199 protein-coding genes, 9 tRNA genes and 1 pseudogene (1 of these 209 cut by a window edge) are annotated in these 228,817 nt (G+C 67.1%); 105 read left to right on the top strand and 104 right to left on the bottom strand.

Going from position 1 to position 228,817, the window contains the following annotated elements; genetic code table 11:
- From CR157_RS22235 to CR157_RS11505, 14 genes are all read left to right on the top strand, one after another.
- A protein-coding gene (locus CR157_RS22235; RefSeq protein WP_146218676.1) for a hypothetical protein crosses the window boundary here: on the top strand, positions 1-116 show its end. The gene continues 199 nt to the left of window position 1, outside the view; the window shows 116 of its 315 coding nt (coding positions 200-315); the start codon falls outside the window, past its left edge; its stop codon occupies positions 114-116.
- Between the two features lie 23 nt (positions 117-139).
- A complete protein-coding gene (locus tag CR157_RS11560; RefSeq protein WP_110283682.1) occupies positions 140-637 on the top strand; it encodes a hypothetical protein in 498 nt (165 codons plus the stop codon).
- Between the two features lie 204 nt (positions 638-841).
- Positions 842-1,009, top strand: coding sequence for a hypothetical protein (locus tag CR157_RS22600; protein WP_181422040.1), 168 nt, complete (start codon positions 842-844; stop codon positions 1,007-1,009).
- 111 nt (positions 1,010-1,120) lie between these two features.
- Positions 1,121-2,335 (top strand): hypothetical protein, encoded by a 1,215-nt coding sequence (locus CR157_RS11555; protein WP_110283681.1) that lies wholly within the window; start codon positions 1,121-1,123, stop codon positions 2,333-2,335.
- 100 nt (positions 2,336-2,435) lie between these two features.
- Positions 2,436-2,909: a hypothetical protein gene (locus tag CR157_RS11550; protein WP_110283680.1), complete on the top strand. Its 474-nt coding sequence runs from the start codon at positions 2,436-2,438 to the stop codon at positions 2,907-2,909.
- Between the two features lie 493 nt (positions 2,910-3,402).
- Positions 3,403-3,927: a hypothetical protein gene (locus CR157_RS11540; protein WP_110283678.1), complete on the top strand. Its 525-nt coding sequence runs from the start codon at positions 3,403-3,405 to the stop codon at positions 3,925-3,927.
- A 308-nt stretch (positions 3,928-4,235) separates the two neighbouring features.
- The gene (locus tag CR157_RS23330) at positions 4,236-4,541 is read left to right on the top strand and encodes an HGGxSTG domain-containing protein (protein ID WP_110283677.1); all 306 of its coding nucleotides are present in this window, start codon (positions 4,236-4,238) and stop codon (positions 4,539-4,541) included.
- A gap of 156 nt (positions 4,542-4,697) precedes the next feature.
- Positions 4,698-4,826, top strand: a complete 129-nt coding sequence (locus CR157_RS23045) for a hypothetical protein (protein WP_258364140.1) — start codon at positions 4,698-4,700, stop codon at positions 4,824-4,826.
- Positions 4,827-4,964: 138 nt separating this feature from the next.
- Entirely contained in the window at positions 4,965-5,324 is a 360-nt protein-coding gene (locus CR157_RS22230; RefSeq protein ID WP_146218675.1) for a hypothetical protein, read from the top strand.
- A complete protein-coding gene (locus tag CR157_RS11525) occupies positions 5,324-5,629 on the top strand; it encodes a hypothetical protein (protein WP_146218674.1) in 306 nt (101 codons plus the stop codon). Before CR157_RS22230 ends, CR157_RS11525 begins: the two co-directional genes overlap by 1 nt.
- Before the next feature lie 60 nt (positions 5,630-5,689).
- Positions 5,690-6,214, top strand: a complete 525-nt coding sequence (locus CR157_RS22835; protein WP_219999939.1) for a hypothetical protein — start codon at positions 5,690-5,692, stop codon at positions 6,212-6,214.
- 16 nt (positions 6,215-6,230) lie between these two features.
- Complete coding sequence (locus CR157_RS11515) at positions 6,231-6,425, top strand: hypothetical protein (protein ID WP_110283674.1); 195 nt, start codon at positions 6,231-6,233, stop codon at positions 6,423-6,425.
- A complete protein-coding gene (locus tag CR157_RS11510; RefSeq protein ID WP_110283673.1) occupies positions 6,412-6,702 on the top strand; it encodes a hypothetical protein in 291 nt (96 codons plus the stop codon). The genes CR157_RS11515 and CR157_RS11510 overlap by 14 nt, the downstream gene beginning before the upstream one ends.
- The gene (locus CR157_RS11505; protein ID WP_110283672.1) at positions 6,699-6,992 is read left to right on the top strand and encodes a hypothetical protein; all 294 of its coding nucleotides are present in this window, start codon (positions 6,699-6,701) and stop codon (positions 6,990-6,992) included. Before CR157_RS11510 ends, CR157_RS11505 begins: the two co-directional genes overlap by 4 nt.
- A gap of 127 nt (positions 6,993-7,119) precedes the next feature.
- Here the strand turns inward: CR157_RS11505 and CR157_RS11500 are convergent.
- From CR157_RS11500 to CR157_RS11470, 7 genes are all read right to left on the bottom strand, one after another.
- Positions 7,120-7,207: transfer RNA gene (locus tag CR157_RS11500), tRNA-Ser, on the bottom strand.
- A gap of 151 nt (positions 7,208-7,358) precedes the next feature.
- Positions 7,359-7,862: a YiiD C-terminal domain-containing protein gene (locus tag CR157_RS11495; RefSeq protein WP_110284018.1), complete on the bottom strand. Its 504-nt coding sequence runs from the start codon at positions 7,860-7,862 to the stop codon at positions 7,359-7,361.
- A gap of 15 nt (positions 7,863-7,877) precedes the next feature.
- Positions 7,878-8,438, bottom strand: coding sequence for a nitroreductase family protein (locus tag CR157_RS11490; RefSeq protein WP_110283671.1), 561 nt, complete (start codon positions 8,436-8,438; stop codon positions 7,878-7,880).
- Between the two features lie 43 nt (positions 8,439-8,481).
- Positions 8,482-9,312 carry an NADPH-dependent 7-cyano-7-deazaguanine reductase QueF gene (gene queF / locus CR157_RS11485; RefSeq protein ID WP_110283670.1) on the bottom strand — a complete coding sequence of 277 codons (831 nt, stop codon included), beginning with the start codon at positions 9,310-9,312 and terminating at the stop codon, positions 8,482-8,484.
- Between the two features lie 4 nt (positions 9,313-9,316).
- Positions 9,317-10,090: an ABC transporter permease gene (locus tag CR157_RS11480; RefSeq protein ID WP_110283669.1), complete on the bottom strand. Its 774-nt coding sequence runs from the start codon at positions 10,088-10,090 to the stop codon at positions 9,317-9,319.
- Positions 10,087-11,049, bottom strand: coding sequence for an ABC transporter ATP-binding protein (locus tag CR157_RS11475; protein ID WP_110283668.1), 963 nt, complete (start codon positions 11,047-11,049; stop codon positions 10,087-10,089). Before CR157_RS11475 ends, CR157_RS11480 begins: the two co-directional genes overlap by 4 nt.
- A gap of 67 nt (positions 11,050-11,116) precedes the next feature.
- Positions 11,117-11,548: a MarR family winged helix-turn-helix transcriptional regulator gene (locus tag CR157_RS11470; RefSeq protein ID WP_110283667.1), complete on the bottom strand. Its 432-nt coding sequence runs from the start codon at positions 11,546-11,548 to the stop codon at positions 11,117-11,119.
- An 84-nt stretch (positions 11,549-11,632) separates the two neighbouring features.
- On the opposite strand from CR157_RS11470, the gene CR157_RS11465 reads away from it, so the two are divergent.
- Positions 11,633-12,196, top strand: a complete 564-nt coding sequence (locus tag CR157_RS11465; RefSeq protein ID WP_110283666.1) for a YIP1 family protein — start codon at positions 11,633-11,635, stop codon at positions 12,194-12,196.
- 31 nt (positions 12,197-12,227) lie between these two features.
- On the opposite strand, the gene CR157_RS11460 is transcribed toward CR157_RS11465, so the two are convergent.
- The 6 genes from CR157_RS11460 to CR157_RS11435 form a co-directional block, all read right to left on the bottom strand.
- Positions 12,228-12,302, bottom strand: a tRNA-Gly gene (locus CR157_RS11460).
- Positions 12,303-12,329: 27 nt separating this feature from the next.
- Positions 12,330-12,405: transfer RNA gene (locus tag CR157_RS11455), tRNA-Glu, on the bottom strand.
- A gap of 14 nt (positions 12,406-12,419) precedes the next feature.
- Positions 12,420-12,494 (bottom strand) — tRNA-Gly (locus tag CR157_RS11450).
- A 40-nt stretch (positions 12,495-12,534) separates the two neighbouring features.
- A tRNA-Glu gene (locus CR157_RS11445) sits at positions 12,535-12,610 on the bottom strand.
- A gap of 4 nt (positions 12,611-12,614) precedes the next feature.
- Positions 12,615-12,689 (bottom strand) — tRNA-Gly (locus CR157_RS11440).
- Positions 12,690-12,713: 24 nt separating this feature from the next.
- A tRNA-Glu gene (locus tag CR157_RS11435) sits at positions 12,714-12,789 on the bottom strand.
- 198 nt (positions 12,790-12,987) lie between these two features.
- Here CR157_RS11435 and msrB point away from each other — a divergent pair.
- From msrB to htpX, 4 genes are all read left to right on the top strand, one after another.
- Positions 12,988-13,389: a peptide-methionine (R)-S-oxide reductase MsrB gene (msrB, locus tag CR157_RS11430; RefSeq protein WP_110283665.1), complete on the top strand. Its 402-nt coding sequence runs from the start codon at positions 12,988-12,990 to the stop codon at positions 13,387-13,389.
- Positions 13,390-13,470: 81 nt separating this feature from the next.
- Positions 13,471-14,442 carry a ribosome biogenesis GTPase YlqF gene (gene ylqF, locus CR157_RS11425; RefSeq protein ID WP_110283664.1) on the top strand — a complete coding sequence of 324 codons (972 nt, stop codon included), beginning with the start codon at positions 13,471-13,473 and terminating at the stop codon, positions 14,440-14,442.
- Between the two features lie 45 nt (positions 14,443-14,487).
- The gene (locus CR157_RS11420; protein ID WP_110283663.1) at positions 14,488-15,717 is read left to right on the top strand and encodes a pyridoxal phosphate-dependent aminotransferase; all 1,230 of its coding nucleotides are present in this window, start codon (positions 14,488-14,490) and stop codon (positions 15,715-15,717) included.
- Positions 15,718-15,839: 122 nt separating this feature from the next.
- Entirely contained in the window at positions 15,840-16,742 is a 903-nt protein-coding gene (gene htpX / locus CR157_RS11415; protein ID WP_110283662.1) for a protease HtpX, read from the top strand.
- Positions 16,743-16,896: 154 nt separating this feature from the next.
- Here htpX and pdxB read toward each other — a convergent pair whose 3' ends face one another.
- Positions 16,897-18,057: a 4-phosphoerythronate dehydrogenase PdxB gene (gene pdxB, locus CR157_RS11410; RefSeq protein ID WP_110283661.1), complete on the bottom strand. Its 1,161-nt coding sequence runs from the start codon at positions 18,055-18,057 to the stop codon at positions 16,897-16,899.
- Between the two features lie 129 nt (positions 18,058-18,186).
- Between pdxB and CR157_RS11405 the strand changes: the two genes are divergently transcribed.
- Positions 18,187-18,468: a hypothetical protein gene (locus CR157_RS11405; protein ID WP_110283660.1), complete on the top strand. Its 282-nt coding sequence runs from the start codon at positions 18,187-18,189 to the stop codon at positions 18,466-18,468.
- Between the two features lie 206 nt (positions 18,469-18,674).
- Here the strand turns inward: CR157_RS11405 and CR157_RS11400 are convergent, their stop codons facing one another.
- Together CR157_RS11400 and rlmKL are read right to left on the bottom strand one after the other, a co-directional pair.
- Positions 18,675-19,022: a glutaredoxin family protein gene (locus CR157_RS11400; protein ID WP_110283659.1), complete on the bottom strand. Its 348-nt coding sequence runs from the start codon at positions 19,020-19,022 to the stop codon at positions 18,675-18,677.
- A gap of 635 nt (positions 19,023-19,657) precedes the next feature.
- A complete protein-coding gene (rlmKL, locus tag CR157_RS11395) occupies positions 19,658-21,868 on the bottom strand; it encodes a bifunctional 23S rRNA (guanine(2069)-N(7))-methyltransferase RlmK/23S rRNA (guanine(2445)-N(2))-methyltransferase RlmL (RefSeq protein ID WP_110283658.1) in 2,211 nt (736 codons plus the stop codon).
- A 303-nt stretch (positions 21,869-22,171) separates the two neighbouring features.
- On the opposite strand from rlmKL, the gene rmf reads away from it, so the two are divergent.
- Complete coding sequence (gene rmf / locus CR157_RS11390) at positions 22,172-22,378, top strand: ribosome modulation factor (RefSeq protein WP_110283657.1); 207 nt, start codon at positions 22,172-22,174, stop codon at positions 22,376-22,378.
- Positions 22,379-22,466: 88 nt separating this feature from the next.
- On the opposite strand, the gene CR157_RS11385 is transcribed toward rmf, so the two are convergent.
- The 5 genes from CR157_RS11385 to CR157_RS11365 form a co-directional block, all read right to left on the bottom strand.
- Positions 22,467-23,498: a quinone-dependent dihydroorotate dehydrogenase gene (locus CR157_RS11385; protein WP_110283656.1), complete on the bottom strand. Its 1,032-nt coding sequence runs from the start codon at positions 23,496-23,498 to the stop codon at positions 22,467-22,469.
- Between the two features lie 113 nt (positions 23,499-23,611).
- Entirely contained in the window at positions 23,612-28,453 is a 4,842-nt protein-coding gene (locus tag CR157_RS11380; protein ID WP_110283655.1) for an NAD-glutamate dehydrogenase, read from the bottom strand.
- A 190-nt stretch (positions 28,454-28,643) separates the two neighbouring features.
- Positions 28,644-29,765, bottom strand: a complete 1,122-nt coding sequence (gene trmA, locus CR157_RS11375; RefSeq protein ID WP_110283654.1) for a tRNA (uridine(54)-C5)-methyltransferase TrmA — start codon at positions 29,763-29,765, stop codon at positions 28,644-28,646.
- A 74-nt stretch (positions 29,766-29,839) separates the two neighbouring features.
- The gene (murI, locus tag CR157_RS11370; protein WP_110284017.1) at positions 29,840-30,616 is read right to left on the bottom strand and encodes a glutamate racemase; all 777 of its coding nucleotides are present in this window, start codon (positions 30,614-30,616) and stop codon (positions 29,840-29,842) included.
- 216 nt (positions 30,617-30,832) lie between these two features.
- Positions 30,833-31,378, bottom strand: coding sequence for a hemerythrin domain-containing protein (locus tag CR157_RS11365; RefSeq protein ID WP_110284016.1), 546 nt, complete (start codon positions 31,376-31,378; stop codon positions 30,833-30,835).
- Between the two features lie 221 nt (positions 31,379-31,599).
- Between CR157_RS11365 and CR157_RS11360 the strand changes: the two genes are divergently transcribed.
- Entirely contained in the window at positions 31,600-32,949 is a 1,350-nt protein-coding gene (locus CR157_RS11360; RefSeq protein ID WP_110283653.1) for a replication-associated recombination protein A, read from the top strand.
- A 264-nt stretch (positions 32,950-33,213) separates the two neighbouring features.
- Here CR157_RS11360 and lolA read toward each other — a convergent pair whose 3' ends face one another.
- Positions 33,214-33,843: an outer membrane lipoprotein chaperone LolA gene (lolA, locus tag CR157_RS11355; protein ID WP_110283652.1), complete on the bottom strand. Its 630-nt coding sequence runs from the start codon at positions 33,841-33,843 to the stop codon at positions 33,214-33,216.
- 122 nt (positions 33,844-33,965) lie between these two features.
- Positions 33,966-37,094, bottom strand: a complete 3,129-nt coding sequence (locus CR157_RS11350; protein ID WP_258364139.1) for a DNA translocase FtsK — start codon at positions 37,092-37,094, stop codon at positions 33,966-33,968.
- Between the two features lie 166 nt (positions 37,095-37,260).
- On the opposite strand from CR157_RS11350, the gene aat reads away from it, so the two are divergent.
- The 3 genes from aat (at position 37,261) to infA (ending at position 39,119) form a co-directional block, all read left to right on the top strand.
- Positions 37,261-38,022: a leucyl/phenylalanyl-tRNA--protein transferase gene (gene aat, locus CR157_RS11345; protein WP_110283651.1), complete on the top strand. Its 762-nt coding sequence runs from the start codon at positions 37,261-37,263 to the stop codon at positions 38,020-38,022.
- The gene (locus tag CR157_RS11340) at positions 38,019-38,756 is read left to right on the top strand and encodes an arginyltransferase (protein ID WP_110283650.1); all 738 of its coding nucleotides are present in this window, start codon (positions 38,019-38,021) and stop codon (positions 38,754-38,756) included. The genes aat and CR157_RS11340 overlap by 4 nt, the downstream gene beginning before the upstream one ends.
- Before the next feature lie 144 nt (positions 38,757-38,900).
- The gene (gene infA / locus CR157_RS11335) at positions 38,901-39,119 is read left to right on the top strand and encodes a translation initiation factor IF-1 (RefSeq protein WP_013332816.1); all 219 of its coding nucleotides are present in this window, start codon (positions 38,901-38,903) and stop codon (positions 39,117-39,119) included.
- A 109-nt stretch (positions 39,120-39,228) separates the two neighbouring features.
- Here infA and clpA read toward each other — a convergent pair whose 3' ends face one another.
- The 3 genes from clpA to icd all read right to left on the bottom strand — a co-directional run bounded on the left by clpA (position 39,229) and on the right by icd (position 43,444).
- Positions 39,229-41,505 (bottom strand): ATP-dependent Clp protease ATP-binding subunit ClpA, encoded by a 2,277-nt coding sequence (gene clpA, locus CR157_RS11330; protein WP_110283649.1) that lies wholly within the window; start codon positions 41,503-41,505, stop codon positions 39,229-39,231.
- A 140-nt stretch (positions 41,506-41,645) separates the two neighbouring features.
- Complete coding sequence (gene clpS, locus CR157_RS11325) at positions 41,646-41,975, bottom strand: ATP-dependent Clp protease adapter ClpS (RefSeq protein ID WP_110284014.1); 330 nt, start codon at positions 41,973-41,975, stop codon at positions 41,646-41,648.
- Positions 41,976-42,187: 212 nt separating this feature from the next.
- A complete protein-coding gene (icd, locus tag CR157_RS11320) occupies positions 42,188-43,444 on the bottom strand; it encodes an NADP-dependent isocitrate dehydrogenase (RefSeq protein ID WP_110283648.1) in 1,257 nt (418 codons plus the stop codon).
- A gap of 118 nt (positions 43,445-43,562) precedes the next feature.
- Between icd and CR157_RS11315 the strand changes: the two genes are divergently transcribed.
- The 10 genes from CR157_RS11315 to CR157_RS11270 all read left to right on the top strand — a co-directional run bounded on the left by CR157_RS11315 (position 43,563) and on the right by CR157_RS11270 (position 52,933).
- A complete protein-coding gene (locus tag CR157_RS11315; RefSeq protein WP_110283647.1) occupies positions 43,563-44,171 on the top strand; it encodes a pseudouridine synthase in 609 nt (202 codons plus the stop codon).
- Positions 44,168-44,617 (top strand): NUDIX domain-containing protein, encoded by a 450-nt coding sequence (locus CR157_RS11310; RefSeq protein WP_110283646.1) that lies wholly within the window; start codon positions 44,168-44,170, stop codon positions 44,615-44,617. The genes CR157_RS11315 and CR157_RS11310 overlap by 4 nt, the downstream gene beginning before the upstream one ends.
- A 119-nt stretch (positions 44,618-44,736) precedes the next feature.
- On the top strand, positions 44,737-45,864 hold the full coding sequence (mnmA, locus tag CR157_RS11305; RefSeq protein ID WP_110283645.1) for a tRNA 2-thiouridine(34) synthase MnmA: 1,128 nt from the start codon (positions 44,737-44,739) through the stop codon (positions 45,862-45,864).
- Positions 45,861-46,502 carry a high frequency lysogenization protein HflD gene (gene hflD, locus CR157_RS11300; protein WP_110283644.1) on the top strand — a complete coding sequence of 214 codons (642 nt, stop codon included), beginning with the start codon at positions 45,861-45,863 and terminating at the stop codon, positions 46,500-46,502. Before mnmA ends, hflD begins: the two co-directional genes overlap by 4 nt.
- Positions 46,503-46,566: 64 nt before the next feature.
- Complete coding sequence (gene purB / locus CR157_RS11295; RefSeq protein ID WP_110284013.1) at positions 46,567-47,931, top strand: adenylosuccinate lyase; 1,365 nt, start codon at positions 46,567-46,569, stop codon at positions 47,929-47,931.
- Positions 47,932-47,962: 31 nt separating this feature from the next.
- Positions 47,963-48,526, top strand: coding sequence for a cob(I)yrinic acid a,c-diamide adenosyltransferase (locus tag CR157_RS11290; protein ID WP_110283643.1), 564 nt, complete (start codon positions 47,963-47,965; stop codon positions 48,524-48,526).
- A gap of 33 nt (positions 48,527-48,559) precedes the next feature.
- Positions 48,560-49,735 carry a cupin domain-containing protein gene (locus tag CR157_RS11285; protein WP_110283642.1) on the top strand — a complete coding sequence of 392 codons (1,176 nt, stop codon included), beginning with the start codon at positions 48,560-48,562 and terminating at the stop codon, positions 49,733-49,735.
- A 75-nt stretch (positions 49,736-49,810) separates the two neighbouring features.
- Positions 49,811-50,245, top strand: coding sequence for a GNAT family N-acetyltransferase (locus tag CR157_RS11280; RefSeq protein ID WP_110283641.1), 435 nt, complete (start codon positions 49,811-49,813; stop codon positions 50,243-50,245).
- A 397-nt stretch (positions 50,246-50,642) separates the two neighbouring features.
- Entirely contained in the window at positions 50,643-52,241 is a 1,599-nt protein-coding gene (locus tag CR157_RS11275; RefSeq protein ID WP_110283640.1) for an isocitrate lyase, read from the top strand.
- Positions 52,242-52,465: 224 nt separating this feature from the next.
- Positions 52,466-52,933 carry a glycine zipper 2TM domain-containing protein gene (locus CR157_RS11270; protein WP_110283639.1) on the top strand — a complete coding sequence of 156 codons (468 nt, stop codon included), beginning with the start codon at positions 52,466-52,468 and terminating at the stop codon, positions 52,931-52,933.
- Between the two features lie 119 nt (positions 52,934-53,052).
- Here CR157_RS11270 and CR157_RS11265 read toward each other — a convergent pair whose 3' ends face one another.
- The gene (locus CR157_RS11265; protein ID WP_110283638.1) at positions 53,053-53,334 is read right to left on the bottom strand and encodes a hypothetical protein; all 282 of its coding nucleotides are present in this window, start codon (positions 53,332-53,334) and stop codon (positions 53,053-53,055) included.
- Between the two features lie 228 nt (positions 53,335-53,562).
- Here CR157_RS11265 and CR157_RS11260 point away from each other — a divergent pair, with 228 nt between their 5' ends.
- Positions 53,563-54,045, top strand: coding sequence for an FKBP-type peptidyl-prolyl cis-trans isomerase (locus CR157_RS11260; protein ID WP_110283637.1), 483 nt, complete (start codon positions 53,563-53,565; stop codon positions 54,043-54,045).
- A gap of 75 nt (positions 54,046-54,120) precedes the next feature.
- On the opposite strand, the gene CR157_RS11255 is transcribed toward CR157_RS11260, so the two are convergent.
- Positions 54,121-54,747 carry a CDP-alcohol phosphatidyltransferase family protein gene (locus CR157_RS11255; RefSeq protein WP_110283636.1) on the bottom strand — a complete coding sequence of 209 codons (627 nt, stop codon included), beginning with the start codon at positions 54,745-54,747 and terminating at the stop codon, positions 54,121-54,123.
- A gap of 1 nt (position 54,748) precedes the next feature.
- Positions 54,749-56,965: an FAD-dependent oxidoreductase gene (locus CR157_RS11250; protein ID WP_110283635.1), complete on the bottom strand. Its 2,217-nt coding sequence runs from the start codon at positions 56,963-56,965 to the stop codon at positions 54,749-54,751.
- Between the two features lie 166 nt (positions 56,966-57,131).
- On the opposite strand from CR157_RS11250, the gene msrA reads away from it, so the two are divergent.
- Positions 57,132-57,743: a peptide-methionine (S)-S-oxide reductase MsrA gene (gene msrA, locus CR157_RS11245; RefSeq protein WP_110283634.1), complete on the top strand. Its 612-nt coding sequence runs from the start codon at positions 57,132-57,134 to the stop codon at positions 57,741-57,743.
- Here msrA and CR157_RS11240 read toward each other — a convergent pair.
- Positions 57,706-58,935, bottom strand: coding sequence for an MFS transporter (locus CR157_RS11240; RefSeq protein ID WP_110283633.1), 1,230 nt, complete (start codon positions 58,933-58,935; stop codon positions 57,706-57,708). The genes msrA and CR157_RS11240 overlap by 38 nt on opposite strands.
- Positions 58,936-59,022: 87 nt before the next feature.
- On the opposite strand from CR157_RS11240, the gene CR157_RS11235 reads away from it, so the two are divergent.
- On the top strand, positions 59,023-59,910 hold the full coding sequence (locus CR157_RS11235) for a LysR family transcriptional regulator (protein ID WP_110283632.1): 888 nt from the start codon (positions 59,023-59,025) through the stop codon (positions 59,908-59,910).
- 9 nt (positions 59,911-59,919) lie between these two features.
- Here CR157_RS11235 and CR157_RS11230 read toward each other — a convergent pair whose 3' ends face one another.
- Positions 59,920-60,546 carry a C40 family peptidase gene (locus CR157_RS11230; RefSeq protein WP_110283631.1) on the bottom strand — a complete coding sequence of 209 codons (627 nt, stop codon included), beginning with the start codon at positions 60,544-60,546 and terminating at the stop codon, positions 59,920-59,922.
- A 275-nt stretch (positions 60,547-60,821) separates the two neighbouring features.
- A complete protein-coding gene (locus CR157_RS11225; protein WP_110283630.1) occupies positions 60,822-63,287 on the bottom strand; it encodes a DUF1266 domain-containing protein in 2,466 nt (821 codons plus the stop codon).
- 230 nt (positions 63,288-63,517) lie between these two features.
- Between CR157_RS11225 and CR157_RS11220 the strand changes: the two genes are divergently transcribed.
- Positions 63,518-64,954, top strand: a complete 1,437-nt coding sequence (locus CR157_RS11220) for an NAD-dependent succinate-semialdehyde dehydrogenase (protein ID WP_110283629.1) — start codon at positions 63,518-63,520, stop codon at positions 64,952-64,954.
- 33 nt (positions 64,955-64,987) lie between these two features.
- Positions 64,988-66,286, top strand: coding sequence for a 4-aminobutyrate--2-oxoglutarate transaminase (gene gabT / locus CR157_RS11215; protein WP_110283628.1), 1,299 nt, complete (start codon positions 64,988-64,990; stop codon positions 66,284-66,286).
- Between the two features lie 85 nt (positions 66,287-66,371).
- Here the strand turns inward: gabT and CR157_RS11210 are convergent, their stop codons facing one another.
- On the bottom strand, positions 66,372-66,614 hold the full coding sequence (locus tag CR157_RS11210) for a GlsB/YeaQ/YmgE family stress response membrane protein (RefSeq protein ID WP_110283627.1): 243 nt from the start codon (positions 66,612-66,614) through the stop codon (positions 66,372-66,374).
- Positions 66,615-66,694: 80 nt separating this feature from the next.
- A complete protein-coding gene (locus CR157_RS11205) occupies positions 66,695-67,249 on the bottom strand; it encodes a DUF924 family protein (protein ID WP_110283626.1) in 555 nt (184 codons plus the stop codon).
- A 102-nt stretch (positions 67,250-67,351) separates the two neighbouring features.
- Between CR157_RS11205 and CR157_RS11200 the strand changes: the two genes are divergently transcribed.
- The 7 genes from CR157_RS11200 to CR157_RS11170 all read left to right on the top strand — a co-directional run bounded on the left by CR157_RS11200 (position 67,352) and on the right by CR157_RS11170 (position 73,579).
- Complete coding sequence (locus CR157_RS11200) at positions 67,352-67,540, top strand: hypothetical protein (protein ID WP_110283625.1); 189 nt, start codon at positions 67,352-67,354, stop codon at positions 67,538-67,540.
- A 125-nt stretch (positions 67,541-67,665) separates the two neighbouring features.
- Positions 67,666-68,730 carry a GlxA family transcriptional regulator gene (locus CR157_RS11195; RefSeq protein ID WP_110283624.1) on the top strand — a complete coding sequence of 355 codons (1,065 nt, stop codon included), beginning with the start codon at positions 67,666-67,668 and terminating at the stop codon, positions 68,728-68,730.
- A complete protein-coding gene (locus tag CR157_RS11190; protein WP_110283623.1) occupies positions 68,685-69,863 on the top strand; it encodes an MFS transporter in 1,179 nt (392 codons plus the stop codon). Before CR157_RS11195 ends, CR157_RS11190 begins: the two co-directional genes overlap by 46 nt.
- Before the next feature lie 26 nt (positions 69,864-69,889).
- Positions 69,890-71,281 (top strand): YcjX family protein, encoded by a 1,392-nt coding sequence (locus tag CR157_RS11185; RefSeq protein ID WP_110283622.1) that lies wholly within the window; start codon positions 69,890-69,892, stop codon positions 71,279-71,281.
- The gene (locus tag CR157_RS11180; protein ID WP_110283621.1) at positions 71,278-72,342 is read left to right on the top strand and encodes a TIGR01620 family protein; all 1,065 of its coding nucleotides are present in this window, start codon (positions 71,278-71,280) and stop codon (positions 72,340-72,342) included. The genes CR157_RS11185 and CR157_RS11180 overlap by 4 nt, the downstream gene beginning before the upstream one ends.
- A gap of 227 nt (positions 72,343-72,569) precedes the next feature.
- Positions 72,570-73,010, top strand: coding sequence for a universal stress protein (locus tag CR157_RS11175; protein ID WP_110283620.1), 441 nt, complete (start codon positions 72,570-72,572; stop codon positions 73,008-73,010).
- A gap of 131 nt (positions 73,011-73,141) precedes the next feature.
- Positions 73,142-73,579 carry a universal stress protein gene (locus tag CR157_RS11170; protein ID WP_110283619.1) on the top strand — a complete coding sequence of 146 codons (438 nt, stop codon included), beginning with the start codon at positions 73,142-73,144 and terminating at the stop codon, positions 73,577-73,579.
- Positions 73,580-73,593: 14 nt separating this feature from the next.
- Here CR157_RS11170 and CR157_RS11165 read toward each other — a convergent pair whose 3' ends face one another.
- The 13 genes from CR157_RS11165 to CR157_RS11105 form a co-directional block, all read right to left on the bottom strand.
- Positions 73,594-74,715 carry an ABC transporter ATP-binding protein gene (locus CR157_RS11165; protein WP_110283618.1) on the bottom strand — a complete coding sequence of 374 codons (1,122 nt, stop codon included), beginning with the start codon at positions 74,713-74,715 and terminating at the stop codon, positions 73,594-73,596.
- Positions 74,716-74,725: 10 nt separating this feature from the next.
- A complete protein-coding gene (locus CR157_RS11160; protein WP_110283617.1) occupies positions 74,726-75,604 on the bottom strand; it encodes a carbohydrate ABC transporter permease in 879 nt (292 codons plus the stop codon).
- Complete coding sequence (locus CR157_RS11155; protein WP_181422038.1) at positions 75,597-76,526, bottom strand: carbohydrate ABC transporter permease; 930 nt, start codon at positions 76,524-76,526, stop codon at positions 75,597-75,599. The genes CR157_RS11160 and CR157_RS11155 overlap by 8 nt, the downstream gene beginning before the upstream one ends.
- 60 nt (positions 76,527-76,586) lie before the next feature.
- Positions 76,587-77,861 carry an ABC transporter substrate-binding protein gene (locus CR157_RS11150; protein WP_110283616.1) on the bottom strand — a complete coding sequence of 425 codons (1,275 nt, stop codon included), beginning with the start codon at positions 77,859-77,861 and terminating at the stop codon, positions 76,587-76,589.
- Positions 77,862-77,981: 120 nt separating this feature from the next.
- On the bottom strand, positions 77,982-79,172 hold the full coding sequence (locus CR157_RS11145; protein ID WP_110283615.1) for an AGE family epimerase/isomerase: 1,191 nt from the start codon (positions 79,170-79,172) through the stop codon (positions 77,982-77,984).
- A gap of 74 nt (positions 79,173-79,246) precedes the next feature.
- Positions 79,247-80,647 (bottom strand): sensor histidine kinase, encoded by a 1,401-nt coding sequence (locus CR157_RS11140; RefSeq protein ID WP_110284011.1) that lies wholly within the window; start codon positions 80,645-80,647, stop codon positions 79,247-79,249.
- 83 nt (positions 80,648-80,730) lie between these two features.
- On the bottom strand, positions 80,731-81,450 hold the full coding sequence (locus tag CR157_RS11135) for a response regulator (protein WP_110283614.1): 720 nt from the start codon (positions 81,448-81,450) through the stop codon (positions 80,731-80,733).
- A gap of 120 nt (positions 81,451-81,570) precedes the next feature.
- A complete protein-coding gene (locus CR157_RS11130) occupies positions 81,571-82,368 on the bottom strand; it encodes a Cof-type HAD-IIB family hydrolase (RefSeq protein WP_110283613.1) in 798 nt (265 codons plus the stop codon).
- Between the two features lie 107 nt (positions 82,369-82,475).
- Positions 82,476-84,326 (bottom strand): N-acetylglucosamine-specific PTS transporter subunit IIBC, encoded by a 1,851-nt coding sequence (gene nagE / locus CR157_RS11125; RefSeq protein ID WP_110283612.1) that lies wholly within the window; start codon positions 84,324-84,326, stop codon positions 82,476-82,478.
- Entirely contained in the window at positions 84,326-86,875 is a 2,550-nt protein-coding gene (ptsP, locus tag CR157_RS11120; RefSeq protein WP_110283611.1) for a phosphoenolpyruvate--protein phosphotransferase, read from the bottom strand. Before ptsP ends, nagE begins: the two co-directional genes overlap by 1 nt.
- 28 nt (positions 86,876-86,903) lie before the next feature.
- Complete coding sequence (locus tag CR157_RS11115) at positions 86,904-87,923, bottom strand: SIS domain-containing protein (RefSeq protein ID WP_110283610.1); 1,020 nt, start codon at positions 87,921-87,923, stop codon at positions 86,904-86,906.
- Complete coding sequence (gene nagA / locus CR157_RS11110; protein ID WP_110283609.1) at positions 87,914-89,026, bottom strand: N-acetylglucosamine-6-phosphate deacetylase; 1,113 nt, start codon at positions 89,024-89,026, stop codon at positions 87,914-87,916. Before nagA ends, CR157_RS11115 begins: the two co-directional genes overlap by 10 nt.
- Positions 89,027-89,038: 12 nt before the next feature.
- The gene (locus CR157_RS11105; RefSeq protein ID WP_110283608.1) at positions 89,039-89,773 is read right to left on the bottom strand and encodes a GntR family transcriptional regulator; all 735 of its coding nucleotides are present in this window, start codon (positions 89,771-89,773) and stop codon (positions 89,039-89,041) included.
- A 296-nt stretch (positions 89,774-90,069) separates the two neighbouring features.
- Between CR157_RS11105 and CR157_RS11100 the strand changes: the two genes are divergently transcribed.
- The 5 genes from CR157_RS11100 to siaD all read left to right on the top strand — a co-directional run bounded on the left by CR157_RS11100 (position 90,070) and on the right by siaD (position 96,045).
- A complete protein-coding gene (locus CR157_RS11100; RefSeq protein ID WP_110283607.1) occupies positions 90,070-92,010 on the top strand; it encodes an exoribonuclease II in 1,941 nt (646 codons plus the stop codon).
- 201 nt (positions 92,011-92,211) lie between these two features.
- Positions 92,212-94,299 (top strand): biofilm regulation protein phosphatase SiaA, encoded by a 2,088-nt coding sequence (siaA, locus tag CR157_RS11095; protein ID WP_110283606.1) that lies wholly within the window; start codon positions 92,212-92,214, stop codon positions 94,297-94,299.
- Positions 94,300-94,307: 8 nt separating this feature from the next.
- Complete coding sequence (siaB, locus tag CR157_RS11090; RefSeq protein WP_110283605.1) at positions 94,308-94,841, top strand: biofilm regulation protein kinase SiaB; 534 nt, start codon at positions 94,308-94,310, stop codon at positions 94,839-94,841.
- Between the two features lie 17 nt (positions 94,842-94,858).
- Positions 94,859-95,248, top strand: coding sequence for a biofilm regulation phosphoprotein SiaC (siaC, locus tag CR157_RS11085; RefSeq protein WP_110283604.1), 390 nt, complete (start codon positions 94,859-94,861; stop codon positions 95,246-95,248).
- Positions 95,245-96,045: a biofilm regulation diguanylate cyclase SiaD gene (gene siaD / locus CR157_RS11080; RefSeq protein ID WP_110283603.1), complete on the top strand. Its 801-nt coding sequence runs from the start codon at positions 95,245-95,247 to the stop codon at positions 96,043-96,045. Before siaC ends, siaD begins: the two co-directional genes overlap by 4 nt.
- Positions 96,046-96,061: 16 nt before the next feature.
- Here the strand turns inward: siaD and CR157_RS11075 are convergent, their stop codons facing one another.
- Together CR157_RS11075 and CR157_RS11070 are read right to left on the bottom strand one after the other, a co-directional pair.
- Positions 96,062-97,393, bottom strand: a complete 1,332-nt coding sequence (locus CR157_RS11075) for an HlyD family type I secretion periplasmic adaptor subunit (protein ID WP_110283602.1) — start codon at positions 97,391-97,393, stop codon at positions 96,062-96,064.
- Positions 97,393-99,171 (bottom strand): type I secretion system permease/ATPase, encoded by a 1,779-nt coding sequence (locus CR157_RS11070; RefSeq protein WP_110283601.1) that lies wholly within the window; start codon positions 99,169-99,171, stop codon positions 97,393-97,395. Before CR157_RS11070 ends, CR157_RS11075 begins: the two co-directional genes overlap by 1 nt.
- A gap of 411 nt (positions 99,172-99,582) precedes the next feature.
- Between CR157_RS11070 and CR157_RS11065 the strand changes: the two genes are divergently transcribed.
- Positions 99,583-101,460, top strand: coding sequence for an alginate biosynthesis protein (locus tag CR157_RS11065; protein ID WP_110283600.1), 1,878 nt, complete (start codon positions 99,583-99,585; stop codon positions 101,458-101,460).
- Positions 101,461-101,553: 93 nt separating this feature from the next.
- On the opposite strand, the gene sucD is transcribed toward CR157_RS11065, so the two are convergent.
- The 9 genes from sucD to sdhC form a co-directional block, all read right to left on the bottom strand.
- A complete protein-coding gene (sucD, locus tag CR157_RS11060; protein WP_110283599.1) occupies positions 101,554-102,426 on the bottom strand; it encodes a succinate--CoA ligase subunit alpha in 873 nt (290 codons plus the stop codon).
- Positions 102,426-103,592, bottom strand: a complete 1,167-nt coding sequence (gene sucC, locus CR157_RS11055; protein ID WP_110283598.1) for an ADP-forming succinate--CoA ligase subunit beta — start codon at positions 103,590-103,592, stop codon at positions 102,426-102,428. The genes sucD and sucC overlap by 1 nt, the downstream gene beginning before the upstream one ends.
- A gap of 136 nt (positions 103,593-103,728) precedes the next feature.
- Complete coding sequence (gene lpdA / locus CR157_RS11050; protein WP_110283597.1) at positions 103,729-105,168, bottom strand: dihydrolipoyl dehydrogenase; 1,440 nt, start codon at positions 105,166-105,168, stop codon at positions 103,729-103,731.
- Between the two features lie 53 nt (positions 105,169-105,221).
- The gene (odhB, locus tag CR157_RS11045) at positions 105,222-106,763 is read right to left on the bottom strand and encodes a 2-oxoglutarate dehydrogenase complex dihydrolipoyllysine-residue succinyltransferase (RefSeq protein ID WP_110283596.1); all 1,542 of its coding nucleotides are present in this window, start codon (positions 106,761-106,763) and stop codon (positions 105,222-105,224) included.
- Between the two features lie 41 nt (positions 106,764-106,804).
- Positions 106,805-109,639 (bottom strand): 2-oxoglutarate dehydrogenase E1 component, encoded by a 2,835-nt coding sequence (locus CR157_RS11040; RefSeq protein WP_110283595.1) that lies wholly within the window; start codon positions 109,637-109,639, stop codon positions 106,805-106,807.
- A 253-nt stretch (positions 109,640-109,892) separates the two neighbouring features.
- Entirely contained in the window at positions 109,893-110,603 is a 711-nt protein-coding gene (locus tag CR157_RS11035; protein ID WP_110283594.1) for a succinate dehydrogenase iron-sulfur subunit, read from the bottom strand.
- Positions 110,604-110,616: 13 nt separating this feature from the next.
- A complete protein-coding gene (gene sdhA / locus CR157_RS11030) occupies positions 110,617-112,389 on the bottom strand; it encodes a succinate dehydrogenase flavoprotein subunit (protein WP_110283593.1) in 1,773 nt (590 codons plus the stop codon).
- Between the two features lie 3 nt (positions 112,390-112,392).
- On the bottom strand, positions 112,393-112,740 hold the full coding sequence (sdhD, locus tag CR157_RS11025) for a succinate dehydrogenase, hydrophobic membrane anchor protein (protein WP_110283592.1): 348 nt from the start codon (positions 112,738-112,740) through the stop codon (positions 112,393-112,395).
- Positions 112,734-113,111, bottom strand: a complete 378-nt coding sequence (gene sdhC / locus CR157_RS11020; RefSeq protein WP_219999938.1) for a succinate dehydrogenase, cytochrome b556 subunit — start codon at positions 113,109-113,111, stop codon at positions 112,734-112,736. The genes sdhD and sdhC overlap by 7 nt, the downstream gene beginning before the upstream one ends.
- A 437-nt stretch (positions 113,112-113,548) precedes the next feature.
- Here sdhC and gltA point away from each other — a divergent pair, with 437 nt between their 5' ends.
- Together gltA and CR157_RS11010 are read left to right on the top strand one after the other, a co-directional pair.
- Entirely contained in the window at positions 113,549-114,850 is a 1,302-nt protein-coding gene (gene gltA, locus CR157_RS11015; RefSeq protein WP_110283590.1) for a citrate synthase, read from the top strand.
- A 92-nt stretch (positions 114,851-114,942) separates the two neighbouring features.
- Positions 114,943-115,830 (top strand): NAD(P)-dependent oxidoreductase, encoded by an 888-nt coding sequence (locus CR157_RS11010; protein WP_181422037.1) that lies wholly within the window; start codon positions 114,943-114,945, stop codon positions 115,828-115,830.
- A 563-nt stretch (positions 115,831-116,393) separates the two neighbouring features.
- On the opposite strand, the gene CR157_RS11005 is transcribed toward CR157_RS11010, so the two are convergent.
- The 3 genes from CR157_RS11005 to gltX form a co-directional block, all read right to left on the bottom strand.
- Positions 116,394-116,469, bottom strand: a tRNA-Glu gene (locus tag CR157_RS11005).
- Positions 116,470-116,490: 21 nt separating this feature from the next.
- Positions 116,491-116,566 (bottom strand) — tRNA-Ala (locus CR157_RS11000).
- Positions 116,567-116,793: 227 nt separating this feature from the next.
- Positions 116,794-118,275 carry a glutamate--tRNA ligase gene (gene gltX / locus CR157_RS10995; RefSeq protein ID WP_110283589.1) on the bottom strand — a complete coding sequence of 494 codons (1,482 nt, stop codon included), beginning with the start codon at positions 118,273-118,275 and terminating at the stop codon, positions 116,794-116,796.
- 470 nt (positions 118,276-118,745) lie between these two features.
- Between gltX and CR157_RS10990 the strand changes: the two genes are divergently transcribed.
- Positions 118,746-119,336: a helix-turn-helix domain-containing protein gene (locus tag CR157_RS10990; protein ID WP_181422036.1), complete on the top strand. Its 591-nt coding sequence runs from the start codon at positions 118,746-118,748 to the stop codon at positions 119,334-119,336.
- A 29-nt stretch (positions 119,337-119,365) separates the two neighbouring features.
- On the opposite strand, the gene CR157_RS10985 is transcribed toward CR157_RS10990, so the two are convergent.
- The 3 genes from CR157_RS10985 to CR157_RS10975 all read right to left on the bottom strand — a co-directional run bounded on the left by CR157_RS10985 (position 119,366) and on the right by CR157_RS10975 (position 121,182).
- A complete protein-coding gene (locus CR157_RS10985; RefSeq protein WP_110283587.1) occupies positions 119,366-119,959 on the bottom strand; it encodes a hypothetical protein in 594 nt (197 codons plus the stop codon).
- Positions 119,960-120,132: 173 nt separating this feature from the next.
- Positions 120,133-120,456 (bottom strand): TraR/DksA family transcriptional regulator, encoded by a 324-nt coding sequence (locus CR157_RS10980; protein ID WP_110283586.1) that lies wholly within the window; start codon positions 120,454-120,456, stop codon positions 120,133-120,135.
- Between the two features lie 162 nt (positions 120,457-120,618).
- Positions 120,619-121,182, bottom strand: coding sequence for a YqhA family protein (locus CR157_RS10975; protein WP_110283585.1), 564 nt, complete (start codon positions 121,180-121,182; stop codon positions 120,619-120,621).
- 369 nt (positions 121,183-121,551) lie between these two features.
- On the opposite strand from CR157_RS10975, the gene dusA reads away from it, so the two are divergent.
- On the top strand, positions 121,552-122,550 hold the full coding sequence (gene dusA, locus CR157_RS10970) for a tRNA dihydrouridine(20/20a) synthase DusA (RefSeq protein WP_110283584.1): 999 nt from the start codon (positions 121,552-121,554) through the stop codon (positions 122,548-122,550).
- 3 nt (positions 122,551-122,553) lie between these two features.
- Here the strand turns inward: dusA and CR157_RS10965 are convergent, their stop codons facing one another.
- Positions 122,554-123,585: a succinylglutamate desuccinylase/aspartoacylase family protein gene (locus CR157_RS10965; protein ID WP_110283583.1), complete on the bottom strand. Its 1,032-nt coding sequence runs from the start codon at positions 123,583-123,585 to the stop codon at positions 122,554-122,556.
- A gap of 161 nt (positions 123,586-123,746) precedes the next feature.
- Here CR157_RS10965 and CR157_RS10960 point away from each other — a divergent pair, with 161 nt between their 5' ends.
- Complete coding sequence (locus CR157_RS10960) at positions 123,747-124,370, top strand: TetR family transcriptional regulator (RefSeq protein WP_110283582.1); 624 nt, start codon at positions 123,747-123,749, stop codon at positions 124,368-124,370.
- Here the strand turns inward: CR157_RS10960 and CR157_RS10955 are convergent.
- The 4 genes from CR157_RS10955 to CR157_RS10940 form a co-directional block, all read right to left on the bottom strand.
- The gene (locus tag CR157_RS10955; RefSeq protein WP_110283581.1) at positions 124,362-125,054 is read right to left on the bottom strand and encodes a hypothetical protein; all 693 of its coding nucleotides are present in this window, start codon (positions 125,052-125,054) and stop codon (positions 124,362-124,364) included. The two genes, CR157_RS10960 and CR157_RS10955, sit on opposite strands and share 9 nt — an antisense overlap.
- A 194-nt stretch (positions 125,055-125,248) precedes the next feature.
- Positions 125,249-128,434 (bottom strand): efflux RND transporter permease subunit, encoded by a 3,186-nt coding sequence (locus CR157_RS10950; RefSeq protein WP_110283580.1) that lies wholly within the window; start codon positions 128,432-128,434, stop codon positions 125,249-125,251.
- Complete coding sequence (locus tag CR157_RS10945) at positions 128,431-129,705, bottom strand: efflux RND transporter periplasmic adaptor subunit (RefSeq protein ID WP_110283579.1); 1,275 nt, start codon at positions 129,703-129,705, stop codon at positions 128,431-128,433. Before CR157_RS10945 ends, CR157_RS10950 begins: the two co-directional genes overlap by 4 nt.
- A 95-nt stretch (positions 129,706-129,800) precedes the next feature.
- Positions 129,801-131,264, bottom strand: coding sequence for a TolC family outer membrane protein (locus CR157_RS10940; protein WP_258364138.1), 1,464 nt, complete (start codon positions 131,262-131,264; stop codon positions 129,801-129,803).
- Between the two features lie 155 nt (positions 131,265-131,419).
- Between CR157_RS10940 and CR157_RS10935 the strand changes: the two genes are divergently transcribed.
- Positions 131,420-132,346, top strand: coding sequence for an alpha/beta fold hydrolase (locus CR157_RS10935; protein ID WP_110283578.1), 927 nt, complete (start codon positions 131,420-131,422; stop codon positions 132,344-132,346).
- Here CR157_RS10935 and CR157_RS10930 read toward each other — a convergent pair whose 3' ends face one another.
- Positions 132,347-133,186: a fructosamine kinase family protein gene (locus CR157_RS10930; RefSeq protein ID WP_110283577.1), complete on the bottom strand. Its 840-nt coding sequence runs from the start codon at positions 133,184-133,186 to the stop codon at positions 132,347-132,349.
- 390 nt (positions 133,187-133,576) lie between these two features.
- Here CR157_RS10930 and CR157_RS10925 point away from each other — a divergent pair, with 390 nt between their 5' ends.
- Both CR157_RS10925 and CR157_RS10920 read left to right on the top strand, forming a co-directional pair.
- Complete coding sequence (locus CR157_RS10925) at positions 133,577-136,399, top strand: AMP-binding protein (RefSeq protein WP_110283576.1); 2,823 nt, start codon at positions 133,577-133,579, stop codon at positions 136,397-136,399.
- 68 nt (positions 136,400-136,467) lie between these two features.
- A complete protein-coding gene (locus CR157_RS10920) occupies positions 136,468-136,779 on the top strand; it encodes a Nif3-like dinuclear metal center hexameric protein (RefSeq protein ID WP_110283575.1) in 312 nt (103 codons plus the stop codon).
- A 9-nt stretch (positions 136,780-136,788) separates the two neighbouring features.
- Here CR157_RS10920 and tal read toward each other — a convergent pair whose 3' ends face one another.
- The 12 genes from tal to CR157_RS10860 form a co-directional block, all read right to left on the bottom strand.
- Positions 136,789-137,742, bottom strand: a complete 954-nt coding sequence (gene tal / locus CR157_RS10915; protein WP_110283574.1) for a transaldolase — start codon at positions 137,740-137,742, stop codon at positions 136,789-136,791.
- A gap of 43 nt (positions 137,743-137,785) precedes the next feature.
- On the bottom strand, positions 137,786-139,273 hold the full coding sequence (gene xylB, locus CR157_RS10910) for a xylulokinase (protein ID WP_110283573.1): 1,488 nt from the start codon (positions 139,271-139,273) through the stop codon (positions 137,786-137,788).
- A complete protein-coding gene (locus tag CR157_RS10905) occupies positions 139,273-140,760 on the bottom strand; it encodes a mannitol dehydrogenase family protein (RefSeq protein ID WP_110283572.1) in 1,488 nt (495 codons plus the stop codon). Before CR157_RS10905 ends, xylB begins: the two co-directional genes overlap by 1 nt.
- Before the next feature lie 51 nt (positions 140,761-140,811).
- Entirely contained in the window at positions 140,812-141,444 is a 633-nt protein-coding gene (locus tag CR157_RS10900; protein WP_110283571.1) for a nucleoside triphosphate hydrolase, read from the bottom strand.
- 19 nt (positions 141,445-141,463) lie between these two features.
- Positions 141,464-142,255, bottom strand: coding sequence for an L-iditol 2-dehydrogenase (locus CR157_RS10895; protein WP_110283570.1), 792 nt, complete (start codon positions 142,253-142,255; stop codon positions 141,464-141,466).
- A 24-nt stretch (positions 142,256-142,279) separates the two neighbouring features.
- Positions 142,280-142,966, bottom strand: coding sequence for an HAD family hydrolase (locus CR157_RS10890; RefSeq protein WP_110283569.1), 687 nt, complete (start codon positions 142,964-142,966; stop codon positions 142,280-142,282).
- A gap of 12 nt (positions 142,967-142,978) precedes the next feature.
- Positions 142,979-144,124, bottom strand: coding sequence for an ABC transporter ATP-binding protein (locus tag CR157_RS10885; protein ID WP_110283568.1), 1,146 nt, complete (start codon positions 144,122-144,124; stop codon positions 142,979-142,981).
- 108 nt (positions 144,125-144,232) lie between these two features.
- Positions 144,233-145,141, bottom strand: coding sequence for a carbohydrate ABC transporter permease (locus CR157_RS10880; RefSeq protein WP_240567384.1), 909 nt, complete (start codon positions 145,139-145,141; stop codon positions 144,233-144,235).
- A gap of 20 nt (positions 145,142-145,161) precedes the next feature.
- Entirely contained in the window at positions 145,162-146,052 is an 891-nt protein-coding gene (locus CR157_RS10875) for a carbohydrate ABC transporter permease (RefSeq protein WP_110283567.1), read from the bottom strand.
- Between the two features lie 72 nt (positions 146,053-146,124).
- On the bottom strand, positions 146,125-147,444 hold the full coding sequence (locus tag CR157_RS10870) for an ABC transporter substrate-binding protein (RefSeq protein ID WP_110283566.1): 1,320 nt from the start codon (positions 147,442-147,444) through the stop codon (positions 146,125-146,127).
- A 157-nt stretch (positions 147,445-147,601) separates the two neighbouring features.
- Positions 147,602-148,552, bottom strand: a complete 951-nt coding sequence (locus CR157_RS10865; protein WP_110283565.1) for a sugar-binding transcriptional regulator — start codon at positions 148,550-148,552, stop codon at positions 147,602-147,604.
- Between the two features lie 80 nt (positions 148,553-148,632).
- A complete protein-coding gene (locus CR157_RS10860) occupies positions 148,633-149,190 on the bottom strand; it encodes an NUDIX hydrolase (protein ID WP_110283564.1) in 558 nt (185 codons plus the stop codon).
- Positions 149,191-149,294: 104 nt separating this feature from the next.
- Between CR157_RS10860 and CR157_RS10855 the strand changes: the two genes are divergently transcribed.
- The 5 genes from CR157_RS10855 to CR157_RS10835 all read left to right on the top strand — a co-directional run bounded on the left by CR157_RS10855 (position 149,295) and on the right by CR157_RS10835 (position 154,003).
- Positions 149,295-149,939, top strand: a complete 645-nt coding sequence (locus CR157_RS10855) for a CoA pyrophosphatase (protein WP_110283563.1) — start codon at positions 149,295-149,297, stop codon at positions 149,937-149,939.
- 75 nt (positions 149,940-150,014) lie between these two features.
- Positions 150,015-150,635, top strand: a complete 621-nt coding sequence (locus tag CR157_RS10850) for a 2OG-Fe(II) oxygenase (protein WP_258364137.1) — start codon at positions 150,015-150,017, stop codon at positions 150,633-150,635.
- Positions 150,635-152,206 (top strand): PAS domain-containing sensor histidine kinase, encoded by a 1,572-nt coding sequence (locus tag CR157_RS10845; RefSeq protein WP_110283561.1) that lies wholly within the window; start codon positions 150,635-150,637, stop codon positions 152,204-152,206. Before CR157_RS10850 ends, CR157_RS10845 begins: the two co-directional genes overlap by 1 nt.
- Before the next feature lie 31 nt (positions 152,207-152,237).
- On the top strand, positions 152,238-152,888 hold the full coding sequence (locus CR157_RS10840; RefSeq protein WP_110283560.1) for a response regulator transcription factor: 651 nt from the start codon (positions 152,238-152,240) through the stop codon (positions 152,886-152,888).
- Positions 152,889-152,938: 50 nt separating this feature from the next.
- Positions 152,939-154,003 (top strand): fatty acid desaturase, encoded by a 1,065-nt coding sequence (locus CR157_RS10835; RefSeq protein WP_219999937.1) that lies wholly within the window; start codon positions 152,939-152,941, stop codon positions 154,001-154,003.
- A 160-nt stretch (positions 154,004-154,163) separates the two neighbouring features.
- On the opposite strand, the gene CR157_RS10830 is transcribed toward CR157_RS10835, so the two are convergent.
- Positions 154,164-155,216, bottom strand: coding sequence for a L,D-transpeptidase family protein (locus CR157_RS10830; protein ID WP_110283558.1), 1,053 nt, complete (start codon positions 155,214-155,216; stop codon positions 154,164-154,166).
- 387 nt (positions 155,217-155,603) lie between these two features.
- Here CR157_RS10830 and CR157_RS10825 point away from each other — a divergent pair, with 387 nt between their 5' ends.
- Positions 155,604-156,062: an ATPase gene (locus CR157_RS10825; RefSeq protein WP_110283557.1), complete on the top strand. Its 459-nt coding sequence runs from the start codon at positions 155,604-155,606 to the stop codon at positions 156,060-156,062.
- 201 nt (positions 156,063-156,263) lie between these two features.
- Here CR157_RS10825 and CR157_RS10820 read toward each other — a convergent pair whose 3' ends face one another.
- Positions 156,264-156,656: a cation transporter gene (locus tag CR157_RS10820; RefSeq protein ID WP_110283556.1), complete on the bottom strand. Its 393-nt coding sequence runs from the start codon at positions 156,654-156,656 to the stop codon at positions 156,264-156,266.
- 879 nt (positions 156,657-157,535) lie between these two features.
- Between CR157_RS10820 and CR157_RS10810 the strand changes: the two genes are divergently transcribed.
- The 3 genes from CR157_RS10810 (at position 157,536) to nqrF (ending at position 160,839) form a co-directional block, all read left to right on the top strand.
- Positions 157,536-158,216: a hypothetical protein gene (locus tag CR157_RS10810; protein WP_110283554.1), complete on the top strand. Its 681-nt coding sequence runs from the start codon at positions 157,536-157,538 to the stop codon at positions 158,214-158,216.
- A gap of 134 nt (positions 158,217-158,350) precedes the next feature.
- The gene (locus CR157_RS10805; protein ID WP_110283553.1) at positions 158,351-159,427 is read left to right on the top strand and encodes a YncE family protein; all 1,077 of its coding nucleotides are present in this window, start codon (positions 158,351-158,353) and stop codon (positions 159,425-159,427) included.
- A 188-nt stretch (positions 159,428-159,615) separates the two neighbouring features.
- Positions 159,616-160,839: an NADH:ubiquinone reductase (Na(+)-transporting) subunit F gene (gene nqrF / locus CR157_RS10800; RefSeq protein WP_110283552.1), complete on the top strand. Its 1,224-nt coding sequence runs from the start codon at positions 159,616-159,618 to the stop codon at positions 160,837-160,839.
- Between the two features lie 23 nt (positions 160,840-160,862).
- On the opposite strand, the pseudogene CR157_RS23325 reads toward nqrF, so the two are convergent.
- Positions 160,863-160,982, bottom strand: a pseudogene (locus CR157_RS23325) (prolipoprotein diacylglyceryl transferase family protein); the annotation flags it as partial.
- Positions 160,983-161,886: 904 nt separating this feature from the next.
- Here CR157_RS23325 and CR157_RS10780 point away from each other — a divergent pair.
- The 10 genes from CR157_RS10780 to CR157_RS10740 all read left to right on the top strand — a co-directional run bounded on the left by CR157_RS10780 (position 161,887) and on the right by CR157_RS10740 (position 171,534).
- Positions 161,887-162,144, top strand: coding sequence for a methyltransferase family protein (locus CR157_RS10780; RefSeq protein WP_181422035.1), 258 nt, complete (start codon positions 161,887-161,889; stop codon positions 162,142-162,144).
- Positions 162,145-162,332: 188 nt separating this feature from the next.
- Positions 162,333-162,587: an SHOCT domain-containing protein gene (locus tag CR157_RS10775; RefSeq protein WP_110283549.1), complete on the top strand. Its 255-nt coding sequence runs from the start codon at positions 162,333-162,335 to the stop codon at positions 162,585-162,587.
- Positions 162,588-162,677: 90 nt separating this feature from the next.
- Positions 162,678-165,119, top strand: a complete 2,442-nt coding sequence (locus tag CR157_RS10770) for a copper-transporting P-type ATPase (RefSeq protein WP_219999936.1) — start codon at positions 162,678-162,680, stop codon at positions 165,117-165,119.
- A gap of 2 nt (positions 165,120-165,121) precedes the next feature.
- The gene (locus CR157_RS10765; protein WP_110283548.1) at positions 165,122-165,340 is read left to right on the top strand and encodes a DUF2933 domain-containing protein; all 219 of its coding nucleotides are present in this window, start codon (positions 165,122-165,124) and stop codon (positions 165,338-165,340) included.
- Complete coding sequence (locus tag CR157_RS10760; protein ID WP_110283547.1) at positions 165,333-165,992, top strand: methyltransferase family protein; 660 nt, start codon at positions 165,333-165,335, stop codon at positions 165,990-165,992. Before CR157_RS10765 ends, CR157_RS10760 begins: the two co-directional genes overlap by 8 nt.
- Positions 165,993-166,016: 24 nt before the next feature.
- Positions 166,017-166,193, top strand: a complete 177-nt coding sequence (locus CR157_RS22595; protein WP_181422034.1) for a hypothetical protein — start codon at positions 166,017-166,019, stop codon at positions 166,191-166,193.
- A gap of 19 nt (positions 166,194-166,212) precedes the next feature.
- Complete coding sequence (locus tag CR157_RS10755) at positions 166,213-168,015, top strand: DUF3141 domain-containing protein (protein WP_110283546.1); 1,803 nt, start codon at positions 166,213-166,215, stop codon at positions 168,013-168,015.
- 60 nt (positions 168,016-168,075) lie between these two features.
- Positions 168,076-168,534 (top strand): ATPase, encoded by a 459-nt coding sequence (locus CR157_RS10750; RefSeq protein ID WP_110283545.1) that lies wholly within the window; start codon positions 168,076-168,078, stop codon positions 168,532-168,534.
- Positions 168,535-168,742: 208 nt separating this feature from the next.
- Positions 168,743-169,780 (top strand): bifunctional enoyl-CoA hydratase/phosphate acetyltransferase, encoded by a 1,038-nt coding sequence (locus CR157_RS10745; RefSeq protein WP_110283544.1) that lies wholly within the window; start codon positions 168,743-168,745, stop codon positions 169,778-169,780.
- Positions 169,780-171,534 carry a PHA/PHB synthase family protein gene (locus CR157_RS10740; RefSeq protein ID WP_110283543.1) on the top strand — a complete coding sequence of 585 codons (1,755 nt, stop codon included), beginning with the start codon at positions 169,780-169,782 and terminating at the stop codon, positions 171,532-171,534. The genes CR157_RS10745 and CR157_RS10740 overlap by 1 nt, the downstream gene beginning before the upstream one ends.
- Before the next feature lie 327 nt (positions 171,535-171,861).
- Here the strand turns inward: CR157_RS10740 and CR157_RS10735 are convergent, their stop codons facing one another.
- Complete coding sequence (locus tag CR157_RS10735; protein ID WP_146218673.1) at positions 171,862-172,725, bottom strand: WD40/YVTN/BNR-like repeat-containing protein; 864 nt, start codon at positions 172,723-172,725, stop codon at positions 171,862-171,864.
- A 437-nt stretch (positions 172,726-173,162) separates the two neighbouring features.
- On the opposite strand from CR157_RS10735, the gene CR157_RS10730 reads away from it, so the two are divergent.
- The 8 genes from CR157_RS10730 (at position 173,163) to CR157_RS10695 (ending at position 183,630) form a co-directional block, all read left to right on the top strand.
- Positions 173,163-173,978: a glycine/sarcosine N-methyltransferase gene (locus CR157_RS10730; protein ID WP_110283541.1), complete on the top strand. Its 816-nt coding sequence runs from the start codon at positions 173,163-173,165 to the stop codon at positions 173,976-173,978.
- Complete coding sequence (locus CR157_RS10725) at positions 173,975-174,850, top strand: SAM-dependent methyltransferase (RefSeq protein WP_219999935.1); 876 nt, start codon at positions 173,975-173,977, stop codon at positions 174,848-174,850. Before CR157_RS10730 ends, CR157_RS10725 begins: the two co-directional genes overlap by 4 nt.
- 18 nt (positions 174,851-174,868) lie before the next feature.
- The gene (gene metK, locus CR157_RS10720; protein WP_110283540.1) at positions 174,869-176,077 is read left to right on the top strand and encodes a methionine adenosyltransferase; all 1,209 of its coding nucleotides are present in this window, start codon (positions 174,869-174,871) and stop codon (positions 176,075-176,077) included.
- Complete coding sequence (gene ahcY, locus CR157_RS10715) at positions 176,074-177,483, top strand: adenosylhomocysteinase (protein ID WP_110283539.1); 1,410 nt, start codon at positions 176,074-176,076, stop codon at positions 177,481-177,483. The genes metK and ahcY overlap by 4 nt, the downstream gene beginning before the upstream one ends.
- Before the next feature lie 129 nt (positions 177,484-177,612).
- Positions 177,613-178,563, top strand: coding sequence for a methylenetetrahydrofolate reductase (locus tag CR157_RS10710; RefSeq protein ID WP_110284005.1), 951 nt, complete (start codon positions 177,613-177,615; stop codon positions 178,561-178,563).
- Between the two features lie 152 nt (positions 178,564-178,715).
- Entirely contained in the window at positions 178,716-180,275 is a 1,560-nt protein-coding gene (locus tag CR157_RS10705; protein WP_110283538.1) for a bifunctional aminoglycoside phosphotransferase/ATP-binding protein, read from the top strand.
- Positions 180,276-180,672: 397 nt separating this feature from the next.
- Positions 180,673-181,272: a Spy/CpxP family protein refolding chaperone gene (locus CR157_RS10700; protein ID WP_110283537.1), complete on the top strand. Its 600-nt coding sequence runs from the start codon at positions 180,673-180,675 to the stop codon at positions 181,270-181,272.
- Positions 181,273-181,347: 75 nt separating this feature from the next.
- A complete protein-coding gene (locus CR157_RS10695) occupies positions 181,348-183,630 on the top strand; it encodes a heavy metal translocating P-type ATPase (protein ID WP_110283536.1) in 2,283 nt (760 codons plus the stop codon).
- 52 nt (positions 183,631-183,682) lie between these two features.
- Here CR157_RS10695 and CR157_RS10690 read toward each other — a convergent pair whose 3' ends face one another.
- Positions 183,683-184,603, bottom strand: coding sequence for a LysR family transcriptional regulator (locus tag CR157_RS10690; protein WP_110283535.1), 921 nt, complete (start codon positions 184,601-184,603; stop codon positions 183,683-183,685).
- Positions 184,604-184,776: 173 nt separating this feature from the next.
- On the opposite strand from CR157_RS10690, the gene CR157_RS10685 reads away from it, so the two are divergent.
- The 3 genes from CR157_RS10685 (at position 184,777) to CR157_RS10675 (ending at position 189,445) form a co-directional block, all read left to right on the top strand.
- Entirely contained in the window at positions 184,777-186,120 is a 1,344-nt protein-coding gene (locus tag CR157_RS10685) for an aspartate aminotransferase family protein (RefSeq protein WP_110283534.1), read from the top strand.
- A gap of 142 nt (positions 186,121-186,262) precedes the next feature.
- Positions 186,263-187,753 (top strand): CoA-acylating methylmalonate-semialdehyde dehydrogenase, encoded by a 1,491-nt coding sequence (locus CR157_RS10680; protein WP_110283533.1) that lies wholly within the window; start codon positions 186,263-186,265, stop codon positions 187,751-187,753.
- A 192-nt stretch (positions 187,754-187,945) separates the two neighbouring features.
- On the top strand, positions 187,946-189,445 hold the full coding sequence (locus CR157_RS10675; protein WP_110283532.1) for a CoA-acylating methylmalonate-semialdehyde dehydrogenase: 1,500 nt from the start codon (positions 187,946-187,948) through the stop codon (positions 189,443-189,445).
- A gap of 198 nt (positions 189,446-189,643) precedes the next feature.
- Here CR157_RS10675 and CR157_RS10670 read toward each other — a convergent pair whose 3' ends face one another.
- From CR157_RS10670 to CR157_RS10640, 7 genes are all read right to left on the bottom strand, one after another.
- Positions 189,644-190,075 carry a Na+/H+ antiporter subunit G gene (locus CR157_RS10670; RefSeq protein WP_181422033.1) on the bottom strand — a complete coding sequence of 144 codons (432 nt, stop codon included), beginning with the start codon at positions 190,073-190,075 and terminating at the stop codon, positions 189,644-189,646.
- A gap of 16 nt (positions 190,076-190,091) precedes the next feature.
- Positions 190,092-190,361, bottom strand: coding sequence for a K+/H+ antiporter subunit F (locus CR157_RS10665; RefSeq protein ID WP_110283531.1), 270 nt, complete (start codon positions 190,359-190,361; stop codon positions 190,092-190,094).
- A complete protein-coding gene (locus CR157_RS10660; protein ID WP_110283530.1) occupies positions 190,358-190,861 on the bottom strand; it encodes a Na+/H+ antiporter subunit E in 504 nt (167 codons plus the stop codon). The genes CR157_RS10665 and CR157_RS10660 overlap by 4 nt, the downstream gene beginning before the upstream one ends.
- A gap of 1 nt (position 190,862) precedes the next feature.
- On the bottom strand, positions 190,863-192,383 hold the full coding sequence (locus CR157_RS10655; RefSeq protein WP_110283529.1) for a monovalent cation/H+ antiporter subunit D: 1,521 nt from the start codon (positions 192,381-192,383) through the stop codon (positions 190,863-190,865).
- Positions 192,380-192,721, bottom strand: a complete 342-nt coding sequence (locus CR157_RS10650) for a Na+/H+ antiporter subunit C (RefSeq protein WP_110283528.1) — start codon at positions 192,719-192,721, stop codon at positions 192,380-192,382. Before CR157_RS10650 ends, CR157_RS10655 begins: the two co-directional genes overlap by 4 nt.
- Positions 192,721-195,519 carry a monovalent cation/H+ antiporter subunit A gene (locus tag CR157_RS10645; RefSeq protein ID WP_110283527.1) on the bottom strand — a complete coding sequence of 933 codons (2,799 nt, stop codon included), beginning with the start codon at positions 195,517-195,519 and terminating at the stop codon, positions 192,721-192,723. Before CR157_RS10645 ends, CR157_RS10650 begins: the two co-directional genes overlap by 1 nt.
- A 203-nt stretch (positions 195,520-195,722) precedes the next feature.
- Positions 195,723-195,932 carry a hypothetical protein gene (locus CR157_RS10640; RefSeq protein WP_110283526.1) on the bottom strand — a complete coding sequence of 70 codons (210 nt, stop codon included), beginning with the start codon at positions 195,930-195,932 and terminating at the stop codon, positions 195,723-195,725.
- An 89-nt stretch (positions 195,933-196,021) separates the two neighbouring features.
- On the opposite strand from CR157_RS10640, the gene CR157_RS10635 reads away from it, so the two are divergent.
- Both CR157_RS10635 and CR157_RS10630 read left to right on the top strand, forming a co-directional pair.
- Positions 196,022-198,031: a pyrroloquinoline quinone-dependent dehydrogenase gene (locus CR157_RS10635; RefSeq protein WP_110283525.1), complete on the top strand. Its 2,010-nt coding sequence runs from the start codon at positions 196,022-196,024 to the stop codon at positions 198,029-198,031.
- Positions 198,028-198,936 (top strand): alpha/beta fold hydrolase, encoded by a 909-nt coding sequence (locus CR157_RS10630; protein WP_110283524.1) that lies wholly within the window; start codon positions 198,028-198,030, stop codon positions 198,934-198,936. Before CR157_RS10635 ends, CR157_RS10630 begins: the two co-directional genes overlap by 4 nt.
- On the opposite strand, the gene CR157_RS10625 is transcribed toward CR157_RS10630, so the two are convergent.
- Positions 198,911-200,275 carry an FAD-binding oxidoreductase gene (locus CR157_RS10625; RefSeq protein ID WP_110283523.1) on the bottom strand — a complete coding sequence of 455 codons (1,365 nt, stop codon included), beginning with the start codon at positions 200,273-200,275 and terminating at the stop codon, positions 198,911-198,913. The two genes, CR157_RS10630 and CR157_RS10625, sit on opposite strands and share 26 nt — an antisense overlap.
- 419 nt (positions 200,276-200,694) lie before the next feature.
- Between CR157_RS10625 and CR157_RS10620 the strand changes: the two genes are divergently transcribed.
- The 6 genes from CR157_RS10620 (at position 200,695) to CR157_RS10595 (ending at position 206,876) form a co-directional block, all read left to right on the top strand.
- Positions 200,695-201,114 (top strand): VOC family protein, encoded by a 420-nt coding sequence (locus CR157_RS10620; RefSeq protein ID WP_110283522.1) that lies wholly within the window; start codon positions 200,695-200,697, stop codon positions 201,112-201,114.
- Positions 201,115-201,279: 165 nt separating this feature from the next.
- Positions 201,280-201,681, top strand: a complete 402-nt coding sequence (locus CR157_RS10615; protein ID WP_110283521.1) for a DoxX family protein — start codon at positions 201,280-201,282, stop codon at positions 201,679-201,681.
- Positions 201,682-201,753: 72 nt separating this feature from the next.
- Positions 201,754-203,691 carry an aconitate hydratase gene (locus tag CR157_RS10610; protein WP_110283520.1) on the top strand — a complete coding sequence of 646 codons (1,938 nt, stop codon included), beginning with the start codon at positions 201,754-201,756 and terminating at the stop codon, positions 203,689-203,691.
- 134 nt (positions 203,692-203,825) lie between these two features.
- A complete protein-coding gene (locus tag CR157_RS10605; RefSeq protein WP_110283519.1) occupies positions 203,826-205,196 on the top strand; it encodes a pyridoxal-phosphate dependent enzyme in 1,371 nt (456 codons plus the stop codon).
- Between the two features lie 19 nt (positions 205,197-205,215).
- Positions 205,216-206,421, top strand: a complete 1,206-nt coding sequence (locus tag CR157_RS10600; protein WP_110283518.1) for a trans-sulfuration enzyme family protein — start codon at positions 205,216-205,218, stop codon at positions 206,419-206,421.
- 119 nt (positions 206,422-206,540) lie between these two features.
- On the top strand, positions 206,541-206,876 hold the full coding sequence (locus CR157_RS10595; protein WP_110283517.1) for a hypothetical protein: 336 nt from the start codon (positions 206,541-206,543) through the stop codon (positions 206,874-206,876).
- Between the two features lie 108 nt (positions 206,877-206,984).
- Here the strand turns inward: CR157_RS10595 and CR157_RS10590 are convergent, their stop codons facing one another.
- A complete protein-coding gene (locus CR157_RS10590; protein ID WP_110283516.1) occupies positions 206,985-208,400 on the bottom strand; it encodes an FAD-binding oxidoreductase in 1,416 nt (471 codons plus the stop codon).
- A gap of 248 nt (positions 208,401-208,648) precedes the next feature.
- Between CR157_RS10590 and CR157_RS10585 the strand changes: the two genes are divergently transcribed.
- On the top strand, positions 208,649-209,356 hold the full coding sequence (locus tag CR157_RS10585) for a winged helix-turn-helix transcriptional regulator (RefSeq protein WP_110283515.1): 708 nt from the start codon (positions 208,649-208,651) through the stop codon (positions 209,354-209,356).
- Positions 209,357-209,452: 96 nt separating this feature from the next.
- Here the strand turns inward: CR157_RS10585 and CR157_RS10580 are convergent, their stop codons facing one another.
- The 6 genes from CR157_RS10580 to CR157_RS10555 form a co-directional block, all read right to left on the bottom strand.
- Positions 209,453-209,977 carry a hypothetical protein gene (locus CR157_RS10580; protein ID WP_219999934.1) on the bottom strand — a complete coding sequence of 175 codons (525 nt, stop codon included), beginning with the start codon at positions 209,975-209,977 and terminating at the stop codon, positions 209,453-209,455.
- 143 nt (positions 209,978-210,120) lie between these two features.
- Complete coding sequence (locus CR157_RS10575; protein WP_110283514.1) at positions 210,121-211,497, bottom strand: dihydrolipoyl dehydrogenase family protein; 1,377 nt, start codon at positions 211,495-211,497, stop codon at positions 210,121-210,123.
- Between the two features lie 220 nt (positions 211,498-211,717).
- A complete protein-coding gene (locus CR157_RS10570; protein ID WP_110283513.1) occupies positions 211,718-213,007 on the bottom strand; it encodes a cation:proton antiporter in 1,290 nt (429 codons plus the stop codon).
- 93 nt (positions 213,008-213,100) lie between these two features.
- Positions 213,101-214,066, bottom strand: coding sequence for a zinc-binding metallopeptidase family protein (locus CR157_RS10565; protein WP_110283512.1), 966 nt, complete (start codon positions 214,064-214,066; stop codon positions 213,101-213,103).
- Between the two features lie 111 nt (positions 214,067-214,177).
- Positions 214,178-214,846, bottom strand: coding sequence for a Vgb family protein (locus CR157_RS10560; RefSeq protein ID WP_258364136.1), 669 nt, complete (start codon positions 214,844-214,846; stop codon positions 214,178-214,180).
- A 63-nt stretch (positions 214,847-214,909) separates the two neighbouring features.
- On the bottom strand, positions 214,910-216,025 hold the full coding sequence (locus CR157_RS10555; RefSeq protein WP_258364135.1) for a helix-turn-helix domain-containing protein: 1,116 nt from the start codon (positions 216,023-216,025) through the stop codon (positions 214,910-214,912).
- A gap of 140 nt (positions 216,026-216,165) precedes the next feature.
- Between CR157_RS10555 and CR157_RS10550 the strand changes: the two genes are divergently transcribed.
- Positions 216,166-216,963 (top strand): DUF899 domain-containing protein, encoded by a 798-nt coding sequence (locus CR157_RS10550; protein ID WP_110283510.1) that lies wholly within the window; start codon positions 216,166-216,168, stop codon positions 216,961-216,963.
- A 401-nt stretch (positions 216,964-217,364) separates the two neighbouring features.
- Here CR157_RS10550 and CR157_RS22225 read toward each other — a convergent pair whose 3' ends face one another.
- The gene (locus CR157_RS22225) at positions 217,365-217,622 is read right to left on the bottom strand and encodes a hypothetical protein (protein ID WP_146218672.1); all 258 of its coding nucleotides are present in this window, start codon (positions 217,620-217,622) and stop codon (positions 217,365-217,367) included.
- A gap of 688 nt (positions 217,623-218,310) precedes the next feature.
- On the opposite strand from CR157_RS22225, the gene CR157_RS10545 reads away from it, so the two are divergent.
- The 4 genes from CR157_RS10545 to lpdA (CR157_RS10530) are packed head-to-tail and all read left to right on the top strand — an operon-like array spanning position 218,311 to position 226,985.
- A complete protein-coding gene (locus CR157_RS10545; protein ID WP_110283509.1) occupies positions 218,311-220,581 on the top strand; it encodes an NADP-dependent malic enzyme in 2,271 nt (756 codons plus the stop codon).
- 36 nt (positions 220,582-220,617) lie between these two features.
- Positions 220,618-223,281 (top strand): pyruvate dehydrogenase (acetyl-transferring), homodimeric type, encoded by a 2,664-nt coding sequence (aceE, locus tag CR157_RS10540; RefSeq protein ID WP_110283508.1) that lies wholly within the window; start codon positions 220,618-220,620, stop codon positions 223,279-223,281.
- Positions 223,282-223,298: 17 nt separating this feature from the next.
- On the top strand, positions 223,299-224,861 hold the full coding sequence (gene aceF / locus CR157_RS10535) for a dihydrolipoyllysine-residue acetyltransferase (protein WP_110283507.1): 1,563 nt from the start codon (positions 223,299-223,301) through the stop codon (positions 224,859-224,861).
- A 12-nt stretch (positions 224,862-224,873) separates the two neighbouring features.
- A complete protein-coding gene (gene lpdA / locus CR157_RS10530; RefSeq protein ID WP_110283506.1) occupies positions 224,874-226,985 on the top strand; it encodes a dihydrolipoyl dehydrogenase in 2,112 nt (703 codons plus the stop codon).
- Between the two features lie 300 nt (positions 226,986-227,285).
- Here the strand turns inward: lpdA (CR157_RS10530) and CR157_RS10525 are convergent, their stop codons facing one another.
- Positions 227,286-228,383: a TAXI family TRAP transporter solute-binding subunit gene (locus CR157_RS10525; RefSeq protein WP_110284002.1), complete on the bottom strand. Its 1,098-nt coding sequence runs from the start codon at positions 228,381-228,383 to the stop codon at positions 227,286-227,288.
- Positions 228,384-228,817: the final 434 nt, after the last annotated feature.

Raw genomic sequence — 228,817 nt, 5'->3', positions numbered from 1 at the left:
AGGCGGTGATGGGCATGGTCGAGAGCAAAAATCGTCGCGCGCCGCGCTCGCTGCTGATCGCCTGCGTACAGGCTGGAACAGGAGCCGGCATATCCCGGGGCTCTTTGCTATCCTAACAATCTGTTACATGGAGGCCAGGATGAGACTCATCGCAATCGCACTACTGCTACTCCCCCTCGCCGCCCTGGCACAGATGCGCTGCCCGGACGGCTCCTATCAGTCGTCATGCCCGGGCGGCCAGTCGATCGGCGGTAGCGGTGTGTCTAGCTACCAAGCACCCGACGCCCCGCCCATCCAGCACAACCGCGCCGCGGGCCGGCGCTACCAGCAGGCCGGCGCCAGCGCCCAGCAAGGCCAGCCCGTGCAGGCGCCTCAATCGACACGCGATCGCGCTCGAGCGGCTGGGATCAGCCGCAACGACCTGGTGAAGGCGCGCAGCCGCGGCACCCTGCTGCCCGGCATGGCCAGGCAAGACGTTGACCACATCATGGGTCGGCCGAATGACGTGGTGACCAGCGTCAGCGCCGGCCGGCGCTGCGACGACCTGTGGTATCGCGATGCCCGCCGCGGCTGGCATACCCGCGTTACGATGTGCGACGGCCAGCTGCAGAGCTACGGCGCCGCCGACCGACGATGACCCAGCACAACATGCCCCGCTCCGGCGGGGTTTTTTGTGCCTGCTCGGCGATAGTGGCGGACACCTCCTCCGACATCACTAGAGTACCGGCGGGCCTCATGCAGGATAATTCCTAAATACCCAACAAGATACCCAACATAAATGATGGATAAATCCTAGGCATTCTGATATTGCTGTTCATATATCCATACTGGACACATAGCCATGAAAAAGCAGCCAGGCCGCCCCAAGGGGGCACGCAACATGAAGCCCAGCCAAGGGGCCGTCCGCAGCTACTACCGCCTCCTGCAGGACAGGGCCGAACAAGGCGACGTGCAGGCCGCCGGCTGGCTCGTCTTCATCTCTGAGCAACGCAAGGAGCTTCACGCATGAGCTTCCGCACTGACGTTCGATACGAAGGTGGCGAGATCGACAACTACGGCAGTCACGTCAACAGCATGACCAAGGGGCTGCTGTCCCACGGCATGATCACGGGAGACTGATATGGCCTGGGGAGATTCGGTCGGCACGTCCGGCCCTGGCGGCGGCTACGGCGGCGGCCACAACAGCACTGGCGGGCGAGGCAGTGGCGGGCGTTCCGGCAGTCGCTCTGGCCGCAGCGGCGCCCGCGATACGCCCGGCTCACCGAACGCCCCCGACGGGCGGCGCGGTGCCAGTATGGGGCCGAGCGGCGGCACCAACACCGGGGGCGGCTCGAGCAGCGGGGGCTCCGCCCGCGACACCCCCGGATCGCCCACTGCCCCCGATGGTCGCCGCGGCTCCAGCATGGGCGCGGGCGGCGGTACCAACACGGGTAGTGGCGTCGACAGCGGCACCTCGCGCGGCGACACCCGCGCCGGGTCGCGAACCGTCGGCGCCAACGACAACACCTCCGGCACCCCCGATGCGCGCGGCACCGCCCTGGACGCCTTCGGGGCCATCGCCGACGGGGCGATTGCCTCCTTCGCCGATGCGCTGGACACGGATGGATCATTCGGCAGCTTCGCCGAGCAGGCGGATGCCCGGATGGGGCCGGAGAATGTCGGCTACGGGAATTCGGCCTATTCGGGTGGCGGCGCCGTGGCCAATGCCTCCCAGGCCGCGGCCATGACCCGCGGCCAGCACACCCAGTCGCTGGAACAGGCCGGGGTGCCCGAGGCCATCCAGGCGCGGGCGAAGCCTGGGCTGATCGGTCGCGGCCTGGCCCTGGGTGCCAGCCTGGCCAATCCGGTTGCCGGCCTGGCAGTGGATACTGCGGCCCGCGCCCACGCCGCATCGCAGGAGATTGGCGACCTCAATGACGCTTTCGGCACCTCGCTCGATGACAGCTTCGGCCACAGCCTGGGCCAGCAGGCCGTTGGCACCATCGGCAGCTTTGCCGGCCGCCGAGCTGGCGGCCTGCTCGGCGGCCGGATGGGAGCGGCGTTCGGCCCCGCCGGCGCGGCGCTTGGCACCATGGCCGGGGCCACCGCGGGCAAGAACGTTGGCCGTGGCCTTGCCATGGGCAGCATGGACACCAGCACTCCAGGCACTCCCGGAAACGAACCCGGAGGCCCCTCTGGCCCCTCTGGCGCCTCTCCGGGTGGCGGAGGTGGCCAGTACGCCAGCGGCACACCCAGCCAGAGCGCTCAGCCGGCACCCGCCGCCATTGCCCCGCCCAACTTCGAGTTCGCCGACTTCGACGGCTATGCTAGCTACGCCGAATCCTTCTTTGTTTAAGGCTTCATGGCCAATGCGGAGACACCGAATTGGCCCTTGCCTGAACCTTACCACCCGCCGGGCCCGGTACTGGAGGGCGCCACCGAGGAGCGCAGTGGAGATGCTGACCGATGACGCGATCCGTGAAGCTACCCCGCCGCTAGCCAGCCTGCGCAGCATGAGGGCCAATTACACCCACACCACTACCCAGCCTGCAGGGCACCGACCCGTGAAGCACTGGCAAAGCGGCAGCCACAATGTCGCATACAAACCAAGAAGGGATTTCTTTATGAGATACGATGGCATAGGCATGGGCGGACCTGGCGGCTTTCTGGTCATGCTGCTATTGGCTGGGTTGGTTTTATTCATGGTAGTTGGGTGGGGGCTGAACAAGAAACCACGGCTAGTCGAGTCTATCTTTAACGGACCCTTCAGCCTGGTGTCCGTGGTGGTTCAATTGACCATCCTTGCTATCGCCAGTGCCGCCATCACTCTCCCCGTATCCGGCATTCTTAGCCTCGATGCCAGTGAAACCCGAATTGCGTGGGGCTTTGTTGCGGCTGCACTGTATTTTGTCGGGCGCTGGGTAAAATAGCACAAGCATCCATAGGACCAAGGAGGCAGAGGTACGCACGACTGGTACGCATCCAGACTGCGCTGTTTTTCGCAGTCCAGAAAAGAGCTCGTGACGGGAGTTTTCGGAGTCCATAAAAGGGCCGCCAATTGAATTTTCTGCGACTGTAAAAAGGGCCAAGCAGTTCGCCAAGTGGGCGCCGAGAACCTGTCAAAACCCAACATCGCCATCGCCATCCAGGAGCGCATGAACCGGCGCTCCGAGCGAACGCAGATTGACGCCCCAGGAGGCCAGCCTCCTGTATCGGGATATGCTGCGGGAGCCGAGCAAGCGTAAGCACTGACCCTTGGCTGCACCTTGACGAGCATCGGCCCTGGCAAACGTTGTGGTCGATTCTGTCCGCCTTGGCGAGAGTAAGAGATCGCTGACAGCGCGCGTGAGCCGTCGCCATACCCTCGTGCGTCATGTGGAGGTGAGCTACCTTTGGTGGACCAACTTGGACAAGGATGATCTCATGAAGCACATCGCTACCTTTGTCGCCGCCATCCTCTTGGCAGGGTGCACAGCTCTTCCCGAGCAGGTGCACGAGGCATCAAACTCAGAGCTTCGTCAAACTAGTGACTTCGAGTTGTGTCGCGCTGCAATGGATCCTGACTGGGAGTATCGGCGGGGAGGTCGAGAGCTGATGCTTGGCGAGCTTGAGCGCCGAGGCTTTAACAAGGATTCCTGCTTCGATGTGCTGCTTTCCGAGCATGGAAGCTCCACGATGTGCTCAAGGTATCAGCGCGCAGTGGCCCGCGGGGAACCCACGGCCCTTGTGGGGTTCGCCACCACTCTCTCTCGACAGGAACTAGAGCTTGGCTTTGCCCGCCACAACCTGTCGTGCAGCGCTGCGGGCTATAACCCTGAATCCGGGCTGGGAGCGATCGGCAGGCAGGTAGACAAGTTCAACGACAATATGAGCGATATGTACCAGAACAATAAAACCGTGGACTGCTACGAGGTCTACGAAGGCAAGATTCGCTGCCGGCAGTATTGACTCCATGGACCTTGAGGCCCTACTCGGTCTCGCCTTCTGGCTGCCGTTCCTCAGCCCGCTGGTAGTAATGGTCAGGTTGGAGAGCGGCTGCGCTCGCTTCCCCATGCCGGCACCGCGCTCAAACATCGTGAATCCTGACCCGCGGCCGGTCCGAGTCGCCCGCCGCCTGCCATTGGCTGCTACGTCAGAAAACGTCAGTTCGAGATGGGGGGCTGGGGTTTCTGGAGTCCATAAAAAGGGCCGCCCTGAATTTTCGGAGCAGTACGCGCGCGAAGGTTTTTCCCCTGTCACTACGCGAGGAGTCCAACATGGCCACCGATGATCAAGCCGAGCTGCGGAAGCGATACCGGGCATGGGCGCGTGCCTGTGCTCGTGGCGAGTGCTTGCCCTTCCCCGAGGAGTGCCGCGACCTGCGCTGTGGGGCCAGAACAAGGGCCGGGACGCCCTGCCGCCGCCGCGACCTGTATGCGTCCGGTCGCTGCCACCTTCATGGAGGCCCGTCGACCGGGCCGAAGTCGGGACCTCGAGCGAAGCGACCTGAGCCACCACCGCCGCCACACGATCCTGAGCCCAAGGTGCGGGCCGCCCTTCGCCGCCAAGGCATCCACATCTGATCCATACCCCATAAGAGGGTCTGGGGTGATCAGTCGTGGTAAACCCCATGAAAGGTTGATAAAAGTTGGTATCGAAGCGGTGTCGAGGCGCAGCCCCGAGACTAGCCAGAGGACGAAGGACCGATGACCAGGACACTTCCCGCTACGAGGTAATGCATGAGCACCGACCCCAAGGAACAACGCCGCACCCGTCATCCTCTTCCTGCGGTTGATTGCCTGACGCCGGGGGAGATCGCGTCACTGCGCGAGGAGATGCTGCAGGAGCCGAGCAAGCGGAAGCACTGAGCCTTTACCAGGCCTTGGCGAGCATCAGCCTATGGATCCATGAGGAGTTCGGTACTCACGGCTGATGTCCTAAGCCCTGTGCCCTCAGTCATCTTTGCTACGCTGGTATGAGCCCACCCACATAAATTAGGAACCATCATGCCTAAAATCATCGTCCCAGTTGTCGCTGCTATTGCCTTGGCGGTATCTGGGCAAGCCTTTGCAAGCTGCAACTCCATTGGCAGTGGTACCTTCTGCTATGACTCCCAATCGGGTAACCGTTACAACATACAGGAGTACGGCGACACCACCATTATGCGCGGCAGCAACTCTCGCACCGGATCACGGTGGTCGCAGCGCAGTAACACCATCGGCGGCAGCACCTACCACAATGGCCGCGACAGCCAGGGGAACAGCTGGCGGGGCCGCACCGACCACAATGACCTCTATCAAAACAATCGCGACAATGGCCTGACCGGGCGCGGCATCGCCAACTGCGGCATTGCGGGGTGTGATTGATGAAGGGTCTACCTGCTGGAGTCTTGTCAGTTGCGGCCATCATGGCCGCGCTTTCCACCCAAGCCCAAGCTGAGCCTGGGAGGTATCAGCTCGTTGATACCACCTACCAATTCATCAACATCAGGGGTGAAGAGTACCAGTTGCCTGCCTTGATCCTTCTGGATACCAGCACAGGCGAGATGAAGGTTTGCAGTTCCAGCCAGTACCCCGGCGAGGTTCTCGGACGAGATGAGAGCAAGGATTACCAAGTGAGGGCATGCAACAAGGACTTCGAAACCATCATGGAGATCCCCAAGGCCCCGTAGCCTTGCCCACCCAAACCCACCAGCCCGCCACGACAAGGTTAAGCAATCGATCGAGGCCTCGTGAGGCGCGGCGTTATCGCCTTACCCCCAATGGGGGAAAAGCCCACAGACGGGCGCCCCAGCACCTTCTACATCTTCGGTGGCGACGAAGGCCGGCGCGACAGCTACGTAGGCGTCGCCCAGCTTTGCCCGGAGTTCACTGCCCGGCTGGTGGACCGCTGGCAAGAACTCGAGCAGCAGGTGGCCAGGCCGCAACTGCCGCAGACCATGGCCGAGGTGCTGCGTCTCGCCGCCGACAAGGCCGAGCAGATCGAGCAGCAGCAACGCCGGCTCGAGCATGCCAAGCCGTCGTCGAGTCCACCGAGGACACTGCCGACGCCATGGGTACCGCGACGGTCGCTGTCCGTGACTTCGCCAATACCGCAGCCAGCGCAGCACAACACTTGCAGGCAGCCACCCGGCCCGAGCGCTTCGGTGGGCAAGGCCCTGCCCGACGCACTGACCTCACTGATGAGGGTAGTGGAACCGGACGAAATTGAACGCCGAATGAAAGCCATCGAGGAGGCCGCCAATGGCACGCACTAAGCAGCGATGGGAATGAATGGAGAAGGAGCTCCACCGGCGGGCGTGGGGCGAGGCGCTGGAGAGCCACCGCGTGGCCATCGTCGTGAAGGGCCAACAGCGTGCCGTGCTGGCCGGGCGCGACCTGGAGGAGCTACGCCACCGGGCATTCACGTTCGCCGCCGCCCAGGGCTGGCGTCGGGCTGTGGTGGAGGTGATCCATGGCACGCAGTAGCCTTGCTGACCTTGAGAAACGCCTGGCCGCCCTGGAGGAAACCCGCGGCGAGCCAACCGAGATATGGATCGAGCCGCCCGAGCGTGGCCTGGCCGGCTGGGAGTGTATGGGGCAGAACGCGCACCCCGCCGAGAAGGTCCACCGCCTGCCCGATGAGTCTGACGAAGACTTGGCCGACCGCGCCCGCGAGTGTATGCGCCGGATGCGCCGGGAAGGCGGCTATACCAGCCCGGTGGCCGTCTACTTCGCCTTCGACCATGAGGGGGTGAGCCGATGAGCCGGGAGAGGCTGAAGCAGCGCCTTGAGCGCCTGGAGAACGATCGCTTCATCACCACCGATGGCGTGGAAGCCGTGTTCATCACCGTGGTGGACAACAGCAAGGAAGGTGCCGGCCGGCCCCTGGAGGTGCTCGGGTGGCGATACCAGCGCCACGGGGCTGATGACGTGGTGACGATGCGAGAGCCGGGAGAAGCCGATGACAGGCTACGCGAGCGTCATATGGCCGACGTTCGCCCGCTGCTGCCCCGGGGAAGCGTGCCGATGTTCCTGCCGATCAATCCAGAGTGAACGCGGCCGAGGCAGCGCCACGCCATCCTGACGCAAAAAACCCGCCTCGCTACCGTTTTCGGCATGTTGGGCGGGTTGTTGGGCAGCTTGAGAAATCGTCTCTAAGCTACTGATATTAAAAGATAGATGGCGGAGGGGGAGGGATTCGAACCCTCGAAGCCTTTCGACTTACACACTTTCCAGGCGTGCTCCTTCGACCACTCGGACACCCCTCCGCATTGTAATTCTCGAGTCGAAAGCATTTCCGGACCGTGTCGGCGCGGCGGGCTTTCTCCTCCAGAACGGCGCCCTTTTCTCTCAAGGACGGCGCGTATGCTAACGGCTTAAGTGCGCGATTGCAAGCCGCTTTTTCCGCATCACGCCGGTTCAGCCGGCGGGCAGCACCGCATAATCGCCGCGGGCCTCGAGGCACAGGGTATCGCCGCACCAGAGCTGCTGCACCAGGGCGATGCGCCCCCTGCCGCGGCCGGCGATCCGCTCGGCGAGCCTGGCGGGGCCGTCGTCATTCTCGGGCCGGCACACCAGCCGGTAGTCGCCGGTGACCGGCGCCAGGAAGCGCTGGCGGGCCTCGGCCACCACCACGTCACGGGTCAGGCTGTGCCGGCGCAGCCAGAGGGTGGTCCAGCACCAGCCCAGGAGCGTGGTCTGGGCGGCGAGGGCCCCGCCGAAGCCGGTGCCCTTGTCGTTGAGGCTGGGCGTGAGATCGAGCTCCCAGATCAGTTGCTCGTCGTCCCGTCGAATGGAGCGGATGCCCAGGTGCTCGACCATGGGGATCGCCTCGGCGAGCCAGGCCAGGAAGCGGGCCGGGTCGTCCTCGCGGCCGGGGGCCGGCAGCGGCAGGCGCGGGTGGGCAATGCCGATCTCGCGCATGTTCATCTCTCCCGGCTAGCTCCAGTGCTCGACGAAGTCATCGATCCGATGCTCGGCCAGCGGCTTGTGGCGGCCGGCGAGCTGGCCCAGGTAGAGGAAGGCGACGATCTCGTCGTCGTCACCCAGGCCGAGCCCCTTGCGCACGGTGGGATCGTAGGCGTACTTGCCGCTGCGCCACATGGCGCCGAGCCCCAGGGCGTGGGCGGCGAGCATGATGCCGTGCGCCGCGCAGCCGGCCGAGATCACCTGCTCGATCTTCGGTACCTTGGGAACATCGGGGGTGACCCTGGCGATCACGGCGATGATCATGGGCGCGCGCAACGGCTTCTTGCGGGCGGCGTCCAGGGTGGCGTCCCCGCTGTGCGGGTCCTCGCGGAACTCGGCCTCGGCGAACAGCTCGCCCAGTCGCGCCAGCCCCTCGCCGGAGAACTCGATGAAGCGCCAGGGGCGCAGCTGCTTGTGGTCCGGGGCACGCAGCGCCGCCCGGTAGAGCGCCTCGAGCTGCTCGGGGCTCGGCGGCGGCCCTGTCAACTTGCCCATGGAGCTGCGTTCGTGCAGCAGCGTCATCGCGTCCATGTCGCTCTCCTTTACAGGTTCAGTCGGCACTCTACCCAAGCGGCTACTGGCGCGCCAGCCGCAGCGGCTCGGGCGGACGCTCGCCGGGAGTGCCGCGCCAGGGGCTGATATCGAGCCCGCCGCGACGCACATAGCGCGCCAGCACCAGCAGCCGCTCGGGCCGGGCCCGGGTCATCAGGTCGGTGAAGATGTGCTCGACGCAGTGCTCGTGGAAGTCCTGGTGCTGACGGTAGCCGATCAGGTAGCGCAGCAGCCCCTCGCGGTCGAGCTTCGGCCCGCGGTAGCGGATCAGCACGCTGCCCCAGTCGGGCTGGCCGGTGACCGGGCAGTTGGACTTGAGCAGGTGCGAGTGCAGCGTCTCCTCGACGATCTCCTCCCCCACCCTGAGATGATCGGCGCTGGGCGTATAGTCGCTGACCTCGATGTCCAGGTCGTCCAGGCTCTCGCCGGGAAGCCGCTGGGGCGCGAGCACCGCATCGTCGACATCGAACAGCTCGACGGAGACCGGGGCACCCGCGGCGGCGGAAAGGTCCGCCACCAGGGTGTCGATCACCCCCGCGCGGCTGTCGAAGCGGGTCTGGTTGAAGCCATTGAGATAGAGCTTCCAGGACTTCGATTCGATCAGGTTGGGGGAGTCCACCGGCAGGCGGAAGCGCGCCACGGCGACCATCGGCTTGCCGCGGGCGTTGAGCCAGGAGACCTCGAAGGCGTGCCACTCGTCCTCGCCGACGAAGGGCAGCGCGCCCTCGTCGATACCCAGCGGCGCGCGGTTGGCGGCGCGGGCGATGGGATAGAGCAGCCCGGCGTCGTAGTGCTCCGGGTAGGCGGACTCGCGCCCCAGGGGGGCATGCTCGAGAGTGTCGGGACGCTCCATACGCTTAACTCCTGATGCCCTTGCCATGTTCGAGCATCCACAAGGCGATGGTGAAGAGCACCACGATGAAGGCGACGATGGCGGCCAGCGCCCAGCCCACCGGGATGTCGGAGACCCCGAGGAAACCATAGCGGAAGACGTTGACCATGTAGAGGATGGGATTGAGCATCGACACGCCCTGCCAGAAGTTCGGCAGCAGCGAGATCGAGTAGAAGACCCCGCCGAGATAGGTGAGCGGCGTGAGGATGAAGGTCGGCACGATGGAGATGTCGTCGAACTTCTTGCCCAGCAGCGCGTTGATGAAGCCGCCGATGGAGAACAGCGCGGCGGTCAGCACCACCACCCCGAGGGTCAGCAGCGGGTGCGCCACGCTGAGGCGGGTGAAGAACAACGAGACGATGGTGACGATCAGCCCCACCCCCAGGCCACGGGCCATGCCACCCAGCACGAAGCCGCACAGGATCACCCAGTTGGGCATCGGCGAGACCATCATCTCCTCGATGGAGCGCTGGAACTTGTTGGAGAAGAAGCTTGATGCCACGTTGGAGTAGCTGTTGGTGATCACCGCCATCATGATCAGCCCGGGGACGATGAAGTCCATGTAGTTGAAACCGTCCATCGCGCCGATGCGCGAACCGATCAGGCTGCCAAAGATGATGAAGTACATGGTCATGGTGATCGAGGGCGGCAGCAGGGTCTGCGGCCAGATCCGCGTGAAGCGCTTGATCTCCTTGTGCACCAGGGTCCAGAGGGCGATGGCGGTCTGGGTCGGGGTCATGCGCGCGCCTCCGCCTCGTCGGCAGCGGCCTTGTCGCTGTTGCCCTGCTCCACCATGGAGACGAACATCTCCTCGAGGCGGTTGGCACGGTTACGCATGGAGACCACCTCGATGCCCTGCTCACCCAGGGCGGTGAAGATGTCGTTCATGCGCTGCCCGCGGTGCACCACCACCGCCAGCTGGGCACCGTCCACCTGTCGAACCTCGAAGCCCTCGATCACCGGCAGCTGCTTCACCGGGCGGGCCAGGTCGAGCAGGAAGGTCTCGGTGTCGAGCTCGGCGAGCAGCTCGCGCACGCTGGTGTTACGGATGATCTCGCCGTGGTTGATGATCGCCACGTTGCGACAGAGGCTCTCGGCCTCCTCGAGATAGTGGGTGGTCAGGATGATGGTGGTGCCCTCCTCGCGGTTGATGCGGCGCATGTACTCCCACATGCTGCGCCTCAGCTCGATGTCCACCCCGGCGGTGGGCTCGTCGAGGATCAGCAGCCTGGGCCGGTGCATCAGGGCCCGGGCGATCATCAGCCGGCGCTTCATGCCGCCAGAGAGCATGCGCGCGCTGCCGTTGCGCTTGTCCCACAGCCCCAGGTCCCTCAGCAGCTGCTCGGCCCGCGGCAGGGCCTCGCGGCGCGGCATGCCGTAGTAGCCGGCCTGGGCCAGCACGATGTCGAGGACCTTCTCGAACTGGTTGAAGTTGAACTCCTGGGGGACCACGCCCAGGTGGTACTTGGCGCGGGCGAAGTCGCGGTCGATGTCGATGCCGAAGATCGTGACCCGGCCGTCGGTCTTCTGCACCAGCGAGCAGACCACCCCCAGGGTGGTGGACTTGCCGGCGCCGTTGGGGCCCAGCAAGGCGAAGAAGTCGCCCTCGGCGACGTCGAGGTCGATGCCCTTGAGGGCCTGGAAGCCATTGCCGTAGACCTTGGTCAGGCCACGGATGGACAGTGCCGGTTCGGCCATGCGCGATCCCGTCGGTTGAGCAATATCATCGAAAGAGGCTCAGGACATTGGGGTACCGGTAGAAACTTCAAGGTTCGGCCTCCCATCCCGGCAGATGGAACTCCTGCTGCAGGTGGCGCAACTCGGGCTGGTGCTGCGCGGCGATCCTCGCCACCAGCGCGCTTCCCTTCTCGAGCAGGTGGACCTCCATTCGGCGCCGGTCCGCCCGGCCCGGGCGGCGCTCGACCAGCCCCGCCTCCTCGCAGCGTCCGACCAGCGCCACGGTGCCGTGATGCTTGGCCTGCAGTCGCTCGGCCAGCTCGCCCACGGTGGCCCACTCGCGCCCCTCGAAGCCCTTGAGGTGCAGCAACAGCTGATACTGCAGCGAGGTGAGGCCATGATCGCGACAGATGTCCTCGCTATGGCGCTGGAAACACCGCAGCCGATAGCGGAAGTGGGAAAGTCGCTCGAAATCCTGCTTGGTCAGAGCGTCGGGCCGCGAATCACCCTGGCTGGGCATGGAAGCCTCCTTGACACGCCGGAGAATGGCAACTAGTAAATATCATAACATGATATAAATCGATACGAGTCACCGGAGGTGCCCATGAATGTCTCCACCATTCTCTACCTGCCCTTCTCCCGCACCGCGGGCTGGAAGGAGCTCCAGCAACGGCAGGTGTCGATTCCCGCCCTGGCGTGGTTGATCGTGGTGCCGTTGTCGTTGCTGCCGCCGGTCATGCTCTACTATGCCGGCACCCATTACGGCGACGACTTCGTCCCCAGTTTCGCCGACCGCCCCTGGCGCCACATCACCACCATCCTCTTCCTGGCGGAGCTGCTGACCTTCTTCGTCATGGGCTGGCTCATCCATTCGGTCGTCCACAGCCACCAGATGTCGATCAGCTACCACGACGCCTACCTGCTGGCCGCCCTGGCGCCGCTGCCGCTCTGGTCGTCTTCCGTGGTGCTGGCGGTTCCCAGCCTGCTGCTCAATGCGTTGGCCGTACTGATGGCACTGTGCATCTCGTGCAGCCTGATCTACCACGGACTACAGGGGCTGTGTCAGCGTCGGGATGACGACGTGACGGCGATGGCGGCGACCTATACCATCATGGCGGCCGGCGGTCTCGCCTGGGGGCTGCTGATGGCGATCGTCTGGGCATACTGAGAGGAAGGCAGATACCGGGGGGAGGCACGACTGGAGCGGGAAACGAGATTCGAACTCGCGACCCTCGCCTTGGCAAGGCGATGCTCTACCACTGAGCTATTCCCGCTTGTCGGGTACCGCAATGCGCGCGAAGTGGCGTCCCATAGGGGGTTCGAACCCCTGTTCCCGCCGTGAAAGGGCGGTGTCCTGGGCCACTAGACGAATGGGACGTATTGGTACTGTTTGGAGCGGGAAACGAGATTCGAACTCGCGACCCTCGCCTTGGCAAGGCGATGCTCTACCACTGAGCTATTCCCGCTTGTCTCGCAACCTTCGATCGCCTGGGCAATCACCGGAAGTGGCGTCCCATAGGGGGTTCGAACCCCTGTTCCCGCCGTGAAAGGGCGGTGTCCTGGACCACTAGACGAATGGGACGCATTGGAGCGGGAAACGAGATTCGAACTCGCGACCCTCGCCTTGGCAAGGCGATGCTCTACCACTGAGCTATTCCCGCGCTCCGGCACCTTGAAGAGTCGAGTGGCGTCCCATAGGGGGTTCGAACCCCTGTTCCCGCCGTGAAAGGGCGGTGTCCTGGACCACTAGACGAATGGGACACATGTCTCGGCTCGTCGAGGTGGCGCGTATGTTACTGAGCACCCTGAAAGCTGTCAAGCGCGGTGCCGGCTGACGTTGAACGGGCGTGACCGAAGACGGAAATCCCCTCCCATGGGAGGGGGTAGATGATGCCACAATGAAGGCATCGGCCCGGTGGCCGATGCCGCTTCTGACCAGGCCAGACCAGGAGAGACGCCATGCGAAGGAAGATCGAGAAGAGTGACGCCGAGTGGCGTGCGCAGCTGACCCCCGAGCAGTACCACGTGACCCGCGAGAAAGGCACCGAGCGCCCCTTCAGCGGTGACTACCGGGTCACCGACGAGCACGGCATCTACCACTGCGTCTGCTGTCACGCCCCGCTGTTCGAGAACGAGCACAAGTTCGATGCCGGCTGCGGTTGGCCCAGTTTCGACCGCCCCCTGGTCTCGGGCTGCGTAGAGGAGCAGCCGGACACCTCCCAGGGCATGCAGCGCACCGAGGTGATCTGCGCCCGTTGCAACGCCCACCTGGGGCATGTCTTCCCCGACGGCCCGGCCGAGACCACCGGGCGGCGCTACTGCATCAACTCGGTGGCGATCCAGTTCCATGCCGGCGAGTAGGCGACTGGCCTGACCTGAAACGGGCGACCGTCTGGTATGATGGTCGCCCTTTTCATTTTCAGGCTCGCAGGAGTGGCTCCCATGCTCGGCTGGTACCCGGGACACATGAACAAGGCGCGCCGGCAGATCACCGAGGCACTGCCGGAGATCGACGTGGTGATCGAGGTCCTCGACGCCCGGCTTCCCTACTCCAGCGCCAACCCCCTGCTCGCCGAGCTGACCCGCCACAAGCCGGTGCTGAAGGTGCTCTCCCGCGCCGACCTGGCCGACCCCGAGCGCACCCGCGAGTGGACCGCCCACTTCGATGCCCAGGCCGATACCCGGGCCCTGCCCGTGACCACCACCAACGCCCGCGAGCTCAAGCGCATCCCCAGGCTGTGCCACGAACTGGCGGGGCAGGTGCGCGCCGATCGCGATGTGCGGGTGATGGTCATGGGCATCCCCAACGTCGGCAAGTCGACCCTGATCAACGGCCTGGCCGGGCGCACCATCGCCAAGACCGGCAACGAGCCGGCGGTGACCAAGCGCCAGCAGAAGGTGCGCATCGCCGGCCGGGTGGCACTGATCGACACCCCGGGGGTGCTGTGGCCCAAGATCGAGGACCAGGCCAGCGCCTATCGCCTGGCGGCCAGCGGTGCCATCCGCGACACTGCCATCGACTATGTGGATGTGGCGGTGGTCACCGCCGCCGAGCTGGCGCGGCGCTATCCCGAGGCGCTCCAGGCGCGCTACAAGCTGGGGGCGCTGCCCGCCTATGCGGCCAACCCCGAGGCCGAACGGGTCGAGGCCGACGGCCCGGCGCGGGTCGACCTGCTGGCCCTGGCCGGCTTCGATGGCCACGCGATCCTCACCGAGATCGCCGGCAAGCGCGGCGGCCTGCGCCCCGGCGGCGAGGTCGACCTGCACCGCGGCGCCGAGGTGCTGCTGCATGAGCTGCGCGACGGCAAGCTCGGCCGCCTGACCCTCGAGACCCCGGCGGACATCCCCGCCGAACCGGAAAGCGAGCCAGCCGGCGTCGAGGAGGATGGCTCCCGGCCCGGCGACCCCGCATAATCACAGGCTCGCCCTTGCCTGCATGACCATTGGACACTGGAAGACATGGACACCACCCCGATCCGGAAATCGCACAAGCTGCACAACGTCTGCTACGACATCCGCGGCCCGGTGCTCGACCACGCCAAGCGCCTGGAAGAGGAAGGTCAGCGCATCCTCAAGCTAAACATCGGCAACCCTGCCCCGTTCGGCTTCGAGGCGCCGGAGGAGATCCTCCAGGATGTGATGCGCAACCTGCCCACCGCCCAGGGTTACTGCGATTCCAAGGGGCTCTACTCGGCGCGCAAGGCGATCATGCAGGAGTGCCAGCGCAAGAACATACCCAATGTCGGCATCGAGGACATCTACATCGGCAACGGGGTCTCCGAGCTGATCGTGATGGCCATGCAGGCGCTGATCAACGATGGCGACGAGGTGCTGATCCCGGCTCCCGACTACCCGCTGTGGACCGCCGCGGCCAACCTCTCGGGCGGCCACCCGGTACACTACCTGTGCGACGAACAGGCCGACTGGGCCCCCGACCTCGCCGACATCCGCGCCAAGGTGACCGGCCATACCCGGGCCATCGTGATCATCAACCCCAACAACCCCACCGGCGCCGTCTACCCGCCGGAGGTGGTGCGTGGTCTGCTCGACATCGCCCGCGAGCACGACCTGGTGGTGTTCTCCGACGAGATCTACGACAAGATCCTCTACGACGACGCCGAACACGTCTCCACCGGCGCGCTGGCCTCCGAGGACCAGCTGGTGGTGACCATGAACGGGCTCTCCAAGAGCTACCGCTGCGCCGGCTTCCGCTCCGGCTGGATGATCCTCTCGGGCAACCTCGCCAAGCAGCATGCGGACGATTTCATCCAGGGGCTGACCATGCTCGCCTCGATGCGCCTGTGCGCCAACGTGCCGGCCCAGCATGCCATCCAGACGGCCCTCGGCGGCTACCAGTCGGTCAACGACCTGATCCTGCCCGGGGGGCGCCTGCTGGCCCAGCGCGACATCACCTACGACAAGCTCAACGCCATCCCCGGGGTCTCCTGCGTCAAGGCGAAGGGCGCGCTCTACGCCTTCCCTCGCCTCGACCCCAAGGTGTTCAACATCCGCGACGACCAGCAGCTGGTGCTCGACCTGCTGCTGCAGGAGAAGATCCTGCTGGTCCAGGGCACCGCCTTCAACTGGCCGGACCCTGACCATGTGCGCATCGTCACCCTGCCCTGGGCCGACCAGCTCGAGGATGCCCTGGACCGCTTCGCCCGCTTCCTGTCGCGCTACCGGCAGTGAGCGCGCCCGGCGACCGCGAGCGCCGCGCTTGAAACCCGGCGGGCGAGACCGTATCTAAGCAACAGCTTGTGAACGCCGTGCCCGGCACGGCCCCCCCTTCGACGACGACGGAGACCCGTTCCATGATGCGAATCCTGCTCTTCCTGGGCACCAACCTGGCGGTGATCATCGTCGCCAGCATCACCCTGCGCCTGCTGGGGGTCGAGGGCTACCTGCGCGGCCAGGGCCTGAACTTCAACGCCCTGCTGATCTTCTGCTTCGTCTTCGGCATGGCCGGCTCCATGATCTCGCTGTTCATCTCCAAGTGGATGGCCAAGCGCGGCACGGGCACCGTGGTGATCGAGACGCCCTCCAATGCCACCGAGAAGTGGCTGCTCGACACCGTGGCGGAGCTCGCCCGCGACGCCGGCATCAAGACCCCCGAGGTGGGCATCTTCCCCGCCCAGCAGTCCAATGCCTTCGCCACCGGCTGGAACAAGGACGACGCCCTGGTGGCGGTCTCGGCCGGCCTGCTCAACCGCATGCGCCCGGAAGAGGTGCGCGCGGTGCTGGCCCACGAGATCGGCCACGTGGCCAACGGCGACATGGTCACCCTGGCGCTGATCCAGGGGGTGGTGAACACCTTCGTGATGTTCTTCGCGCGGGTCGTCGCCCACCTGGTCGACCAGTTCCTGCGCAGCCGCAGCGACGGCGCCGGGCTCGGCTTCATGGGCTACTTCGCCGTGGTGATCGTCGCCGAGATCGTCTTCGGCATCATCGCCTCGGCCATCGTCGCCTGGTTCTCGCGCTTCCGCGAATACCGCGCCGACGCCGCCGGCGCGAAGCTCGCCGGCTCGGGCGCCATGATCAACGCCCTGGCGCGCCTCAAGGCCGAGACCGAGATGCCCGACCAGATGCCGGACACCCTCACGGCCTTCGCCATCACCACCGGCCAGACCCGCAAGATCATGGAGCGGCTGTTCGCCAGCCACCCCCCGCTGGAAGACCGCATTCGCGCCCTCAAGGAAGCGGCGTACCGCCAGTAAACGCCGGGCTGCGGGCTGCGGGCTGCGGGCTGCGGGCTGCGGGCTGCGGGCTGCGGGCTGCGGGCTGCGGGCTGCGGGCTGCGGGCTGCGGGCTGCGGGCAATAAGTCTTGCTCGTGGCTCGTGGCTCGTGGCTCGTGGCTCGTGGCTCGTGGCTCAAACCATCGTCACCCGAAAGCCGGCTGCCTCGAGAAGCGGTGCCATCTCGTGAGCCTTCTCGTTCAGCGTCACCTCCAGGGTAGAGAACTCGCGTCGCAGCGGGTAACTCGCCCGGCAGGCATCGAAGCCCCTGGCCATGCCCCGCCGGCGCGACTCGCGCAGCAGGCTGTCGTGGTCGCGACGCACGTCGTGGACCGCACGGGCACACAGCCGCAGCGCCTCCTCGGCCTCGAGCCCGCCTTGCAGCGCCAGGTGCGACACCGGCGGTGGCGGTAGCAGGTCGGCGAGCGTCACCCCCGCCGGCAGGCCGAGATGCCGGGCCAGCTCCCGATAGACCTGGTGGGTGCCGCGCAGCTTGCCGTCGAGGCTGTAGCCGGCGATATGCGGCGTGGCGATCGCCGCCAGATCGTGCAGGGCGGCGTCGATGCCGGGCTCATGCTCCCAGACGTCGAGCACGGCGGTGATATCGCCCTGCCCTGCCAGCCGCTGACGCAGCGCCTGGCCGTCGATGCAGGCGCCGCGGCCGGCATTGAGCACCACCGTCCCCGGCGCCAGTTCGGCGATCCGTTCGGCATCGAGCAGGTGATGGGTGGCATGGGGGCCCTCGGCGACCAGCGGAGTGTGCAGGCAGACCACGTCGCACGCATCGATCAGCGACGCCAGGCCGACGAAGCCCTGAGCGCCCTCCCGCTCCGCCCGGGGGGGGTCACAGGCCAGGCAGTCGATGCCCAGGGCCTCGAGCCGCCGTAGCAGCCGGCCGCCGACGCTGCCTGCCCCGACGACACCGACACGGCGGTCGGCCAGCCGCCAGCCCTGCCGCTCGGCCAGGGTCAGCAGGCTGCCGAGAACATAGTCGACCACCGCCTCGGCATTGCAGCCGGGAGCACTGGCGAAGGCGATGCCGTGGCGTGACAGGGCGGCCTGGTCGACATGGTCGGTCCCGATGGTGCAGGTGCCAACGAAACGCAGCCGCGAACCGGCCTGCAAGGCCGCCTCGACCATGGCCGCGTCGACCCGAGTGATGGAACGCACCACCAGGGCATCGACATCGCGCACGGCCCCGGCATCGATCTCGCGGCCCGGCAGCCTGATCACCTCGCCGAGCCCGCCGAAACAGGCGTCTGCGGCAAGCACATTGGCATCGACGAGGATTCTCATGGCATGTCTCCTGACTCCCTGGATGGCACGACTTGTTCGGGCGGCACAAGGCCTTACAATACCTCCCCAGCCGTTACATGACACCTCGGCGCTGCCATACAGCAGTGCCTCACGCTTTCAGGAGTCGCCGTGATCGTCCGCTGGGAAACCGACCATGACTATGTGCTGGTACATGTCCACCAGGACATGTTCGGCGACTGGATCTTCAGCCGCGCCTGGGGGCAGATCGGCACCCAGTTCGGCGGACTGAAGCATCGCCTGGCCGACGATCACGCCCAGGCGATGATGTGGCTCGGCGACGAGGCCACCATCCAGGCCTCGCGGGGCTTTCGCAAGGTACTGGAAGTAGAGGCCGAATCCGCCGAGGGACGCGACGCCATCAGCCAGCTGTCGTTGCTGGATACGCTATAAGCTGGAAGCTGGAAGCTGGAAAGGCAGCATGTTGCCACCAATCCTTTTGTCAGGGTTTTTTCTTGCAGCTTCGAGCTTATGGCTTCGAGCTCCGGGCGAAGCCCGGCTCTTCCAGCCGCGAAGCGGCGCTCTTCCAGCTTCAAGCTCCCGGCGAAGCCGGGGACTTAAAGCTTAAGGCTTACAGCTCCCGGCGCAGCCGTGCCGGGTCACCCCAGGTAGCGCCGGCCTCCGCGCCGGGTCGCGCCCTTCACCGAGCCAGGCTCTGCCGCCCCGCCGAGCTGTCGCTGCAGGACCTGCCAGGCGCCCTCGTCCAGCCAGCCCCGCTCCCTCAGCCAATCGGCCAGCCGTGGCGCCTCGAAGCCGCGGTCGAGCTCCTCACCGGCCTCGTCCGCCAGTACCGGAATCCGCATCCCGTAGCGCTCGACCAGGGCAACGTCCTCGCTGATCTCGACCTCCTCCAGGTGGTACGCCTCGGCGGCCAGGGTGACCAGCAGCGCCTCGAGCTGCTCGCAGAGATGGCAACCCAGGGTGGTATAGAGCCGCAGGCGGATCATACGGCCTCCCGCTGGCGGTTCAGAGTCGCTTGGGTCGGCCTCGGTGACGGGTTACCGGCGTTGGTGGAGCCTGCGGGGTCTGACCCCCGGGACGTCGAGGTCGCAGTGGGGTACCCATGATGCCGACTCCTGTCGGGCACGGGGTCAGACCCCACAGGCGTGGCCTCGACGCAAGAGCCCGGCTCCCGATCGCCTATCATGCGGCCAGTGGTCGAAACGCTCATGACGCCTCCCGGTGGCGGATCAGGAACACGTGATGCAGACCCGGGCGGCGGTTGCCAGATAGAGAGCGGATCGAAGGTCTCATGACGCCTCCCGATGGCGGATCAGGAACACGTGATGCAGCCCCGGGCGGCGGTTGCCAGATAGAGAGCGGATCGAAGGTCTCATGACGCCTCCCGATGGCGGAGCAGGAACACGTGATGCAGCCCCGGGCGGCGGTTGCCAGATAGAGAGCGGATCGAAGGTCTCATGACGCCTCCCGATGGCGGATCAGGAACACGTGATGCAGCCCCGGGCGGCGGTTGCCAGATAGAGAGCGAATCGAAGGTCTCATGACGCCTCCCGATGGCGGATCAGGAACACGTGATGCAGCCCCGGGCGGCGGTTGCCGGATAGAGAGCGGATCGAAGGTCTCATGACGCCTCCCGATGGCGAATCAGGAAACAGTGGTGCAACGCGGGGCGTCTCTGGAAATCCGGATCGAAGGTCTTCCGCGAGATGTCCTCCACCGCGTAGTGCTCGGCGAGGTCGGCATCCAGTTGGAAGCGGCGCTGGTTGTTCGAGAACACCAGGGTGCCGCCCGGTGCCAGGCGGGCCATGGCCAGGCGCACCAGGCGGCCGTGGTCGCGCTGCACGTCCAGGGTGGCCTCCATCTTCTTGGAGTTGGAGAAGGTCGGCGGGTCCAGGAAGATCAGGTCGAACTGCGCCCTGGCGGTCTCCAGCCAGCGCAGGCAGTCGTCGCGCACCACCCGGTGGCGGCTCGGGTCGAGGCCGTTGAGGGCGAAGTTGTCCCGCGCCCACTCCAGGTAGGTGTTGGAGAGGTCGACGCTGACACTGTCGCTGGCCCCCGCCGCCTCGGTGTCCTCCTTCCGCGACCCCAGCGCCGCCTGCACCGTGGCGGTGCCGGTGTAGCAGAACAGGTTGAGAAAGCGCTTGCCGGCGGCCATCTCGCCCAGCATCCGGCGCACCGGGCGGTGGTCGAGGAACAGGCCGGTATCGAGGTAGTCGCGCAGGTTGACCCACAGCCGTGCCCTGCCCTCGCGCACCTCGAAGCGCTCGCCGCTGGTGGCCTGCTTCTGGTACTGGCCCTTGCCGCTCTGGCGCTCGCGCCGCTTGACCACGATAGCCGCCGGGTCCACGCCCAGCACCTCGGGAAGCACCGTGAGCGCATCGAACAGGCGCCGCTGGGCCTGCTCGGCGTCGATCGTCTTCGGCGGCGCGTACTCCTGGACATGCACCCGGTCACCGTAGACATCGATGGCCAGGGCGTACTCCGGCATGTCGGCGTCATAGAGCCGGTAGCAGCTCTCGCCGGACTGCTTCAGCCACTTCCTCAGCCGCTTGCGGTTCTTCTCCAGGCGATTGGCGAACATCTGCGCCCCCTTCGAGAGTCGGGGCCGTGGCGCCGGCTCTGCCCCCGCCAGGCCTTCGTCGGCTTCGGGGATCGCCATCAGCAGCAGCCGGGCATCCAGCGGGCCATTCTTCAGCGAGTAGTGCTTGTGGGCGCGCAGGCCGATGCGGTGGCCCAGGTCGGGGTTGGCGGTGAACACCGCCAGTTGCCAGCCGGGAAAGGCCGCCCGCCCCCGTTCGCCGAGCTGGCCATAGAGGGTCACCAGCTCGGGCAGCTGGCCCAGGCGCTCGCCATAGGGCGGGTTGGTGATCAGCAGGCCCCGCGCCGCGTCCGGCAGCCCCTCGGGGCGCCCGAGCCGCCCCAGCGAGGCACCGCGGAACTCGATCAGCGCGGGAATGCCGGCGCGCATGGCATTGGCCTTGGCCGCGGCCAGCGCCGGCGGGCTCTCGTCGAAGCCGAACAAGCGCGAACGACAACGCTTGCGCCCGATGCTGGCCCGGGCCTCGGCCTCGCGGCGCAGCTCGCGCCACTGTCGCTCGTCATGACCGGCCCAGCCGTGGAAGCCGAATCGCTCCCGTGCCAGGTTGGGGGCCATGTCGGCGGCGATCAGCGCCGCCTCGATCAACAGGGTGCCGGCCCCGCAGAGCGGGTCGACCAGCGGCGCGCCCTGGCGGGCCAGCGCCGGCCAGCCGGCCCGGACCAGCAGGGCCGCGGCCAGGTTCTCCTTGAGCGGCGCATGGCCGACGTCGCGGCGATAGCCGCGGCGGTGCAGGCTGTCGCCGGAGAAGTCCACCCCCAGGGTCAGCCGGCCGCGGTGCAGGTTGGCATAGAGGCGCAGGTCGGGGCGGCACAGGTCGACGTCGGGCCGCGGCCGACCCGCGGCCAGCAGGCGCTCCACCACGCCATCCTTGACGGTCTGGGCACCGAAGCGGGTGTGGCGGATCGCCTCGGAGCGCCCGTGAAAGTCCACTGCCAGGCTGCCGTCGGCGCCCAGGTGATCGCGCCAGTCCACTGCCGCGACGGCCTGGCGCAGCTGGTCCGGCGTCTCGATACCCTCCTCGCGCACCAGGCAGAGCACCACGCGGTTGGCCAGGCGCGACCAGAGGCAGACGCGATAGGCAGTCGCCAGGCTGGCCCGGAAGTGCACCCCGGCCACGGTGGTCTTGCCCGGCTCGGCACCCAGGTCGGCCAGCTCGTCGGCCAGCAGGAGTTCGATGCCCTTCGGGCAGGTGGCAATGAATGCCAGCGAATCAGTCGCTTGTGTCTCAGTCATGGAAGGTCCATCGGCCCCTCGGATGGGCGGATCGCGGCCATTACGACCAGGTGAACGGGATGTTACAAATCAACGGTCGACAACGTCGACCCCGTTGCGCTATCAATTAGTCAGTAGCTACTGAATAACGCATGCGTTTGCTGTCAACGGGCCCCATCCGTCGCACGGCCGAACCCTTTCGGCCTGCAGGCGGCGGTAACCCGGGGCCCGAGGATCGAACGGGTTGGTCGTCTGTCTTATGTCCTTATTCAGACCGAGACGAGACGACAGGCCCACACCGGTACCTTTTCAAGAGGTAGTCCAATGAAACGACAGAAACGTGATCGCTTCCAGCGCGCCTATATTCATGGCTACAAGGCAGGTATCTCGGGTCGCTCCCGTGATGATTGTCCGAGTCAGGACATCAATCTTCGCGAATACTGGATGAGCGGTTGGCGTGAAGGTCGTGGGGATCATTGGTCCGGCATGACAGGTGTCTCCGGCATACACAAGAACCCCATGGTGATGTGAACCCTCGAGTCTCCCTTTCGGTTCCCTTCACCGGCCGTCGAGGACGGTCAGCCAATAGAGCCCGTGGCCCTGCCGCGGGCTTCTTGGTTCACTCCCCCCGTGTCCCGGCGTAGGCCTTCAGCGCCCGGGCACACTCCCCCACCAGCCGCGGTCCGCGGTAGATGAACCCCGAATAGAGCTGCACCAGGTCCGCCCCTGCCTGGCACTTGCCCACGGCGGCCTCGCCGCTGTCGATGCCCCCCACGCCGATGATCGGCAGGGTCGGCAGATGACGGCGCAGCTCGCGAATCACCGCATTCGACGGCTCGAAGACCGGCCGGCCGGAGAGCCCCCCCTGCTCGTCGCCATGGGTGAGGCCGGCCACCGCGTCCCGCGACACCGTGGTGTTGGTGGCAATCACCGCATCGATGGCATTGGCCTCGAGCGTCCGGGCCACCAGCGCCACCTCCTCGACATTCATGTCCGGTGCGATCTTCACCGCCAGCGGCACGCGGCGGCCGGCCTCGCGGTCGAGCCCATGACCCGTCTCGCGCAGTGCGCCGAGCAACTGGTCGAGGTGCTCGCCGAACTGCAGGTTGCGCAGCCCCGGGGTGTTGGGCGAGGAGATGTTCACCGCCACATAGTCCGCCTGGGCGTGGACCTTGCGCAGGCAGGTCAGGTAGTCGTCCACCGCCTGCTCCACCGGCGTGGTCAGGTTCTTGCCGATATTGATGCCGACGATGCCGGCATAGCGACACTTCCTGACCCGCTCGACCAGGTGGTCCACCCCGGCATTGTTGAACCCCATGCGGTTGATGATCGCCCCCTGCTCCGGGAGGCGAAACAGGCGGGGCCTGGGGTTGCCGTCCTGGGGCCTGGGGGTGACGGTGCCGACCTCGACGAAGCCGAAGCCCAGCGCCCCCAGGGCATCCAGGTGGTCGGCATTCTTGTCGAGCCCCGCCGCCAGGCCCACGCGATTGGGAAAGCGCAGTCCCATCAGCTCCACCGGGTCGTCGACCCGAGGGCCGGCCAGGCGCCCGGCGAGCCCCAGCCGACCGGCCAGGTCCAGCCCCGACAGCGCGACCCCATGGGCGGTTTCGGCATCGAGGCGGAACAGGAGCGAACGGGCAAGCGAATACATGGGCATCTCCGGGCGGTGTCGAGCGAGCGGGCGGGAGTATAACAGTCCGCACCCCTGGAAACGACGAACCCCGCCAGCGGCGGGGTTCGTCTCTCACGGCGTACTGTCGCGCCTCAGGTTTCGCGGCTGCTCTCGGCCAGGTCGACGAGCTCACGCACCGCCACGGCGAACAGCGGGAAGCCGCCCTGGCTGCCGCTGCCCACCTGTTCGAGCAACCGGCACCAGCGCCCGTACATGATGTCGTGGAGCTGCAGCCACCGGTCGACCCGCTCCACCGGGTCCCGCGGTCCGCCCTCCATGCCGAGCACGCTCACCGACAGCGCCAGCTGCTGACGGTCGATATCGTCGCGGAAGGTCTCGCGGGCCTTGGCCTGCCAGGTGTCGCGCACCTTGAGATCGGTGATCTTCTGGATCAGCCACGGCAGCTCCAGACGATCGCCGATCTCGTGGAACGCCTCGGCCACCCGCTGGGGCTTCTCGCCGGTCTGGCGCGCCGCCTGGATGATGCCGAGCGCGGTGTAGAGGCTGTTCGTGGCGACCACGGTGGTGGCCAGTGCCGCGGGTACCCCCGCCTCCACCAGCTCCTGACGCCGCGCTTCCCAGGCCTCGCGTTCCTCGCCACGCAGCCGCTCGCCGATGTTCTCCTGCAACTGGGCCAGGCGCGGGGCGAAGTAGGCAATCGTATCCTGGGTGGTCATGCCGAGACGCTGACGCAAGAACCAGCGGCTGGCCCGACGCAGCGTACGCATCAGGTCGAGCATCATGCCGTACTGCACCCGGCTCGGCACCTGGTTGTCCAAGGCCTCGATCTGCTCCCACAGGGCGGTCAGCTGGAAGCTCTCGCGGGCGATCACGTAGGCCCGGGCGATGTCGGCGCGTCCGGCACCGGTGGAGTCGATCAGCCGGCGCACGAAGACGATGCCCATGTGGTCGAACAGGTCATTGGCCACCTGGGTGGCCACGATCTCGCGCTTCAGCCGGTGTTCGTACATCTCGTCGCGGAAGCGCTCGACCAGCACCTTCGGGAAGATGCGTTCGACATGCCGCGCGATGGTCGGGTCGTCCGGCACCTCGGAAGCGATCAGGTCGCCCTTGAGGACGCTCTTGGCATAGGAGATCAACACCGAGAGCTCGGGCAGCAGCATGCCCTGCTCGTTGGCGGCCCGCTCCTGGAGCTCCTCGTCGGAGGGCAGGAACTCGAGTTCTCGATCGATCTGGCCGGCGACCTCGAGCTCGCTGATGAAGCGACTGAAGGGGCCGATGCCCTGACGCGAGAGGATCTCGGAGAGATCCAGCGCCTGGGTCTGGCGATAGTTGTCGAGGATCACCAGCTCGGCGACCTCGTCGGTCATGTCGGCGAGCAGCTGGTTGCGCTGCTTGCCGGTCATGTCACCGCGCTTGACCACCTCGTCGATCAGGATCTTGATATTGACCTCGTGGTCGGAGCAGTTCACCCCGCCGGCGTTGTCGATGAAGTCGGTGTTGACCCGCACGCCCTTGGCGGCGGCCTCCATGCGGCCATGCTGGGTGAGCCCGAGGTTGCCGCCCTCGCCGACTACACGGCAGTTGAGGTCACGGCCGTCGATGCGCAGGGCGTCGTTGGCCTTGTCGCCCACCTCGGCATCGGTCTCGTCGCTGCCCTTGACGTAGGTGCCGATGCCACCGTTCCAGAGCAGGTCGACCTCGGCCTTGAGCATGGCGCGGATCAGCTCGTTGGGGGGCAGCTTGTTCTCCTTGATGCCGAACACCGCCTTCATCTGCGGCGAGATCGGGATCGACTTGGCGCTGCGCTTGAACACCCCGCCGCCCTCGGAGATCAGGCCGGTATCGAAGTCCTCCCAGCTCGAGCGCGGCAGGTCGAACAACCGCTTGCGCTCGGCGAAGGTGGCGGCGGCATCCGGGTTCGGGTCGACGAAGATATGCAGGTGGTTGAAGGCGCCCACCAGCCGGATCGTCTCGGAGAGCAGCATGCCGTTGCCGAAGACGTCGCCGCCCATGTCGCCGATGCCCACCACGGTGAACTCGTCGCGCTGGGTGTTCAGGCCCAGGCCACGGAAGTGCCGCTTGGTCGACTCCCAGGCCCCCTTGGCGGTGATGCCCATCTTCTTGTGGTCATAGCCGTTGGCGCCGCCCGAGGCGAAGGCGTCGCCCAGCCAGTGGCCATACTCGGCGGAGATCTCGTTGGCGATGTCGGAGAAGGTCGCGGTGCCCTTGTCGGCGGCCACCACCAGGTAGGCGTCGTCATCGTCGTGGCGCACCACGTCACGGGGCGGCACCACCTCGCCGCCGACCAGGTTGTCGGTAACGTCGAGCAGGGCGCGGATGAAGGTCTTGTAACAGGTGATGCCCTCCCGCTGGATGGCGTCACGATCCCCCCCCTCGGGCATCCGCTTGCAGATGAAGCCCCCCTTGGCGCCCACCGGCACGATCACCGCGTTCTTCACCTGCTGCGCCTTGACGAGGCCGAGGACCTCGGTGCGGAAGTCCTCGTGGCGATCGGACCAGCGCAGCCCCCCGCGAGCCACCTTGCCCCCGCGCAGGTGCACCCCCTCGACCCGCGGTGAGCAGACGAATATCTCGAAGGCCGGGCGCGGCTTGGGCATGCCGGTGACCTGGGACGGGTTCATCTTGTAGGCGATGTAGTCCTTGACGCGGCCGTCGGCGTCCTGCTGGTAGTAGTTGGTGCGCAGGGTCGCCATGATCAGTTCCATGTAGCGACGCAGCAACTGGTCGTCGTTGAGGCTGGCCACGTCGTCGAGCAGCCGCACGATGCGCTGCTGGCAGGCCTCGATCTCGCTCTCGTCGGGCCGCTCCTCGGGGTCGAAGCGCAGCTCGAACAGCGTCACCAGCTCCCGGGTGATCTCCGGTTGGTTGGCCAGGGTGGTCGCCATGTAGTCCTGGGAGACGCCGAAGCGGATCTGCTTCAGGTAGCGGGCATAGCCGCGCAGCATCGCGACCTCGCGCCAGTCCAGGTTGGCGCCGATGATCAGGCGGTTGAAGGCGTCGTTGTCCGCCTCCCCGACCCAGATGCGCTGGAAGGCCTCGATGAAGGGCTCGCGCATCTCCTGCAGATTGACCTCGGTGCTGGTGTGATGCTCCAGGTCGAAGTCATGGATCCAGTAGGTGGCGTCGGTGGCGTGAATCCCGTAGGGACGCTCGCCGATCACCCGCAGGCCCAGGTTCTCCATCATCGGCAGCACGTCGGAGAGCGGAATGGGGCGGTCGCGATGGAAGAGCTTGAGGTTGACCCCGCTGCCCTCCTCCTCGACCAGGCGATAGAGGGAAAGCGCCAGGGGAATGCCATCGTCGAGCTCGCTGATGTGGTGCAGGTCGTAGACCGCGGTACGGGCGCTGAAATCGTCGCGATAGCCGGCGGGGAAGGCGCCGCGGAAGCGGTCCATGAGCTTGTTGGCCTGCTCCTCGCCGAACCCCTCGATGCTGGCGGCCTGCAGATCGTCACGCCAGTTGCGGGCGAGCTCGGCGACCTTGCCCTCCAGGCGCTTGAGGTCGTAGGCGACGGGCTGGGCGCCCCCGAAACGCAGGATGAACTGGATACGCGCCAGCACCGACTCCGAGAGGTAGGTGTTGAAGTCGCCGAAGGTGGCGCCCAGTTCCTCGCAGAGCAGATGCTGGATGCGCAGCCTCAGTTCGGTGGAGAAGACGTCCCGCGGCACGAAGACCAGGCAGGAGTAGAACTTGCCGAAACGGTCTTCGCGCACGAACAGCCGCACCCGGCGGCGCTCGCGGATGTCGAGGATGCCCAGGGCCGTCTGCACCAGCTCGTCGATGTCGATCTGGAAGAGGTCGTCGCGGGGATAGACCTCGAGAATCTGCAACAGCTGCTTGCCGTTGTGCCCCTTGGGGTTGAAGCCGGCGATATCCATCACCGACTTGAGCTTGCGGCGCAGGATCGGCACGTTGCGCGGCGACTCGTTGTAGACCACGGCGGTGAACAGCCCCAGGAAGCGGTGTTCACCGATCACGCGACCCTGCTCGTCGTAGCGGTCGATGGAGATGTAGTCGGGATAGGTCGGTCGGTGCACCCGGGCATGGTGGGCGCTCTTGGCGAACGACAGCAGCTGGGGCACCAGCACAAAGTGGTCGCCGTCGACTCCGACCGTGGTGCGGATGCGCTCGCGATAGCGCGGCTGGTCCAGGCGAAAGACCCCCAGCTCGCTGCCCTCGATCTTCTCGAGCCACTCCTTGCCGTCCTGCTCGCGGATCTCGTAGGCGTCGTAGCCGAGGAAGGTGAAGTTCTCCTGGCGCAGCCACTCGAGGAAGGCGATGGCCTCGCTGTGGTCCTCGGGATTGATCGATGCCGGGCGGACGGCCCGGATCTCCTCGATCGCCTTCTCGACCTGCTCGACCATCGCATCGTAGTCTGCCACCGCGGTGCGCACATCGACCAGCACCTCGTGAAGGCTGGCCTGGAGATCCGCGAGGACGGCGGGATCGGTATGGCGGTCGATCTCGATGGCGATCAGCGACTCGCGCGACTCCGGCGCGCCCTGCTCCCGGGGCGAGGCGACCCGCACGAGATGATCCTTGTCGTCACGCGCCACCGCCAGCACGGCGTTGTGGATCGCGTGCACGGTGATGCCCCGTCGATTGAGCTCGATGCGCACCGAATCCACCAGGAACGGCATGTCCTCGTGCAGCACCGCCACGAAGGTGTGGGTCGACTGCCAGCCGTGCTCCTCGAAATCGGGGTTGAAGACCCTCACCTTGGGCGAGGCGGGATCGAACTGCTGAATGAAGTGCCACACCGACAGGGTGGCGCCATAGATGTCGTCCAGGCGACGGTCGGCGAGGTCATCGAACGGCACCGTGGCGTAGAAGTAGCGGGCGAAGGACTCCACCGCGCGGGCCTTCTCCTTGTCCAGTCGACTGGCCAGTCGCTCGGCGAGTTGCTTGAGAAAATCCTGCCTGACTTCGTCGTACGCAACGTGCTGCATCCATCACCTCGGCTGCCGACGGCCGCCGAAGGGCGGCCGGGAAAAGTTCACGGCGGCCCATGACCGCCTTGCCCTGCGATCTTACGCCACTCCCCGAACCGCCCCCACCGACTTGCCACCTTGCTCATGGTGCATGTCGGTTGCGCATCACCGCTTGACTTCCTCGCCATTGACTAGACCAAGGTCGCAATCAAGCTCGCCGCTCGAGCAGCACCCCGCACTCGCAGTGATGGGTCCAGGGAAACTGGTCGAACAGGGCGAAACGCCGAATGTCATGCGTCCTGGTCAGGGTCGCGAGGTTGTCCGCCAGGGTATCCGGGTTGCATGAAATATAGACGATACGCGCATAGCCGCCGAGTTGTCGGCAGCTCGCGTCGTCGAGCCCGGCCCGGGGCGGATCGACCAGCACCGTGGTGAAATCGTAGTCGTCCAGCGCCCACTCGGCCACGCGCCGCCCGCCCTTCTCCCCTTTCAGGGCCAGCGAAAACTCCTCGGCGGACATGCGGCCGATCACGGCGTTGTCGATGCCATTGGCCTCAAGGTTGAGCCGTGCGCTGGCCACCGAGGTGCGCGAGATCTCGGTGGCCAGCACCCGGCGGAAGTTTTCCGCCAGGGCGACGGTGAAGTTGCCGTTGCCGCAGTAGAGCTCCACCAGGTCGCCGTCCCGGCTGTCGCGGGTCACATCACGGGCCCAGGCCAGCATCGAGCGGCAGATCTCGGCATTGGGCTGGGTGAAGCTGTTCTCCACCTGCTGGTAGACGAACTCGCGCCCGTCCACCTCGAGTCGCTCCCAGACATGGTCCCGCTCGAGCACCAGGCGCTGCTTGCGCGAACGGCCGATGATCATCGCACCCAGGGTCGCCTGCAGCCGACGCGCCTCGGCTTTCCAGGCCTCGTCCAGCGGGCGGTGGTAGATCAGGGTGACCAGCGCCTCACCGGAGAGGGTGGTGAGGAACTCCACCTGGAACAGCTTGCGCCGCAACAGGGGGACGTCACGAATGGCGTCGAGCAACTGCGGCATCAGCTCGTTGATCCGCCGGCCGGCCACCGGATAGTCGTCCAGGCGGATCACCCTCTTCCTCTTCGGATCCGCCGGGCCGACCTCGGACCCTTGCATTTCGAACATCGCATAGAAAAGGTCGTCCCCCTCGTGCCAGAGCCGGAACTCGCAGCGCTGGCGGTAGTGGCTCGGTGGCGAGGGGAACACCTCCAGTGCCGGCGGCGAGAAGCGGGCGAAGTCGCGGAGGATGCGCTCGCGCTTGGCCTCGAGTTGCTGGTCGTAGCGGGCGGGGTCGACGACGGGAACGGCCACGGGGCCTCCTGTAATGGTGATAGGGATGGTGACGACAATGCTGACGGAAATTGATGCCGTGGACGCCAGGCGGCTCAGTCGAGGTGCAGCAGGTACGGCTCGGCGAAGCCGAACGCCGCCAGTCCCGCCCTCAGCCGCGGGTCCGGGGCGGTGACGAAGCTCTCGCCCGGCCCCCGGTACGGGGCAGGCGCGGCGACCACCTGGGCGACCCGGCGGGCGATGGCGTCGCCGGAATCGATCCAGGCGACTCCGCGAGGGGCCGCCTCGACCAGGGCATCATGCAACAGCGGGAAGTGAGTGCAGCCCAACACCACCGTATCGAGCTCGGGATCGACCCACAGCGGTGCGAGCGCCTCGCGGATCACCACGCGATCCGGAGCCTCGCCGACGACCCAGCGCTCGGCCTCGCCGACCAGCGCATCGGCGGCGACCCGGGTGACCCGGCAGCCGGCGGCAAACTCCCGTATCAGTTGCAGGGTGTAGGGGCGTGCCACCGTGGCACTGGTGGCCAACAGGCCGAGATGGCCAGTCCGACTGCATTGCGCCGCCGGCTTGATCGCCGGCACGGTGCCGACCACCGGCACCGCAAGCCGGTCGCGCAGGGCGTCGAGCGCCAGGGTGCTGGCGGTATTGCAGGCCACCACCAGGGCGCAACAGCCGCTGGCCGAGACCGCCGCCTCGCAGACGGCGAGGATACGCTGCACCAGCCAGCCGTCCTCGCGAATGCCATAGGGCAACATGGCATTGTCGCAGGCATAGGCCAGCGCCGCCCCCGGCAGGCGCTCGCGCAGGGCCGCCACCACCGAGAGCCCCCCCACACCGGAGTCGAACACCAGCACCGGCCCGGTCACCGGCACCCACCACAATGCGCTCCCCCCGCCCGGTCAGAAGAGGGCGGCTGGAGAGAGAGAGAGGAAGGCATGACATGGCGCAGGCTGGCTGGCATCGCACTGGGTCCCGGCGGTACGTTCTCGGCCGAGCGCTCCTGGCGGAGTGCCCCGGACCGACCATGGGGACGCATTCTACCTCAGACCGGCGACGACCCGAAGAGGCCCACCCACACAGGCTCAGATCACCTGCACCGGCGCCTCGCGCAGTTCGGCATAGAGCTCGGGATAGGCTTCCTGCAGGCGCTCCAGCTCGGCGGCGGCCCCTTCGGGAAGCAACTCGCCGAGATGTTGCAGCTCCTGCTCGTCGAAGTGCTGCTGGATCAGCGGGAAGAGCAGCTCACGCTCGTCACGCAGGTAGGCCCGATGGCTCTCCAGGTAGGCCTTGAGGTCATCGGAGAAACGATCCATCGGCACGACCGCATCCATGAGGATCATGTCGATGTCACCGGACAGCCGCTTCAGACGTGCGCGCAGGCCCCGGTAGTCCTTGGCCAGCTGCTCGGTGACGTCACCGCTCTCGGGAGCTTTCTGCTGCAACTGTTCGGTGCAGATACGCTCGAGGGGCAGCGTAAAGCCCTCCATGTAGTCCAGGATGTAGTCGACGACCTCCCTCACCAGCTGGAAGTTTGGGCGCTCGCCGGTCGACAGGGTCTTCTGCTTGAGCTGCAGAACGTGCAACATGCGCGCCATATTGGCATGATCCCGGCGCAGCTGGGTCAGCATGGTCATGTCGTGGCCTCCTCTTCCTGTCAGCGATGTGTGGAAGGCATTCCTCGTTGGATTCGCCATCCTGGCCAGGGTTCAGCGAGCCACTCGATACCGGAGGGCACGCCGAAGACGTTGTATCAACCTAGTGCCTGGCGGCGAGGCTGTCTATCGACCAAGGTCGCATTGTCGACGACACCCGCCCGGGCATCCTCTTGCCGTTCATCAGGGAGACCGCCATGGACCTGTTCCACCAGACCACCGGCGATGATGCCGCCCCCCTGGCCTTCCGCATGCGGCCGCGGCGGCTGGCCGACTACGTGGGCCAGCAGGCGCTGGTAGGGCCCGACAAGCCCCTGCGCCGCATGGCCGAGACCGGCGTGGTGCGCTCGATGATCCTGTGGGGCCCGCCCGGCACCGGCAAGACCACCCTGGCCGAGATTCTCGCCGCGGAGTCCGGTGCCCGCCTCGAGCACCTCTCGGCGGTGATGGCCGGGGTCAAGGAGATCCGCGCGGCGGTGGACCGGGCCCGGGCCGCCCAGGGCCAGGGGCAGCCCACCCTGCTGTTCCTCGACGAGATCCACCGGCTCAACAAGAGCCAGCAGGATGCCCTGCTGCCCCATGTGGAGTCCGGCCTGCTGACGTTGATCGGCGCCACCACCGAGAACCCCTCCTTCGAGGTCAACTCGGCGCTGCTTTCCCGCGCGCGGGTCCATGTGCTCAAGTCGCTCACCGAGGCCGAGCTGGTGGAGGTGATGCGTCGGGCCCTGGCCGACGATACACGCGGCCTGGGACGCCGCCGGATCGCCGTCGACGACGGGGTGCTGGGGCTGCTGGCCCGGGCCGCGGCCGGCGATGCCCGCCGCGCCCTGGGGCTGCTGGAGACCGCCTGTGACTTCGCCGAACCCAACGAGGGCGGCGGCGAGATCCTGCGCCGCGAGGCGCTGGAGGACGTGCTCGGCCACCAGGCCAGTGCCTTCGACAAGCAGGGTGACCACTTCTACGACCTGCTCTCGGCGATCCACAAGTCGGTGCGCTCCTCGCGCCCCGACGCGGCGCTGCTCTACATCGCCCGCTTCCTTCAGGGCGGCGGCGACCCGCTGGACGTGGTCCGGCGCCTGGCCGCCATCGCCTCCGAGGACGTCGGCAACGCCGATCCGCGCGCCCTGCCGCTGGTCATGGCCGCCTGGGACGCCTACCTGCGCCTGGGCGACTACGAGGGCCAGCGCGCCATCGCCCATGCGGCGATCCACCTCGCCGTGGCGCCCAAGAGCAACGCCATCGACCGCGCCTGGAAGGAGGCCAAGGCCTTCGTCGCCGCCCAGCCGCGCCTCGAGGTGCCCACCTACCTGCGCAACGCGCCGACGAAACTGATGGCGTCCATGGGCCACGGCCAGGGCTACCGCTATGCCCACAACGAGCCCCACGGCTATCCCGCCGGCAGCGCCCACGACTGCTGGCCCGACGAGATTCCGCACCAGCGTTTCTACCAGCCGACGGAGTACGGTCAGGAGAAGCGCTATGGCCAGCTCATGGCCTGGCGGGAGGCGCTGGACAGGGAGGCGGATGGGGACGGCAGCGACGTGTAGCGCCGAGCGCCCAGCCGCTCGGTGGCGGGCTGGCTGGCGTCGAGGCAGAAAGCGAGAAAACCCCATCGGACTCGATCCGGTGGGGTTTTCGCTCTGCCAGGGTAGGACCTGGGCCGCGGCTTTTCCGGCGACAGGCCTTCGCGGAGGCGCTGTGAATCCGTCCCTGGACGCTACATCCTTCATCCCTGAAGGATGACCTCCGCTTCGGCCAGTCCCCGGCGCCGCTCACGCCGGCACTTCCCGCTATGGACTGGCCGCTCGGCGCTAGTGACTATCCCGAATCACATCGGTGCCGTCGGGAATCTCGAAGGCGAACAGGCCGTCGTCGATGGCCTCGTTCATCTGCACGTCGCGGAACTCGATGGCGGTGCGCTGGCCGGTGCTGTCGGTCATCTGCAGGAACGCCAGGCGCTCGCCGCGGAAGGTCATCTTCAGCTCCTCGAACAGGGTATCGGGGGAGCGCGGCAGCAGGGTGAAGGTCTCGGCACTGCCCTGCTGCTGGCGCGAGACGTCATAGCTGTCGGTCAGCTCACTGGCGCTGCCGGAGAGCAGCAGTGCTGGCGTGTGGGTCACCCGCTGGTCCAGCGCCTGCACGGTGACCTGCTCCAGGTCGGGGTCATACAGATAGACCTCCTCGCCATCGGAGATCACCTCCTGCTGGTAGGGCGCATCGACCTCCCAGCGGAACTTGCCGGGGCGAGACAGCCACATGTGGCCACTGGCCTCCTGCAGGCGCTGGCCGCTGCCGTCGAGGATCTGCTGCTGGAAGGCGGCCTCGTAGGTCTCCAGCGGCTCGAGCATGCGGGTCAGGCGCTCGGCGCCCTCGCTGGCCAGGGCCGACAACGGCACGGCGAACGTCATGGCCAGCGTGGCAAGGGTCTTCTTCATGGTCATCGTCTCTGTCTCCCTGGACGGGTCCATCATGGAATCCTGTCACTCGGACCAAGGGGGCGTCGGCGGGTTGCATGCCCGCCGGCGCTTTCATCATTGCTGCATGGTTGAGCGGGGTACTGGGCTCAGTTACCCACCGGCGGCGGCGCCAGCACCTCGCGGGCACCGTTGGTGCCCATGGTCGACACCACCCCGGCCATCTCCATGGCCTCGACCAGGCGGGCGGCCCGGTTGTAGCCGATCTTGAAGCGGCGCTGCACCGCCGAGATGGAGGCCCGGCGCGACTCGGTGACGAACTGTACCGCCTCGTCGTAGAGGGCGTCCTGCTCGGCATCGTCGCCGTCGACGCCCTCGGCCTCAAGGCCGGTGAGGGCCTCGGCGGAGACGCCGCCGGAGAGGATCTCGTCGATGTACTTCGGCTCGCCGCGACGCTTCCAGTCCTCCACCACCCGGTGCACCTCATCGTCGTCGACGAAGGCACCGTGGACCCGGGTCGGCAGGCCGGACCCCGCCGGCAGGTAGAGCATGTCGCCGTGGCCCAACAGGTTCTCGGCGCCGCCCTGGTCGAGGATGGTGCGCGAGTCGACCCGCGAGGAGACCTGGAAGGCCATGCGGGTGGGGATATTGGCCTTGATCAGGCCGGTGACCACATCCACCGAGGGACGCTGGGTGGCCAGTATCAGGTGGATACCGGCGGCCCGGGCCTTCTGGGCCAGCCGCGCGATCAGCTCCTCGACCTTCTTGCCGACGATCATGAACATGTCGGCGAACTCGTCGATCACCACCACGATGTAGGGCAGCTTCTCGAGCACCGGCGGGCTCTGGTGCATCTCCCAGGGCTGGGGCTCCCACAGCGGGTCGGCGACCTGGGCGCCGGCGCGATCGGCCTCGTCGAGCTTGGCGTTGAAGCCGGCGATGTTGCGCACGCCCATGGAGGCCATCAGCTTGTAGCGGCGCTCCATCTCGGCCACGCACCAGCGCAGGGCGTTGGCAGCCTCCTTCATGTCGGTGACCACCGGCGCCAGCAGGTGCGGGATGCCGTCGTAGACCGACAGCTCGAGCATCTTGGGATCGACCATGATCATCCGCAGCTCGTCGGGGGTGGCCTTGAGCAGCATGGAGATCAGCATGGCGTTGACCCCCACCGACTTGCCCGAGCCGGTGGTGCCGGCCACCAGCAGGTGGGGCATCTTGCCCAGGTTGGCCACCACGGGGCCGCCGCCGATGTCCTGGCCCAGCGCCAGGGTCAGCGCCGAGGCCTCCTGCTGGTAGCGGTCGGAGTCGATCACCTCGCGCAGGCGGATCATCGCCCGCTTGGGGTTGGGAATCTCGATGCCCACCGTGGGCCGACCGGGAATCACCTCCACCACCCGCACGCTCTTGACCATCAGCGAACGCGCCAGGTCCTTGGCCAGGTTGCTGATCTTGGAGACCTTCACCCCCGCCGCCGGCTTGATCTCGAAGCGGGTGATCACCGGCCCGGGCCAGGTGTCGACCACCTCGGCCTTGACCCCGTACTCGCGCAGCCGCACCTCGAGCAGCTCGGCCATCTCGGCCAGCTGCGCGTCCGTGTAGTTGGGCTGATGGGGCTGGGGCGGGGTCAACAGGCGCAGGCTGGGCAGCTCGCCATCGGGGTCGGGCAGGTCGTCGAACAGCGGCCGCTGGTTCTGCAGGTGCTCCACGGTCCAGAGGGTGGGGCCATCGGGCTGGTCGGCGGCCGCGCGCCCCTGCTCGGCGGTGGCGACACGGGGAGCATCGTCGGCGGCCGACTCGTCGGCGGCATGGCCCACCGCGGGACCATCGCTCGCCGCGCGGACGGCAGGCGTCTCCTCGGCCGCCGTCCGCGCGGCGTTCTCGTCCCGGACCGGCTCGTCCCGGCCCAGACGCGGCTCGTCGGCGTCGTCCTCCCAGTCACCCGCCTGCCAGTCGACCAGCGCCGGCTCGCGACGCCCCACGTCGCGTACCGGCGAATGCGGCGACGAGCCCGAGGAGGCCCAGGCCGGCGGCGGAGCCTCGTCCTCCGGCTCCGCGGCTTCGGCAGGCATCTCCCGACACTCGTTGCCGGTGGCCGGTGCCGCCAGGGGGTCATCGTCGCGGCTGGCCCGCAGCGAGGGGCCGCTCCAGGCCGGGGGCGCCTCGTCATCGTCGGGCAGCACCGGCTCGGGCACCGTCTCCGGCACACGGCGGGCCCCGCCAGCCTCGGGCGCACGGAAGGGGTGGGCGGCAGCGGCCCCGGCGGTGCCTGACGACGCCGTAGCGCTCGCTGCCGCCGCGGTGCTGCCGCCCCCCCTGTGGGGTGCGGGTGTCGGCGTGCGGGCGCTGTAGGCCGCCTCCGGGCGCTTGGCGGAGGGGGTGTGCGGGGGCACCTCCCAGGGAATCTCGGTCTCGCCATCATTGCCGAAACCCGGCTCACGCCGGGTATCGCCGGCGGCCGCCAGCTCGGGGAGCGACTCCCCTCGCCGGCCGGGCAGCAGGCGTTGCCACCAGCGCTGCCGCGTCGGCGCCTCGTCGTCGGACTCGGCCACGGGTGCCGGGGGGGTCTGCTCCTCGGCCTCGTCGCGCCCAGCCCGACGCGGCTCGCGCCGGTCGGACGAGAGGCCGAAGGGTTCGGCCAACCGCTGCCAGAACCGCAGGGCACGGTGGCCGAGCTCGTCCATCACCGTGAACCATGACAACCCGGTGAACAACGGAAAACCGCAGAGCATCGCCGCCAGCGACAGCAGGCCGGAGCCCCCGACGCCGACCAGTGGCACCAGGGCGCCGACCAGCCCCTCCCCGAGGATCCCTCCCGAGGAGTAGGGCAGCAGGCTCTCCGGGTTGTAGAAGTGCAGTGCACCGAGCGTGGTGGTGCCGAGCAGCAGCAGCACCAAGCCGCCGCTGCGCACCGCCAGGGTCGTGGCATCCCACTCCAGGTGCACCTGGCGGGAGCGGAGCAGCCACCAGGCGGCGAAGCCCAGCATACCGGGCCACCACAGGGCACTCACACCGAACAGCGAATAGAGCACATCGGAGAGCCAGGCCCCGATCGGGCCCATCCAGTTGGCGACCTCGGTCTCGGGCCCGCTGCGTGACCAGCCCGGGTCGCCGGGCTGGAAGCTGAACAGCGCCAGCAGCAGGAAGACGCAGGCCGCCAGCAGCATGATGGCCACGCCTTCGCGTGCCGATCCCTGCAGCTGCAGGCCGAAGCGTTTCGCCGTCTCCCTGGCATTGGTCGCACTCACTCGACGCGGCGACACCTTCTTCTTGACACTCAAGCGGCCATCCCCCTTGCGCCACAGTTGGCGTCTTCCGTTTCCATGGCGCCAATCATACCGAGCAAGTGCTTGCCATCACAGGGGCCCGCGCCGTCGGCCAGCATCTTGAGCCGGGTCGCCGCCAGCGTCACACTTGAGGCTCCGTCCCGCAAGGATTCGATTCTCGATGCTGCCCTGGCTTGCCGATCACCCCGTGCACTTCCCCCCCGTCGAGCAGGCCCTGCGCGATCCCGACGGCCTGCTGGCCGTCGGCGGCGACCTGAGCCCGGCCTGGCTGCTCGCGGCCTACCGCCGCGGCATCTTCCCCTGGTACAGCGACGACCAGCCGATCCTGTGGTGGAGCCCGGACCCGCGCATGGTGCTGTTTCCTCACGAGATCCGCGTGCGCAGGAGCCTCGCCAAGCGGTTACGCAACGGGGGCTTCCGGGTCACCGCCGACACCGCCTTCGATGCGGTGATCGCGACCTGTGCCGGCCCCCGTGACGGCCAGCCAGGCACCTGGATCACCGACGCCATGCGCGAAGCCTATGGCCGCCTGCATGCCCTGGGCATGGCCCACTCGGTGGAGGTATGGCGCGGCGAGCGGCTGGTGGGCGGCCTCTACGGGGTGGCCCTCGGTCCGGTCTTCTTCGGTGAATCGATGTTCTCCCGGGTCGCGGACGCCTCCAAGGTCGCCCTGGTGCACCTGGCCCGGGCCATGCAGGACGGCGGCGGCCGGCTGATCGACTGCCAGATGCATACCGCCCACCTGGCCAGTCTCGGTGCCCGCGACATCGCCCGGGCCGAGTTCATCGGCTATCTTGAAAAGTGGCTGGGCAAGGCACCGGACGTTGCCGAGGATGACACCTGCATCATCCCGCCCAGCTGGTCATTCGAACGCCTTGGTAGTACGGCACGCCATTCGACGCAAGAGAGGGGGGAGCCGTGAGCAGCAATACACCCCGGCAACCGGTACGGGACCTGCGGTTCTTCCTCACCGTGCCGCATGCCTGCAGCTATCTCGAGGGGCGTGAGGCCACCACCCTGTTCCTCGACCCCCAGGAGTCGCCCGGGCGTGGCGTCTACGATGCCCTGGCGCTGCTGGGCTTCCGGCGCAGCGGTCGCCACCTCTATCGCCCGCACTGCGAGGGCTGCAGCGCCTGCATCTCGGTACGCATCCCGGTGGCCGACTTCGCCCCGAGCCGCAACCAGCGCCGGCTCGTCCGGCGCAATGCCGACCTCACGCTGCACGTGCGTCCGGCGATCTTCGACAGCGAGCACTATGCCCTCTACGCCCACTACATCCGTACCCGCCACGCCGATGGCGACATGTTCCCGCCGAGCCACGAGCAGTACCGCACCTTCCTGACCCTCGACCAGGACTATGCCCGGCTGCTGGAGTTCCGCCTCGAGGGCCGACTGGTGGCCGTGGCGGCCTATGACCAGCTGGAACACGGGCTCTCGGCGATCTACACCTTCTTCGACCCCGACCCGACGCTGGACCGCCGCTCGCTCGGCACCTTCGCCGTGCTCTCGCTGGTCGAGCGGGCCCGTGACCTGGGCCTGCCCCACGTCTACCTGGGCTACTGGATCCGCGAGTGCCGCAAGATGAACTACAAGAAGGCCTTCCGCCCGCTGGAGATGCTCGACGGGCGCCACTGGCGACGCACCCTTCCCGTCTGACCCGCCGGGTCCCGCGTCGAACGGCGGCTTTTTTGCCTTGACGCCCGGCATGCGGCACAATACCGCGCTATTCTGTCGGCACGGGCGTCACCTGCGCGCCTCGGTGCCGCATCGCACCATCATCATCAGCGAGGAACCGCCTATATGGCACGTGAAGACCATATCGAAATGGAAGGCGTCGTCGTCGATACCCTTCCCAACACCATGTTCCGCGTCGAGCTGGAGAACGGCCACGTGGTCACCGCCCATATCTCGGGCAAGATGCGCAAGAACTACATCCGTATCCTCACCGGCGACAAGGTCAAGGTCGAGCTGACTCCCTACGACCTCTCCAAGGGTCGCATCGTCTACCGTTCACGCTGACCCTGCCCGCCAGGTACCACCACGCCTCCGCTCACGGCCACGCAACGTACAGCGCCCCGTCCAGAGACAGGGCGCCGTGTCGTCGTGGTGAAAGGAGGTGATGCCGCTCTCAGGGCGCGTCAGCCAGCTCCGACTCGGTGGAGAGGTGCAGCTCGCCCTCCTCCACGCTGACGTGCACCACCCCGCCGTGCTCCGAGAGCTCGCCGAACAGGATCATCTCCGCCAGCGGCTTCTTGAGCTTCTCCTGGATCAGGCGCGCCATGGGGCGAGCGCCCATGTCGGGGTCGTAGCCCTTCTCGGCCAGCCAGTTCCGGGCGGCATCGTCCACGTCGAGCTGGACCCGCTTCTCGTCGAGCTGTGCCTGCAGTTCCACCAGGAACTTGTCCACCACGCTGCGCACCACCGACATCGGCAGGGAGTGGAACTGGATGATGCCATCCAGACGGTTGCGGAACTCCGGCGAGAAGGTCTTGCGGATGGCCTCCATGGCGTCGGTGGAGTGATCCTGGGTCTGGAAGCCGATGGAGCGCCGCGTGGCCAGCTCGACCCCGGCGTTGGAGGTCATGATCAGGATCACGTGACGGAAGTCCGCCTCACGGCCGTTGTTGTCGGTCAGGCGGCCGTGGTCCATCACCTGCAGCAGCAGGTTGAAGACCTCCGGATGCGCCTTCTCGATCTCGTCGAGCAGCAGCACGCAATGCGGATTCTTGGTGATCGCCTCGGTCAACAGGCCGCCCTGGTCGTAACCGACGTAGCCGGGGGGCGCCCCGATCAGCCGCGACACCGTGTGACGCTCCATGTACTCGGACATGTCGAAGCGCACCAGCTCGATGCCCATGATCTTCGACAGCTGGCGAGCGACCTCGGTCTTGCCCACCCCGGTGGGGCCGGCGAACAGGAAGCTGCCCACCGGCTTGTCCGGCGACTTGAGGCCGGCCCGCGAGAGCTTGATGGCGGCCGAGAGGCTGTCGATCGCCTCGTCCTGGCCGAACACCAGCATCTTGAGGTCGCGGTCGAGGTTCTCGAGCAGCTTGCGGTCGGAGCTCGAGACGCTCTTCGGCGGAATCCGCGCGATGGAAGCCACCACCGCCTCGACCTGGTCGACGTCGATGGTGTCGATCCGCACCTCGGGCGGCAGCAGCCGCTGGTGGGCGCCGGCCTCGTCGATCACGTCGATGGCCTTGTCGGGCAGATGGCGGTCGTTGATGTAGCGATCCGCCAGGCGCGCCGCACTGTCGAGGGCCGCATCGGTGTACTTGAGCCGGTGATGCTCCTCGAAGCGCGACCGCAGCCCCTTGAGGATACGGATGGTGTCCTCCACCGAGGGCGCCATGACGTCGACCTTCTGGAAACGGCGGGCGAGCGCCCGGTCCTTCTCGAAGATGCCGCGGAACTCCTGGAAGGTGGTGGAACCGATGCAGCGCAGGTCACCGGAGGAGAGCAGCGGCTTGAGCAGGTTCGAGGCGTCCATCACCCCCCCCGAGGCCGCTCCCGCGCCGATCACCGTATGGATCTCGTCGATGAAGAGGATGGCGTTGGGCTGCTTCTTGAGCTCGGCGAGCAGGCTCTTCAGCCGCTTCTCGAAGTCGCCCCGGTACTTGGTGCCGGCCAGCAGGGCGCCCATGTCGAGGGCATAGACCACCGCATCACCGATCACCTCGGGCACGTCCTCCTCGACGACCCGCTTGGCGAGCCCCTCGGCGATGGCGGTCTTGCCCACGCCGGCCTCGCCGACCAGCAGCGGGTTGTTCTTGCGCCGACGCGCAAGGATCTGCACCACCCGCTCGAGCTCGTGCTCACGCCCGATCAGGGGGTCGATCTTGCCCAGCCGGGCCTGCTCGTTGAGGTTGGTGGCGAAGCCGGTCAGCGGATTGGCGCCGGTCTCGGCACCGCCCTCCTCGGCCTCCTCGGACTCGGGAGAGGGCGACGAGGGGCTCTGGCCATGGCCGGCCACCTTGGAGATGCCGTGGGCGATGTAGTTGACCGCATCGACCCGGGCCACGTTCTGCTGCTTGAGGAAGTAGACCGCCTGGCTCTCCTGTTCGGAGAAGATCGCCACCAGCACGTTGGCGCCGGTGACCTCGCTCTTGCCCGAGGACTGGACATGAAAGACGGCGCGTTGCAGCACGCGCTGGAAGCCCAGGGTCGGCTGGGTCTCACGATCGCTCTGATCCTCGGGGATCAGCGGCGTGGTGGAATTGATGAAATCCTGCAGGTCGGACCGCAGCTTGTCGAGGTTGGCCCCGCAGGCCCTCAGCACGTCCGCCGCAGAGGCATTGTCCAGCAGAGCCAGCAGCAGGTGCTCCACGGTCATGAACTCGTGACGCTTGGAGCGCGCCACGGTGAAGGCCGTGTTCAGGGTCAGTTCAAGTTCTTTGCTCAGCATGGCAGTCCCCTTCTCGCCGCCTAGGGCTTGCGTCGGATCTTTCAAGGTCCGGCATCATCAACATCGGGTACAAACGCCGCCGTTGCAAGTCTCCTCGCCCAACGGCCGGCCTCCATCCCCCTTCGCGACCATGTCCGGGATCAGTCCGCCGCCTCGATGTCGCTCAGCAGCGGATGCTGACACTCTCTTGCGTATTGATTGACCTGGTGGCTTTTGGTTTCCGCGATGTCGCGGGTAAAGATGCCACAGGTGGCCTTGCCCTGGGTGTGCACCGTCAACATCACCTGCACCGCGGTCTCGCTGTCCATGTAAAAGAAGGTCTGCAGCACCTCCACCACGAACTCCATGGGGGTGAAGTCGTCGTTATGCAACACCACCTTGTACAGCGGCGGACGCGCCACCTCCGGATCGGCGCTCTGCACCGCCAGGTCGTCGTCACTCTCCTCGCCAGGCTCGGGGGGGCGGGTCATGCCTCCCCGGATCGAGGCGTGCCACTCACGCCACGCCTCCTCTTCTGTCTTGAACATAAGAGCCACTATCCATCTCGACAAGCCGGCCACCAGGGTAGGTCTCAACCGTGATTGGACGCCACGGGGCCGGCGGGGTTCACTCGCGCCTGCTCAACGCAAAGGGCCCCCGCCCGCCATGCGGCGGGCGGGGGCCCCGAGCCCGATGCCGCGACTTACATGTTGTCGGCGACGGCCTGGCCGAACTCGGAGCACTTGAGCAGCTTGGCATCGTCCATCAGGCGATGGAAGTCATAGGTGACCTCGCCCCTGGAGATCGCCTTCTCCATGCCCTTGAGCACCAGGTCGGCGGCCTCGACCCAGCCCATGTGGCGCAGCATCATCTCGGCGGAGAGGATCAGCGAGCCCGGGTTGACCTTGTCCTGGCCGGCGTACTTCGGCGCGGTGCCGTGGGTGGCCTCGAACATGGCCACGGCGTCGGAGAGGTTGGCGCCCGGCGCGATGCCGATACCGCCCACTTCCGCCGCCAGGGCGTCGGACAGGTAGTCACCGTTGAGGTTCAGGGTAGCGATGACGTCGTACTCGGCCGGGCGCAGCAGGATCTGCTGCAGCATGGCGTCGGCGATGACGTCCTTGACCACGATGTCCTTGCCGGTCTTGGGGTTCTTGAAGGTCATCCAGGGGCCGCCGTCGAGCAGCTCGGCGCCGAACTCATCGCGGGCGAGCTCGTAGCCCCAGTCCTTGAAGGCACCTTCGGTGAACTTCATGATGTTGCCCTTGTGCACCAGGGTCAGCGACTCGCGGTCGTTGTCCACGGTGTACTGCAGGGCCTGGCGCACGAGGCGCTTGGTGCCCTCCTCGGAGACCGGCTTGACGCCGAGGCCGCAGTCCTGGGGGAAGCGGATGTTGGTGACACCCATCTCCTCGCGCAGGAACTTGATCACCTTGTCGGCTTCCGGGGTGCCGGCCTTCCACTCGATGCCGGCGTAGATGTCCTCGGAGTTCTCGCGGAAGATGACCATGTCCACGTCGCCGGGCTTCTTGACCGGGCTGGGCACGCCCTCGAACCAGCGAACCGGGCGCTGGCAGACGTAGAGGTCGAGCTTCTGGCGCAGGGCCACGTTCAGGGAGCGGATGCCACCGCCCACCGGGGTGGTCAGCGGCCCCTTGATGGAGACGACGTAGTCCTTGACGGCTTCCAGGGTCTCTTCCGGCAGCCAGGTATCGGCGTCATAGACCTGGGTGGCCTTCTCACCGGCGTAGACCTCCATCCAGTGAATCTTGCGATCGCCGTTGTAGGCCTTCTGCACGGCGGAGTCGATGGCGATCTTCATGGCCGGCGTCACGTCGACGCCGATGCCGTCACCCTCGATGAACGGGATGACCGGCTCATTCGGCACGTTCAGGGTGTTGTCGGCGTTGACGGTGATCTTCTGGCCGCCTTCAGGGACGACGATTTTCTGGAACCCCATTGAGAACTCCCCTGTCTGGTCTGTTCAGTGGAGCGCGGAGTATAGCATTCACCCGATCGATCGGAGTAGGCTTGGAGCCATATTTGTCGACAATCCATGGTAGCAAGACCTTGGTCGAATGAGCGCTCTATACCTGCTGCACAAGCCCTATCGCATGCTTTCCCAGTTCACCGACCCCGGGGCCGGTGACGGAGAGCGCCGCGCCACCCTGGCCGGGGTGATCGCGGTGCCCGGCATCTATGCCGCCGGCCGTCTCGACTACGACTCCGAAGGCCTGCTGCTGCTCAGCGACGACGGCGAGCTGATCCACCGCATCAGCGATCCCCGCCACAAGCAGCCCAAGACCTACCGGGTACAGGTGGAGGGCCGCCCCAGTGATGCCGCCCTGCAGGCGTTGCGCAGCGGCGTCCGGCTGAAGGATGGCCGCACCCGGCCGGCGAAGGTCCGGCGCCTGGCGTCGAGCGGCCTGCCCGAGCGGGACCCGCCGCTGGACCCGAGGCGCCACCCGGTCACCAGCTGGCTGGAGCTGACCATCAGCGAAGGCCGCAACCGTCAGGTGCGACGCATGACCGCCCATGTCGGCCACCCCACCCTGCGCCTGGTGCGCGTGGCCATCGGCCCCTGGCGCCTCGACGGCCTGGCCCCGGGGCAGTGGCGCCGCGAGACCCTGCATGCCCCTCGCCCGAACCCGCAACGCCCGACCCGCCACCGAGGAGGCCGCCGATGAACCGCTGGCACCCTCTGGTCACCGTGGCCTGCGTGGTGGAGCGCGCCGGCCGCTTCCTGATGGTCGAGGAGGAGCGCGGCGGCCCCCACACCGAGTTCAACCAGCCGGCCGGCCACCTGGAGCCGGGCGAGCGCATCAAGGAGGCCGCCCTGCGCGAGGTGGGCGAGGAGACCGCCTGGCGGGTGGGCATCACCGACTACCTGGGCCTCTATGTCTACCAGGCACCGGATGGCCACACCTTCCACAGCCACGGCTTCTTCGGCATGGCACTGGCCCACCTGGGCAACGACCTGGACCCGGCGATCCTGGCCGTTCACTGGCTGACCCTGGAGGAGCTGGAGGACCTGGAGCGCCAGGGGCGACTGCGCAGCCCCCTGGTGATGCGCCGCATCCGCGACGCCCTGGCCGGCAAGTTCTTCCCGATGGACGTGATCCACGAGCGCTGAGCGGGTGAAGGCTGCGGGCTGCGGGCTGGACTGTAGCTCGAAGCTCGAAGCTCGAAGCTCGAAGCCAAGATAAGGTATAATTCCCGCCCATTTGCGATCCATCCATTCCGAGAGCGCCCATGACCGCCACCCCAGGCAAGGTGATCGTCGGCATGTCCGGCGGCGTCGACTCCTCCGTGTCCGCCCTGCTGCTGCTCGAGCAGGGCTTCGACGTCGAAGGCCTGTTCATGAAGAACTGGGACGAGGACGACGGTACCGAGTACTGCACCGCCAAGGCCGACCTGGCCGATGCCGAGGCCGTATGCGCGAAGCTCGGCATCCGGCTGCACACCGCCAACTTCGCCGCCGAGTACTGGGACAACGTCTTCGAGCACTTCCTGGCCGAGTACCGTGCCGGGCGCACACCGAACCCGGACATCCTCTGTAACCGCGAGATCAAGTTCAAGGTGTTCCTGGAGTACGCCGAGATGCTCGGCGCCGAGAAGATCGCCACCGGCCACTATGTTCGTCAAGGGCGGGTACGCCAGGGGCAGGGCGACGTTCGCCCGAGGTTGCTCAAGGGGCTCGACCCCAACAAGGACCAGAGCTACTTCCTGCACGCCGTGCCCGAGGCCGCCATCGCCCGCACCCTCTTTCCGGTCGGTGAACTGGAGAAGCCCGAGGTGCGCGCCATCGCCGAGCGCCACGGCCTGGCAACGGCCAGGAAGAAGGACTCGACGGGAATCTGCTTCATCGGCGAACGCCGCTTCCGCGACTTCCTGCAGCAGTACCTGCCCGCCCAGCCGGGGGTGATCGAGACCCCCGACGGCGAGGTGATTGGCGAGCATATGGGGCTGATGTACTACACCCTCGGCCAGCGCCAGGGGCTGGGCATCGGCGGGCTCGCCAACCACCCGGACGCGCCCTGGTACGTGGCCGCCAAGGACCTGACACGCAACGTGCTCGTCGCCGTGCAGGGCAAGCACCACCCGCTGCTCTATACCGATACGCTGGCCACCGAGGCCATGGACTGGGTCGCCGGTGAACCCCCGGCCGGTGCGGGGCGCTATACCGCCAAGACCCGCTATCGCCAGTCCGACGTGCCCGGCACCATGACCGTGCGCGATGACGGCGGCGTCGAGGTGCGCTTCGATGCCCCCCAGCGCGCCGTCACCCCGGGCCAGTCGCTGGTCCTCTACGACGGCGAGATCTGCCTCGGTGGCGGCGTGATCCGCGACACCTGGAACGCCACGGAGCCCGCCCCATGACCGCCTCGACCCCGATCCACCGCGCCCCCGACACCCCGGCGGCCAGGCAGGCCCTGGCACTCGCCGGCGTCTTCCAGGCCGCCAGCCTGGTCGACGAACTGGCCCGCACCGGCCAGGTCGAGACGCGCGCCTGGGAGACCCTGATCCACGCCACCCTCGACACCGACCCGGAGAGCTTCGAGGCGATCTACGGCGGCCACCCCAACAACCTGCGCCGCGGCCTCGAGGTGCTCGAGGCGGTTGTGGGGCGCAAGCAGGCCAACCCGGTGGTGCTGCGCTACGGTTTCTCGCTGCTGCTGCTGATGAACAAGCTGCGCGGCAACGATGCCATGATGGGCGAGCTGGGCAGCCGCCTGGCCCGCATCCAGGGCCAGGCCGAGCACTTCGAGGCGACCCACGAGAACGTCATTGCCAGCCTCGGCGAGGCCTATCAGGAGACGATCTCCACCTTCAAGACCCGCATCGTGGTGCAGGGCGACCCCTCACTGCTGCAGAGTCGCATGATGCCCGAGCGGGTCCGCGCCATCCTGCTCGCCGGCATCCGTTTCGCCCTGCTCTGGCACCAGCAGGGCGGCCGCCGCTGGAAGCTGGTCTTCCAGCGCAGCGCCCTCAGGAAAGCCCTCGACCAGTTGGGCTGACGCTGTCTTCCGAACCCAACCTTCTCCACACCGTACCGGAACCTCGACCATGCAAAGCGCCTCCCTGCCCCTCTCCGCCCTTACCGCCCTCTCACCCGTCGACGGCCGCTACGCCGGCAAGGCCGAGGCCCTGCGCGAGCACTTCAGCGAATTCGGCCTGATCCGGGCCCGGGTCATCGTCGAGATCCGCTGGCTGCAGCGGCTCGCCGAACTGGCCGGCGTCACCGAGGTGCCGCCGCTCTCCGCCGAGGCCACCGCCTTCCTCGAGGCGATGATCCGCGACTTCTCGGTGGCGGATGCCGAGCGCATCAAGGAGATCGAGCGCACCACCAACCACGACGTCAAGGCGGTGGAGTACTTTATCAAGGAGAAGATCGCCGAGTCGCCGGAGCTGCATGCGATCACCGAGTTCGTGCATTTCGCCTGCACCAGCGAGGACATCAACAACCTCTCCCACGGCGTGATGCTGACCGACGGCCTCAAGGCGCTGCTGCCGGTGATGCACCAGGTGGCCGACGAGGTCGCCCGGCTGGCCCGTGAACACGCCGCCGTGCCGATGCTCGCGCGCACCCACGGCCAGACCGCGAGCCCCACTACCCTGGGCAAGGAGATGGCCAACGTCGCCTACCGCCTGCGCCGCCAGCTCGGGCAGATCGAGGGCGTCGAGATACTGGGCAAGATCAACGGCGCGGTGGGCAACTACAACGCCCACCTGGCGACCTACCCGGAGGTGGACTGGGAGGCCAACGCCCGCACCTTCGTCGAGGGCCTGGGGCTGACCTTCAACCCCTACACCACCCAGATCGAGCCCCACGACTACATCGCCGAGCTGTTCGACGCCGTGTGCCGCTTCAACACCATCCTGATCGACTTCGATCGTGACGTCTGGGGCTACATCTCGCTGGGCTACTTCAAGCAGAAGACCGTCGAAGGCGAGATCGGCTCCTCGACCATGCCGCACAAGGTCAACCCGATCGACTTCGAGAATTCCGAGGGCAACCTGGGGCTTTCCAACGCCCTCCTCGGCCACCTGGCCCAGAAGCTGCCGATCTCCCGCTGGCAGCGCGACCTCACCGACTCCACGGTGCTGCGCAACCTCGGCGTGGGCCTGGCCTATGGCCTGATCGCCTACCAGGCCTCGCTCAAGGGCATCGGCAAGCTCGAGGCCAACCCGGCGCGGCTGGCCGAGGACCTCGATGCCAGCTGGGAGGTGCTCGCCGAGCCGATCCAGACCGTGATGCGCCGCTACGGCATCGAGAAGCCCTACGAGAAGCTCAAGGAGCTGACCCGCGGCAAGCGTATCGACCAGGCCGGCTTTGCCGCCTTTATCGATACCCTGGATCTTCCGGAGACGGTCAAGGCAGAGCTGAAGGCACTGACCCCGGCCAGCTATATCGGCAACGCCGAGGCCCAGGCCCGTCGGCTGTAAGCCGCATGCGGCACCAGCAGGAGGTGAAGCGATGGTAAAGCTTACCAAGATCTATACCCGCACCGGTGACAAGGGCGACACCGGGCTCGGCGATGGCAGCCGCGTGGCCAAGCACGACCTGCGCGTGGCGGCCTTCGGCACGGTGGACGAGACCAACGCCGCCCTCGGCCTGGCACAGCTCCATGCCGTGGGTAAGCTGCAGCAGGTGCTGGCCACCGTGCAGAACGACCTGTTCGACGTGGGAGCCGATCTCTGTACCCCGGAGCAGGAAGCACCAGAGCACCCGCCGCTGCGGGTCACGGCCGCTCAGGTGACCTTCCTGGAACAGCAGATCGATGCCTTCAACGAGACGCTCGAGACCCTGCACTCCTTCATTCTGCCCGGGGGCACGCCGCTCGCCGCCCATCTGCACATGGCGCGCACCGTCGCCCGACGCGCCGAGCGCCTGGTCACCCAACTGATGGCCGAACAGCCGGTGAACCCGGAAGTGCTGCGCTACCTCAACCGCCTCTCCGACCTGCTGTTCGTCGCCGCGCGCCGGGCCAACGACGACGGCGCGGCCGACGTGCTGTGGGTTCCCGGTGCCAACCGCTGAGCCTTTTCCCACCGCCCACTTCCAGGAGCCCCCATGGCGAGTGACACTCCGTTGCAGCTGCTCGGTGGCCTGACCGCCGCCGAGTTCCTGCGCGACTTCTGGCAACGCAAGCCGCTGCTGATCCGCGGCGCCTTCACCGGCTTCGCGTGCCCCCTGGACCCCGACGAGCTGGCGGGGCTCGCCTGCGAGGAGGGCATCGAGGCGCGGCTGGTCGAGGAGCACGGCGCCGACGGCCCCTGGCAGGTCAGCCACGGCCCCTTCAGTGAGGCCACCTTCGCCAGGCTGCCCGAACGCGACTGGACCCTGCTGGTCCAGGCGGTGGACCACTACGTGCCCGAGGTGGCCGACCTGCTAGAGCACTTCGACTTCCTGCCCCGCTGGCGCCTCGACGACATCATGATCAGCTATGCGCCCCCGGGCGGCAGCGTCGGCCCCCATGTCGACCAGTACGACGTCTTCCTGCTGCAGGGCAGCGGCACCCGGCGCTGGCAGCTCGGCGGCCAGGTCGCCGACGACGCGCCCATCCTCGATGGCCTCGACCTGCGCATTCTCGAGCGCTTCGAGGTCGTGGACGGCGACGACTGGGTGCTGGAACCGGGCGACATGCTCTACCTGCCGCCGGCCTGGGCCCACCACGGCATCAGCCAGTCCGACGACTGCATGACCCTCTCGGTCGGCTTCCGCGCCCCCTCGGCGGACGAGGCCGTCACCTCCTATGCCGACTACGTCGGCGAGGGCCTGCCCGCATCACGGCGCTATGCCGATGCCGGCATGGCACCGCCGGAGGACCCGGCGGAGCTCGACGATGCCGCGCTGGCCCGCATGCGCACCCTGATCCTCGAGACCCTCGACGACCCGGCGCGGCTGGCCGAGTGGTTCGGCCGGGTGATGACCCAGCCCAAGTACGTCGACCAACTGGTGCCCGCCGAGACACCCACCGACGTCGACGCGCTTGTCACAGCACTACAGGAGGGCGAAGAACTGGTGCGCAGCCCCGGCTCGCGCTTCGCCTGGAGAGCCCTGGACGACGGTCGGGCGACGCTCTTCGCCGACGGCGACGGCCAGATCTGCGACCTGCCGCTGGCCCGGGCCCTGGCGTCCGACTTGCCGCTGGATGCCGGGCTGCTCCAACTCCCGGGCGCCGCCGAACTGCTCGCCGCCCTGCTCGATGCCGGTAGCCTGACCTGGGTCGACGAGCTCGAGGAGTAGCAGGCCTGCCGCCGGATTCAGCCCCGAGCGCTGCCGGTGGCCGCTATCATCAGGGTCGCAGCAGAGAGGTGAGAGATGACGAAAACCGAGCTGGAGATCCATGAAGGCGACTGGGCCACCCTGGGGGCGGCGGCCGGCGAGATCCGCCGCGTCGTCTTCATCGAGGAGCAGCAGGTGCCCCTCGAGGAGGAGTGGGACGGCCGCGACCCGGACTGCCGGCACTTCCTCGCGCTGGCCGGCGGCCACCCGGTGGGCACCGCACGCCTGCTGCCCGACGCCCATATCGGCCGGGTCGCCGTGCTCGCCGAGGCCCGAGGACACGGCATCGGCGCGGCCCTGATGCGGGCCGCCATCGAGGCGGCCCGGCGCCACGGGCACCCTGCCGTGGAGCTGGCCGCCCAGACCCATGCCCTGGCCTTCTATGAAAATCTCGGCTTCCAGGCCGTCGGTGAGGAGTTCCTCGAGGCCGGGATTTTGCACCGCAACATGCGGCTCCCCCTGCGGGGCTGAGCCACCGCCCCTTCGCTCCGCCACGGAAACTTCACTACAGGAAAGCACCCGCGCGGTGTGCTCCTGTAGTCGAACTACAACGCTCCCTACCCCCAAGGGTCAATTGTGCACGCCCGCCACGAGGCGCCATAGTGGAGGCCATGGCGAGGATAAAACGATCGTTCATCGCCCGGCTCATGATGCCAGCGACGCGACGATCCGCCCCTCGCCCGGGTTCGACCAAGGCCGTAGAGACAACCCAGGGCAACTGGCCGAACCTGACAAGACTTCGCAGGTGCAGCATAAGGCATTGCCGAATGATGCAGCAGGCGATTCCAGCGGCCGCGACGCCGCCGGCCCCGGCCAGGCACCCGCGTCGCGATCACGAGACTCCACTCCTGACGTGAAGGATGGCCCCATGGCAGCATTCAACGACGAACTCCAGGCACTGGCGCAACTGCGTGACGCCCAGCGCGGCAAGTGGGACAACATCAACCCCGAGCATGCCGCCCGCATGCGGGTTCAGAACCGTTTCCAGACCGGTCTCGACATCGCCCGCTACACCGCGAAGATCATGCGCGAGGACATGGCCGCCTATGACGCCGACAGCGCCCAGTACACCCAGTCCCTGGGCTGCTGGCACGGCTTCATCGGTCAGCAGAAGCTGATCTCCATCAAGAAGCACTTCGGCACCACCAAGCGCTCCTACCTCTACCTCTCCGGCTGGATGGTCGCCGCCCTTCGCTCCGAGTTCGGCCCGCTGCCCGACCAGTCCATGCACGAGAAGACCACCGTGCCGGGCCTGATCGAGGAACTCTACACCTTCCTGCGCCAGGCCGACGCCTGGGAGCTCAACCACCTGTTCCGTGACCTGGAAGAGGCCAGGAAGGCCGATGACAAGGCGAAGGCCGACGAGATCATGGCGAAGATCGACGGCTTCGAGACGCATATCGTGCCGATCATCGCCGACATCGACGCCGGTTTCGGCAACGCCGAGGCCACCTATCTGCTGGCCAAGAAGATGATCGAGGCCGGCGCCTGCTGCATCCAGATCGAGAACCAGGTCTCCGACGAGAAGCAGTGCGGCCACCAGGCCGGCAAGGTCACGGTGCCCCACGAGGACTTCATCGCCAAGATCAACGCCGTGCGCTACGCCTTCCTGGAACTGGGTGTGTATGACGGCGTGATCGTCGCCCGTACCGACTCCCTGGGTGCCGGCCTGACCCAGAAGATCGCCGTGACCAAGGAACCGGGCGACCTGGGCGACCAGTACAACAGCTTCCTCGACGGTGACGAGATCACTTCGGCCTCCGACATCAACAACGGCGACGTGGTGATCAAGCAGGACGGCAAGCTAGTCAAGGTCAAGCGCCTCGCCTCCGGCCTCTACGAGTTCAAGCCGGGCACCGGCGAGGACCGGGTGGTGCTGGACTGCATCACCAGCCTGCAGAACGGGGCGGACCTGCTGTGGATCGAGACCGAGAAGCCCCACGTCGGCCAGATCGCCGGCATGGTCAACCGCATCCGCGAGGTCTGTCCGGATGCCAAGCTGGTCTACAACAACTCGCCCTCCTTCAACTGGACCCTGAACTTCCGCCAGCAGGTATTCGATGCCTGGGAGAAGGAAGGCAAGGACGTCTCCGCCTACGACCGTGCCAACCTGATGAGCGCCGAGTACGACGACACCGAACTCGGCAGGCTGGCCGACGAATGGACCCGCAACTTCCAGCGCGACGCATCCCGCGAGGCCGGCATCTTCCACCACCTGATCACCCTGCCGACCTACCATACCGCGGCCCTGTCCACCGACAACCTGGCCAAGGGCTACTTCGGCGACGAGGGCATGCTGGCCTATGTGGCGGGCGTGCAGCGCCGCGAGATCCGCGAGGGCATCGCCACCGTCAAGCACCAGGACATGGCCGGCTCCAACATCGGCGACGACCACAAGGAGTTCTTCCACGGCGAAGCGGCGCTCAAGGCCGGCGGCAAGGACAACACCATGAATCAGTTCGGCTGAGCCGACACGCCGGCGATAGAACGACTGGAACCCTTGGGGAGGCTCGGCCTCCCCTTTTTTGTGGCGGCGCGGTTTTCACACTATTTGCCCATCTCTCACGCTACACTGGTGGGCACTCGTCCCCGGGTGACTGGTCGAACCGCCTATAACCCTTCGATTCCGCGACAGGATGTCGACGGGCTGTCTTCACGAAAGCCCGAATGAATGCCCCCAGGAGGTCTCACATGAAACGTCTTCTTCCCGTACTCGCGCTCGGTGTCCTGACCCTGGCCGGCTGCGCCAACACTGCGCCCTATGGGGGTGATGTCTACCGCGGCAGCCAGGCCCAGACCGGTCAGAGAGTCACCTTCGGCACCATCACCGCCCTGCGTCAGGTACAGATCCAGGCCGACAGCCGCGCCGGCGGTATCATCGGTACCGGCGGTGGCGCCGTGATCGGCGGCCTCCTCGGCAACCAGATCGGCGGTGGTTCCGGGCGCCGGCTCGCCACCGCGGCCGGGGCCATCGGCGGTGCCGTGGCCGGCAGCAACATCGAGGAATCCGCCAACCGTGTAGCCGCCTGGGAGATTGAGATCCGCCGCGACGACGGCCAGCACATCGTCGTGGTGCAGAAGGCCGACCGTGACTTCCAGACCGGCCAGCGCGTGCGCCTGATCGGCAGCGGGGCCAACCTGACCGTGGCCCCCTACTGATCGTCCCTTGCCGATCGAGATAAAGTCTCCCGCACATGCCGAGGGCCCGCGGAATGAACCGCGGGCCCTCGTTTCGTTCACGACGCGTTACGCGTCTCGACAGGCCAGGTGCCGGGCGCCTACCTATCGACCCTGTTCATGGCCCAGCCGGCCAGCTTCCTGCCGACCAGTACCAGCAGCAAGATGACGATCGCGGTCAGCAGGATGTCCACCGGGCGCACCAGGGTGGTAGCCCCCAGCACCGCCAGGGCCAGGCTCCAAACCAGTCGATTGTCGCCATGGGTCTTCATCACCGCCGGCAGCAGCTTGTCGAGGCCGGGGCTAATGCTGGACTCCCAGCGGCTGTAACAGAGAAACAGGATCACGGCGAAGGCGATCAGCCAGATCACGACGATGGTCATGGGCACTCTCCGGGAGATGGTATGGGCAATGGAGAAAAGGGTGTCACGCAAGGGTATCCCCGCCCGCAGGGGCACGCAACTGTTCGAAAGTCCGGCCACCCTCGGGACCGAGGGCGTGAATGTGTCTCAGGATCGACGCTGGCATCCTGAAATTCGCCCATCCCCCTGACAGCCCCCCGACCGGCGCGTTACCATGTTTTCTACATGCACTCACCGAAAGGTTCATCAATGCAGATTGCGCAGAATTCCGTTGTCGCGTTCCACTACACCCTGACCAACGACGCAGGTGAAGTGCTGGACAGCTCGGAAGGCCGCGAGCCGCTGACCTACCTCCACGGCGCCGGCAACATCATTCCGGGCCTCGAGAAGGAGCTTGAGGGCCGCGTCGCCGGCGACAAGCTCACCGCCACCGTGGAGCCCGCCGAAGGTTATGGCGAACAGCAGCCGCAACTGGTGCAGGAAGTGCCGCGTGACGCCTTCCAGGGCGTCGACAACGTCGAACCCGGCATGCAGTTCCAGGCCCAGACCCAGGGTGGCCCGCTGATGGTCACCGTGACCAAGGTGGAAGGCGACACCGTCACCGTCGACGGCAACCATCCGCTGGCCGGCCAGACCCTGAACTTCGACGTCGAGATCGCCGAGGTTCGCGAGGCCAGCCAGGAAGAGATCGAGCACGGTCATGTGCATGGCGCCGGCGGCGTCGAGCACTGAGCGCGACCCTGAGGTCGATCGCGAAGGGGCAGCCAACGGCTGCCCCTTCGTCGTTTCAGGGCCCTTCGTCCGTTTTCAGGGAGGAGTCTCGAGGGCCCGCAGGGTTCGATAACCGCCCCAGAGTCGGGTGACGGTGGTGACCAGGCAGGCCACGGCGAACAGCACGGCGAGCAGCGGGAAATGCCCGGGCCAGAGGCAGAACGCCACGAAGGCGAGGATCGTCTCGGTCCCCTCGGTCAAGCCATGCAGGTAGTAGAAGGCCTTCTGCCGGAAACGGGGTCGCGTGAGGCCATGACGAGTGGCCATGATGGCGAAGGCCAGAAACGAGGTGCCGGTACCGATGAAGGCGAACAGCAGGAAGGCCGCCGCCAGGGCATTGGCCGCCGGGTCGGCCAGCGCGAAGCCGAGCACCACCGCGGCGTAGAAGACGAAATCCAGGCCGATATCGAGAAACCCGCCAGCGTCGCTCGGCTGATGGTTCAGGCGGGCCAGGGCACCATCTACCCCATCACCGAGGCGATTGAGCAGAATCGCCGCCAGCGCCGGTGCATACCACTCCATGGCCAGTAGCGGCAGCGCCGACATGCCGATCAGAAAGGCTGCCAGTGTCATCTGATCGGGTCGAATCTGGCACTTGGCCAGCCAGGCGGCCAGCCGGATCAGCGGCGCCTGGGTCAGGGGCATGGTCCAGCGATCCAGCATCTCAACTCCTTCTCATGCTCTCGTCGACTGTCTTCATTGCCGCCACCCGAGTCGACCCGCCGCGCCGCCATGCAAAATAGCGCTCCAGCCAGCCCAGCAGCCGTTCCGGCTTGTGGGCGTTCTTCCATACGCCGGCCGTGGCCTTGACCGCCTCGCTGCGGGTCGGATAGGAGTGGATGGTGCCCAGCAGCTTGTTGAGCCCGATGCCATGGGTCATGGCCAGGGTGAACTCGGCAAGCATCTCCCCTGCGCCCTGGCCGACGATGGTCGCCCCCAGGATCTTGTCCTTGCCGGGCACTGTCAGCACCTTGACGAAGCCATCGGTCTCGCCCTCGGCGATGGCCCGATCCAACTCGCTCAGTGCATAGCGCGTGACCTCGACATCCAGGCTCCTTTTCCCGGCCTCCCGCTCGTTGAGCCCCACCCGTGCCACCTCCGGGTCGGTGAAGGTCACCGCCGGCAGCGCGCGATAGCTGACCCGGAAGCGCTTGAGCTCACCGAACAGGGCATTCACGGTGGCATGCCAGGCCTGGTGGGCACTGGCATGGGTCAACTGGAAGGGGCCGGCCACGTCGCCGCAGGCCCAGACATTGGGCAGCACGCTCTGCAGGGTCTCGTCCACGGCCAGGGTGCCATCCTGGCGGGTCTCCACCCCCAGCGCCTCGAGGCCCATTCCCGACACATTGGCCTGCCTTCCCACCGCCACCAGCAGGTGCGAGAAGCCCAGGCGCTCGACCACCGGCTGGCCATCGTCGCCCGGGCGCTCGACCTCCAGCGCATGGCCGTCGTCCACCGACACCACGCGCCGCGCCCGGGTGGCGAGATGCACCCCGACCCCCTCTCCGCCAAGCCGGGCCTCGACCTCGGCCGCCACGTCCCGGTCCTCGCGGGGCAGCAGCTGATCGTCCATCTCCACCAGCTCCACCCGGCTGCCCAGGCGGGCGAAGCTCTGTCCCAGCTCGCAGCCGATGGAGCCGCCGCCCAGCACCACCAGCCGTTCGGGAAGGGTCTCGAGGCGCCAGAGGTTATCCGAGGTCAGCACCTCGATGGCGTCGAGGCCCGGCAGGTCGGGCACCCGTGGCCGCGCGCCGCTGGCGATGATCACATGGCGGGCAGTCACTACCCGCTCGCCCCAGCGCCCCGTGACACGCACCCGCCAGGGATCCTCGAGGCGGGCGTCGCCGGCCATCACGTCCACGCCCAGCCCTTCGTAGCGCTCACAACTATCGTGGGGCTCCACCTCGCGGATGGCGCCGTGCACGTGCCCCATTACCGCCGCAAAGTCGATCTCCGGCTCACCGGCCTGCACGCCGTAGCGCGACGCCCCGCGTACCTCGCTGGCGGCACGCGCGGCGCGGATCAGCGCCTTGGACGGCACGCAGCCGGTATTGAGGCAGTCGCCGCCCAGGCGGTCGCGCTCCACCAGCGCGACCTTGGCCTTGACGGCGGCGGCGATATAGCTGGCCACCAGCCCCGCCGACCCGCCGCCGATCACCACGATGTCATGGTCGAAGGCGGTGGGCCGGTCGTAGCGCCGCGCCAGCCGACGGCGCTTGGCCACCGCCACCCCGGCCCGGGCCAGCCAGGGGAAGAGCCCGATCAGGGCGAAGGAGCCGATCAGTCCCGGGGACAGGATGCCCGAGAGCGACTCGAGATTGCCGAGCTCACGGCCCGCATTCACGAACACCGCCGTGCCAGGCAACATGCCGAGCTGGCTGACCCAGTAGAAGGTCCACAGGCGCATGCGGGTCAGGCCCAGCACCAGGTTGATCACGAAGAAGGGGAAGAGCGGGATCAGCCGCAGGGTGAAGAGGTAGAAGGGCCCCTCGCGCTCGATACCGGCATTGATGCGCTCGAGCTGGGGGGCGAAGCGCCGCTCCAGCGGTGCCCGTGCCAGGGTACGGGCAACCAGGGCCGCCAGGGTCGCGCCCAGGGTGCTGGCGAAGGAGATGATCAGCAGCCCCCAGCCCAAGCCGAACAGCGCGCCTCCCAGCACCGTGAGCAGGGTCGCCCCCGGCAGCGAGACGGCGGCCATGACCACGTAGATCAGGAAGAAGCCGCCGACGACCGTCAGCGGCTCCGCGGCCAGCCAGGCCCGGAAGCGGGACTGTTCGGCCTGCAGGTTCTGTAGTGTCAGGGCCTCGTCGGCCCCGCTGAGGAAGTAGGCCGCGACGATCATGGCGATCAGGGCCGCGAGTATCAGGCGACGTCGGGTCAAGGGAAGGCTCCTGGTGGTGGCCGCGGGCGGGCGACGAACGAGTTCGCCCTTGTGTCGTCGCGAAGCCTGGCACCTTACAGGGTAGCCAGCATTAACAGGGGTTGTACGGAACCCCTGGCGTACGACAATCTCCAATCTACCATCCCTGTCCACCGGAGCCACCCCCATGCCTGTTCTCACTGCTCCCCGCTGGCTCGCCCTGCTCACCCTCCCGCTCGGCCTGGCCGGGCCGGCCCTCGCCGAGGAGGAGACCGCCAGCGCCGTCTTCGCCGGCGGCTGCTTCTGGTGCATGGAGGAAGCCTTCGACCCGGTCGAGGGCGTGCTCTCGACCACCTCCGGCTTCAGCGGCGGCCATGTGGAGAATCCCAGCTACAATCAGGTGGTCGCCGGCGGTACCGGCCATACCGAGGTCGTCGAGGTGGAGTACGACCCCGAAGTGGTCGACTATGAGGCGCTGCTGCACGTCTTCTGGCGCAACATCGATCCCTTCGCCGTGGATCGCCAGTTCTGCGATGCCGGCGACTCCTACCGCAGCGCGATCTTCCCCATGAACGCCGAGGAACGGGCCCTGGCCGAGGCCAGCCGGGACGCCCTGGCCGACCGCTTCGACCGCGAGATCGCCACCGAGATCAACGATTTCGAGGCCTTCTACCCGGCCGAGGAGTATCACCAGGGCTACTATCGCAAGAACCCGGTGCGTTATCGCTTCTACAAGTCGGCCTGTCGCCGCGAGGAGCGGCTCAACGAGATATGGGGCGACGAAGCGGGTGGTGTCTAGCCTGTCGGTAGTGGACCGAACGCTCGCGGCGCCTTAACCAGCCGGCGATGCTCAGCGTCACTACCAGCACCAGCCAGGAGCCCAGGACCACGCCCTCCCAGGCGGCGAACCACCAGAAGGGTTCCAGCCACAGGCCACCGAGGCTCGCACCGCCGTAGTAGAACACCAGGTAGAGGGCCGAGGCACTGCCGCGGGCCCGTTCAGCGTGGCGCCCCACCCAGCTCGAGGCCATGGAGTGGGCCAGAAAGAAACCGAAGGCGTTGATGGTCAGGCCGAGGATGATCAGCCAGAGCGAGTCGGCCAGGGTCACCAGGGTGCCGGTCATCAGGATCAGGATGCCGACCATCATGCAGGCCGGTTGCGACAGCGAGCGGGCCAGCCGGCCGGAGAGCATCGACCCCAGGGTGCCGCCCAGGTAGGTGAGAAAGATCAGTCCCAGCAGGCTCGCCCCCAGCCCGAAGGGCGCCTCGGCCAGGCGAAAGGTGATGTAGCTGTACTGGTTGATGAAGATCAGGAAATTGAGCCCGCCGAGCAGGTAGGCCGACAGCAGCAGCGGATTGCACAGGTGTCCCGCCAGGTCGGCCAGGGCACCGCGCAGCTCGAAGGGGCGAGGGGTGAAGGTCCGGGCCTTCGGCAGCAGCTTCCAGAACAGCACCACTCCCGCCAGCGTCATGGCGCCCACCACCAGGAAGCTGGCCGGGGCGCCACCCACCTCGGCCACGGCCCCGCCGACGACCCGGCCGCTGATGCCTCCCAAGGTGTTGCCGCCGATATAGAGGCCCACCGCCGAGAGCAGCGCCGGGCGCTCGAACTCGTCGCCCATCCAGGCGATCGCCACCGCCGGCAGCCCGCCCAGCACGAAGCCCTGCAGGGCCCGCAGCGCCAGCAGCGTCTCGAAGTTCGGCGCCAGGGCCAGGCCCAGCGAGAGCGCCCCCGCCGCCAGCAGCGTCAGTCGCATGATACCGGCGCGGCCGATGGCATCCGACAGCGGGCCGAACACCAGCAGCGAGGCCGCCAGCGCCAGGGTCGACACCGACATCACCAGCCCCGCCACCAGGGTGGAGACCCCGTAAGCCGTGCGCAGCTCCGGCAGCAGCGGCTGGGGCGCATAGAGATTGATGAAGACGAGAAAGGAACCCAGGCACAGGGCCAGGGTAGCGCGCCACCAGGCGCGGGAATGCACTTCGATCATGTTGCCCTCCGGCTTGGCAAGCCATGATCACCTGCGCACAATGATAACCCAAACAGAATATCTTGATAAAAACCATCGGATTTACTTATGAGCCTACCCTTCGACCTGCGCGCCCTGCGGGTCTTCCTCACCGTGGCCGACCAGGGGGGCTTCAGCGCCGCGGCCCGGGCGCTGCACGTGGCCCAGTCGGCGGTGAGCCAGACCATCGCCACCCTGGAAAAGCGCCTGGAGCTGACGCTCTTCCACCGCCATGAGCGACGTATCAGCCTGACACCGGAAGGCGAGCACCTGCGCCAGCACGCCCGGGAGCTGCTCGAACGGGCCGAAGCCACCCACCTGGCCATGCGCGAGTTGCATGGCCTGGTCAAGGGCGAGCTGCGCATCGGCATCCCCTCGATGCTCGGCTCTTACTACTTCCCGCCCTTGCTGATGGGCTTCAAGGCCCGTCACCCGGGCATTCGCCTGACGGTGGTCGAGGCCGGCGCCCGCCGTCTACAGCGCATGATCGCCGGCGGCAAGCTGGATCTCGGGGTGGTGATCGACGACGAGACGAGCCACCACCTGGAGCGGCGGCGGCTGGTACGGGAGGAGATGGTGGTCTGCGTGCCGAAGGAGCACCCCTTCGCCGGGCGCCCCGGGGTCACGGCCGAGGCGTTCTTCCGCGAGCCACTGGTGCTGTTCCAGGACGGCTACTTCCATCGCGAGTTCGTCGACGCCCTGTCGCGCCAGACGGGACACGCCGCAGACATCGCCTTCCAGTCAAACCTGATCCCGCTGACCAAGGCGATCGTACGCCAGGGCTTCGGCATCACCACCTTCCTGCGCCGGGTGGTCGACGAGCCGGCCCTTGAGGCGGTCTCGTTCGACCCACCGGCCTGGCTGGACCTGTCACTGGCCTGGGCCCGGGGCGCCTATCTGTCGCGCGCCGAGCAGGCCTTCGTGGAGTTCGTGATGGCACACCGCGACGCCCTGTGAAGGGGACGCTCAGCTCTCGCCGGACGCGGCCACCCGCTGCGCCAGCTGGGTCGGCTCGAGCGCACGCCGGGCCTGCCAGTAGTGACGGCGCCAGTAGGCGTTGTCGAGCCTGGAGAGCTTGACACCGCGCGAGGTGGAGGCGTGCAGGAAGAAACCGTCGCCGACGTAGATGCCGACATGATCGTAGGCGCCGGGCGGGCGGAAGAAGACCAGGTCCCCGGCCTGCAGCTCGTCGCGCGCCACGGGCGTGCCCTGGTGCACCTGCCGGCCGGTGGAGCGCGGCAGCGCCAGGCGGAAGGTGTCGTTGAAGACATGCTGGACCAGCGCCGAGCAGTCGATGCCGCGCTCGGTGGTCCCGCCCAGGCGGTAGGGGGTGCCCACCCAGCGCTCGTGCTGGGCCAGCAGCGCCTGGCGCACCAGGGCCGGTGGCGGATTATGCAGGCTGCGCACCTGGCGGATGGGATTGTCCACCGGCGACATCATCGGATCCCAGCCCCCGGGCAGGCCCGGCAACTGTCGGGCGAAATAGTCCTCGGGTGCCCGGGACACCGTGTCTCGGGGGGAGGCGGCACAGCCGGCCAGCAGGGCCAACGACACGATGACCAACAGGGTACGACACGATCGGGTGACGACCATCCGGCGACGACCTCATTCCCTGAGCCGCACCCGCCCCGGGCAGCACTTGGCATGCTGCATCTCGGGCCAGCGGGTTGTCGCTGTGGGAGTGACGCCAGACGTCCTCGTCGGTATCACTGCCAGAGCGGCCTTCTGCGGCTCGCTGAGTGGCTGGGACTCCCGAAAACAGGAGCCGTATCATCAAACCCATTGACTATAAATCAGTCTTCCGGCCGATGGCGAGTCTCATGTGACGCTGTCAGGATACCCGGCACTCGCCTTGCCCCGGTGCACCTTCAGTGGAGCCTCCGGGTGTCCCCCGGCAGGGTGTCGATATGCAGCGGCGCCCAATGGCGAGGCCGGGCGCCGGGGAAGTCGAGACTCGCCCAGGGACCGGCCAGTGGCGGCGCCCCGGACAGCCAGGCCACCAGCGCCTGGCGAAAACCGGCCAGGAAGCTCTCGCGCTCCGGCGTCTCGCCCATGAAGAAGGAGAAACCGGCATACAGGCCCCGGGCGTACTCCTCCCAGCCGGCGTAGTGAGACGCGGCCAGGGCATGGGCACGCTCCAGGACACGGGCGAAGGCCGGCTCCTCGAGCCAGTTCAACTGGCGCCCGGCGATGGCCAGGTCGACGGCCTGGGCGATGTCCCAGGCCGCCATGTCGGTGTCGTTGCAGCCGTCCTCGTTGTCGCGTACCCGCTGGAGCCGCAGCAGGTGGCTGGCCTCCTCCTCGCTGCACTCGCCGGACTCCAGGGTGGCGATCTCCGAGCCCAGGCGAGCGTCGTTGAGGGTGTAGGGGGCGTAGTTGATCTGATACTCCTGACGGTCGCCGGCCTCGAGCAGGAAGTCGAGGAACTCGGCGAGCTCGGCGGCCGAATGCAGGCCGTAGTGGCCGTCGACCCAGTCGCGGATCGAGGCGCACTCGCGCTCGCTCTCCGGCTGCGGCAGGCTCCAGGCCGCGCTGTTGAGCGGCCCGACCAGCGCCATGGCGGTGAAGTGCGGCAGACTCGGCCGACGCCCCGGTTCCTGCCACTCAGCGGGGCGCCAGTCGAGCCAGTGGAAGAGACTGCCGGGATCCTCCAGGTGCCAGCGAATCTCGCCGGTCAGTGGCGGCTGCCCCTCCTCGGGCAGCAGCGACTCCCAGCTCGCCCAGGCTTCCAGCAGGCGACGCGCATCGGGATAGAAGCGGCTCAGCGAGCCGCGCAGTGCCTCGGCCAGCACCTCGAGCCTGGCCGCATCGAAGGCCTCGCTGTCCATGGCCATCTGCAGATAGAAGGCGTACTTCTCGGCCATGTGAATGGTCGCCGAGTGCCGGCTCGCCGTGCGCAGGCCATCGCGCAGGGCGAGATCGCCCGCCGCCGGGGCGCCGAAGGGGGTCTCGGCACCGGGCAGGGCCCCGTGGGCGGCGTCGGCGGCGAGTTGATTGAGGTGATGGGCCTGAGCCGGCAACCAGTAGCGCGCGAGGGCTTCGACGCCCTCGTCGGCATGCAGGTCGAGGGTGTCACGCAGGTACTGGCCGGCATCGTCACGCCGCGCCGGCGCCACCGGTACCGCCGGCCCCTGGCGCATGGCGAGTTCGGGCTCACGCACCGAGGCCAGGGCCAGCACCCAGTGGCGCGGCTCACGGCGCCAGTCGCGCAGGGCGCTGTGGGACCGCTCGAGCAGCGACGGCTCGATCAGCCCCTGCAGCGCCGGGCGCCAGGGACTCACCGGCGACTGCAGCAACAGCTTCCAGTCGGCCTCCAGGGCCGGCAGCAGGTTGCGCCCCTCGAACAGGCTACGCCCCCGCTGGTAGGCCCGGGCCAGGGCCGCCCAGTCGCTGTAGCGGTGCAGCAACAGGTCGGCGCCGTGCAGGGCGAAATCCGTCGCCTCCCGCTCGTCGAGCCAGCCCAGGCAGGCACCGGCCCAGGCCAGGTCGACCAGCCGCAGCCAGTCCCAGGCGGCCCACTCCAGGGGCTCGCCATGGTCGACGAAGCCCAGCAGCACCCGTCCGTAGGCGCGCTCGGTGCCGTCCAGCCGCTCCAGCCAGTCATGCCGAGCGGCGACGTCCAGCGCCAGCAGGCGGGTGGCGTCCAGGTCCCAGCCCTGGCGGTCGCCCTGACCGGCCAACCACAGCAGGGCCCGGAGCAGGTCGTCGCGCCCCTGGATCTGCCAGGCCTCCTCCAGCCAGGCCTCCAGGCCCGCCCAGTCCTGCCGCCCCGCCGGCCACTCGACCACCGGCGAGAAGCCGGCCCGCAGGCGCCAGACCTGCTCCTCCGGCGCCTCCGGCCACAGCGCCAGGTGCCGATCATGGATCGCCAGCCACTCGCCGAGTCGCTCCCAGGTGATACCGTCGCCCTCGTGCTCGAGCACCGCCAGGGCCTCGCAGGCATCGCTGAAGCCGTCGTCGCCGCGCACCCAGCCCTCGGCACCGCGCACACGGCGCAGCGCCTCGAGCCAGACGTCGAGGCTGGAATAGTGGGCGCTGATCTCGCCGGCGAGCCGCTGGGCCCAGTCCCGTGCCCGCGGCTCGGAGAGCCAGCCGGCAGCGCCGGCGAGGGCCACCACCTCGAGGCCGGACAACATCCGGGCCGGGTCGGCCACCGCGCCGCCGGCACCCAGCGACTCGACCAGACGCCAACCGAGCTCGCCACGATCGGACACGCCCAGGACCGCCAGGCGCGATACCGCGGCCTCGGCGTCCACCGACAGCGGGTCCGGATCGAAGGCCCAGTCACACAGCACCAGCTGCTGGGCCCACCAGGCATTCAGGGTATCGACCAAGGCTCACCTCGACATCCAGGAAAGACGGCCGGCACGCTCGAGCGTACCGGGAATTCGGCGCCCTAGTGTAGCGGAAAGCGACGCCCGCGCCGATGGTCGGGGATCAGGAAATCGTTCCTTTCGTCGCGGTGACGACTCGGCGGGGAAGGATCGGCGAAGGGCTTGGCGAGACGTTTTAAATAATGCACACTCGTCCAATATGATGACCACCGCCCCCACAGGAGGCGCCCATGACCGAATTGATCGTCGACAAGGCCTATATCGCCGGGCAGTGGCGCGATGCCGACCGCCGCTTCGCCGTCACCAACCCCGCCAACGGCGAGACCCTCGCCGAGGTCCCGGATCTCGATGGTGACGCCGCCCGCGAGGCGGTCGCCGCCGCCGAGGCCGCCTGGCCGGCCTGGCGGCGCCGAACCGCCAAGGAGCGCGCCGCCCTGCTGCGCGCCTGGTTCGACGCCATCATGGCCAACCAGGAGGCGCTGGCCCGGCTGATGACCCTGGAACAGGGCAAGCCGCTGGCGGAGTCCCGCGGCGAGGTGGCCTACGGCGCCTCCTTCGTCGAGTACTATGCCGAGGAGGCCAAGCGCGTGGCCGGCGAGACCCTGCCGAGCCATGGCGCCGACAAGCGCATCCTGGTCTTTCGCGAACCGATCGGCGTGGTGGCCGCCATCACCCCCTGGAACTTCCCGCTGGCGATGATCACCCGCAAGTGCGCGCCGGCGCTGGCCGCCGGCTGTCCGGTGGTGATCAAGCCCGCCGAGGCAGCCCCGCTCACCGCCCTCGCCCTGGCGCAGCTCGCCGAGGAGGCGGGCTTCCCGGCGGGGGTGCTCAACGTGGTCACCACCGCGAAGCCCGCGGTGATCGGCGAGGTGCTGACCACCGACCCGCGGGTGCGCAAGATCTCCTTCACCGGCTCCACCCCGGTGGGCAAGACGCTGCTCGCCCAGTGTGCCGGCACGGTCAAGAAGGCCTCCATGGAACTCGGCGGCAATGCCCCCTTCATCGTCTTCGACGACGCCGACCTGGACGCCGCCGTGGAAGGTGCCGTGGCCTCCAAGTACCGCAACTCCGGCCAGACCTGCGTCTGCACCAACCGCCTGCTGGTCCAGGCCGGCGTGTACGACACCTTCCTGGAGAAGCTGACCCGCCGCGTCACCGAGCTGAAGGTGGGCAACGGCCTGGACGACGGCGTGGTGCAGGGACCATTGATCAACGCCGCCGCCGTGGACAAGGTGCAGTCACACATCGCCGACGCCCTGGCCAAGGGCGGCCGCCTGGTCTGCGGCGGCGAACCCCACGCGCTGGGCGGCACCTTCTTCCAGCCCACCGTGATCGCCGACGTCACCGACGAGATGCGCGTGGCCAGGGAAGAGACCTTCGGGCCGCTCGCCCCGGTGTTCCGCTTCGACACCGTCGACCAGGCGATCGCCATGGCCAACGCCACCGAATTCGGCCTGGCGGCCTACTTCTATGCCCGCGACTACCGCCGTATCTGGCATGTCATGGAAGGCCTGGAGTATGGCATGGTGGCGGTCAACGAGGGGATCCTCTCCACCGAGCTGGCCCCCTTCGGCGGCGTCAAGGAGTCGGGGCTGGGTCGCGAGGGGTCGCGCCACGGCCTGGATGAGTACACTGAACTAAAATACGTCTGTGTCGGCGGACTCTGACCGGTCGCCAATCCCTTTTTTCAAGGAGGCATCATGAACAACGCTCAGCTCAACGAACTCAAGCAGCGCTACGTGGCCAACGGTGCCGCCAGCCCCGCCACCGCCTTTGCCGACCGCGCCGAGAATGCCCAGGTCTGGGACGCCGACGGCAACCGCTTCGTCGACTTCGCCGGCGGCATCGGCGTGCTCAACATCGGCCACCGCCATCCCAAGGTGGTCCAGGCGGTCAAGGACCAGCTCGACCGCGTGATGCATACCTGCCAGACGGTGATGCCCTATGAGGGCTACGTGAAGGTGGCCGAGAAGCTCAGCCAGGTCACCCCGGTGCGTGGCCATGCCAAGGTGATGCTGGCCAACTCCGGCGCCGAGGCGCTGGAGAACGCGGTCAAGATCGCCCGGGCCGCCACCGGCAAGAACAACGTGATCTGTTTCGATGGCGGCTACCACGGCCGCACCTTCATGACCATGGCCATGAATGGCAAGGTCGCGCCCTACGCCACCGACTTCGGCAGCATGCCGGGCAACGTCTTCCGCGCCCCCTACCCGGTGCCCTATCACGGGGTCAGCGAGGACGAGGCGCTGCGCGGCCTGAAGATGACCCTCAAGACCGATGCCAACCCGCGCGACACTGCGGCCATCGTGCTCGAGCCGGTGCTCGGCGAGGGCGGCTTCTACCCGGCACCGGCGAGCTTCCTGAAGGCGATCCGCGAGATCTGCGACGAGCACGGCATGCTGATGATCGTCGACGAGGTCCAGAGCGGCTTCGGCCGCACCGGCAAGCTGTTCGCCATCGAGCACAGCGGCGTCGAGCCGGACATCATCGCCATGGCCAAGAGCATGGCCGACGGCATGCCGATCTCCGCCGTGGTCGGCACCGACAAGCACATGGACGCCTCCGGCCCCAACTCCCTGGGCGGCACCTACACCGGCAGCCCGGTCTCCTGTGCGGCGACCCTGGCGGTCCTCGAGGTGTTCGAACAGGAGGGCATCCTGGAGAAGAGCCAGGCGCTGGGCGACAAGCTGGCCAAGCGCTTCGCCCAATGGCAGCAGACGTTCGACTGCGTCGACAACGGCCGCAACATGGGAGCCATGGCGGCCTTCGACCTGGTCGCCGACAAGGCCAACCACACCCCGGACGCCGACCTGGCCGGCGCGCTGTGCAAGAGGGCCCGCGAGAAGGGGCTGATCCTGCTCTCCTGCGGCCTGTACGGCAACACCATCCGCTTTTTGATGCCGGTCACCATCGAGGACGAGGTGCTGGAGGAGGGCCTCGACATCCTCGAGGAGTCCCTCAGGGAGCTGGTCGGCGGCCAGGCCGCCGCCACCGCCTGATCCGCCGGCCTTACCTCGACAGCGCATGACCCCGAACCGCCCGGCTGGCAACAGTCGGGCGTTGGATGCCGGGAGTCGATGTCGATCAGGCCTGCCGGATCTTCGCGATCACCCACAACAGCACCACGGCCCCGACGATGGCGGTGACCAGCGAGCCGATGAAGCCGCCGGCCTGCAACCCCAGCAGGCTGAACAGGAAGCCGCCGATCACGGCCCCCACCACGCCGACCCCGATGTTGCCGAGGATGCCGAAACCACCCCCGCGCATGATATGGCCGGCGATCCAGCCGGCCAGACCACCGATGATCAGCCAGGCAATCAGTCCCATGTCGCTCTCTCCTTTGCATGTGGTCGTGGGAATGCCCCCGATGGTGCCCCAGCCCGGGCCCGGAAGGAAGGCATCCCAACTCAGAAGGAGGACCCCGGCTGCTCGAGGAAGGCCAGTTCCTCGGGAGTCGACTCGCGCCCGAGGATGGCGTTGCGGTGGGGATAGCGGCCGAAGCGCTCGATGATCTCGCGGTGCCGCTGCTCGTGGCGCAGGTTCTCCTCCAGCCCCGGCTGGTCGAACAGGCCCAGTGCCTCGTCATGGATCGGCAGCGACTCGCTGTGCATGAACGGCATATAGAGGAAGGCGCGCCAGGGTACCTCGAGATGATGATCGATGCGGTTGGCCACCGCTTCCTGGGCCAGCACCAGGGCGACGGGGTCGCGGGCGAAGGCGAGCGGGGTATCACGATGGATGTGGCGCGAGAACTGATCGAGCACGATCACCTCGGCCAGCCGGCCACGGGCCGAGAACCGCCACTGCCACAGCTCGCCGCGACCGGCGGCCTCGAGCAGTGGGCCGAAGCGTTCGCGTATGGTCGCATCCAGGTCGGGATCCTTGCGGAACCACCGGGCCGGCCCGAGCCCGTGGAACCAGAAGTCGATCACCGCCTCCGCTCCCGGCAGCCTGTCGTCCATGCCGCTCTCCCTGTCATCCACGGTTGCCGCCGCGCCCGGGCGTGCTTCGAGCGCCCGGCCGCGGCTGATACCATTAGCCTACACGGCCCCCGAGGAGTCCACATGTCCGTTGCGTATTTCCTGGAAATGACCACCTTCGTCTTCAACCTGGTCGGCCTGGTGGTCTGTCTCGGCGGCCTGACCCTGGTCCATCGCACCCGCCATCGCTGGCCCGGCTACCTGCTCGCCGGGGGCGGCTTCCTGATCGCCGCCTTTCCGGTGCTCTACCAGCTGTTCGCGGGCATGGCCTGAGCCAGACGGCGGCCCCGGCATCGCCGCCTCGTCGGCGCGATGTCCGAATTGGTGGGATATGGGTCATTGCGGACATGCCGCGCACAGCCGACACTCTCGTGTGATCGCCACCGGAGAGTGTCGCCATGCCCCGAACCGTCGTCATGCTGGCCTATCCCGACTGCCAGCTGCTGGATGTCAGTGGACCCTGGCAGGTCTTCGCCACCGCCAATGAGCTGAGCGGGCGCCCGCTCTACGGGCTGCACCTGGCCTCGGCGCAACCGGGCACCGTGACCACCAATGGTGGCCTGGCCCTTCAGGCCGGGATCACCTGGCAGCGGCTCGATACCCTCGGCCCGCTGGATACGCTGCTGATCCCCGGAGGCAACGGGGTGATGGCCCAGTGCCGGGATCCTGCCCTGCTCGAGACCCTACGCCATCAGGCCGGGACGGTGCGGCGCCTGGGCTCCGTCTGCACCGGCGCCTTCCTGCTCGCCGCCGCCGGCCTCCTCGATGGCCGCCAGGCGACCACCCACTGGCGCCACTGCCAACGGCTCGCCAGCGACTACCCCAGGGTCGAGGTACAGACCGATGCGCTGTATCTGGAATCCGGGGGTCTGTATACCAGTGCCGGCGTCACGGCCGGTATCGACCTGGCGCTCTCGCTGCTCGAGACCGACCAGGGGAGCGAGCTCGCCGGGCGGGTGGCACGCGAACTGGTGATGTTCCTGCACCGGCCAGGCGGACAGTCCCAGTTCAGCGAAGTCCTGGCCCACCAGCAGAAGGCCAGCGGTCCCCTGCGTCGGCTGCTGGACCGGCTCCACGCCGACCCAGGCAAGCCGTATCGCCTGGAGGAGCTGGCCGACTACATCGCCGTCTCGCCCCGCCACCTGTCGCGGTTGTTCCGCCGCCAGCTGGACACTACCCCCGGCAACTACCTCACTCGCCTGCGGCTGGAGCAGGCGCGTCTGGCCCTGGTCGAGAGCCCGCAACCGCCCTCCCTGGAGCGCCTGGCCCGCCACTGGCAACTAGGAGGGGCCGAACAACTGCGCCGCCTCTTCCAGCGCCACTACGGGGTCTCGCCTACCCTTTATCGTCAACGCTTCAGCCATTGCCCCGACAACCGAAGCCCCCGCTCACTCGCCAAGGATGCCCAGGAGCCCCCATGCCCATCAGTGTCTCCCTACTCTCCCTCTGCCAGGCGCTGCTGATCAGCGGCAATATCCTGCTGATCGCCGTCTCGCCGCTGATCGGGGCCGCCCTGGCCCCCAGCGCCACCTGGTCGACCGCGCCGGTGGCCACCCAGTGGCTGGGGCTGATGTGCGCGACCATTCCCGCCTCGCTGATCATGGCCCGGCTGGGGCGCCGGCGCGGCTTCATCCTCGGCAACCTGACGGGGCTCGGCGGCGTCGCCGTTGCCGCTCAGGCGCTGATCGGCGCGTCATTCGGCCTGTTCATGCTCGGCACCTGGCTGATCGGCATCGGCATCGGCTTCGGCCAGCTCTACCGCTTCGCCGCCGTGGAGGCCGCGCCCCTGGCGCTGCGCGACCGTGCCATCGGTCTGGTGATGGGCGGCGGCGTGCTGGCCGCCTTCTTCGGCCCCTGGCTGGCCCGGGTCAGCCGCGAACTGGCCGAAACCCCCTTCCTCGGCAGCTTCCTGGGGCTCGGCGTGCTCTACCTGGTCGCCCTGGTCATCCTGCTACTGACCCGCCTGCCGCCGCCCGAGGTCACCCACGGCGAGGGGCGGCCGCGCCCCCTCGGCGAGATCGTGTGCCAGCCGGTGTTCCTCGTCGCCGTGGTCTCGGCCCTGATCGGCTACGGGGTCATGAACCTGGCGATGACCGCCACCCCCCTGGCCATGGCCGGCGCGGGTTTCCACTTCGACCACGTCGCCACCACCATCCAGTGGCACGTGCTGGCGATGTTCCTGCCCTCCTTCGTGACCGGCCACCTCACGGCCCGCTTCGGGCCCCACCGGATGATCGCCACCGGCTGCCTGCTGCTCGCGGCGTGCGGCCTGGTGGCCCAGATCGAGGCCGGCGTGGCCGGCTTCTACGCCGCCCTGATCCTGCTCGGGCTGGGCTGGAACTTCACCTTCCTGCCGGCCACCGGCCTGCTCACCGAGGCCTACCGCCCGGTCGAGAAGGCCCGCACCCAGGCCACCAACGAATTCCTGGTCTTCACCACCGTGGCCCTCACCGCCCTGCTCGCCGGCCCCCTGGTGAACCTGCTCGGCTGGTCGCTGCTCAATGCCCTGCTGGTGCCGCTGGCGCTGCTACCCATCGCCCTGCTGATCTGGCAGCGGCTTGCCAGACGCGGCCAACGCCCGCACATTAACGGCTGATCCTGCTGCGAAGGGAATCGTTTCCGATGCGCCAGCCCCTGGCTCGCGAACTCCATGACCTGCTCGAGCGCGGCCGCGACCGCCAGCTTCGCCTGGCGGTCACCGGCCTGTCGCGCTCGGGCAAGACCGCCTTCCTCACCTCGCTGGTCAACCAGCTCCGCCACGCCGGCCTGGAAGCACGGCTCGACCTGCTGCCGGCGGCCCGGGAGGGGCGCCTGCTCGGCGCCCGCCGGGTCAACCAGCAGGACCTGGGCGTGCCGCGCTTTCCCTATGACCGGGCCATGGCGGCGCTGGACGCCTGCCCGCCGTACTGGCCGGAACCGACCCGCGGCATCAGCGAACTGCGCCTGACGATTCGCTACCGCCCGGCGAAACGCGGCTGGCTGGGCAGCGAGGCCCGCCAGCTGTCCCTGGACCTGTTCGACTACCCCGGCGAGTGGCTGCTCGACCTGCCGCTGCTGGAGCACGACTACCCCAGCTGGAGCCGGGCCCAGCAGCCGGCGCGTGGCCACGCCCGCGCCGCCCTGTTCAGCGACTGGCAGGCCGCGGTGGCCGAACTGGACCCCGCCGCCGCGGCCGACGAGGGGCAGCTCGCCGAGATCGCCGAGCGCTATGCCGAGGGGCTGCGGGCCGCACGGGAGGCCGGCTTCGCCGACCTGCAACCGGGACGCTTCCTGCTGCCGGGGGAGCTCGCCGGCGCGCCGGTGCTGCAGTTCTTCCCGCTGCCAGGTATCGAGCAGGCCGCCCCCGGCACACTGGAGAAGCTGCCGCCGGAGAGCAATTACGCCACCCTGGCCAAGCGCTTCCGCCACTACCAGCAGCACATCGTGCGCCCCTTCTACCGCGACCACTTCCGCCGCTTCGACCGCCAGATCGTGCTGGTGGACCTGCTCGGCGCCCTGAACGCCGGCCCGGAACGCTTCGAGGATCTCTCCCGGGCGCTGGCCAACCTGATGCAGAGCTTCGACTACGGCAAGCGCAGCCTGCTGTCGCGGCTGTTCGCCCCGCGCATCGACCGCCTGGCCATCGCCGCCACCAAGGCCGACCACGTCACCCCCGAGCAGCACGCCCGCCTGGTCGCCCTGCTCGAGACCCTGCTGGCCGAACCGCTCAAGGACCTGCGCTTCGCCGACGTGCCGGTCCGCGCCCTGTCGCTGGCGGCAATCCGCGCCACCGAGAGCCGCGAGGTGAGCCATCAGGGGCGACGCTCGCCGGCCCTGCGCGGCATCGACCTCGCCGGCGAGGAGCAGCTGCTGTTTCCCGGCGAGGTGCCGGACCGGCTGCCCGACGCCGACTTCTGGGCCCGCCAGGGCTTCGACTTCCCCGCCTTCCGCCCGGCCCCCCGGGAGGGGGGCGCCCTGCCCCATATCCGCATGGATGCCGCCCTGGACTGGCTGATCGGAGACAAGCTGCAATGAGCGACCCCCGCGCCCCGGACCCGCGCCCGCGGCAACGCTTCCGCCTCGAGGAACCCCCCGCCGACGAGGCGGAGCACCCCGACCCGCGCCCCGGCGAGCAGTTTGCCGCCGACCTGCCCAGCGAGCCGCTGGAAGCGCCCGAGGCCGGCCCCACCGAGCGCGCGCTGGAGGCGAGCCTGGCCCCGCCGCGCAAGCGCCGCCGGGGGCTGCTGGCCCTGCTCGCCGGCACCCTGGGCCTGGGGGCCGTGGAAGCCGGGCAGACCCTCTATGCCGCCAGCCTGGGCGGCGACTGGCTGGCCGGGGCCTGGAGCCTGCTGCTGCTGCTGGCGCTGGGCCTCGGCGGCTCGGCGCTGGCCCGCGAGCTGTGGCGCCTGCGCCGGCTGCGCCGCCACGCCCGGCTGCGCGAGCGCCTCGCGCAGTTGCCCGAGGCCACCCCCGGGCAGGCCCGGGCACTCGCCGAGCGCCTCAGGCAGAGCCTCGACCTCGACGAGGACCACCCCCACTGGCAAGCCTTCATCGCCGCCCGCCAGCTCCACCACGATGGCCGCGACCTCCAGTTGCTGCTCGCCCATCACCTGCTCGCCCCCCGCGATCGGGAGGCCCGGCGGCTGATCTCGCGGATGTCCGGCGAGACCGCGGTGATGGTGGCGGTCAGCCCCCTGACCCTGGTCGACATGGCACTGGTGGCCTGGCGCAACCTGGCGATGATCGACCGGCTCTGCCGGCTCTACGGCCTGGAGCTGGGCTACGCCAGCCGACTGCGCCTGCTGCGCAGCGTGCTCTACAACATGGCCTTCGCCGGGGCCACCGAGATGGCCGGCGAGGCAGGCATGGAGCTGCTGTCGCTGAACCTCGCCGGCCGGCTCTCGGCCCGCGCCGGCCAGGGACTCGGCGTCGGCCTGCTCAGCGCCCGGCTCGGTCTGCGTACCCAGCGGCTGACACGACCGCTGGCCTTCCCCGACGGCGAGGCGCCGCGGGTGAGTGACCTGCGCGGTGAGCTCTGGCAGCAGCTGCGACAGCTGGAAACCAAGGAACGCGAGGACGACCAGGGCAAGGCGTGATCTCGGTCATGACAGGCTGACGGCCAATGGCTACGCTTTGTCTGAAAACTGCCTGCGCTCGGTCATACGGCGTTAAAAATCGGCTCAAAGTACTCATTTACACCGCGTAAACTCCGTCTTTTCGCCGATTTTTGCCTTGTCTGACCATCGCTCGACGACTTTTCGGACAAAGCTTAGTCTCGTAGGGACGATGCCACTCTCATTTTTCAGTCACACAGGACGCTGCCATGTTCAAGACCATCCTGGTTCCCATCGACGGTTCCGAGCACGCCAGGAAGGCCCTCGCCGTGGCCTGCCAGCTGGCCCGCCAGAACGACACCACGCTGCACATCCTGCACATCCCCGAGGAGCTCGCCCACGAGACCACGCTGGTGTGGGGCATCGGGGCCGTCGCCCTGGAAGCCTCCCGCGAGGAGCGCGAGCGCACCGGCCGGCAGATCGTCGACCGCGCCGCCGCGGACGCCCGCCAGCAGGGCGCCACCCGGGTCGAGACGCTCATCGGCCAGGGCGACCCGGCCCGCACCATCCTCAGCGAGGCGCGCAAGAGCGGTGCCGACGCCATCGTCATGGGCAGCCGCGGCCTCAGCGACCTGCAGGGCTTCGTGGTCGGCAGCGTCTCCCACAAGGTCAGCCACGCCGCCGAGTGCACCGTGATCACGGTGCGCTGAGGCGCCCTCCCCAACGACACGCCCCACGGCGCCTCTCAGGCGCCGTGGGGCGCGACACCGACGAGACCGCACCTGAAGTCCGACAGGCTGCTAGGCTCTGAGTATCACCATGAATGCTCAAGGCAAGCGCCATGTTCGACTCCATCCTGGTGCCCGTCGACGGCTCCGAACACGCCAAGAAGGCCCTCGCCGTGGCCTGCCAACTGGTCCATGAGGGCAGCACCCTGCACCTGCTGCACATCCCCGAGCAGATCTCCCACGAGACCCCCCTGGTGTGGGGCATCGGCCCCGTGACCCTCGAGGCCTCCCAGGAGGAGCGAGAGCGGGTCGGCCGGCAGCTGATCGCCCGCGCCGCCGAGGCCGCCCGCGAGCAGGGTGTCACCCGGGTCGAGACGCAGCTCGTCCAGGGCGACCCGGTCCGCACCATCCTCAGCGAGGCCAAAAAGCGCGGCGTCGAGGCCATCGTCATGGGCAGCCGCGGGCTCAGCGACCTGCAGGGCTTCGTGGTCGGCAGCGTCTCCCACAAGGTCAGCCACGCCGCCGAGTGCACCGTGATCACGGTGCGCTGAGGCCGCGTCACCCTTCACGCCAGGCGGCGTTCCGTCCCGCTGTCGAAGAGCACCGCGCGGCCCATGTCGACCCGCAGCGCCAGGCGTTCACCGGCGGTCACCCGGCACTTGGGCCCGACCCGGGCCGTCACCTCACCGGTGCCCAGCGGCAACCGCAGCAGGATATCGGCGCCGGTGGGTTCGACCACGCTGATGCTGACCGAGACCGGGGTGTCGCGGTCATGCTTGCCGAGCCGCTCGTCCTCCTCGCTGAAGTGCTCCGGGCGCAGCCCCAGTACCACCTGCTTCCCCACCCGCTGGGCCAGGTCCGGGGTCTCCCGGGATACCGGCCAGGGCAGCACCAGGTCCTCCTCGCCCGGCGTGGCGATGCGCAGGCGGTAGTCACCCGCCCCGCCCTCCAGGGTCGCGGCGATGAAGTTCATCGACGGCGAGCCCATGAAACCGGCCACGAAGATATCCACCGGGTCGTTGTAGACCTCGTCCGGCGTGCCCAGCTGCAGGATGCGACCGTCGCGCATCACCGCGATGCTGTCGGCCAGGGTCATCGCCTCGATCTGGTCGTGGGTCACGTAGACGATGGTGGTGCCGAGCCGCTGGTGCAGCTTCTTGATCTCGGTGCGCATGTCGACGCGCAGCTTGGCGTCGAGGTTGGAGAGCGGCTCGTCGAACAGGTAGATCTTCGGCTCCCGGGCCAGGGCGCGCCCCATGGCCACCCGCTGGCGCTGGCCGCCGGAGAGCTGCGCCGGCTTGCGGTCGAGCAGGTGGGAGATCTGCAGCAGGTCGGCGACCCGTTCGACGGCGGCCTCGCGCTCGGCCCGGGGCACCTTGCGCATCTCCAGGCCGAAGCTGATGTTCTGGCGCACCGTCATGCTCGGGTAGAGCGCATAGGACTGGAACACCATGGCGATGTCGCGCTCCGCCGGTGTCTTCCAGGTGACCGCCTCGCCGGCGATCAGGATCTCCCCGTCGGTCACCGGCTCGAGCCCGGCGATGGCGTTCATCAGGGTCGACTTGCCGCACCCCGAGGGCCCCACCAGGATCAGGAACTCGCCGGACTCGATCGCCAGGCTGACATCCTTGAGCACGCGTTCGCTACCGAAGTCCTTGCAGACATTACGAATTTCCAATGCAGACATGATGTCCTCCTCAACCTTTGACGGAACCGGCGGTGAGCCCCCGCACGAAATATTTGCCGGCCAGCACGTAGACCACCAGGGTCGGCAGCGCGGCGATCATGGCGGCGGCCATGTCGACGTTGTACTCGCGAACACCGGTGGAGGTATTGACCAGATTGTTGAGCGCCACCGTCACCGGCTGGGTGTCGTGGGCCGAGAAGGCCACCCCGAACAGGAAGTCGTTCCAGATCTGGGTGAACTGCCAGATCACCGAGACCACGATGATCGGCGCCGACACCGGCAGCAGGATGCGCCAGAAGATGCGAAAGAACCCCGCCCCGTCGAGCTTGGCCGCCGACACCAGCTCGGTGGGCACCGCCACGTAGAAGTTGCGGAAGAACAGGGTGGTGAAGGCAATACCGAACACCACGTGCACCAGGATCAGCCCCGCCCGGGAGCTCGACAGCCCCAGCCAGCCCAGCGTCTGGGCCATGGGCAGCAGCACCACCTGGAAGGGGATGAAGCAGCCGAACAGCATCAGCGCGAAGACCAGCTCGGAGCCCTTGAAGCGCCACTTGGTCAGGGCATAGCCGTTGAGCGCCCCGATCACCGTGGAGATCAGCACCGCCGGGACGACGATGGCGATGGAGTTGAAGAAGTAGCCGCCCACCCCCTCGCAGCGCATGCCGGTGCAGGCCTCCCCCCAGGCCTTGGCCCAGGGCTCGAGGGTCGGCGCCTGGGGCAAGGCCAGCAGGGTACCGGCGCTGATTTCGCTCAATGGCTTCACAGAGGTGATCAGCATTACGGCGAGCGGCAGCAGGTAGAAGAGTGCGGCCAGGATCAACACGGCATAGAGCGTCAGGCGCCCCAGCCGGGCCGCAGGCGTGCGGCGACGAATCACGTTATCCATGCTTGCGGCTCCGCAGTTCCGAATAGAGATAGGGAATCAGGATCGCCAGCACGCCGCCCAGCATCAGCATGGCACTGGCCGAGCCCAGGCCGATCTGCGCCCGGGTGAAGGCGTGGGCGTACATGAAGGTGGCCGGCAGGTCCGAGGCATAGCCGGGCCCACCGCCGGTCAGCGCCACCACCAGGTCGAAGCTCTTGATGGCGATATGGGCCAGGATCATCACGGCGCTGAAGACCACCGGGCGCAGGCAGGGAATCACCACCCGCAGGTAGATGCGCGGCAGGCTGGCGCCATCGAGCTGGGCGGCCTTGATGATGCTGTCGTCGATGCCGCGCAGCCCGGCCAGGAACAGCGCCATGACGAAGCCCGAGGCCTGCCACACGGCGGCGATCACCAGGGTGTAGACCGCCATGTCGGGGTTGATGAGCCAGTCGAAGGTGAAACTCTCGAAGCCCCAGGAACGCACCATGGCCTGGATGCCCAGGCTGGGATTGAGCAGCCACTTCCACACCACCCCGGTAACGATGAACGACAGCGCCATGGGGTACAGATAGAGGGTGCGCAGGGCGCCCTCCTGGCGGATGCGCTGGTCGAGCAGGATGGCCAGCAGCGCCCCCACCACCAGGCAGATGCCGACGAACAGGGCGCCGAACACCACCAGGTTGGTCGAGGCCACCCACCAGCGCTCGTTGACCATCAGCCGCCCATACTGGGCGAAGCCGACGAAGTCGTAGCTCGGCAGCATGCGCGAGTTGGTCAGCGACAGGATGAAGGTCCACAGCATGAAGCCGTAGACGAAGAACAGGGAAATGGCGATGGAAGGCGACAACACCAGTCGCGGCAGCCATGCCTGCAGTCGAGCGCGTGCGGGTCGCCCGACCGCGACACGCGACGTGCGCGTCGAGGAGGAAACGGTCGACATGAGGGGTACCTCGTGTGGCTTCCACGCCGCCGTCCAGGGGACGGCGGCGTGGAGTGGGGGTCACATGGCGACTTGAGCGGCGCTCGTCATGCGCTTGGCGGCATCTTCGGGCGTCATGTCACTGGCATTGAAGAAGTTGGTGACGATGTCGAAGATGGCCCCCTGGACATCGGCACGCACCGCCATGCCATGCGCCATGCTGGGCACCAGCCCGCCCGTCTCGGCGGTGTGCTGGAAGTCCTCGAGGGAGCGTTGCGCGCACTGGTCGAACTCGCTCATGTCGATATCCGGGCGCGCCGGAATCGAGCCCTTGGCCAGATTGAAGGCCTCCTGGAAGGTCGGCTCGAGCACCAGCCGCGCCAGGGTCTGCTGGGCTTCGCGCTCCGCCTCTTCGGTGACGCGGAACATCGCCAGGCTGTCGATGTTGAAGGTGAAGGCCTCGGCGGTGCCCGGTGCCGGAGCACAGAGGTAGTCCTCGCCGGCGGTGAGACCGGCGGCGGTGAACTCGCCCTTGGCCCAGTCGCCCATGATCTGCATGGCCGCGTCGCCCCCGATCACCATGGAGGTGGCGATGTTCCAGTCGCGTCCCGACATGCCATCGTCCATCAGCTCGCGCATGCGCTTGAAGGTCGCCAGGGCCTCGATCATCTCCTCGCCCCCCAGGGCCTCGGGATCGAGTTCCACCAGGGCGCGCCGATAGAAATCGGCGCCGGCGGTGGCCAGCAGCACCGTCTCGAACACCGTGGCGTCCTGCCATGGCTGGCCGCCATGGGCCAGGGGCACGTAGCCCGCCTCGCGGATCGCCTCACCCGCGGCGAACAACTCGTCGAGGGTGGTGGGCAATGCCACGCCGGCCGCGTCGAGCACTTCCGGGTTGGCCCACAGCCAGTTGACGCGGTGCACGTTGACCGGCACTGCCACGTACTGGCCGTCGTGCTTCATCACGTCGGCGACGATCTCCGGCAGCAACTCGTTCCAGCCCTCGGCCTCGGCCACGTCATCGAGATCACCGAGCAGCCCGAGCTCGCCCCACTCCTGGATCTCCGGCCCCTTGATCTGCGCCGCGGAAGGCGGGTTGCCCGACATGGCCCGCGACTTGAGCACGGTCATCGCCGTCTCGCCGCCGCCCCCGGCCACGGCGAAGTCCTGCCAATCGTGCCCCTCGCCCTCCATCAGTTCCTTGAGCACGTTGGCGGCCCGCGCCTCGCCGCCGGAGGTCCACCAGTGCAGTACCTCGACCTCGCCAGCCTGGGCCTGGGCGGCCCCCAGCGCCGTCGCCACGGCCAGACCGAGCAGGGTTCTGCGTAGCAGTGGGGGGTGCTTCAATGCATGCATGGGCGTGTCTCCGTCTTGTTATGGATCTTGTCGGCCGCGGGTTGCGACGGCCTGGTAGAAAGCTAGCCCATTTTCCGCCCCTGCGGGGGTTACCTAGTGCTGGATAGTGTTGCCGGTTTCTTACGAGGTTGAAACATTGCCGCGGCGCAGCGCCTCGATAGCGTCGTAGCAGGCTCCCATGGTGTGGTAGTCGACCTTGCCGGCGGGGCTCTTCTCGTCGGAGTAGCGGCGATTGTCGGGTCCGAGGATGCGATACCAGGCACCATGCTCATGGTCGATCATGTGCCGCCAGCTGAACTCCCACAGCCGCTCGTACCAGCGCCAGAAGTACCGCTCGCCGGTACGGCTGCCCAGCATCGCCGCGGCGGCCAGGCTCTCGGCCTGCACCCAGAAGTACCTGTCGCCATCGAAGATCGCGCCGTCGAGGTCGAGGCCATAGACCAGGCCGCCGTGCTCGGGATGCCAGCCGGCCTCCACGCTGCCGAGAAACAGCTCCCGGGCCCTGGGCAGCAGCCAGGGCGCGGGGTGCCGCTGTTCCAGCATCAGCAACAGCTTGGCCCATTCGGTCTGATGGCCGACCTGGTAGCCCCAGGGGCGGAACAGGTGTTTCGGGTCGTCGCGATGGTAGTCCAGGTCGAGCTGCCAGTGGCGATCGTAGTGCTCCCAGATCCAGCCATGGCCCCGCGCCGCCTGGCCCAGGCAGATCGCCTCGGCGACCTGCAGGGCACGCTCCAGGAACTGGGCATCGCCGGTGGCATCGAAGGCCGCGATCAGCGCCTCGCAGCTGTGCATGTTGGCGTTTTGCCCCCGATAGTCGGACACCTGCCAATGCCGATCCGCCTCGTCGGCATAACGCTGCCACTGCGGCTCCCAGAAGCGCCGCGTCTGCAACTCGTGAACCCGATAAAGCCCCTCTCGGGCCTCATCGATGCCGGCCTTGAGCGCCGTGGCATGGGCCAGCAGCACGAAGGCCAGGCCATAGCAGTGGTTGGTGTCGTCCTCGACCCGGCCATCGTGCAGCGTCCAGGCATAGCCCTGGTAGTCGGGCTGGAAATGCCGCTCTTCCAGGTATCGCAAGCCGTGACGGGCCCAGGCCAGGTAGTCCGGCGCCTGGAAATAGGCGCCGTAGCGGGCATAGGTGAAGACGTAGCGGGCACTGGAGACCAGGTGGCGATGGCGGCGATCGTAGACCTCGCCATCGTCGCGCAGGTAGTGGAAGAAACCGCCCTCGGGATCGATGGCGCGCGGGTGATAGAAGCCCATGGTCTTGCGGATATGGGCCTCGAGAAAGGCACTGTCGTAGACGTTCATGATCGGCACTCTCGGTATTCGGACACAAGGCGATGGCCTCAGCCTAGTCGATCGCCCCTCGCCCCCCATGTTGCTTAGATTGCACCAAGTTGCTCGCGGGGCAGCACCAGTGTCGCCACCAGGCCACCATCGGGATGGTTGGCCAGGCGCAGCTCACCGCCATGGGCACGCACGATATGCCGGGCGATGCCGAGCCCCAGGCCGGAGCCGCCGGTATGCCGGCTGCGCGACGGCTCCAGGCGGACGAAGGGATCGAAGACGCGCTCCTGCTCGGCGTCGGGAATCCCGGGGCCGTGGTCACGGATCGCGATGTGCAGCGCCGTGCCGTCCTCGTCCAGGGACACCTCGGCTCGCCCACCGTAGAAGATGGCGTTCTCGAGCAGATTGGCCAGGCAACGCTTGAGGGCCAGCGGCTTGACGGTCAGCGGTGTGGCATGCCCCTCGATGGCGACCTCGCCGCCTTGCAGGCTCAGCTCCTCGGCCAGCCCCTCGAGCAGGTCGCGCAGCGATATCTCCTGCAACGGCTCATGGAGATCGAACCCCTTGACCGAGGCGAGCGCCCCCTTGACCAGCTGAGCGAGCTCATCCAGCGAGGCGCAGAAGCGCTCGCGCTGGAGCGGATCGTCGAGCAGCTCGGCGCGCAGTCGCATGCGGGTGATCGGCGTCTTCAGGTCGTGGGAGATCGCCGAGAACAACCGTTCCCGCTCCTCCACCTGCTGGCAGATACGGCGCTGCATGCGATTGAAGGCCACGGCCGTGGCCGCCACTTCCCGCGGCCCGCTCTCGCGCAGCGGCGGTGCGTCGAGGTCGTTGCCCAGCAGATGCGCCGCCCGCGACAGGCGCCCCAGCGGCAGGGTGGCGCTGCGGATGCCCACCAGCGACAGCCCGATCACGGTCAGCAGCACCAGCAGCGCCGCCAGCAGGCGCTCCTCGGACAGCCAGCCGTGCGCGGTGAACAGGTCCTGGATGGGCAGCAGCGTCGCCACATACAGCCATGTCTCCGGCTCCAGCTCCATCTGCACCACCAGGACCGGTGGCGACAGCGGCTCCATCAGCAGGCTGTGCTGGCCCCAGCGGCGCGGCAGGTCGTGCAGCAGCACCTCATTGTTGAGCAGGCGCAGCTCCTCGGGGCGCGAGAACTCCACCAGGGCGTCGCGGATGCCCAGCTCCGAGGCCAGCACCCGCTGGAAATTGTCGACCACCAGCGACTTGCCGGGACCGTCGCCGGTATCGAGGATCGGAATGCGGTGATCGTTGACGCTGACGAAGAACCGCGTGCCCCCCATGTCGCGCAACTGGTCGAGCACGATATGCCGGTAGTCGTAGGGCAGCGAGCGGAAGAAACGCATCGTGGAGGCGACGCTGTAGGCCACGTTCCGCGACAGTTCGTCGAGCTGTTCGAGCTGGCTGGAGCGTGCCTGGGTCGTCCAGATGGCGTAGCTGGCGAGCTGTGCGCCCAGCACCCCGACGACCATGATCAGCACGAAGCGCCCGCGTAGGGTACGCGGCAAGGCGAGGGCCAGTCGTCGGCGCAGGCGCCGCCAGGGCCCGTCCCGATTCACGGCAGCACGTCCACCCGGGTGGCCAGCACGTAGCCGGCCCCGCGCACGGTGCGGATCAGTTGGGAGTGCTGGGCATCCTCGCCGAGTCGCTGGCGCAGCCGGCAGACGTGCACGTCGATGGAGCGGTCCAGCGGCGGGGCCGGCCGGCCACGGCTCAGCTCGTACAGCCCGTCGCGGGACAGCACCTGTTCGGGGTGCTCGAGGAACACCTGCAGCAGTTGGAAGTCGGCACCCGACAGCGGGCTGCGTTCGCCCTGGCTGTCGATCAGCTCGCGGGTCACCCGGTCGAGCCGCCAGTTGCCGAAGGCCACCAGCCGGGCGTGCTCGGGTTCGCTGCTCGGCGTGCGGGTCCGGCGCAGCACCGCCTTGATGCGCGCCAGCAGCTCGCGGGGGTTGAAGGGCTTGCCCAGGTAGTCGTCGGCGCCCAGCTCCAGGCCGAGGATCCGGTCGGTCTCGTCGGCACTGGCGGTGAGCATGATGAGCGGCACTTCGCTCGTCCGGCGCACCTCGCGACAGATGGTGAAGCCGTCGTCGCCGGGCAGCATGATGTCGACGATCAGCAGGTCGGGGGTCTCCCGGGCCAGCAGGCGGTGCAGCGCCTCGGCATCCTCGGCGACCAGGGCGCGATAGCCGTGGCGGCCGAGATAGTCGGCCAGCAGCTCGCGGATCTCGGGGTCGTCGTCGACCACGATCAGGGTGGCAGGAGTCGTCGTCATCTTCGCCTGGTGGCAGGGACGATGCCGGCACCGCCCCTGGCGTGTTGTCGTTATGGGGACTCGATGATGATCAAGGGCGGGGACGACGGCAAGGCACTTGCGACCAAGGTGGTAGTCGCCTCACAGGCCGAAGCGCTCGCGCAGCCACCTGGCCACGGCGGCCTCGTCGTGGTGGCCGATGGGGCGCGCCCGCGGTACCAGGGCCGACAGCTCGGGGTGGGCGTTGGCCATCACATGCGCCTCGCCGGCAAGCTGGAGCATCTCGGTGTCGTTGAGGTTGTCGCCGAAGGCCAGGCAGGCCTCGGGAGCGAGCCCGAGGGCCTCGAGCAGCGATGCCAGGGCGGTGCCCTTGTTGACCCCGCCGGCCATGATCTCCAGCGAGTTGGCGGTCGAGTAGGTCACGTGCAGCCGCTCGCCGTGGCGCTCGCACACCGCGGCCTCGAGCCCGGCCAGGCGCCGCGGCTCGCCGATATAGAGCACCTTGCCGACCCCCTCGCCGTCGAGCTCATCGGGCCCGGCGACCCGGTAGCCGAAGCCGGTATGGGCGTGCAGCGCCAGCAACCGCGGGTCCGGGGCGTCGATCAGCCACTCCTCGTCGCGGTAGAGGTTCAGCCGCACGCTGTGGTGGCGCTCCAGGCCGATGAGCTCCCGGGCCAGCTCGGCCTCGAGGTGCCGGGCGGCGAGCATCCGGTCGTCGGGGGCGTGCAGGTAGGCGCCGTTGGTGCTGATCACATGGATCGGCACCCCGAGCCGCTCGCGGAAGGCGAGCATGTCGCGGAAGTGCCGCCCGGAGGCGAAGGCCAGGTGGTGCCCTCGGCTCGCCAGGGTCCGTAGCGTCTCGATGGTGTGCGAATGGAGGTCGTGGTCGGCACCCAGCAGGGTACCGTCGAGATCGGAGACGATCAGGCGTGGGGTCATGGGGCTCTCCCTGTTCTTGAACGCCCAGCTTAACCGATTCAGCCTTCGGCGTCCCACCCTGCTTCGCGACGACGGTGGCCGGGCCATGCCGGCCCCAGCCACCCCCCTCAGCCGTTCTGCAGCCCCCTGGCCACGGCGGCGGCGTGCCGGCCCAGCAGCACATGCACCACGTCGCCCTCCAGGCGCTGCACACCCTGGGCGCCGAGCCGGGCCAGGGCCGCCTCATCCAGCGCCGCGGCATCACGCAGCGCCAGCCGCAGCCGGGTGGCGGCCACTGCCGCCACCTCGCGGACATTGGCCTCGCCCCCCAGGGCGTGCAGCCAGTCGCCGCAAGCGGCGGCATCGACGGCCTCGGCAGGCTCCTCCGCCCTCCCCTGCGGCTCGACCGCCTCGCCCCCGCCGGGCGTCGTGCCCTGGGCGGCCATGGCGCCGCGGGTCTCGTCGGCCACCGGATCGTGGACAGAGGCGGCGATGGGCCCCCGATCGCCCTGGCTCAGCGCCTGACGGATCTCGTCGGCCACCGGATCGTGGAAAGAGGCGGCGATGGGCCCCCGATCGCCCTGACTCAGCGCCTGACGGATCTCGTCGGCCACGCCATCGGCGATCGGGCCCAGGATCACCTGCACGCCGCCGCCCTGCAGGCGCAGCAGGCCCCGGGAACCCAGCGCCTTGAGGGCCGCCTCGTCGATCCGCGCGGGATCCTCGAGCACCAGGCGCAGCCGGGTGGTGCAGGCACCGACGCTGGCCAGGTTGGCGGCGCCCCCCAGGGCCGCGACGAAGGCCGGCCCGCGCTCGCCGGTAGCGGTGCTGACACCGCTGGTGGGTGTCTCCGTTTCGGGCTCGCGACCCGGGGTGGGCAGGTCGAAACGGGCAATGGCCCAGCGGAACACCGTGTAGTAGAGGGCGAAGTAGGCCAGGCCCACCGGCAGCATCAGCCAGCCGTTGGTGGAGAGCCCGTAGGAGAGCGCGAAGTCGAAGGCGCCGGCGGAGAAGGTGAAGCCCAGCTTGACGTCGAGCCAGTGCATCAGCGCCATGGAGGCCCCGGTCAGCAGCGCATGCAGGCCGTAGAGCAGCGGGGCCAGGAACATGAAGGTGAACTCGATGGGCTCGGTGACCCCGGTGAGGAAGGCGGTCAGCGCCAGCGACAGCAGCAGGCCGCCCACCTGGGCACGGCGCCCCCTGGGGGCGGCGTGGTACATGGCCAGGGCCGCCGCCGGCAGACCGAACATCATCACCGGGAAGAAGCCGGCCATGAAGCTGCCCGCCGTCGGGTCGCCGGCGAAGAAGCGGTTGAGGTCCCCGCTGGCCAGGGTCCCGGAGGCCGCCTCGAAGCTGCCGAACACGAACCACACCAGGCTGTTGAGCACATGGTGCAGGCCGGTGACGATCAGCAGGCGATTGAGCGTGCCGTAGACGAACAGGCCCAGCTCGCCGGCATCGATCAGCCAGCGGCCGAGCGAGTCGATGCCGTGCTGCACCGGCGGCCAGGCCAGGCCGAAGACCACCCCCAGGGCCACTGCGGCGAGCCCGGTGGCAATGGGCACGAAGCGCCGCCCGCCGAAGAAGGCCAGATAGTCCGGCAGCCGGATCGCCTTGTAGCGGTTGTAGAGCAGCCCCGCCACGCTGCCGATGATGATCCCCGCCAGCACCCCCATGTCGATCTCGGGGTTCAGGGCGGTGAGCACCGCATCCAGCACCAGGTAGCCGATCACCCCGGCCAGGCCAGCGGCGCCGTTGCCGTCGTCGGCGAAGCCCACCGCCAGGCCGATGGCGAAGATCAGTGCCAGGTTGGCGAAGATCGCCTCGCCGGCGCCGGCGATGAAGGCGATGTCCAGCAGGTCGGGCTGGCCCAGGCGCAGCAGCAGGCCGGCGATGGGCAGCACCGCGATGGGCAGCATCAGGGAGCGACCGAGCCGTTGCAGGCCGGCCATCAGTCGGTTACCAAGGGTCATGGTCATCAGGAGATCCTCTCGAGAAGCGTTGTTGTTGTCTCGTCCACCCGGGCCTGCCAGGCCCCCAGCCGCTGCCGCACGGCGGCGGCGTCGTCCAGGGCCAGGAACTCGGGAAGCCGTGCCGCCAGGGCCGCGGCGTCCAGCCGGCGCAGCGCGGCCTTGACCGCCGGCACCCGGGCCGGTTCCACGGAGAGCTCGTCGACGCCCAGCGCCACCAGCAGGGGCGCGGCCAGGGGATCCCCGGCGGCGGCGCCGCACACCCCGACCGGGCAGCGACCGGCGGCCCCCTCCACGGTGGCCCGGATCAGCCGCAGCACCGCCGGGTGCACCACATCGGCCCGCGCCGCCAGCTCGGGATCCTCGCGATCCATGGCCAGGGTGTACTGGGTCAGGTCGTTGGTGCCGATGGAGAGGAAGTCGGCCTCGACGGCCAGGCTCGCCGCGCACAGCGCGGCGCTGGGCACCTCGATCATGGCGCCCAGCTGCGGGCGCTCACTCAGGCCCAGCTCGGCGGCGATGGCCTCCAGGTGCTCGCGCACCTGACGCAACTCCCCCGCCTCGGTGACCATGGGCAGCATGATGCGCAGGCTCGCCAGCGGCGTGACGGAGAGCAGGGCTCGCAGCTGGGTCTCGAGCAGCTCGGGCTGGCTCTGCCAGAGACGCACGCCGCGCACCCCCAGGGCCGGGTTGGGCACCGCGGGCAGGCGCAGGTAGGGCAGTTGCTTGTCGGCGCCGATATCCAGGGTACGGATGATCACCGGCTTGCCGCCCAGGGCCTCCAGGGCGGCCTGGTACTCGCCGCGCTGGAAGGCCTCGCCGGGCGCGCTGTCACCTTCGAGGAACAGGAACTCGCTGCGCAGCAGGCCGATGCCGTCGGCCCCGGCCCCTGCCGCCAGGCAGGCCTCCTCGCTGCCCCCGACATTGGCGCACACCTCGATCTCGCGGCCATCGCGGGTCACCGCCGGGGCCTGGGCCGCTTCCCGCTCCGCCTCGGCCCGGCGGCGCCGCTCCGCCAGCAGGGCTTCCACTTCGGCCAGCCGCGCCGGGCTCGGCGAGACTTCCAGTCGGCCGCGCTCGCCGTCCAGTACCGCCCGCTCGCTCGCCAGCCCCGCCAGGGCATCGCCCATGGCCACCAGGCAGGGAATGCCCCGGGCCCGGGCCAGGATCGCCACATGGGCGGTGGTGCCGCCACCGGCCAGGCAGAGGCCGGCGGGACGCCGCTCGGCCAGGGCCACCAGCCGGGAGGGCGTCAGCTCCTCGGCCAGCAGGATGGCGCCCTCGGGCACCGCCTCGTCCTCGGCCGCACCGGGCTCGGCCAGTTCGGCCATCACCCGCTGCTGCAGGTCGCGCAGGTCGGCGACCCGCCCCGCCAACAGGGCATTGCCGCTGGCGGCGAGGCGCTCGGCCTCGTCGTCCAGGGCCTCGCGCCAGGCCTGGCCGGCCCCGCGCCCGGCCCCCATCCGCGTCCGGGCCGCCTCGATCAGGTCGGGATCCTCGAGCCAGGCCTGGTGGGCGGTGAAGATCTCCGCCTCCGCCGCCTGGCCCTGGGCCCGGGCCTCCCGCTCGGCTCGCGCCAGGTCATCGCCGACGCTCGCCAGGGCGGCGCTGAGCCGCGGCCACTCCACGACCTCGCCGGCGCCATCCCGGGCGACCCGGGGCAGCGGCGGTCGATAGGCCACCAATGGGCCCAGCGCCAGGCCCGGACTCGCCACCAGCCCCGCCAGCTCGCCCTCGGCCAGGGGCCGGTCCGGCACCGTCTCGGGCGTCGGCGCCCCGTGGTCGTCCGCCTCCGGGGTGGTCAGCAATGCCTCGGCGTCCGCCAGGGCCGCCTCGGCCTCCTCGCCCCGGGCCGCGAGGGTCAGGGCGACGCCCCGGGTCAGGCCCAGGTTCATCAGCGCGCTCAGGCTCTCGGCATCGGCCTCGCCGGCCTCGCTGCGCACCCTCAGCGTCACGCCATGGCCGCGGGCGATGGCCCGCAAGCGCGCCGCGGGGCGAGCGTGCAGCCCGGCCGCCAGGGCCAGGGTGAGCGGGCGCTCACGCAGCGGGCCCGTCTCGCCGGCCCCCGGTCCGGCCGCGCCACCGACCGCCTCCAGCGCCAGCAGGGGCTCGCCCAGGGCGACCCGGGCGCCGGCGGCAGGGTGTGGCGGGCACAGCCGCCAGCCGGCGGCCCCGGTGATCACCAGCGGGGTGATCAGGGCGCTCGCGCCCCGGGCCAGGCGGTCGGCATCGAAGCGGCACAGCGGGTCGCCGGCACGCAGCCGGTCGCCCACCACCACCAGCAGCTCGATGCCCTCCCCGTCCAGGTTGACGGTATCCAGGCCCAGGTGGAGCAGCAGCTCCGGGCCGGCGTCGGTCCTCAGGGTCACGGCATGGCGGGTGCGGGCGCACTGCACCACCTCGCCGTCACAGGGGGCGTGCAGGCACTCGCCCAGAGGGTCCAGGGCGATGCCCTCGCCCAGGGTGCCCCCGGCGAAGACCGGGTCGGGCACCTCGGCGAGGGGGATCACCACCCCGTCGATGGGAGCCTGCAGGATCAGGCGTGTAGCAGTCGTCATGGGAATCTCCCGACTTGTTGTTATGGGGTCAGAGGGTGCGGGTCACCTTGTTGAGGTGGCGGGGGCGATCGGGGTCGTTGCCCCGGGCCGCCGCCAGGCCGGCCACCATCACGTAGAAGCTCTGGATCACCGAGAGCGGCTGCAGCGCCTCGTGGCCGGCATCCACCAGCGGCAGCCGGCGCCGGGTCACGCCGTCGTCGGCGGCCAGCAGCACCCGGGCGCCGATGCCCTCCAGCCAGTCGGCCAGCTCCAGCAGCCCGGCCTGCTCCGGCCCCGGCGGGGCGAACACCAGCACCGGGTAGCCCGGGCCGATCAGCGCCATGGGGCCGTGGCGCACCTCGGCACCGCTGAAGGGCTCGGCCTGGATGGCACAGGTCTCCTTGAACTTGAGCGCTGCCTCCTGGGCCACCGCCAGGCCGGCGCCCCGGCCGATCACCATCAGCCTGTCGACGCCGGCCAGCGCCTCGATGGCCGCCGACCAGTCCTGCTCGGCGGCCCGGGCGAGCCGGGCCGGCAGGGTGTCCAGGGCGGCGAGCAGGTCACGATCCCCGTTCCAGTGGCCCAGCAACTGGGCCATCGCGGCCAGCGTCGCCAGGTAGCTCTTGGTGGCGGCGACGCTGTGCTCCTCGCCGGCGTAGAGCGGCACCTCCAGGTCGCTGACCGCGCCGAGCGGCGATTCCGGGGTATTGACCAGCGCCAGGGTACGGGCGCCGGCCGCGGCCAGGGCACGCTGGGTGGCCACCAGGTCCGGGCTCTGGCCCGACTGGGAGACCGCCACCGCCAACTGGTCAGCGAGCCGCCAGGGGGCCTCGGCCAGGGTGGTCAGCGACGGCGGCAGCGAGGCCACCGGGATGCCGCGGTGCTTCATGCAGAGGTAGGCGAAGTAGCTGGCGGCGTGGTCGGAACTGCCGCGGGCCACGGTCACCGCCGCCGGTGGCGGCGCCAGGCGCAGTTGCTCGCCCAGCTCGGCAAGCATGCCGGCATTGCGCTGCAGCTGGCCGCGGATGCGTTCCGGGGCATTGCGGGCTTCCTCGAGCATCAGGGACATGGGGGGGCTCCTTCGATGGCACGGCCCTCGACGAAGACCGCTTGCAGGTTGAGTCGGGGATCGAGCACCACCAGGTCGGCCGGGGCGCCCTCGGCCAGGCGTCCCCGCTCGGGAAGCCCGAGGAAGTCGGCCGGAAAGCGCGACAGGCGATCGGAGGCCTCGGCCAGGGTCAGCCCCAGGCCGACCAGGTTGCGCAATGCTTGATCCATGGTCAGGGTGCTGCCGGCCAGGGTGCCGTCGGCCAGGCGTACGCCGCCCAGGCACTTGGTCACGGTCTGCTCGCCCAGACGGTAGTCGCCGTCCGGCATGCCGGCGGCGGCGGTGGAGTCGGTGACCGCATAGAGATGCGGAATGCAGCGCAGCGCGGCGCGGATGGCGCCGGGGTGCACGTGCAGCAGGTCGGGGATCAGCTCGGCGTAGTCGGCATGGGCCAGGGCCGCGCCCACCATGCCGGGCTTGCGGTGGTGCAGCCCGGTCATGGCATTGAAGAGGTGGGTGAAGCCGCAGGCGCCGTGCTCGAGGGCCTCGACCCCCTCCTCGTAACTGCCCAGTGTGTGACCGAGCTGCACCCGGATGCCCCTGGCCGTCAGGTGGCGAATCAGCGCGAAGTGCCCGGAGAGCTCCGGGGCCAGGGTCACCAGGCGGATCGGCGCCAGCGCGCAGAGGGCGTCCACCTCCTCGATCGCGCCGCTGCGGGCGTGGGCCGGCTGGGCGCCGAGCTTGCCGGGGTTGATATAGGGGCCCTCCAGGTGCACGCCCAGCACCCGGGCGGCGTCCGCCGCGGGGGCCCGGAGATAGGCGTCGATCTCGCCGAGAACCCGGCGGATCTCGGCGTCCGGCGCGGTCATGGTGGTGGCCAGCAGGCTGGTGGTGCCGAAGCGCGCATGGGTGCGGGCCAGGGTCTCCAGGGCCGCGCCGCCCTCCATGGTGTCGGCGCCGCCGCCGCCGTGCACGTGCAGGTCGATGAAGCCGGGCAGGATCCGCGGATGGTCGTTGGTCGCCGGATCCACCGGCTCGCCGCCGAGGCGGCTGATGCGCCCCGCCTGCCAGCAGAGCTCGCCCAGGTGCCAGCCGTCGGGGGTCAGGATATTGCCGTAGAGCATGGTCGTTCCTCCTCAGCGGGTCAGCTCGACCATGAAGTCGTAGTAGTCGGTGCGGCAGTAGGTGACGGTGAGCTCCGCCGGGGTGCCGTCGCCCAGATAGCCCAGGCGTGTCACCTTGAGCAGCGCCTGGCCCTGGGGCACCTCGGCGAGCTCGGCGAGTTCGGCATCGGCGTTGATCGCGGTGACGTGCTGCAGGGCCCGGGCCACCGGCTTGTCCGCCGCCTCCAGCACCGCATAGAGGGAGGTCTCCACCGCCATCGGGTCGGGCAGGACGGTGGTTGGCAGGCAGCTCTCCTCCACCGCCATGACCACGTCGTCGGCCAGGCGCAGCCGCCTGAGCCGCGCCACCCTGGCATCGGCGCCCAGCCCCAGGCGCATGCCCTCCTCGGCGCTGGGCGACGCGAGGCGGCGGGAGAGCCAGTGGGAGCGCGGGGTGAAGCCACGCTGGGTCAGCATTTCGGTGAAGCTCACCAGCCGGGTCAGGGACTGGTTGAGCCGCGGGGTGATGAAGGTGCCGGAGCCGTGGCTGCGGCGGATCAATCCCAGCTCCGCCAGGCGATCCAGCGCCTTGCGGGCGGTGATCCGCGAGACCGCCAGGGACTCGGCCAGACTGCGCTCCGAGGGCAGCGCCTCGCCGGCCTCCCAGGCACCGGTCTCGATGGCGCGCTCCAGTTGGCTCGCCAGTTGCTGGTAGAGGGGGGTCGCCCCCTGGGGGTCGAGCCGCAACTGCTGAAAACGGGCATCCATGGATCTCTCCTGGCCTTACCAATGTAAGACCACTATAGCTCCACATTGATACCAGTTAAATACCACATGGCTACGACCATGGTCGCAGACCACCGGATCGCTGCCCGGTCGACCGGCCGGCCGCCTGCCATGGCCGGAGGGTGACGACCCGGTGAGGTGCCACGGCTCGGTGCCCGGATATCCTGGCCGCGGCTGCGCAACTGGCTGATTCGCCGTGTGGCCGGCGGCCAGTGTTTGGCGGCGAGGGTGCGAATCCGTATAGTGGCTCCCTTACTCCCGCCACCCGATCGTGATCCATGCTGCAGAACAACTCGATGCTTGCTCAGCTCAAGCAACAGATCCGTGACAACACGCCCCGCGTCGAGGGCGTGATCAAGGCCACCGACCGGGGCTTCGGCTTCCTCGAGACCGACGATGGCGAGTCCTACTTCGTGCCGCCGCCCGCCATGAAGCAGGTGCTGCACGGTGACCGCGTCGAGGCCGTCGTCCACGAGGAGGGCGACAAGAAGTCCGTGGAACCGACCGCCCTGTTGGAGATCGGGTTGCAACGCTTCATCGCCCGGGTCCAGAAGCGCGAGGGGCGCCTCGCCGTGGTGCCCGACCACCCCTCGATCAAGAACGTGCTCAAGGCGCGCATCAAGCGCAGCCTCGACGAGGAGAGCATCGGCGACGGCGACTGGGTGGTGGCTCGCCTGGTGCGCCATCCGCTCAAGCCCGACGACCGCGCCTTCTTCACCCAGATCGACGAGTTGGTGGCCAAGGCCGACGACCCGGCCGTGCCGTGGCGCGTGACCCTGGCCCGCCACGCCCTGGAGCAGGAGTGTCCGGACGCCGGCGACGACTGGCCGCTGCGCGACGAGGGCCTCGAGCGCGAGGACCTGACCGCCGCGCCCTTCTTCACCATCGACGGCGAGAAGACCCGCGACATGGACGATGCCCTGCGCATCGAGTCCGGCGAGAACGGCGGCTGGCGCCTGACGGTGGCCATCGCCGACCCCACCGCCTATGTCGAGGAGGGCCATGCCGCCGACCTCGAGGCGCGCACACGCGCCTTCACCGTCTACCTGCCGGGGCAGAACGTCACCATGCTGCCCGAGCAGCTGGCCGACGACCTCTGCTCGCTGTGGGAGGGCAAGGAGCGCCCGGTACTGGCCTGTACCCTGGAGATCGGCGCCGACGGCAGCCTCGGCGACTACCGCTTCTTCGCCGCCACCGCCTGCTCGAAGGCCAAGCTGGCCTATGACCGGGTCTCGGACTGGCTCGAGGGCCGGGGCGACTGGGTGCCGGCGGACGAGATCGGCGAGCAGCTCAAGGCCCTGGAGGCCATGACCGAGGCGCGCAGCGCCTGGCGCGCCGAGCATGCCCTGGTGTTCAAGGACCGCCCCGACTATGTCTTCGACCTGGACGAGGCCGGCAACGTGCTGGACATCCGGACCGAGGAGCGGCGCATCGCCAACCGCATGATCGAGGAGTCGATGATCGCCGCCAACGCCTGTTGCGCACAGCTGCTGGCCGAACACGTGGGCCACGGCATCTTCAACGTGCACCGCGCCTTCGAGCCCGAGAAGGCCGAGGCGGCCCACGAGTTCCTCGCCGCCCAGCAGATCCAGGTGGAGCCCGAGGCGCTCACCGAGCTGCCCCGCTACCGGGAGCTCAAGCGCGAGCTCGAGGGGCGCGAGGATGCCTGGCTCGACGCCCGCCTGCGCCGCTTCCAGGGCTTCACCAGCATGTCGGCCCTCCCCGGCCCCCACTTCGGCCTGGGCCTGGCCGCCTACGCCACCTGGACCTCGCCGATCCGCAAGTACGGCGACATGGTCAACCACCGACTGATCAAGCGGGTGCTCAAGGGCGAGCAGGCGCCGGCCGAGGCCAGCCAGCAGCTCACCGAGCAGCTCACCGAGCGCCGCCGGCTCAACCGCATGGCCGAGCGCGACGTCAAGGACTGGCTCTACGTGCGCTACCTGACCCCGGCCGCCGAGGCCCAGGAGACCTTCGACGCCGAGATCATCGCCATCAACCGTGGCGGCATGCGCGTGCGCCTGACCGCCAACGGCGCCACCGCCTTCATCCCGGCCCCGCTGATGCACAGCGACCGCGACAAGGTGGTGATCGACGACAAGGAAGGCCGCATCCAGATCGAGGGCGAGGAGCGCTTCAAGCTCGGCGACCACCTCCGCGTGGCGCTGACCGAGGCCCGCGAGGAGACCCGCTCGCTGGTGGGCCGCCCCGTGGTCTGAGGCGTCTCGACCGTGCGGAGGAAACGCGCCCCGGCCACTCGAGTGGCCGGGGCGTTTTCGTTGGCCGCGATCCGTCGCGGCCACCTCGCCATGGCGCCCCCTTTATGTCACTCTGGTGCGAAAGCATCAGCCCGCGGCTAGTCCCGCGGTATGACAATGATAACCACGACCCTGCATCGGGATTCCTGGGGAACCTTCGCCATGGCTGCACGCTGGGGGCTGAGAGGCAAGTCGGCCGCGACCTTGCTATTGGCCTGCTTACTGTCACTGATCCCCGCCGCCATCATCGGCTGGCAGGCGATCGACGACATTCGCCGTCATTTCGCCAACGCCTACGCCGAAAACTACACCCTGCTGCACATGCAGAAGATCCTGGCGCCGGTATCGCGGGAACTCGCCCTGTCACGACGCCTCGCCGACTCCGTCGTGACGCGCCAGTGGCTCGAGGACGAATCGGACCCCGACAAGCGGGCCCGCTTCTTCGAAGAGGCCGATGGCTTTCGCCACGCCTTCGCCGACCGCTCCTACTTCGTCATCACCGATGCCGGCGGCGATTACTATTTCAGCGACGACGACCAGCCCGACCAGCGCCAGCCCCGCTATCGGCTCGACGCCGAGGACCCGGACGATGCCTGGTACTTCGGCACCATCGCCAGCGACGAACCCTACAACCTCAACGTCAATATCGACCGCAAGCTCGGCGTCACCAAGGTCTGGTTCAACGTGGTGGTGCGCAACGGCCAGGGCCCGCTGGGACTGGCCGGCACCGGGCTCGACCTCAGCGACTTTCTCGATGCCTTCGTCCGCGATGAAGCCCCGGGGCTGACCCCGATGATCGTCGACCGCCAGGGTGCCCTGCAGGCTCATCCCTCCCTGGAGCGCATCGCCTTCAGCTCCGGGGCCGGCGACGGCGATATCGACGAAGGGCAGACCGTTCACTCCCTGCTCGGCGACGCCGAGCAGCAGCAGCGCCTGACCGACGCCATGCAGGCATCGCGACAGTCGCCCGAGCGTGTCGAGACCCTCTGGGCGACCCTCGAGGGGCGTGAGCGCCTGCTCTCGGTCGGCTATATTCCCGAGATCGACTGGCACCTGATCACCGCCCTCGACCTCGGCGTCGCCCCGATCCTCGAACGGCGCTGGCTGTGGTCGCTGTTCATCGCCTTGACCCTGGTCCTGGGCATCCTCCTGATGGCCTTCGCCTACGCCATCGACAGGCTGATCCTCACCCCGCTGAATCGCCTCAAGCTCTCGGCCCAGGCCATCGCCGACGGGCACTACGACTCGCGGCTTCCGACGTCCCGCAACGACGAGATCGGCGAACTGTCCCAGGCCTTTTCCCGCATGGCGGACCAGGTCGAGCGCCATACCCAGGAGCTCGAGGGCAAGGTGCGCGAACGCACCCGGGCCCTGGAGCAGGCGAATGCCGAGATGGCGGCGGCGCACCAGCAGATCGGCGACTCGCTGCAATACGCCAGCATCATCCAGCGGGCCATCCTCCCCGACCGCCAGCTCGATCTCCACCTCGAGCATGCCCACGGCGTGCTGTGGAAGCCCCGCGATACGGTCGGCGGCGATTTCTACGTCTTCCGGGCCACCGACCGCGGCTACCTGATGGGGGTCGTCGACTGTGCCGGCCATGGCGTGCCGGGCTCGCTGATGACCATGCTGGCCCGCGCCATCATCGACCACGCCATCCTGCAGGTCGGCCCCGAGGACCCCGCCGCCATCCTGGTCGAAACCGACCGCCAGAACCGTGACACGCTACGCCCCGACCAGTTGCCCGCCTCGATCGCCACCAACATGGACATCGGCCTGGTCTGGGTGGACCTCCAGGCGCGACGGTTGACCTTCTCCGGCGCCAAGATCGGCCTCTATGCCACGGATGGCGCCACCCTGGAACGACTGCCGGGCCACAGGCAGGCCCTGGGGCACTGGCGCCCCGTCACCTATCAGAACCAGAGCGCACCGCTGCACCTGGGCTGGACCTACTCGCTGTGTACCGACGGCTTCCTCGACCAGTCGGGAGGCGATGACGGCTTCGGGTTCGGCACCCGCCGCTTCGAGGCGATGCTCAAGGCCCAGGCCCGGCGCCCCATCGACGAGCAGATGGTGGCCTTCGAGACCGAGCTGCGCGCCTACCAGGGCAGCCTGCCGCAGCGCGATGACATCACCCTGCTGGGGTTTCGTTTCACCCGGGACACCGACGTCCGACAGCGGAACCGGGAGCACGACACCCACCGGGAACCACCCACCGATTCCCCCGCCGGGACGGGTCAACCGCAATAGGAGGTGTCATGGACCTGTTAGGCATGCGTGAAAGCTACCTGCAACAGCGCATCATGCTGTGTTTCAACGGCCCCATATCGCGCAGCCTGATCGAGGAGATCGGCAATGCCCTGCGCAATTACCTGCACTCCCAGGACGCGGCCCCCTCTGCCGCCATGGACGTCTTCGCCGCCTATATCGAGATGACCCAGAACATCCGCCACTATGCCCTCCGGCAGGGCTACGACGAGGAAGGCGCCTCGGCCACGGTGGCGGTCGCCAGAAACGAGCAGGGACACTATGTCGTCTCGGCCGGCAACCTCGTCGAACGGGAGGATGGCGAGCGTGTGGTCGCGACCATCGAGACGCTGCGCGGTCTCGACAAGCAGGCATTGAAGCAGGCCTACAAGCAGCAGCTCCGCCAGCCGCGCGACGCGGAGCCACACTCCGGCGCCGGCCTGGGACTGCTCGATATCGCGCGCAAGTCGAGCGAGCCCATGGAGGCGTCACTCGAGCCATTGCCCGACGGACGCGGATTCCTTAGCCTTACAGCCATCATCTGATCGTGCCGAGTAAGCCCATGACCACCGACCTGAACATTCCCGGCAGCCAGTCCACGCCGACCATTCTCGGCGACTGGCAGTCAGGCCGTCTCGCCATGCAGGGCGACTCCTACCCCGAGAACTCCTACGAACTCTTCGATCAGGTGATCGGCTGGGTCGAGCGTTTCCTCGATCGCGAGTCGCGGCCGCTCCAGTTGGAACTGGAGCTCGTCTATCTCAACACCAGCTCGGTCAAGGCCATGATGGATATCTTCGACCACCTGGAGGAGGCGCACCTCGCAGGCCGCGAGATCGGCGTGACCTGGCGCTACGACCCGCGGAACGAACGCATCGCCGAGCTGGCCGAGGAGTTCCGCGAGGACTGCACCTTTCCGTTCGCGATCACCCCGGCACGGAGCGAGGCATGACCCGGGAGGACGCGGCGCTGCTGTCCTGGGTGGAGTCGCTGCTCGCCGACCCGGCCCATGCCCGGCACCCACTGCACCAGGCGCTCAAAGCGCTTTACCATCACCACCTCGAGGAGAAGGCACGCCTCGAGCGCCTGATCACCATCTCCGACGGTTACCAGCGCTACGCCCGGGAGGATCAACTGTCCACTCGGCAACGCTATGACAAGATCAGCAAACGCGAGGAAAAACTGTCGCGCATCTCGGATGGCTACCAGCAGCTCATGCGCGAGCATAATCTCGCCCTGGAGCGCGACTCGACCCACGACCCTCTCACGGGGCTGCCAAACCGTCGCATGATCGGCATAAGGCTCGAGGAGGAGTCGAGACGCGCCAGCCGCCATGGCCAGAGTTACACCCTGGCCATGGTCGATATCGATCACTTCAAGCGCATCAACGACCGTCATGGTCATGAAACCGGCGATCGGGTCCTGGTGGCCATCGCTCACGTCATTCGGCTGGAGTTGCGCAACTACGATCTCTGCGCCCGCTGGGGGGGCGAGGAGTTCCTGCTGTTACTGACCAACACCCGCATCGAGCAAGGCCGTGCCATCGTCGACCGCCTGTGCCAACGCCTATCCAGATTTCCCATTGTGGTCGGCGACATGACCCTGTCGGTCACCGTCAGTGCGGGGCTCAGCGAACATTGCGTCGGCGAGGATCCCCTCAGCGCAACCCTCCGACGTGCCGATCAAGCGTTGCTGCAGGCCAAGCGGAGCGGCCGCAACCGCAGCTGCATCGCCCCCGTCCCGGGATGACGAGGGCCCGCCGACCTCACTCCCCCTGCAGGGTGCGCGCCAGCATGTCGGTGAGCGGCTTGGCGAGGTAGCTGGCGAAGGTGCGCTCCCCGGTCCGGATCATGACCTCGGCCGGCATGCCGGCGAGCAGCCGACGCCCCTCGGGCCCCGCCGGCCCCTCCGCCTCGTCGACCCGGATGCGCGCCTGGTAGTAGCTCGCTCCGCTCGACTCGTCCTCGAAGCTGTCGGCCGAGACGTGCACCACCTCGCCCTCGACGGTATCGGTGCGTTGCTGGTCGAAGGCCGTGAACCGGATCTCCGCGGGCTGGCCCGGATAGACATTGTTGATGTCGCGATCCGCGATGCGGGCCTCGACCACGAAGCCCTCGCCGCTGGGGACGATCTCCATGACCAGGTCTCCCGGGCCGATCACCGCGCCGCGGGTCCGGGTCTGCAGCCCGACCACGGTGCCCGCGACCGGCGCCTTCACCAGGGTGCGCCGGACCTCGTCGTCCAGGGCCGTGATGCGCTCCTCGGCATCGGCGATGCCGGCCTGGGCCTGGCGCAGCTGCTCGCCGATCTCCTGGTGGAACTCCTGGACCCGCGTCTGCTTCTGCACGGCGTTTTCACTGACCTGCGCCTGGATCTCCGCGATCCTGGCCCGCTGCCCGGCGATCTCGCCGCGGGTCTCCAGCATCACCCGTTCCAGCTCGCGTACCCGCCGGTTGTCGCCCAGGCCGCGCTCGAGCAGCGAGCGGTGGTCCTCGACCTCCTCGTTCAACGACGCGACTCGTTGACGGTTGATCTCCACCACGGCTTCCAGCCCTTCGCGCTGCTCGTGCAGCCGCCGCGTCTGCTGATCGAGGGCATCGAGCGCTCCCTGCAGGGCCTGGCGGCGGGCAACGAACAACCCCCGCTGCACGGCGAGAAAATCGGCAACCCGTCGGGAGTCGCTGTCGCGCAGCTCGTCGGGAAATGCCAGCCGCTCCCGGTCGGACAGCTCGGCCAGCAGCCGGACCTCGTTGGCGCGCTCGAGCAGGTACTGTGACCGGGCGATCTTCAGCCGGGAGAGCGCCTGGGTATCGTCGAGCACCAGCAGGACATCGCCGGCGTCGACGCGGTCGCCGTCCTCGACGCGGATATCGCTGACGATGCCGCCCTCGTAGTGCTGGATCGTCTTCTTGGAGGAGACCACCGACACCTTGCCGGGGGCCACCACCGCTACCGCCAGGCTGGCCGCCAGCGCCCAGCCACCGAAGCCGCCGAAACAGAGCAGCACCAGGGCGATCCCGAGCCGACGGTACCCCCGGTCCTCCACCGGCGGGCGCGTCGCGCTCCCCCCAGCGGCGTGTCGCGGCTGATCGACCATCAGGCCCGTACCTCCGGGTGTTGCCGCGCCGGCGCGGCGGCCCGCTCTCCTGCTGGCCGTGGCCCCTCGCCGGCGGCCCGGTCAGGCGCCGCGCCGGTTCCCGGCCGCGCCAGCCGGGCCAGCACGCGGTCCCGTGGTCCGAACAGACTGATGCGCCCCTCCTTGAGCACCAGCAGCTTGTCGACCTGCCGGAGCACGCCGGTTCGGTGGCTGATGACCAGCAGGGTCACATCCTCCTCCCTCAGGCGGGCCAGCGTCTCGCCCAGGGCTCGCTCGCCGCTGTCGTCCAGGTTCGAGTTGGGCTCGTCGAGCACCACGACCACCGGGTTGCCGTAGAGGGCCCGCGCCAGGCCGATGCGCTGTCGCTGCCCGCCGGAGAGCGCCTGGCCGCGGGCGGTGAGATGGGTGTCGTAGCCTTCGGGCAGCCGCAGGATCATGTCATGGACGCCGGCCCGTCCGGCCGCCTCGACCACCCGGTCCGCGTCGACGTCGCCGAAGCGGGCGATGTTGTCACTGATGGTGCCGTCGAACAGCTCGATATCCTGGGGCAGATAGCCCAGGAAGGGGCCCAGTTCGTCACGGTTCCAGCGCGCGATGTCCGCGCCGTCGAGCCGCACCGTTCCCACCTGGGCCGGCCAGACCCCCAGTACGATCCGGGCCAGGGTCGACTTGCCCGACGCACTGGGCCCGATGATGCCCACCTGCTCGCCTCGTTCGATTCGGACGCTGACGCCGCGCAGCACCGGCAGCGAGGCGCCCGGCGGCCCGGCCGACACCCCCTCGATGTCGAGGGTGCCGCGTGGCGCCGGCAACGACATCCGCCGCGGCTCGGCCGGGGCCGCGGCGAACAACAGATCGAGGCGCCGGTAGGCGTCACGCGCCCCGACGAAGCCCTTCCAACTGCCGATCATCTGGTCGACCGGGGCCAGGGCACGCCCCAGGAGCAGGGAGCCGGCGATCATCATGCCCGGCGTCATGCGGCCCTCCAGCACCAGCAACGCGCCCAACCCCAGAATCAGCGACTGGCTGAGCAGCCGCAGGGTCCTGGCCAGGTTGGAGAGCACCCCGGCGCGGTCGCTCGCCCGTGACTGCTTGAGCAGGTAACCCCGGTGTCTGGCCGACCAGCGCAGCATGATCCCGGGCAGCATGCCCATGGCGTGCAGCACCTCGGCATTGCGCAGGTTGCTGTCGGCCTGTTGGCGCGCCTCGAGCTGCTCGCTTTCGGCCTCGGCCATCAGCCGGCGGGTGGCCTTCTCGTTGGCGACGGCGAGGGCCAGCAGTACGGCACCGGCGACGCAGGCAAAGACCCCGAGCCAGACATGGAACAGGAACATCACGACCAGGTAGACCGGCACCCAGGCGGCATCGAAGAAGGCGAAGAGTCCGCCCCCCGAGAGGAACTGACGCAGGGTGGCGAGATCGTCGAGCGGCCGGGCCGACTGCTGCATCGCGGTTCGAATGCCGTGCCGGAAAATGGCGCGATAGAGAGAGTGGCCGAGGCATGCGTCGAGGCGATTGCCGATGCGGACCATGATGCGGGAGCGCACCATCTCCAGCCCGCCCAGCACCGCGAACAGGAACAACACGACCAGCGTCAGCATGAGCAGGGTATCCCCGCTTCGCGTGGGAATGACCCGGTCGTAGACCTGGAGCATGTAGAGGGCCGGGCTCAGCATCAGCAGGTTGATGAACAGGCTGAACCCGGCCACCGAGGCCAGCGAGGAGCGACACGCCTTCAGCGCGTTCGGCAAAGCGGAGGGGGCGTCGTTCGAGGCCATGGCACACCATCGGATCCGGGACGGAAAGGACGCGATCACGACGGGCCCGACCTCGTCATGCCCGCCGCGCGAGGCGCCAGAGTACCAGCCAGGATGATACTTAATGATTACTTTTATAATACTTTTGTAATCCCCATGTTGGCCACTTTCCCCGAGCCATCAGGGTGCCCCTCTCGCCTCATTACAAAAGAACAGGATAATCAAAGTCGTGTGAATAAACGGAGCCATCATCCGGCATGCCCGGCCGGTAACATGGCCAATGGTCACCGCCGATAACGACCCGATCTTCCGCTGTACGGCACGTCATTCGGCCATTAGCATCTCCCTCGCGCCTGACCGACACCCGGACATCGCCTCGCCTTCGATGACGATGTCCCGCTGTCGTGACCGTCGATTTTCCGGAGAGACCGCATGAGCGAGCAGAACGATGTTATCCGTGTTGGCACCGACACCACCGCCAGTGAACTCGAGGAGTTGATCAACGGCGCCCCTGCCGGTGCCACCCTCGAACTCGAGGCCGGGCACTATCTGCTGGATGATGCCATCACCATCACGCGATCCGATGTCACCCTGACCGGCGCGGGCTCCGGCCAGACCACCCTCACCTTCAGCGACACGGCACTCGCGAGCAACGACGACTACGGCATCCGGGTGGATGGCAGCGAGAGGGAGACCGTCGGCCGGCTATCGCTGGACCACCCCGAGGGCACCCAGCGCCTGACCCTCGACGGCGATCACGACCTGGCGCCTGGCGACAGCATCCGGGTCTGGCAGGACAACGACGACGCCCTCTTCGACGAGATCGGCGACACCTCCTGGCGCAAGGTGCAGTACGCCGAGCTGCGCACCAGCATGGCCCGGGTGGAGGCCGTGGACGGCAACGACATCACCCTCGACCGCGGCCTGCACTTCGATTTCGAGGGCGGCCAGACACGGGTCGAGCGCCTCGACACGGCCGATGGCGTCACCCTGACGGGCTTCAGCATCGACTTCGAGTTGGGCACGCCCGACAACGCCGTCTTCGAGAATACCCTGGGGGAGCTGACGGGATACCAGGCCGTCGTCCTCGATGGTACGGTCGATGCCCGGCTGGCCGACATCCAGGTCCTCGACGGCCCCTCCAAGGCCTTCCATTTCGCCAGGTCGCTGGATATCGACGCCACCGACCTGCAGGCGCACGGCGCCTTCAACAAGGGCAGTGGCGGCAATGGCTATGCCTATGAGTTGCGGGAGAGCTACGACGGTACCTTCGGTGGGCTCGAGGACAGTGGCATGCGCCATGGCCTGCTGTTCGACTCCTGGCGGTCGTCGGTGGGCAACGATATCGAGGTAGCCTTCACCGACCGCGATATCAACTTCCACGGCGGCCTGGACCATGACAACAGCGTGCGGGTCGAGCAGTCCATCCGCGACCCCGATGCCGACCTGATGTCGCCCACCCTGTGGGTCAATGCCGGCGGCGAAAGCTTTGGCGCCATCACCGATGCCGATGCCAATGAGGTGGTCTTCGACTATGTCATCGGGTCGCGTCGCGACGACAGCCTCCAGGGCTCGGACGACGGCGTCTTCCTCGGCGGCGGCCTGGGCCACGACACCCTGGTCGGTGGCGACGGCAACGATATCCTGCGGGGTGGGCCCGGCGATGACTGGCATGACGGCGAGGACCGGCTCGAGGGCGGCAAGGGGACGGATAGCGCGCTCTATACGCAGGACTACAACCATTACGACATCGCCTTCGCCGACGACCACGTCGTCATCGAGGGCAAGGGCAGCATCGATACCCTGGTCGACATGCAGTATGCAGTCTTCGGCGATGGCACCACCCTGCATCTGGCCTCGGGCAACGCCTTCCAGGGGGAGCCGGCCGGCACCCCCTCCCCCAAGGAGATCCTCGACGGCGATGGCATGCTGCCGGGACTGATCGACGACGACACGGACCTCGTCGTCACCGGCAATACCACCAGCACCTGGTCGACGGGCCATGTCGCCGAGATCTTCATCGAGAACGCCTCGGACAGGGAGATCATCGACCCCGAGGTTCGCTTCGACCTGGCCGCCGATATCGACACCCTGTGGAACGGGGAGCTCAGCCGGGACGATGGTGGCTACCGCGTCACCGACGACGCCCCGCAGGTGCTGGAGCCCGGCGAGGCCTGGCGCTTCGCTTTCAAGGCCTACGGTGACGACTCATCGCTGCCCGACCGGCTGGAGGCCGAGGCGAGCGGTAGCCAACTGCAGGTACAGCTGCTGGGCCTGGGCGACGCCGCAGTCGATGACATGGTCGGCTGAGGCGCCGGCCGCCCGGCCAGCGCCTCCGGCAGACGAAGGAAAGGGGCACCCGAGGGTGCCCCTTTCCTTCTGCCTGGCTGTCGAAAGCGCGGCTTACCAGCCGGTGACTTCCTTCAGCGCATCGCCGATCTCGGCCAGGGAACGCACGGTCTTCACACCGGCGTCCTCCAGGGCGGCGAACTTCTCGTCCGCGGTACCCTTGCCGCCGGAGATGATCGCCCCGGCGTGGCCCATGCGCTTGCCCGGAGGGGCGGTGACACCGGCGATGTAGGAGACCACCGGCTTGGAGACATTGGCCTTGATGTAGGCCGCAGCCTCTTCCTCGGCGGTGCCACCGATCTCGCCGATCATCACGATCGCCTCGGTCGCCGGGTCCTTCTCGAACATCTCGAGGATGTCGATGAAGTTGGAGCCCGGGATGGGGTCGCCACCGATGCCCACGCAGGTGGACTGGCCGAAGCCATGGTCGGTGGTCTGCTTGACGGCTTCATAGGTCAGGGTGCCGGAGCGCGACACGATACCGACCTTGCCCGGCTTGTGGATGTGGCCCGGCATGATGCCGATCTTGCACTCGCCCGGGGTGATCACGCCAGGGCAGTTCGGGCCGATCAGGCGCACGCCCAGCTCGTCGCACTTCACCTTGGCGTCGAGCATGTCCAGGGTCGGGATGCCCTCGGTGATGCAGACGATCAGCTTGATGCCGGCGTTGGCGGCCTCGAGGATTGAGTCCTTGCAGAACGGGGCCGGCACGTAGATCACGCTGGCCTCGGCGCCGGTCTCCTTCACGGCTTCCTTGACGGTGTTGAACACCGGCAGGTCCAGGTGCATCTGGCCACCCTTGCCCGGGGTCACGCCGCCGACCATCTGGGTGCCGTAGGCGATCGCCTGCTCGGAGTGGAAGGTCCCCTGGCCACCGGTGAAGCCCTGGCAGATGACCTTGGTGTTCTTGTCGATCAGGATACTCATTACTTGCCCTCCGCTGCCTTGACGACCTGCTGAGCCGCATCGGTCAGGCTGGTAGCAGCGATGATGTTCAGACCACTGGAGGCCAGCTTCTCGGCACCCAGCTCGGCGTTGTTACCTTCCAGACGCACCACGACCGGCACGTTGACGCCGACCTGCTCGACGGCACCGATGATGCCCTCGGCGATCATGTCGCAGCGCACGATGCCGCCGAAGATGTTGACCAGCACGGCCTTGACGTTGTCGTCGGAGAGGATGAGCTTGAACGCCTCGGCCACGCGCTCCTTGGTCGCACCGCCGCCGACGTCGAGGAAGTTGGCCGGCTTGCCGCCGTTGAGGTTGACGATGTCCATGGTGCCCATGGCCAGGCCGGCGCCATTGACCATGCAGCCGATGTTGCCGTCGAGCGCCACGTAGTTCAGCTCCCAGGCGGCCGCTTCGGCCTCGCGCTCGTCTTCCTGGGACGGGTCGCGCATCGCCTGCAGGTCCGGGTGACGATAGAGGGCATTGCTGTCCAGGTTGATCTTGGCGTCGAGGCAGTGGAGGTTGCCTTCGTCGGTGATCACCAGCGGGTTGATCTCGAGCAGCGCCAGATCCTTGTCGTGGAACAGCTTGGAGAGGCCCAGGAAGATCTTGGTGAACTGCTTCACCTGGTCGCCCTTCAGGCCCAGGGCGAAGGCCAGTTCACGCGCCTGGTAGGGCTGGGCGCCGACCAGCGGGTCGATCTCGGCCTTGAGGATCTTCTCGGGGGTCTCCTCGGCGACCTTCTCGATCTCGACACCGCCTTCGGTGGAGGCCATGAAGACCACGCGGCGGGTGGTGCGATCGACCACGGCGCCCAGGTAGAGCTCGCTGGCGATGTCGGTGCAGTTCTCGACCAGGATCTTGGCGACCGGCTGGCCGTTCTCGTCGGTCTGGTAGGTCACCAGGTTCTTGCCCAGCCACTGCTCGGCGAAGGCCTTGGCCTCGGCCGGGTCCTTGATCAGCTTGACGCCGCCGGCCTTGCCGCGGCCACCGGCGTGGACCTGGGCCTTGACGACCCACATGTCGCCACCGATCTTCTTGCAGGCTTCGGCGGCTTCTTCGGGGGTGTCGACGGCGAAGCCCTTGGACACCGGCAGACCATAGTCGGCAAACAGCTGTTTGCCCTGATACTCGTGAAGGTTCATCGATTCATGCCATTGGTTGCATGTGACTCGAACGGTAACCTCGCCAGCGCTCGTGGGGCGCGACGCTCAGGCTACCACCGACCTCTCCGGTACATGGCCGGAAGGGACGCGCCGCCCGAAGGCGGCGCTTCTTGTCTTACTTGCGCTTCTTGCGATTGGCCATATGGATGGCATGGCCTTCCACGGCCAGCGCCGCCTCGTGCACCGCCTCCGACATGGTCGGGTGCGCATAGCAGGTCAGCGCCAGGTCCTCGGCGCTGGAGCCGAATTCCAGGGCGATCACGCCCTGGGCGATCATCTCGCCGGCGTGCTGGCCGACGATGTGCATGCCCAGCACGCGGTCGGTCTCGGCGTCGGCGATGATCTTGGCCTGGCCCTCGGTGGCGTTGTTGGCCATGGCACGGCCACTGGCGGCGAACGGGAAGGATCCGGTCTTGACCTCGATGCCGGCCGCCTTGGCTTCCTGCTCGGTCAAGCCGACCCAGGCCACCTCGGGGAAGGTGTAGATGACGCTGGGGATGGCGTCGTAGTTCATCTCGGCCTTGTGACCGGCGATGATGTCCGCCACCATGATGCCCTCTTCGGAAGCCTTGTGGGCCAGCATCTGACCGCGCACACAGTCACCGATGGCGTAGACGTTCGGCACGCTGGTGCGGCACTGGTCGTCGACGAAGATGAAGCCGCGCTCGTCGAGCTTGATGCCCACGCCTTCTCCCACCACCCCCTGGGTGTAGGGACGACGGCCGACGCAGACGATCAGCTTGTCGAAGGTCGCTTCATGCTCACCCTTGGCGTCGGTGTACTTGACGAGGACCTCCTTGCCCTTGACCTCGGAGCCGGTGACCCGGGTGCCCAGGCGAATGTCCAGCCCCTGCTTCTTGAGCAGCTTCTGGGTCTCCTTGGCGATGGCGGTATCGACCATCGGCAGGAAGGTGTCCATGGCCTCGAGCATGGTCACCTCGGCGCCCAGGCGGTTCCAGACGCTGCCCAGCTCCAGGCCGATGATGCCGGCGCCGATCACGCCCAGCCGCTCGGGCACCTCGTCGAACTCCAGCGCGCCGGTGGAGTCGACGACCATGCCCTCGACCAGCGGGGTCGGCGGGATCTCCACCGGCACCGAACCGGCGGCGATGACGATGTTGTCCGCCTCATAGGTGGTGGCCTTGCCATCCAGGCCGGTGACCTCGACCTGCTTCGAGGAGGTCACCTTGCCGGTGCCGTCGATGGCAGTGACGCCGTTCGCCTTGAACAGACCGGAGATGCCGCCGGTCAGGTTCTTCACGATCTTTTCCTTGCGGGCCATCATCTTCTTGACGTCCATGCTGACGTCACCGGCCTGGATCCCGATGTCATCGAAGTCGTGCTTGGCCTCGACGAACTTGTGGGAGGCCTCGAGCAGCGCCTTGGACGGGATACAGCCCACGTTCAGGCAGGTGCCGCCGTGGACGACCTTGCCTTCCTTGTTGAGCCACTTCTCGACACAGGCGGTCTTCAGCCCCAGCTGGGCGGCGCGGATGGCGGCCACGTAGCCCCCGGGGCCCGCACCGATGACGATCACATCAAATTTATCGGCCATGTGGTTCTTCCTGTTGATCGGTTCGCGTTTGAGTCCGTTGAGTCGGGCGATGCCTAGATGTCCAGCAGCAGGCGTGCCGGATCCTCGAGCAGTTCCTTGAGGGTCACCAGGAACCGCACCGCGTCCTTGCCGTCGATCATGCGGTGGTCGTAGGACAGCGCCAGGTACATCATCGGGCGGACCTCGACCTTGCCATTCACCGCCATGGGACGCTCCTGGATCTTGTGCATGCCCAGGATGGCGGTCTGCGGCGGGTTGAGGATCGGCGTAGAGAGCAGCGAGCCGAAGATACCGCCGTTGGTGATGGTGAAGGTGCCGCCCTGCATCTCGTCGATGCCGAGCTTGCCGTCACGGGCACGCTTGCCGAAGTCGACGATGCCCTTCTCGACATCGGCGATCTTCATGCTGTCGGTGTCACGCAGCACCGGCACCACCAGGCCACGGTCGGTGGACACGGCCACGCCGATGTCCTGGTAGCCGTGGTAGACGATGTCGGTGCCATCGATGGAGGCGTTGACGTCGGGGAAGCGCTTGAGTGCCTCGCTGGCCGCCTTGACGAAGAAGCCCATGAAGCCGAGCTTGGTGTCGTGGGCCTTGAGGAAGGAGTCCTTGTACTGTGCCCGCAGGTCCATCACCGCGCCCATGTCCACCTCGTTGTAGGTGGTGAGCATGGCGGCGGTCTGCTGGGCCTGGACCAGACGCTTGGCGATGGTCTGGCGCAGGCGGCTCATCGGCACGCGCTTCTCGGGGCGCTCGCCCTCGACGGCCGGGGCGGCGGCAGCGGCCTGCTTGGGCGCTGCGGCCGGCTTGGCGGCCTTCTTCGCGGTGCCGGCCTTGACCGCCTTCTGCACGTCCTCCTTGAGGATGCGGCCGCCCTTGCCGGTGCCCTCGATCCGGCACACGTCGAGGTCGTGCTCGGCCACCAGCTTGCGAGCGGCCGGGGCGAGGATCTTGTCGCCGACCTTCTCGTCGCCGTCGCCGTCGTCGGCGGAAGCGGCAGGCGCCTCTTCGGCCGCGGTGGCAGCGCCGCCGGCACCCTCGGCAAACAACGCCAGCACCGCCTCGGATTCGACCTGGCTGCCCGCTTCCGCCTTGATCTCGGCGAGCGCGCCATCGGCCGGCGCCACCACCTCGAGCACCACCTTGTCGGTCTCGATGTCGGCCAGCACCTCGTCGCGCTTGACCGCCTCGCCGATGCGCTTGTGCCAGGTGGACACGGTGCCCTCCTGGATCGACTCGGGGAAGGTCGGTGCCTTCACCTCGTGACTCTTGCCGCCGCCGGCGGGCTTGACGTCGCTCTTCTGCTCGGCCTTGGCATTGAGCTTCTGCTCGACCTTTTTCTCGCCGCCCTTGGCCGCGCCTTCGCCGATGCGCCCCAGCACCTGCTCGGACTCCACCGTCTCGCCTTCCTCGGCCAGCACCTCGGAGAGGGTGCCGGCTTCCGGGGCCAGCACCTCGAGCACCACCTTGTCGGTCTCGATCTCGACGATCAACTCGTCGCGCTCGACGCTGTCGCCGGGCTTCTTGTGCCAAGCGGCCACGCTGCCTTCGGCAACGGATTCCGGAAAGGTGGGTGCCTTGATCTCGGTAGCCATGTCGTATCCCTTGTATGTTCTCTCTCGTCCCGGTGGTCGCTTCAGGCGTTGAAGGCGTCTTCCACCAGCTGGCGCTGCTGTTCGGTATGCACGGACATGTAGCCCGCCGCGGGTGCCGCCGATGCCGGTCGTCCGGCGAACTTCAGTTCCCGCCCCAGGCCGTTACGGTGCATGTCGATGACCGCACGCATGTGGTGCTGGCTCGAGTACCAGGCCCCCTGATTGAGCGGCTCCTCCTGGCACCACACCACATCGGTGACATTGGTGTAGGCCTTGATCGCTTCGAAGAGCTCCTCCTTGGGGAAGGGATAGAGCTGCTCGAGACGCAGGATGGCGACGTCGTCGCGGGCGTTCTCTTCACGCCAGTTGGCGAGGTCGTAGTAGACCTTGCCAGCGCAGAGGATGATGCGCTCGACCTTGCCGGCCTCGAGCTTGCCCTGGTCGGGCAGCACCATCTGGAAGCCGACATCGGCCAGCTCCTCGAGGCTCGAGGTCGCCTCCTTGTGGCGCAGCAGGCTCTTGGGCGACATCACCACCAGCGGCTTGCGCAGCGGGCGGATCACCTGGCGACGCAGCAGGTGGAAGATCTGGGCCGGGGTGGTGGGCACGCAGACCTGCATGTTGTGCTCGGCACACAGCTGCAGGAAGCGCTCGAGACGCGCCGAGGAGTGCTCGGGGCCCTGGCCCTCGTAGCCGTGGGGCAGCAGCATGGTCAGGCCGCACAGCCGACCCCACTTGGTCTCGCCGGAGGAGATGAACTGGTCGACCACCACCTGGGCACCGTTGAAGAAGTCACCGAACTGCGCCTCCCAGACGATCAGCGCATTGGGCATGGTGGTGGCATAGCCGTACTCGAAGGCCAGCACGGCCTCTTCCGAGAGGAAAGAGTCGTAGATGGTGAAGCGCGGCTGGCCGTCGGCCATGTGTTGCAGCGGCACATAGGCGCTGCCGTCCTTCTGGTTGTGGATCACCGCGTGGCGGTGGGAGAAGGTCCCGCGGCCCACGTCCTGGCCGGTGATGCGCACCGGGTGCCCCTGGTCGAGCAGGGTGGCATAGGCCAGGGTCTCGGCGAAACCCCAGTTGACCGCCAGGCCACCGGCCTGCATCTTGCGGCGATCCTCGTAGATCTTGGCCACCTGGCGCTGCACGGCGATGCCGTCGGGAATCTCGCACATCCTGGCCGCCAGTTGCTGCAGGCGCTTCATGTCGACGGTGGTGTCGGCGTCGCCGGTCCACTCGTGGCCCAGGTAGGGCTTCCAGTCGACGAACAGCGAGGTGTTGGGCTCCTGCACCAGGGCGTTGGCTACGTGATTGCCGGCCACCAGGCCATCGCGGTAGGTCTCGACCATCGCCTTGGCCGCCTCCTCGCTGACCACTCCCTGCTCGACCAGATGCTTGGCGTAGAGGGTCCGGGACGAGGGGTGCTGCTTGATCTTGCTGTACATCATCGGCTGGGTACCGGAGGGCTCGTCGGCCTCGTTGTGGCCGCGCCGACGGTAGCAGACCAGGTCGATGACCACGTCACGCTTGAACTGCTGGCGGTAGTCCAGCGCCACCTGGGTGGCGTGCAGCACCGCATCGGCGTCGTCGCCGTTGACGTGGAAGATCGGCGCCTGGACCATCTTGGCGATGTCGGTGCAGTACTCGGTGGAGCGGGCGTCCAGCGGGTTGGAGGTGGTGAAACCGACCTGGTTGTTGATGACGATGTGCACCGTGCCGCCGGTCTTGTAGGCACGGGTCTGGGACATCTGGAAGGTCTCCATGACCACGCCCTGGCCGGCGAAGGCGGCATCGCCGTGGACGTTGATCGGCAGCACCTTGTCGCCGACCGGGTCGTCACGGCGGTCCTGGCGGGCGCGTACCGAGCCCTCGACCACGGGAGCGACGATCTCCAGGTGAGAGGGATTGAACGACAGCGCCAGGTGCACTTCGCCACCCGGGGTCATGACGTTGGAGCTGAAGCCCTGGTGGTACTTGACGTCGCCCGAGCCGCGCTCGATGACCTTCTTGCCGTCGAACTCGTCGATCAGCTCGGAGGGGTTCTTGCCGAGGATGTTGACCAGCAGGTTGAGGCGCCCGCGGTGGGCCATGCCGATGACCACTTCCTTGGTGCCGTAGCCGCCGGCACGCTGGATCAGCTCGTCCATCATCGGGATGAAGGCCTCGCCGCCCTCCAGGCCGAAGCGCTTGGTGCCCGGGTACTTGGAGGCCAGGTAGCTCTCCAGGCCCTCGGCGGCGGTCAGCCGCTCGAGCACGTGCTTGCGCACCTCGTCACTGAACCTGGGCGCCGAGCGCACCGACTCGAAGCGCTGCTGCAGCCAGCGCTTCTCCTCGGTATCGACGATGTGCATGATCTCGCAGCCGATCGAGCGGCAGTAGGTCTGCTCCAGCGCCTCGACGATATCCTTGAGCGGTGCCTTGTCCAGGCCCATGAAGAAGGAGCCGGTCTGGAACTCGGTATCCAGGTCGGCCTTCGAGAGCTGGTGGAAGGAGAGGTCGAGGTCGGGGACGGGGGTGGGGCTGCGCAGGTCGAGCGGGTCGATTTTGGCCTTCTGGTGCCCACGGAAGCGGTAGGCGTTGATCAGCTGGAGGACCTTGACCTGCTTCTTGTTCTCCCCCCTGTCGGCGGCGGTGCCTGCCTGGGCGGTGCGCCGCGCTCGGCCGAGCTGGTAGAACTGGTCGCGGATCGGGGCAAGCGGAACGTCGTGTGAAGCGCTGCCTTCAGGACGCGGCAACTGGTCGAAATAATTGCGCCATTCGTCGGGGACAGCCTGGGGATCTTCGAGGTACTGCTCGTAGAGCGCTTCCACATAGTGGGCATTACCGCCACTGACGTGGGAGGAGCGCCACATCAACTCCATTATGCCTTGTTGCATCTCTCGGTCACCCTGCACTGATGGGGTGTAGTCGGCGTCGCCAGGAAACGGGCATGGCGACATCGGTGGTGCCCTGCCGGTGGGGCGTCTTCGTCTCCGGCGGTTCCGGCCGGAAGCCGGAAACCCTGAATTTCGATGGTCAAGAGCCGGTGCCCAGGGCACCGGCTCTTGACACTACTGTGCCCGCTCCCGGCTGCGACGATGGGTCGCAGCCGAAAACCGTGGCACATGATAACAAGCCGGGCGCCACGATTTAAGTGGCATTGGCCAGCAACATTTCGCGGATCTTGCCGATCGCCCGCGTCGGGTTGAGCCCCTTGGGGCATACCGCGACGCAGTTCATGATGCCGCGGCAGCGGAACACGCTGAACGGATCCTCGAGCTCGGTCAGGCGCTCGCGGGTCGCAGTGTCGCGGGAGTCCGCCAGGAAGCGATAGGCCTGCAGCAGGCCTGCCGGGCCGACGAACTTGTCGGGGTTCCACCAGAACGACGGGCAGGCGGTCGAGCAGCAGGCGCACAGGATGCATTCGTAGAGGCCGTCGAGCTTGTCGCGCTCCTCCGGCGACTGCAGGCGCTCGATCGCGGGGGCCGGGGTGTCGTTCTGCAGGTACGGCTGGATGCGTTCGTACTGCTTGTAGAACAGCCCCATGTCGACCACCAGGTCACGGATGACCGGCAGGCCCGGCAGCGGACGCAGCACCAGCTTGCCCTTCTTCACCACCTCGGACAGCGGGGTGATGCAGGCCAGGCCATTCTTGCCGTTCATGTTCATGCCGTCGGAGCCGCAGACCCCTTCGCGGCAGCTGCGACGATAGGCCAGGCCGTTGTCCTGCTCCTTCATCAGGTGCAGCACGTCGAGCACCATCAGGTCACGGCCCTGGGTGTCGACCTGGAACTCCTGCATGTAGGGTGCGGAGTCGGTTTCCGGGTTGTAGCGGTAGATGGATACCTGAAGCGTGGACATCGTGACTCCCCTGTTAATAGGTGCGGACTTTCGGCTCGAAGGTGTCGACCGTCCTGGGCGCGAAGTTGACGTCGCGCTTGCCGACTCGCTTCTCGGTCGGGAAGTAGAGCGAGTGCTTCAGCCAGTTGACGTCGTCGCGGTCCGGGTAGTCGTAGCGGGAATGCGCCCCGCGGCTCTCCTTGCGGTCCAGCGCCGCGATGGCGGTGGCCTCGGCCACTTCCATCAGGTTGTCCAGCTCCAGGGCCTCGACACGGGCGGTGTTGAAGGCGTTGGACTTGTCGGGCAGATGCGCCTTGGCGATACGCTCGCGCAACTCTGCCAGTTGCTTGACGCCCTTCTGCATGTTCGCTTCCTCGCGGAACACACCGAAGGAGTTCTGCATGATGCTCTGCAGCTCGCGCTTGAGCTCGGGTACGGTCTCGCCTTCGCCGGACTCGTTCCAGCGGGTCATGCGCTTCATGGCCGACTCGATGTCGGACTCGGACGCCTCGAGGTAGTCGATACCCTCGTTGAGCGCCCCCTCGATGAACATGCCGGCCGCGCGACCGAACACCACCAGGTCGAGCAGCGAGTTGCCGCCCAGGCGGTTGGCACCGTGCACCGAGACGCAGGCCGCCTCGCCACAGGCGAACAGGCCGCCCACGACCTGGTCGTTGCCGTCGGCATCCTGCATGATCGCCTGGCCATGCACGTTGGTGGGGATCCCGCCCATCATGTAGTGACAGGTCGGCACCACCGGGATCGGCTCCTTGGCCGGATCCACGTGGGCGAAGGTCTTGGAGAGCTCGACGATGCCGGGCAGACGCTTGCCGAGCACCTCCTCGCCCAGGTGGTCGAGCTTGAGGAAGACGTGATCGCCCTGTTCGCCACAGCCGCGGCCCTCGAGGATCTCCATGACCATGGAGCGCGCGACCACGTCGCGGCCGGCCAGGTCCTTGGCGTTGGGCGCATAGCGCTCCATGAAGCGCTCGCCGTCCTTGTTGACCAGGTAGCCGCCCTCACCGCGGCAGCCCTCGGTCACCAGGGTGCCGGCACCGTAGATGCCGGTCGGGTGGAACTGCCACATCTCCATGTCCTGCATCGGGAAGCCGGCACGCAGCGCCATGCCGATGCCGTCGCCGGTGTTGATCAGGGCATTGGTGGTGGACGCATAGATGCGGCCGGCGCCGCCGGTGGCCAGCACGGTGGCCTTGGACTTGACGTGAACCACCTCGCCGGTCTCGATGTCCATGGCGATGCAGCCCACCACGTCGCCGTTGGCGTTCTTGACTAAGTCGACGGCGTACCACTCGTTGAGGAAGGTGGTATTGTTCTTCAGGTTGTTCTGGTAAAGGGTATGCAGCAGGGCGTGGCCGGTGCGGTCGGCCGCCGCGCAGGTACGGGCCGCCTGGCCGCCCTCGCCGAAGTTCTTGGACTGGCCACCGAAGGGACGCTGGTAGATGCGGCCGTTGTCGAAGCGGGAGAACGGCAGGCCCATGTGCTCGAGTTCGAACACCGCTTTCGGGCCTTCGGAACACATGTACTCCGCGGCATCCTGGTCGGCGATGTAGTCGCCGCCCTTGACGGTGTCGTACATGTGCCAGCGCCAGTCGTCCTCGGGGTCGGCGGAGGCGATGGCACAGGTGATGCCGCCCTGGGCGGAGACGGTGTGCGAGCGGGTCGGGAAGACCTTGGACAGCACGGCGGTCTTCTTGCCGGACTTGGCCAGCTCGAGGGCGGCCCGCAGGCCGGAGCCGCCACCGCCGATGATGATGGCATCGAATGACAGGCTACGCATGTTGGACATGGATCAGGCTCCCCACAGAATCTGAATGCCCCAGACCAGGAACACGAAGATGGCCAGGATGATGAAGGTCTGGATGCCAACACGCAGGCCGGTCGGCTTTAGGTAATCGGTGGTCACGGTCCACAGCCCGATCCAGGCGTGCGCGGCAATGGAAACGAAGGCGAGCAGCGAGAAGATGCGCATCCAGGTCTGGGCGAACAGGCCGCTCCAGGTAGCGTAGTCGAGGCCCGGATTCAGCAGCAGGTAGGCGACGATGAAGAGTGTGTAGAGCGCGAGGATGATCGCCGAGACGCGCTGGACCAGCCAGTCGGACAGGCCGCTGCGTCCGAAATTCGTGATGTTGGTTACCATACCCAGACTCCAGCCAGAATGATCAGAACGGCGCTCACTACCACGGTGATCTGCGCCTTCTTGATGCCGCCCTCGAGGGTCACGCCGATGTCGATGTCCATCAGCAGGTGCTTGATGCCGGCCACGAAGTGGAAGGCCAGGGCCGACAGCAGACCCCAGGCAATCAGCTTGACCAGGAAGTTGCTGGCCAGGGCGTCACGCACCGCCTCGAATCCCGCCGGGGACGACAGGGACTTGTCGAGCGCCCAGAAGGCGAAGATCAGGCCGATGAAGAGGATGACGCCGGTGATGCGGTGGGCGATCGACGTCAGGGCGGGGAGGGGAAACTGTATCGTGGAGAGATCCAGGTTTACGGGTCGTTTGCTATTCACGGCTCTATACACACTCTCTTGGCCCGCTCTGTGCTCTGGGCATGGCGGCCCGAGCGGGCGGTGGTTTCGGGAAGGGACTCGGCCGTTGCCAAGTGTGGCAAGGCCACCTTTTCCTGCCAGTCGCGCGGGGTGGATTATAGGGACATGGCTGTCCCATGACAAATGGACACCGGCCCGACTCGACCATGGTGCTAGCCTGCCGCAGGGTTGTCACGAGCCGCCTTGCATGCCCCGTGCGTGCCGCTCGCCCCGGAATGGTGCATAGCACCATTTTCTCCACAATAGTTATAACCTGAAATGTACACGTACAAGTAAAGCCTCGCGATGGGCTAATTGACAATCGCTGAGACGCTTCTATAGTGGGCGAACCTTTTCGCCGGCAACTTCAGCGAATTCACGACATTTCGTTCCACCAAGTACTCGAGAGGAGGCCAGATATGGCTGACAGGAAAGCGACCCTGACGGTAGACGGTCTGGAGAAGACGATCGAGCTACCGATCTACTCAGGTACCCTGGGGCCTGACGTGATCGATGTCCGCGGCCTGGGCGCGGAAGGCCTCTTCACGTACGACCCCGGCTTCATGGCCACCTCCTCCTGCCAGTCCGCCATCACCTACATCGATGGCGGCAAGGGGGTGCTGCTGCACCGCGGCTATCCGATCGACCAGCTGGCCAAGGAGTCCACCTTCGTCGAGCTGTGCTACCTGCTGCTGTTCGGCGAGCTGCCCAGCGACGAGCAGTATGCCGACTTCGAGTCGCGGGTCCGCAACCACACCATGGTCCACGACCAAATCAACAACTTCTTCAAGGGCTTCCGTCGCGACGCCCATCCGATGTCGATCCTGTGCGGCGTGGTCGGCGGCCTGGCGGCCTTCTATCACGACCACATGGACATCACCCAGGAAGAGGATCGCCAGATCAGCGCGATCCGCCTGATCGCCAAGATGCCGACCCTCGCGGCGATGTCCCACAAGTACAATGTCGGGCAGCCGTTCAACTATCCGCGCAACGAGCTGAGCTATGCAGAGAACTTCCTCTACATGATGTTCAGCAACCCCTGCGAGGAGTACCGGATCAACCCGGTCTATGCCAAGGCCATGGACCGCATCTTCATGCTCCACGCCGACCACGAGCAGAACGCCTCCACCTCCACGGTGCGCCTGGCCGGCTCCACCGGCGCCAACCCCTTCGCCTGCATCAGCGCTGGCATCGCCGCGCTGTGGGGCCCGGCCCACGGCGGCGCCAACGAGGCGGTGCTGAAGATGCTCGACGAGATTGGCGACGACTCCGAGGAGAACATCCAGCGCTTCGTCGATCGCGCCAAGGACAAGGACGACCCCTTCAAGCTGATGGGCTTCGGTCACCGTGTCTACCGCAACTTCGACCCGCGCGCCAAGGTGATGAAGGAGACCTGCGACGAGGTGCTGGCCGAGCTGGGCATGGCCGACGACCCGCAGTTGAAGATCGCCAAGCGCCTGGAGCAGATCGCCCTCGAGGACGAGTACTTCATCGAGCGCAAGCTCTACCCGAATGTCGACTTCTACTCCGGCATCATCCTCAAGGCCATGGGCATCCCGACCAACATGTTCACGGTGATCTTCGCCGTATCGCGCACCATCGGCTGGATCTCCCACTGGCACGAGATGCTCAGCGACAGCTACAAGATCGGTCGCCCGCGCCAGCTCTACACCGGCCATACCCCGCGCGACTATCCTGCCAAGGACTATCCTGCCAAGTAAGTCGGCAGGCAGCGGCCCAGACCGCCTCGCAACGGAAAGCCGCCTTCGGGCGGCTTTCTGCGTCATGCAACACCTAAAGAAGGAGCATCAGGATGAGCAGCATCTCGACGGTGGCCTTTATCGGCCTGGGCGTGATGGGGTATCCCATGGCCGGCCACCTTGCCCGCCAGGGGCTGACCGTGCGCGTCTATAATCGCACCGCCGCCAGGGCCGAGGCCTGGGTCGCCGAGCACGGCGGCAGCCACCACCCCAGCCCACGGGTCGCCGCCGAGGGCGCCGACCTGGTGCTGGTCTGTGTGGGCAACGACGATGACGTGCGTCATGTCACCATCGGCGAGGACGGCACGCTGCTCGGCATGGCCCCGGGCAGCCTGCTGGTAGACCACACCACCGCCTCGGCGGACCTGGCCTGCGAGCTGGACGCCGCCTGTCGCGAGCGGGACATCGGCTTCGTCGACGCCCCCGTCTCCGGTGGCCAGCAGGGCGCCGAGAACGGCGCCCTGACCATCATGTGCGGCGGCGCCGAGGACGACTTCGAGCGTGCCCGCCCCGCCCTCGCCCACTACGGCCGTGCGGTGACCCTGATGGGTACCGCCGGCAGTGGACAGCTGACCAAGATGGTCAACCAGATCTGCATCGCCGGCCTGGTTCAGGGCCTGGCCGAGGGGCTGCACTTCGCCGAGCAGGCCGGTCTCGACCAGCAGCGTGTCGTCGACGTCATTTCCCAGGGGGCCGCCGGCTCCTGGCAGATGGAGAATCGCCACAAGACCATGATCAGCGACGAGTACGAGCACGGCTTCGCGGTGAACTGGATGCGCAAGGATCTGGGCATCTGTCTCGAGCAGGCCCGGCGCCTCCAGGCCCGCCTACCGGTGACGGCCCTGGTCGACCAGTTCTATGGCGACGTCCAGGCCATGGGGGGCGGCCGCTGGGATACCTCCTCGCTGCTGCGCCGCCTGCGCGCCCTGGGACACGACTGACGCCCTCCCCGGCGGTCGCGGCCCATCCACGTCCGCCGGGCATTCCCCCCTGGCTCCCCCCACCTCATGCGGGCCTCCAGCCCCTCACACCAAGGCATTACAATCCTCATCCCCAAGGGATGAGCCCTCTCCACGAACCCGGCGCAGTGTTTTCCACACATTCTGTGGATAAACCTGTTCACAACCACTCGAAAAGGCCTTCGAATCGCCATGAAATGGGGAACCGCCTTAGATTGATCAATTTTTGATCTTTTCTAATAGGTTGATTTTAAAGGAAATAAAGAAGATCCCCGCAACCATGCGGGTTGGCGCCGAAGCTGTGCACAGACGATCCGCCGGGAGCCGGCCAAGTGGACAAGTCGAGACTGATGTCAAGCCCCCCAAGGTCGCTATGTAACGAGACGTCAGGCGCCTGAAGCCAGCTTGTAACGGGATGTCAGTATTAGACGGACGGCCAGCGCCTGCCGCTGCCGGGTCGACTCCGTCGACGGGCAAAGACAAAAAAGACGCCTCGAGGCGTCCGCGCTTGTCGCCACGGGAGGGCGACGGAAGGGAAAGCGAAGTGGCGTCCCATAGGGGGTTCGAACCCCTGTTCCCGCCGTGAAAGGGCGGTGTCCTGGACCACTAGACGAATGGGACGCAGTGCTTCCGATCGAGATGTGGTGGAGCCTAGCGGGATCGAACCGCTGACCTCAACACTGCCAGTGTTGCGCTCTCCCAGCTGAGCTAAGGCCCCAGTGCTTCTCGGTGTCTCGTGAAGACGGAGCGTATAGTACTGATTCGCCTCACCTTCGTCAACAGGAAAAGCACCGATTTATCGTCCCCTGTGGCTTGGCTCCGCCGAGCGATTGGCGCCGCCAGGCGCCTTGGCGGTGGCCGCCAACCTGGCCGATGACCGCCCAGCGCCGCTTCGCGGCGAATCGCTCCGCAGAGCGTAGCTCCCACAGCGCCGATTCCAGCAACTCAGGAAAGCTCGCGGTACTCCTTCTCGAAGCGTTTGGCCTGCTTCTTGGAGACCCCGCCCAGCACCTCGATGGCGTGGCGCAGGCGCGCCCGGGTCATGTCGGAGCCGAGGATCGCCATGGCGTCCATCACCGAGGTACTCGACGACGAGCCGGTGATGGCGATGAACACCGGCGCCAGGAAGGCCTTCATCTTCAACTCGAAGTGCTCGGCGAGTGCCTTGACCTCGGCGAGCAGCGCCTCCTTGTGCCAGGCCGGCACGACCTCGAAGCGCCACACCAGGAACTGCAACAGCTTCAGCAGCTCCTCGCGGCCGAGCTTGACGTCGTCGAAGCTCTCCTCCTCGATCGCCGGCAGGCCGGAAAAGAAGTGGCCGGCCAGGGGCACCACCTGGGAGAGGGTCTCCACCCGCGGGCGCACCTGGGGCAGGATCTCGCGCACGTACTCCTCGTTGAAGGCCCACTTCATCAGCGCCTCGAGGAAGGCGTCGTCGTCGAGCTCCTCGCGGATATAGACGCCGTTGAGCCAGGTCAGCTTCTCCAGGTCGAACACCGGCCCGCCCAGCGACACTCGCTGGATGTCGAAGTGCGCCATCATCTCGTCGAGGCTGAACTTCTCGCGCTCGTCGGGCATCGACCAGCCCATGCGGCCCAGGTAGTTGATCACCGCCTGGGGCAGGAAGCCCATGCGCCGGTAGTAATTGATGGAGGTCGGGTTCTTGCGCTTGGAGAGCTTCGACTTGTCGGGGTTGCGCAGCAGCGGCATATGGCAGAGCTCCGGCATCTCCCAGCCGAAGTACTCGTAGAGCAGCTGGTGCTTGGGTGCCGAGTTGATCCACTCCTCGCCGCGCAGCACGTGGGTGATGCCCATCAGGTGGTCGTCGACCACGTTGGCCAGGTGATAGGTCGGCATGCCGTCGGACTTGAGCAGTACCTGGGCGTCGACCTGGGCCCAGTCCACCTCGATGGAGCCGCGCAGCATATCCCGGATCACGCAGGTGCCGTCGCTGGGCACCTTCATCCGCACCACGTGGGGCCACCCCTCCTTCTCGCGGCGGGCCACCTCCTCGGCGGGCAGCGCCAGGTCGGCGGGCTTGAGCGCCAGCTGCATGCCGGCGGCCTTGCGCACCTCGCGCAGCTCGTCGAGCTCTTCCGCGGTGCGGTAGCACTTGAAGGCATGGCCCGATTCGATCAACTGACGGGCATACTCGCCGTAGATGTCAGCGCGTTCGCTCTGGCGGTAGGGTCCGTGGGGGCCGCCGACGTCGGGACCCTCGTCCCACTCCAGCCCCAGCCAGCGCAGCGAATCGAGGATCATCTGCTCGGATTCGGCGGTGGAGCGCACGCGGTCGGTATCCTCGATGCGCAGGATGAACTGGCCGCCATGCTGGCGCGCGAAGCAGAGATTGAACAGGGCGATATAGGCGGTGCCCACGTGGGGATCGCCGGTGGGTGACGGCGCGATACGGGTGCGTATGGTCATGTCGTCCTTGGTCCTGGCAATGGAAATGACCCCTGCGGACAGGGCAATGGCCGCATTATACGCACCTGGTCCGTGCCCGGCAGCCGTGTGTCGCGGGAATCATTCTTCCCCGGCGTGGTCCATGCCTGAGTCTCCCGTCAACCGCGGCATCACCGTCCGGCACACAAGGAGTACCTCCCCGCCTTGCGACTCAAGACCCTGAAAGGCAGTCTGACGGGGCGCTATCCAGCGCCCTTCGTCGGCTCTCGGCTCGCATCGGCGCCAACGGTGACCATCATTCCGGCTGGCCAGCCACTCCGGCGTGCCAGCGCGGTGGCCACGGCCATGCCGAGGAAGACGCGAGCATGCCCCGGGCTGCTGCAGCGCATCGGCGGCACCGGGATGCCGAATAGCGTTGATGCGCGGTATTGCACAGCCGTGAGTGATCGCTGATGATCGCTGATCCCATTAATCATCGACAGGATGGAGAAATGGATTCACTAGGCCCTCGTATCAAGGAACTTCGGCTGGAGGCCAACCTCAACAAGGCAGCTCTTGCCCGCAGGGTCGGTGTATCCGACGTCACGATTTCCTACTGGGAATCCGGCGCCATCAAGCAGATCGGCCACGAACGGCTGGTCGCCCTGGCCCAGGCGCTCGGCTGCCCCCTGTCGCGGTTGATCGAGAGTGACGAGCGGGGCCGCGCCGCGCCCCTCTATCTACGTCGCCTGCCACCGGCCCCTTGGCAGGATCCCGGCGCACGCGCCATCGAGCTGCCCTTCGAGCTGGTGCCGGCGCAACGCTGGGAGGGGGAGTGCTACCTGGTGACCCCGGCCCCCGGCGAGCCGTTCGACTTCCTCGCCCAGGGCGACCTGGTGGCCATCGCGCCCACCGAGGTGTTCCGCCAACCCGGGCTCTACCTGGTCGAACTGGCCGGTGCCCAGAGTGTGCGCCGCGTCAGCCAGGGCCCCACCGGCGAGCTGCAGTTCGAGCGCCAGGCCAGCGACGAGATCACGCCCTACACCCCCGATTGCCGACTGCTCGGCAAGCTGGTAGCCCGCTGGCAGGCCAGCCCGCTCTGACGCCCCCGGCCAAGCCCCCTAGATGGGACTTACTCGATACCCAGCACCTCGACCTGGTCGGTGGTACGGCGCGGCTCGCTGCCGACCAGGAAGCGGCGCGAACTGCTCGCCACCTGGCCCAGCCCGTGCCGCGACGTGCTGACTAGCGGCCCGCTCAGGTGCTCGCCCTGCTCGCCGATGCGTTGCCTCACCGCCAGGGGCTGCACATTGGCTACGGGCAGGTTCACAGTGATGCGATAGCCGCCATCCGGTAACCCGCTGCCGGGACCGAAGGGACCCGCGGCGAAGTGCCCCTCCTCCAGGCTGGTACGCGACTGCCAGCGCACGCCACTGGCCTCGCGCTCCACCACGATCAGCAGGCGGGCCGAATCGGGCAGGTTGCTCTCGCCCTCGACCATCAACCGTCGATCGCTGCGCAGCGTGGCCACGAAGTCGATCTCCACCGGTTCACTGAAGGGCTCCACCCGCGGCTCGGGCTCGGGCGCCGGCTCCTCCATGGCCATCTCTTCGCTCGCCTCCTCGGTCGACTCGGGGTTTTCCGTTCCGTTCTCGTTCCCCCCACAACCCGCAAGCAGCAGCAGGGCCACCAGCCCCATGCTGGACAGTCGACACCACGCCTTCATGCACGCCCTCCAGCCCTGTTGATGGACCCTCAGCCTACCACCGCGCCTCCGCCCCCGTCCCGTCCGGGTCGGCGATGGCACCCGGCATCACGTGGCCAGCGACGAGAAGCCGACCATCGACGGGACACCGGTCGCGCGATGCACGGGCCACTCGGTGAGACTTGCGTGGCGGCTCAGCGGGACTCGGCACAGGCCCGGCACAGCGTGGTGAAGGGCAGCGCCTCGAGCCGCGCCGGCGTGATCGGCTCCTCGCACACCTCACAGACATCCCCCTCCCCCGCCTCGATCCGCGCCAGAGCATGCATCACCTGGCGCAGCTCCGCCTCGGCCTCGTTCTCCAGGGAATCGATCACGTCGTCGTTCTGCACCTCGACGGCCTGCTCCTCCATGTCCTTGTCCAGCGGGCCCTCCCGATGCTCCTTGTGCCCCCGGTAGCGTTCCAGCCGGTCGATCAGCTCATCGCGCAGTGCCTCCAGTTCCACCTTCCGATCCGCCATGAGAACACCTCGTGCAGGTCGCGGAATCACGGGCGGTGTCACCGCCCTCCCCTATTTCATAGCATACGCCAACCGATGGCGATGCCATCATGGATCCCTCCCGGGGGCCGCAAGGCAAGAGCAGCCGGGCCGGGCTGGCCGAGAGCCTGACCCGCCACCGATTCAGTCGTCCCTGTGCGCCAGGCTCATCAGGTAAAGGGCGGCCGCCAGGGCCAACACCGAGAGCGCCAGGTAGATCGCATCCAGTGGCGTCTGGAAGCGAATATCGACCACCGCCCGGAAGAACTCGATGATCACGGCCAGGATCACCACCCGCGCAATCTTGTCCTTCAACTGATCGAAGGACTGCACATTGAACGGGTGCTTGGGCGCATGCTCCTCGGCCTGCTCGATCGGCGACACGAACAGCCGATAGACACCCAGGCCAAAGATCAGCAGCACGATGGCGATCAGGTAGATGTCGATCGCCATGATGATGTTCGGCACCACCGTGTCGTGGATGTCCACTCCGACGCCCAGTAGATAGTAGGCGGTGGCCCCCAGCAGGATCTTGAAGATGTCGATGGTGCCGATGATGAACAGCACCAGCGCCCCGATCAGGCTGGGCAGGACCGCCAGCATGACCAGGAACCGTGAGTTCCACAGGAACCGCTCGAACGCCCTTTCCCCTCTCCCTTGCCGCCCCCCGCGAGGCGGCTCATCCTGGTGCTGCGGTTCGACTGGCATGGCATTCCCCCGATGGCCGTGATCGATGGCAGGGCAGTTCCCTGATCTCCACCTCTCCATACTGCCAAAAAGTCACGCGCCCCCCTAACGGCAGCGACGAGCTCGGGAAGACGGGGAGCAAGGAAAACAAGCAGAGAGCCAGCTTCGGGTCGAGGACGCTGGAGGGGCAGCCTCGCCATCCGAAAACAGCTTCATCGCAGGGAGGCCGCAGGCTCCCGTCCGCCGATGCAGGGAACCAGGCGCCTGTCGGCGCCAATCGCTCAGCAGAGCTGGGCTCCTGTGAACTCCATATGCAGCGGTCAAGGGCATCACAAGGCCCCCGGAGGCTGGTAGAATATGCGCTTGCCTGCCCTACCCCTTGTGATGCCGATGCCTCAGCTCGATCGCACTTTCTCCATCGCGCCCATGATGGACTGGACCACGAGAGACTACAGAGTCTTCGCCAGGACCCTGACCCGGCGTGCGCTGCTCTATACCGAGATGGTGACCACCGGCGCCATCCTGCACGGCAGCCCGCGCAGCCGATTCCTCGGCCATGACGAGGTAGAGCATCCCCTGGCACTGCAGCTGGGCGGCAGCGATGCCGGCGAGCTCGCCGAGTGTGCGGCCATCGCCGAGGAGTGGGGCTACGACGAGGTGAACCTCAACGTCGGCTGCCCCAGCGACCGGGTGCAGAATAACCTGATCGGGGCTTGCCTGATGGGCCACCCGGGGAAGGTCGCGGCGGCGGTGCGCGCCATGCGCGAGGCGGTGTCGATTCCGGTGACGGTGAAGTGCCGCATCGGCATCGACGACCAGGACGAGGACGCCGACCTCGAGCGCTTCATTTCCCAGGTGGCAGATGCCGGCTGCGAGGTATTCATCGTCCACGCCCGCAAGGCCTGGCTGCAGGGGCTCTCGCCCAAGGAGAACCGCGATATCCCGCCGCTCAACTATCCGCGCGTGCATCGCCTGAAGCAGGGCCGGCCGGAGCTGCATATCGGCATCAACGGCGGAATCAGGACGCTGGACGAGTGCCACGGGCAGCTCGAGCATGTCGACAGCGTGATGGTCGGTCGCGAGGCCTACCAGAACCCCTGGCTGCTGGCCGGCATCGACCAGGCGCTCTACGGCGAGCCGGGCCCGGCGGCCAGCCGCCATGACGCGGCGCGCGCCCTGCGCCCCTATATCGCCCGGCGGCTCGAGGAAGGCGCCAAGCTCAACCACATCACCCGCCACCTGCTCGGCCTGTTCCAGGGTCAGCCGGGGGGCAGGCGTTTCCGCCGCCACCTCTCCGAGAACGGCCACCTGGACGGCGCCTGCCTGCGGGTCTTCGACGACGCCCTCGGCCTGGTGCCCGAGCGTGAATCGGCCCCCGAGACCGCCTGAGGCTCAGTAGAGCGAATCGGGCGGCGGTTCCAGGCTCGACTGGAAGCTCTCCACGGCACTCTCCGCCTCCTCGATGGCATCGAAGCGGGCCACATGGAACAGCGCCTCGCCCTCGTTGGCCAGCGGCAGCCGGCTCATGCCGATGACGATGCCGTCGGCCATCGACTTCACCTCACCCTCGGCGTTGCCGAAGGGATCGGCCACCTTGCCCAGCACCTCGCCCCTGGCCACCCGTGCCCCCAGGCGTACCTGGGGCCGCAGGATGCCGTCGATGGGTGCCCGCGCCCAGCTGGAGCCGTTGGCCAGCTCCGCCGCCGGCGGCGGGCGACGGCGATGTTCACCGGTCAGCATGCCGATCCGCCGCATCACCCGCAGCACGCCACGCACCCCCGGGGCGATCGCCCACTCGTCGAAGCGCAGCGCCTCGCCGGCCTCATAGGTGAGCACCGGAATGCCGCGATTCTGGGCATAGTGGCGCAGGCTGCCCTCGCGCAGCTCGGCATTGAGGATCACCGGCGCGCCGAAGGCGCTGGCCATGCGCTCCGTCTCGCTGCCCGGGCTCAGTTGGGCGCGGATCTGCGGCAGGTTGGTGCGGTGAATGGCCCCGGTGTGCAGGTCGATGATATGGGTGGCGTGATCGACGATCTGCTCGCGGAACAGCGCCGCCACCCGCCCGCCCAGCGAGCCCGACTCGCTGCCGGGGAAACAGCGGTTGAGGTCGCGCCGGTCGGGCAGGTAGCGGCTGTGCTGCACGAAGCCGAAGACGTTGACGATGGGGGCGGCGATCAGGGTCCCGCGCACGCTCTGCAACTGCCGCGAGCGCAGCAGCCGCCGCACGATCTCGACGCTGTTGATCTCGTCGCCGTGGATGCCGCCGCAGACCAGCAGCACCGGGCCGTGCTGTCGGCCATGCACCACTTCCACCGGGATGTGCAGCGGCGCATGGGTGTAGAGCCGGGCGACGGGCACGTCGATCTGGGTACGCGAGCCCGCCGCCACCCGGACGCCAGCGAGTTCGAAGGGAGCACGAGCCATGGAACCATCCTTGCGTGACAACAACGCTGTTCTTCGTACTTTCCTTATACGCTCACGGTCACCGCAAGACGAGCCCCTCAATCCATACATTCATGAATGTAAAACCCCGCCGACTCGGGTAGAATACGGCTATCCCGTCATCTTCGGAGATCCCTCCCCCCATGGCCAGACGCACCAAGGCCGAGGCCGCTGCCACCCGGGAAGCCCTGCTCGACGCCGCCGAGGAAGTCTTCCTGGAGAAGGGCGTGGCCCGCACTTCCCTGGAACAGATCGCCCGTCATGCCGACATGACCCGGGGTGCCATCTACTGGCACTTCCGCAACAAGGCCGACCTCTTCCAGGCCATGCTGCAGCGCGTGCGCATGCCCTTCCAGGAACTGGTCGAGGAGATCGGCGACCCGAGCCTCGTCGAGCGCCCCCTCGAGGCGATCCGCCTGGCCTGCCTGAAGGGTTTCGAACGCCTCGAACAGCCCCGCTACCGGCGCGTGCATGCCATTCTCATCCATCACTGCGAGGTCTTCGGCGATATCGACCCGCTGGCCATGCAGACCGAGATGGCCGAGGAGGCGTGCGGGGCACTGATCGACTATTTCGGCTGTGCGGCCCGCCTGGGCCACCTGCGTCCGGACCTGAGCCCCGAGGTGGCCGCCGAACTGCTGCAGGCCATGCTCGGCGGCCTCTTCCACGACTGGCTTCGCAACCACGAGAGCTACTCCCTGCGGGAGCGCGGCACGGTGCTGCTGGACACCCAGCTGGACCTGATGCGCGCCTCGCCCTCAGGGTGAGGCCGCCGGCCCTCCGTTGCGCGCCCCACCCTTCTTGCGTTTCTGTTGCAGGCGCAGCCGGCTGAGCCGGGTACGGGCATCCAGGTACTCGCGTTCGGCCACGCTGCGGTAGGCCCCTTCTCCCGGCAGGTACTTGACCAGCACCCGGCGCTCTCCGGCCCGTGGCAGGGCGCCCGGCTTGCCGTGGAGGCGGACCTCGCATGCCGGGTCGTCGATGACCCCCGCCGTGGTGCACTCGTCGCTGCCCGGCGCCTCCTTCACCACCACCGTCTCGCCGAGCAGGCAGCGGCGCGGCGAGTGGCGATGGAACCAGCGATGCAGCCCGTGGCAGAGCGATGCGGCCAGCGGGGAGGCGAGCGCGAAGGCCCCCCACAGCACCACCGCCCCTACCGGTATCCGGAACAGCCCCAGCGGCAGCCAGCGCAGCACGAGGAGTTCTACTGCCAAGGTGATGCCACCCGCCAGCACCAGCAACACCGTCAACGCGAACGACGCCGGCACGCCGGCAAAGCCCAGGGTGACCAGGGTGCTGGCCAGGTGATCGCCCTTGAGGCTGTCGTGCTCGAAGAGTTCCACCGGTGCCAGGCGTATCGCCACCAGCAACCAGTAGAGGGCCACCAGGGGCAGCAGAACGCTGAATACCACCAGCGGAAAGCTCAGGGCAATCTGACGAACGACTTCCATGGCGCGCTCCTCCTGCCACCCCTGTCTCGGAGGACGGGGCCGACAAAGGGGTTGTCTCCCTCAGCGTAGACCACCCCCCGCCGGTATCGGCCCGGCACCGCGCCGATCGGCCGGGACCGTCCTGGTGGCGACAGGCCGAAAAAAGGGCACCACCCCGCCAGGAGTGGTGCCCTATCGCCGGAGGCGACACGCGATCAGCGCTGATCGCTCTCCAGTGCCGGCGGGTGCTCGGAGGCCTCCTGGCTGCCCAGCTTGCGCCTCAGCCAGTCGGTGACATGGGCGATCATCGCGTAGAAGGTCGGCACGAAGAAGCTGCCCAGTATCGCCACCGAGGCCATGCCCACCGCCACCGTGGTGCCGATATGGTGGCTGCTGGTGTCGCTGGCACCGGTGGCCAGGGCCAGCGGCAGGGTACCGAAGATGAACGCCAGCGACGTCATGACGATCGGCCGGAAGCGCAGCTCCGCGGCGGTCACCGCCGCCTCACGGATCGACTTGCCGAGCTCCCTGCGCTGGAGCTCGGCGAATTCCACGATCAGGATGGCGTTCTTGGCCGCCAGGCCCACCACCACCAACATGCCGATCTGCACATAGACGCTGGTATCCAGGCCGCGCACGACGATGCCGCCGATGCCCCCCAGGAAGGCGAAGGGAGTCGCCGTGAGCACCGCCAGCGGCAGCGACCAGCTCTCGTACTGGGCCGCCAGGATCAGGAACACCATCAGCAGGCCGAAGACAATGGCCAGCGTCGCGGTGCTGCCCATGTTGCTCTCCTGATAGGCCGTGCCGGTCCACCCCATGCCCCAGCCGCCACCCAGGGTCTCATCGACGATCCCCTCCATGGCGGCGATGGCCTCGCCAGAACTGTAGCCTTCGGCGGGTCCGCCCTGGAACTGCGCGCCCAGATAGACGCCGAAGCGTGACACCACTGCCGGCTTGGCCTGGCGCTCCAGGGCCACGAACTCAGTCAGCGGAATCCGCTCGCCGTCCCCCCCACGCACATAGACATTGGCGATATCGTCGGGCGTCTTGCGAAACTCGTCCTCGTTCTGCAGGTAGACCTGGAAGTTGCGGTTCTGGTAGCTGAAGTAGTTGACGAAGCCGTTGCCAAAGGTATTCGCCAGAGTGGCATTGAGATCCTCGAGCTTCACGCCATAGCTCAGCGCCTTCTGCTGGTCGATCTCGGCCCGGTAGCCCGGCACGTTGACGTTGAAGGTGGTGAACACCCGCTGAAGCGCCGGGTGCTCGCCCGCCGCCTGCATCACCTGCAGCGAGGCCTGGAAGAGCTCCTGGGGGTTCGCCCCCTCGAAGGACTGCAGGTAGCCGGTGAAGCCGCCCGTGGTGGAGAGTCCCATGATCGGCGGCATGTTGAAGGCCATGGCCGAGCCGCCGGGAACCTGGGCGCCCAGCTGCATGATCCTGCCCACCAGCTCGCCGGCCGTCAGGTCGCGATCTTCCCAGGGGGCCATGTTGATGAACATCACGCCCCGCGCGGTGTTCACCGCGCTGGAGAGGATATCGTAGCCGGCGACCGCCGCCACGTAGCTGACCCCCGGGATCTCCTCGATACGCGAGCTCAGCTCGCCCATGTAGTCCTGGGTGCGCGCCAGGGAGGCCGAGTCCGGCAGCTGCACGCTGGCCAGCACGATGCCCTGGTCGGTCTCCGGCACCAGGGTCGAGGGCGTAACCTGGTAGAGCCACCAGGCGCCACCGATCACCAGGGCGGTGAGCAGCAGCGCCAGGCCCCAGAAGCGCACCAGCGCCTTGACCACCCACATGTAGACGGCAGTGATCGCGGCGAAGAGGCGATCGAAGAGACGCAGCGGGGTATGGATCGCCCGCTTCAGCTTCGACTCGCCGATCGGCGGCTTGTGCTTGATGAAGATGGCACTCAGCGCCGGGGTGAAGGTCAGCGCCATCAGCGCCGAGAAGGCCACCGAGATCGCCACGGTGAGGGCGAACTGCTGGTAGATCTGGCCGGTGAAGCCCCCCAGGAAGGCCACCGGCACGAACACTGCGGCCATGATCAGCGAGGTGGCGATGACCGGGCCGCCCACCTCCTTCATGGCCCGGATGGTGGCATCCCACACCGATATCGATTCGTCCTCGCTAAGCACCCGCTCGACGTTCTCCACCACCAGGATGGCGTCATCCACCACGATGCCGATGGAGAGCACCAGGGCGAACAGCGTCAGCAGGTTGATTGAGAAGCCGAAGGCGAAGAAACCGGCGAAGGTGGCCAGCACGGAAACCGGTACCACCGACATGGCGATCACCGTGAAGCGCCAGTTCTGCAGGAAGATGAACAGGATGACACCGACGATCAGGAAGGCCTCGATGAACACCTTGGTCACGGTGTTGACGGACGCATCGATGAACAGGGTGGTGTCGTAGGGCACTACCTGCTCGAGCCCCGGGGGGAAACGCCCCTCCAGCTCGGCCATGGTCGCCTTGACCGCCTCGGCCGTCTCCAGGGCGTTGGCCCCGGGCTGCTGGTTGATGATGATCGGCGTCATGGAGGCGCCGTTCAGACGAGCATCCACCCCGTAGAAGGAGGCCCCCAGTTCGATGCGCGCCACGTCGTCAAGACGCAGCGACGAACCATCCGGGTTGGTGCGCAGGAAGATGTCGCGGAAGTCGTCGACATTCGAGAGTCGCCCGCCCGCGGTGATGGTGTAGCTGAAGGCCCGCGGCTCGCTCTGGGGCGTGGCGGCCAGGCTGCCCGCCGGCACCTCGGTGTTCTGGGCGCGAATGGCGGCGGCCACCTCGGTGGGCGTCAGGTCATACTGGGCCAGCTTGTCCGGGTCCATCCAGATGCGCATGGCGAAATCGCCGCCCCCGAGCACCTCGGCATTGCCGACGCCAGGCACCTGGCGCAGCTCGTCGAGGACATTGAGCGTCGCGTAGTTCTGCATGAAGGTGCGGTTGTAGTCACCCTCCGGCGAAATCAGCGCCACCAGCATCAGGATCGAACTCGATTGCAGCTCCACGGTAACGCCCTGGGCCTGCACCGCCTCGGGCAGCTGGGAGAGCGCCCCCTGCACCCGGTTATTGACGTTGATGGTGTTGATGTCGCCATCGGTGCCGATATTGAACGCCACCTCGAGACTCATCGAGCCGTTGTCGGCGCTCGTCGAGGTCATGTAGAGCATGTTCTCGACGCCATTGATCGCCTCGGCAAGCGGCGCCGCTACCGTCTGGGCCACCGTCTCGGCGTCGGCCCCGGGAAAGCTGGCCTGAACGGAGACCGTTGGCGGTACCACGCTGGGGTATTGCTCGATGGGCAACACGCGCATGCTCATCACGCCGACGACCGTCAGGATGATCGCCAGTACCGTGGCGAAGATCGGTCGCGCGATGAAGAAATTGGAAAACTTCATGACTCCCCTTCCCCATCATCCGCGTCCGGGGCTACCCCTTCCTCCCTGGCGGCGGCCGTTTCCGGGCGTTCCTCTTGCTGCTCTTGCGCCTCGGCCTGCTCGACGTCCGCGACGATCTCACCGGCCTCCCCCGCGAACGGTTTCGGCTCGATGGGTGTGCCGGGCTCGATACCGGACGGATCGCCGACTATCACCCGCTCGCCGGTTTCCAGGCCGTCGCGAATGATCTGCCACGGACCGGCCACTTCCCCCAAGTCCACGGTGCGGGCACGGGCCACGTCGTCGTCATCCAGCACGAACACCTGTGGGCCCATCAGCCCCTGGGTCACGGCGATCTCGGGCACCGCCAGCACAGCGAAGCGCTTCAGCCCCACGATGCGCACGCGCGCGAACTGGCCGGGCAGCACCCGGGCCCCGGGGTTGGCGAAGGTGGCGGAAGCCTGCACGGTGCTGGTGCCCTCGTCGACCCGTGAGCCCAGGAAATCCAGGTGGCCTTGCAGTTGCCCGGCGTCGCTGCCGGCCAGGCCCGGGACCTCGAGGCTGGCGCCGATATCGGTGAGGGACTGGTCCTCGAGCTGGCGACGCAGCTCGAACGCATCGCGCTGGGGCAACTGGAAGCGCACCTCCAGCGGGTCCAGCGGAGTGATGGTGGCGAGCTCGGTACCGGCGTTGACCAGGTTGCCCACGTTGATCCGACTCAGGCCGATCATGCCGGAGACCGGAGCCGTCACCTCGGCATAGCCGAGATCGATATTGGCGCTGGTCAAGGCGGCTTCCGCCTGGGCGACACGGGCCTGGGCGACACCCAGATCGGCTCGCGCCTGGTCAACCTGCTGGCGGCTCACCGAGTTCTGGTTCAGCAGCCGCTCGAAGCGCTCGGCGTCCCGCTGGGCGCGGGCGAGCTCGGCGCGGGCGCTCTGCAGGTCGGCCTGGCGCTGATTGACCACGGCCTGATAGAAATCCGGCTCGATGGTGTAGAGCTTCTGCCCCTCGTTTACCAACTGGCCGGGTTCGAAGTGCCGCTCCTCGAGGAAGCCGGTCACCCGGGCCACCAGGGTGACCTCGTCATCGCTGCGCAGCAACGAGGGATAGGACTTGTCCAGCGGGATATCCTGCCGGGCCATCTCCACTACCTCCACTGACCGCGGAGGCCGCTCCTGGCCGCCGGCCACCTGCTGCTGTGGTGCCTCGTCCTGACCACAAGCCGCCAGCAACAGGCCCGCGGCCAGCACCAGCAGGACGGTCCGGCCACTACGGATCATCGTTCTCATGACTTCTCTCAATCCCGTCGGGTACTGCGGATAAGTGGGCGAACCTTACATCCATACGTGTATGGATGTGAACGTTAGGCGACTAGTGACCGACCTCAGGGACGCGGCGGTTCGCCGATCTCCATGGCCTCGTCATAGCCATCGCTCTCTTCCGGCAGAGTGAAGGAGACGTTGCCGCCGTCCAGCCAGTCATTCAGCGCTTCCATGGCCGGGACATCCAGGGTGCCCGACTGCTGGCGCAGGCTGAGCAGGTTGATCACGTAATCGAAGCGCGCCTCGGCATGGTCGGCGATGGCGTTGGAGAGGTCCTGCTCGGCATTCAGCACGTCGACGATATTGCGCGTGCCCACTTCATGGCCCGCCCGGGTAGCATCCAGCGCACTCTCGCTGGAGACGATCGCCTGGGCCCGGGCCTCCACTGTCGAGACATCGTTGCTGACCTGGGTGAAGAGCGAGCGAACCTGCTGGATGGTGTCGCGACGCTGATCCTCGAAATCGTACTGGCTGGACTCCAGCAGGTAGGTATTCTGGCGGATGCTGGCGCTGGTGCGTCCCCCGGTATAGAGCGGCATGCTGATGCCCACGCCAACCTGGCTGATGGAGGTCACACCCTGAATTCCTTCCCGGTCATCGTCGGCGTAGTTATAGTTGGCGAAGGCATCGACAGTCGGCAGGCGTTCCGCTCGGGCAATGTCGAGCCCGCTGCGCGAGACCTCGACACCGGCCTGGCTGGCCAACACCAGGGGGTTGTTGTTCACGGCCAGCTCCACCCAGTGGTCGCGACCGCGGGGGGTCGGTGGCTCGATGGGCATCTCGCCACTCAGGGCATCGATGCTCGCGTAGCGCTGGCCGGTCAGGCGCTCCAGTGCCTCGAACCTGACCTGCAGGTTGCTCTCTGCGACGATGCGATCCGCCCGTGCCTGGTCGAAGCTGGCCTGGGCCTCCTCCACCTCGGTGATGGCGATGAGCCCCACCTCGAACCTCTCCCGGGCCTGCTCCAGCTGGCGGCCGATGGCGCGTTCCTGGGCCCGCCGGGCCTCGAGGACTTCGTAGGCGCGCAGGATCTCGAAGTAGGCCGTGGCCACGTCGAGCAACACCTGCTGCTCGGTGGCTGCCAGCTGATAGGTCTGCTCGTCGATCTGGCGCTCGGCCTGCGCCAGCTCACGGCGGTTGCGCGCATCGAAGAGGGCTTGTGAGGCCTCCAGCGTCAGGCTCACGCTGTTGTAGCGATCATCGGCTGTAAAGCGATCCGCACCGCCCCCGGTCGTTTCGGCCACCTGGCTCTCGTACTGCTGCGAGTGGGCCGCGTTGCCACGTACGTCGACCTGGGGCAGCAGGTCGGCACGCTCGACGTCCCGGCCCGCCTCCACACTGCCGAACTGGGAACGTGCCGACGCCAGCTCGGCATTGTTGTCCAGGGCATCGCGAGTGATGGTCAACAGGTCGGCCGCCTGCAGCGGCGCTGCGAAGGCCGACGCGATCAGCGCCGGCAACAAGGCCCGGCGGGACAGCCGCCTGCCGGTTCGACGTGAGTGACGGGGGGGGCGAAAACGCATCATCGGCTCATCCTTGATCTGGAGCGAGAACATACATACATTCTCGCATGTTTTTATGACGAATCAATCGCACCGCGACCTCAAAATGTGGAACTTTTCCGTAACGCCGAAAAGTCCGCTATGCTGCCATGCAGCATAGCCCTTCGAGGGAGGCAATGATGGATGCACTGGAGCTGGTCCGGGTGCGCGAGCTCGAGGTGGCGGTTCGCATCTGGCACCCTCGGGCACCGAGGACCCTGGTCGCCTGGCATGGCCTGGCACGCCATGGCGGCGACTTCGCCGGTCTGGCCCGCGAGCTCGGCCCCGGGTGGCGGATCCTGGCCCCGGACACCCCCGGGCGTGGACTGTCGAGCTGGTCGCTCTACCCCGCCCACGACTACCTCTATTCCCACTACATGACGGTGGCCGTGGCGGTGCTCGATCACTTCGGCCTCGAGCGGGTGCCTTGGGTGGGCACCTCCATGGGCGGCCTGCTGGGCATGCTGCTGGCCGCCGAGCCCGACACCGCCGGGCGCATCGAGCGCCTGGTGCTCAACGACGTGGGGCCCGAGCTCGACCCCGACGGCCTGGCCGAGCTGGCCACCTACTTCGGCGTACCCCACCGCTTCTGCCGTTTCGGCGACCTGGAGGCCGAACTGCGCCGCCACTATGTCGGTTTCGGCATCGAGGGCGACGATGCCTGGCGCCGCCTGGCGCTGGACAGCGCCCGCCGCCTGCCCGACGGCAGCTGGACCTACCACTACGATCCGCGCATCGGCGAGCAATTCGTCCATGACACCCCCCGCGACACCTGGGCCGACTGGCAGGCGATCCGCTGCCCGCTGATGGTGATCCGCGGCGAGACCTCGCCGCTGCTGCGCGCCGACAGCGTGGCGCGCATGGCCGAGGTCCATCCCGGCCTGGTCAGCCTCGAGGTACCCGGCTGCGGCCATGCCCCCATGCTCGATCGGGCGAGCCAGGTTACCCCCATCGCCGACTTCCTTACCCGCCCCCGACGCGACCTGCTGCCGGCCGCCGACCGGCGCCACGACCGGCCCTGGTGGCAGCGCTGCATCGCCTGGCTGAAGGAATTTCACGCCGACTGATCAGGCCGCCTCCAGCCGCGCCACCGTGCGCTCCACTCCGCTGCGGTAGGCACCGCCGAACAGCAGCAGGTGGTTGAGCAGCGGATAGAGTTGGAACAGCGCTTCCCGCCTCGGCCAGTCGGCCGGGGCGGCGCCGTTCCAGTAGGCCTCGAAGAAGGCCTCGCCCGGCGAGCCGAACAGCGTCAGCATCGCCAGGTCCACCTCCGGATAGTGACGGTACACCGCCGGATCGATGATCGCCGGCCCCTGCGGCGTGAAGAGCACATTGCCCGACCAGAGATCGCCGTGGACCAGGCTCGCCGGGGCGTCCGGCAGCCACCCTTCCAGGCCATGGGCGATGGCCTCGAGCCGAGAGCGCAGGCGGCCATCGAGCAACCCCCGCGCCCGGCAGGCCTCGACCAGTGGCAGCAGGCGCCGTTCGCGCTGGAAGGCCCGGCCATCGGCGAGGGGCGCATTGGGCTGGGGCGTGCTCCCGCAGGCGTTGTCCCGGGGCCAGCCGTGCTCGGTGCCGGTACGGGCATGCAGTTCGCGCAGTCCTTCGCCCAGGCGGGCCTCGTCGCCCGCGGCACGGGAGGCCGCCTCCAGCGCCTCCATCACCAGCCAGCCCTCGCCCTGGGCCAGCACGGCGGGCACGACCAGCCGGGTGCCGGCCGCGCGCAGCGCCTGCAGCCCCTCCGCCTCACCGGCCAGGCGTGCCGGCGCATCATGCTTGATCACCACCGCCCCCTGGGCGGTGGTCAGGCGGTAGACCGCGGCGATATCGCCGCCGCCCAGGGGGCGAAGCTCGCCCTGCGGCGTCAGCCCATGACGCTCCAGCAGTTCCACGAGATCGGCTTGCATGCATTTTCTCCTTGGCCCGAGTGCCACAGACTCGCCACTCCCGGGGTCTAAATCAAGACACGCCGGCGCGGAGCCCCGACACCGGGTTGCCCGACGCGCGAGGGAACTCCCTGCATGCTCCCCGGCCGGCATCTACACTAGGCTCTGTACGAAAAGTGTCTGCGCTCGGCCATACGGCGTTAAAAATCAGCTCAAAGCACTCATTTACACTCCGTAAACTCCGACTTTCCGCTAATTTTTGCTTTGTGACCCACACGGATGTGGGAAATGCGTGGGCCCGTAGGGAACGGGCCTAGCCCTGACCATCGCTCGCCGACTTTTCAGACAGTGCCAAGTCGCCTCATCCCCGGCGTCACTGGGACGGAGGCAGGGCAAGCCGCGAGGTCACCGATGGCCCGACCCGACGAGACCCGGCGTGCACGACAAGCCGAGGCAATGCAGCACCGGCTGCTCGAGGTAATCGACGCCCTGGTGCGCGAGACGCGGCCCCACCGCGGCGCGGCCGGCCGACCGACGCTGGACGCGCGCCTGGACCGGGACCTCGGCCTCGACAGCATGGCCCGCTCGGAACTGCTGCTGCGCCTCGAGGACGCCTTCGGCACGAAGCTGCCCGAGACCGCCCTGATGGCGGACACCCCGGCGGCGCTGCTGGAGATCCTGCTGGCCACCCCGGGCACCGACCGCGAGACACCGCCCATCCCGGCCGCGGCGGACAGCGAGCCGGTGGAAGGCACTCCCGTCGCCGCCGACAGCCTCAACGCGGTGCTGGATTGGCACCTGGCACGCCACCCGGACCGTGTCCATCTTCACATCCATGGCAGCGATGACACGCCGCGGACGCTGAGCCACGCCGATCTCGCCCGGGGCGCGCAGGGCATCGCCGCGGCACTTCGCCAGCGCGGATCGCGACCAGGAGATCGCATCGCGCTGATGCTGCCCACCGAGCCGGACTACTTCATCGCCTTCTTCGGCATCCTGTGCGCCGGCGCCGTGCCGGTGCCCATCTATCCGCCCGCCCGGCCGGCCCAGCTGGAGGAGCACCTGCGGCGCCACGGGCGGATCCTGACCAGTGCCGGCGTGAGGGTACTGATCACGGTGCCCGAGGCGCGCCACGTGGCACGCCTGCTGCGCGCCGAGGCGCCGCGGCTGTCGGCCATCGTCACGGTGGCGGAGCTCGCCGGGCCGAGCGTTTCCGGAGGCGCGAACGCCGAGCCACCCGGAGCGTCGAGCCTGGCGCTGCTGCAGTACACCTCCGGCAGCACCGGCGACCCCAAGGGGGTCATGCTGACCCATGGCCAGTTGCTGGCGAACATCCGCGCCATGGGCGAGCGCCTGGAGGTGAGTTCCCGGGACGTCTTCGTCAGTTGGCTGCCGCTCTACCACGATATGGGCCTGATCGGCGCCTGGCTCGGCAGCCTCTACCACGCCATTCCGCTGGTGGTGATGTCGCCGCTCGCCTTCCTGGTCCGCCCGCTGCGCTGGCTCGAGCTGATCCATCACCACCGGGCCACCCTCTCCGGAGGCCCCAACTTCGGCTACGAGCTCTGCCTTCGCGCCCTGACGCCCGAGCGACTCCAGGGGCTGGACCTGAGCAGCTGGCGGGTCGCCTTCAACGGAGCGGAGCCGGTCAGCCCCCGCACCATGCAGCGCTTCGCCGAGGCCCTGGCGCCATGTGGCCTGGCCCCTGAAGCGCTGATGCCGGTCTACGGCCTGGCCGAGGCGGCGGTGGGGCTGTGCATCTCCCCGCCCGGCCGCGGCCTCGCGCTCGACCGGGTCGAGCACGAAACCTTCACGACACGGCAGGAGGCGCGCCCGGCCCAAAACCACGAAGCGGCCCTGACCTTCGTCAACTGCGGCCCGCCACTGCCAGGCTACGCGATCCGCATCGTCGCCCGCGACGGCAGCGAGCTACCGGAGCGGCGCGAGGGCGACATCGAGTTCCGCGGCCCCTCGGCCACGGCGGGCTACTACGATAACCCGGAGGCCACCCGCGAGCTCTTCGACGGCGAGTGGCTGTGCACCGGCGACCGCGGTTACCTCGCCGACGGCGACCTCCATATCAGCGGCCGGGTCAAGGATGTGCTGGTGCGTGGCGGGCGCAACATCTACCCCTACGACCTCGAGGAAGCCATCGGCCGCATCGAGGGGATCAGGAAGGGGTGCGTGGCGGTGTTCGGCCAGCTCGACCCGGAAAGCGGCATCGAGGAGCTGGTCGTGGTGGCAGAGACCAACGCCGCAGGCCGAGCCCAGCGCGACAGGCTCACCCGGGCGATCCGCGAGGTCACGGTCGACATCGTCAATATCCCCGCCGATGTCATCCGGCTGGTGCCCCCCCACAGCGTGCTGAAGACCTCCAGCGGCAAGATTCGCCGTACGGCCACCGCCGCGCACTACCGCAGTGGCCGCCTCGGCAAGCCCGGTGCGCCCGTCTGGCGCCAGACGCTCGGCCTGGCGATGGAGGCCGGTGTGCAGCGCACTCGGCTGCACCTGAGATGGCTCGGCGAGCGCCTCTATGCCGGCCATGCCTGGGGCGTCTTCGGCCTGGGTGTCGTCCTGGTAGGCGTGCTGGTGCTTCCCCTGCCGCGGCTTGCCTGGCGCTGGCGCGTCGCGCACCATGTCGCCCGCCTGGCCGCCATGCTCGCCGGCCTGCGCATCGAGCGGCATGGCGTGGACCGCCTGCCCCGACGGGCCCCCTGCGTGGTGGTGGCCAACCATTCCAGCTACCTGGACGCCCTGGTGCTGACGGCGACGCTGCCCCGCGGGTTTCGCTACCTGGCCAAGGCCGAGCTCCAGGCCCACACCCTTCCCCGGCTGATGCTGACGCGCATGGGGGCACTGTTCATCGAGCGCTTCGACCCCCGCCAGGCCACCCGGGAAACGGACCACCTCATCGCGACCGTGGCCGGCGGCGATGCCCTGGCGGTCTTCCCCGAAGGGACCTTCCGCGCGGAGGCCGGTATCGATGACTTCCACATGGGCGCCTTCGTCACCGCCGCCCAGGCGGGGGTTCCCGTGGTGCCGGTGGCCCTGCAGGGCACCCGTGCCGTGCTGCGCGGTCGCGAATGGTTTCCACGACACGGCAGGGTGAGGGTCCATGTCGGCGAGGCGCTCCAGCCGACGACCGGTGGCTGGACGGAAGCGGTCAGGCTGCGCGACGCCGCCCGATCGTTCATCCTTGCCGAAAGCGGGGAGCCCGACCGCGGCGAGCGTTGACGACGCCCCCGCCCCGACAGGACGCGCACGACCCGCCGCGTCCACCCCACGAGAAAAGGAGCCCCGAGATGTACAAGCTAGCCTTCTATGTCCCCCGGGAAGATGCCGAGGCGGTCAAGGAAGCCGTGTTCGCCTCCGGCGCCGGGCGCATCGGCGACTACGAGGCCTGCTGCTTCCAGACCCCGGGCACCGGGCAGTTTCGCCCGCTCGCCGGGGCCGACCCGCATATCGGCCGGGTCGGCGACCTGGAGCGGGTCGAGGAGCTCAAGGTCGAGCTGGTCTGCGACGACGCCCTGATCCACGAGGCGGTGGCCGCCCTCAGGGCCGCCCACCCCTACGAGGAGCCGGCCTTCGATGTCTGGCGGCTGGAGGCGTTCTAGCCAGGCACGCTATCCCAGCCGCCGATCGATCCGCGCCTCCAGGGTGCGCTGGTCCTCATCGAAGCGGCGAATGCCCTCGGCCAGCTTGTCGTTGGCCATGGCGTCCTGGTTATGGCCCCAGCGGAACGCGGGCTCGCTGAGCGGTGCCGGCCGTGAGCCGCTGGCGTCTTCCATCACCACCCGGCGCTCCACCTCGCCGTCGCTGGCGGCGAGTTCCTCGAGCAGCGCCGGCGAGATGGTCAGCCGCGGGCAACCGGCCAGCGCCAGCACCTGGCCGGTGGTGCGGAAGCTCGCGCCCATCACCACGGTGTCGTAGCCGCCCCGGCTCGCGCGGGCGCAGACGCCGCGCACGAACTGCACGCCGGGGTCCTCGTCCGGCGCGTAGTCGCGCCCGGTTTCCTTCTTGTACCAGTCGGTGACCCGGCCGACGAAGGGCGAGACCAGGTAGACACCGGCGTCGAAGCAGGCCTGGGCCTGGGCGTCGCTGAACAGCAGGGTGAGGTTGCAGTTGATGCCTTCGCGTTCCAGCACCTCGGCGGCGCGGATGCCCTCCCAGGTCGAGGCCAGCTTGATCAGCACGCGCTCCGGGCCCACACCGTGGCGCTCGTAGAGCGCGATCAGCTCGTGGGCCTTGGCGATGCTGGCCCGGGTATCGAAGGAGAGCCGCGCCGCCACTTCGGTGGAGACGCGGCCGGGCACCCGCCTGGCGATCTCCGCGCCCTTGGCCACGGCGAGCCGGTCCGCCGCGTGTTCGACCTGCTGCTGGCGATCGCCACCCTCGGCCTTGACCGCGTCCAGGGTCTCGGCAATCAGCTCCTGGTAGCCGGGCAGGTCGAAGGCCTTGAGCAGCAGCGAGGGGTTGGTGGTGGCATCCTGGGGCCGGTAGCGCTGGATGGCGTCGAGATCGCCGGTGTCGGCGACCACCAGGGAGTGCTGCTTGAGCGCGTCGAGTCGAGAAGGCATGGGTGGCTCCATATGTCGGAAGTCGGGATGGGCCGGCACGTCATCAGGCGACGGCATGACGTTCGGCGAGGGCCTCACGGTAGCGAGCATAGACCCCTTGATAGGCGGCGACACTCGCCGGGTCAGGGTCGGCCAGGGAGCGTTCGTCGAGATGCACCAGCCGTGTACAGAGCTGCTCCAGGGTCACCCCCTGCTCGCGTTGATGACACCAGGCCGCCTGCAGCGCCGCGCCCAGCGCCGCGGCGTCGGTGATCTCGGGGCAGATCACCTGGGTGCCGGTGATGTCGGCAACCATCTGCCGCCACACCGGGCTCTTGGCGCCACCGCCGATCAGGCGGATCTGGCTGGCCCCCTCGGCCAGCCCGCCGAGCAGTTCCAGGCCATAGCGCATGCCGAAGGTCGCCCCCTCGACCACCGCCCGGCAGAGGTTGGCCTGGGTGGTATTGACACTGGTCAGGCCCAGGAAGCTCCCCGTGGCCTCGGGCAGCATCGGCACCCGTTCGCCATTGAAGAACGGCAACACGGTGACGCCCTCGGCGCCGATGGGGGCGCTGGCGAGGCGTTCGCCGAAGCTCGCCAGGTCGAGCCCGAACAGCTCGCGCACGCGAGTCGTCGCGGAGGTCACGTTCATGGTGCAGACCAGCGGCAGCCAGCCGCCGTTGCTCGAACAGAAGTTGGCGACCATGGCGCTGTCGGGCACCACGGGCTCGGGGGAATGGGCGCAGACCGTCCCCGAGGTCCCCAGGCTCAGGGTCACCAGGCCCGGGCGGATATTACCGGTGCCGATGGCACCGAGCATATTGTCGCCTCCCCCGCTCGACACCAGGACATCGTTGGCCAGCCCCAGCTCCCGGGCCAGTTCGGGGCGCACCTTGCCGGCCGGCTCATGGGCCTCGATCAGCCGCGGCAGCACGCGGGGCGGATCGAGCTCCGGCGCGATCTCGGCGAACACGTCCTCACGCCAGCGCCGTGAACGGGTATCGAAATAGCCGGTGCCGGAGGCGTCGCCGGCCTCGGTGACCCGCTCGCCGGTGAGCCAGAAGTTGAGGTAGTCGTGGGGCAGCAGCAGGCTGTCGATGCGGTGGTAGGCGTCGGGCCGGGTGTCGCGCAGCCAGGCCAGCTTGGAGGCGGTATAGCCTGTCTGCAGCACCAGCCCGAGCTTGTCGAGGCAACCCGCCTCGCCCCCGAGCCGCGCGACCAGCTCGGCATTCTGGGCGGCCGTCTCGGTATCGCACCACAGCTTGGCCGGATGGACCGGCTCGCCCCGGGCGTCCAGCGCCACCATGCCGTGCTGCTGGCCGGACACGCCGATGGCGCGGATGGCCCGGCTGTCGATGCCGGCCCTGGCCACCGCCTCATTGAGCGCGCCGCGCAGTGCCTCGACCCACTCGCCGGGCCGCTGTTCGCGCCGCCCGTTCTCGCCCTCGATCAGGCGATGGGGACGACTCGCCTCGCCGAGGATGCGCTCACCCTCGACATCGAGCACCACCACCTTGGTGCTCTGGGTACCGCAATCCACTCCGATATACATCACGCACATCCTCGTACCGAAACCAGCGCTTCCAGTGTGGCACGCGCACCGCGCTCGTGAAGCGATGTCAGGGTCTCGAGATAGGCCGTGCGGAAGCGCTCGCTCTCGGCCAGATCCCCGAACAGTTCGCGATTCTCGATAAAGGCGGCCGGTTGCTCGCGGTTCCGGGCAGCCAGGCGCCTCAGGTCGTCCTTCAAGCGGTCGACCACCTCGATGGGCTCACCCCGCTCGTCGACACCCTCAGCATAGCGGGCCCAACTGGCCACCACCGCGGCCGAACGATGGATCTCGCCGCCCTTGGCCAGTTGCTCGCGGATCACCGGCAGCAGCCACTTGGGAATGCGATCCGAGCTCTCGGCACACAGCCTCGCCAGGGTGTCCTTGATCTCGGGGTTGGCGAAGCGCTCGATCAGGGTCAGCCGGTACTGCTCGAGATCCACGCCCGGCACCGGTGCCAGGGTCGGTGAGCCCTCGCGGCGCATGTAGTCGAGCAGGAAGTCGACGAACAGCGGGTCCCGGCAGACCTCATGGGCGTAGCGGTAGCCGGCCAGGTAGCCGAAATAACACAGCGCCTGGTGGCTGGCGTTGAGCAGGCGCAGCTTCATCAGCTCGTAGGGCTCGACATCGTCGACCACCTGCACGCCGACCGCCTCGAAGGCGGGACGCCCGGCGACGAAGCGGTCCTCCAGCACCCACTGGGTGAAGGGCTCGCAGACCACCGGCCAGGCATCATCGACGCCGAAACGACCGGCCAGCTCCTCGATATCGGCGGGCGCGGTCACCGGGGTGATGCGGTCGACCATGGAGTTGGGAAAGGCCACCTCGGCGGCGACCCAGGCACCGAGCTCGCCGTCGCGGGCCCGGGCATAGGCGGTGAACATGCGGTGCGCCACCTCGCCGTTGCCCTGGATGTTGTCGCAGGACATCACCGTGAAGGGTGCCAGGCCGCGCTCGCGGCGGCGCGCCAACGCCTCGGTGATCAGCCCGAAGGTGGTCTTCGGTGAGGCGGGATGCGCCAGGTCGTGCTGCACCTCGGGGGTATCGAGGTCGAAGGCGCCGCTGACCGGATGGAAGTTGTAGCCGCCCTCGGTGACGGTCAACGAGACGATGCGAGTGGCCGGGTCGACCATCCGGGCGATCACCGCCTCCGGGTCGTCGGGGGCGAACAGGTAATCGATCATGCTGCCGATGACGCGGGGCTCGCGGCGGCCATCGGGGTGCTTGACCACCAGGGTATAGAGGTGGTCCTGGGCGGCCAGCGCCTCCTGCATGCGGCGGTCGCCGGGCATTACGCCGACGCCGACGATGCCCCAGTCCAGCGCCTCGCCGCGGTTCATCATCTCGTCGAGGTACATGGCCTGGTGGGCGCGGTGGAAGCCGCCGACCCCGAAGTGGACGATGCCGGGGGTGACGGCGCCGCGGTCATAGCGGGGCGTGGCGACCTCGGGGGCCAGCCGGCCCAGGTTGGCGTTGTTGAGTCGGGTCATGAAGGGTCTCCTGCCGCTCGTGGCGATGGCGTCGTGTGAGGAAATGGGGGCTCAGTCGCTCGCGGCCCAGTGCAGGTCGGCGGCCACCGAGGCCGCCTTGATCAGCCGGGCATTGAGCATGTCCTTGTGGCGGGCGCGCTCGATGGCGCCGGCCTGGTCCTGGCCCATCTCCCGCCAGCGCTGGATGAGGCGCGCCTCGAGCAGTTCATCGGGCACCTCGAGAAACAGCGCCATGTCGAACAGCGGACGCAGGGCGGGCCAGGGGCCCTCGTCGAGTAGCAGGTAGTTGCCCTCGACGATGACGATGCGGTGCTCGGGGGTGATCAGCCGACCGCCGGCCCGGGCCAGGTCCAGGGGCCGGTCGAACACCGGCACGGCGACGCTGCGATCGGCGCGGCGGATGCGCTCCAGGTCGTGCTTGAGCCCGTCGCAGTCGAAGGTCTCCGGCGCCCCCTTCACGGGTACCAGCCCCCGGGGCTCGAGCACGGCGTTGTCGTAGTGGTAGCCGTCCATCGGCACCACCGCGGCGCAGTCGGCCTGGCGGGCATTGAGTTCACGGCACAGCCAGCCCGCCAGGAAGGACTTGCCGGCGGCGGGCGGCCCCGCCAGGGCCACGATGAAGCGACGGCGATCGCCCGCCGCCTCCAGCACCCGCCCTGCCACGTCATGGATATTGGGTGTCATGTCGTCTTGTCTCTTGTCGTCAGCTCATCCAGTTGCCACCGTCGACATTGAGGGTCTGGGCGACCACATAGTCGCTGTCGTCGGAGGCCAGGAAGACCGCGGCCCCGGCGTGATCCTCGGGGCGCCCCATGCGACCATAGGGCACCGCCTCCCCCACCAGGCGCTTCTTCTCGCCGAGCGGACGGTTCTCGTAACGGGCGAAGAGCGCATCGACCTCGTCCCACATCGGGGTGTCGACCACCCCCGGCGCGATGCCGTTGACGTTGATGCCGTGCGCGATGAGCGACAGGCCGCAGGACTGGGTCAGGCTGATCACCGCCGCCTTGCTGGCACAGTAGACGCTGACCAGCGGCTCGCCGCGGCGCCCGGCCTGGGACGCCATGTTGATGATCTTGCCACCCCGGCCCCGCGCGACCATGGCCTTGGCCACCGCCTGGAGCGTGAAGAAGAGCCCCTTGGTGTTCACCGCGAACTGCCGGTCGAAGCTCTCCTCGGTCACCTCGAGCACCGGTGCCATGTCGAAGATGGCGGCGTTGTTGACCAGGATGTCGATACCACCGAAGCGCTCGCTGACGCTGGCGACCATGGCATCGACCGATGCCCGGTCACAGACGTCCAGGCGCACCCCCATCACCCGCCCCGCCTCGCCTTCGGCCCGGGCGGTGAGGCTCGCTGCCGCCTCGTCGATGGCGGCCTGGTCGATATCGGCGACCACGACATTGGCGCCCTCGTCCAGGTAGCGCTCGGCAATGGCCAGGCCGATACCGCGGGCACCGCCGGTGATCACGCTTGTCTTGCTGTCGAGTTTCATTGGTTCCTGCCTCTTGTGATTGGGTTAGCGAGCCGCGGCTCGCAGGCGGGCGTGGCGCCAGTCATCGACCATCGACTCGAGTCCGTGCATGTGGTCGAGAATGCGCCAGGCCCCGGCCTCGACCAGTCGACGCTCCTGCCCCGGCTCGACGTGACTGGCCCCGGTGAAGCCGATGACCGTCATGCCGGCGGCGTGGGCCGCGGTGACGCCCGAGACGCTGTCCTCCACCACCAGGCAGTCGGCGGGAGCACAGCCCAGCTCACGGGCCGCCAGCAGGTAGAGGTCGGGGGCGGGCTTGGGGTGGGCGACCTGGTCCGCCGTGAAGACCGGCGACTCGCCGATCAACCGATCCAGGCCGGTCGTGGCCAGCGAGGCCAGGACGCGGCGGCGGCGGCTGTTGGAGACCACCGCCTTGGGCAGGGGCAGCGAGGCGATCGCCGCGGCCACGCCGTCGATGGCCTCGAGCTCCCTGGCCAGCCGCGCCTCGATGGTCCGATCGACCCGCTCGGTGGCGTCGGCCGGCAGCCGATGGCGGCTCAGCGGCTCCAGGTGGCCCAGGATGTTGGCCGTGGTCATGCCCAGGGCCTGGCGCAGCACGGTGTCGGCGGCCAGGTCGGGCAGCCACTCCCCCAGCAGCCCGACCAGGGTGGCCTCGGCGATCGCCTCGCTGTCCACCAGCACGCCGTCGCAGTCGAAGATCAGGGTATCCATGGACGCTCCCCGTCACTGGCAACCGCTTGTGGAAGACAAGCGGTTATCGTGGCGGGTGAGGCCGGCCAGGGGATGCTGGTGCAGGCTGGGCAGCGCCTGGGTCTCGGCGTCGAAGAGGTGGGCGCGGCCCGGTGCGAAGCCGAAACGCACCTTGTCGTGGACGCGATGGGCCACGTCCCCGTCGGTCATGAGGGTGACCATCGCCTCGCCCATCTGCACATAGAGCGAGGTCTGGCCGCCCAGGCGTTCGAGGACCTTGATCTCGCCCGCCAGCGGCCCCTGGTCGTCGAGCTGCAGGTGCTCGGGGCGGATGCCCAGCTCCAGCGGGGAGTCGGCCGCTAGCCGACTGCCATCCACCGGCACCGTGCACGCCTCGCCGCCGGGGAGCCGGATGCGCACCCCCTCGGGGCCCGACTGGACGAGGTCGACGTCGAGGAAGTTCATCTTGGGCGAACCGATGAAGCCGGCCACGAAGCGGTTGCACGGATGGTGATAGAGCTCCATGGGCGAGCCCACCTGCTCGACCACGCCGTCGTGCAGCACCACGATCTTGTCGGCCATGGTCATGGCCTCGATCTGGTCGTGGGTGACGTAGATCATGGTGGCGTCGAGCTCCTCGTGGAGTCGCGCCAGCTCGATGCGCATCTGCACGCGCAGCGCCGCATCCAGGTTGGAGAGCGGCTCGTCGAACAGGAAGATGCTGGGGTTGCGGACGATGGCCCGCCCGATCGCCACGCGCTGGCGCTGGCCACCGGAGAGCGCCTTGGGCTTGCGGTCCAGCAGGGGCTCGAGCTGCAGGATCTTCGCCGCCTCGAGCACCTTCTCGCGTCGCGCCTCCTTCGGCACGCCGGCCAGGCGCATGCTGAAGCCCATGTTGCCCTCGACGGTCATGTGCGGATAGAGCGCATAGCTCTGGAACACCATGGCCAGGCCGCGGTCGGCGGGCCCCACCTCGTTCATGCGCGCCCCGTCGATGAGGATATCGCCCGAGGTGGCGCTTTCCAGCCCGGCGATCATGCGCATCAGCGTCGACTTGCCGCAGCCGGAGGGACCGACGAAGACCACGAATTCGCGGTCGTTGACCTCGAGGTCGACGCCCTTGATGACGTCGGTGTCGCCGAAGCTCTTGGTGATCTGCTTGAGTTGTAGTGTTGCCATGATGGGATTCCTTTACTTGACGGCGCCGAAGGCCAGGCCACGCACCATCTGCTTCTGTATTTAGCGAGAGCGCCAGCCGAAGATCGGCCGCTCGGCATCGTCGAGAACCTATTTCACCGCGCCGAAGGTCAGGCCACGTACCATCTGCTTCTGGGTCAGCCAACCGAAGACGAGAATCGGCGCGATGGCCATGGTCGAGGCCGCGGAGAGCTTGGCCCAGAACAGCCCCTCGGGGCTCGAGAAGGAGGCGATGTAGGCGGTCAACGGGGCCGCCTTGGAAGACGTCAGGTTGAGGCTCCAGAAGGCCTCGTTCCAGCTCAGGATCACCGACAGCAGGCCGGTGGAGGCGATGCCCGGCAGGGTCAGCGGCAGCAGCAGGAAGCACACCTCCTGGAAGGTGGTGGCCCCGTCCATGCGCCCCGCCTCGAGGATGTCCTTGGGCATGTCCTTGAAGAAGGTGTAGAGCATCCACACCACGATCGGCAGGTTCATCAGCGTATAGATGATGATCAGGCCGGTGCGGGTATCGAGCAGCCCGACGTCGCGAAAGATCAGGTAGATGGGCACCAGCACCCCGACCGGCGGCAGCATCTTGGTGGAGAGCATCCACAGCAGGGTGCCCTTGGTGCGCCGGGTGGGGAGAAAGGCCATCGAATAGGCCGAGGGTATCGCGATCAGCAGCGCCAGCAGGGTCGAGCCGAAGGCCACCGCCACGCTGTTCAGCGCGAACCGGGTGTAGCCCGCCCGCTCCTGGACCGCCTGGTAGCTTTCCAGGGTCGGCGAGAAGATCAGGCTGGGATCGGCAATGGCCGCGGACTCGGTCTTGAAGCCCGTCAGCACCATCCAGAAGATCGGAAAGAAGATCAGCAGGGCCACCGTCCATCCCAGCACGGTCAGGCCGAGCTTGCGGGTATTGGCCGAGGCCAGGAACGGCAGTTTCGCACTGCGTGCCGGCACTGCCTGGCCGCCGCCCCGCGAGGACGTTTCCAGCCTGTCATGCTTGGTCGTTGTCGTCATGATAAGGGACTCCCGAGACTCTAGTCTTCCAGGTTCTTGGCCACCATGCGGACCAGGAAGATGGCAACGATATTGGCGAGGACGATGGCGATCACCCCACCCGCGGAGGCGGTGCCGACGTCGAAGTCGAGCAGGGCCCGGATATAGATCAGGTAGGCCAGGTTGGTGGTCGCCAGCCCGGGTCCGCCGGAGGTGGTGACGAAGATCTCGGCGAAGATGGTCAGCAGGAAGATCATCTCGATCATGATCACCACGCTGATCGCCCGCTTGAGATGCGGCAGGGTGATGAAGAAGAAGATCGCCACCGGGCCGGCCCCGTCCATGCGTGCGGCTTCCACCTGGTCCTCGTCCAGCGACTGCATGGCGGTGAGCAGGATCAGCAGCGCGAACGGCAGCCACTGCCAGGCCACGATGATGATGATCGAGGTCAGCGGCAGCGAGGAGAACCAGTCGACGGCCGGCAGGCCGAACGACTCGGCGACCCAGGAGAGCACCCCGTTGGACGGGTGCATCATCATGTTCTTCCACACCAGGGCGCTGACCGTGGGCATGACGAAGAAGGGCGAGATGGCCAGCACCCGGGCGATGCCGCGTCCGGCGAACTCCTGCTGGAAGAGCACCGCCAGCAGGGTGCCGCCCACCACGGTGATCGCCAGCACCCAGCCGACCAGCAGCAGGGTCGTGCCCATGGCCGACCAGAGGGCCGGGTCGGTGAACAGGTATTCGTAGTTTTCCAGTCCCGCGAAGCCGGTCATCTCCGGCATCAGGAGGTTGTAGCGCTGGAAGGAGAACCACAGGGTCATGCCCAGCGGCACGATCATCCACAGCAACAGCAGGGTGACGGCCGGCGCCTGCAGCGACAGGGTCCTCAGACCCCCGACGGTGCGCCCGGAAGCTCTTGTCTTGTTCATGGGATTACCCGCAAAACCAGGTAGGGAAAAGGGCCCGGCCGGGAAGACCCGGCCGGGAACGGCAGACTCCGCTCAGTCGAGGTAGCCGGCGCGCTGCATGGCGCGCTCCGTGGCGCGTTGTGCGGTCTGCAGCGCCTGCTCGACCGTGACGTCACCGGTCAGGGCCGATGCCACCGTCTGGCCCACCTGGGTGCCGATCGACTGGAACTCGGGAATGCCGACGAACTGCACGCCGACATAGGGGCTCGGCTCCAGGGTCGAATCGGTGGGATCGGCGCTGCGCATCGCCTCGAGCACGAAGCCGGCGAAGGGGGCCGCTTCCTGGTAGTTCTCATTGGCGTAGGTGGACTCGCGGGTGCCGGGCGGCACGCTGGTCCAGCCCTGGGTGTCGCCGACCAGTTCGATATACTCACGCGAGGTCGCCCACTGGATGAACGTCCTGGCGGCCTCCTGGTTCTCGGAGGTGGCGGGAATGGCCAGCGCCCAGGACCACAGCCAGTGCGAGCCCTTGGGCGTCTTGGCCACCGGCGCCGGCGCGAAGCCCAGCCGGTCGGCCACGTCGGACTCGCCGGGGTCGTACAGCTTGCCGGCCGCCGAGGTGGCGTCGACCCAGATGGCGCAGCTCCCCCGTGAGAACAGCGCCAGGTTCTCGTTGAAGCCGTTGGAGCTGGCGCCAGGCGGGCCGAAGTCGTTCAGCAGGTCGACATAGAACTGGATTGCCTCCTGCCACTCGGGCGAGTCGAGCTGGGGCTGCCAGTCTTCATCGAACCAGCGCCCGCCGAAGGTGTTCACCAGGGTCGAGACGAAGGCCATGTTCTCGCCCCAGCCCGGCTTGCCACGCAGGCAGATACCGGCCCGCTGCTCCTCGGGATCATGCAGCTGGCTGGCCCAGTCGCGGACCTCCTCCCAGCTCGGCTGCTCGGACACCTCGATGCCGGCCTCGTCGAACAGGTCCTGCCGGTAGTACATCATCGAGCTTTCGCCGTAGAACGGCAGCGCATGCAGGGTGCCGTCATTGCTCAGGCCGTCGCGCACCGAGGTCAGCAGGTCGTCGACCTGGTACTCGGCGGGGAGGTCATCGAGGGGCGACAGCCAGCCGCGTTCGGCCCAGATGGGCACCTCGTAGGTGCCGATGGTCATGACGTCGAACTGGCCGCCCTGGGTGGCGATATCGGTGGTCATGCGCTGGCGCAGCACGTTCTCCTCCAGCACCACCCAGTCCAGTTCGATGTCGGGATGCGCCTCCTCGAAGGCATCGGTCAGGCTCTGCATGATCACCATGTCGTTGTTGTTGACCGTGCCAATGGTGATTTCGGTCTGGGCCTGGGCCTGGGAGGCGGCGGCGACGGCCGCCGTCAGGGTAGCCAGCGGCAGGGCTCGGGTGAGCTTCATGATGGGCTCCTGTGGGATGCGTGTTGTTGTGTGTCGTGTCGTTTTGATCAATTTGATCATCTGCCAATCAAATGATCGAACACGCACCGAAAAAAAGCAAAGCCTTGGGCATTAGACTTTAGGCACAGGTATCAGCGATTGCGGATAATGCGGTGCGTCATGACATCTCGGTGAGATAGCGGGCCGCCGTCTCGTCGGTGATCAGCCCGTTGAGCCAACCGCCGCGCAGGGCGGCCAGCAGGGCCGGTCCCTTCTCCCGGCCGCCCGCGATGGCGACCAGCGGCTGCTCGCGCAGCATCTCCAGCGGCAGGCTGGTGACCCGGCGGGTGATGGAGCAGTCGATGACCTCGCCGTCACGGTTCATCGGCCAGCCGAGCAGTTCGCCCACCGTCTCGAGACCCAGCAGCTCCTCGAGGTCGCTCTCGTCGATGAAATGATCCTGGAAGAGGGTCGCCTGGGGGTCGATGCGCCCCACGCCGATGAAGGCGGTCTCGGCCTGCTTGGCCACCGCCATGATCGCCTGGAACAGGCGCTGCCCGCGCATCGCCTCCTTCTCCTCCACCGAGTCGGCGACCACCGGGGTGGGCAGCAGGAAGCGCTCGCCGCCGGTCTTGTCGGCCAACACCATGACGCCGTCGTAGCGGTTGGCGGAACCGTCGCGCGCCACGTTGCCGACCAGCGAGACGAAGCGGTGCTGCGGTCGATCGTAACGGCTCATGGCCTCGACGGTCGCGCGGATCGAGCGCCCGGTGCCCAGCGACAGGGTCAGCGGCTCGCTGCGCACCACCAGGCGGGAGATCCGTTCCGCCCCGGCCGTGGCCAGGTAGTAGGCGGCGCCGTCGGGCGCATCCGGCTCGGCCGGCACCACGTCGCAATAGTCCAGGCCGTAGCGGTCGCGAATGGCCGCGGCCATGGCCATGCAGGCGGAGATCGGATGATCGATGCGTACCTTGATCAGCCCCTCCTGGCGGGCCAGGGCCAGCAGGCGCTGCACGCCGGGCCGGGACACGCCGAGCTGCAGGGCGATCTCGTCCTGGGTGATCCCCCCCACATAGGACATCCAGGCGGCCCGCGCGGCCTGGTCCAGCTTGCGTTCGAACTTGTCCACGGCCTGTATCCTCGTTCCGCCCGGCATCACGCTCTTCATGATACCGCCGCCGCCCCGCACAATCTCGGCTGCCGCCCCGGTCAGGCGGAACCGAAGTAGCGCTCGCGGTCCGCGGCGGTGATATCGCTGATATGCAGCGGGAAATGCCCATCGCCGCGGTCGGCATAGAAGTGGCGCAGGGTGCGCTCGATGGTGGGAAAGGCGAGTTCGTCCCAGGGGATCTCGTGCTCCTCGAACAGCGCCACCTCGAGGCTCTCCGGGCCGGCGCCGAAGCCGCCCGCCAGGTCCGCCCGGAAGATCATGTAGACCTGGTTGATGTGCGGCAGGTTGATCAGGGTATAGAGGCCATGGATGCAGACCTCGGCGCAGGCCTCCTCGAGGGTCTCCCGGGCGGCGGCCTCGACGGTGGTCTCGGCGTTTTCCATGAAGCCGGCCGGCAGGGTCCAGAAACCCTGGCGCGGGGGGATGGCACGGCGACACAGCAACACCCGCGAGCCACTCACCGGCAGGGTACCGGCGACGATGCGGGGGTTCTGGTAATGGATGGTGCCGCACTCGTCGCACAGGTAGCGCGGACGGTCATCCCCGTCCGGAATGGCGAAGCGCACGGTATGGCCGCAGTGGCTGCAGAAGTTCATGGTGCTCCCTGGCAGGCTGGCGAGCGGCCCGGTAGCCGCCCGGCTCGGGGCTTGACGCCGGCGACGGCGGCCGGGTAGAAGGGATCAAACCCGATGGAAACCCCATGTTAGAGAAACTTCGCGAACGCCTGCAAGCACACCGGCCGCAGCGGCTGACGCTCGACTTGCCCCAGGCCGCGGTCCTGATGCCGATCGTCGACCGTCACGAACCGACCCTGCTGTTCACCCGCCGCGCCGATCACCTCACCACCCACAGTGGCCAGGTGGCCTTTCCCGGCGGCAAGCGCGAGGCCCAGGACCCGGACCTGCTGAGCACGGCGCTGCGCGAATCCCTCGAGGAGATCGCCCTGCCCCGCGAACGGGTCGAGCTGCTCGGCCGGCTCTCGGACGTCATCTCGCTGCACGGCATCAGCGTCACCCCCTACGTCGGCCTGATTCCCCCGGACCTGCCGCTCGTGCCCGACCTCAACGAGCTGGATGCGATCTTCGAGGTGCCGCTGTCGCTGTTCCTCGAGGACCGTCGCCACCACACCGACGTGATCCCGGTGAACGGTCGACCGCACTTCGTGCCGAGCTACCATGTCGCCGGCCAGGTGATCTGGGGGCTCTCGGCCATGATGCTGGTGGAACTGCTGGCCGAGGGCTTCGGCCGCGAGATCAGCCTCCACCGCGAGCCAGCGGGCGGTCGGCTGTGCTATTTTCCCGAGCGACTCCTGCGGGCCCGGGATGGCCTGGCCCGGGCGCCCTGACACCCATCTCCGCTGCCGCCTGGGGACACGCCACTGACTCCGCGACTCACACACCCCGTCCTGGACACCGCCGCCTTGCCCCGCCTGGTCGACGCCCTGGTGGAACAGGGCTGGTACCTCGGCGAAGCTGTCATCGCCCCCGAGCTCTGCGCCGAGCTCCACCGCGAGTTGACGCTCCTGGCCGACCTCGACGCCCTGGACGCCGCCGGCATCGGCCGTGGCCAGGCGCACACCCTGCGCCGCGACATCCGCGGCGACGCCATCCGTTGGCTCGACCGCGAGAGCCTGGCCCAGCGCCGCTATCTCGACGCCATGGGCGAGCTGCAGAACGCGCTCAACCGGGCGCTGTTCCTGGGGCTCTTCGAGTACGAGGCCCACTTCGCCCACTACCCGCCCGGCGCCTTCTACCAGCGCCATCTCGACAGCTTTCGCGGCCGCGCCAACCGGGTCATCTCCACCGTGGCCTACCTCAACCCCGACTGGCCCGCCGACGGCGGCGGCGAGATGGTGATCTTCGACGCCCTCGCCCCCGAGCGCGAGGTGGCGCGGGCGCGCCCCGCGGCCGGCACCTTCGTCTGCTTCCTCTCCGAAACCGTTCCCCACGAGGTGCTGCCCACCCGCCTGCCCCGGGCCAGCATCGCCGGCTGGTTCCGGCGCAACGCCTCGCTGGGCGGCCGGGTGGACCCGGCACGCTGATGGCGGGCAACGACGACACCCGCCGGCGCCCGTCGCAGCGGGCCTCGCTCGAGGCCCGCTGTGCCGAGCTGGAGGCCCGCAACGCGGCCCTCGAGGCGGAGAAACGCCATTACCAATGGTTGGCGGAGAGCACCACCGACCTGATCTCGCGCCACGCCCGGGACGGTACCTTCCTCTACGCCTCGCGTGCCGCCCGCGACCTGCTCGGCTATGAGCCCGAGGAGCTGATCGGCGTCTCCGCCTACGACCTCTTCCACCCGTCGGACCTGGCCGACCTGCTCAACAAGTCGCCGCGGGTCTACTACCACGACGGCTTCTACCAGCAGACCTACCGCTTCCGTGCCAAGGACGGCCACTACGTCTGGTTCGAGACCACCAGCCGCACCCGTCGCGACCCGGCCACCGGCGAGCTGCTCGACATCCTCTGCGTCTCCCGCGACGTGGGCCGGCGCATCCGCGCCGAGGCCAACCGCGAGCGCCTCGCCCGGGTAGTGGAATCCACCACCGACTACGTGCTCTTCGTCGACGGCCAGGAGCGACTCTTCTACTCCAACGAGGCCGCCCGCCGGCTGCTTTCCCTGTCCCGGGAGGGGGGTGACGCCTGCCTGGAGCAGGCCTATACGCCGGCATCGCTGGGCGTGCTGCGCGAGATCGTGCTGCCTGCCGTGGCCCGCTACGGTTCCTGGAGCGGCGAGCTGGAGATGCGCGGCCCGCGGGGGCCGGTGCCGGTCCTCAGCGTGGTGCTCGCCCACCGCGGCCCCGGCGCCGAGCCCGACCACCTCTCGCTGCTCAACCGCGACATCGGCCTGCGCAAGGCCGCCGAGGCCCAGGCCCGCCACCACCAGGAGCAGATCGCCCACGCCAACCGCCTGGCGACCACCGGCGAGCTGGCCTCCAACATCGCCCACGAGCTCAACCAGCCGCTGGGCGCCATCGCCAACTACGCCAGCGGCGCCCTGATGCAACTGCGCGCCGCCCCCGGCCGGCCGGCCGGTGACCTGGAACTGCCGCTGACGCGCATCAGCGACCAGATCCAGCGCCTGGCCGAGCGGCTGCGCCATATCCGCACCTTCGTGCGCAAGGGCCAGACGCGCCCGCGCCCGGTGGCGCTCGCCGAAGTGGTCGACGCCGCCTGCCGGCTCTGCGAATGGCAGTACCACCAGGCCGGCGTCGCGCTCGAGCACGAGCTGCCCGAGACGCTGCCGCGGGTACAGGCCGACCCGGTGGCGCTCGAACAGGTGCTGGTCAACCTGCTGCTCAACGCCCTGGAAGCGAGCCGCAACCACCCTGGCGCCGATCGGGTGGAGATCCGGGCACGGCACAGCGGCCGCCGGGAGGTCACCTTCACGGTCGACGATCGCGGCCCGGGCATTGCACCGGACGACGTCGAACGCATCTTCACCCCCTTCCACTCCACGCGCCCCGACGGCCTGGGCATGGGGCTCGCCATCAGCCACTCGCTGATGGAGGCCATGGGGGGTCGTCTGGCGCTGGCCCCGGACGACGGTTCCGGCGGCGCCACCTTTGCCGGTACACTGCTCACCGAGCCCGCGCCGCTGACCCCGGCATAGCTCGCCCCTCCTTGACTGCCCGGAGCCCCGCGTGACCGAGACCGCCAGCCCCCCGCCCTGCATCGCCGTGGTCGACGACGACGAGGCCCTGCGCGACTCCCTGGCCTGGCTGCTGGAATCGGTGGGCCTGTCGAGCCGTGCCTACGGCGACGGCGAGGCCTTCCTCGCCGCCGCCCCCGAGGCCCACGACGCCATCCTGCTCGACGTGCGCATGCCCGGCCTGTCCGGCCTGCAGGTACAACAGCGGCTCAACGAGCGCGGCGACACCCCCCCGGTGATCTTCATGACCGGCCATGGCGACGTGCCCATGGCGGTGGCGGCGCTCAAGGCCGGCGCCTTCGACTTCATCGAGAAGCCCTTCAACCACCAGCAGCTGATCGACTGCGTGCAGCAGGCGCTGGCCGAGCACCAGCGCAAGCGCCGGGCCCGCTCGCGGCTCGAGACCCTCCAGGCGCGCTACGTTGCCCTGCGCCCCAAGGAGCAGCAGATCCTGGTCCACGTGGCCGAGGGCATGACCAGCCGCGAGATCGCCGACCACCTCGGCGTCAGCGCCAAAACCGTGGAGGTCTACCGGCTGCGCGCCATGAAGGCGCTGGGGGCCGCCAACCTGGCCGAACTGGTCAGGATCTGCGTGGCGCTGGGGCTAGTGGAGGCGCTACCGACGGAACCTCGGCAGCGGTAGGTGGAGACGGTTCTTCCACCGGAGTGTGCGGTACCGTACCGACATCGTGCGTGCCAGACGCCAACCTACAGCTCATGGAACCTCAAGCGCCGACTACCGACATCACCGCCGAGCCACGGGCATTGAAGCGCGCCCTGGGCGAGTACCGCACGCCGCGCCTGGCGCGCAGCGTCGTGGAACTCATGGTCACGGTGGTCCCCTTCGCCGCCCTCTGGATACTGATGTGGGGCACCCTGAGCGCCGGCCACTGGCTTGGCCTGTTGTTCGCCGTGCCCGCCGCGGGGTTTCTCGTGCGCTTGTTCATGATCCAGCACGACTGCAGCCACGGGTCATTCTTTCGTTCCCGACGTGCCAATGACTGGGTCGGCCGAGCCATCGGCATCTTGACCCTGACGCCCTACGATCTCTGGCGACACAGCCATGTCCTCCATCATGCCAACTCCGGCAATCTCGATCGCCCGCGCGTCGGCGGCATCGACACCCTGACCGTGCGCGAGTTCCGGGGCTTGCCGCGAACGCAGCAGTTCCTCTATCGCTTGTACCGGCACCCGCTGGTGCTGTTCGGTGTCGGCCCGACGTACCTGTTCATCCTGGACCATCGCCTGCCAGTGGGTTTCATGCGCGCGGGCTGGATGCCCTGGCTGAGCACCATGAGCACCAACGCGGCGCTCGCGCTTCTCGTCACCACCATGATCTGGCTGGTCGGCGTGATTCCCTTTCTGCTCGTGCAACTGCCCATCACGCTTCTCGCCTCATCGATCGGCGTCTGGCTGTTCTATGTCCAGCACCAGTTCGAGGACACCCTGTGGGAGCACGACGACGACTGGACGTTCCACGAGGCGGCGCTGTACGGCAGTTCCCACTATGACCTGCCGGGCCCCCTGCGCTGGTTCACCGCCAATATCGGGATCCACCATGTCCATCATCTCTGCAGCCGCATCCCCTCCTACCGGCTGCCCGAAGTGCTGCGCGACCATCCCGAACTGCGCCATATCGGCCGCCTCACCCCGCGGCAAAGCCTCGAGTCGGTGCGGCTTGTGCTGTGGGATGAGGAGCAGCGTCGCCTGGTCTCCTTTGCCGAGGCGCACGGGGCGGCCACCGACCGGGCTCGCTAGGAGCCTGTCGGATTTGACCGATCGTCGCGAGAAACACGGATTTCGAGACAAGTTTATCGATCTGATGAGGCGAATAGCGCGCTATTTAACGAATCAGATCGAATGAAATTGGCCGAAAGCCCGGGTTTCGTAGCAGATCAGCGTTAAGTCCGACAGGCTCCTAGACCGTGACCTCGTCGAGGAAGCCGTTGCCGCTGTCGGCGGCGGGCGCCTTCTCGGGTTCGCGGGGCGGCTCCAGGGCCTCGACCTGGCCGTCGGGGTGATCCAGCAGCTGGCGCAGCTGTTCGTAGTTCAGTGCCACGCTGGCCTCGCTGCTGTTGCGCTCCAGCAGTGCCAGGGTCTCGAGCAGCGCCGCCATGCCCTCCTCCTGCTCCTCGAGGGCCTGGTAGACCTGCACATAGGGCGTGTCGCCCTCCCAGCCGGCCTTGATCGGCTGGTCGATGATGTTGACCCGGGTGCCCTCCGGGACCCGATCGAACACCGACTCGATGTCCTCCGGGAACATGCGGATGCAACCGCGGCTGGCGCGCATGCCGATGCCATCGGGCTGGTTGGTGCCGTGGATCAGGTAGCCGGGGATGTCGAGCAGGATGGCGTGGCGGCCCAGGGGGTTGTCGGGGCCGGGGGGCACCACCTCGGGGGGCGGGTCGCCACGCTCGGCGGCCTCCTCGCGCATCGAGCTGGGCGGATACCAGGCCGGATCCTCGAGGCGCATGGTGGTCTTGGTCACCCCCAGCGGGGTGTTGTAGCCCTCGCGGCCGATGCCGATGGGGTAGGTTTCGACCCGCGGCGTCTCGCCTTCGCCCACCTCGGGATAATAGTAGAGCCGCAGCTCGGCGATGTTGATCACGATGCCCTCGCGCGCCACCGGCGGCAGGATACGACGCGCCGGGATCACCACCTCGGTGCCCTCGCCCGGCACCCAGATGCTGACATCGGGATTGGCCCGGCGGATCTCCTCGTAGCCCACGTTGTGCTCGCGGGCCACGTCGAGCAGCGTCTCGTCCTCGCGGGTCTCGACGGTGTAGACCTCACCGATCACATCGCCATCATCGGGCAGCGGGTAATGCCCCTTGGGCCACTCGGGCGCTTCCTCGGCCAGGGTCACGGCCGAGAAAAGCAGGCCGCTGGCCACCAGCAGCCCTCCCAGGGTCCGCCTCAACCACCGCGGGGCTTGCCCCGACACACCAGGGTTACAGCTCGCTATTGCCATACTCTCGCCTCTTCCATGCTGCCGCGGTCCTCGCAACCTCGGCACGATCATCATGCACCAGTGTACCGGGAGCGCGCCCATCATGAGCAGGAACACTGTTGGGTTTTGTCACAGACGCCCCTCATGCCTTACGCCGAACCCGGTCGGCCGGCGGTCACAGCACCGCCGCCACGACCAGCAGACCGCAAGCGCAGGGGGTCTTGATGCGGATCAAGTCTCGTTCGGCGCCAGCGGGCTATGCTGAAACACCTATCGCCTCGTCACGAGGGCCCATGCCTCATGCAGCAGCAGGCGTCACGAGGCGGCGCCGAATTCCGCTCCCCCTTCGATCCGGGCATGGCGCCGGCTCGAGTCCCTTCCCCTTGTTCAACAAAGCGAGAGTGAATCATGAACATTACAACCTTTCATGACGTGGTCGAGTGGACACGGGCGTTACATGAGCATCTGGCACAGTGCCTGAAACATTGCGCTTCACAGCATGAAGAAGAGCGTGCCAAGTGGCTGCTGGGCTATCTGTCGGATCATGAAGCGGCGCTGGAAATAGTCGTGGCCGGTTTCGAGAAGCAGGCCGATCCCAAGGCATTGAACACCTGGCTCTACGACTACCAGTCATATGCCCCCATCAAACCGCACAAGACATGCACCGCACCCTACGCAAAGATGAGCTTCGACGAGATATGTCAGGAGATCTTCGACCTCCACGAGCAGGTCATCGGTTTCTACCGCTATCTCGAAGGCCGTACCGAGATTCCCGAGACGCGCGCGTTGATCGGTGAGCTCCTGAAACTGGAGGAGCATGAAGCGATGCGCCTGGTCCACCAGACCAACCGCTCCAGGGATCTCTGAATGACTCATGAGCGTTCCAGCTCGGCGACGGTTCGGACGTCGCCAGATGAACTGGTATACGCGGACCAGACACCGGCGTTCGAGCGAGTGTGTGCACTGTCTGCGCACCACGTGACCTTCTATGAAACCTTTGTGGGGCCCTGGATACAGCTATTTTCAGGCGCCAGTGAGACACGGTGACAGCGACCCACCTTTGCGGGCTCAACGCCGAAGCCGATGCCTGGCAGGAAGTGTTCGCCCTCCAGTCCCGGATGGCCTGCCATGACAGCTCCAAGGCTCATGGCGGGCATTATCCTGGATGTTCTGATCGACGAAACGGTAATGCTCTTCCTTGAAACGCGTCCACCAGTCATGGCAGATCTTGACACCATGCTCCGTCAGGATTTCCTCGATGCAGTCGAGACAAAGACGTGAGGCGTCGTAGGCGAGATCGAGGGTGTGTTTCTTGTCATCGAACGTCACCCGGTCGATGCCATAGAGCCCATCGATCTCGCCGATGGCCGCTTGAAGCTGCTCGTGATCACAGGGTTCCAGCTTCAGATGCCTGCTGACACAGGTCACTTCGGAAACCCCCAAGCGATGCTCATCCTTCATGTCACTTCCTCCCTTCGATACCAGGCCATACAATTCTGGAACACCTCGACACCCGACGGCCCCGGATGGCGGTCATGAAAGTGAGTGTCTCCGCGGGAACGCATGGACGTTCCTTCACTATAAGGGCGGTCAACGATGCCTGCCTTGACACAGGTCACGTCGCTCACTTTCCTCAAATCGGCGATGGGATCTGTGCCCTTATCGGATGGCATGGGAATGAGGGAAGGGGCCGAAGCCACTGGATTGACGGGGATCAAGCGGGAGGTCATGCCAGTGGTCTATGGTTGAGGATAGAATCTTGTTACTGCTCCAGGAATCACCTTCCATGTTTCAGCGACCGTCATCGCCCCGTGTTCCGCCTCTCCTGACCCTGAATTGGGTCAGGCCCGCGCTGGTGGGGCTGGTAGTGGTGGTTGCCTTGCTGCTGAGCGGACACTCCCTGGCTGCCATGGAGCAGACTGGGCAAGCCAGCGCCAGCCGGAACGACGTCTCCGCCACGACCGTGGCCTTTTTGTTGGAGTGGAACGACCATCACTGTCAGCACGATGAAGGCCGTGTCTCGTCAGCCTGGGGGCTGGCCCATGGCAAGCGCCAGGATCCCCAAGGCGATAGTGGTCCCGCCATCGGCTTCGCGGCCCCCTGCGCCCGCCTGATCACGGCGGCAGCCGGCAAGCCGTCTCGTCCAGCCCGTTCTGCCCCCCTTCCTCTCTTCCTCTTGACGCAGCGCCTGCGTCCCTGAGCCTCCGGTCCGACGAGCCCTACCAGCGATGCGATCGATGGTAGGCCGAACATCCGCGCGCTTGGGCTCACTGCAGACGCTCGTAGCCCGCAAATACGACGGGCCAGTGCTTGGACATCGCAACCGGAGAGGACAAGACAATGACGAACGATCGGAGCCATCCGCTCAGGATGGCCACGCTCCTGGTGATGCTGGTTGTCCCCCCGACCACCGTGGCGAACGACGATCACGATTCCGTTCCCCAGGCGGAGAGTGCGACATCATCGACGGCGCCTTCCGAGCCACAGTCCCTCGAGCAGCGAGTCGCCACTCTCGAGGAGGAACTGGCCAGGGTCGAGACGAGCCTGGAGGCTCTGCAGCCCGACATGACCATGATCATGCCGGATTTTGCCGAACGCTTTCATGTCATGCATCGAGCCGGAGACGCCGGCGACTGGGCCGTGGCCAATCACGAATTATTGACGATGCGACAGATCACCGACCGAGTGAAGCGCTTCGATCCGCAGAACGGTGCTCTGCTCGACAGCTACCTGTCGGGACCACTGACCAAGCTCGCGGAACTCATCGAGGATCGTGACCAGGAAGCGTTCGGCCAGGCCCTGGAGCAGACGGTTCAGGTCTGCAATGCCTGTCATCAGGCGGTGGGGAGTCCCTTCATCCGGGTCACGCTCGAGCCTCCGGAGGCGCTGAACATGCGCCACCCCCATCAACTCCAGTCGGGCGAGGCCCCTCGCGAGCACACCCATGGCGAAGCGCGAGAGGCCATGGGCGACCACATGTCCGGTGGCCATCACGAGGGGGAGACCACGGATGATCACTAGCCCTGGATCATGAGCCATGTGTTGACTGGTCCGTGGTCGATGACGGTCTCATCGACGTCTTCCATGACATCCCGACCTCCCGCAGGCGGTCGCCCACGCCCCTCCGGGGCCTCAACACCTAGGAAATGCCTCTCATGAAGAACTCTCTGCAGAGACCGTGGCTAGCTTGTCTCATGGCCGGCGTCGCCCTCGGAGCCTCGACTGCCGCCATGGCGGCCAGCGACCGAGCATTCGTGCCGATGGGGACCGCAGATGCCGTGGATATCATCGACCTGGGCCGTCAGGAGGTGATATCGACCGTGACCGATACGATCAACACACACGGCTCCGCGCTCACTCCCGACGGTCAGCAGCTCATCCTTGGCAGTCTCACCCCTCAGCAACCCGGTAGCGAGATCGCGCGCCCCGAGGGCGTGACGGAAGACGAGCACGCGGCCCATCATGGCGATGCCAGCACGGCTTCCATGGAGGAAGCGAGCACCGGCCTGCTTTACGTCGCCGACACCGCCACGAGCCGCATCATCAGGACCCTGGAGGTGCCAGGGCCCGTGCATCATGTGCTGGTCACGCAGGATGGACGCCATGCCGTCTCGACCCATCCCACCGGCGGAGGCATCAGCGTGGTGTCGCTGGAAAGCGGCCAGGTGATCGCCTCGGTACCCACGGGGCCGAACCCGAACTACCTGGTTCAGCATGACAAGGGCTCGATACTGGTCAGCAATGCGGGTAACGGCACCATCAGCGAGGTCGACCCCCTGCACTGGTTCGTGCGGCGCAACATGCGCGTCGGCGGCGGCCCGGAGCACATGGTCCTCTCGAAGGACGGCGACCGCCTGTACGTCAACGATAATACCGGAGGGAGAACCCTGGCGCTGAATCTCCCGACCGGGAGTGTGGCAGAAGAATATGAGATCGGCACGGCGCCTCACGGCATCGACCTGAGTCCGGATGGCCAGAGGCTCTATGCAACGAGTCAAGGCGATAATCGCATCGTCAGGATCTCCCTCAAGGACGGCACACGACATAGCGCCGAGCTGTCTCCGGCCCCTTACCATCTCGCCGTGGCGCCCACCGATGGCCGAGTTCTGGTCACCAGCCGCGTAGAACCCCACCTGTGGATCGTCGACCCGGATTCCCTCGAGGTGTTGCAGACCGTGGAACTGGGAGGCATCGGTCACCAGATATCTCTCGAGCCTTCGGGTTCTAGGTGAACCAGCAACAGGCGATTATCAAATCGCCCATTCCCGGGGGGCTGTAGGGCGAAGGCTCACCAAAGGGAAGCATGTGACAGGAGGTGACCATGCAACTGGTAGATAGTTCACGCTCCAGGAAAAGCAGATATCCTCCTTGAAAAGTGAAATATCATTCACTCATCCTTAGCAATTCTTGGAGAGAGGACGTGACCGAGATTCTAGCCGGCATCGTAACGTTCACAGGTGTTGTGATGCTGTTGGTTGCAGCGTTACTCGTCGCCAGGAAGTGGATGGTCGCTACTGGTCAGATAAACCTGTTTCTCAACGGTGACACCTCTCACCCCTTGGTCATCGAGCCAGGAAGAACGCTACTGGATACCTTGGCAAATCAAGAAATATACCTTCCAGCGAGCTGCGGTGGACGGGGTATCTGCGGAACTTGCAAAGTCTGCATACGCAAGGGCGCTGGCTCTCCCCTGCCGAGCGAGTTGTCCTTGGTAACGCTGGCCGAAAGACGCAAGGGGATCCGACTGGCTTGTCAAGTCAAGGTCAAGTCGGACATGGCCGTCGAGTTGCCAGCTGAATACTTCAGCGTTCGACAGTGGAAATGCCGGGTTCTCTCCAGCCGTAGCGTGGCCACTTTTATCAAGGAAGTGGTTCTGGAACTTTCTGATGGCGAATCGCTTCCCTTCCGCGCAGGTGGCTACGTCATCGTACAGTGTCCGCCCCACAAGCTTCACTACGCAGATTTTGACATTGATCCGCGATTTCAGGAACCGTGGAATAAACTTGACCTGTGGCAATACTCCTCTCACGTGAAAGAAGGCACAGAGCGGGCTTACTCCTTGGCAAATTATCCTTTGGAAAAAGGCATCTTGATTCTCAATGTGCGCATCGAGCTCCCACCGCCTTCACATCCGAAAGCACCGCCGGGGACCGTTTCTTCCTATTTGTTCAGTCTCAAGGCTGGCGACTCCATGACTGTAAGTGGCCCGTACGGTGAGTTTTTTGCCCGCGAAAGCGATGCCGAGATGGTGTTTATTGGTGGTGGAGCAGGGATGGCCCCTATGCGCTCTCATATCTTCGATCAGCTTGAGCGTTTGCATACCAGTAGACGGATCAGTTTCTGGTACGGTGCCAGAAGCCTTCAGGAAGCCTTCTACGTAGAGGATTTTGACCGCCTGGCTGCCGAGCATGTGAATTTCCAGTGGATTTTAGCCCTTTCTGACCCACAGCCGGCAGATAACTGGCAAGGGGCACGCGGCTTCATCCATGAGGTAGTCCGGGAACGGTATCTGGCAAATCACCCTGCCCCTGAGGATATTGAGTACTACCTGTGTGGACCGCCAGCAATGATCGATGCCTGCGTGCTGATGTTGACAGACCTGGGCGTAGAACCGGAGAACATACTATTTGATAAATTCGGCTAAACATGCGTGCTGGCCCCGACCTGCAGTTCATGATTGATGAAGTTGCCGAGGCGACCAGCTCCCGGAACGATCGGCGAACGGGAGGCTGTGAAGTCGGTCAGCAGGAAGAAACCGAGGCGCTTCTTGCGGGCAAACAGTCGGGCTTCGACCTGTAGACGGCACAGGCCGATACCCAGCAGCCAGGCCATGACAAGACGGGGCATCGGCGCCGCCTTTTTCCGGAAAAGCATATATCTCGGCAGGAGTATTTCGCTTCGCCGCGGGCAACCTCAGAGCCACACCGAGGTTTTCAGCGCAGCATTGACTTGATATGGGTCAATGGTCATGGTCCGATTCTGGGCTATGGTGAGGGGTACATCCTTCCACAGGAGCCCTGCCGCATGGCTAGGCATGCCCCCTTTCCCAAGCATTCCACGCGGCCTGCCTCCGCGTGGCCTCGCCTTGGGATGGTCATCCTGCTGGGCATGGTGCTGCTGCTCTTCATTGCCGCCACGAAGGCGGATGTGCCCTCCTCCACCGCGTCTGGCCAGGTTGGCATCGAGCTTCACTCGGACACGCACTCGAACGCCGAACGCATCCACACGGCCCCCCCTCGGCCGCACTGCCACCATGGCCATGGCACTCGCCATGCCGGCAGCGCTCTGTTACGCATGGAGCGCGAGGACCTGGAGTTCGAGCCCCTTCCCTTAGCCATGGCGATTCCCGTCATGGCACCTCGGCTTGTCACCGCCTGCGGCACGCCAAGTGCCCTTCCCGCCCCATCGCCGGTTGCAGTCTACCTTTTGACTCAACGCTACAGGGTCTAAGTCATCCCCGTTCCCCTAGCCCCGCACGATTCCAGACGTCGACGCGCGGGAGGAACCCGTGCCCCGCCAAGAGAAAAACATGAACATTCGCAAGCACGCCCGCGGGCTCGGTGTGGGGCACGACTTAGCGGAAGTCACGATGAGGCATTTATGAACGCACTGTTTTACTTCCTGCTTTGGGCAGCGATCCTCTTTCTGATGATGCGCTTTGGCTGTGGAGCCCACGTCATGGGGCACCGCCATGGCAGGACCAAGCACGACGACGATAGCCCAAAGGATCAACAATTGGCCGACGCTATTCTCGGTCGGCCTGTTTCCGGTGGTCGTGCTTGCCTATGCTTGGCTGGCCCACCGCGAGGAACAGCAGATGCTGGCCCGGTTCGGTGACGCCTATCGCGCCTATCAGCGGCGAGTACCGATGTTTATTCCTCGCTGGGGGCAGTGGCGGAAGCTAGCGGATACTTCACGCAATACGCACGATGAGCCGGGGGTCCGCTAACATCCTGGATTCACACATCAACGCAAGCGTGCGGCGTTGATTCCATTCCACCGAAGATGCCGAAAGTTGACCGGGATCACGAGCCGCATGCTTTCAGCTCTATCTTATCTTGACCCTTGGGTTACCCGCAGGTTTTACCCTGTCATCAGGGCAGGATAATTCAATTCAACATGAAAGGAGATCCGACCATGTGGGGCGACATGATGGCGTATATGGGGAGTTACGGCTGGGGACATATGCTCTTCGGCGGGCTCATGATGGTGTTGTTCTGGGGCGCCGTCATTGCCTTGGCCGTTCTCCTGGTGCGTGGCCTGACCCGAGGCCGGGGCGAGGCCATTTCTCAACAGCGGCCAACGGCACTGGACATTCTGCAAGAACGTTACGCCCGCGGCGAGATCGACCAGCAGGAATACGAGCAACGCAGGCGCGATCTGCGGCATTGACGACGCTGCACAGGCACCATGGCGTCTCTCACTCGCGGGAAGGAAGACCCTGAGATACCACCAGCCAACGAAGGTAATGGAGACGGCTTCATGACTCAGCAGCACATCAAGCGACGCGAGCACTCGCATCACGGTAGGCTGAAGGAAGGCACAGATGCCGGCGCCATGAAAGGCACCGATCACAAGGCTTCGGCTTCCCAATACACCTGCCCGATGCATCCCGAGGTCGTCTCCGACCAGCCGGGTGACTGCCCGAAGTGCGGCATGTACCTCGTGCCCGTGGGAAGCGACGACGCTCAGGCGCCTTCCGATCATGGCAAGCATGCCCAGTGCCACGGAGATGCCACCGACCATGCGGGAAGCGAACCGGTGCGTGGCGGCAAGTACGACAAGGTGCCGGCCGGACATACCGGCGCCGTCTACACCTGCCCCATGCATCCCGAAGTGCGACAGATCACTCCCGGTGCCTGCCCACTGTGCGGTATGGGGTTGGAGCTGGAATCGGCGGCGGTCGGCGATGAAGGGCCGAATCCCGAGCTGGTCGACTTTACCCGACGTTTCTGGGTCGCGGCCGTGCTCACGCTTCCGGTCCTGATACTGACAATGAGCCCTTACCTGGGCCTCGCGGCCATTCGCGACTTCTTCGGCGAGCGAAGCGCGATGTGGATCGAGCTGGTGCTCAGTACGCCGGTGATCCTGTGGTCGGGCTGGCCGTTCTTCGTGCGCGGCGTTAACTCCTTCCGCACCCTGAACCTCAACATGTTCAGCCTGATCGGCATGGGCGTCGGCGCGGCCTATCTCTTCTCGATCGTCGCGGTGCTGGCGCCCGGCATTTTCCCCGACGGTTTCCGCCGGGACGACGGTACCGTCGGGGTCTATTTCGAGGCCGCGGCGGTGATCGTGACCCTGGTCCTGCTGGGCCAGGTGATGGAATTGCGCGCCCGCGAGGGCACCGGCAAGGCGATCCGGGCACTGCTCGACATGGCCGCCAAGACCGCTCGGCTGATCCGGCCCGACGGCAGCGAAGAGGAGGTGGCGCTGGAAGACGTGCAGGTGGGCGATCACCTGCGCGTGCGGCCCGGAGACAAGGTGCCGGTAGACGGCGTGGTCGTCGAGGGGCGCTCCTCGATCGACGAGTCGATGATCTCGGGCGAGCCGGTCCCGGTGGAAAAGGTCGCAGGTGACAAGGTCACGGGGGCCACGATCAACGGCACGGGCAGCCTGGTCATGGAAGCCACCCGTGTCGGCGCCGACACCATGCTCAGCCAGATCGTCGAGATGGTGGCCGCCGCCCAGCGCTCAAGAGCGCCGATCCAGAAATTCGCCGACAAGGTGGCGGGCACGTTCGTCCCCGCCGTGATCGGCGTCGCCATTCTCTCCTTCATCGCCTGGGCGATCTGGGGACCGGCGCCGGCGCTGTCCTACGCGCTGGTCTCGGCGGTGGCGGTGCTGATCATCGCCTGCCCCTGTGCACTGGGCCTGGCCACGCCGATGTCGATCATGACGGCCACCGGGCGCGGCGCCCAGTTGGGAGTCCTGATCAAAAACGCCGAGGCCCTGGAGCGTTTCGCCAAGGTCGATACGCTGATGGTCGACAAGACCGGCACGCTGACGGAGGGCAAACCGAAGCTGGTGGCGGTGCTACCGGAGGCGGGGCATGACGAGGCCGAGGTGTTGCGCCTGGCGGCCAGCCTCGAGAAAGGCTCCGAGCACCCGCTGGCCGAGGCCATCGTCACCGGCGCCGAGGAGCGCGACGTATCCCTCGCCGATGCCACCGATTTCGAGGCCGTGACCGGCATGGGCGTCAAGGGGGTCGTGGACGGCAAGTCGGTGGCCCTCGGCAACGCCAAGCTGATGGCCGAGCTGGGCCTCGACGGCGGCCGGATCGCCGAGACCGCGAACGCCCGCCGCGATGAGGGCGAAACGGTGATGTTCGTCGTCCTCGACGGCCAGATCGCCGGCCTGGTCAGCGTGGCCGACCCGGTGAAGGACACCACACCCGAGGCCCTGAAGGCCCTGCACCGGCTGGGATTTCGCATCATCATGGCCACCGGCGACAACGAGCGTACCGCCCGTGCCGTCGCCGGCCGGCTGGGCATCGACGAGATCCGCGCCGACGTGCTGCCCGAGGACAAGGCCCGCATCATCCGTGAATTGCAGGAACAAGGCCGCAAGGTGGCCATGGCCGGCGACGGGGTGAACGACGCCCCCGCCCTGGCCCAGGCGGATGTCGGCATCGCCATGGGCACCGGGGCCGACGTGGCAATCGAAAGCGCCGGTTTCACGCTTGTCAAGGGCAACCTCGACGGCATCGTCCGTGCCCGCAAGCTTTCGCTGGCCACCATGCGCAACATCAAGCAGAACCTGTTCTTCGCCCTGGTCTACAACGGGGCCGGGGTACCGATCGCCGCCGGGATCCTCTATCCGTTCCTCGGCATCCTGATCGGGCCGATGTTCGCCGCCTTCGCGATGAGCGCGTCTTCGCTGTCGGTGGTGATGAATTCACTGCGCCTGCGCCGGGTGAGGATCTGATCATGGCCGACAGCAACCGCTGGCTGGACCGACGGCCGAGCAAGGGAAGGTTCTGGCTCATGGTGGCGATCGCCCTGGCGGTGATGGGCTTCCTGCTCTGGGAGGAGCACAAGGTGCACCTGCTGGGTGCCCTGCCCTGGCTGATCTTGCTCGCCTGTCCGCTCATGCATGTGTTCATGCACGGCGGGCATGGTGACCACAAGGGAGGACGCGATGAGTAGCGATGCCCCGGCCTACGGCCTGTGGGGCCTGGTCATTCTCAACTCGGCCATCTTCATCTTCTTCGCGTTCAGCTTCTTCAAGCCGCAGACGCGCCGCGACTGGCGCTCGCTCGGGGCCTTCAGCGCCTTCCTGGTGGCGCTGTTCACGGAGATGTACGGCTTCCCGCTGACCCTCTACTTCATCTCCGGCTGGCTGCAGTCGCGCTACCCGGAAGTGGACTGGTTCAGCCACGATGCGGGGCATCTGCTGGAGATGCTGTTCGGCTGGCAGGCCAACCCGCACTTCGGGCCGTTCCATCTGCTGAGCATGGTGTTCATCGCCGCGGGTTTCTGGCTCATCGCCGCCGGTTGGCGGGTGCTCTATGCCGCCCAGCGGCGGGGAGAGCTGGCTACCACCGGACTCTACGCTCATGTCCGGCATCCCCAGTATGCCGGCTTCGTGCTGGTGATGGCCGGTTTCCTGCTGCAGTGGCCCACCCTGCTGACCCTGGCCATGTTCCCGGTATTGGTGTGGATGTACTCCCGCCTGGCGATCCACGAAGAGCGCGAGGTAGCGCGCCAGTTCGGCGACAAATGGCAGACCTACGCGGCCCGCACGCCACGCTTCATCCCGCGCCTTCGGGCACCGGGTTCAGGTGGCTGGCGCCTGTAAGGACCATCTCCGGGAGGTGCAGTCATGAAACGCAGACGCTTTCTCGTCGGTGCGACGGTGGTGGTCGGCGGTGTCGGGACGGTGGTGGTCGGCGGTGTCGGGACGGTGCTGGCGCCCACCATTCTGGAAATCCCGCCGTACCGCTTCCTGTCCGATCCCCGGATCGAGACTGGCGTCGATCCCGAATCAACGACATCCTGACCACAAGAGGTAATGCTCCATGACCGCCAAGACATCGACTGCCAAGGTTCCCTCGACTCGCCACGCCCCGAGCAAGCGCCCATCTACTGCCCCACAAGAGGCCACCGACCCGGTGAGCGCTCCCGAGCCCCAACCGGTCACCGCCCCGAGCCACCCAGCAGCGGAGCTGCTCACCTATCAGCTCGACCTGTGGCAACGCGGCGTGCGCTACCTGGACACCCTGCGTGAGCGCGCCAACAACATGCTCGAGCACGAGCGGGCCGGCAAGCCACCGCTGCTCGACTTCGACTACGAGACGATCCTCGACGGCTGTCTACTGGCGCACCCCGCCAACTATGCCCTGCTGAGAATCACGCGGGTGGGCGATGACTGCCTGGAGGACTGCCTCGACGCCAGCAAGCCGCCGGTGGTCATCGTCGATCCGCGCGCCGGCCACGGCCCGGGCATCGGCGGCTTCAAGCGTGACTCCGAGGTGGGCATGGCCCTCCACGAGGGCCACCCGGTCTACTTCGTGATCTTCTTCCCGGAACCCTTGCCCGGCCAGACCCTGGACGACGTGCTGCACGTCCTGCGCCGCTTCGTCGAGACGGTGGCCGAGCGCCACCCCGGCATGCCGCCGGTGCTCTACGGCAACTGCCAGGCGGGCTGGGCTATTACGCTGCTCTCCGCCGACTGCGAGGGCCTGGTGGGGCCGGCAGTGCTCAACGGCTCGCCTCTCTCCTACTGGGCGGGTGAATCCGGCGTCAATCCCATGCGGCTGGCCGGCGGACTGCTGGGCGGCGCCTGGATGACGCACCTGTTGGCGGACCTGGGCGATGGCCGCTTCGATGGCGCCCACCTGGCCGCCAACTTCGAATCGCTCAAACCGGCCAATACCCTGTGGCAGAAGGACTACCAGCTGTTCGCCGACATCGACGGCCAGCGCGAACGCTTCCTCGACTTCGAGCGCTGGTGGACGGGCTTCTACGCACTGAGCAAGGAAGAGATCACCGCCATCGTCGAGAACCTCTTCGTCGGCAACCAGCTCGAACGCGGGGAGCTGCAGGTCTGTCCGGGCTGCACCGTCGATCTCCGGCGTATCCGCAATCCACTGGTGATCTTCGCCTCCAGCGGTGACAACATCACCCCGCCCCATCAAGCGCTCAACTGGATCCCCGCGGTCTACCCGAGCACAGAGGCGCTCAAGGCCGCCGACCAGCACATCGTCTACCTGCTCAATACCCATGTGGGCCACCTGGGCATCTTCGTGTCCTCCAGGGTCGCGCGCCTCGAGCACCGGGCGATCCTCGAGAATGTCGGCGAACTGAACGACCTGGCGCCCGGCCTCTACGAGATGCGCATCGACAACCCCACCGGCGACCCCGACTGCCACAAGCCCCAGTTCCAGGTGCGCTTCGAGGAGCGCCGCGTGGAGGACCTGGAGTATCCCGACCAGGCCCCGGCATTCGACCGGGTGCGCGCCCTCTCCGAGCACAACGTGGCCCTCTACGAGACCTTCATCGGTCCCTGGGTTCGCCTGGCCGTCAATCCCTGGCTGGCGGAGACGCTGCGCCAGCTGCATCCCGCACGTACCAGCCGGCTGATGTTCTCGGAACGCTTCGCCCCCTGGATGACCGGCGTGAAGTGGCTGGCAGACGTGACAGAACCCGCACGGGAGCCGCTCGATGACGACAATCCCTTTCGGCAGTGGGAAGCCCTCGTGAGCGAGTCGATTGCCTCGGCACTGAGCCTTGCCGGCACCACGCGCGACAGCCTGTACGAGATAGGGTTTCGCAGCCTCTACGGCTGGGGGCTGCCGAGTGAGGACAAGAGGCAGAGCTGAGGCCGAGCCGGTTCACAGCAAATCCTGCAGAGCAAGTAGCCCATCAAAGGAGAACATCGGATGAAGATCGAGACCTTTCAAGACCTGATCGAGTGGACCCGGCAGCTGCATGCCTATCTGGCAGAGTGCCTGAAGCACTGTGCCACCCGGCAGGAGGAAGCCCGCGCCAAGTGGTTACTGGAGTATCTTGCGGATCACGAGGCGATCCTGGAACAGGCCGTGGCCGGCTTCGAGAAGCAGGCCGACCCGAAGGCCCTGCACACCTGGGTCTACGATTACCTGTCACATGCCCCCATCGCCCCGCACCAGGTGTGTCATTCACCCTATGCCGAGATGAGCTTCGATGACATCTGCCAGGCAATCTTTGCGCTGCATGATCAGGTCCTCGAGCTGTACCGCTACCTGGAAGGACGCGCCGAGATCCCCGAGACCCGTGAGCTCGTTCGCGAGCTCTTGAAGCTGGAGGAACACGAGGCGATGCGCCTGACCCATCAGATCAACCGAGCCCGAGACCTCTAGATGAACCGGGACCATCTTCCGCCCCCGGAGAAGGAGGACCTCGATCGTATGGTATGGGGAACGGCCAGCGGGATCGGCACGCCACAAGGCCGGCTCCAGGTGTCGACGGCACAAGGGCAGTCGAAGTGGAGGCCGTGGCCACCGATGAAGAGCGGATGATCGCCCGGCACGTGCAGCGCACTCTGACCAACCAACAACAGGAGATGACATGACCAAGACGGCGACGCCAGTGGCCCTTGCGACGCTCGATGACCTGGTGCAGCAGGCCCGTGGCGGTGACCCGATCCGCGTCGCCGTCGTCAACTCGGCCCAGGCCGCGGTGCTGGAGACGCTTCGCGAGGCGGCGGGCATGGGCATCGCCGAGCCGGTGCTCATCGGCCGCGCCGCCGAGATCGTCGGGGCCGCCGAGATCGTCGGGGCCGCCGCTGCGATCGGCTGGGACCTCGATCCGCAAGCGATGATCGAGGCCGATTCGGATGTGGAGGCCGCCCGCATCGGGGTGGAGCTCGTGCAGGCCGGACGCGCGGAGGCGCTGATGAAAGGGCACCTCCACACCGATACCTTCATGCATGCCCTGCTGGGCAATGGCCTGCGACAGCCCGGCCGGCGAGTGAGCCACGTCTTTCTGGTGGACGTGCCCGACTACCCACGCCTGCTGGCCGTTACCGATGCGGCCGTGAACATCGCGCCGGATCTCGACGCCAAGGCGCAGATCCTGCACAACGCCATCGAGCTGATGCACATGATCGGGCTCGAGCGGCCACGTGCCGCGGTCATTTCCGCCGTGGAAACGGTCAATCCGGCCATCGTCTCCACCCTGGATGCGGCCTGCCTAACGTTGATGGCCCGCCGCGGCCAGATTGCCGGCGCCGAGGTCGATGGGCCGCTGGCCTTCGACAACGCCATCTCGGAGCGTGCGGCCCGCGAAAAGGGCATCGATTCCCCGGTGGCGGGGAAAGCCGACATCCTGCTCATGCCGGATCTGGTGTCCGGCAACGTGTTGGCCAAGAACCTCGAGTACCATGCCGGCGCCACGGCGGCCGGGGTGGTCATGGGGCTGACGGTGCCGGTGGTACTGAGCTCCCGGGCCGACCCTCCCGAGGCGCGCCTGGCCGGACTGGCCGTGGCGGCGTTGATGTACCGAGCGGGGATCCGCCTGCCCGTGCCCTCCCCTGGCGAAGCGGAATCCACCTTCTGCTGTTCCCCGCAACCCGAGTCGGCCTGCTGCCCCACGGAGGTGCGCTGATGGACACCACGACCCGAACCACCATCGATGTGCCGGCAGCGAGCCCACCGGCGACAACCACCGACCAGCGCCTGCACGCCATGATGAGTCTGTTCACGGGTGGGCTGTCGCCGACCGCCGTCCAGCAGGCCTGGTGGGACTGGGCGCAACATCTGGCCGCGTCGCCCGACAAGCAGGCCGAGCTTGTCGGCAAGGCCCTGCGCAAGTGGCAGCGTTTCGGCAGCTACTGCGAGCGAGCTTGCCGGGCGCCGTGCGAGCCCTGCATCGAGCCGCTGCCCCAGGACAAGCGGTTCCGTGGCGAGGCCTGGCAGCGCTGGCCCTTCAACGTGCTCTACCAGGGCTTCCTGCTGCAGCAGCAGTGGTGGCATGCGGCCACCACCGGTGTACCGGGCGTCTCGCGCCATCATGAGGCGATGGTGAACTTCGGTGCTCGGCAAATGCTCGACGTCTGGTCGCCGTCGAACTTCCTGGTCACCAGCCCTGAATTGCTGGAGCAGACGCGGCGCGAGGGTGGCGCCAACCTGGCCCGTGGTGCCGGCAATCTGCTGGAGGACTGGCGGCGCCGGCAGGCCGGCGAGGGGCCAGTGGGGGTCGAGGCGTATCGAGTCGGCCGGGACGTGGCGGTGACGCCGGGCAAGGTGGTCTATCGCAACCGACTCATCGAACTGATCCAGTACGCGCCCACCACCCAGGAGGTCCATGCCGAGCCGGTGCTGATCGTGCCGGCGTGGATCATGAAGTACTACATCCTCGACCTCTCCCCGGGGAACTCCCTGGTCCGCTACCTGGTGGAAAGGGGCCACACCGTCTTCATGATCTCGTGGAAGAACCCGGGCAGCGAGGAGCGGGACCTGGGCATGGCCGACTATCGGCGATTGGGCGTCATGGCGGCCCTCGACACCGTGACGGCCAGCTGTCCGGAACAGCATATCCACGGGGTCGGCTACTGCCTGGGCGGCACCCTGTTGTCCATCGCCGCGGCCGCCATGGGGCGAGACGGCGACAAACGCCTCGCCAGCCTCACGCTGCTCGCCGCGCAGACCGATTTCAGCGAGGCCGGCGAACTGATGCTGTTCATCGACGAGGATCAGGTGCGTTTCCTCGAGGATCTCATGGCCGTCAGGGGCTACCTGGATACCCGCCAGATGGCCGGCGCCTTCCAGCTGCTGCGCTCCCAGGACCTGATCTGGTCGAGGATGGTGCGTAGCTACCTGGCCGGCGAGCGTCCGCCGATGTTCGACCTGATGGCCTGGAACGCGGACGGCACGCGCATGCCGGCGCGCATGCACAGCGAGTACCTGCGCTGGCTGTTCCTCGACAACGACCTCGCCGGCGGGCGCTACCGGGTGGACGGACGGCCCGTGTCCCTGACCGATATCCACATCCCCGTGTTCGCCGTCAGTACACTCAAGGATCACGTCGCCCCCTGGCGCTCGGTCTACAAGGTCCAGTGGCTGACGCCGGCGGACGTCACCTTCGTGCTCTCCAGCGGCGGGCACAACGCCGGCATCGTCAACCCGCCCGGTGATTCCCGCCGCTTCCACCAGATCTCGACCATCCGCCGCGACGACCCCTTCGTGGACCCCGACGGCTGGCAGGCCGAGGCGGCGCATCATGACGGCTCCTGGTGGCCCTGCTGGCAGGGCTGGCTGGAAGGTCACAGCACCGAGCGCGTACCTGCCCGGGAGCCGGGAGCAATCGAAGGCTATCCGGCCCTGGATGCGGCACCGGGCCGCTATGTCCTGGAGCGCTGAGCGTGAATCAGGCTCCGCTGCTATTGGTCCCCTGCGGTCCGTACGGCCTCATCAAGCTGTGCCCTTCATGCCAATGGGGTCCGGCGATACGCGGCAACGGCGTGCCGATAAACCCCGTATGGCGAGGGACGACGCCGACCGCGTTGATGCAGGTCAAGCCCCTGCTCCACCCCTGGCCTGTCCCTGCCGTTGCGTCCCAACCACCGGCTGTCGGCGCGACGAGACGATCCGTGCTGCGCCCGCGGCACGGATCGACAGTTCGTGGGTGATGAAATGGCCGGTTCGCCAGGCCCCGGCGCGAGCGCGGCCTTCCAAGCTCGAGCCGGCTTACAGGGTCGACCAGTCCTGGCCGCCGTTGGTGCTGAGTAGCAACCGGCCCTGGTCATCCGCCGCCACCAGACGGGCAGGATCCTCGGGGTCCACCGCCAGGTGGATCAGGTAGCGCTCGCCCCAGTCGCGGCTCACCTCCTCCCACTGGCGGGTGGCCTCCTCGGCCCGGATCAGGCCGACACCGAGCATGAAGGCGTAGAGCGCCTCGCCATCGGCCGCCACCAGGCTGACGGGGCGACGCTCGGGGTGCAGCTGGCGCCAGCGCTGCCCGCCATTCGGGCTCATGAACAGCCCCGATTCGGTCGCGGCATAGAGATGGTCCGGATCACGGCCGGATGCCGCCAGGCCGATCAGTCCGTCCGGCACAGGGCCCTGCACCTGCCAGGTATGGCCTCCATCGCGACTGACCTGCAGCCGTCGGGCATGGGCCCCGTACAGCACCTCCGGGTCGGCCGCGCTGACGGTCAGCTGGTGGAAATCCACCGGACCGTCGACACCCGTCGAGCGCTGCTCCCAGCTCTGGCCACCGTCGCCGGAAACCAGCACACCGAGATTGCCGCCACGCGCCGGATGGCCGCTGGCGAAGAGCGTCTCGGCCTCCTGTGGGTGCGGCGTGAAGCCCATGAAGTCATGGGTCTCGTGGGAGACCTGGCGTGCCAGGCCATCGGCGCCGACCACATGGAAGCCGTGATGGGTGGCCAGCAGGATCCGTTCGCTGTCGGTGGGGTCGAAGGCCAGCCCATGGATATGGGTCTGCTGGCGCAGGGCGTCGAGCGTGATGCCCTCCGGCTCCGACTGGCAGGCGACCAGGGCCAGCGCCAGCAAGGGCATCAACAGGGGATATAGGCGAAATGGAGTCATGGTCGTATCCGTGTCGTGTTTCGATGAACGATGATATGCCAGTGACAGAGCCAGTCGCCAGGCTCGCGAAAGACAGGCGTTTCAGAACAGCGCCCGACACCTTCGCCCGGCTATCGGAGAGTCGCCGAGCCGAGCGGCGAGGCGGCAAGCCGGCAGAAACCTCAAACACTATTTCGATACCACTTGCTTGTCTGCTCACGCCGTCTATCTTTCTCTTTGCGACAACGCTGTGATCGCCTTGCCCTGTCGAAACGGTTCCCGGCAGCGGGGTGCGTCGCGTTCGTTGTCACCCGAAATGACAGACACCGGCCACGAGCCTGTCGAGTCAAGGCCGGCAGGCTCCCGGAACGCCACGACGAGCATGGCAGGGACGGATGGCCCGTGCTGCAGCAACAAGCGGGCTAGGCAGAGGTTACCTGTCTGCAAGGGGGCGCTGCATGAAACACTCATTATCACTATATCAGGACTTTGGGCCCGACCCCGTCGCCTGTCGGGAGACAGGCCACTACCAGCGAGAGTACATCGAGGGCTTCGTCAACAAGTGGGACGAGCTCATCGATTGGGAGAGCCGGGCACAGAGCGAGGGCAACTTCTTCATCAACATGCTGCGTGAGCACGGCGCCAGGAGCGTGCTTGACGTGGCCACCGGCACCGGCTTTCATTCGGTGCGGCTGATCGAGGCGGGTTTCGAGGTCGTCAGTTCCGACGGTAGCCCCGAGATGCTCGCCAAGGCGTTCGAGAATGCGCGCGCACGAGGCCATATCCTGCGCACCGTCCAGGTAGACTGGCGCTGGCTCAATCGCGATATCCACGACCACTACGACGCCATCATCTGCCTGGGCAACTCCTTCACCCACCTGTTCTCGGAACACGATCGCCGCAAGGCGCTCGCCGAGTTCTACGCCACCCTCAAGCACGACGGCCTGCTGATTCTCGACCAGCGCAACTACGACGCCATCCTCGACGTCGGCTATTCCGGCAAGCACACCTACTACTACTGCGGCACCCATGTCTCCGTCAGCCCGGAGTACGTGGACGAGGGCCTGACCCGCTTCCGCTACACCTTTCCGGACCACTCCACCTACCACCTGAACATGTACCCGCTGCGCAAGGCGTATACCCGGCGCCTGCTGCAGGAGGTCGGGTTCCAGCAGGTGGACACCTACGGAGACTTCCAGGAGACCTACCGGGATACCGAGCCGGACTTTTTCATTCACGTGGCACAGAAAGGTTATCGGGAGCCAATCTCATGAACAAGCTCATGGATCAGGTCGCATACCGGACCTATTCACCCGCGGTGGAGACGGCCCGCGAGTACTACAACAGTGACGACGCGGATAACTTCTACTCCCTGGTCTGGGGGGGCGAGGACATCCACGTGGGCCTCTACCACCACCCCCGGGAGGCGGTCTATGACGCCAGCCGCCGCACCATCGCCGAGATGGCGACACGCCTGCCGGGCCTGGACGCCGCTACCCGGGTACTGGACATCGGTGCCGGCTACGGCGGCTCGGCGCGCTACCTGGCGCACCGCTTCGGCTGCCGGGTCACCGCGCTCAACCTCAGCGAGCGAGAGAACGAACGCGGTCGCCGGCAGAACCGCGAACAGGGCGTGGACGCCCTGGTGGAGGTCATCGACGGCAGCTTCGAGGACCTGCCCTTCGATGACGACGCCTTCGACGTGGTCTGGTCCCAGGACGCCATCCTGCACAGTGGCGACCGTCGGAAGGTGCTGGAGGAGGCGGTACGGGTACTGCGCCCCGGCGGGCACTTCATCTTCACCGACCCCATGCAGGACGACGACTGCCCGTCCGAGGCGCTGGCGCCGATACTGGCCCGCATTCACCTGGAGACGCTGGGTTCGCCGGGCTTCTACCGGGAAACGCTGGCCGAACTCGGCCTCGAGGAGCTGGCCTTCGACGACGCATCGGAGATGATCGCCACCCACTATGGGCGCATTCACGAGGTGCTCACCGAGCACGAGGACGAGGTCGCCCAGGTGGTCAGCCGCGACTACATCGAGCGCATGAAGCGGGGCCTCCAGCACTGGGTCGAGGGGGGGCGCAACGGCCACCTGCGCTGGGGCATCTTCCTGTTTCGCAAGCCGAACCGCGCGGCCATCTGAAAAACAAGAGAGGGCACCATGACCAGACAGTATCTGTTCACCTCAGAGTCGGTTTCCGAGGGGCATCCGGACAAGGTCGCCGACCAGATCTCCGATGCCGTCCTGGATGCGATCATCGAGCAGGACCCGCGGGCCCGGGTGGCCTGCGAGACGCTGGTCAAGACCGGCATGGTGATCATCGCCGGCGAGATCACCACCTCCGCCTGGGTCGACCTCGAGGCGCTCACTCGCCAGACCGTCTCCGGCATCGGCTACGACAGCGCCCAAGTGGGCTTCGACGGCGCCACCTGCGCCGTGCTCAACGCCATCGGCAAGCAGAGCCCGGACATCGCCGGCGGCGTAGACCGGGACACCGAGGAGGCCCAGGGCGCCGGCGACCAGGGCATGATGTTCGGCTACGCCTGCAACGAGACCGACGTGCTGATGCCCGCCTCCATCACCTATGCGCACCGCCTGATGCGCCGCCAGAGCGAGGTGCGTCGCCGCGGGGTACTGCCGTGGCTGCGCCCCGACGCCAAGAGCCAGATCACCCTGGTCTACGAGGACGGGGCACCGGTGGCGGTGGACACCGTGGTCCTCTCCACCCAGCACGCCGAGAGCATCACCCAGGACGACCTCAGGGAAGCGGTCATGGAGGAGATCATCAAGCCGGTGCTGCCCGCGGCCTGGCTCAACGAGCGCACGCGCTATCTCATCAACCCCACGGGCAAGTTCGTCATCGGCGGGCCGGTGGGCGACTGCGGCCTCACCGGGCGCAAGATCATCGTCGATACCTACGGCGGCATGGCTCGCCACGGCGGCGGCGCCTTCTCGGGCAAGGATCCCTCCAAGGTGGACCGCTCCGCGGCCTATGCCTGCCGCTACGTGGCCAAGAACATCGTCGCCGCGGGGCTGGCGGACAAGTGCGAGATCCAGGTCTCCTACGCCATCGGCGTGGCCCAGCCCACCTCCATCCACATCGAGACCTTCGGCACCGGCAAGGTCTCCGAGACGCGGCTGGTGGAGCTGGCGCGGGAGCTGTTCGACCTGCGGCCGTTCGGGATCCTGAAGATGCTCGACCTGGTGCGCCCCATCTACCGACCCTCCGCGGTGTACGGCCATTTCGGCCGCGAGGAGGAGACCTTCACCTGGGAGCGCACGGACAAGGCCGAGGCCCTGCGCGAGGCGGCCGCTTCCCCTATCCACCACCACAACGACACTCAATTCCGACACGGAGTGACGCCATGAACCTGGTCGCTGAAAAGCGCGAGGAAGCCGTTATCGCCGACCCCGCCCTGGCTCCCTGGGGCCGCAAGGAGATCGCCATCGCCGAGACCGAGATGCCCGGCCTGATGGCGCTGCGCGAGAAGTACGGTGCCGAGCAGCCACTGGCGGGCGCGCGCATCGCCGGCTCGCTGCACATGACCATCCAGACCGCCGTGCTGATCGAGACCCTGCTCGAACTCGGCGCCGAGGTGCGCTGGGCCTCCTGCAACATCTACTCGACCCAGGATCACGCCGCCGCCGCGATCGCCGAGCGCGGCGTGCCGGTGTTCGCCTACAAGGGCGAGACCCTGGAGGAGTACTGGGAGTACACCCACCGCATCCTGGAGTGGCCCGGCGGCGAGCCCACCCTGATCCTCGACGACGGCGGCGACGCCACGCTCGCCGTCACCCTGGGCGCCAAGGCCGAGCAGGATCCCTCGCTGCTCGACAATCCGAGCAGCGACGAGGAGCGCGCGCTGTTCGACGCCATCCGCTGGCGCCTGACCCACCGGCCCGGCTTCTACGCCCGGGTGCAGCAGGCCCTGCGCGGCGTCAGCGAGGAGACCACTACCGGCGTCAAGCGCCTCTACGCCATGGAGAAGGCGGGCACCCTGCCCTTCCCGGCCATCAACGTCAACGACTCGGTGACCAAGTCCAAGTTCGACAACCTCTACGGCTGCCGCGAATCGCTGGTGGACGGCATCAAGCGCGCCACCGACGTGATGATCGCCGGCAAGATCGCCGTGGTGGCCGGCTACGGCGACGTGGGCAAGGGCTGTGCCCAGAGCCTCAGGTCCCTCGGCGCCACCGTCTGGGTCACCGAGGTCGATCCGATCTGCGCCCTGCAGGCGGCCATGGAGGGCTACCGGGTGGTGACCATGGAAGAGGCCGCCCCCCTGGCAGACATCTTCGTCACCGCCACCGGCAACTACCACGTGATCACCCATGAGCACCTGACGGCCATGAAGCACCAGGCCATCGTGTGCAACATCGGCCACTTCGACAATGAGATCGACGTGGCCAGCCTGCGTCGCTACGAGTGGGACACCATCAAACCCCAGGTCGACCACATCACCTTCCCGGACGGCAAGAAGGTGATCCTGCTCGCCGAGGGCCGGCTGGTGAACCTGGGCTGCGCCACCGGGCACCCGAGCTTCGTGATGTCGGCGAGCTTCACCAATCAGGTGCTCGCCCAGTTGGCCCTGCACCGCAACCGGGGCGAGTACGGCCAGGCGGTCCACGTGCTGCCCAAGCACCTCGATGAGGAGGTCGCCCGGCTGCACCTGGAGAAGATCGGCGCCCACCTCAGCGTCCTGCGCGAGGAGCAGGCACGCTATATCGACGTGCCGGTGGCGGGGCCGTTCAAGCCCGAGTACTACCGTTACTGAGGCGCCGCCGGCCATCTGCTGACAGGGGCTAGCGGATCCGGCAGTGGACTGCAGATCGAGAGGCCCGCTTCCCGGTCTCCGAAGCGCGCAGGAAGTGGACATCCACTCACCCGAGAGGAGGGGATGCTGATGGATAGCTTGGTAAACCGCCTGGCGCCACCCACCGAACTTGTCCTGGAGGCCGTGCCACCGGAACTCGGCCAGGGGGAAAGCGGCATCGAGGCGACGCTGGAGCGGATCGCCGGCCTGCACCGCGTGCTCGGCCTGGACGCCGTCAATATCCCGGAGATCCACGAAGAGCGCTCCCGGAGCCACAAGGGCGAGCGGCGCCGGCCCTTCGCGCCCCGCGTGGAACCCCGCCTGCTCGCCCGGTACATCCAGGAACGCCTCGACCTCCCCTGCATCATCAACCGGGTGGTGGTCCACCTCGAGGCGGAGCGCCAGCTCGAATGGTTCCGGGAAACCTGGGAGCGCTACGGTGTCCGTCGCTTCGTGCTGGTCGGCGGCGAGCGCAGCGACCGCACCTATCCGGGCCCGTCGGTCCCCGAGGCCAACCGCCTGCTGCGTGAGCGGCTCGACGCGCCGCGGATGCGCATCGGCAACATCTGCATCCCCACGCGCCGCGGGGAGGCCGAACGAATGCAACACAAGGTCGCCGCCGGTGCGGACTTCTTCACCACCCAGGTGATCTTCCACGCCGAGGAGCTCACCGCGCTGCTCGACGTGCTCGGCGAGCCCAGGCACGGCCGACGCCCCCCCGGCCTCCTCATCTCGCTCGCGCCCGTGCGCTCCGCGCGCAGCATCCACTTCCTGCACTGGCTGGGGGTGAGCCTCTCCGACGAGCTGGAGACGTGGCTCACCCGCGGCCCCGAGTCGGTGACCGAGCGCTCGTTGTGGCACATCCACGACACCTGGGCGCGCCTCGCCCATCACGCGGCCGCCACCGGGACTGCCTCTCCGCTGGGTATCAACCTCGCACCGATCGGTGCCATCCCGGCAGCGACCACGATCAGGCTCGCCCAGGCACTGCGCGACGGCCGCGTTCACCGTCGGGGCGCGGCGAGCCCCTCCCTGCCCTGACGGCACGGCAGGCGGCACTCGCACACCTCGCGCACCGCCGTTACGCTCGAGTGAGAAGCCAAATCCCGAAGAAAAAGCCCGAAGAGAAAGCCCCAGCGTAAGGCCGAGCCCGACGAGCCGACGAGACAAGACAAAGGAAGGAGAGTGTCACCATGAGTCGCGAGCTGATTCAGGCACTGCAAGCCCCCCACTGCTACGACCACCCGGTCAGCGACTTCACCCTGCACGAGACCCATATCTCCTGGGTCCTGCTGACCGGCGAGTTCGCCTACAAGATCAAGAAGCCGGTGGACTTCGGCTTTCTCGACTTTTCCACCCTGGAGCGGCGCCGGCATTTCTGTGAAGAGGAGGTGCGCCTGAACAGCCGCCTGGCCCCGGAGCTGTACCTGGATGTCGTGCCCATTACCGGCACACCGGCCGCCCCACGGCTGGGCGGCAAGGGTGACGCCTTCGAGTACGCCATCCGCATGCACCAGTTCGACACCGCGCAGATGCTCGATGCACTGCATGACGCGGGGCGCCTGCAGGCATCGCACCTGGATGAACTGGCCGACCAGATCGCCGACTTCCATGCGCGACTGCCCGCCACCCACGACGAGTTGGGGACGCCGGCGCGGGTGCGTGCGGATGCCGAGGAGAACTTCCAGCAGATCCGCCCCCTGCTGGAGACGGCAACGCAACGCGATCAGCTGGGCCGGTTGGCCGCCTGGAACCAGGAGACCTTCGAGCGGCTGGCGCCGCACCTGGCACGGCGCCATCGCGACGGCCATGTGCGCGAATGTCACGGTGACCTGCACCTGAGCAACATTACCCTGTACCGGGACCGGGTCACGGTGTTCGACTGTATCGAGTTCAGTGATGGACTGCGCTGGATCGACACCTGCAACGACCTGGCGTTTCTGCTCATGGACCTGGAGCATCGCGGCTCGCCGCAGCTGGCCAACCGGGTCCTGAACCGCCACCTGCAGCTCAGCGGCGACTTCGACTGCCTGCCGCTGCTCGGCTTCTACAAGGCCTACCGCGCCACCGTACGGGCCAAGATCGCACTGCTGAGCCGGGGCAACCCCGACCTGAGCGAGGCGGACAAGCAGGCGCTGCTCGACCACTACCACTCCTATATCGACCTGGCGGAGCGCTATGCGACGCCGCGTCACCGCTGCCTGCTGGTGACCACCGGAGTATCCGGCAGCGGGAAGAGCTGGTTGAGTCAGCGGCTGGCCGAGTCCTTGAACCTGGTCTGGCTGCGCTCCGATGTGGAACGCAAGCGCCTGTTTGGCCTGGCGCCGCTCGCCAACAGCCACGCCCGGCCCGAACTCGATATCTATACCCCCCGGGCCTCGCGTGCGACCTACGAGCGCCTCGCGGCACTCGCCGCCGACGCCCTGGCGGCCGGCTATTCCGTGATCGTCGATTCCGCGGCCCTGCAGCGGGCGGAGCGGGACCAGCTGATCGAGGTGGCCGCCTCCCGCAACATCCCCCATCGGCTGCTGGCCTGCACGGCCCCCGAACGCCAACGCCGGCACTGGCTGCGGGCCAGGGCGGCCCAAGGCACGGACCCTTCCGAGGCGGATGAATCCATCATGGAGCGCCAGCAAGCCTGGGCACAATCCATCAGCGAAGCGGAGCGCGCCTACAGCCTGGAGGTGGACACGACGGACGAGGCTGCCGTGGACGACCTGGCGAGCCGGATCCGCGAACAGTGCGCACTCTGACCAAAAATCACCCAAAACAGTAACCCATGCCCTTCACACAGGTTCATTCCCGGCCTTTCGCTTGATACAGGTCAATGGCGACGGTGGGCGCCTCGACTATGCTGAGGTGGCATGTCACACCACAGGAGCCCGGCGTGACGACCCTCCACCCTGCCCGAAGCCGGCCCGGTCAAGGCTCCGCGTGTGGCTGCCGTCAGCGGCCTGCCGAGGGCTCGCCCCGAGCCCGCCCCCGCGCCCGTCTACCTGTCGACCCGACGATTCCGATCCTGAGTGATTCACCGCCCGACTCGAGCGCGACGGCGCCTGACGGACCATGGCCGCACGACCTGCCTCACTTACTTCACGGCATCCCGCGACAACCGCATGACGGGCCAGCGTGCCCGCAAGGAGAAACACCATGAACACTCGCAAGCGCACCCTCGCTCTCGGCCTGGCCCTGGCACTCGGTGCCGGTGGCGCCGGTTTCGCCATCGCCCAGGGCATGCCGGGCGGCGGCCAGGGCGGCATGGGCCCCGGCATGATGGGCGGAATGATGGGCGGCGGCCAGGGCGGCATGGGCCCCGGCATGATGGGCGGAATGATGGGCGGCGGCCAGGGTGGCATGGGCCCCGGCATGATGGGCGGAATGATGGGCGGGGGCATGATGCCCTGCCCGATGATGGCCGAAGGCATGGGCATGATGTCGCTGCTTACCCCCGAGCAGCGCGACGAAATGCGCGAGCTGATGCGAGAACACCGCCCCGCCCAGTTCGAGCGCATGGGACAGATGATGAACCTGCGCGAGGACCTGATGGCCGTGATGCGCGACTCGCGCCCCGACCCGGTGGCCGTGCAGGAACAGCACGCGCGCGTGGCCGAACTACACGGCGAGATGATGGCCGAGATGGTCCGGATGCGTAACGCCATGCACGACCTGCTCACCGATGAACAGCGCCAGCAGCTGCAGGAGGCTGCGCCTCCTGCAGGGAACCCTGACGACAACGACTCCCATCACTGATCGCCGTTCTCTCCCCCCTGAACCGGGCGATCGCGTGGCGGTCGCCCGCTCGGCCCTTCCATCAGGAGGAGTGCAATGGCCGACATGACCCTGAGAACGATAACCCTGACGGTCCCCGGCATGGGCAGCGACCACTGTGCCGGTATCGTGCGCAAGACGCTCGAGCGCCTGGAGGGCGTCGGCGAGATCCAGACCAATATCGCCAATCACCGTGTCAGGGTAGCCACCAGCGAAAACGGTCCCGATGGCGAGGCACTCAAGGTCGCCGTGGAGGGCGCCGGCTATGACGTGGCGGCGGTCCACGACGAACGCGAGGAGGAGAGCGCCGACGAGGCCGGGATCGAGGAAGCCTACCTCGGCCAGGCCCGCAAGCGGCTGATCATCGCCGCGGTGCCCACCGCCCTGATCATGCTGCTGATGATGCCGCACATGTTCTGGCAGCCGATCCCGGGGTATCTCGCGATCATCGCCGTGCTGGCCTTCCCGGTGGTGTTCCTCTACGGCGGCATCGCCACCCACCGCTCGAGCTGGCGCTCGCTGAGGAACGGCACCTTCAACATGGACGTGCTGATCTCCATGGGCAGCCTGCCCCCCTACCTGATTGGCCTGATCGGTTTCGTCTACCCGATGACCTCGTTCATCGAGATGGCCGCCACCATCATGACCTTCCACCTGCTGGGGCGTTATCTGGAGGCGCTGGCCAAGGGGCGTGCCTCCCAGGCGATCCGCCGCCTGCTGACCCTGGGCGCCAAGACGGCGCGGGTGGAGCGCGACGGCGAGGAGGTCGAGGTCCCGGTGAAGGAGCTCGCCCCCGGCGACATCATGATCGTGCGCCCCGGCGACAAGGTGCCCACCGACGGCGAGGTGGTCGAGGGCGAGAGCCACCTCGACGAGTCCATCGCCACCGGCGAGTCGATACCGGTCTACAAGGGCACCGGCGACGGCGTGATCGGCGCCACCATCAACAAGGAGGGGCGGCTGCGGGTGAAGGCCACCCGGGTCGGCGGCGATACCTTCCTCGCCCAGGTGGTGCGCCTGATCGACCAGGCCCAGGGCTCGCGGGTGCCGATCCAGGAGTTCGCCGACCGCATGACCGGGCGCTTCGTGCCGGCGGTGCTGCTCATCGCCCTGGCCAGCCTGATCGTCTGGGCGCTGTTTCCGGAGGCCCTGCGCCCGATCCTCGACTGGGGCGCCACCTTCCTGCCCTGGGTGAATCCGGGGGCCACCACGCCGGTGCTGGCGATACTCGCTGCCATCGCCGTGCTGGTCATCGCCTGCCCCTGCGCCCTGGGCCTGGCCACCCCCACGGCCCTGATGGTCGGCTCCGGCATCGGCGCCGAGCGCGGCATCCTGATCCGTTCCGGCGAGGCGATCCAGACCTTCAAGGACGTCAAGGTGATGGTGCTCGACAAGACCGGCACCATCACCCGCGGCGAGCCGAAGCTGACCGACGCCATCCCCGTCGAAGGGGACGACGAGACCCGCCTGCTGACCCTGGCGGCGAGTGTCGAGAACGCCTCCGAGCACCCCATCGCCCGCGCCATCGTCGACGGCGCCCGGGAACGCGGCATCGCCCCCGGCGAAGTGAGCGAGTTCCGTTCCACCGGCGCGCGCGGCGTGTCCGGCAAGGTGGACGGCGAGCAGGTATTGATCGGCAACCGCCGCCTGCTGGAAGAGGAAGGGGTGACCGGCCTCGACGCCCTGGGCGACGACATGCAGGCGCTCGAGGGCAAGGGGCGCACCGTGGTGATCGTCGCCGCCGAGGGCCGGGCGTGCGGTATCGTCGCCGTGGCCGACACCCTCAAGGAGGAGTCGATGGAGGCCATCCGCGGCATGCATGCCCTGGGCCTGCATGTGGTGATGATCACCGGCGACAACGAGCGCGCCGCCCGGGCGGTGGCCGACGAGGTGGGGATCGACGAGGTCCAGGCCGGGGTGCTGCCCGAGGGCAAGGTCGACGCCATCCGCAAGCTGCAGGAGAAGCACGGCAACCATGTGGCCATGGTCGGCGACGGCATCAACGACGCGGCGGCACTCAAGCAGGCCAACGTGGGCATCGCCATCGGCGCCGGCGCCGACGTGGCCATCGAGGCCGCCGACGTGACCCTGGTGCGCGGCGAGCTCACCGGAGTGGTCGACGCCATGCACCTCTCCCGCGCCACCTTCGGCAAGATCGTCCAGAACCTGATCTGGGCCAGCGGCTACAACGTGGCCGCCATTCCCATCGCCGCCGCCGGCCTGCTGCACCCGATGATCGGTGTTATCGCCATGACCACCAGCTCACTGTCGGTGATCGGCAATTCATTGCTGCTCAAGCAGCGCTATGCCCGTGAGCAGCCCAAGGGAGACGGCTCATGAGTCGACATCCTTCACCGCACTGCCGGGCGGGGTACGTGACGGTCGGCCGCTGTCACTCCTTGACCAGGCGATCCAGCTCCTCAAGATAGCTTTCCAGCACCAGGTTGGGTGGCGCCCCCTTGCGGGTGATGGCGCTGTAATGGGTGAGATAGTGCCACCTGTCAGGATTCAGGGCGCGCATCCGGCCATCGCGTACCCACCTGTCGGCGTAGTGGGTCGGCAGGTAACCGATATAGCGGCCGGAGAGAATCAGGAAGGCGATGCCCTCGCGGTCGGTAGCGGAAGCGGCCGCCCTGAGGGGCCCATGCGACGCCTTGATCTCCGGGGCCTGGGCGTAGGCGGGTAACACGGCATCACAGTTCGCCAGCTGTTCTTCCGTCACTCCCTCGGCGTCGAACAGGGGATGATCGGAGGCGCAATACAGCTGCGAGGCCTCCTCGTAAAGCGAGAGATACTGCAGTCCGGGCAGGGTCTTGAACGCCGGGATCACTCCCGTGTGCAGGCGGCCATCCAGGACGGCCAGCTCGATGTCGCTGGGGGGGATCATACGGATGTTGATGCGCACATCCGGGCCGCGTTTCTTGAGCGCGCTGAGCGCATCGGTGATATGCATCTCGGGCATGGTCACCAGGTTGTCGGTGATGCCGATATTGAGCTCCCCCTTGAGCCAAGCGTGGAGGCCGTTGACCCGGGTGCGGAAACCTTCCACCGCCGCCAGCAGCTGCAGCACGGCCTCGTAGACCTCGGCGCCTTCGTCGGTGAGGGAAAAGCCGCTACGCCCCCGCTGGCAGAGCCGCAGGCCGAGTCGTGTCTCCAGATCGTTCATCGCCATGCTGATGGCGGCACGGCTGATATTGAGTTCCACCTCGGCAGCCGAGAAGCCACCGCATTCCACGACCTTGCGATAGATCCTCAACAGCCGAAGATCGGCATCGCTCGGCTGGCCCGTCAAGGCCTCCCTTCGGGGTGGCATCGGCACCTCCCTCCTCTCGACGACATGCAGTATCGAGGATACCCACGCCAAGGCAGAAAGTTAATCAATGACTTTCATGAGATTAAATATATCTAGATTTAACTTATCGGTAGCCGGGTCTAGCATGCCCTACAGAACCTCCGACAACGGCGATATCAACAGAGGGTGCGGCCATGTCAGATCAACATTTCCCACAGACCGCTGGTCTGAGCCCCGAGCAACTGGATGCCTACTGGATGCCCTACACCGGTAACCGCCAGTTCAAGCGTGATCCGCGGATCATCACCGGCGCCCGGGGCAGCTACCTGACCGATGCCCAGGGGCGCCAGGTCTTCGACGGCCTCTCCGGCCTCTGGACCTGCGGCGCCGGCCACTGCCGCCCGGAAATCACCGAGGCGGTGTCCCGCCAGCTCGCCGAGCTGGACTACTCGCCGGCCTTCCAGTTCGGCCACCCCAAGGCCTTCGAGCTGGCCCACCGCCTCCGTGAGCTGACGCCTCCGGGCCTCGACTACGTGTTCTTCACCGGCTCCGGCTCCGAGAGTGCCGACACCTCGCTGAAGATCGCCCGTGCCTACTGGCGCAAGAAGGGCAAGGCCACCAAGACCAAGCTGATCGGCCGCTCCAAGGGGTATCACGGCGTCAACTTCGGCGGCTTCAGCCTGGGCGGCATCGGGGCCAACCGCACCATCTTCGGCCAGGGGGTCGATGCGGACCACCTGCCTCATACCCTGCTGCCGGAAAACGCCTTCACCAAGGGCATGCCCGAGAAAGGCGCCGAGCGCGCCGACGAGCTGCTGGAACTGATCGCCCTGCACGATGCCTCCAATATCGCCGCGGTCATCGTCGAGCCCCTGGCCGGTTCCGCCGGGGTGATCCCGCCGCCCAAGGGCTACCTCAAGCGCCTGCGCGAGATCTGCGACCAGCACGACATCCTGCTGATCTTCGACGAGGTCATCACCGGTTTCGGCCGCATGGGCTCCATGACCGGCGCCGAGGAGTTCGGCGTGGTGCCGGACATCATGAACGTCGCCAAGCAGCTGACCAACGGCGCGGTGCCCATGGGCGCGGTCATCGTCCAGAACGAGATCTACCAGACCTTCATGGAACAGGGCGGGCCCGACTACATGCTCGAGCTACCCCACGGCTACACCTACTCGGGCCACCCGGTGGCCTGTGTCGCGGCCCTGGCCACGCTGGAGGTGCTCGAGCAGGACCGCCTGATCGAGCGGGTCAAGACTATGGCGCCGATCTTCGAAGAGACGCTGCACAGCCTCAAGGGCGCGCGCTACATCAGCGATATTCGCAACTACGGCCTCGCCGGGGCGCTGCAGATCGAGCCTTTCCCGGGCGAGTCGGCCCTGCGCCCCTACCAGATCGCCATGAAGTGCTGGGACAAGGGCTTCTACGTGCGCTATGGCGGCGACACCATCCAGCTCGGCCTGCCCTTCACCGTCGAGCGCGACGAGATCGATCGCCTCGTCAACGTCCTTGGCGACGCCATCGGCGAACTGGACTGAGCCATCAGCGGGCTGGAGAGAGCCCTCAGCGACCTGCAGAGAGCCTTCCCGAGCTGAAGAGAGCCCTCAGCGGAATATACCGAGCCAACAGCAAACCGAGCTCACGACTTTACTCACAACGACGACTTGGAGAGGTATCACCATGACCACGCTTGGCCATCTGATCAACGGCGCTCGTGTCGAAGACGCCGCACGGACCCAGGACATCTTCAACCCCTCCACCGGCGAAGTGGGGGGCCAGGTCGCCCTGGCCAGCCAGGCCACCGTCGAGGACGCCATCGCCGCCGCCCAGGCTGCCTTTCCGGCCTGGCGCGACACTCCCCCCGCCAAGCGCGCCCGGGTCATGTTCCGCTTCAAGCAGTTGCTGGAAGAGCATGCCGACGAGATCTGCCGGCTGATCGGCCAGGAGCACGGCAAGATCGTCCACGATGCCAAGGGCGAGCTGCAGCGCGGCATCGAGAACGTGGAATACGCCTGCGGCGTGCCGGAGCTGCTCAAGGGCGAGCACAGCAAGAACGTCGGCCCGGGCATCGATTCCTGGAGCGAGTTCCAGCCGCTGGGCGTGGTCGCCGGCATCACGCCGTTCAACTTCCCGGCCATGGTCCCGCTGTGGATGTACCCGATGGCCATCGCCACCGGCAACACCTTCGTGCTCAAGCCCTCCGAGCGCGACCCGACCTCGACGCTCTTCATCGCCGAGCTGGCCCTGGAGGCGGGCCTGCCCGCCGGCGTGCTGAACGTGGTCAACGGCGACAAGGAAGCCGTCGATACTCTGCTCGACGATCCCCGCGTGCAGGCGGTCAGCTTCGTCGGCTCCACGCCGATCGCCGAGACCATCTATTCCCGCGCCAGCGCCAACGGCAAGCGCTGCCAAGCCCTGGGCGGCGCCAAGAACCACGCCATCGTGATGCCCGACGCCGACATGGACAACGTGGTCAACTCCCTGACCGGGGCCGCCTTCGGCTCCTCCGGCGAGCGCTGCATGGCGCTGTCCGTGGCGGTGGCCGTGGGCGACGAGGCCGCCGACGCGCTGATCGCCAAGATGCAGGAGCAGATGCAGACCCTCAAGGTCGGCCCCTTCCATGACGCCGGCAACGACTTCGGTCCGGTGATCACCAAGGCCCACCAGGAGAAGGTCTGCGGCTACATCGACAGCGCCGAGGCGCAGGGCGCCGAGATCGTCGTCGACGGCCGCGGCGTCCAGGTGCCGGGCTTTGAAAACGGCTTCTATGTCGGCGGCACGCTGATCGACCGGGTGACTCCGGAGATGACCTGCTACCAGGAAGAGATCTTCGGCCCGGTGCTGCTGGTGGTGCGTGCTGGTTCCATGGAGGAAGCCATGCAGCTGATCGACGATCACGAGTATGGCAACGGCACCTGCATCTACACCCGCGACGGCGAGGCGGCCCGCTACTTCAGCGACCGCATCCAGGCCGGCATGGTCGGTATCAACGTGCCGCTGCCGGTGCCGGTCTCCTACCACAGCTTCGGCGGCTGGAAGCGCTCGCTGTTCGGTGACCTGGCCGCCTACGGCCCGGATGCCGTGCGCTTCTACACCAAGCGCAAGACCGTCACCCAGCGCTGGCCGTCGGCCGGGGTGCGCGAGGGTGCGCAGTTCTCCTTCCCCTCATGAGGTCACTGGTAGCTTGAGATGAGGTGATCTCACGATCAAAGCCGAATCAGGAGACCTGATTCGGCTTTTTTGTCGTGGATGGTAAGAGTAGAAGCGGCCTCGATCGCAAGCTCATTCGGTTTCACACATCTATCGCGTCTATACTTCACTAGGGCGATCCACCTTGACAATCACTTTGATCGAGGTACTGATATGCCACGCACAATCAACCACTTCGTGAACAGTGAAGAGAAGACGAGCCGAGGCACGCGTACCAGCCAGGTGTTCAATCCCGCAACCGGTGAACAGACCGGCACCGTGCTACTGGCCACCACCGAGGAAGTACGTGAAGTCGTCGCGGTTGCCAAGCAGGCCTTTCCCGCTTGGTCCGCCACCCCCCCGCTACGGCGCGCCCGCATCCTCAACCGCTTCCTGGGCATTCTGGAAGAACGCATGGACGAACTGGCGTCCGTGATCACCGCCGAGCACGGCAAGGTACTCTCCGATGCCAAAGGCGAAATTCAGCGCGGCATGGAAGTCGTCGAGTTCGCCGTGGGTGCGCCGCAACTGCTCAAGGGCGAGGTCACCGAGAACGTCGGCACCCGAGTCGACAGCCATGCGTTGCGGCAGCCTCTGGGCATCGTCGCCGGCATCACCCCTTTCAACTTCCCCGTAATGGTGCCGATGTGGATGTTCCCGGTTGCCCTGGCCTGCGGCAACTGCTTCATCCTGAAACCTTCGGAGCGAGACCCCTCGGCCTCCCTTCTGATCGCCGAGTGGCTCAAGGAAGCGGGCCTGCCCGATGGCGTTTTCAATGTCGTTCAGGGCGACAAGGAATCGGTCGACGCCCTGCTGACCGATCCGGACATCGCGGCCGTCAGCTTCGTCGGCTCGACACCGATCGCCCGCTACATTTACGAAACCGCAGCACGCGCCGGCAAGCGTTGCCAGGCACTGGGGGGCGCCAAAAACCACATGATCATCATGCCGGACGCCGATCTCGACCAGGCCGTCGATGCGCTCATGGGGGCGGCCTACGGTTCGGCCGGCGAGCGCTGCATGGCGATTTCCGTCGCGGTTCCCGTTGGCGAGGCAACCGCCGATGCCCTGGTCGCCAAGCTCGAAGCCAAGGTACGGAAGCTCAAGGTTGGACCGGGTACCGACACTACCTCGGACATGGGCCCGCTGGTGACGCGCGAGCACCTCGAGCGGGTGCGCGGCTATATTGCCTCTGGGGTAGAAGAAGGCGCCAAGCTGATCGTCGACGGCCGGGAACTCAAGGCAGCGGGGCAGGAAAACGGCTACTTCATCGGCGGCAGCCTGTTCGATCATGTCACGACCGATATGAAGATCTACAAGGAAGAGATTTTTGGGCCGGTACTCGCCGTGGCACGAGCGGATTCCTACGAAACCGCCGCACGCTGGGTCAACGAGCATGAGTTCGGTAACGGCACTGCGATCTTTACCCGCGACGGCGATGCGGCCCGTGAGTTTGCCCACCAGATTCAGGTCGGTATGGTCGGCATCAATGTGCCGATTCCAGTACCGATGGCGTTCCACTCCTTCGGGGGCTGGAAAGCCTCGCTCTTCGGCGACCATCACATGCACGGCCCCGAAGGCGTACGTTTCTATACCAAGCTCAAGACCATTACGTCTCGCTGGCCGACCGGCATCCGTGCCGGAGCGGACTTCGTCATGCCGACCATGGAGTAACCTCAGTGCGGATCTTGCAAGCATCAACGCCTGTAGGATAAACGACCCACGTCGTGTCGACTCCATACTAGTTTCGATAGATATTAACCCGACGAAATCGCCGGGTTAATATTCTTTTTCATTCAAGCCTTTGGTGAACTCCGCTTCTTATCCGGGGATGGGGAGCGTGAGTGGGACCGCTTGCACCCTTGCGCTGGGTCAAGGAGTGTCGGAGACCTCCCCCGGGGTCGACGGGGGGGCATGGCGGGCATCCCCTCGGGTCGCAGGCGATGGTGTCTCCGGGGGATGGTCCATCTCGGGCCAGGGGGGATGACGGGTATGGGCACTGCACGCCACCCGACGATGCAGTGCCGCACGGGCCATCACATGGGCGCTCACCGGTGCCGTGACGAAGAGGAAGACCGTGATCAACACCTCCTGCACGCTGATGCCCTTGCCGGCGGCACTGAAATACAGCAGTGAGCCCAGCATCGTGCAGCCCACCCCCAGGGTGCTCGCCTTGGTCGGACCGTGCAGGCGCATGTAGAAATCCGGCATGCGGGCCAGCCCCACCGAGCCCAGGGTGGCCACAACGGCACCGATCAACAACAGCGCCGCGATCAACGCGTCAAGCCAGAGCGGGATGTTCATGGGCCCCTCCTAGCGGTCATTCGATGACGTCACCACGCACCAGGTACTTGGTCATGGCCACGGTTCCCACGAAGCCCATGAGGGCGATGAGCATGGCCGCCTCGAAGATGATGGTGGTGTCCATGTAGATGCCCGCCAGCACGATCACGGCGATGGCATTGATGTTGAGCGTATCCAGTCCCAGGATGCGATCGGTCAGGTCTGGCCCGCGCAGCAGTCGATAGAGATTCAGCAACAGGCTGACGCTGAACAGCAGCAGGGCCAACGGCAGGATGGCGGCGATCATTCCAGAATCTCCTTCAAGGGTTGCTCGTAACGGGTGTGGATATGGCGGATCAGGGCCTCTTCGTCCACCACGTGCAAGGCATGGATCAGCAGGGTCTTCTGGTCCGGACTGAGTCCGGCCGAGACCGTGCCCGGGGTCAGGGAAATGGTGCTGGCCAGCATGGCGAGGGCGAACTCATCCGTCAGGATGACGGGGTAGCGGATGAACGCGGGCCGGAGTCGCCTCGGAGGCAGCAGAATCAGCCAGGCCACCGTGACGTTCGACTTGAGGATGTCCCACAGCAGGTGGGCGAAGTACGGCACCAGCCGCCACGCCTGGTGCAGGAGGGGGCGCTCCGGCCAGAACGGCTGGGTCAGGAAGGGGATCAACCAGCCCAGGAAGGCACCGGTCAGCAGCTGGGCCAGGCTCAGGGTGTTCATCAGCAAGAGCCACAGCACCAGCAGAAACAGGGAAAACTGTGGCCGGGGCCACCAGTAACGCAATTGCCGAAGGACTCCCATCTCAGCGTTCCCCCCCTGTCTGTCGAGCCGCCGCCTCTACCGCCTCCACGTAGGCACCGGGCGACAGGACGGCGTCGGCGGTATCCAGCATGAGCGACATGACGGGAGTGGCGGCCACGGACAGCATCACACTGCCCAGCAACATCGTGATCACGACGCCAAGCCTTGCCGGGTCCACCCGCAATCGCAGTGGGGGCTCACCGGACTGCCGCCAGAAGAACTTGCTGCCGGCCCGGCTCAGGGCGATCAGGATCATGAAGGCGGCAATCAGCAGCAACGCCCATAACCAGGCCTGACGGTCCGTACCGCCGGCCACCTGCAGGATCCAGACCTTGCTGACAAAGCCGCTGAAAGGCGGCAAGCCGGCAAGCGCGATGGCGCCGACGAAATACACGATCCCCAGGGTACGCTTATGCGGCATGGCCGCCGCAATCACCATATGGTCGGCGGCTGCCCCGCGTTGCCGGGCGATCAGGTCGGCCAGCAGGAAGAAGGCCGCCGTCATGAGGGTGGAGTGAATCAGGTAGAAGAGCCCGGCGGCGAGGGCGTCCCGACTGCCCAGCGCCAGGGTTGCCAGCAGGGTCCCGACGGAGACGATGACCATGTAGGCGGTCAGGTTGCGCAGGTTGATCGCCCCGAGTACCCCGATGCCACCGAGCGCCAGGGTGGCAAGCGCCAGGGGCCATAGCCACTGCCAGGCGATGGTGCCGACCAGGCCCGTTTCCAGGCCGAAGATCAGGCTGAAGACACGCAGCATGGCGTAGATGCCGACCTTGGTCATGATGGCGAACAGCGCCGCGACGGGGGCGCTGGCGGCGGTGTAGGCCCGAGGCAGCCAGAACAGCAGGGGCAAGAGGGCCGCCTTGATGCCGAACACCACCAGCAACAGCAGCGAGGCCGCGGTCAGCAACGGCAGGTCTTCGGCGGGGGCATTGGCCACGCGTACCGCCAGGTCCGCCATGTTCAGGGTACCGGTCACTCCATAGAGGATGCCGACCCCGATGATGAACATCGCCGACCCGACCAGGTTCAGGATCACGTAATGCAGGCTGGCCCGGCAGCGCGCGATGCCGCCGCCATGCAACAGCAGGGCGTAGGACGCGATCAGCAGGATCTCGAAGCAGACGAACAGGTTGAACAGGTCGCCGGTGAGGAAGGCACCGTTGATGCCCGCCAGCTGGAACTGCAGCAGCGCGTGGAAGTGGGCACCTCGGGTGTCGTCCCCGCGACCCGCGTACAGGACGCAGAACGCCGCCAGCACGGCGGTGATCAGCAACATCAGGACACTGAGGCGGTCTGCCACCAGGAGAATCCCGAACGGCGGCGACCAGTTCCCCAGCGTATACAGCACATGATTCCCCGCCATGACCTGCTCGAACAGCAGCCACGCGATCAGCACGAGCAGCGCCGTGCTGAGCAGGCTGATCAGGCGCTGAAGCGCCAGCGGGACGGCGAAGGCGATCACCAGGAAGGCGCCGGCCAACAGCGGGATCAGCACCGGCAGGATGAGCAGGTGGTTCATGGGCGCCAGTCCTCGTCCGGATCCACCCCATCCACATGGTCGCTGCGCAGTTCCACCGCGGCACGCAGGGCCAGCACGACCACGAAGGCGGTCATGGCAAAGCCGATCACGATGGCGGTCAGCACCAGGGCCTGGGGGAGCGGGTCGGCCTGATGGCTGCTTGCGCCGATGACGGGGGGCGCCTCCAGGGCCAGGCGGCCCATGCCGAAGAGAAACAGGTTCACGGCATGGGACAGCAGGGTCAGGCCCAACACCACCGGAAAGGTGCGGGCGCGCAGGAGCAGGTAGACACCGCAGAACGTCAGCACCCCCAGGGCGGCGGCAAACAATACTTCCATCAGCCGATCTCCTTCCCCGGCCCTTGCAGGGTCATGAGCTTGCCCATGTTGGCCAGGATCAGCAGGGTCGCCCCCACCACCGTGATGAAGACGCCAAGGTCGAACAGCAGCGCGGTGGCAAGCTCGAAGTCGCCCAGCACCGGCAGTCGATAGTGCCCGAACCAACTGGTCAGGAAAGGCGCGCCGGCTGCCAGGCTGCCCAGGCCGGTGAGTGCGGCCAGCAGGATGCCGCCACCGACCAGGGGACGGAAGGGAGTCAGCATGCACGAATGGGCCCAGGCCAGGCTGCCCGCCATGTATTGCAGCGACAGGGCAACGGCCGTGATCAGTCCCGCGATGAACCCGCCTCCGGGCATGTTGTGCCCCCGCAGGAAGATGTAGGCCGACACCATGATCGTGACCGGCAGGATGGGGCGGGCGATCATCCTGAGAATCATGGGATGGGGCTCGGACGCCCAGTACTGCCCCTGCTCCTGTGGCACCCGTTCCTTGAGTTGCAGGTTGCGGGTGAGCGCGAAGACGGCCACGGCGGCAATCCCCAGTACCGTGATTTCGCCGAGGGTATCGAAGCCGCGGAAGTCCACCAGGATCACATTGACCACATTGGTGCCGCCGCCCTCCGGGACGCTACGGGCCAGGAAGAACCCGGAGATGCTCTGCGTCGGGCGGGTCATGACCGCGTAGGCCAGGGTGGCCATGCCCAGGCCACTCACTCCGGCGAGCGCGAGATCGCGCACGCGCCGCGGGACGGAGGACTCCGGCGGCGTCGTCTGCGGCAGGAAGGACAGGGCCAGCATCATGATGATCACCGCCATCACCTCCACGGACAGCTGCGTCAGGGCCAGGTCCGGCGCCGAGAAACGGGCAAAGGTGAGGGTGACGAAGAGTCCGGCGGACCCGGTGAGCAACAGGGCGAGGAAACGGTTGCGGTGGCCGATGGCCACCCCCAGGGCGGAGGCCATCAGCAGCACGGTACCGAATATGGTCATGGGATCGAGGGGAGTCAGTGCCTCGGGACCGCGCCACTCCGTCATGCTGGCGAGGGCCGAGCCCATCGTGATCAGGGCGCTGAGCAGCACGAGCGCGATATAGCGCTGCACCGAGCCGTTCTCCAGCCGGTGCACCAGCCGTTCGGCGAAGGTCCCCGCCTGCAGCATCAACCACTCGAAATTTTCCTTGGCATCGACCTCGGGCAGCCGGTCATAGATGGCGAAAAGCTGCCGTCTTGCCAGGTACATGGCGAGGCCGCCCGTCAGCGCCAGGGCACTCATCAGGAACGGCAGGTTGAAGTGGTGCAGCAGGCCGAGATTGTACTGGGGCAAGTCATCACCCAGCGCCGCCTCGGCGGCAATCTTCAGCAGCGTATGCACCACGTATTGCGGCACGATGCCGACCAGGATGCAGGCGGCGGACAGCAGCGTCACGGGTATCAGGATGCCCACTCCTGGCGCTTTCGGGGGCCAGATGGGCAGGTCCCGCGGTGCCCCGTTGAAGAAGACGTTATGGAAGATGCGCGCCGAATAGGCGACGGTCGCTAGCCCCCCCAAGGCCGCCAGGGAGGGGGTGAGCCAGGCCAGCACGCCGGAGAACGGCGAGACCAGGGTCTCGGCAAGGAACATCTTCTTGCTCAAAAAGCCGTTCAGCAGCGGCAGCCCGGCCATGGAGGCGGCGGCCACGCCGGTGAGCACGCCGAGATAGGGCATGAAGTGCCACATGCCGTTGATGCGACGCATGTCCCGCGTGCCGGTCGATTGCTCGACGATGCCCGCCATCATGAACAGCGGTGCCTTGAACAGGGCGTGGTTCAGCAGGTGGAACAGGCCCACGATCAACCCCATCCTGGTGCCCATGCCCAGCAGCAGGGTGATCAACCCCAGATGGCTGACCGTGGAGTAGGCCAGCAGCCCCTTGGTGTCGTGCTTGAACATCGCCACGAAGGCGCCGGTGAGCAGGGTCGCCATGCCCACGGTGGAGACGCTGTACAGCCAGAGAGGCGTTTCCGCCAGCACCGGATGCAGCCGGGCCAGGAGAAAGATCCCCGCCTTGACCATGGTCGCCGAATGCAGATAGACAGACACCGGCGTGGGCGCGGTCATGGCATGCGGCAGCCACAGGTGAAAGGGAAACTGGGCAGACTTGGTCATGGCCCCCAGCAACACCAGGGACAGGATCAACGGATACTGGCGGTGATCGCGCAGGGTATCGCCGGCCGCCAGCACATCGCTCAGCTGAAAACTGCCCACCACCTGGCCGATCAGGATGACACCGGCCATCAGCGCCAGCCCCCCGCCGCTGGTGATCACCAGGGTCAGGCGGGCACCACGGCGCGCCGGGCGCTGATCCGAATGAAAGCCGATCAGCAGGAACGAAACCAGGCTCGTCATTTCCCAGAACACCAGCATGAACAGCAGGTTGCCCGAGGTGACGATGCCCAGCATGGACGCCATGAACACCAGCGTCAGGACATAGAAATGGGCTCCCCCGTGCTTGCCGGCAAAGTAATAGCGCGCATACAGCATCACCAGCAGGCCCATGCCGACGATCAGCAGGGCGAACAGCATGGCCAGCCCATCCATGCGGAAGGCGATCGTGAGGCCGATGGCCTCGATCCAGCGCCACTCGGCAGCGATGACCTCGCCGGCCAGGATCGCGGGCAACTGGGACAGCACCAGGGCCAGCACCGTCACGGGGGCCAGCGCCGCGACGAGGGCCGAGAACCGCAGGTCCCGGGCGCGGGCCGTCGCACTGGTCAGCAGGGCACCGAGCAGGGGCAGCGTGACGATCAGCAGCAGCGTCATGAAACCGCGGGCTCCCGGAGGCGAGTCGTTGACCGGGCACGTGCTGGCTTATCGCCGGATGGTTCCCTCCACCGCATCATCCGCAGGCCCCGTCGATGCATGCCATCACTGTCAGCTCATCGGGAATGACCACCTTGTCATGACAAGCCATGTGAACTCCTGAGTCCGGAAGTAAGGAGATATCGCGGCTCTGTCAGTATGGTTCACGAGCTCCGGGGTTTCCTGATGCAGGTCAGGATCGGCGAAACGCTTGTGTCAACGCTCGGGATGCCGGCAACGACCGCGCCGGGTAGCCCTGATGCCGTGACATCGCCGGGCCGGAAGCGCGCAGCGTCGCCCATGATGTAGCGCAGCCGCCAGTCATCGCCGGCGGCGGAGACCAGGATCATCACCTTGTCGCGGAACAGGGCCACGCCTCGCCCGGGGGCGGCTTATGGACTAGCTTCAAGTCGAGCGAGGGGTTTCCCGGCCAGGCGCGCCGGGCTTCAGGGAGGAGCGCAGGATGCGACGGCAAGGTGCGATCCGGGGGGAACTGCTTTTCACCATGCTGCTGTTCGTGGCCGGCTGCGGTGAACCACCCCCGCCCCTCGACACGAGCGGCCCGACGGGCGACTGGCCGCACTACGGTCAAGGCCTCGAGGGCCTGCGCTACTCGCCCCTCGACCAGATCCGCCCCGACAACGTCGCCTACCTCGAGGAGGTGTGGCGCTACGAGAGCGGCGACTTCGCCCTCGGCGACGAGACCCAGACCCGCACCTCGCTGCAGGTCACGCCCATCGTGGTGGGCGAGCGGCTGATCTTCTGCACCCCCTACAACCGCGTCATCGCACTGGACCCGGAAACCGGCGAGGAGCTCTGGCAGTTCGACCCCGAGCTGCAGCTGCGCCGGCTGCACGGCGCCTACCCGATGATCTGCCGCGGTGTGGCCCACTGGCAGGACGCCGAGGCCGATGGCGGGAACGAGAGCGAATGCCGGGAGCGGATCTTCACCGGCACCCAGGACGCCGAGCTGATCGCCCTGGACGCCGCCACCGGCCGCCCCTGCGCCGACTTCGGCGAGGCCGGCCGCCTGGCGCTGCGCGACGACCTCGGCGACGACGTGCCGCCCTGGGAGTACTACGTCACCTCGGCCCCGCTGGTGGTCGACGATCTGGTCATCGTCGGCGCCCTGGTGGCCGATAACGTGCGCGCCGACGCCCCACCGGGGGTGGTGCGCGCCTTCGACGCCCGCACCGGCGAGCTGGCCTGGGCCTGGGACCCGGTGCCCCCCGATCACCCCGCCACCCCGGCGGAAGGCCCCTACCGCCGCTCCACCGCCAATGTCTGGGCGCCGATGGCCGCCGACGCCGAGCGCGGCCTGCTGTTCGTGCCCACCGGCAATGCCCCACCGGACTACTTCGGCGGCCAGCGGAACGGGCTCGATCACTACTCATCCTCGGTGGTCGCCCTGCACACCCGCGGCGAGCGCGCCGGCGAGGTCGCCTGGCACTTCCAGACCGTCCACCACGACCTCTGGGACTACGACATAGGCGCCCAGCCGTCGCTGATCGAGCTGAACACCGACGACGGCCCGGTGGCCGCGGTGGTCGTCTCGACCAAGGCCGGCCATGTGTTCGTGCTCGACCGCGAGAGCGGCGAACCGCTGCACCCCATCGAGGAGCGCCCGGTGCCCCAGGACCCGGCGCCGGGCGAGTGGCTCTCGCCCACCCAGCCCTTCCCGGTTACCCCGCCGACGCTCTTTCCGCCGCAACTGACCCCGGACGACGCCTGGGGCCTGACCTTCTGGGACCGCGGCCGCTGCCGTCGCGAGATCGAGTCGCGCCGCGCCGAAGGCCTCTACACCCCGCCCAGCCTCGAGGGCACGGTGGTCTACCCCGCCGCCACGGGCGGCATCAACTGGGGCAGTGGCGCCGTCGACCCGAGCCGCAACCTGCTGGTGGTCAACCAGTCGCGGGTGCCCACCGGGGTGCGGCTGATTCCCCGCGAGGAGTACGCGGCGCTGCCCGAGGAGGAGACCCGCACCGACGCCGGCGGGCTCGCCGGCGCCAACCGCCTCTACAGCGAGATGCGCGGCACCCCCTATGGGGTCAGCGTGGAGCTGCTGAGCTCGCCGCTGGGCATGCCGTGCAGCGCCCCGCCCTGGGGTACGCTGACCGCCGTCGACCTGGACGACGGCGAGATCCGCTGGGAGGTGCCCCTGGGCTCCACCCGCGGCCTGGCTCCCTGGCCCTTCTGGCTCGAGTGGGGCGTGCCCAATGTCGGCGGCCCCATCGTCACCGCCGGCGGCCTGGCCTTCATCGCTGCCACCCCGGATCGCTATATCCGCGCCTTCGACCTGGCCAGCGGCGAGACCCTGTGGCGCGCCGACCTCCCCTACGCCGCCCACGCCACGCCCCTCACCTACCGGCTCGGCCCCGAGCGACGCCAGTTCCTGGTGGTCGCGGCGGGCGGGCACCTGTTCTCCGACCCCGGCGACGCCATCGTCGCCTTCGCCCTGCCGGAGCCGGAATGAGCGGGCTGGCCGAGACCTGGGTCGAGCGCCCCGGCTACCGGCTGCGCGTGCGCCACGGCGGCGACCCCCAGCGCCCCCTGGTGCTCTTCCTGCACGGCTACCCGGACAGCCAGCGCATGTGGCAGGAGACCATGACGGCCCTGGCCGATCGCTACCGGGTGGCCAGCCTGGACTGGCCCGGCATCCCGGCCGGGGAGCCGCGCCAGCCGGCGCGGCGCTACCGTATCGCCGCCCTGCTCGAGGACATCGAGGCGGTGATCGGGGTGCTGGGCGCGAGCCGGCTGCACCTGGTGGGTCACGACTGGGGCGCCACGATCGGCTGGTCCTATGTCACCCACCCCAACTACGGCCAGCGGGTGCTCAGTTGGAGCTTCATCTCCGGGCCGCACCTGGCGATCTGGCGCCAGTGGGGGCTGGAGGGCCTGAAGAGCCTGAGCCCGCGCCGCCTCTGGCCGGTGGTCGCGCAACTGCTGCGCGCCAGCTACACCCTGCCGCTGCTGGCCTGGCCGCTGGGCGAAGCGCTGTGGCGCCTCGGCGGCGTGCCCGCCTGGCGCCTGGTGCTGCGCATTGCCGGCGTCCCCAAGGGCGATCCCCTGCTCGAGGAGAGCCGAGAGCAGGTACTCTCCATGGCGCTGGGCCCCATGGCGCTCTACCGCCAGAACGTGCTCCACCCACCGCCGCTGCCCCCCAGGGCCAGCGTGACCTGCCCGGTGCAGCTGATCGTCGCCGAGCGCGACCCCTTCGTCTCGGAGGCCGGCTACGCCAACCTCGGCGACTACGCCACCGACCTGCGCATCGCCCGCCTCCCCGGCTCCCACTGGGTGACCCGCAGCCATCCGGAGGAGACCCTGGCCGTGCTGCGGGGCTTCCTCGCCGAGGTCACGGGGGCTGGTGGGTCGGCGTGATGTTCTGATTGAAGCGGAAGACATTTTCCGGATCGTACACGTTCTTCAGCGCGACCAACCGCGCGTAGTTGGCCCCATAGGCCGTCCTGACCCTCGCCTCGCCCTCGTCGCCCAGGTAGTTGACGTACGCGCCCTCCTCCAGGAAGGGGGCCACGGCGCGGAAGCAGCGGCGTCCCCACGCGATATTCGCCTCCGATTCCGCGGGATCCTCCCACATCCGCAACACCAGGACGCTGTGTTGCGCCTGCCGGTGGGCGAAGGCGGTGTCCTGGGCGCCCACGCGACCGACGGCGCCACCCAGGTGTTCGATGGCGATCGCGGCAAAGGGCGCGGGCGTGTCGGCGACGAAGAAGTCGAGGAGCGCCTCGATGGCGTCGTCGCCGAACGCCCTCATGAAGCCGGCCTTCCAGTAGTGCCGCCGGCCTGGCTGGAACACCTCGGTGAGCAGGTTCTGCACCGTGGCGTAGGGGACCGGCGCTACGGTATCGAGCACCGGAGCGCCGAACGCGCGCATGGGCTGCAACACGGCCTCGCCCTCCTCGAGGGGCCCGCAATAGCACATCTTGATGTCCAGTACGGGGCCTTCGGGCCCGGACAGCAAGGTGGCATCCGCCCTCACTTCATCGGGGGCCGTACTGGACCAGTCACGATAGAAGCGCAGGACATCCCTGGCACGGTCGAGGGGATAGACGAGTTCACCGCCCAGCACCGGCCCCACCGGATGCAGCCGATACGCGAAGGACGTCACCACGCCGAAGTTGCCACCCCCGCCACGCAGGCCCCAGAACAGGTCCGGATGCTCGTCGGCACTAGCCGTCACCAGCCGTCCCTCCGCGGTGACCACATCGGCCGACACCAGGTTGTCGCAGGCCAGGCCATGCTTGCGGTTGAGATAGCCGATCCCGCCTCCCAGGGTGAGCCCGGCGATGCCGGTCGAGGGCACGATGCCGCCGGTGGTGGCCAGGCCGAAGGCCTGGGTTTCATGATCGAAGTCCCCCCAGGTGGCGCCGCCCTCGGCGCGCGCCACGCGTTGCCGAGGATCGACCCACACGCTCGCCATCGGCGACAGGTCGATCACCAGGCCATCGTCACAGACGGCACTGCCCACCACGCTGTGGCCACCGCCACGCACGGCGATCGGCAGCGCCGACTCCCGCGCGAAGTCGACGGACGCGATCACGTCAGCCACCCCGGCACACCGCACGATCATGGCAGGACGTCGGTCGATCAGGCCGTTGAACACCCGGCGAGCCTCGTCATAGTCCTCCTGTTCCGGCAGGACGAGCCGTCCCCGCAAGCGGTTCCGGAATTGCTGGATGGTGCTGTCATTGATGGTCATGATCGCCCCCTCCCCTCGTTGAGGTCATCTCCACAGTTCAAGACTACGACAGGAAGGCCGGGCAACGCCTCGGCGAATCTACCCGATCGGCCTCAGGCGGCCACTGGGTAGTTTCCGCCAGGTGCAGGGGGAATCAGGGAAGCGCTGATTTATGTCGCGAGCGAAGAGAGGCTGGCCGCCACCGGAGCACAGCGACCGGAGTTGACTGATTGCTCAATGAGGTCCGGGCCCAGAGGTCATTGCTCTCGGCATCCTTGCCCGCCAGGTAGGCGGCAACGGCGAGACGCTCGAGATCGTCCAGCGCCAGCGTGGTCCCCCGGGCAGCGCCCCCTCCCTGTCGAAAGCGCGACGTGCCGTTCGACTAGCAGGAGACAGCACAGACAACTATCACTATTGCATCCACCCGATGGAGGCCAACCATGTCACGCATGATCTTCGTGAACCTGCCCGTCGCCGACCTCGACGCGTCGGTGGCGTTCTACACGTCCCTCGGTTTCGAGAACAACCCACATTTCACCGACGATACGGCGGCCTGCATGGTATGGAGCGAGGCGATCAACGTCATGCTGCTCACCCATGCCAAATGGCGCACCTTCACCAGCCGACCGCTTCCGCCGACCACCTCCAGCGAAGTGATGCTGGCCTTGTCGTGCGACAGTCGCGCCGCGGTCGACGCCATGAACGAGGCGGCCGCCGCCAAGGGCGGCACCGCCGATATCAATCCCCCTCAGGATCTCGGCTTCATGTACAACCGCAACCTGGCGGATCCCGACGGTCACGTCTGGGAGGCGATGTGGATGGACCCGGCGGCCATCCCCTCGAACGATTCAACGGGCTGAGAGGAATCAAGGCGGCGGGTGGCGACGCAACCGGCTCAGGCAGCGCCCGGCTCCTCGATCACCCGGCGGATCGTCGCCATCATCACCTGCGTCGCCTTGCCCAATCCACCGGAGCGGGCCACGCTTTGCCAATGTCGCCATTGCCATTGGACAAGGAGCGCCCCCATGGACACCCTCGAACTCCAGAAAGTCTGGGCACCCCGCGTGCTCAGCGTGCTGCGTATCGTGTCGGGCTTCATCTTCCTCTTGCACGGCACCCAGAAGCATCTCGGCTTCCCGCCAACGGACCGTGTGGTCGAGACCTTCTCGCTGTCGGGGATCTCCGGTTTCATCGAGATCATCTGCGGGGTACTGATCATGGTCGGCTTCCAGAGCCGGGCCGCGGCCTTCCTGGCCTCCGGCACCATGGCCTTCGCCTACTGGATCGCCCACGCCCCGCAGGATCTCTTCCCGGTCAACAACGGCGGCGACGCGGCTATCCTCTACTGCTTCGTGTTCTTCTACCTCGTCTTCGCGGGCCCCGGCCCCTGGAGCATCGACGCCATGCGGGGCAAGGGCTCCGCGTAAGCGGCCTGAGCGTCGGATCGTCTCCCCCGCCAGGTTGCTAGACTGAAGGCGAAACCGCGACGGGAGCGCGTCATGACTCGGCTCAACGTGACCCGCAAGCTGATCGAGTCCCACCTGCTGTCAGGCAGGATGGTGCCGGGCGAGGAGATCGGGCTTGCCATCGACCAGACCCTGACCCAGGACGCCACCGGTACCCTGGTGATGCTGGAGTTCGAGGCCATGCAGGTCGGCCGCGTGCGCACCGAGCTCTCGGCCCAGTATGTCGACCACAACCTCCTGCAGGAGGACTTCAAGAACCCCGACGACCACCTGTTCCTGCAGAGCGCCTGCCGCAAGTTCGGCGTCTGGTTCAGCCCGGCCGGCAACGGCGTCAGCCACCCGGTCCACCAGGAGCGCTTCGGCATGCCCGGCAAGACCCTGGTCGGCTCGGACAGCCACACCCCGGCCGCCGGGGCGCTGGGCATGTTCGCCATCGGTGCCGGTGGCCTGGAGGTGGCCCTGGCCATGGTCGGCAAACCGCTCTACCTCAACATGCCCAAGGTGGTAGGGGTGGAGGTGACCGGCGAGTTGCCCGACTGGGTCAGCGCCAAGGACGTGGTGCTAGAGATGCTGCGCCGCTTCGACGTCAAGGGCGGCGTCGGCAAGGTCTTCGAGTACTACGGCCCCGGCCTCGCTGCCCTGAGCGCCATGGACCGTCACGTGATCGCCAACATGGGCACCGAGATGGGGGCGACGACCTCGGTGTTTCCCTCCGACGGCGAGGTGAAGCGGTTCCTGGAGCGCCAGGAGCGCGGCGACGCTTGGCAGGAACTGCTCGCCGATGACGGCGCCGACTACGATGAGCATGTCGTGCTGGACCTGTCCACCCTCGAGCCACTGATCGCCCTGCCCAGCAGCCCCGGCAACGTCAAGCCGGTGCGTGAGGTGGCCGGCGAGGAGATCTACCAGGCCTACGTGGGTTCCTCGGCCAATCCGGGCTTTCGCGACTTCGCCGTGCCGGCGATGATGGTCGAGGGCCGCCGGATACCGCCGGGCGTCTCCTTCGACGTCAACCCCACGTCGCGCCAGATCCTCGAGAACCTTGCCAGTCACGGCTACCTGTCGCGGCTGATCCGCGCCGGTGCCCGCCTCCACCAGGCCGGCTGCAACGGCTGCATTGGCATGGGCCAGGCGCCGGCCACGGGCCGCAACAGCCTGCGCACCGTACCGCGCAACTTCCCGGGCCGCTCCGGCACCCCCGAGGACCGGGTCTTCCTGTGCAGCCCGGAAACCGCCACCGCCTCCGCCCTGACCGGCAGGATCACTGATCCGCGCGATCTGGACATGGCCTACCCACGGTTCGAAGAACCCGAGCCGCTGGCGATCAACCACGAGATGCTCGTCGCCCCCGCCGAGGACAGCGGCCTGGTGGCGCTGATCAAGGGGCCCAACATCAAGTCGCTGCCGGAATTCGAGCCCATTCCCGCCCGCTTCGCCGGCCCGGTGCTGCTGAAGCTGGGTGACGACGTCTCCACCGACGAGATCCTGCCCGCCGGGGCCGAGGTGCTGCCCCTGCGCAGCAATATCCCGGCCATCGCCGAGTACGTGTTCCGGGCCGTCGACCCCGACTTCAGCCAGCGCGCCAAGGCGCTGGACGGCGACGGCTTCTTCCTCGTCGCCGGCCGGAACTACGGCCAGGGTTCGAGCCGCGAACACGCCGCCATCGCCCCCCGCTACCTGGGGCTGCGCGCGGTCTGCGCCCGCTCCTACGGCCGTATCCACTGGCAGAACCTGGCCAACTTCGGTGTCGTGCCGCTGACCTTCGCCAACCCCGACGACCTGGAGCGCATCGACCAGGGGGACGAACTGGTCCTGGACGACCCGCTTGGCGCCCTCGACAGCGGCGGCGAGGTCATGCTGCACAACCGGACCAAGGAGGAGCACTACACCCTGCACCACGGCCTGTCCAAGCGCCAGATCGCCATGATCCGCAGCGGCAGCCTGATCAATCTGGTGCGCGAGGAGGCCTAGGGAAGCGCTGATCTATGTTGCGAGCGATGAGAGGCCGGCTCCTCGCCGCCGGACTCGCTCCACCACATCGCTACCGAACCCACCGGGGCACCTACACTGTTCCTTAGGGAAGGAACCGATTCCCGGAGGCCCCGATGCAACCGCTAGCGAATGCCATAGCCATGATCGGCAACACGCCGATGGTGCGGGTCGCCAATATGGACACCGGCCCCTGCGAACTCTACCTGAAGCTGGAGAACATGAACCCGACCGGCTCGGTCAAGGACCGCATCGGGCTGTCGATGATCGAGGCCGCCGAGGCCTCGGGCGAGCTAAAACCGGGCGGCACCATCGTCGAGGGTACCGCCGGCAATACCGGCCTGGCCCTGGCGCTGGTGGCGCAGCAGAAGGGCTACCGCGTGATCCTGGTGATTCCCGACAAGATGAGCCGCGAGAAGATCTTCCATCTCAAGGCCATGGGGGCCGAGGTGGTAATGACGCGCTCGGACGTGGCCAAGGGCCACCCCGAGTACTACCAGGACAAGGCGGCGGCCATCGCCCGGGAGATCGATGGGGCGATATTCATCAACCAGTTCGGCAACCCCGCCAATCCCCTGGCCCACGAGCACGGCACCGGCCCGGAGATCCTGCGCCAGATGGATGGGCGCCTCGACGCCGTGGTGTGCGGCGTGGGCTCCAGCGGCACCATGACCGGCCTGTCACGCTGCTTCGCCAAGGCCGCCCCCGAGGTGGAGCTGGTGCTGGCCGACCCCGAGGGCTCCGTGCTGGCCGAGTACGTGCGTAGCGGGCAGCTCGGCACCAAGGGCGGCAGCTGGCTGGTCGAAGGCATCGGCGAGGATTTCCTTCCGTCCATCGCCGACCTGTCGCGGGTCAGCCAGGCCATCACCATCTCCGACAAGGAGAGCCTGCTGTGCGGCCGCGAACTGCTGCATCGCGAAGGGATTCTGGGCGGCACCTCCACCGGCACCTGCGTGGCGGCGGCGCTGCGCTACTGTCGCGCCCAGACCCAGCCCAAGCGGGTGGTGACCTTCGTCTGCGATACCGGCAACAAGTACCTGTCCAAGATGTACAACGATCACTGGCTGGAGGATCAGGGCTTCATCGAGCGGCGCCAGTACGGCGACCTGCGCGACCTGATCCGGCATCCCTATGCCGAGCACGACACCGTGGTGGTAACGCCCGACGAGCCGCTGACCACGGCCTACGCGCGCATGAAGCTCTACGATGTCTCCCAACTGCCGGTCATGGAGGGCGACCGGGTGGTCGGCATCATCGACGAGTCGGACATATTGATGGCGGTGTATGGCCACGAGGACCATTTCAAGTCGCCGGTAAGCGAGGCGATGATCACGCAGCTGCAGGAGCTCGGCCCCGGAGCCAGCCTGGACGACCTGGTGGCGGTGTTCCAGGAGGATCACGTCGCCATCGTCACCGAGGGCGACCAATTCCATGGCCTGATCACGCGGATCGACCTACTCAACTATCTGCGGCGCCGGATCGACTGAAGGGAACGGGAGAGATGCGATGAGTGACGATTACCAGGACGGACGCCATCGGCTGGCGACCCGGGCCATCCATGCCGGGCAGGCGCCGGACCCCAGCACCGGGGCCATCATGACGCCGATCTACGCCACCTCCACCTACGTGCAGGCCAGCCCCGGTCGACATCAGGGCTTCGAGTACTCGCGCAGCGGCAACCCCACCCGCCTGGCGTTCGAGCGCTGCATGGCGGACCTGGAAGGCGGCACGGCGGGCTTCGCCTTTGCCTCGGGCATGGCGGCCACGGCCAGCGTGCTGGAACTGCTCGACCACGGCAGCCATGTGATCGCCATGGACGACCTCTACGGCGGCTCCTACCGCCTGTTCGAGAACGTCCGCCGGCGCTCCGCCGGGCTCGATTTCGGCTTCGTCGACCTCAGCCGCGAGGCCGACCTGAAAGCTAGCCTGGAGATCGCCCTGCGCGACAACAGCCGCATGCTCTGGGTGGAGTCGCCCAGCAACCCGCTGCTCAAGCTCGTCGACCTACAACGCATCGCCGACTTCGCCCGCGCTCACGGCCTGATCAGCGTCATGGACAACACCTTCGCCACGCCGGTACTGCAGCGGCCGCTGGAGCTGGGCTTCGACATCGTGGTGCACTCCACCACCAAGTACCTGGGGGGCCATTCCGATATCGTCGGCGGGGTCGCCGTGGTCGCCGATGAGGCGCTGGCCGAGCGGTTGGCCTTCATCCACAACGCCGTCGGCAGCATCGCCGGGCCGTTCGACAGCTACCTCGCCCTGCGCGGACTGAAGACCCTGGTGCTGCGCATGCGCCAGCACTGCGAGAATGCCCGGGCGCTGGCCGCCTGGCTGGACGCCCACCCGGCCGTGGAGCGAGTCATCTACCCCGGCCTGGCCAGCCATCCCCAGCACGCCCTGGCCGGCCGCCAGATGAGCGACTTCGGCGGTATGGTCACCATCGTGGTTCGCGGCGGCGAAGCGGCGGCCCGGCGCGTGCTGGAACGCTGCCAACTGTTCGCCCTGGCCGAGAGCCTGGGCGGGGTGGAGAGCCTGATCGAGCACCCCGGCATCATGACCCACGCCTCCGTGCCCGCCGAGACCCGCGAACGGCTCGGCATCGAGGATGGGCTGATCCGGCTCTCGGTGGGCATCGAGGCGCTCGATGACCTGATCGCCGACCTGGATCAGGCCCTGCAGGGCGGCGGCGAAGCCGGCCCACCATCTTGAGCCCGTCGCATGTCGAGTTGCCCTTTTTCAATTGAGCTGGTCGCCATGTCTCAGGCAACATGGAGACAGGGAGAGCAAGCATAGACGGATGAGCAACGGCATACCGCTGGAGGAGCCACATGCAACCGCTGAGCTATTACTACTACAACGTGCTGGAAGGCCTCGAAAAGCCGTGCGACGTGCCGGCGGACCACCTGCAGGAGGGCTTCGACATCCTGTATCGCCATGGTGGCCGCATCGAAATGGACCTGATGCGCAAGGCCGAGGATGGCGACGCACAGGGCGAGCCGTATCACTGGTACGAAGCCCTCGATGCCGAGCAGCGGGCGAAATTGCACAAGGCCCTCGGTGACGGCAACCCCGCGAAGATCCTCAAGATCATGCAGCGCAACGGGTATGCCGGCATTCTGTATCACCATGCGTGGGAGCACTTCCGCGAGCCGGGAGCCGCCTAAGCCTCCCTCTCCACCACTTAAAAGGGCCCGCGATCTCTCGCGGGCCCTTTGGGTTGTGGGGTTGCTGCTCGCCCAGCTCCGGCGTGAACGCCTCGCCGACGTCCTCGCTCAGCCGGGCGCAATGTTGCGATTGACGCGGAAGCGATTGTCCGGATCCCAGCGGCGCTTGATCTCGGCGAGCCGCCGGAGGGCCGGGCCGAGGGCCGCTTCGACGCGCTCCGGGCCTTCGTCCTCGGTCAGGAAGTTGATGTAGGTGCCGCCGGTGGAGAAGGCCTTCAGGTCGTGCCAGGCCTCGCGGGCCCAGGCGATGTTCGCCGCGTCGTCCTCCGGCTGCTCCCAGGCGCCGCCCACGTTGAAGACGTAGCGCGCATCGCGGTTGCCCACGGCCGAGTGGTCGTTGTCGAGCTCGTTCAGGGCGCCGCCGAGATGGGACAGGATCACCGACGAGTACGGCGAGCGGATGCGCCCGGCATGCTCGATGACCTTGTCGCACAGCGCGGGCTCGATGCCCGGCAGATACTCGCTCTTCCAGTAGTAGCGCCGCCCCTTGGGCTGGGTGGCATCGAGCAGCTTCTGCAGCTGCACATAGGGCCGACGCACCAACACGTCGCCGATGGGCTTGCCGAACGCCTTGATCGGCGCGACCACCGCCTCGCCCTCCTCCGGCTTGCCGCTGTAGCAGGCGAGCAGCGCCACGATCGGCTCGCCATGGTACTCCTTGGGCAACCACGGGGCCGGCGGTGCCGGCCGCAACAAGGCGAACAGGGTCAGCTCGGGCGGGGCCTGCTCGGCCAGACTGCGATAGAGGTCGAGTACTGCCGTGGCCTCGCTGGCGGGCCAGGCCACCACGCCCCCCACGACCTCCGGGCCGACGGGATGCAACCGGTAGTCGAAACGGGTCACCACGCCAAAGTTGCCGCCACCGCCACGCAGCCCCCAGAACAGATCGGCATGCTCGTCGGCACTGGCCTGCACCAGTTGGCCGTCGGCGGTCACCAGCTCCATCCCCAGCACATTGTCGGTGGTATAGCCCCAGCGCCGGGTCAGGTAGCCGAAGCCGCCGCCCAGGGTGAGCCCGGCGATGCCGGTGGTCGAGATGAAGCCGAGCACGGTGGCCAGGCCGTGCACCTGGGTCTCGCGGTCCACGTCACCGAGCACACAACCCGCCTGGGCATGGGCCACCCGGCGTTCGCGGTCGACCCAGACCCCGCGCATCAGCGAGAGGTCGAGCATCAGCGCACCATCGGCCGCCGCCAGCCCGGCGATATTGTGTCCGCCGCCCTTGATGCAGAGCAGCAGGTCGTGCTCACGGGCAAAGCGCACGCCCGCCATCACGTCGGCAACTCCCAGGCAACGCACCACCACGGCCGGCCGCCGGTCGATCATGGCGTTCCACAGGCTGCGCGAGGCCTCGTAGTCCGGATCGTCCGGCGTCAACAGCGGCCCCTGCAGCTGCATCTTCAAGCCGGTGAGCATGTCCGGCGTCAAGTCGATCTCGGCACCCTCGAGTGTTGTCGCTCTCATGGTCAGGGCTCCTGTCGTCGCCAAAGTTCGAGGTGTACGCCGCCTCCTGTCCGCGTCCACACCGAGAGGGCCGCCTCTGGGTCTCGGCGTGGCGGCCATGGCTCGGGCACCTTGCCACGCGGAGCGTGGAGGCTGTCGTCACGCTAAACTTAGTAGAGCCGCCGGCGAGCCGGGAATTCACGATCTGTACCACACCCGGCGGACAGGCGGCGCCGCGGACGACCCCCCAACACGAGGAGGGCCTTTCGATGACGGACTGGGGATACAAGCAGTTCTGCCCCGTGGCCATGGCCTCGGAGGTGCTGGGCACCCGCTGGACCATCCTGGTCATCCGTGAGCTCTTGAGTGGCAGCCACCGCTTCAATGACCTGCGCCGTGGGCTGCCCCATATCTCGCCGGCCCTGCTGTCGAAGCGGTTGCGCGAACTGGAAGAGCTGGGAGTGGTGAGCCGAGAGCGCGATCCCGAGACCGGCAACCCGCTTTACCGGCTGACCGAGGCCGGCGAGGAGCTGCGCCCGGTGATCATGGCGATGGGCTGCTGGGGGCAGCACTGGCTGGAAGCGCAGCTCTCCATGAAGAACCTCGATCCGTCGCTGCTGATGTGGGACATGCGACGCAACCTCAATCCCGCCCCCTTGCCGCCTCAGCGGGTCACGATTCAGTTTCTGTACCATGATGTGACGCCCGGCCGGGCCAAGTGGTGGCTGGTCGTCGACAAGTCGGGGGAGGATGGCGTCGTCGACCTGTGCAGGAAGGATCCCGGCCACGATGTCGATCTCTACGTGGTCAGCGACCTGCGCACCATGACCGCCATCTGGATGGGCCTGATGACCGTGGCGGAGGCGCTCGCCGGCGGCAAGCTCCGGCTGACCGGGGCTCGCCAGTTGCAGGCCAGCATGCAGCGCTGGCTGGGACTGAGTGTCTTTGCCGGCGAGCCCAAGCGGGTCAGCGCCTGAGCAGCGCTGTTATCAGCGCGAACCCGACAGTGGAGTCATTGGCGGAGTAAAGGGGGGGGGGACGTCCCCGATTACTCCAGGAATGGAATGACCGGGCTATTCCTCTGCGGCCGACAGCATCTCGCCTTCCAGTACGAAGACACGATTGGTCTGTGACGGAAATTCGACATGAAATGTCCCCGCGCCATTGAGCCCCTCGAACTGGCCGGTACCGCCAACGACCTCCCACAAGCCATCATTGAGCAACGATGGCTTGCCCTCGGGGCCAGGAACGAATACGGCACGTAATAGCCACTTGACGTAGGCGATGTCGCTTTCTCCCGCGGTGAATACCAGATAGCCGTTGGCGTCGCCTCCCACACCGGGCAAGATGTCATGCATGCCGTATTCCGTCACGGTGGTGCCATCGAGTGGACCACTGCCGATCGCTTCGCCCTCACGATTGAGTAGTTGAACAAATCTCTTGCTTCCATCGGCAAAGTCGAGACGCACCTCCTCCTTGGGCATCACCGTGGCTTCGATCTTGACCGGCTCCGCACTCGCCAAGGAAAGCGTGGCCCCGATCCCCGCCACCAGCACGATGACCTTCGTCAAATCCCGTGTCACACGAGGTTGTCGCATGGTCTTGTCTCCTTGTCTTGTCCCCATATTGAAAACGCACCGGCGAAAGACTCGCCTACAACAAGATTAGGTGACATTGGGACTAACACCCCGACATTTAAAGTTCATCGCACTTCCCCGGGACACGCGGCACGGATTGGCTGCTACGCCGTGGCATCGAACACCTGCCTGACCAACTCGGCGAGCGTCGGGTGCACGTGGATGCTGTCGCGCACCCGTTCCGCCTTGGCCCCCGGGGTGTTCATGGCGACTACCACCTCGTGAATCAGGTCGGCTGCCTGGGGGCCGATCATATGGAAGCCCAGGATCCGGTCGCTGCCCTTCTCGACCAGGAGTTTCGCAAAGCCCGGGGGTGAACCGACGATCTTGCCCTTGGCGAAATCGGCGTAGTCCTTCCGGGCCACGGTGTAATCGAGGCCCTGGTCGCGACAGGCACGCTCGGTCAGCCCGACCGAGCCGATCTGCGGGTTGCTGAACACGGCGTGGGGGTTGGCGGTGTAGTCGACCGCAAGGGAGGCACCGTGCGCGTTGCGGTAGGCAAGCTCACCTTCGTAGCTCGAGGTGTGCTTGAACATCCCCTGCCCGATGACGTCGCCATAGGCATAGATGTCGGGATGCGTGGTCCGCAGCCCGTCGTCGACCACCACGAAGCCGCGGCCGTCGAGCTCGACCCCCGTCCGCTCCAGCGCGAGGCGATCGGTGTTGGGACGCCGACCGGTGGCCAGCAGGAGCCGATCGCCGAGCACGGTCCGTTCGCCGTCGTCGGTGGCGACGACCAGGCCGCACTGCCCGTCGCGCACCAGCGCCTGGCGTGCCTCGGCTTGCAGCACCAGCTCCACCCGCTTGGCGAGTTCCTGCGTGAACAGCGCCCGCACGTCGTCGTCTTCGGCCAGCAGGCATTCGGAGTGGTCGATCACCGTGACGCGGGTGCCCAGGGCGGAGAAAAAATGGGCAAACTCGCAGCCGATGTAGCCGCCGCCGAGGATGATCAGGTGCTCGGGCTGCTCGGTGAGGTCGAAGATGACGGACTCGTTGGTGAGGAACCCGCTCTCCGCCAGCCCGGGGATCGGCGGGATCGCGGGTCGCGCGCCCGCCGCGATGAAGATCCGCTCGCCGGTCAACTGGCGCCCATCCTCCATCTCGATCAGCTTGTCGTCCACGAACCGCGCCTGGCCATAAAAGGGGGTGAAAGCACCTTCCACCCAGCGACGCACGGCAGCGGCGTCTTTCTCGCGCCGCCGGCGGACCGTTTCGAGAACGGCCTGGAAGTCGACGCGAACCGACGACTGATCCAGGTGGATACCAAAATCCCCGGCGTGCCGGATCGTTTGCATCACCTCGGCAGCCTGAATCAGGCCCTTCGTCGGGATGCAGCCGCGGTTCACGCAGGTGCCGCCGAGCTGGTCGGGACGGTCATCGACCAGCGCGACCGACTTGCCGTCCTGCTGAGCGTAATAGGCGGCAGTCAGGCCGGAGCCGCCGCCGATGCAGATCACGTCGTAGCGCTCAATCGCCGCCATGGTTCCTCCCCGCGTCACTGCGCGGCGCGAGTACGAGGGCTGGGGTGTCGGACGCCAAAACGAGATCCGCCACCCTGCGCCGCGCTCAATGTGGTCCCGCCGGCCCTGTCGAGGTCGGCGATCAGGTTCTTCCTTTGCGAGTGTAGCCCACTCTCTGCCCGCCACAGGGAGTTCGAACTAGGCTTCGGGAGCCGGTCGCGACAATGTGACGTTATAACTATTACCGTGGCTTCCGCGAACGCCAATAGCGAGCAATAGTGGGCTTTACGCTGACCCCGTGAACCAGAATCGACAAGGCAACCACCACCAGGGTCAGGTGTATCAATTCCAGTGCGACTTCCTCTGGCAGCCCGTGTTGGATGGCGTACATCAGATAGTACAGCGAGCCAATACCTCGAACGCCAAACCAGCCCACCAGGTGGCGCATACGCATGGGCGCCCGGCTTCCCAGCACGCCGAGATGCACGCTGACGGGGCGGACGACAAAAAACAGAAACGCCGCGAAACCCACGGCTCGCCAACTCCAGGAATCCCAGAAGAGCGAGCCACCGATCAGTAAAACCAGCACGATTTCTGCCAGCCGTTCGAGGTGCTCGTTGAATACCAGGGAGCTTTCGCTCACGTGCACGTGCGCTATGGCTTGCGGCTCACCCTCCAGGCGTGTCTCGACAGGTACCGAGTAACCTTGTTTGAGGCCGGCCAATTTCAATTCGGTATGGCGCAGAGCCACCGCTGCACTAAAAACGGCCAAGAAGCCCCAGGCATCCACTAACAGGCTGATTCCGTAGGCGAACGCGATCAGCCCCAGGCCGAGAAAGCTTTCCAGAAAGGCAGTGTCCACAATGCTGGTACGTATCTTGTTTACCAGCCAACCGACGCCACTGCCCGCCAGGATACCGATGCCGATACCTGCACCGCTTGCCCAGAACACATCCACCGCCAGCCACCGCCAACCGGCGTCGCCAAGATCGTGCAGCCCCAGCAACCCCAGGCCGAGCATCACGAACGGGAAGGCGCTGCCGTCGTTCATTCCGGCCTCGCAGGTCAATGAAAAACGTAGTTCGTCAGTATCATCGGCGTGACGAACCTGCACCTCGGTCGCCAGTACCGGGTCGGTCGGTGCGACCACGGCACCCAGCAACACGGCGGCCCCAAGGGGCAAAGCAAGCCAGTAGTAGCCGAACAGCGCCACTAGTCCGACGGTAAGTGCCATCGAAATCACCGCCAGTTGCAGGGGAGTTCGCCATCGCTTCAGGGTGACCGGCGCCGGCATTTTTACGCCGGCGCAATACAATGAAATAAGCACGGCGATTTCGGTCAGGAGCTCCAACAAAGCCGACTCTTCCAGCGGATTGAAATGAAACAAGTCGAAGCCCATGGGCCCCACAATGAATCCGATAAGAAGATACACGATGGCGGAGGTGGCGGGCACACTTTTGAGATAGGAGAAGGTAAAGCCCACTACCAGCAGCAGCGAACCGATCAAGATAAACCAGGTTGCGGTTGTCATAGATGACTCGGCAGGTGTGTATTCATTCGCCCAGCCACACGCGACCCGACAGAGGATCGGACCAGCGTAATCGCGCTCGTTCGTGAACTCGCCTCAACGCCCCTGCGCACCCCGGCGCAGCCAGTCATGCACGAAGGCGAGCTTACGGCGCGCGGCGTCCGACAGCACGAAGGGGTAGAGATCCGACAACCCCATGGAGCGGTTGACGTGGTTGACCCCCATAGCGAGGGAGGCCGCGACATGGATCAGGCGCTCGGCATCCGGTTCCGAATACGGGTCCCAGCCCGGGCTCGGCAGCTCTGGCGAGGACAGGCCCGCCGCGACGAAGCTGTCGGTAATATCGGTCAGGTGCAGCAGATGCGCGGCGGTCTCGGCCCAATCCTCGTGCGGATGTGCAGAGGCGTAGCTGGTCAGGAAGCGCAGCCTCCAGTCGGGCGGCGGACCGTCATGGTAGTGGCGCTGGAGCGCGGTGGGGTAATCTGCGCGTTCGTCGCCGAACATGGCGCGGAAGGCGTCGAGGAAGTCGGCGCGCAGGCTGAGCCGCCACCAGAGCATATGCGCGATCTCGTGGCGCATATGGCCGATCATGGTGCGGTAGGGCTCGTCCAGTGCCTGGCGGCGGGTTGCGCGCAGGACCGGGTCCGCTTCGGCCACGCTGATGGTCACCACGCCCGCGACATGCCCCATGAGCACAGGCGTCGGGCCCTCGGCGAGCAGGTGGAAAACGGGGCGCGTGCCCGGATCCTCCGGCCGGAACCAGTGCCAGCGGCCGAGATTGTCGAGCGCCCAGCGCTTGGCGGCCTCGGTCTGCGCCCAGTTGGGGATGGCGCCGGGGATGGCGGGATCCGGGGCCAGCGCCGTCATGGCGCAGGATCGACAGAAGGCGCCCTGTTCCGGGGCGATCCAGTTGCAGCCGATGACCTCCCGGTTGGCGCAGAAGGGCGGCATGGGCAAAAAGGCCCGCGCCTGCGGGTCGTAAGCCACGGGGGTGCCGTCGGCGGTGGCAAGGTTATCGAACCACAGCGAACCGGAACCGACCGGGTTGGTAAAGACGCGCATACAGTAGGGACTCCGTAACAACGACAGGGCACAGGGGCCGACAAGTCACGAATTCATACTTCGCTTCTCCCGGACGGGTGTCAAACCCTTTGCCGCGCCGACCGCGGAGGCTCACCCGGGCCGGCGAACGGCTCTCAGCTTCCCGCTGCCTCCGCCACCGCAGAAGAACCGATCGCCGCCATCGGACTCGAGCCCCGACACGCCCATCCCGGGCGGCATCTCGAGACTCTCCAGGACCTCTCCCGTGCGAGGATCGACTCGCCTCACATCGCTCGCGTCATCTTCCCAGGTGCCGTGCCAGAGCTCGCCATCGACCCAGGTAACCCCGGTGACGAAGCGGTTGGACTCGATGGTGCGAAGCACCGCCCCGGTTTGCGGATCGACCTGCTGGATCCTCCGGTCCGGATACTGCCCTACCCAGAGCGACCCTTCGGCCCACGCGAGCCCCGAGTTGCCGCCGCCGGGGGGCGCCGGAATCGTGGCGAGCACAGCGCCGGTGTCCGGATCGATCTTCTGGATGCGATCCTCGGCGATCTGAAACAGGTGCTGGCCGTCGAAGGCCGTGCCGGCCTGCGCGGCGACATCGATCGAGCGCAGCATCTGCTCGCTCGCCGGGTCGAAGGCGGTCAGCCTGTCGCCGGTGGCAAACCAGACGCGCTGACCGTCATAGGTGACCCCATGCACGCCGTCGACACCCGGAAAGGGCCCATATTCACTGATGATCTCGGCCGCTGAACGCTTCATGGTTCCCTCCTCATCACTCGGGATTGAGACTTCCATGCTAGTCGCCCGGCAGGGGAGCGGGGAGTAACAAAGTCGTCGGGAATCCCGGCACGGGCGGGGTCATCCAGCGACGCGCTCGCCCGCCACCAAACGCCTGCGCCTTGCCCGCCGCCGCCAGCGCCTCCAGTGCCCGCTGCACCGTGCGCTGGCTGGTGCCAAGCGCCAGCGCCAGGGCCGAGCTCGACCACGACTCACCGTCGGCGCCAGCACGACGACCTCGCCTGCCCCGTGCGGCGCCAGCGCGAACCCTCGTTTTGTCGCGCGGACCCCGGCCAGCGTCCCAAGCTCGGTGCGAAGCCGCCCCACTTCGACACGCAAGCGCGCGCGATACGACTCATCGGCGAGCCTGGCGCGGAATGCCCGTGCGACGAGCGTGCCCCGCGGTACGTCGCCGGGCCAGGCTTCGCCCAGCGCGCGGGCGAGCGCGAACAACACCGGACGCCTGGCGAGCGAGACCACCGTGCCGGCGTCACGCACGACATGACGACACGCGTCGACGACGAGCGCCCTCGAGGCCAGTAACGCTTCCACCTCCTCGAGCAGCAGGAGCCGCTCCTCGCCACGCGCGATCAGGCGCGCCGCGGGCGTGTTCAAGGCGAGGGAGGCGCTTTCCACCTCTGCCGTCAGCGCCGGGATGACGGCGCGGCGCGCGGCGTGCCCGGCCCGAGCGAGCGCGGCACGCGCCGGCTTCGTGCGGAGGCGTCGCATCGCGATCCCCGCGACGACCAGCTCGTGGGCGGCCCTCGCCGCGGGCGGGAGGGGCGCGGGATCGAGGTCGGCGAGCCTGCACTCGGCCTCGTCGAGGCGCCCGATCAGCAGCAGGCGCCGGACCTCGAGATACCGTGCATAGGCGGCGTTCACCCGGTCGCCATGCGCTTCGAGCGTCGCTCGCGCCGCGTCGAGCGTCTTCGCCGGCCAGCCCAGGTCGCGCGAGACGAGCGCGATCTCGGCCTCGGCGACGACACACCTTGCCCGGGCCACGGCCTCTTTCGGACCGAAGGCCCGCGCCGCACGTCGCAGGAGCGCCTTCGCGCGCACGAGATCGCCGAGCTGCGCCATCGCGATGCCGCGAAGCGCGAGCGCAGGCGCGTCGTCGCGCAAGGCGACCCGGTTCAGGGCGCCGAGGGGATCCCCCGCCGCCAGCGCACGCGCCGCGGCCGTGATCAACGCCTCCATCGGAATCCCGTCACACTTGTTACTCCCAGCGTTCGATGCTCGTTACTAACCTATCTCACGAACCCCTAGCCGACACGTCGTAGCGAGAACGGAACGCACGACACTCATCCTGACACTGGGGGCCAAGGGAGGACAGAACGATGACGACACACCTGACCGGGACACGGGAGGAGTGGCTGGCGGCCCGGCTCGAGCTGCTCGAGGCCGAGAAGGCACTGACGCGGCGCAGCGACGAGCTGGCGCGGTGGCGACAGGAGCTGCCCTGGGTGCGGATCGACAAGGCGTACCGCTTCGAGACCGACGAGGGGAGTGTCTCGCTGGCGGACCTCTTCCGCGGGCGCTCGCAGCTCCTCGTCTACCACTTCATGTTCGGGCCCGACTACACGGCGGGCTGCCCCGCCTGCTCGGCGATCGCCGATGGCTTCGACGGCTGCGTCGTCCACCTGGCCAACCACGACGTCACGCTCTGCGCGGTGTCGCGGGCGCCACTCGCGAAGCTGCAGGCGTACCAGCGGCGCATGGGCTGGACCTTCCCCTGGGCGTCCTCGCTCGGCAGCGACTTCAACGCCGACTTCAACGTCTGGTTCACCGAAGCGCAACAGCGCGAGGGAGGTATCGAATACAACTACCGGCGCGAGGCGGCGTTGCCGTTGCGCGGCGAAGACCCGCCTGCCGCCGAGATACCCTCGCGCTCGACACCGGACGGGGCCACTACCTTCGCTGCCATGAGCGGAACCGACACGGCCACCTACACGCGCGAGAGGCCGGGCATGAGCGCGTTCGCGCTGGAGGATGGCGTCGTCTACCACACCTACTCCACCTATGCGCGCGGACTGGACGGCCTCTGGGGCATGTACCAGTGGCTCGACCGCGCACCTCGCGGACGCAACGAGACGGGCGTCTGGTGGCGTCGCCACGACGAGTACGACAACCGCTGAGCCAGGGCGCGGTGTTGGTGGTGCAACCGGTAGAGGGAGTTCTTGCGAGGCTGGGTTGCCGAGCGGGCTTGCCAGCGAGCCTGCTGCGGTGCATCGGCGCTGGACTTCGCTGCCAGCGTGGAGGTGGCGATAGTCTGGTGCGCGACCACGGCCGGAGCGGCGTCATCGACAACACCTTCGCCACGTCGATGCTGCAGCGCGGCTTCGACAAATCGTCTATCCTGATGATTTGTCGCTGATTTTTGCCTTGTGACCCACACGGATGTGGGAAATGCGTGGACCCGTAGGGAACGGGCTAGCCCTGGCCATCGCTCGCCGACTTTTCGGACAAAGCCCAGGGATGGTAGTTCATGTCTTTCGGATGAGTTGCCCCGGCCACGAGCCGGGGCTTTTCTTGTTCGTCACACGTTGACGTGAGCACCTATGATGGACAACCAAGCGTCGTCGATCTGCTGGCTCGCCCAGTCCAGGGCGCAGCCCCAAGCCACGTGCTCGTCGAGCGTGGCGGCCAGTGGCGGCATGGGGTGAGTCTTCGGCTCTGGCGACTCGTCCAGATGCCAGCTCATGGTTGCAAGCCACTCCCTCGTGACAGGGTCTCGCGCGAGTAACAGCTCGACCTCAGTTGAGCGAAATGAAAATTCGCAGCGCTTCACGCTCATGGCACACCCCCTATGGTCGACCTCGGCAGAGTAGCGGCATCGGTGCGGGCTGGGGAGGCGCCATCACATCATTCCGTGTCAGCCATTGCCGACAGCTGCCCGTCGTCAAAATCTGACGACGGGCAGATCGCACGTCCACCTGCGCGGGAAATGAGGGTCTGTCCCTCATTCTCCGGAAGTGGCGCGAGGCGCTGGCCGTTCACCCCTCGGTCCGCGAGGCCGTCGCTCCAGGTTACAACGACCGCCTGCGCCGCTTCATGCAGAACAAGCACGATCGCGCGTTTCCGAACGTGGAATGAGCGGGCCTAAACGATCCGCCAGGTCATCAAACAATGCGGAGACAGAGAGGTCCAGCGCTTGCATCTTTCACCGTGTGATCGTCTCCATATCAATCACATGCATTGCAGCTTATTCAGATACGACTATAGTACGAGACTCTGTGTGGAAACCCGCACACCGCAACACCTGCCCCGTGCGGGATTCCGGCCCCACCCCGCCCATCATGCTTCGACCAAGGTCGAATTACACTATCGCAACCATATGAAATACCAGACATTTCAATAAGAAGGCATGGCCATTGCCGTGTAATGGGCGTTGATGCCACCCCGGCCTGGCTCACGGCAGGTCCCGCAACCGGTGACCATATGTCCATATGTCGCCGCGAGAAAAAGCGAATGAGGTAAAGCACATGGCAGACGATTTGCGCGACAGCGCCTTGCAGTACCATCGATTCCCCCGCCCCGGCAAGCTGGCGATCCAGGCGATCAAGCCCATGGCCAGCCAGCGGGATCTGTCGCTGGCCTATTCGCCCGGGGTGGCCGCGGCCTGCGAGGAGATCGAACGTGACCCCCTGCAGGCGGCCGAGTACACCGCCCGTGGCAATCTGGTTGCCGTGGTCAGCAACGGCACGGCGGTGCTGGGGCTGGGTAGCATCGGCGCCCTGGCTTCCAAGCCGGTGATGGAAGGCAAGGCCGTGCTGTTCAAGAAGTTCGCCGACGTGGACGTGTTCGACATCGAGATCGAGGAGCGCGACCCGGACAAGCTGATCGAGATCGTCGCCGGTCTGGAAGCCACCTTCGGCGGCATCAACCTGGAAGACATCAAGGCACCGGAATGCTTCGAGATCGAGCGGCGCCTGCGCGAGCGGATGAAGATCCCGGTCTTCCACGACGACCAGCACGGTACCGCCATCGTCTCGGGGGCCGCCCTGCTCAACGGCCTGCGGGTGGTGGGCAAGGAGCTCGGCGACATCCGCCTGGTCTGCAACGGCGCGGGCGCGGCGGCCTTGGCCTGTCTGGATCTGGCGGTGGCCCTGGGGGTACGCAAGGACAACATCCTGGTTTGCGACCGCAGCGGCGTGATCCACACCGACCGTACCGAGGACATGGATCCCTACAAGGCGCGCTACGCGGCTCGGACCGAGGCCCGCACCCTGACCGATGCCGTCAACGGGGCCGACGTGTTCTTCGGTCTCTCGGCCGGGGGCGCCCTCAAACCGGAGATGGTGGCGACCATGGCCGATCGCCCATTGATCCTGGCCATGGCCAACCCCATCCCGGAAATCATGCCGGAGGACGCCAAGGCGGTACGCCCGGATGCGGTGATCGCCACCGGACGCTCGGACTACCCCAACCAGGTCAACAACGTCCTGTGCTTCCCGTTCATCTTCCGGGGCGCCCTGGACTGCGGCGCCACCACCATCAACGAGGAGATGAAACTGGCCACCGTCAAGGCCATCGCCGACATGGCGACCACCACGGTGCCGGAAACGGTGGCGGTGGCCTATGGCGGACAGGCGCTGACCTTCGGCCCGGAGTACATTCTTCCCAAACCCTTCGACCCGCGCCTGATCGACACCATCCCGCCGGCGGTGGCCAAGGCCGCCATGGACAGCGGTGTGGCCGCTCGACCCATCGCGGACCTGAATGCGTATACCCGATCGCTGTCACGACTGGTATACCGCTCCGGCAATGTGATGGAGCCGGTGTTCGAGCGGGCTCGACAGAATCCGCTACGCTTGCTGTACGCCGAAGGCGAGGATGAGCGCATCCTTCGTGCCATGGAGGTCTGCATCAGTCAGCGCTATGCCAAACCCGTACTGATCGGCCGCCGTGCGGTAGTCGAGGCACGCATCGAGGAATTGGGCCTGCCGGTGAAGCCCGACGTCGATTTCGAGCTGATCGATGCGCAGGACTATCCCGGCTACGCCGAACTGGCCAGCGAGTACCACAAGTTGATGGGACGGCGCGGTGTACAGCCGGAGGCCGCCGAGAAGCGAGTACGCAGCCGGGCCACCATCCTGGCCTCGCTGCTGTTGCGCCGGGGCGATGTGGACGCCATGATCGCCGGCCCGGTGGGCACCTACCGCGAGCACCTGGGCTTGGTGCTGGACGTCATCGGCCTGCGCGAGGGCGTCAGCACGGCTGCCGCCCTGCAACTGCTGATCCTCGAACGGACCACACTGTTCATTGCCGATCCCTTCGTCAATTACGATCCCGATGCCGGTCAGATCGCCGAGATCACCCTGCTGGCAGCGGAGCAGATTCGCCGCTTCGGCATCACGCCCCGGGCCGCCCTGGTCTCCCACTCGAATTTCGGCAGTTCCGACTTCGACAGTGCAGGGAAGATGCGCCAGGCACTGGCGCTGATCCGGGAACGCGCACCGGATCTGGTGGTGGACGGGGAAATGCAAGCCGACTCGGCTCTGTCCACCGGCGTGCGCGGGCGCATCCTGCCCGATTCGCTTCTCGACGGCGAGGCCAATCTGTTGATCATGCCCAACCTGGACGCGGCGAACATCACCTTTTCCGCTCTGAAGGTACTGGGCAACGGTGTGTCCGTGGGGCCCATCCTGCTGGGGGCCGCCAAGCCGGTTCATGTGCTCAACCGCACGGTCACCGCGCGGGGTATCGCCAACATGAGCGCCTTCGCCGTGGTCGAGGCACAGACCGATCAATAACTACAATAATTCCGACCCAACCAAGGGAGACGATCCATGGCATTCGACAACTACAACGACTTCGATCCACAGGAAACCCGGGAGTGGCAGGAAGCCGTCGACGTGGTAGTGGAGCGGGTGGGCCCCGAGCGAGCCACCTACCTGCTGCACAAGGCGGTGGAAGAAGCCTACGGGGCCGGCGCCGAGCCGCCGGACACCACCCGCACGCCGTATGTGAACACCATCCCACCCCACAAGGAGGCCCAGCTGCCCGGCGACGCGGCCTTGCTGCAGCGGCTGACCGCCTATCTGCGCTGGAACGCCATGGCCATGGTGGTGCGCGCCAACAAGAAACCTGCCGAGCCCGGGGGGCATATCGCCAGCTACCAGTCCTCGGCGGTGATGTACGAGGTGGGGTTCAATCACTTCTGGCATGCCCCCAGCGATAATCATGGCGGAGACATCATCTACGTGCAGGGCCATTGCGCTCCGGGTATCTACGCACGGGCGTTTCTGGAGGGACGGCTCACCGAGGAGCAGCTGGAGAACTTCCGCCTGGAAGTGGACGGCAAGGGGCTCTCCTCCTATCCCCACCCCTATCTGATGCCCGACTTCTGGCAGGTCTCCACCGTGTCCATGGGTCTGGCGCCGATCATGGCCATCTATCAGGCACGCTTCATGAAGTACCTCCAGCATCGGGGGCTGGCCGACACCGAAGGTCGAAAGGTCTGGGCGTTTCTGGGCGACGGCGAGATGGACGAGCCCCAGTCCCAGGGTGCCATCGCCCTGGCCAACCGGGAGAAGCTGGACAATCTGATCTTCGTGATCAACTGCAATCTGCAGCGTCTGGACGGCCCGGTGCGGGGCAACAGCAAGATCGTCCAGGAACTGGAAGGCAACTTCCGGGGCGCGGGGTGGAACGTCATCAAGTGCCTGTGGGGTTCGGGCTGGGACGAACTGCTGGCCAAGGACACCAAGGGGCTGTTGCGCAAGCGCATGGAGGAATGCGTCGACGGCGAGTATCAGAACTTCAAGGTCAAGGGCGGCGGCTATATCCGCGAGCATTTCTTCGGCAAGTATCCGGAGCTCAAGGAAATGGTCGCCCACATGTCGGACGACGACATCTACTACAAGCTGATCCGCGGTGGCCACGACCCGCAGAAGGTCTATGCGGCCTATCACGCGGCGGTCAACACCAAGGACAAGCCCTCGGTGTTGCTGATGAAGACCGTCAAGGGCTACGGCATGGGCGAAGGCGGCGAGGGCCAGAACATCACCCACCAGAAGAAGAAACTGGGCGAGGATCACCTCAGGCACTTTCACAAGCGCTTCGACCTGCCCTTCAGTGACGAACAGGTCACCAGGGCGGAGTTCTTCAAGCCCCCCGAAGACAGCGCCGAGATGCAATTCCTGCACGGGCAGCGCAAGGCGCTGGGCGGCTACCTGCCCCAGCGCCGGCGCAACGGCGATGTGCTCAAGGCGCCTCCCCTGGACATGTTCAAGCAGGTGCTGGCGGACACCGGTGAGCGCACCATGTCCACCACCATGGCCATGGTGCGCATCATGGTATCCCTGGCCCGGGACAAGACCCTGGGGCCGCGGCTGACCCCGATCGTCGCCGACGAGTCACGCACCTTCGGCATGGAGGGCATGTTCCGGCAGATCGGTATCTACGCCCCCGAAGGGCAGAAATACGTGCCCATGGACGCCGAGGAGATCATGCCCTACCGGGAGGACCAGAAAGGCCAGATCCTGCAGGAAGGCATCAACGAGGACGGGGCCATGTCGTCGTGGATCGCCGTGGCCACGTCGTACAGCAACCACGGGGTCACCATGATCCCGTTCTACGTCTACTACTCCATGTTCGGCTTCCAGCGCATCGGCGATCTGGCCTGGGCGGCCGGCGACATGCTGGCGCGAGGTTTCCTGATCGGCGGTACTTCGGGGCGCACCACCCTGAACGGCGAGGGCTTGCAGCACCAGGACGGACACAGCCAGCTGTTCGCCCAGTTCATCCCCAACTGCATCGCCTATGACCCCACCTTCCACTACGAGGTGGCGGTGATCGTGCGCGATGGCCTCAAACGCATGTACGAGGATCAGGAGAACGTCTTCTACTACATCACCACCCTGAACGAGAATTACCATCATCCGGCACTGCCCGAAGGCGCCGAAGAAGGCATCATCAAGGGCATGTATCCGTTCAGCAAGGCCGAGGGCAAGGGGCCGCGGGTACAGCTGCTGGGCTGTGGCAGCATCCTCAACGAGGTGATTGCTGCGGTGGACCTTCTACGCGACGACTGGGGAGTGGCGGCCGACGTCTGGAGTTGTCCGAGCTTCAATGAACTGGCCCGCGACGGCCACGCCGTCAAGCGCTGGAACCGGCTGCATCCCGGGAAGCGTCCGCGCAAGAGCCATGTCGAAGAGTGCCTGGAAGGCACCGAAGGACCGGTCATCGCCTCCACCGACTACATCCGGCTGTTCGCCGAACAGATCCGACCCTTCGTGCCGCGGCGTTACGAGGTACTGGGTACCGACGGCTTCGGCCGCTCCGACAGCCGCCAGGCCTTGCGCCGCCACTTCGAGGTGGATCGTCATTACGTCACCGTGGCCGCGCTGCAAGCCCTGGTCGACGAGGGCAAGCTCAAGAGCGGCAAGGTCCGGGACGCCATCGCCAGATACGGCATCGACCCCGAAAAGCCCAACCCCCTGTACGCCTGAGCCGGAGGAGAACAAAAGTGGCTATCCAAGAAATCAAGGTACCGGATATCGGCGACTACACCGATGTCCCGATCATCGAGGTCCATGTCCAGGCCGGTGACAGCATCCAGGCCGAGGACCCGCTGATCACCGTGGAGTCCGACAAGGCCTCGATGGACGTGCCCGCGCCCAAGGCCGGCACCGTCAAGGAGGTCAAGGTCAAGGTCGGCGACACGGTCTCCGAGGGGTCGACGATTCTGATGCTGGAGGCGGAGGGTGAATCCCCCTCCCCCCCTGCCTCCTCTCCCGCCGGGGGAGAGGAAGCACCGACACCGTCCGGTGGCGGAGTCGAAGAGATCAAGGTCCCCGACATCGGCGACTTCAGCGATGTGCCGATCATCGAGGTCCATGTCCAGGCCGGTGACGGCGTCCAGGCCGAGGACCCGCTGATCACCGTGGAGTCCGACAAGGCCTCGATGGACGTGCCCGCGCCCAAGGCCGGCACCGTCAAGGAGGTCAAGGTCAAGGTCGGCGACAAGGTTTCCGAGGGCAGCCTGGTGCTGCTGCTGGAGAGCGAGGCGGGAGAAGGAGAAAAGACCGCGGCTCCCACCGGGGAAGAAGAGAAGAAACCGCAACCGGCGGCTGCCCCCTCCACCGCACCTTCGACCGGCCAGATTGCGGATTTCAGCCGGGTTCACGCCAGTCCCTCGGCTCGCCGCGTGGCCCGCGAACTGGAGGTGGACCTGAACCTGGTGCCGCCGACCGGCCTCAAGGGCCGGGTCACCAAGGAGGACATCCAGAGCTTCGCCAAGGGCGGCGCCCCGGCGGCGCAACCGGCGGCTGCGGCCCCGTCTGGTGGAGAAGGCATGGATCTGCTGCCCTGGCCCAAGGTCGACTTCAGCAAGTTCGGTCCGGTGGAGACCAAGCCGCTGTCGCGCATCAAGAAGATCTCCGGTGCCAATCTGCATCGCAACTGGGTGAGAATTCCCCACGTCACCAATCACGACGAGGCCGACATCACCGACCTGGAAGCCTTCCGGGTGCAGTTCAACAAGGAAAACGAGAAGGCGGGCATCAAGGTCAGCATGCTGGCGTTCATGATCAAGGCCGCGGTCGCCTCCTTGAAGCAGTTCCCCGAGTTCAACGCCTCGCTGGAAGGCGACAATCTGATCCTCAAGCAGTATTACCACATCGGGTTCGCCGCCGACACGCCCAACGGCCTGGTGGTGCCGGTGATCCGCGATGCGGACCAGAAAGGTGTGGTAGAGATCGCCCAGGAAATGGGTGCGCTGGCCAAGCTGGCCCGCGACGGCAAGCTCAAGCCCGATCAGATGCAGGGCGGCTGTTTCACCATCTCCTCGCTGGGCGGGATCGGCGGGCTGTATTTCACGCCCATCATCAATGCCCCTGAAGTGGCCATCATGGGCGTGTGTCGCTCCTACTGGAAGCAGGTCTCGCCGGACGGCAAGCAGTCGGCGTGGCGGTTCATGCTGCCGCTGTCGCTGTCCTGGGATCACCGGGTGATCGATGGCGCCGCCGCGGCCCGTTTCAACGTCCATTTCGCCAACCTGCTCGCCGACATGCGGCGCATCATCATGTAAGGAATCGACGACATGGCCAATGCAATCGAAGTCAAGGTGCCCGACATCGGGGATTTCAAGGACGTCGAGATCATCGAGGTGCTGGTCAAACCGGGCGATGCGATCGACATCGAAACCCCGCTGATCACCCTGGAGACCGACAAGGCCTCCATGGACGTGCCGTCCCCGGTTTCGGGCACGGTCGGAGAGCTCAAGGTCAAGGAGGGTGACAAGGTCTCCGAAGGCTCGACCATTCTGATGCTGGAGCCGGCCGAGACCGGATCCCGGGTGGCGGACCACGAACCGCATCCGGCGGTCCATGAAAAAGGGGTTGGCTCAGCGGCGCCCGGCGATGCAGGCGGTGGTTATGGCGGCGGCAGCCTGGAAGAGGTTCGGGTGCCGGACATCGGCGATTTCGGCGATGTTCCTATCATCGAAGTGCTGGTTCGCGCGGGCGATACGATCGGTGCCGAGGACCCGCTGATCACCGTGGAATCCGACAAGGCCTCGATGGACGTGCCCGCACCCAAGGCCGGCAAGGTCACCGAGGTGCTGGTGTCAGTCGGCGACAAGGTCTCGCAAGGCTCGGCGATTCTGATACTGGAAGCGGAGGGGAAATCCCCCGCATCCCAGCCTTCTTCCGCGCAGGGAGCGGGAGAGAAGGCGGCCACCGCGCCCGCCCCGAAGGCGGCCACCCATACCGGCGGGGCCGACCTCGAGTGCGAGATGCTGGTGCTGGGCGCCGGCCCGGGGGGCTATTCGGCCGCCTTCCGGGCCGCCGACCTGGGGATGAAGACCGTGCTGGTGGAACGCTATGCCAGCCTCGGCGGGGTGTGCCTGAACGTCGGCTGCATCCCCTCCAAGGCGCTGCTGCATGTCGCGGCGGTCACCGACGCGGCCACTGCCATGGCCGATCACGGCATTGCCTTCGGCAAGCCGAAAATCGACCTCGACAAGCTGCGCGGCTGGAAGGAAAAGGTCGTCGGCCAGCTCACCGGTGGGCTGGCCGGCATGGCCAAGGCACGCAAGGTCGACGTTGTCCGCGGGGTCGGGACATTCCTCGACCCGCATCACCTGGAAGTCGCCCTGACCAGCGGCGACGGCCAGGAGCAGACCGGCGACAAGCAGGTGGTGAAGTTCGACAAGTGCATCATCGCCGCCGGTTCGCAGTCGGTGAAACTGCCCTTCATTCCCGACGATCCCCGGGTGGTCGATTCCACCGGCGCGCTGGAACTGACCTCCATCCCGAAGCGCATGCTGGTCATCGGCGGCGGCATCATCGGCCTGGAGATGGCCACGGTCTACTCCACCCTGGGCACCCGCATCGACGTGGTCGAGATGCTCGACGGGCTGATGACCGGTGCCGACCGCGACCTGGTCAAGGTCTGGGAAAAGGTCAACCAGCCACGCTTCGACAAGGTGATGCTCAAGACCAGGACCACCGCCGTCAAAGCCCAGAAGGGCGGCCTCAAGGTCAGCTTCGAGGGCGACAACGCCCCCGCTGAGCCACAGGTCTACGACATGATCCTGCAATCGGTCGGGCGCAGCCCCAACGGCAACAGGATCGGTGCCGAAAACGCCGGCGTGGCGGTCGACGAACGCGGTTTCATTGCCACCGACAAGCAGATGCGCACCAACGTCGGGCATATCTTCGCCATCGGCGACATCATCGGTCAGCCGATGCTGGCCCACAAGGCGGTTCACGAGGCCCATGTTGCCGCCGAGGCCGCCGCCGGGCACAAGAGCTTCTTCGATGCCCGCCAGATTCCCTCGGTGGCCTACACCGACCCGGAAATCGCCTGGGCCGGCAAGACCGAGACCGAATGCAAGGCCGAAGGCATCAAGTACGGCAAGGCAATTTTCCCCTGGGCAGCTTCCGGTCGTGCCATCGCCAACGGCCGAGACGAGGGTTTCACCAAGCTGCTGTTCGACGAGGAGACCCATCGCATCATCGGCGGGGCCATCGTCGGCACCCAGGCGGGAGACCTGATCAGCGAACTGTGTCTGGCCGTCGAGATGGGCTGCGACCCGGTCGACATCGGCAAGACCATCCACCCGCATCCGACCCTGGGCGAATCGGTCGGCATGGCCGCCGAACTGTTCGAAGGCGTGTGTACCGATCTGCCGCCGCAGAAGAAGCGATAGGGTGACTTCCATCGGGCTGCGGCGGTCGATGCGCCAGGATGACGTGGGGCCTGCGCGCCTTCGGGTTGCTCCTGGCGCTGGTGGTCTGGACCGCGATGGGTTTCGCCGAGGGACTGTCGTCGGACGCGCGCTAGGTCGCGACGATCGCCACCCTGATGGCAATCTGGTGGATGACCGAGGCGGTGCCGCGACGGGCTCTTGCCCGGTACGATGCAGCACCGCCCGGTTGTCCCGCTGGCGACCCGGCTGGCGGACGCGTGCAATCATCGAATGGCCACGCACAGAAGGCGACCGCGGCTATTATTGCTCGGCGCCCTCCTCGGCCCGGCCTTCTCCTTCGCCTTCGCCTTCGCCTTCTCCTTCGACTTCCGTTTCGGCCGCCTCTTCGTTCTCTTCCTGGCGCATCTCGGGCGGAATCATCGCCTCGGACACCTCGAGTCCCTGCTCCCGGTAATAGCGCACCGCTCCCGGGTGGAACCAGATCACATCGTTCTTCTCCATGTGCTCCGGCCGGGTCTCGGCCGCTGCGGGGTGGATCTCCTGCATGGCGTCGTTGTCCTCGAGCACCAGCGCCATGAGTTCATGGACGAAGCCCTCATCGAGGTCCTTGTGGCCGATGGCGAAATTCCAGAAGGCCACCGAGGCCTGGGGGGCATCCATCGACGCATAGGTGTCGGCAGGGATCTCGTAGGGAGTCACCGGAAAGGCGTCCACCAGGGTCGCCTGCTGCTCCTCGGTCAGGCCGAACATCCGTACCTTCTGGCGACTCTCCACATGCTCGAAGGCCTTGATAGGCAGGCCGGCACAGAAGGCGAAGGCATCGCTGAGGCCGCCGAGCACGTAATCCGCCAGCAGGCTGGCGCCGGCATACTGCAGGCGGACATCCTCAACCCCCAGCTCATCGAAGAACCGCTCCCAATAGGTGGCGCAGGTGCCGCCCATGGGCCCCACCCCGACACGGGCCCCACTCAGGTCATCGATGTTTTCGATGCCTGAATCGGCCTGGGTGACTACGTGGAAGGGGGTCCGGTACATGGGAAAGAGGGCACGCACGTTGCGCATCTTCTCACCATCGGCGAACTCGGCCTCGCCTTCCCAAAGCTCCCTTGCCGGCCCCAGGGTGACAAAGCCCAGCTCCGCTTCACCCGTGTGGACCAGGATCATGTTGTGGTAGGGCCCGCCGGTGGCACGCGTATCGGCGAGCAAGTCGAGTTCATCGGTGATGCGCGCGGACAGGCCGTGGCCGTAGATATGGTAGGTGCCGCCGATGGAGGCAGTAGCCACTCTGATCCGTTCCGGCCAGTCCGCACGCTCCTGGGCCATGGCCGTGGACCCCCAGATCAGCAGGCCACCGGCCGCGACAAGGGTGGGAAGGCAGAAAAAGCGTTCGTCAGTCATGGCATGTCTCTCGACCGAGGTGGTGTGGATCACTTCCTTCCACAAACCTAGCTGATTATCCAGGAGCCTGTCGGACTTAACGCTGATCTACTGCGAGAGCCGGTCTTTCGGCCAACTTCATTCGATCTGATTCGTTAAATAGCGGGCTATTCGCCTCATCAGATCGATGAACTTGTCTCGAAATCCGACTCTCTCGCGACGATCGGTCAAATCCGACAGGCTCCTAGCCGGGTGCCGCAGCATCGGAACCGCGCCACCCCATCGGGTGGATGGTTGAACCTCCTGAAATTTTTACATCCTCAACCAGGCGAGCCCCTGCCTGCGTATCCTCGACAACATCACCGCTTGACGCGGCCCTCGCCGTAACGCAACGGGCCCCGCCATTGGCAGGGCCCGTTGCGTTCCAGGGGAGAGTCACGCTCAGCCGGCGGTGG

The organism is Halomonas sp. LBP4, assembly GCF_003202205.1.
GTDB classification, from domain to species: Bacteria; Pseudomonadota; Gammaproteobacteria; order Pseudomonadales; family Halomonadaceae; genus Halomonas; species Halomonas flagellata.
This window is presented reverse-complemented; position numbering and strand designations above follow the sequence as displayed.

Excerpts from the sequence above, each read along its gene's own strand:
- CR157_RS11560 (WP_110283682.1), top strand. The coding sequence starts at position 140 with ATGAGACTCATCGCAATCGCACTACTGCTACTCCCCCTCGCCGCCCTG.
- CR157_RS22600 (WP_181422040.1), top strand. The coding sequence starts at position 842 with ATGAAAAAGCAGCCAGGCCGCCCCAAGGGGGCACGCAACATGAAGCCC.
- CR157_RS11555 (WP_110283681.1), top strand. The coding sequence starts at position 1,121 with ATGGCCTGGGGAGATTCGGTCGGCACGTCCGGCCCTGGCGGCGGCTAC.
- CR157_RS11550 (WP_110283680.1), top strand. The coding sequence starts at position 2,436 with ATGCTGACCGATGACGCGATCCGTGAAGCTACCCCGCCGCTAGCCAGC.
- CR157_RS11540 (WP_110283678.1), top strand. The coding sequence starts at position 3,403 with ATGAAGCACATCGCTACCTTTGTCGCCGCCATCCTCTTGGCAGGGTGC.
- CR157_RS23330 (WP_110283677.1), top strand. The coding sequence starts at position 4,236 with ATGGCCACCGATGATCAAGCCGAGCTGCGGAAGCGATACCGGGCATGG.
- CR157_RS23045 (WP_258364140.1), top strand. The coding sequence starts at position 4,698 with ATGAGCACCGACCCCAAGGAACAACGCCGCACCCGTCATCCTCTTCCT.
- CR157_RS22230 (WP_146218675.1), top strand. The coding sequence starts at position 4,965 with ATGCCTAAAATCATCGTCCCAGTTGTCGCTGCTATTGCCTTGGCGGTA.
- CR157_RS11525 (WP_146218674.1), top strand. The coding sequence starts at position 5,324 with ATGAAGGGTCTACCTGCTGGAGTCTTGTCAGTTGCGGCCATCATGGCC.
- CR157_RS11515 (WP_110283674.1), top strand. The coding sequence starts at position 6,231 with ATGGAGAAGGAGCTCCACCGGCGGGCGTGGGGCGAGGCGCTGGAGAGC.
- CR157_RS11510 (WP_110283673.1), top strand. The coding sequence starts at position 6,412 with ATGGCACGCAGTAGCCTTGCTGACCTTGAGAAACGCCTGGCCGCCCTG.
- CR157_RS11505 (WP_110283672.1), top strand. The coding sequence starts at position 6,699 with ATGAGCCGGGAGAGGCTGAAGCAGCGCCTTGAGCGCCTGGAGAACGAT.
- CR157_RS11495 (WP_110284018.1), bottom strand. The coding sequence starts at position 7,862 with ATGCGCGAGATCGGCATTGCCCACCCGCGCCTGCCGCTGCCGGCCCCC.
- CR157_RS11490 (WP_110283671.1), bottom strand. The coding sequence starts at position 8,438 with ATGGACGCGATGACGCTGCTGCACGAACGCAGCTCCATGGGCAAGTTG.
- queF (WP_110283670.1), bottom strand. The coding sequence starts at position 9,312 with ATGGAGCGTCCCGACACTCTCGAGCATGCCCCCCTGGGGCGCGAGTCC.
- CR157_RS11480 (WP_110283669.1), bottom strand. The coding sequence starts at position 10,090 with ATGACCCCGACCCAGACCGCCATCGCCCTCTGGACCCTGGTGCACAAG.
- CR157_RS11475 (WP_110283668.1), bottom strand. The coding sequence starts at position 11,049 with ATGGCCGAACCGGCACTGTCCATCCGTGGCCTGACCAAGGTCTACGGC.
- CR157_RS11470 (WP_110283667.1), bottom strand. The coding sequence starts at position 11,548 with ATGCCCAGCCAGGGTGATTCGCGGCCCGACGCTCTGACCAAGCAGGAT.
- CR157_RS11465 (WP_110283666.1), top strand. The coding sequence starts at position 11,633 with ATGAATGTCTCCACCATTCTCTACCTGCCCTTCTCCCGCACCGCGGGC.
- msrB (WP_110283665.1), top strand. The coding sequence starts at position 12,988 with ATGCGAAGGAAGATCGAGAAGAGTGACGCCGAGTGGCGTGCGCAGCTG.
- ylqF (WP_110283664.1), top strand. The coding sequence starts at position 13,471 with ATGCTCGGCTGGTACCCGGGACACATGAACAAGGCGCGCCGGCAGATC.
- CR157_RS11420 (WP_110283663.1), top strand. The coding sequence starts at position 14,488 with ATGGACACCACCCCGATCCGGAAATCGCACAAGCTGCACAACGTCTGC.
- htpX (WP_110283662.1), top strand. The coding sequence starts at position 15,840 with ATGATGCGAATCCTGCTCTTCCTGGGCACCAACCTGGCGGTGATCATC.
- pdxB (WP_110283661.1), bottom strand. The coding sequence starts at position 18,057 with ATGAGAATCCTCGTCGATGCCAATGTGCTTGCCGCAGACGCCTGTTTC.
- CR157_RS11400 (WP_110283659.1), bottom strand. The coding sequence starts at position 19,022 with ATGATCCGCCTGCGGCTCTATACCACCCTGGGTTGCCATCTCTGCGAG.
- rlmKL (WP_110283658.1), bottom strand. The coding sequence starts at position 21,868 with ATGACTGAGACACAAGCGACTGATTCGCTGGCATTCATTGCCACCTGC.
- rmf (WP_110283657.1), top strand. The coding sequence starts at position 22,172 with ATGAAACGACAGAAACGTGATCGCTTCCAGCGCGCCTATATTCATGGC.
- CR157_RS11385 (WP_110283656.1), bottom strand. The coding sequence starts at position 23,498 with ATGTATTCGCTTGCCCGTTCGCTCCTGTTCCGCCTCGATGCCGAAACC.
- CR157_RS11380 (WP_110283655.1), bottom strand. The coding sequence starts at position 28,453 with ATGCAGCACGTTGCGTACGACGAAGTCAGGCAGGATTTTCTCAAGCAA.
- CR157_RS11365 (WP_110284016.1), bottom strand. The coding sequence starts at position 31,378 with ATGCTGACCCAGCTGCGCCGGGATCATGCCAATATGGCGCGCATGTTG.
- CR157_RS11360 (WP_110283653.1), top strand. The coding sequence starts at position 31,600 with ATGGACCTGTTCCACCAGACCACCGGCGATGATGCCGCCCCCCTGGCC.
- lolA (WP_110283652.1), bottom strand. The coding sequence starts at position 33,843 with ATGACCATGAAGAAGACCCTTGCCACGCTGGCCATGACGTTCGCCGTG.
- aat (WP_110283651.1), top strand. The coding sequence starts at position 37,261 with ATGCTGCCCTGGCTTGCCGATCACCCCGTGCACTTCCCCCCCGTCGAG.
- infA (WP_013332816.1), top strand. The coding sequence starts at position 38,901 with ATGGCACGTGAAGACCATATCGAAATGGAAGGCGTCGTCGTCGATACC.
- clpA (WP_110283649.1), bottom strand. The coding sequence starts at position 41,505 with ATGCTGAGCAAAGAACTTGAACTGACCCTGAACACGGCCTTCACCGTG.
- clpS (WP_110284014.1), bottom strand. The coding sequence starts at position 41,975 with ATGACCCGCCCCCCCGAGCCTGGCGAGGAGAGTGACGACGACCTGGCG.
- icd (WP_110283648.1), bottom strand. The coding sequence starts at position 43,444 with ATGGGGTTCCAGAAAATCGTCGTCCCTGAAGGCGGCCAGAAGATCACC.
- CR157_RS11315 (WP_110283647.1), top strand. The coding sequence starts at position 43,563 with ATGAGCGCTCTATACCTGCTGCACAAGCCCTATCGCATGCTTTCCCAG.
- CR157_RS11310 (WP_110283646.1), top strand. The coding sequence starts at position 44,168 with ATGAACCGCTGGCACCCTCTGGTCACCGTGGCCTGCGTGGTGGAGCGC.
- mnmA (WP_110283645.1), top strand. The coding sequence starts at position 44,737 with ATGACCGCCACCCCAGGCAAGGTGATCGTCGGCATGTCCGGCGGCGTC.
- hflD (WP_110283644.1), top strand. The coding sequence starts at position 45,861 with ATGACCGCCTCGACCCCGATCCACCGCGCCCCCGACACCCCGGCGGCC.
- CR157_RS11290 (WP_110283643.1), top strand. The coding sequence starts at position 47,963 with ATGGTAAAGCTTACCAAGATCTATACCCGCACCGGTGACAAGGGCGAC.
- CR157_RS11285 (WP_110283642.1), top strand. The coding sequence starts at position 48,560 with ATGGCGAGTGACACTCCGTTGCAGCTGCTCGGTGGCCTGACCGCCGCC.
- CR157_RS11280 (WP_110283641.1), top strand. The coding sequence starts at position 49,811 with ATGACGAAAACCGAGCTGGAGATCCATGAAGGCGACTGGGCCACCCTG.
- CR157_RS11275 (WP_110283640.1), top strand. The coding sequence starts at position 50,643 with ATGGCAGCATTCAACGACGAACTCCAGGCACTGGCGCAACTGCGTGAC.
- CR157_RS11270 (WP_110283639.1), top strand. The coding sequence starts at position 52,466 with ATGAAACGTCTTCTTCCCGTACTCGCGCTCGGTGTCCTGACCCTGGCC.
- CR157_RS11265 (WP_110283638.1), bottom strand. The coding sequence starts at position 53,334 with ATGACCATCGTCGTGATCTGGCTGATCGCCTTCGCCGTGATCCTGTTT.
- CR157_RS11260 (WP_110283637.1), top strand. The coding sequence starts at position 53,563 with ATGCAGATTGCGCAGAATTCCGTTGTCGCGTTCCACTACACCCTGACC.
- CR157_RS11255 (WP_110283636.1), bottom strand. The coding sequence starts at position 54,747 with ATGCTGGATCGCTGGACCATGCCCCTGACCCAGGCGCCGCTGATCCGG.
- msrA (WP_110283634.1), top strand. The coding sequence starts at position 57,132 with ATGCCTGTTCTCACTGCTCCCCGCTGGCTCGCCCTGCTCACCCTCCCG.
- CR157_RS11240 (WP_110283633.1), bottom strand. The coding sequence starts at position 58,935 with ATGATCGAAGTGCATTCCCGCGCCTGGTGGCGCGCTACCCTGGCCCTG.
- CR157_RS11235 (WP_110283632.1), top strand. The coding sequence starts at position 59,023 with ATGAGCCTACCCTTCGACCTGCGCGCCCTGCGGGTCTTCCTCACCGTG.
- CR157_RS11230 (WP_110283631.1), bottom strand. The coding sequence starts at position 60,546 with ATGGTCGTCACCCGATCGTGTCGTACCCTGTTGGTCATCGTGTCGTTG.
- CR157_RS11220 (WP_110283629.1), top strand. The coding sequence starts at position 63,518 with ATGACCGAATTGATCGTCGACAAGGCCTATATCGCCGGGCAGTGGCGC.
- gabT (WP_110283628.1), top strand. The coding sequence starts at position 64,988 with ATGAACAACGCTCAGCTCAACGAACTCAAGCAGCGCTACGTGGCCAAC.
- CR157_RS11210 (WP_110283627.1), bottom strand. The coding sequence starts at position 66,614 with ATGGGACTGATTGCCTGGCTGATCATCGGTGGTCTGGCCGGCTGGATC.
- CR157_RS11205 (WP_110283626.1), bottom strand. The coding sequence starts at position 67,249 with ATGGACGACAGGCTGCCGGGAGCGGAGGCGGTGATCGACTTCTGGTTC.
- CR157_RS11200 (WP_110283625.1), top strand. The coding sequence starts at position 67,352 with ATGTCCGTTGCGTATTTCCTGGAAATGACCACCTTCGTCTTCAACCTG.
- CR157_RS11195 (WP_110283624.1), top strand. The coding sequence starts at position 67,666 with ATGCCCCGAACCGTCGTCATGCTGGCCTATCCCGACTGCCAGCTGCTG.
- CR157_RS11190 (WP_110283623.1), top strand. The coding sequence starts at position 68,685 with ATGCCCATCAGTGTCTCCCTACTCTCCCTCTGCCAGGCGCTGCTGATC.
- CR157_RS11185 (WP_110283622.1), top strand. The coding sequence starts at position 69,890 with ATGCGCCAGCCCCTGGCTCGCGAACTCCATGACCTGCTCGAGCGCGGC.
- CR157_RS11180 (WP_110283621.1), top strand. The coding sequence starts at position 71,278 with ATGAGCGACCCCCGCGCCCCGGACCCGCGCCCGCGGCAACGCTTCCGC.
- CR157_RS11175 (WP_110283620.1), top strand. The coding sequence starts at position 72,570 with ATGTTCAAGACCATCCTGGTTCCCATCGACGGTTCCGAGCACGCCAGG.
- CR157_RS11170 (WP_110283619.1), top strand. The coding sequence starts at position 73,142 with ATGTTCGACTCCATCCTGGTGCCCGTCGACGGCTCCGAACACGCCAAG.
- CR157_RS11165 (WP_110283618.1), bottom strand. The coding sequence starts at position 74,715 with ATGTCTGCATTGGAAATTCGTAATGTCTGCAAGGACTTCGGTAGCGAA.
- CR157_RS11160 (WP_110283617.1), bottom strand. The coding sequence starts at position 75,604 with ATGGATAACGTGATTCGTCGCCGCACGCCTGCGGCCCGGCTGGGGCGC.
- CR157_RS11155 (WP_181422038.1), bottom strand. The coding sequence starts at position 76,526 with ATGTCGACCGTTTCCTCCTCGACGCGCACGTCGCGTGTCGCGGTCGGG.
- CR157_RS11150 (WP_110283616.1), bottom strand. The coding sequence starts at position 77,861 with ATGCATGCATTGAAGCACCCCCCACTGCTACGCAGAACCCTGCTCGGT.
- CR157_RS11145 (WP_110283615.1), bottom strand. The coding sequence starts at position 79,172 with ATGAACGTCTACGACAGTGCCTTTCTCGAGGCCCATATCCGCAAGACC.
- CR157_RS11140 (WP_110284011.1), bottom strand. The coding sequence starts at position 80,647 with ATGGTCGTCGGGGTGCTGGGCGCACAGCTCGCCAGCTACGCCATCTGG.
- CR157_RS11135 (WP_110283614.1), bottom strand. The coding sequence starts at position 81,450 with ATGACGACGACTCCTGCCACCCTGATCGTGGTCGACGACGACCCCGAG.
- CR157_RS11130 (WP_110283613.1), bottom strand. The coding sequence starts at position 82,368 with ATGACCCCACGCCTGATCGTCTCCGATCTCGACGGTACCCTGCTGGGT.
- nagE (WP_110283612.1), bottom strand. The coding sequence starts at position 84,326 with ATGACCATGACCCTTGGTAACCGACTGATGGCCGGCCTGCAACGGCTC.
- ptsP (WP_110283611.1), bottom strand. The coding sequence starts at position 86,875 with ATGACGACTGCTACACGCCTGATCCTGCAGGCTCCCATCGACGGGGTG.
- CR157_RS11115 (WP_110283610.1), bottom strand. The coding sequence starts at position 87,923 with ATGTCCCTGATGCTCGAGGAAGCCCGCAATGCCCCGGAACGCATCCGC.
- nagA (WP_110283609.1), bottom strand. The coding sequence starts at position 89,026 with ATGCTCTACGGCAATATCCTGACCCCCGACGGCTGGCACCTGGGCGAG.
- CR157_RS11105 (WP_110283608.1), bottom strand. The coding sequence starts at position 89,773 with ATGGATGCCCGTTTTCAGCAGTTGCGGCTCGACCCCCAGGGGGCGACC.
- CR157_RS11100 (WP_110283607.1), top strand. The coding sequence starts at position 90,070 with ATGCTGCAGAACAACTCGATGCTTGCTCAGCTCAAGCAACAGATCCGT.
- siaA (WP_110283606.1), top strand. The coding sequence starts at position 92,212 with ATGGCTGCACGCTGGGGGCTGAGAGGCAAGTCGGCCGCGACCTTGCTA.
- siaB (WP_110283605.1), top strand. The coding sequence starts at position 94,308 with ATGGACCTGTTAGGCATGCGTGAAAGCTACCTGCAACAGCGCATCATG.
- siaC (WP_110283604.1), top strand. The coding sequence starts at position 94,859 with ATGACCACCGACCTGAACATTCCCGGCAGCCAGTCCACGCCGACCATT.
- siaD (WP_110283603.1), top strand. The coding sequence starts at position 95,245 with ATGACCCGGGAGGACGCGGCGCTGCTGTCCTGGGTGGAGTCGCTGCTC.
- CR157_RS11075 (WP_110283602.1), bottom strand. The coding sequence starts at position 97,393 with ATGGTCGATCAGCCGCGACACGCCGCTGGGGGGAGCGCGACGCGCCCG.
- CR157_RS11070 (WP_110283601.1), bottom strand. The coding sequence starts at position 99,171 with ATGGCCTCGAACGACGCCCCCTCCGCTTTGCCGAACGCGCTGAAGGCG.
- CR157_RS11065 (WP_110283600.1), top strand. The coding sequence starts at position 99,583 with ATGAGCGAGCAGAACGATGTTATCCGTGTTGGCACCGACACCACCGCC.
- sucD (WP_110283599.1), bottom strand. The coding sequence starts at position 102,426 with ATGAGTATCCTGATCGACAAGAACACCAAGGTCATCTGCCAGGGCTTC.
- sucC (WP_110283598.1), bottom strand. The coding sequence starts at position 103,592 with ATGAACCTTCACGAGTATCAGGGCAAACAGCTGTTTGCCGACTATGGT.
- lpdA (WP_110283597.1), bottom strand. The coding sequence starts at position 105,168 with ATGGCCGATAAATTTGATGTGATCGTCATCGGTGCGGGCCCCGGGGGC.
- odhB (WP_110283596.1), bottom strand. The coding sequence starts at position 106,763 with ATGGCTACCGAGATCAAGGCACCCACCTTTCCGGAATCCGTTGCCGAA.
- CR157_RS11040 (WP_110283595.1), bottom strand. The coding sequence starts at position 109,639 with ATGCAACAAGGCATAATGGAGTTGATGTGGCGCTCCTCCCACGTCAGT.
- CR157_RS11035 (WP_110283594.1), bottom strand. The coding sequence starts at position 110,603 with ATGTCCACGCTTCAGGTATCCATCTACCGCTACAACCCGGAAACCGAC.
- sdhA (WP_110283593.1), bottom strand. The coding sequence starts at position 112,389 with ATGTCCAACATGCGTAGCCTGTCATTCGATGCCATCATCATCGGCGGT.
- sdhD (WP_110283592.1), bottom strand. The coding sequence starts at position 112,740 with ATGGTAACCAACATCACGAATTTCGGACGCAGCGGCCTGTCCGACTGG.
- gltA (WP_110283590.1), top strand. The coding sequence starts at position 113,549 with ATGGCTGACAGGAAAGCGACCCTGACGGTAGACGGTCTGGAGAAGACG.
- CR157_RS11010 (WP_181422037.1), top strand. The coding sequence starts at position 114,943 with ATGAGCAGCATCTCGACGGTGGCCTTTATCGGCCTGGGCGTGATGGGG.
- gltX (WP_110283589.1), bottom strand. The coding sequence starts at position 118,275 with ATGACCATACGCACCCGTATCGCGCCGTCACCCACCGGCGATCCCCAC.
- CR157_RS10990 (WP_181422036.1), top strand. The coding sequence starts at position 118,746 with ATGGATTCACTAGGCCCTCGTATCAAGGAACTTCGGCTGGAGGCCAAC.
- CR157_RS10985 (WP_110283587.1), bottom strand. The coding sequence starts at position 119,959 with ATGAAGGCGTGGTGTCGACTGTCCAGCATGGGGCTGGTGGCCCTGCTG.
- CR157_RS10980 (WP_110283586.1), bottom strand. The coding sequence starts at position 120,456 with ATGGCGGATCGGAAGGTGGAACTGGAGGCACTGCGCGATGAGCTGATC.
- CR157_RS10975 (WP_110283585.1), bottom strand. The coding sequence starts at position 121,182 with ATGCCAGTCGAACCGCAGCACCAGGATGAGCCGCCTCGCGGGGGGCGG.
- dusA (WP_110283584.1), top strand. The coding sequence starts at position 121,552 with ATGCCTCAGCTCGATCGCACTTTCTCCATCGCGCCCATGATGGACTGG.
- CR157_RS10965 (WP_110283583.1), bottom strand. The coding sequence starts at position 123,585 with ATGGCTCGTGCTCCCTTCGAACTCGCTGGCGTCCGGGTGGCGGCGGGC.
- CR157_RS10960 (WP_110283582.1), top strand. The coding sequence starts at position 123,747 with ATGGCCAGACGCACCAAGGCCGAGGCCGCTGCCACCCGGGAAGCCCTG.
- CR157_RS10955 (WP_110283581.1), bottom strand. The coding sequence starts at position 125,054 with ATGGAAGTCGTTCGTCAGATTGCCCTGAGCTTTCCGCTGGTGGTATTC.
- CR157_RS10950 (WP_110283580.1), bottom strand. The coding sequence starts at position 128,434 with ATGAAGTTTTCCAATTTCTTCATCGCGCGACCGATCTTCGCCACGGTA.
- CR157_RS10945 (WP_110283579.1), bottom strand. The coding sequence starts at position 129,705 with ATGAGAACGATGATCCGTAGTGGCCGGACCGTCCTGCTGGTGCTGGCC.
- CR157_RS10940 (WP_258364138.1), bottom strand. The coding sequence starts at position 131,264 with ATGATGCGTTTTCGCCCCCCCCGTCACTCACGTCGAACCGGCAGGCGG.
- CR157_RS10935 (WP_110283578.1), top strand. The coding sequence starts at position 131,420 with ATGGATGCACTGGAGCTGGTCCGGGTGCGCGAGCTCGAGGTGGCGGTT.
- CR157_RS10930 (WP_110283577.1), bottom strand. The coding sequence starts at position 133,186 with ATGCAAGCCGATCTCGTGGAACTGCTGGAGCGTCATGGGCTGACGCCG.
- CR157_RS10925 (WP_110283576.1), top strand. The coding sequence starts at position 133,577 with ATGGCCCGACCCGACGAGACCCGGCGTGCACGACAAGCCGAGGCAATG.
- CR157_RS10920 (WP_110283575.1), top strand. The coding sequence starts at position 136,468 with ATGTACAAGCTAGCCTTCTATGTCCCCCGGGAAGATGCCGAGGCGGTC.
- tal (WP_110283574.1), bottom strand. The coding sequence starts at position 137,742 with ATGCCTTCTCGACTCGACGCGCTCAAGCAGCACTCCCTGGTGGTCGCC.
- xylB (WP_110283573.1), bottom strand. The coding sequence starts at position 139,273 with ATGTATATCGGAGTGGATTGCGGTACCCAGAGCACCAAGGTGGTGGTG.
- CR157_RS10905 (WP_110283572.1), bottom strand. The coding sequence starts at position 140,760 with ATGACCCGACTCAACAACGCCAACCTGGGCCGGCTGGCCCCCGAGGTC.
- CR157_RS10900 (WP_110283571.1), bottom strand. The coding sequence starts at position 141,444 with ATGACACCCAATATCCATGACGTGGCAGGGCGGGTGCTGGAGGCGGCG.
- CR157_RS10895 (WP_110283570.1), bottom strand. The coding sequence starts at position 142,255 with ATGAAACTCGACAGCAAGACAAGCGTGATCACCGGCGGTGCCCGCGGT.
- CR157_RS10890 (WP_110283569.1), bottom strand. The coding sequence starts at position 142,966 with ATGGATACCCTGATCTTCGACTGCGACGGCGTGCTGGTGGACAGCGAG.
- CR157_RS10885 (WP_110283568.1), bottom strand. The coding sequence starts at position 144,124 with ATGGCAACACTACAACTCAAGCAGATCACCAAGAGCTTCGGCGACACC.
- CR157_RS10880 (WP_240567384.1), bottom strand. The coding sequence starts at position 145,141 with ATGACGACAACGACCAAGCATGACAGGCTGGAAACGTCCTCGCGGGGC.
- CR157_RS10875 (WP_110283567.1), bottom strand. The coding sequence starts at position 146,052 with ATGAACAAGACAAGAGCTTCCGGGCGCACCGTCGGGGGTCTGAGGACC.
- CR157_RS10870 (WP_110283566.1), bottom strand. The coding sequence starts at position 147,444 with ATGAAGCTCACCCGAGCCCTGCCGCTGGCTACCCTGACGGCGGCCGTC.
- CR157_RS10860 (WP_110283564.1), bottom strand. The coding sequence starts at position 149,190 with ATGAACTTCTGCAGCCACTGCGGCCATACCGTGCGCTTCGCCATTCCG.
- CR157_RS10855 (WP_110283563.1), top strand. The coding sequence starts at position 149,295 with ATGTTAGAGAAACTTCGCGAACGCCTGCAAGCACACCGGCCGCAGCGG.
- CR157_RS10845 (WP_110283561.1), top strand. The coding sequence starts at position 150,635 with ATGGCGGGCAACGACGACACCCGCCGGCGCCCGTCGCAGCGGGCCTCG.
- CR157_RS10830 (WP_110283558.1), bottom strand. The coding sequence starts at position 155,216 with ATGGCAATAGCGAGCTGTAACCCTGGTGTGTCGGGGCAAGCCCCGCGG.
- CR157_RS10825 (WP_110283557.1), top strand. The coding sequence starts at position 155,604 with ATGAACATTACAACCTTTCATGACGTGGTCGAGTGGACACGGGCGTTA.
- CR157_RS10820 (WP_110283556.1), bottom strand. The coding sequence starts at position 156,656 with ATGAAGGATGAGCATCGCTTGGGGGTTTCCGAAGTGACCTGTGTCAGC.
- CR157_RS10810 (WP_110283554.1), top strand. The coding sequence starts at position 157,536 with ATGACGAACGATCGGAGCCATCCGCTCAGGATGGCCACGCTCCTGGTG.
- CR157_RS10805 (WP_110283553.1), top strand. The coding sequence starts at position 158,351 with ATGAAGAACTCTCTGCAGAGACCGTGGCTAGCTTGTCTCATGGCCGGC.
- CR157_RS10780 (WP_181422035.1), top strand. The coding sequence starts at position 161,887 with ATGGCAGGACCAAGCACGACGACGATAGCCCAAAGGATCAACAATTGG.
- CR157_RS10775 (WP_110283549.1), top strand. The coding sequence starts at position 162,333 with ATGTGGGGCGACATGATGGCGTATATGGGGAGTTACGGCTGGGGACAT.
- CR157_RS10770 (WP_219999936.1), top strand. The coding sequence starts at position 162,678 with ATGACTCAGCAGCACATCAAGCGACGCGAGCACTCGCATCACGGTAGG.
- CR157_RS10765 (WP_110283548.1), top strand. The coding sequence starts at position 165,122 with ATGGCCGACAGCAACCGCTGGCTGGACCGACGGCCGAGCAAGGGAAGG.
- CR157_RS10760 (WP_110283547.1), top strand. The coding sequence starts at position 165,333 with ATGAGTAGCGATGCCCCGGCCTACGGCCTGTGGGGCCTGGTCATTCTC.
- CR157_RS22595 (WP_181422034.1), top strand. The coding sequence starts at position 166,017 with ATGAAACGCAGACGCTTTCTCGTCGGTGCGACGGTGGTGGTCGGCGGT.
- CR157_RS10755 (WP_110283546.1), top strand. The coding sequence starts at position 166,213 with ATGACCGCCAAGACATCGACTGCCAAGGTTCCCTCGACTCGCCACGCC.
- CR157_RS10750 (WP_110283545.1), top strand. The coding sequence starts at position 168,076 with ATGAAGATCGAGACCTTTCAAGACCTGATCGAGTGGACCCGGCAGCTG.
- CR157_RS10745 (WP_110283544.1), top strand. The coding sequence starts at position 168,743 with ATGACCAAGACGGCGACGCCAGTGGCCCTTGCGACGCTCGATGACCTG.
- CR157_RS10740 (WP_110283543.1), top strand. The coding sequence starts at position 169,780 with ATGGACACCACGACCCGAACCACCATCGATGTGCCGGCAGCGAGCCCA.
- CR157_RS10735 (WP_146218673.1), bottom strand. The coding sequence starts at position 172,725 with ATGACTCCATTTCGCCTATATCCCCTGTTGATGCCCTTGCTGGCGCTG.
- CR157_RS10730 (WP_110283541.1), top strand. The coding sequence starts at position 173,163 with ATGAAACACTCATTATCACTATATCAGGACTTTGGGCCCGACCCCGTC.
- CR157_RS10725 (WP_219999935.1), top strand. The coding sequence starts at position 173,975 with ATGAACAAGCTCATGGATCAGGTCGCATACCGGACCTATTCACCCGCG.
- metK (WP_110283540.1), top strand. The coding sequence starts at position 174,869 with ATGACCAGACAGTATCTGTTCACCTCAGAGTCGGTTTCCGAGGGGCAT.
- ahcY (WP_110283539.1), top strand. The coding sequence starts at position 176,074 with ATGAACCTGGTCGCTGAAAAGCGCGAGGAAGCCGTTATCGCCGACCCC.
- CR157_RS10710 (WP_110284005.1), top strand. The coding sequence starts at position 177,613 with ATGGATAGCTTGGTAAACCGCCTGGCGCCACCCACCGAACTTGTCCTG.
- CR157_RS10705 (WP_110283538.1), top strand. The coding sequence starts at position 178,716 with ATGAGTCGCGAGCTGATTCAGGCACTGCAAGCCCCCCACTGCTACGAC.
- CR157_RS10700 (WP_110283537.1), top strand. The coding sequence starts at position 180,673 with ATGAACACTCGCAAGCGCACCCTCGCTCTCGGCCTGGCCCTGGCACTC.
- CR157_RS10695 (WP_110283536.1), top strand. The coding sequence starts at position 181,348 with ATGGCCGACATGACCCTGAGAACGATAACCCTGACGGTCCCCGGCATG.
- CR157_RS10690 (WP_110283535.1), bottom strand. The coding sequence starts at position 184,603 with ATGCCACCCCGAAGGGAGGCCTTGACGGGCCAGCCGAGCGATGCCGAT.
- CR157_RS10685 (WP_110283534.1), top strand. The coding sequence starts at position 184,777 with ATGTCAGATCAACATTTCCCACAGACCGCTGGTCTGAGCCCCGAGCAA.
- CR157_RS10680 (WP_110283533.1), top strand. The coding sequence starts at position 186,263 with ATGACCACGCTTGGCCATCTGATCAACGGCGCTCGTGTCGAAGACGCC.
- CR157_RS10675 (WP_110283532.1), top strand. The coding sequence starts at position 187,946 with ATGCCACGCACAATCAACCACTTCGTGAACAGTGAAGAGAAGACGAGC.
- CR157_RS10670 (WP_181422033.1), bottom strand. The coding sequence starts at position 190,075 with ATGAACATCCCGCTCTGGCTTGACGCGTTGATCGCGGCGCTGTTGTTG.
- CR157_RS10665 (WP_110283531.1), bottom strand. The coding sequence starts at position 190,361 with ATGATCGCCGCCATCCTGCCGTTGGCCCTGCTGCTGTTCAGCGTCAGC.
- CR157_RS10660 (WP_110283530.1), bottom strand. The coding sequence starts at position 190,861 with ATGGGAGTCCTTCGGCAATTGCGTTACTGGTGGCCCCGGCCACAGTTT.
- CR157_RS10655 (WP_110283529.1), bottom strand. The coding sequence starts at position 192,383 with ATGAACCACCTGCTCATCCTGCCGGTGCTGATCCCGCTGTTGGCCGGC.
- CR157_RS10650 (WP_110283528.1), bottom strand. The coding sequence starts at position 192,721 with ATGGAAGTATTGTTTGCCGCCGCCCTGGGGGTGCTGACGTTCTGCGGT.
- CR157_RS10645 (WP_110283527.1), bottom strand. The coding sequence starts at position 195,519 with ATGACGCTGCTGCTGATCGTCACGCTGCCCCTGCTCGGTGCCCTGCTG.
- CR157_RS10635 (WP_110283525.1), top strand. The coding sequence starts at position 196,022 with ATGCGACGGCAAGGTGCGATCCGGGGGGAACTGCTTTTCACCATGCTG.
- CR157_RS10630 (WP_110283524.1), top strand. The coding sequence starts at position 198,028 with ATGAGCGGGCTGGCCGAGACCTGGGTCGAGCGCCCCGGCTACCGGCTG.
- CR157_RS10625 (WP_110283523.1), bottom strand. The coding sequence starts at position 200,275 with ATGACCATCAATGACAGCACCATCCAGCAATTCCGGAACCGCTTGCGG.
- CR157_RS10620 (WP_110283522.1), top strand. The coding sequence starts at position 200,695 with ATGTCACGCATGATCTTCGTGAACCTGCCCGTCGCCGACCTCGACGCG.
- CR157_RS10615 (WP_110283521.1), top strand. The coding sequence starts at position 201,280 with ATGGACACCCTCGAACTCCAGAAAGTCTGGGCACCCCGCGTGCTCAGC.
- CR157_RS10610 (WP_110283520.1), top strand. The coding sequence starts at position 201,754 with ATGACTCGGCTCAACGTGACCCGCAAGCTGATCGAGTCCCACCTGCTG.
- CR157_RS10605 (WP_110283519.1), top strand. The coding sequence starts at position 203,826 with ATGCAACCGCTAGCGAATGCCATAGCCATGATCGGCAACACGCCGATG.
- CR157_RS10600 (WP_110283518.1), top strand. The coding sequence starts at position 205,216 with ATGAGTGACGATTACCAGGACGGACGCCATCGGCTGGCGACCCGGGCC.
- CR157_RS10595 (WP_110283517.1), top strand. The coding sequence starts at position 206,541 with ATGCAACCGCTGAGCTATTACTACTACAACGTGCTGGAAGGCCTCGAA.
- CR157_RS10590 (WP_110283516.1), bottom strand. The coding sequence starts at position 208,400 with ATGAGAGCGACAACACTCGAGGGTGCCGAGATCGACTTGACGCCGGAC.
- CR157_RS10585 (WP_110283515.1), top strand. The coding sequence starts at position 208,649 with ATGACGGACTGGGGATACAAGCAGTTCTGCCCCGTGGCCATGGCCTCG.
- CR157_RS10580 (WP_219999934.1), bottom strand. The coding sequence starts at position 209,977 with ATGCGACAACCTCGTGTGACACGGGATTTGACGAAGGTCATCGTGCTG.
- CR157_RS10575 (WP_110283514.1), bottom strand. The coding sequence starts at position 211,497 with ATGGCGGCGATTGAGCGCTACGACGTGATCTGCATCGGCGGCGGCTCC.
- CR157_RS10570 (WP_110283513.1), bottom strand. The coding sequence starts at position 213,007 with ATGACAACCGCAACCTGGTTTATCTTGATCGGTTCGCTGCTGCTGGTA.
- CR157_RS10565 (WP_110283512.1), bottom strand. The coding sequence starts at position 214,066 with ATGCGCGTCTTTACCAACCCGGTCGGTTCCGGTTCGCTGTGGTTCGAT.
- CR157_RS10560 (WP_258364136.1), bottom strand. The coding sequence starts at position 214,846 with ATGGAAGTCTCAATCCCGAGTGATGAGGAGGGAACCATGAAGCGTTCA.
- CR157_RS10555 (WP_258364135.1), bottom strand. The coding sequence starts at position 216,025 with ATGGAGGCGTTGATCACGGCCGCGGCGCGTGCGCTGGCGGCGGGGGAT.
- CR157_RS10550 (WP_110283510.1), top strand. The coding sequence starts at position 216,166 with ATGACGACACACCTGACCGGGACACGGGAGGAGTGGCTGGCGGCCCGG.
- CR157_RS22225 (WP_146218672.1), bottom strand. The coding sequence starts at position 217,622 with ATGAGCGTGAAGCGCTGCGAATTTTCATTTCGCTCAACTGAGGTCGAG.
- CR157_RS10545 (WP_110283509.1), top strand. The coding sequence starts at position 218,311 with ATGGCAGACGATTTGCGCGACAGCGCCTTGCAGTACCATCGATTCCCC.
- aceE (WP_110283508.1), top strand. The coding sequence starts at position 220,618 with ATGGCATTCGACAACTACAACGACTTCGATCCACAGGAAACCCGGGAG.
- lpdA (WP_110283506.1), top strand. The coding sequence starts at position 224,874 with ATGGCCAATGCAATCGAAGTCAAGGTGCCCGACATCGGGGATTTCAAG.
- CR157_RS10525 (WP_110284002.1), bottom strand. The coding sequence starts at position 228,383 with ATGACTGACGAACGCTTTTTCTGCCTTCCCACCCTTGTCGCGGCCGGT.